The 226,063-nt window shown below is 56.7% G+C and carries 219 protein-coding genes, 1 tRNA gene, 1 other RNA gene and 1 riboswitch (1 of these 222 cut by a window edge); of the genes, 117 read left to right on the plus strand and 104 right to left on the minus strand.

All coding sequences use genetic code 11. The features are described from left to right. Positions 1 to 328 precede the first annotated feature (328 nt). From egtB to H151_RS0108175, 4 genes are all read left to right on the plus strand, one after another. A complete protein-coding gene (gene egtB, locus H151_RS0108160) occupies positions 329 to 1,630 on the plus strand; it encodes an ergothioneine biosynthesis protein EgtB (RefSeq protein WP_019961165.1) in 1,302 nt (433 codons plus the stop codon). Between the two features lie 47 nt (positions 1,631 to 1,677). Next, positions 1,678 to 2,991 (plus strand): hypothetical protein, encoded by a 1,314-nt coding sequence (locus H151_RS15925; protein WP_019961166.1) that lies wholly within the window; start codon positions 1,678 to 1,680, stop codon positions 2,989 to 2,991. Continuing rightward, positions 2,984 to 4,390: a UDP-N-acetylmuramoyl-L-alanine--D-glutamate ligase gene (gene murD / locus H151_RS0108170; RefSeq protein ID WP_019961167.1), complete on the plus strand. Its 1,407-nt coding sequence runs from the start codon at positions 2,984 to 2,986 to the stop codon at positions 4,388 to 4,390. Before H151_RS15925 ends, murD begins: the two co-directional genes overlap by 8 nt. 71 nt (positions 4,391 to 4,461) lie before the next feature. Then, complete coding sequence (locus tag H151_RS0108175) at positions 4,462 to 5,856, plus strand: UDP-N-acetylmuramate--L-alanine ligase (protein WP_019961168.1); 1,395 nt, start codon at positions 4,462 to 4,464, stop codon at positions 5,854 to 5,856. On the opposite strand, the gene H151_RS15930 is transcribed toward H151_RS0108175, so the two are convergent. The 3 genes from H151_RS15930 to H151_RS0108190 form a co-directional block, all read right to left on the minus strand. After that, complete coding sequence (locus H151_RS15930; protein ID WP_019961169.1) at positions 5,853 to 6,446, minus strand: DUF3299 domain-containing protein; 594 nt, start codon at positions 6,444 to 6,446, stop codon at positions 5,853 to 5,855. The two genes, H151_RS0108175 and H151_RS15930, sit on opposite strands and share 4 nt — an antisense overlap. An 8-nt stretch (positions 6,447 to 6,454) precedes the next feature. After that, positions 6,455 to 7,024, minus strand: coding sequence for a ZrgA family zinc uptake protein (locus H151_RS17030; RefSeq protein WP_019961170.1), 570 nt, complete (start codon positions 7,022 to 7,024; stop codon positions 6,455 to 6,457). Positions 7,025 to 8,300: 1,276 nt separating this feature from the next. After that, positions 8,301 to 8,963: a Fe2+-dependent dioxygenase gene (locus H151_RS0108190; protein ID WP_019961171.1), complete on the minus strand. Its 663-nt coding sequence runs from the start codon at positions 8,961 to 8,963 to the stop codon at positions 8,301 to 8,303. 120 nt (positions 8,964 to 9,083) lie between these two features. On the opposite strand from H151_RS0108190, the gene H151_RS0108195 reads away from it, so the two are divergent. After that, the gene (locus tag H151_RS0108195) at positions 9,084 to 9,977 is read left to right on the plus strand and encodes a hypothetical protein (protein WP_019961172.1); all 894 of its coding nucleotides are present in this window, start codon (positions 9,084 to 9,086) and stop codon (positions 9,975 to 9,977) included. Positions 9,978 to 10,037: 60 nt separating this feature from the next. On the opposite strand, the gene H151_RS17035 is transcribed toward H151_RS0108195, so the two are convergent. Then, positions 10,038 to 10,553, minus strand: a complete 516-nt coding sequence (locus tag H151_RS17035) for a DUF3299 domain-containing protein (protein ID WP_019961173.1) — start codon at positions 10,551 to 10,553, stop codon at positions 10,038 to 10,040. Between the two features lie 135 nt (positions 10,554 to 10,688). On the opposite strand from H151_RS17035, the gene H151_RS0108205 reads away from it, so the two are divergent. Beyond that, the gene (locus tag H151_RS0108205) at positions 10,689 to 12,533 is read left to right on the plus strand and encodes a hybrid sensor histidine kinase/response regulator (RefSeq protein WP_019961174.1); all 1,845 of its coding nucleotides are present in this window, start codon (positions 10,689 to 10,691) and stop codon (positions 12,531 to 12,533) included. A gap of 69 nt (positions 12,534 to 12,602) precedes the next feature. Here H151_RS0108205 and H151_RS0108210 read toward each other — a convergent pair whose 3' ends face one another. Together H151_RS0108210 and cutA are read right to left on the minus strand one after the other, a co-directional pair. Next, entirely contained in the window at positions 12,603 to 14,249 is a 1,647-nt protein-coding gene (locus tag H151_RS0108210) for an ATP-binding protein (RefSeq protein WP_019961175.1), read from the minus strand. Between the two features lie 90 nt (positions 14,250 to 14,339). Then, positions 14,340 to 14,696 carry a divalent-cation tolerance protein CutA gene (cutA, locus tag H151_RS15945; RefSeq protein ID WP_019961176.1) on the minus strand — a complete coding sequence of 119 codons (357 nt, stop codon included), beginning with the start codon at positions 14,694 to 14,696 and terminating at the stop codon, positions 14,340 to 14,342. 69 nt (positions 14,697 to 14,765) lie between these two features. Here cutA and queC point away from each other — a divergent pair, with 69 nt between their 5' ends. Continuing rightward, complete coding sequence (gene queC, locus H151_RS0108220) at positions 14,766 to 15,482, plus strand: 7-cyano-7-deazaguanine synthase QueC (RefSeq protein ID WP_026353912.1); 717 nt, start codon at positions 14,766 to 14,768, stop codon at positions 15,480 to 15,482. Next, complete coding sequence (gene queE / locus H151_RS0108225; RefSeq protein ID WP_019961178.1) at positions 15,479 to 16,114, plus strand: 7-carboxy-7-deazaguanine synthase; 636 nt, start codon at positions 15,479 to 15,481, stop codon at positions 16,112 to 16,114. The genes queC and queE overlap by 4 nt, the downstream gene beginning before the upstream one ends. Before the next feature lie 631 nt (positions 16,115 to 16,745). Here queE and H151_RS15950 read toward each other — a convergent pair. From H151_RS15950 to H151_RS0108265, 7 genes are all read right to left on the minus strand, one after another. Further along, positions 16,746 to 17,282 (minus strand): DUF3313 family protein, encoded by a 537-nt coding sequence (locus H151_RS15950; protein WP_019961180.1) that lies wholly within the window; start codon positions 17,280 to 17,282, stop codon positions 16,746 to 16,748. Positions 17,283 to 17,463: 181 nt separating this feature from the next. Then, positions 17,464 to 17,634, minus strand: a complete 171-nt coding sequence (locus H151_RS17545; RefSeq protein ID WP_019961181.1) for a hypothetical protein — start codon at positions 17,632 to 17,634, stop codon at positions 17,464 to 17,466. A gap of 167 nt (positions 17,635 to 17,801) precedes the next feature. Further along, the gene (locus H151_RS0108245; protein WP_019961182.1) at positions 17,802 to 18,500 is read right to left on the minus strand and encodes a pirin family protein; all 699 of its coding nucleotides are present in this window, start codon (positions 18,498 to 18,500) and stop codon (positions 17,802 to 17,804) included. Positions 18,501 to 18,624: 124 nt separating this feature from the next. Continuing rightward, positions 18,625 to 20,688 carry a hypothetical protein gene (locus tag H151_RS0108250; RefSeq protein ID WP_019961183.1) on the minus strand — a complete coding sequence of 688 codons (2,064 nt, stop codon included), beginning with the start codon at positions 20,686 to 20,688 and terminating at the stop codon, positions 18,625 to 18,627. Beyond that, a complete protein-coding gene (locus H151_RS0108255; RefSeq protein WP_019961184.1) occupies positions 20,685 to 23,420 on the minus strand; it encodes a DUF4159 domain-containing protein in 2,736 nt (911 codons plus the stop codon). The genes H151_RS0108250 and H151_RS0108255 overlap by 4 nt, the downstream gene beginning before the upstream one ends. A 4-nt stretch (positions 23,421 to 23,424) precedes the next feature. Continuing rightward, the gene (locus H151_RS0108260; RefSeq protein WP_019961185.1) at positions 23,425 to 24,306 is read right to left on the minus strand and encodes a DUF58 domain-containing protein; all 882 of its coding nucleotides are present in this window, start codon (positions 24,304 to 24,306) and stop codon (positions 23,425 to 23,427) included. A gap of 8 nt (positions 24,307 to 24,314) precedes the next feature. Further along, positions 24,315 to 25,313, minus strand: coding sequence for an AAA family ATPase (locus H151_RS0108265; protein WP_019961186.1), 999 nt, complete (start codon positions 25,311 to 25,313; stop codon positions 24,315 to 24,317). 99 nt (positions 25,314 to 25,412) lie between these two features. Between H151_RS0108265 and H151_RS0108270 the strand changes: the two genes are divergently transcribed. Genes H151_RS0108270 through H151_RS0108290 form a run of 5 tightly spaced genes read left to right on the plus strand, consistent with a single transcriptional unit; the run spans position 25,413 to position 29,657 of the window. Next, complete coding sequence (locus H151_RS0108270; RefSeq protein ID WP_019961187.1) at positions 25,413 to 26,000, plus strand: DUF1285 domain-containing protein; 588 nt, start codon at positions 25,413 to 25,415, stop codon at positions 25,998 to 26,000. 1 nt (position 26,001) lies between these two features. Beyond that, positions 26,002 to 26,640 (plus strand): NUDIX hydrolase, encoded by a 639-nt coding sequence (locus tag H151_RS0108275; protein WP_019961188.1) that lies wholly within the window; start codon positions 26,002 to 26,004, stop codon positions 26,638 to 26,640. A gap of 14 nt (positions 26,641 to 26,654) precedes the next feature. Next, a complete protein-coding gene (locus tag H151_RS0108280; protein ID WP_019961189.1) occupies positions 26,655 to 26,903 on the plus strand; it encodes a hypothetical protein in 249 nt (82 codons plus the stop codon). Beyond that, the gene (locus H151_RS0108285; RefSeq protein WP_019961190.1) at positions 26,900 to 28,171 is read left to right on the plus strand and encodes a CCA tRNA nucleotidyltransferase; all 1,272 of its coding nucleotides are present in this window, start codon (positions 26,900 to 26,902) and stop codon (positions 28,169 to 28,171) included. The genes H151_RS0108280 and H151_RS0108285 overlap by 4 nt, the downstream gene beginning before the upstream one ends. After that, positions 28,158 to 29,657 carry a hypothetical protein gene (locus H151_RS0108290; protein WP_019961191.1) on the plus strand — a complete coding sequence of 500 codons (1,500 nt, stop codon included), beginning with the start codon at positions 28,158 to 28,160 and terminating at the stop codon, positions 29,655 to 29,657. Before H151_RS0108285 ends, H151_RS0108290 begins: the two co-directional genes overlap by 14 nt. Before the next feature lie 1,527 nt (positions 29,658 to 31,184). On the opposite strand, the gene hemF is transcribed toward H151_RS0108290, so the two are convergent. Beyond that, positions 31,185 to 32,072, minus strand: coding sequence for an oxygen-dependent coproporphyrinogen oxidase (hemF, locus tag H151_RS0108295; protein WP_019961192.1), 888 nt, complete (start codon positions 32,070 to 32,072; stop codon positions 31,185 to 31,187). Between the two features lie 176 nt (positions 32,073 to 32,248). On the opposite strand from hemF, the gene H151_RS0108300 reads away from it, so the two are divergent. Next, the gene (locus H151_RS0108300) at positions 32,249 to 33,682 is read left to right on the plus strand and encodes a sulfotransferase family protein (RefSeq protein ID WP_019961193.1); all 1,434 of its coding nucleotides are present in this window, start codon (positions 32,249 to 32,251) and stop codon (positions 33,680 to 33,682) included. A 239-nt stretch (positions 33,683 to 33,921) separates the two neighbouring features. Here the strand turns inward: H151_RS0108300 and H151_RS0108305 are convergent, their stop codons facing one another. Beyond that, positions 33,922 to 34,386, minus strand: a complete 465-nt coding sequence (locus tag H151_RS0108305) for a tRNA (cytidine(34)-2'-O)-methyltransferase (RefSeq protein ID WP_019961194.1) — start codon at positions 34,384 to 34,386, stop codon at positions 33,922 to 33,924. A 187-nt stretch (positions 34,387 to 34,573) separates the two neighbouring features. Between H151_RS0108305 and petA the strand changes: the two genes are divergently transcribed. From petA to H151_RS0108385, 16 genes are all read left to right on the plus strand, one after another. Then, on the plus strand, positions 34,574 to 35,182 hold the full coding sequence (petA, locus tag H151_RS0108310; RefSeq protein WP_019961195.1) for a ubiquinol-cytochrome c reductase iron-sulfur subunit: 609 nt from the start codon (positions 34,574 to 34,576) through the stop codon (positions 35,180 to 35,182). A 12-nt stretch (positions 35,183 to 35,194) separates the two neighbouring features. Then, on the plus strand, positions 35,195 to 36,466 hold the full coding sequence (locus H151_RS0108315) for a cytochrome b (protein ID WP_019961196.1): 1,272 nt from the start codon (positions 35,195 to 35,197) through the stop codon (positions 36,464 to 36,466). Between the two features lie 13 nt (positions 36,467 to 36,479). Next, the gene (locus tag H151_RS0108320) at positions 36,480 to 37,316 is read left to right on the plus strand and encodes a cytochrome c1 (protein ID WP_019961197.1); all 837 of its coding nucleotides are present in this window, start codon (positions 36,480 to 36,482) and stop codon (positions 37,314 to 37,316) included. Between the two features lie 86 nt (positions 37,317 to 37,402). Continuing rightward, positions 37,403 to 38,281: an S-methyl-5'-thioadenosine phosphorylase gene (locus H151_RS0108325; RefSeq protein WP_019961198.1), complete on the plus strand. Its 879-nt coding sequence runs from the start codon at positions 37,403 to 37,405 to the stop codon at positions 38,279 to 38,281. A 547-nt stretch (positions 38,282 to 38,828) separates the two neighbouring features. Continuing rightward, positions 38,829 to 39,365, plus strand: coding sequence for a trypsin-like serine peptidase (locus H151_RS0108330; protein WP_156823441.1), 537 nt, complete (start codon positions 38,829 to 38,831; stop codon positions 39,363 to 39,365). Positions 39,366 to 39,445: 80 nt separating this feature from the next. Beyond that, the gene (locus tag H151_RS0108335) at positions 39,446 to 39,976 is read left to right on the plus strand and encodes an adenine phosphoribosyltransferase (protein ID WP_019961200.1); all 531 of its coding nucleotides are present in this window, start codon (positions 39,446 to 39,448) and stop codon (positions 39,974 to 39,976) included. 126 nt (positions 39,977 to 40,102) lie between these two features. Then, positions 40,103 to 40,191, plus strand: a riboswitch (glycine riboswitch). A 183-nt stretch (positions 40,192 to 40,374) separates the two neighbouring features. Then, positions 40,375 to 41,469: a glycine cleavage system aminomethyltransferase GcvT gene (gcvT, locus tag H151_RS0108340; RefSeq protein ID WP_026353916.1), complete on the plus strand. Its 1,095-nt coding sequence runs from the start codon at positions 40,375 to 40,377 to the stop codon at positions 41,467 to 41,469. 51 nt (positions 41,470 to 41,520) lie between these two features. After that, positions 41,521 to 41,886 (plus strand): glycine cleavage system protein GcvH, encoded by a 366-nt coding sequence (gene gcvH, locus H151_RS0108345; protein WP_019961203.1) that lies wholly within the window; start codon positions 41,521 to 41,523, stop codon positions 41,884 to 41,886. Then, positions 41,886 to 42,311, plus strand: a complete 426-nt coding sequence (locus tag H151_RS0108350) for a hypothetical protein (protein ID WP_019961204.1) — start codon at positions 41,886 to 41,888, stop codon at positions 42,309 to 42,311. Before gcvH ends, H151_RS0108350 begins: the two co-directional genes overlap by 1 nt. Further along, a complete protein-coding gene (gcvPA, locus tag H151_RS0108355) occupies positions 42,311 to 43,657 on the plus strand; it encodes an aminomethyl-transferring glycine dehydrogenase subunit GcvPA (RefSeq protein ID WP_019961205.1) in 1,347 nt (448 codons plus the stop codon). Before H151_RS0108350 ends, gcvPA begins: the two co-directional genes overlap by 1 nt. Before the next feature lie 2 nt (positions 43,658 to 43,659). Further along, the gene (gene gcvPB / locus H151_RS0108360) at positions 43,660 to 45,216 is read left to right on the plus strand and encodes an aminomethyl-transferring glycine dehydrogenase subunit GcvPB (RefSeq protein ID WP_019961206.1); all 1,557 of its coding nucleotides are present in this window, start codon (positions 43,660 to 43,662) and stop codon (positions 45,214 to 45,216) included. A 130-nt stretch (positions 45,217 to 45,346) separates the two neighbouring features. Beyond that, complete coding sequence (locus H151_RS0108365) at positions 45,347 to 45,964, plus strand: hypothetical protein (RefSeq protein WP_156823442.1); 618 nt, start codon at positions 45,347 to 45,349, stop codon at positions 45,962 to 45,964. A 10-nt stretch (positions 45,965 to 45,974) separates the two neighbouring features. Beyond that, on the plus strand, positions 45,975 to 47,543 hold the full coding sequence (locus tag H151_RS0108370; RefSeq protein WP_019961208.1) for a hypothetical protein: 1,569 nt from the start codon (positions 45,975 to 45,977) through the stop codon (positions 47,541 to 47,543). A gap of 10 nt (positions 47,544 to 47,553) precedes the next feature. After that, entirely contained in the window at positions 47,554 to 48,513 is a 960-nt protein-coding gene (locus H151_RS15955; protein WP_019961209.1) for a glycosyltransferase family 2 protein, read from the plus strand. Continuing rightward, positions 48,510 to 48,911 (plus strand): GtrA family protein, encoded by a 402-nt coding sequence (locus H151_RS0108380; RefSeq protein WP_019961210.1) that lies wholly within the window; start codon positions 48,510 to 48,512, stop codon positions 48,909 to 48,911. The genes H151_RS15955 and H151_RS0108380 overlap by 4 nt, the downstream gene beginning before the upstream one ends. A gap of 163 nt (positions 48,912 to 49,074) precedes the next feature. Then, positions 49,075 to 49,350: a hypothetical protein gene (locus H151_RS0108385; RefSeq protein ID WP_026353917.1), complete on the plus strand. Its 276-nt coding sequence runs from the start codon at positions 49,075 to 49,077 to the stop codon at positions 49,348 to 49,350. A 76-nt stretch (positions 49,351 to 49,426) separates the two neighbouring features. Here H151_RS0108385 and H151_RS0108390 read toward each other — a convergent pair whose 3' ends face one another. The 9 genes from H151_RS0108390 to H151_RS0108430 form a co-directional block, all read right to left on the minus strand. After that, complete coding sequence (locus H151_RS0108390; protein WP_019961212.1) at positions 49,427 to 49,912, minus strand: F0F1 ATP synthase subunit B family protein; 486 nt, start codon at positions 49,910 to 49,912, stop codon at positions 49,427 to 49,429. A 3-nt stretch (positions 49,913 to 49,915) separates the two neighbouring features. Beyond that, positions 49,916 to 50,467: a F0F1 ATP synthase subunit B gene (locus H151_RS0108395; RefSeq protein ID WP_019961213.1), complete on the minus strand. Its 552-nt coding sequence runs from the start codon at positions 50,465 to 50,467 to the stop codon at positions 49,916 to 49,918. Positions 50,468 to 50,611: 144 nt separating this feature from the next. After that, complete coding sequence (locus H151_RS0108400; RefSeq protein WP_019961214.1) at positions 50,612 to 50,839, minus strand: F0F1 ATP synthase subunit C; 228 nt, start codon at positions 50,837 to 50,839, stop codon at positions 50,612 to 50,614. Positions 50,840 to 50,912: 73 nt separating this feature from the next. Next, positions 50,913 to 51,689, minus strand: coding sequence for a F0F1 ATP synthase subunit A (locus H151_RS0108405; protein WP_019961215.1), 777 nt, complete (start codon positions 51,687 to 51,689; stop codon positions 50,913 to 50,915). Positions 51,690 to 51,733: 44 nt separating this feature from the next. Further along, complete coding sequence (locus H151_RS15960; RefSeq protein ID WP_233354549.1) at positions 51,734 to 52,057, minus strand: AtpZ/AtpI family protein; 324 nt, start codon at positions 52,055 to 52,057, stop codon at positions 51,734 to 51,736. 137 nt (positions 52,058 to 52,194) lie between these two features. Continuing rightward, complete coding sequence (gene smc / locus H151_RS0108415) at positions 52,195 to 55,635, minus strand: chromosome segregation protein SMC (protein ID WP_019961217.1); 3,441 nt, start codon at positions 55,633 to 55,635, stop codon at positions 52,195 to 52,197. A gap of 191 nt (positions 55,636 to 55,826) precedes the next feature. After that, positions 55,827 to 56,558: a thioredoxin domain-containing protein gene (locus H151_RS15965; RefSeq protein ID WP_019961218.1), complete on the minus strand. Its 732-nt coding sequence runs from the start codon at positions 56,556 to 56,558 to the stop codon at positions 55,827 to 55,829. 104 nt (positions 56,559 to 56,662) lie between these two features. Further along, the gene (locus H151_RS15970; protein ID WP_019961219.1) at positions 56,663 to 57,403 is read right to left on the minus strand and encodes a thioredoxin domain-containing protein; all 741 of its coding nucleotides are present in this window, start codon (positions 57,401 to 57,403) and stop codon (positions 56,663 to 56,665) included. A gap of 26 nt (positions 57,404 to 57,429) precedes the next feature. Then, a complete protein-coding gene (locus tag H151_RS0108430) occupies positions 57,430 to 58,011 on the minus strand; it encodes a DciA family protein (protein ID WP_169336729.1) in 582 nt (193 codons plus the stop codon). Between the two features lie 60 nt (positions 58,012 to 58,071). Here H151_RS0108430 and H151_RS0108435 point away from each other — a divergent pair, with 60 nt between their 5' ends. Beyond that, the gene (locus H151_RS0108435) at positions 58,072 to 59,151 is read left to right on the plus strand and encodes an A/G-specific adenine glycosylase (protein ID WP_019961221.1); all 1,080 of its coding nucleotides are present in this window, start codon (positions 58,072 to 58,074) and stop codon (positions 59,149 to 59,151) included. Here H151_RS0108435 and H151_RS0108440 read toward each other — a convergent pair. From H151_RS0108440 to H151_RS0108460, 5 genes are all read right to left on the minus strand, one after another. Beyond that, on the minus strand, positions 59,148 to 60,248 hold the full coding sequence (locus tag H151_RS0108440; protein ID WP_019961222.1) for a site-specific DNA-methyltransferase: 1,101 nt from the start codon (positions 60,246 to 60,248) through the stop codon (positions 59,148 to 59,150). The two genes, H151_RS0108435 and H151_RS0108440, sit on opposite strands and share 4 nt — an antisense overlap. Before the next feature lie 53 nt (positions 60,249 to 60,301). Then, entirely contained in the window at positions 60,302 to 60,886 is a 585-nt protein-coding gene (locus H151_RS0108445) for a ribonuclease HII (protein ID WP_019961223.1), read from the minus strand. A 17-nt stretch (positions 60,887 to 60,903) separates the two neighbouring features. Next, a complete protein-coding gene (locus H151_RS0108450; protein ID WP_019961224.1) occupies positions 60,904 to 62,007 on the minus strand; it encodes a PA0069 family radical SAM protein in 1,104 nt (367 codons plus the stop codon). An 894-nt stretch (positions 62,008 to 62,901) separates the two neighbouring features. Next, positions 62,902 to 63,477 carry a DUF1993 domain-containing protein gene (locus H151_RS0108455; RefSeq protein ID WP_019961225.1) on the minus strand — a complete coding sequence of 192 codons (576 nt, stop codon included), beginning with the start codon at positions 63,475 to 63,477 and terminating at the stop codon, positions 62,902 to 62,904. 71 nt (positions 63,478 to 63,548) lie between these two features. Then, on the minus strand, positions 63,549 to 64,349 hold the full coding sequence (locus H151_RS0108460; RefSeq protein ID WP_019961226.1) for a uracil-DNA glycosylase: 801 nt from the start codon (positions 64,347 to 64,349) through the stop codon (positions 63,549 to 63,551). 156 nt (positions 64,350 to 64,505) lie between these two features. On the opposite strand from H151_RS0108460, the gene H151_RS0108465 reads away from it, so the two are divergent. Genes H151_RS0108465 through H151_RS15975 form a run of 4 tightly spaced genes read left to right on the plus strand, consistent with a single transcriptional unit; the run spans position 64,506 to position 69,844 of the window. Further along, complete coding sequence (locus H151_RS0108465; RefSeq protein ID WP_026353918.1) at positions 64,506 to 66,179, plus strand: electron transfer flavoprotein-ubiquinone oxidoreductase; 1,674 nt, start codon at positions 64,506 to 64,508, stop codon at positions 66,177 to 66,179. Positions 66,180 to 66,219: 40 nt separating this feature from the next. Then, complete coding sequence (locus tag H151_RS0108470; RefSeq protein ID WP_019961228.1) at positions 66,220 to 67,893, plus strand: tetratricopeptide repeat protein; 1,674 nt, start codon at positions 66,220 to 66,222, stop codon at positions 67,891 to 67,893. Between the two features lie 3 nt (positions 67,894 to 67,896). After that, positions 67,897 to 68,769, plus strand: coding sequence for a 4-(cytidine 5'-diphospho)-2-C-methyl-D-erythritol kinase (locus H151_RS0108475; protein WP_019961229.1), 873 nt, complete (start codon positions 67,897 to 67,899; stop codon positions 68,767 to 68,769). A gap of 19 nt (positions 68,770 to 68,788) precedes the next feature. After that, positions 68,789 to 69,844 (plus strand): MraY family glycosyltransferase, encoded by a 1,056-nt coding sequence (locus H151_RS15975; RefSeq protein ID WP_019961230.1) that lies wholly within the window; start codon positions 68,789 to 68,791, stop codon positions 69,842 to 69,844. 8 nt (positions 69,845 to 69,852) lie between these two features. Here H151_RS15975 and H151_RS0108485 read toward each other — a convergent pair whose 3' ends face one another. Further along, complete coding sequence (locus H151_RS0108485) at positions 69,853 to 70,845, minus strand: polyprenyl synthetase family protein (RefSeq protein WP_019961231.1); 993 nt, start codon at positions 70,843 to 70,845, stop codon at positions 69,853 to 69,855. 148 nt (positions 70,846 to 70,993) lie between these two features. Here H151_RS0108485 and H151_RS0108490 point away from each other — a divergent pair, with 148 nt between their 5' ends. From H151_RS0108490 to H151_RS0108500, 3 genes are read left to right on the plus strand one after another with little or no spacing between them, the layout of a single operon-like run. Next, a complete protein-coding gene (locus H151_RS0108490) occupies positions 70,994 to 71,236 on the plus strand; it encodes a putative signal transducing protein (RefSeq protein ID WP_019961232.1) in 243 nt (80 codons plus the stop codon). Next, positions 71,233 to 71,976 (plus strand): tRNA1(Val) (adenine(37)-N6)-methyltransferase, encoded by a 744-nt coding sequence (locus tag H151_RS0108495; RefSeq protein ID WP_019961233.1) that lies wholly within the window; start codon positions 71,233 to 71,235, stop codon positions 71,974 to 71,976. Before H151_RS0108490 ends, H151_RS0108495 begins: the two co-directional genes overlap by 4 nt. 53 nt (positions 71,977 to 72,029) lie before the next feature. After that, the gene (locus H151_RS0108500) at positions 72,030 to 72,869 is read left to right on the plus strand and encodes a S49 family peptidase (protein ID WP_019961234.1); all 840 of its coding nucleotides are present in this window, start codon (positions 72,030 to 72,032) and stop codon (positions 72,867 to 72,869) included. A 527-nt stretch (positions 72,870 to 73,396) separates the two neighbouring features. Here the strand turns inward: H151_RS0108500 and H151_RS17040 are convergent. The 5 genes from H151_RS17040 to H151_RS0108525 all read right to left on the minus strand — a co-directional run bounded on the left by H151_RS17040 (position 73,397) and on the right by H151_RS0108525 (position 78,638). Then, on the minus strand, positions 73,397 to 74,005 hold the full coding sequence (locus H151_RS17040; RefSeq protein WP_169336730.1) for a 2OG-Fe(II) oxygenase: 609 nt from the start codon (positions 74,003 to 74,005) through the stop codon (positions 73,397 to 73,399). A gap of 58 nt (positions 74,006 to 74,063) precedes the next feature. Beyond that, positions 74,064 to 74,597 (minus strand): hypothetical protein, encoded by a 534-nt coding sequence (locus H151_RS0108510; RefSeq protein ID WP_019961236.1) that lies wholly within the window; start codon positions 74,595 to 74,597, stop codon positions 74,064 to 74,066. 2 nt (positions 74,598 to 74,599) lie between these two features. After that, the gene (locus H151_RS0108515) at positions 74,600 to 76,432 is read right to left on the minus strand and encodes an aminopeptidase P family protein (protein WP_019961237.1); all 1,833 of its coding nucleotides are present in this window, start codon (positions 76,430 to 76,432) and stop codon (positions 74,600 to 74,602) included. An 81-nt stretch (positions 76,433 to 76,513) separates the two neighbouring features. Then, complete coding sequence (locus H151_RS0108520; RefSeq protein WP_156823443.1) at positions 76,514 to 77,404, minus strand: 50S ribosomal protein L11 methyltransferase; 891 nt, start codon at positions 77,402 to 77,404, stop codon at positions 76,514 to 76,516. A gap of 637 nt (positions 77,405 to 78,041) precedes the next feature. Further along, entirely contained in the window at positions 78,042 to 78,638 is a 597-nt protein-coding gene (locus H151_RS0108525; RefSeq protein ID WP_019961239.1) for a hypothetical protein, read from the minus strand. A gap of 183 nt (positions 78,639 to 78,821) precedes the next feature. Here H151_RS0108525 and H151_RS0108530 point away from each other — a divergent pair, with 183 nt between their 5' ends. Next, positions 78,822 to 79,253, plus strand: coding sequence for a hypothetical protein (locus H151_RS0108530; protein ID WP_156823444.1), 432 nt, complete (start codon positions 78,822 to 78,824; stop codon positions 79,251 to 79,253). A 655-nt stretch (positions 79,254 to 79,908) separates the two neighbouring features. Here the strand turns inward: H151_RS0108530 and H151_RS0108535 are convergent. The 3 genes from H151_RS0108535 to H151_RS0108545 form a co-directional block, all read right to left on the minus strand. Next, positions 79,909 to 82,230: an ATP-dependent helicase gene (locus H151_RS0108535; protein ID WP_019961241.1), complete on the minus strand. Its 2,322-nt coding sequence runs from the start codon at positions 82,228 to 82,230 to the stop codon at positions 79,909 to 79,911. 119 nt (positions 82,231 to 82,349) lie between these two features. After that, entirely contained in the window at positions 82,350 to 82,997 is a 648-nt protein-coding gene (locus H151_RS0108540) for a CDGSH iron-sulfur domain-containing protein (RefSeq protein ID WP_019961242.1), read from the minus strand. Between the two features lie 29 nt (positions 82,998 to 83,026). After that, on the minus strand, positions 83,027 to 84,670 hold the full coding sequence (locus tag H151_RS0108545; RefSeq protein ID WP_019961243.1) for a chloride channel protein: 1,644 nt from the start codon (positions 84,668 to 84,670) through the stop codon (positions 83,027 to 83,029). A 143-nt stretch (positions 84,671 to 84,813) separates the two neighbouring features. Here H151_RS0108545 and H151_RS0108550 point away from each other — a divergent pair, with 143 nt between their 5' ends. Further along, entirely contained in the window at positions 84,814 to 85,254 is a 441-nt protein-coding gene (locus H151_RS0108550; RefSeq protein ID WP_019961244.1) for a VOC family protein, read from the plus strand. Here H151_RS0108550 and H151_RS0108555 read toward each other — a convergent pair. Next, a complete protein-coding gene (locus H151_RS0108555) occupies positions 85,227 to 85,463 on the minus strand; it encodes a ribbon-helix-helix domain-containing protein (RefSeq protein WP_019961245.1) in 237 nt (78 codons plus the stop codon). The genes H151_RS0108550 and H151_RS0108555 overlap by 28 nt on opposite strands. A 180-nt stretch (positions 85,464 to 85,643) precedes the next feature. Between H151_RS0108555 and H151_RS0108560 the strand changes: the two genes are divergently transcribed. Then, positions 85,644 to 87,719, plus strand: coding sequence for a TonB-dependent receptor (locus tag H151_RS0108560; RefSeq protein ID WP_169336731.1), 2,076 nt, complete (start codon positions 85,644 to 85,646; stop codon positions 87,717 to 87,719). A 33-nt stretch (positions 87,720 to 87,752) separates the two neighbouring features. On the opposite strand, the gene H151_RS0108565 is transcribed toward H151_RS0108560, so the two are convergent. Together H151_RS0108565 and H151_RS0108570 are read right to left on the minus strand one after the other, a co-directional pair. Then, entirely contained in the window at positions 87,753 to 88,850 is a 1,098-nt protein-coding gene (locus H151_RS0108565) for an NADH:flavin oxidoreductase (RefSeq protein ID WP_019961247.1), read from the minus strand. 88 nt (positions 88,851 to 88,938) lie between these two features. Beyond that, entirely contained in the window at positions 88,939 to 89,157 is a 219-nt protein-coding gene (locus H151_RS0108570) for a DUF4169 family protein (RefSeq protein WP_019961248.1), read from the minus strand. Positions 89,158 to 89,197: 40 nt separating this feature from the next. Here H151_RS0108570 and H151_RS17550 point away from each other — a divergent pair, with 40 nt between their 5' ends. After that, the gene (locus H151_RS17550) at positions 89,198 to 89,491 is read left to right on the plus strand and encodes a hypothetical protein (protein ID WP_156823446.1); all 294 of its coding nucleotides are present in this window, start codon (positions 89,198 to 89,200) and stop codon (positions 89,489 to 89,491) included. Between the two features lie 66 nt (positions 89,492 to 89,557). Here H151_RS17550 and fumC read toward each other — a convergent pair whose 3' ends face one another. Next, positions 89,558 to 90,949 (minus strand): class II fumarate hydratase, encoded by a 1,392-nt coding sequence (gene fumC, locus H151_RS0108575; RefSeq protein ID WP_019961249.1) that lies wholly within the window; start codon positions 90,947 to 90,949, stop codon positions 89,558 to 89,560. Positions 90,950 to 91,113: 164 nt separating this feature from the next. On the opposite strand from fumC, the gene H151_RS0108580 reads away from it, so the two are divergent. Continuing rightward, positions 91,114 to 91,449 (plus strand): RusA family crossover junction endodeoxyribonuclease, encoded by a 336-nt coding sequence (locus H151_RS0108580; RefSeq protein WP_019961250.1) that lies wholly within the window; start codon positions 91,114 to 91,116, stop codon positions 91,447 to 91,449. A 24-nt stretch (positions 91,450 to 91,473) separates the two neighbouring features. After that, positions 91,474 to 92,481, plus strand: a complete 1,008-nt coding sequence (locus H151_RS0108585) for a zinc transporter ZntB (protein WP_019961251.1) — start codon at positions 91,474 to 91,476, stop codon at positions 92,479 to 92,481. Between the two features lie 58 nt (positions 92,482 to 92,539). Here H151_RS0108585 and H151_RS0108590 read toward each other — a convergent pair whose 3' ends face one another. After that, the gene (locus H151_RS0108590; protein WP_019961252.1) at positions 92,540 to 92,977 is read right to left on the minus strand and encodes an SspB family protein; all 438 of its coding nucleotides are present in this window, start codon (positions 92,975 to 92,977) and stop codon (positions 92,540 to 92,542) included. A gap of 171 nt (positions 92,978 to 93,148) precedes the next feature. On the opposite strand from H151_RS0108590, the gene H151_RS0108595 reads away from it, so the two are divergent. Then, on the plus strand, positions 93,149 to 94,558 hold the full coding sequence (locus H151_RS0108595; RefSeq protein ID WP_019961253.1) for a cytochrome P450: 1,410 nt from the start codon (positions 93,149 to 93,151) through the stop codon (positions 94,556 to 94,558). Positions 94,559 to 94,594: 36 nt separating this feature from the next. Here H151_RS0108595 and ssrA read toward each other — a convergent pair. Continuing rightward, positions 94,595 to 94,959, minus strand: a transfer-messenger RNA (tmRNA) gene (gene ssrA, locus H151_RS17360). Positions 94,960 to 94,987: 28 nt separating this feature from the next. After that, positions 94,988 to 95,365: a VOC family protein gene (locus H151_RS0108600; RefSeq protein ID WP_019961254.1), complete on the minus strand. Its 378-nt coding sequence runs from the start codon at positions 95,363 to 95,365 to the stop codon at positions 94,988 to 94,990. A 247-nt stretch (positions 95,366 to 95,612) separates the two neighbouring features. On the opposite strand from H151_RS0108600, the gene H151_RS0108605 reads away from it, so the two are divergent. From H151_RS0108605 to ilvC, 7 genes are all read left to right on the plus strand, one after another. Continuing rightward, a complete protein-coding gene (locus H151_RS0108605; protein WP_019961255.1) occupies positions 95,613 to 96,458 on the plus strand; it encodes a thymidylate synthase in 846 nt (281 codons plus the stop codon). Between the two features lie 10 nt (positions 96,459 to 96,468). Beyond that, positions 96,469 to 96,984, plus strand: a complete 516-nt coding sequence (locus tag H151_RS0108610) for a dihydrofolate reductase (protein ID WP_019961256.1) — start codon at positions 96,469 to 96,471, stop codon at positions 96,982 to 96,984. 127 nt (positions 96,985 to 97,111) lie between these two features. Further along, complete coding sequence (gene hflK / locus H151_RS0108615; RefSeq protein WP_019961257.1) at positions 97,112 to 98,287, plus strand: FtsH protease activity modulator HflK; 1,176 nt, start codon at positions 97,112 to 97,114, stop codon at positions 98,285 to 98,287. 5 nt (positions 98,288 to 98,292) lie between these two features. Next, a complete protein-coding gene (gene hflC, locus H151_RS0108620) occupies positions 98,293 to 99,177 on the plus strand; it encodes a protease modulator HflC (RefSeq protein ID WP_156823462.1) in 885 nt (294 codons plus the stop codon). Positions 99,178 to 99,356: 179 nt separating this feature from the next. Continuing rightward, positions 99,357 to 100,751, plus strand: a complete 1,395-nt coding sequence (locus H151_RS0108625; RefSeq protein WP_019961259.1) for a Do family serine endopeptidase — start codon at positions 99,357 to 99,359, stop codon at positions 100,749 to 100,751. Between the two features lie 18 nt (positions 100,752 to 100,769). Continuing rightward, complete coding sequence (gene miaA / locus H151_RS15985; protein WP_019961260.1) at positions 100,770 to 101,708, plus strand: tRNA (adenosine(37)-N6)-dimethylallyltransferase MiaA; 939 nt, start codon at positions 100,770 to 100,772, stop codon at positions 101,706 to 101,708. Between the two features lie 26 nt (positions 101,709 to 101,734). Continuing rightward, a complete protein-coding gene (ilvC, locus tag H151_RS0108635) occupies positions 101,735 to 102,757 on the plus strand; it encodes a ketol-acid reductoisomerase (protein WP_019961261.1) in 1,023 nt (340 codons plus the stop codon). Positions 102,758 to 103,111: 354 nt separating this feature from the next. Here ilvC and H151_RS0108640 read toward each other — a convergent pair whose 3' ends face one another. Next, the gene (locus tag H151_RS0108640) at positions 103,112 to 103,297 is read right to left on the minus strand and encodes a hypothetical protein (protein ID WP_019961262.1); all 186 of its coding nucleotides are present in this window, start codon (positions 103,295 to 103,297) and stop codon (positions 103,112 to 103,114) included. Positions 103,298 to 103,432: 135 nt separating this feature from the next. On the opposite strand from H151_RS0108640, the gene H151_RS0108645 reads away from it, so the two are divergent. From H151_RS0108645 to H151_RS0108660, 4 genes are all read left to right on the plus strand, one after another. Then, a complete protein-coding gene (locus H151_RS0108645) occupies positions 103,433 to 104,323 on the plus strand; it encodes a glycine--tRNA ligase subunit alpha (protein ID WP_019961263.1) in 891 nt (296 codons plus the stop codon). 15 nt (positions 104,324 to 104,338) lie between these two features. Beyond that, on the plus strand, positions 104,339 to 106,435 hold the full coding sequence (gene glyS / locus H151_RS0108650) for a glycine--tRNA ligase subunit beta (RefSeq protein ID WP_019961264.1): 2,097 nt from the start codon (positions 104,339 to 104,341) through the stop codon (positions 106,433 to 106,435). Between the two features lie 58 nt (positions 106,436 to 106,493). Then, positions 106,494 to 109,157, plus strand: a complete 2,664-nt coding sequence (gene ppdK, locus H151_RS0108655; protein WP_019961265.1) for a pyruvate, phosphate dikinase — start codon at positions 106,494 to 106,496, stop codon at positions 109,155 to 109,157. A 235-nt stretch (positions 109,158 to 109,392) separates the two neighbouring features. Further along, positions 109,393 to 110,142: a cell wall hydrolase gene (locus H151_RS0108660; protein ID WP_019961266.1), complete on the plus strand. Its 750-nt coding sequence runs from the start codon at positions 109,393 to 109,395 to the stop codon at positions 110,140 to 110,142. Positions 110,143 to 110,220: 78 nt separating this feature from the next. Here the strand turns inward: H151_RS0108660 and nadC are convergent, their stop codons facing one another. The 5 genes from nadC to H151_RS0108685 all read right to left on the minus strand — a co-directional run bounded on the left by nadC (position 110,221) and on the right by H151_RS0108685 (position 116,454). Further along, on the minus strand, positions 110,221 to 111,066 hold the full coding sequence (gene nadC / locus H151_RS0108665; RefSeq protein WP_019961267.1) for a carboxylating nicotinate-nucleotide diphosphorylase: 846 nt from the start codon (positions 111,064 to 111,066) through the stop codon (positions 110,221 to 110,223). Then, positions 111,063 to 112,616 carry an L-aspartate oxidase gene (locus H151_RS0108670; RefSeq protein WP_019961268.1) on the minus strand — a complete coding sequence of 518 codons (1,554 nt, stop codon included), beginning with the start codon at positions 112,614 to 112,616 and terminating at the stop codon, positions 111,063 to 111,065. Before H151_RS0108670 ends, nadC begins: the two co-directional genes overlap by 4 nt. A 5-nt stretch (positions 112,617 to 112,621) precedes the next feature. Next, positions 112,622 to 113,779 (minus strand): quinolinate synthase NadA, encoded by a 1,158-nt coding sequence (gene nadA / locus H151_RS0108675; protein ID WP_156823464.1) that lies wholly within the window; start codon positions 113,777 to 113,779, stop codon positions 112,622 to 112,624. 1,101 nt (positions 113,780 to 114,880) lie between these two features. After that, a complete protein-coding gene (locus tag H151_RS0108680) occupies positions 114,881 to 115,888 on the minus strand; it encodes an NUDIX hydrolase (protein WP_019961270.1) in 1,008 nt (335 codons plus the stop codon). Further along, complete coding sequence (locus tag H151_RS0108685) at positions 115,885 to 116,454, minus strand: HD domain-containing protein (RefSeq protein ID WP_019961271.1); 570 nt, start codon at positions 116,452 to 116,454, stop codon at positions 115,885 to 115,887. The genes H151_RS0108680 and H151_RS0108685 overlap by 4 nt, the downstream gene beginning before the upstream one ends. Positions 116,455 to 116,615: 161 nt before the next feature. Between H151_RS0108685 and H151_RS0108690 the strand changes: the two genes are divergently transcribed. The 3 genes from H151_RS0108690 (at position 116,616) to H151_RS0108700 (ending at position 119,692) form a co-directional block, all read left to right on the plus strand. After that, positions 116,616 to 117,458 (plus strand): universal stress protein, encoded by an 843-nt coding sequence (locus tag H151_RS0108690; protein WP_019961272.1) that lies wholly within the window; start codon positions 116,616 to 116,618, stop codon positions 117,456 to 117,458. Between the two features lie 42 nt (positions 117,459 to 117,500). Then, positions 117,501 to 117,878: a hypothetical protein gene (locus tag H151_RS0108695; protein WP_019961273.1), complete on the plus strand. Its 378-nt coding sequence runs from the start codon at positions 117,501 to 117,503 to the stop codon at positions 117,876 to 117,878. Between the two features lie 602 nt (positions 117,879 to 118,480). After that, entirely contained in the window at positions 118,481 to 119,692 is a 1,212-nt protein-coding gene (locus tag H151_RS0108700) for an ammonium transporter (protein WP_019961274.1), read from the plus strand. Positions 119,693 to 119,760: 68 nt separating this feature from the next. On the opposite strand, the gene H151_RS0108705 is transcribed toward H151_RS0108700, so the two are convergent. The 5 genes from H151_RS0108705 to ygfZ all read right to left on the minus strand — a co-directional run bounded on the left by H151_RS0108705 (position 119,761) and on the right by ygfZ (position 123,860). Then, a complete protein-coding gene (locus tag H151_RS0108705; protein WP_019961275.1) occupies positions 119,761 to 120,831 on the minus strand; it encodes a zinc-binding metallopeptidase family protein in 1,071 nt (356 codons plus the stop codon). Further along, complete coding sequence (locus tag H151_RS0108710) at positions 120,828 to 121,976, minus strand: beta-ketoacyl-ACP synthase III (protein ID WP_019961276.1); 1,149 nt, start codon at positions 121,974 to 121,976, stop codon at positions 120,828 to 120,830. Before H151_RS0108710 ends, H151_RS0108705 begins: the two co-directional genes overlap by 4 nt. A gap of 163 nt (positions 121,977 to 122,139) precedes the next feature. After that, on the minus strand, positions 122,140 to 122,370 hold the full coding sequence (locus H151_RS0108715; RefSeq protein ID WP_019961277.1) for a hypothetical protein: 231 nt from the start codon (positions 122,368 to 122,370) through the stop codon (positions 122,140 to 122,142). A gap of 15 nt (positions 122,371 to 122,385) precedes the next feature. Continuing rightward, a complete protein-coding gene (locus tag H151_RS0108720; protein ID WP_019961278.1) occupies positions 122,386 to 122,964 on the minus strand; it encodes a DNA-3-methyladenine glycosylase I in 579 nt (192 codons plus the stop codon). 56 nt (positions 122,965 to 123,020) lie between these two features. Continuing rightward, positions 123,021 to 123,860: a CAF17-like 4Fe-4S cluster assembly/insertion protein YgfZ gene (ygfZ, locus tag H151_RS0108725; protein ID WP_019961279.1), complete on the minus strand. Its 840-nt coding sequence runs from the start codon at positions 123,858 to 123,860 to the stop codon at positions 123,021 to 123,023. A gap of 131 nt (positions 123,861 to 123,991) precedes the next feature. Here ygfZ and H151_RS0108730 point away from each other — a divergent pair, with 131 nt between their 5' ends. The 4 genes from H151_RS0108730 to H151_RS17045 all read left to right on the plus strand — a co-directional run bounded on the left by H151_RS0108730 (position 123,992) and on the right by H151_RS17045 (position 127,667). Then, complete coding sequence (locus H151_RS0108730; RefSeq protein ID WP_026353928.1) at positions 123,992 to 124,963, plus strand: glycosyltransferase family 9 protein; 972 nt, start codon at positions 123,992 to 123,994, stop codon at positions 124,961 to 124,963. After that, complete coding sequence (locus tag H151_RS0108735; RefSeq protein WP_019961281.1) at positions 124,960 to 126,297, plus strand: dihydroorotase; 1,338 nt, start codon at positions 124,960 to 124,962, stop codon at positions 126,295 to 126,297. Before H151_RS0108730 ends, H151_RS0108735 begins: the two co-directional genes overlap by 4 nt. A gap of 113 nt (positions 126,298 to 126,410) precedes the next feature. Further along, entirely contained in the window at positions 126,411 to 127,028 is a 618-nt protein-coding gene (locus H151_RS15990) for a helix-turn-helix domain-containing protein (RefSeq protein WP_019961282.1), read from the plus strand. A 183-nt stretch (positions 127,029 to 127,211) separates the two neighbouring features. Beyond that, positions 127,212 to 127,667 (plus strand): BLUF domain-containing protein, encoded by a 456-nt coding sequence (locus tag H151_RS17045; protein ID WP_019961283.1) that lies wholly within the window; start codon positions 127,212 to 127,214, stop codon positions 127,665 to 127,667. Here H151_RS17045 and H151_RS0108750 read toward each other — a convergent pair. Then, positions 127,664 to 128,047, minus strand: coding sequence for a TIGR02301 family protein (locus H151_RS0108750; protein WP_019961284.1), 384 nt, complete (start codon positions 128,045 to 128,047; stop codon positions 127,664 to 127,666). The genes H151_RS17045 and H151_RS0108750 overlap by 4 nt on opposite strands. A 9-nt stretch (positions 128,048 to 128,056) precedes the next feature. Further along, positions 128,057 to 128,488 carry an NUDIX hydrolase gene (locus H151_RS0108755; protein ID WP_019961285.1) on the minus strand — a complete coding sequence of 144 codons (432 nt, stop codon included), beginning with the start codon at positions 128,486 to 128,488 and terminating at the stop codon, positions 128,057 to 128,059. A 25-nt stretch (positions 128,489 to 128,513) separates the two neighbouring features. Between H151_RS0108755 and H151_RS0108760 the strand changes: the two genes are divergently transcribed. Continuing rightward, a complete protein-coding gene (locus H151_RS0108760) occupies positions 128,514 to 129,212 on the plus strand; it encodes an SOS response-associated peptidase (protein ID WP_019961286.1) in 699 nt (232 codons plus the stop codon). Here the strand turns inward: H151_RS0108760 and H151_RS0108765 are convergent. The 9 genes from H151_RS0108765 to H151_RS0108805 all read right to left on the minus strand — a co-directional run bounded on the left by H151_RS0108765 (position 129,184) and on the right by H151_RS0108805 (position 138,548). Beyond that, on the minus strand, positions 129,184 to 130,968 hold the full coding sequence (locus tag H151_RS0108765) for an ATP-binding response regulator (RefSeq protein ID WP_019961287.1): 1,785 nt from the start codon (positions 130,966 to 130,968) through the stop codon (positions 129,184 to 129,186). The genes H151_RS0108760 and H151_RS0108765 overlap by 29 nt on opposite strands. Before the next feature lie 63 nt (positions 130,969 to 131,031). Further along, positions 131,032 to 132,054: a patatin-like phospholipase family protein gene (locus H151_RS0108770; RefSeq protein WP_019961288.1), complete on the minus strand. Its 1,023-nt coding sequence runs from the start codon at positions 132,052 to 132,054 to the stop codon at positions 131,032 to 131,034. Positions 132,055 to 132,080: 26 nt separating this feature from the next. Beyond that, positions 132,081 to 132,911 (minus strand): 3-hydroxybutyrate dehydrogenase, encoded by an 831-nt coding sequence (locus tag H151_RS0108775; RefSeq protein WP_019961289.1) that lies wholly within the window; start codon positions 132,909 to 132,911, stop codon positions 132,081 to 132,083. Positions 132,912 to 133,045: 134 nt separating this feature from the next. Next, positions 133,046 to 133,828 carry a peroxide stress protein YaaA gene (yaaA, locus tag H151_RS0108780; RefSeq protein ID WP_019961290.1) on the minus strand — a complete coding sequence of 261 codons (783 nt, stop codon included), beginning with the start codon at positions 133,826 to 133,828 and terminating at the stop codon, positions 133,046 to 133,048. A 100-nt stretch (positions 133,829 to 133,928) separates the two neighbouring features. Beyond that, complete coding sequence (locus H151_RS0108785; protein WP_019961291.1) at positions 133,929 to 135,341, minus strand: FAD-binding oxidoreductase; 1,413 nt, start codon at positions 135,339 to 135,341, stop codon at positions 133,929 to 133,931. A gap of 39 nt (positions 135,342 to 135,380) precedes the next feature. Further along, a complete protein-coding gene (locus H151_RS0108790) occupies positions 135,381 to 135,704 on the minus strand; it encodes a GrlR family regulatory protein (protein ID WP_019961292.1) in 324 nt (107 codons plus the stop codon). 62 nt (positions 135,705 to 135,766) lie between these two features. Further along, entirely contained in the window at positions 135,767 to 136,744 is a 978-nt protein-coding gene (locus H151_RS0108795) for an L-threonylcarbamoyladenylate synthase (protein WP_019961293.1), read from the minus strand. Between the two features lie 639 nt (positions 136,745 to 137,383). Then, on the minus strand, positions 137,384 to 137,938 hold the full coding sequence (locus H151_RS17050; protein ID WP_019961294.1) for a YceI family protein: 555 nt from the start codon (positions 137,936 to 137,938) through the stop codon (positions 137,384 to 137,386). Positions 137,939 to 137,942: 4 nt separating this feature from the next. Next, positions 137,943 to 138,548 carry a cytochrome b gene (locus H151_RS0108805; protein WP_019961295.1) on the minus strand — a complete coding sequence of 202 codons (606 nt, stop codon included), beginning with the start codon at positions 138,546 to 138,548 and terminating at the stop codon, positions 137,943 to 137,945. Positions 138,549 to 138,865: 317 nt separating this feature from the next. On the opposite strand from H151_RS0108805, the gene H151_RS0108810 reads away from it, so the two are divergent. Both H151_RS0108810 and H151_RS0108815 read left to right on the plus strand, forming a co-directional pair. Further along, complete coding sequence (locus tag H151_RS0108810) at positions 138,866 to 140,656, plus strand: acyl-CoA dehydrogenase (RefSeq protein WP_019961296.1); 1,791 nt, start codon at positions 138,866 to 138,868, stop codon at positions 140,654 to 140,656. Positions 140,657 to 140,684: 28 nt separating this feature from the next. Further along, positions 140,685 to 141,818 (plus strand): M14 family metallopeptidase, encoded by a 1,134-nt coding sequence (locus H151_RS0108815; RefSeq protein ID WP_019961297.1) that lies wholly within the window; start codon positions 140,685 to 140,687, stop codon positions 141,816 to 141,818. Positions 141,819 to 142,042: 224 nt separating this feature from the next. Here the strand turns inward: H151_RS0108815 and H151_RS0108820 are convergent, their stop codons facing one another. Continuing rightward, entirely contained in the window at positions 142,043 to 143,548 is a 1,506-nt protein-coding gene (locus H151_RS0108820; protein WP_019961298.1) for a S10 family peptidase, read from the minus strand. A gap of 187 nt (positions 143,549 to 143,735) precedes the next feature. Here H151_RS0108820 and H151_RS0108825 point away from each other — a divergent pair, with 187 nt between their 5' ends. Beyond that, positions 143,736 to 144,632 (plus strand): 23S rRNA (adenine(2030)-N(6))-methyltransferase RlmJ, encoded by an 897-nt coding sequence (locus H151_RS0108825; RefSeq protein WP_019961299.1) that lies wholly within the window; start codon positions 143,736 to 143,738, stop codon positions 144,630 to 144,632. Between the two features lie 535 nt (positions 144,633 to 145,167). On the opposite strand, the gene H151_RS0108830 is transcribed toward H151_RS0108825, so the two are convergent. Further along, entirely contained in the window at positions 145,168 to 146,433 is a 1,266-nt protein-coding gene (locus tag H151_RS0108830; protein WP_019961300.1) for a multidrug effflux MFS transporter, read from the minus strand. A 250-nt stretch (positions 146,434 to 146,683) separates the two neighbouring features. On the opposite strand from H151_RS0108830, the gene H151_RS0108840 reads away from it, so the two are divergent. Further along, a complete protein-coding gene (locus H151_RS0108840) occupies positions 146,684 to 147,925 on the plus strand; it encodes a hypothetical protein (protein ID WP_019961301.1) in 1,242 nt (413 codons plus the stop codon). On the opposite strand, the gene ychF is transcribed toward H151_RS0108840, so the two are convergent. The 6 genes from ychF to lgt all read right to left on the minus strand — a co-directional run bounded on the left by ychF (position 147,926) and on the right by lgt (position 153,671). Continuing rightward, positions 147,926 to 149,023: a redox-regulated ATPase YchF gene (gene ychF, locus H151_RS0108845; protein WP_019961302.1), complete on the minus strand. Its 1,098-nt coding sequence runs from the start codon at positions 149,021 to 149,023 to the stop codon at positions 147,926 to 147,928. Positions 149,024 to 149,138: 115 nt separating this feature from the next. Then, positions 149,139 to 149,765: an aminoacyl-tRNA hydrolase gene (gene pth, locus H151_RS0108850; protein ID WP_026353930.1), complete on the minus strand. Its 627-nt coding sequence runs from the start codon at positions 149,763 to 149,765 to the stop codon at positions 149,139 to 149,141. A gap of 93 nt (positions 149,766 to 149,858) precedes the next feature. After that, positions 149,859 to 150,470, minus strand: a complete 612-nt coding sequence (locus tag H151_RS16005; RefSeq protein ID WP_019961304.1) for a 50S ribosomal protein L25/general stress protein Ctc — start codon at positions 150,468 to 150,470, stop codon at positions 149,859 to 149,861. A 157-nt stretch (positions 150,471 to 150,627) separates the two neighbouring features. Next, positions 150,628 to 151,560, minus strand: a complete 933-nt coding sequence (locus tag H151_RS0108860) for a ribose-phosphate pyrophosphokinase (protein ID WP_019961305.1) — start codon at positions 151,558 to 151,560, stop codon at positions 150,628 to 150,630. 77 nt (positions 151,561 to 151,637) lie between these two features. Next, positions 151,638 to 152,783, minus strand: coding sequence for a class I SAM-dependent methyltransferase (locus tag H151_RS0108865; RefSeq protein ID WP_019961306.1), 1,146 nt, complete (start codon positions 152,781 to 152,783; stop codon positions 151,638 to 151,640). Positions 152,784 to 152,786: 3 nt separating this feature from the next. Then, positions 152,787 to 153,671: a prolipoprotein diacylglyceryl transferase gene (lgt, locus tag H151_RS0108870; protein ID WP_019961307.1), complete on the minus strand. Its 885-nt coding sequence runs from the start codon at positions 153,669 to 153,671 to the stop codon at positions 152,787 to 152,789. Positions 153,672 to 153,775: 104 nt separating this feature from the next. Between lgt and H151_RS0108875 the strand changes: the two genes are divergently transcribed. The 3 genes from H151_RS0108875 (at position 153,776) to proC (ending at position 155,522) form a co-directional block, all read left to right on the plus strand. Beyond that, the gene (locus H151_RS0108875) at positions 153,776 to 154,066 is read left to right on the plus strand and encodes an accessory factor UbiK family protein (protein WP_019961308.1); all 291 of its coding nucleotides are present in this window, start codon (positions 153,776 to 153,778) and stop codon (positions 154,064 to 154,066) included. Between the two features lie 106 nt (positions 154,067 to 154,172). Then, positions 154,173 to 154,670: a type III secretion system chaperone family protein gene (locus tag H151_RS0108880; protein WP_019961309.1), complete on the plus strand. Its 498-nt coding sequence runs from the start codon at positions 154,173 to 154,175 to the stop codon at positions 154,668 to 154,670. 15 nt (positions 154,671 to 154,685) lie between these two features. Continuing rightward, positions 154,686 to 155,522: a pyrroline-5-carboxylate reductase gene (gene proC / locus H151_RS0108885; protein WP_019961310.1), complete on the plus strand. Its 837-nt coding sequence runs from the start codon at positions 154,686 to 154,688 to the stop codon at positions 155,520 to 155,522. A gap of 492 nt (positions 155,523 to 156,014) precedes the next feature. On the opposite strand, the gene H151_RS0108890 is transcribed toward proC, so the two are convergent. The 6 genes from H151_RS0108890 to H151_RS16010 form a co-directional block, all read right to left on the minus strand. After that, a complete protein-coding gene (locus H151_RS0108890; protein ID WP_019961311.1) occupies positions 156,015 to 157,334 on the minus strand; it encodes an ATP-binding protein in 1,320 nt (439 codons plus the stop codon). After that, a complete protein-coding gene (locus H151_RS0108895; RefSeq protein WP_019961312.1) occupies positions 157,334 to 158,035 on the minus strand; it encodes a response regulator in 702 nt (233 codons plus the stop codon). The genes H151_RS0108890 and H151_RS0108895 overlap by 1 nt, the downstream gene beginning before the upstream one ends. A 125-nt stretch (positions 158,036 to 158,160) precedes the next feature. Next, entirely contained in the window at positions 158,161 to 159,525 is a 1,365-nt protein-coding gene (locus H151_RS0108900) for a globin-coupled sensor protein (RefSeq protein ID WP_019961313.1), read from the minus strand. A 67-nt stretch (positions 159,526 to 159,592) separates the two neighbouring features. After that, positions 159,593 to 160,246, minus strand: a complete 654-nt coding sequence (gene pgsA / locus H151_RS0108905; RefSeq protein WP_019961314.1) for a CDP-diacylglycerol--glycerol-3-phosphate 3-phosphatidyltransferase — start codon at positions 160,244 to 160,246, stop codon at positions 159,593 to 159,595. 2 nt (positions 160,247 to 160,248) lie between these two features. Beyond that, positions 160,249 to 162,180, minus strand: a complete 1,932-nt coding sequence (gene uvrC / locus H151_RS0108910; RefSeq protein WP_019961315.1) for an excinuclease ABC subunit UvrC — start codon at positions 162,178 to 162,180, stop codon at positions 160,249 to 160,251. After that, positions 162,164 to 162,568 (minus strand): dihydroneopterin aldolase, encoded by a 405-nt coding sequence (locus tag H151_RS16010; protein ID WP_019961316.1) that lies wholly within the window; start codon positions 162,566 to 162,568, stop codon positions 162,164 to 162,166. The genes uvrC and H151_RS16010 overlap by 17 nt, the downstream gene beginning before the upstream one ends. A gap of 79 nt (positions 162,569 to 162,647) precedes the next feature. On the opposite strand from H151_RS16010, the gene H151_RS0108920 reads away from it, so the two are divergent. After that, positions 162,648 to 163,400, plus strand: coding sequence for an SDR family NAD(P)-dependent oxidoreductase (locus tag H151_RS0108920; protein ID WP_019961317.1), 753 nt, complete (start codon positions 162,648 to 162,650; stop codon positions 163,398 to 163,400). A gap of 687 nt (positions 163,401 to 164,087) precedes the next feature. Here H151_RS0108920 and H151_RS17055 read toward each other — a convergent pair. The 3 genes from H151_RS17055 to H151_RS0108940 all read right to left on the minus strand — a co-directional run bounded on the left by H151_RS17055 (position 164,088) and on the right by H151_RS0108940 (position 166,369). Further along, positions 164,088 to 164,891, minus strand: coding sequence for a thioredoxin family protein (locus H151_RS17055; RefSeq protein WP_019961319.1), 804 nt, complete (start codon positions 164,889 to 164,891; stop codon positions 164,088 to 164,090). Between the two features lie 98 nt (positions 164,892 to 164,989). Further along, the gene (locus H151_RS0108935) at positions 164,990 to 165,367 is read right to left on the minus strand and encodes a 6-pyruvoyl trahydropterin synthase family protein (protein WP_019961320.1); all 378 of its coding nucleotides are present in this window, start codon (positions 165,365 to 165,367) and stop codon (positions 164,990 to 164,992) included. Between the two features lie 21 nt (positions 165,368 to 165,388). Beyond that, positions 165,389 to 166,369: a calcium/sodium antiporter gene (locus H151_RS0108940; RefSeq protein ID WP_019961321.1), complete on the minus strand. Its 981-nt coding sequence runs from the start codon at positions 166,367 to 166,369 to the stop codon at positions 165,389 to 165,391. A 226-nt stretch (positions 166,370 to 166,595) separates the two neighbouring features. Between H151_RS0108940 and H151_RS0108950 the strand changes: the two genes are divergently transcribed. After that, positions 166,596 to 167,054 carry an NUDIX domain-containing protein gene (locus H151_RS0108950; protein ID WP_019961322.1) on the plus strand — a complete coding sequence of 153 codons (459 nt, stop codon included), beginning with the start codon at positions 166,596 to 166,598 and terminating at the stop codon, positions 167,052 to 167,054. Between the two features lie 8 nt (positions 167,055 to 167,062). Here H151_RS0108950 and H151_RS17060 read toward each other — a convergent pair whose 3' ends face one another. Further along, positions 167,063 to 167,659 carry a LysE family translocator gene (locus tag H151_RS17060; RefSeq protein ID WP_019961323.1) on the minus strand — a complete coding sequence of 199 codons (597 nt, stop codon included), beginning with the start codon at positions 167,657 to 167,659 and terminating at the stop codon, positions 167,063 to 167,065. A gap of 79 nt (positions 167,660 to 167,738) precedes the next feature. Between H151_RS17060 and H151_RS0108960 the strand changes: the two genes are divergently transcribed. Further along, positions 167,739 to 169,136: an aminotransferase-like domain-containing protein gene (locus H151_RS0108960; RefSeq protein ID WP_026353933.1), complete on the plus strand. Its 1,398-nt coding sequence runs from the start codon at positions 167,739 to 167,741 to the stop codon at positions 169,134 to 169,136. Between the two features lie 95 nt (positions 169,137 to 169,231). Here H151_RS0108960 and H151_RS0108965 read toward each other — a convergent pair whose 3' ends face one another. Beyond that, positions 169,232 to 170,161, minus strand: a complete 930-nt coding sequence (locus tag H151_RS0108965) for a hypothetical protein (protein WP_019961325.1) — start codon at positions 170,159 to 170,161, stop codon at positions 169,232 to 169,234. A 564-nt stretch (positions 170,162 to 170,725) separates the two neighbouring features. Between H151_RS0108965 and H151_RS0108975 the strand changes: the two genes are divergently transcribed. The 3 genes from H151_RS0108975 (at position 170,726) to H151_RS0108985 (ending at position 172,197) form a co-directional block, all read left to right on the plus strand. Beyond that, entirely contained in the window at positions 170,726 to 171,097 is a 372-nt protein-coding gene (locus tag H151_RS0108975) for a hypothetical protein (protein WP_019961327.1), read from the plus strand. 130 nt (positions 171,098 to 171,227) lie between these two features. Continuing rightward, complete coding sequence (locus tag H151_RS0108980) at positions 171,228 to 171,551, plus strand: hypothetical protein (protein WP_019961328.1); 324 nt, start codon at positions 171,228 to 171,230, stop codon at positions 171,549 to 171,551. Positions 171,552 to 171,561: 10 nt separating this feature from the next. Then, positions 171,562 to 172,197, plus strand: a complete 636-nt coding sequence (locus H151_RS0108985) for a hypothetical protein (RefSeq protein ID WP_019961329.1) — start codon at positions 171,562 to 171,564, stop codon at positions 172,195 to 172,197. A 34-nt stretch (positions 172,198 to 172,231) separates the two neighbouring features. On the opposite strand, the gene H151_RS0108990 is transcribed toward H151_RS0108985, so the two are convergent. After that, positions 172,232 to 172,597 carry a hypothetical protein gene (locus tag H151_RS0108990; protein WP_019961330.1) on the minus strand — a complete coding sequence of 122 codons (366 nt, stop codon included), beginning with the start codon at positions 172,595 to 172,597 and terminating at the stop codon, positions 172,232 to 172,234. Positions 172,598 to 172,975: 378 nt separating this feature from the next. On the opposite strand from H151_RS0108990, the gene H151_RS0109000 reads away from it, so the two are divergent. Then, positions 172,976 to 173,329 carry a YbjQ family protein gene (locus H151_RS0109000; protein WP_019961332.1) on the plus strand — a complete coding sequence of 118 codons (354 nt, stop codon included), beginning with the start codon at positions 172,976 to 172,978 and terminating at the stop codon, positions 173,327 to 173,329. Positions 173,330 to 173,476: 147 nt separating this feature from the next. Further along, on the plus strand, positions 173,477 to 174,439 hold the full coding sequence (gene lepB / locus H151_RS0109010) for a signal peptidase I (protein ID WP_019961334.1): 963 nt from the start codon (positions 173,477 to 173,479) through the stop codon (positions 174,437 to 174,439). On the opposite strand, the gene H151_RS0109015 is transcribed toward lepB, so the two are convergent. Next, positions 174,420 to 175,286, minus strand: a complete 867-nt coding sequence (locus tag H151_RS0109015) for a peptidoglycan-binding domain-containing protein (RefSeq protein ID WP_019961335.1) — start codon at positions 175,284 to 175,286, stop codon at positions 174,420 to 174,422. The two genes, lepB and H151_RS0109015, sit on opposite strands and share 20 nt — an antisense overlap. 46 nt (positions 175,287 to 175,332) lie before the next feature. Between H151_RS0109015 and H151_RS0109020 the strand changes: the two genes are divergently transcribed. From H151_RS0109020 to dxs, 6 genes are all read left to right on the plus strand, one after another. Then, positions 175,333 to 176,214, plus strand: a complete 882-nt coding sequence (locus tag H151_RS0109020; protein ID WP_019961336.1) for an SDR family oxidoreductase — start codon at positions 175,333 to 175,335, stop codon at positions 176,212 to 176,214. Between the two features lie 326 nt (positions 176,215 to 176,540). Further along, on the plus strand, positions 176,541 to 177,137 hold the full coding sequence (locus H151_RS0109025; protein WP_019961337.1) for a histidine phosphatase family protein: 597 nt from the start codon (positions 176,541 to 176,543) through the stop codon (positions 177,135 to 177,137). 81 nt (positions 177,138 to 177,218) lie between these two features. Beyond that, positions 177,219 to 177,473 carry an exodeoxyribonuclease VII small subunit gene (locus tag H151_RS0109030; protein WP_019961338.1) on the plus strand — a complete coding sequence of 85 codons (255 nt, stop codon included), beginning with the start codon at positions 177,219 to 177,221 and terminating at the stop codon, positions 177,471 to 177,473. Continuing rightward, positions 177,473 to 177,832 (plus strand): tRNA-binding protein, encoded by a 360-nt coding sequence (locus H151_RS0109035; protein WP_040759203.1) that lies wholly within the window; start codon positions 177,473 to 177,475, stop codon positions 177,830 to 177,832. Before H151_RS0109030 ends, H151_RS0109035 begins: the two co-directional genes overlap by 1 nt. 31 nt (positions 177,833 to 177,863) lie before the next feature. Next, the gene (locus H151_RS0109040; RefSeq protein WP_019961340.1) at positions 177,864 to 178,754 is read left to right on the plus strand and encodes a polyprenyl synthetase family protein; all 891 of its coding nucleotides are present in this window, start codon (positions 177,864 to 177,866) and stop codon (positions 178,752 to 178,754) included. A gap of 51 nt (positions 178,755 to 178,805) precedes the next feature. Next, complete coding sequence (dxs, locus tag H151_RS0109045; RefSeq protein WP_019961341.1) at positions 178,806 to 180,710, plus strand: 1-deoxy-D-xylulose-5-phosphate synthase; 1,905 nt, start codon at positions 178,806 to 178,808, stop codon at positions 180,708 to 180,710. On the opposite strand, the gene H151_RS0109050 is transcribed toward dxs, so the two are convergent. The 3 genes from H151_RS0109050 to H151_RS0109060 form a co-directional block, all read right to left on the minus strand. Next, the gene (locus H151_RS0109050; protein WP_019961342.1) at positions 180,707 to 181,408 is read right to left on the minus strand and encodes a hypothetical protein; all 702 of its coding nucleotides are present in this window, start codon (positions 181,406 to 181,408) and stop codon (positions 180,707 to 180,709) included. The two genes, dxs and H151_RS0109050, sit on opposite strands and share 4 nt — an antisense overlap. Positions 181,409 to 181,495: 87 nt before the next feature. Then, positions 181,496 to 181,663: a hypothetical protein gene (locus tag H151_RS17555; protein ID WP_019961343.1), complete on the minus strand. Its 168-nt coding sequence runs from the start codon at positions 181,661 to 181,663 to the stop codon at positions 181,496 to 181,498. Positions 181,664 to 181,686: 23 nt separating this feature from the next. Beyond that, positions 181,687 to 182,601: a hypothetical protein gene (locus H151_RS0109060; protein ID WP_019961344.1), complete on the minus strand. Its 915-nt coding sequence runs from the start codon at positions 182,599 to 182,601 to the stop codon at positions 181,687 to 181,689. Positions 182,602 to 182,776: 175 nt separating this feature from the next. On the opposite strand from H151_RS0109060, the gene H151_RS0109065 reads away from it, so the two are divergent. Further along, entirely contained in the window at positions 182,777 to 183,502 is a 726-nt protein-coding gene (locus H151_RS0109065) for a TlyA family RNA methyltransferase (RefSeq protein WP_019961345.1), read from the plus strand. Between the two features lie 3 nt (positions 183,503 to 183,505). On the opposite strand, the gene H151_RS17065 is transcribed toward H151_RS0109065, so the two are convergent. Then, complete coding sequence (locus tag H151_RS17065; protein WP_156823448.1) at positions 183,506 to 184,315, minus strand: hypothetical protein; 810 nt, start codon at positions 184,313 to 184,315, stop codon at positions 183,506 to 183,508. Between the two features lie 146 nt (positions 184,316 to 184,461). Beyond that, on the minus strand, positions 184,462 to 185,526 hold the full coding sequence (locus H151_RS17070) for a hypothetical protein (protein WP_019961350.1): 1,065 nt from the start codon (positions 185,524 to 185,526) through the stop codon (positions 184,462 to 184,464). Positions 185,527 to 185,751: 225 nt separating this feature from the next. Between H151_RS17070 and H151_RS0109085 the strand changes: the two genes are divergently transcribed. Further along, complete coding sequence (locus H151_RS0109085) at positions 185,752 to 187,005, plus strand: class I SAM-dependent RNA methyltransferase (RefSeq protein ID WP_156823449.1); 1,254 nt, start codon at positions 185,752 to 185,754, stop codon at positions 187,003 to 187,005. A 101-nt stretch (positions 187,006 to 187,106) separates the two neighbouring features. Continuing rightward, a complete protein-coding gene (locus tag H151_RS17075) occupies positions 187,107 to 188,579 on the plus strand; it encodes an MAC/perforin domain-containing protein (RefSeq protein ID WP_019961352.1) in 1,473 nt (490 codons plus the stop codon). A 55-nt stretch (positions 188,580 to 188,634) separates the two neighbouring features. Here H151_RS17075 and aroC read toward each other — a convergent pair whose 3' ends face one another. Together aroC and H151_RS0109100 are read right to left on the minus strand one after the other, a co-directional pair. Next, positions 188,635 to 189,726, minus strand: a complete 1,092-nt coding sequence (gene aroC, locus H151_RS0109095; protein ID WP_019961353.1) for a chorismate synthase — start codon at positions 189,724 to 189,726, stop codon at positions 188,635 to 188,637. Between the two features lie 95 nt (positions 189,727 to 189,821). Next, complete coding sequence (locus H151_RS0109100) at positions 189,822 to 190,409, minus strand: DnaJ domain-containing protein (RefSeq protein ID WP_026353936.1); 588 nt, start codon at positions 190,407 to 190,409, stop codon at positions 189,822 to 189,824. 118 nt (positions 190,410 to 190,527) lie between these two features. Here H151_RS0109100 and pdxH point away from each other — a divergent pair, with 118 nt between their 5' ends. Both pdxH and H151_RS17080 read left to right on the plus strand, forming a co-directional pair. Beyond that, positions 190,528 to 191,196, plus strand: a complete 669-nt coding sequence (pdxH, locus tag H151_RS0109105) for a pyridoxamine 5'-phosphate oxidase (protein WP_019961354.1) — start codon at positions 190,528 to 190,530, stop codon at positions 191,194 to 191,196. Between the two features lie 80 nt (positions 191,197 to 191,276). After that, positions 191,277 to 192,104 carry a DUF1499 domain-containing protein gene (locus H151_RS17080; protein ID WP_019961355.1) on the plus strand — a complete coding sequence of 276 codons (828 nt, stop codon included), beginning with the start codon at positions 191,277 to 191,279 and terminating at the stop codon, positions 192,102 to 192,104. Between the two features lie 3 nt (positions 192,105 to 192,107). On the opposite strand, the gene H151_RS0109115 is transcribed toward H151_RS17080, so the two are convergent. After that, a complete protein-coding gene (locus H151_RS0109115; RefSeq protein WP_019961356.1) occupies positions 192,108 to 193,028 on the minus strand; it encodes an MBL fold metallo-hydrolase in 921 nt (306 codons plus the stop codon). Then, the gene (locus H151_RS0109120; protein WP_233354554.1) at positions 193,009 to 193,959 is read right to left on the minus strand and encodes an ATP-grasp domain-containing protein; all 951 of its coding nucleotides are present in this window, start codon (positions 193,957 to 193,959) and stop codon (positions 193,009 to 193,011) included. The genes H151_RS0109115 and H151_RS0109120 overlap by 20 nt, the downstream gene beginning before the upstream one ends. 129 nt (positions 193,960 to 194,088) lie before the next feature. On the opposite strand from H151_RS0109120, the gene H151_RS0109125 reads away from it, so the two are divergent. The 3 genes from H151_RS0109125 (at position 194,089) to H151_RS0109140 (ending at position 197,083) form a co-directional block, all read left to right on the plus strand. Next, the gene (locus H151_RS0109125; RefSeq protein WP_019961358.1) at positions 194,089 to 194,313 is read left to right on the plus strand and encodes a hypothetical protein; all 225 of its coding nucleotides are present in this window, start codon (positions 194,089 to 194,091) and stop codon (positions 194,311 to 194,313) included. An 86-nt stretch (positions 194,314 to 194,399) separates the two neighbouring features. Further along, the gene (locus H151_RS0109130) at positions 194,400 to 196,013 is read left to right on the plus strand and encodes a peptide ABC transporter substrate-binding protein (protein WP_040759205.1); all 1,614 of its coding nucleotides are present in this window, start codon (positions 194,400 to 194,402) and stop codon (positions 196,011 to 196,013) included. An 8-nt stretch (positions 196,014 to 196,021) separates the two neighbouring features. Continuing rightward, entirely contained in the window at positions 196,022 to 197,083 is a 1,062-nt protein-coding gene (locus tag H151_RS0109140; protein WP_083918517.1) for a DUF3667 domain-containing protein, read from the plus strand. A 53-nt stretch (positions 197,084 to 197,136) separates the two neighbouring features. Here the strand turns inward: H151_RS0109140 and sppA are convergent, their stop codons facing one another. Continuing rightward, positions 197,137 to 198,933 carry a signal peptide peptidase SppA gene (gene sppA / locus H151_RS0109145; RefSeq protein WP_019961361.1) on the minus strand — a complete coding sequence of 599 codons (1,797 nt, stop codon included), beginning with the start codon at positions 198,931 to 198,933 and terminating at the stop codon, positions 197,137 to 197,139. A 268-nt stretch (positions 198,934 to 199,201) separates the two neighbouring features. Here sppA and H151_RS0109150 point away from each other — a divergent pair. The 10 genes from H151_RS0109150 to H151_RS0109195 all read left to right on the plus strand — a co-directional run bounded on the left by H151_RS0109150 (position 199,202) and on the right by H151_RS0109195 (position 207,249). After that, positions 199,202 to 199,276 (plus strand) — tRNA-Gln (locus tag H151_RS0109150). 639 nt (positions 199,277 to 199,915) lie between these two features. Then, a complete protein-coding gene (locus H151_RS0109155) occupies positions 199,916 to 200,686 on the plus strand; it encodes a DUF3450 domain-containing protein (protein WP_019961362.1) in 771 nt (256 codons plus the stop codon). 24 nt (positions 200,687 to 200,710) lie between these two features. After that, positions 200,711 to 202,108: a MotA/TolQ/ExbB proton channel family protein gene (locus H151_RS0109160; protein WP_026353938.1), complete on the plus strand. Its 1,398-nt coding sequence runs from the start codon at positions 200,711 to 200,713 to the stop codon at positions 202,106 to 202,108. A gap of 25 nt (positions 202,109 to 202,133) precedes the next feature. Then, positions 202,134 to 202,655, plus strand: coding sequence for a MotA/TolQ/ExbB proton channel family protein (locus H151_RS0109165; RefSeq protein WP_019961364.1), 522 nt, complete (start codon positions 202,134 to 202,136; stop codon positions 202,653 to 202,655). A gap of 2 nt (positions 202,656 to 202,657) precedes the next feature. After that, complete coding sequence (locus H151_RS0109170) at positions 202,658 to 203,065, plus strand: ExbD/TolR family protein (protein WP_019961365.1); 408 nt, start codon at positions 202,658 to 202,660, stop codon at positions 203,063 to 203,065. 14 nt (positions 203,066 to 203,079) lie between these two features. Then, positions 203,080 to 203,481 carry an ExbD/TolR family protein gene (locus tag H151_RS0109175; protein ID WP_019961366.1) on the plus strand — a complete coding sequence of 134 codons (402 nt, stop codon included), beginning with the start codon at positions 203,080 to 203,082 and terminating at the stop codon, positions 203,479 to 203,481. 13 nt (positions 203,482 to 203,494) lie between these two features. Further along, a complete protein-coding gene (locus H151_RS0109180) occupies positions 203,495 to 204,112 on the plus strand; it encodes an energy transducer TonB (RefSeq protein ID WP_019961367.1) in 618 nt (205 codons plus the stop codon). A 60-nt stretch (positions 204,113 to 204,172) separates the two neighbouring features. Beyond that, the gene (locus tag H151_RS0109185) at positions 204,173 to 205,723 is read left to right on the plus strand and encodes a tetratricopeptide repeat protein (RefSeq protein WP_040759207.1); all 1,551 of its coding nucleotides are present in this window, start codon (positions 204,173 to 204,175) and stop codon (positions 205,721 to 205,723) included. 198 nt (positions 205,724 to 205,921) lie between these two features. Beyond that, entirely contained in the window at positions 205,922 to 206,548 is a 627-nt protein-coding gene (locus H151_RS0109190) for an energy transducer TonB (protein ID WP_019961369.1), read from the plus strand. Between the two features lie 170 nt (positions 206,549 to 206,718). Then, complete coding sequence (locus H151_RS0109195) at positions 206,719 to 207,249, plus strand: DUF2867 domain-containing protein (RefSeq protein WP_019961370.1); 531 nt, start codon at positions 206,719 to 206,721, stop codon at positions 207,247 to 207,249. Positions 207,250 to 207,308: 59 nt separating this feature from the next. Here H151_RS0109195 and H151_RS0109200 read toward each other — a convergent pair whose 3' ends face one another. Genes H151_RS0109200 through H151_RS0109210 form a run of 3 tightly spaced genes read right to left on the minus strand, consistent with a single transcriptional unit; the run spans position 207,309 to position 211,359 of the window. Beyond that, the gene (locus H151_RS0109200) at positions 207,309 to 209,612 is read right to left on the minus strand and encodes a S9 family peptidase (protein WP_019961371.1); all 2,304 of its coding nucleotides are present in this window, start codon (positions 209,610 to 209,612) and stop codon (positions 207,309 to 207,311) included. Positions 209,613 to 209,654: 42 nt separating this feature from the next. Beyond that, complete coding sequence (gene msrB, locus H151_RS0109205; protein ID WP_019961372.1) at positions 209,655 to 210,062, minus strand: peptide-methionine (R)-S-oxide reductase MsrB; 408 nt, start codon at positions 210,060 to 210,062, stop codon at positions 209,655 to 209,657. Positions 210,063 to 210,102: 40 nt separating this feature from the next. Next, positions 210,103 to 211,359, minus strand: coding sequence for an MFS transporter (locus H151_RS0109210; RefSeq protein WP_019961373.1), 1,257 nt, complete (start codon positions 211,357 to 211,359; stop codon positions 210,103 to 210,105). Positions 211,360 to 211,576: 217 nt separating this feature from the next. Here H151_RS0109210 and H151_RS0109215 point away from each other — a divergent pair, with 217 nt between their 5' ends. From H151_RS0109215 to H151_RS17085, 13 genes are all read left to right on the plus strand, one after another. After that, complete coding sequence (locus tag H151_RS0109215; RefSeq protein WP_233354555.1) at positions 211,577 to 212,689, plus strand: DUF2336 domain-containing protein; 1,113 nt, start codon at positions 211,577 to 211,579, stop codon at positions 212,687 to 212,689. Between the two features lie 205 nt (positions 212,690 to 212,894). Then, positions 212,895 to 213,395 (plus strand): Na+/H+ antiporter subunit E, encoded by a 501-nt coding sequence (locus H151_RS0109220; RefSeq protein ID WP_019961375.1) that lies wholly within the window; start codon positions 212,895 to 212,897, stop codon positions 213,393 to 213,395. Then, on the plus strand, positions 213,392 to 213,709 hold the full coding sequence (locus H151_RS0109225; protein ID WP_019961376.1) for a monovalent cation/H+ antiporter complex subunit F: 318 nt from the start codon (positions 213,392 to 213,394) through the stop codon (positions 213,707 to 213,709). Before H151_RS0109220 ends, H151_RS0109225 begins: the two co-directional genes overlap by 4 nt. A gap of 2 nt (positions 213,710 to 213,711) precedes the next feature. Next, positions 213,712 to 214,080 carry a monovalent cation/H(+) antiporter subunit G gene (gene mnhG, locus H151_RS0109230; protein ID WP_019961377.1) on the plus strand — a complete coding sequence of 123 codons (369 nt, stop codon included), beginning with the start codon at positions 213,712 to 213,714 and terminating at the stop codon, positions 214,078 to 214,080. A gap of 3 nt (positions 214,081 to 214,083) precedes the next feature. Beyond that, positions 214,084 to 214,641, plus strand: a complete 558-nt coding sequence (locus H151_RS0109235; RefSeq protein ID WP_019961378.1) for a DUF4040 domain-containing protein — start codon at positions 214,084 to 214,086, stop codon at positions 214,639 to 214,641. Further along, positions 214,642 to 215,088 (plus strand): Na(+)/H(+) antiporter subunit B, encoded by a 447-nt coding sequence (locus H151_RS0109240; protein WP_019961379.1) that lies wholly within the window; start codon positions 214,642 to 214,644, stop codon positions 215,086 to 215,088. It abuts the gene before it with no gap. Positions 215,089 to 215,090: 2 nt separating this feature from the next. Next, positions 215,091 to 215,798, plus strand: coding sequence for a cation:proton antiporter subunit C (locus H151_RS0109245; RefSeq protein WP_019961380.1), 708 nt, complete (start codon positions 215,091 to 215,093; stop codon positions 215,796 to 215,798). Then, entirely contained in the window at positions 215,795 to 217,324 is a 1,530-nt protein-coding gene (locus tag H151_RS0109250; RefSeq protein ID WP_019961381.1) for a monovalent cation/H+ antiporter subunit D family protein, read from the plus strand. Before H151_RS0109245 ends, H151_RS0109250 begins: the two co-directional genes overlap by 4 nt. Next, positions 217,321 to 218,790, plus strand: coding sequence for a proton-conducting transporter transmembrane domain-containing protein (locus H151_RS0109255; protein WP_019961382.1), 1,470 nt, complete (start codon positions 217,321 to 217,323; stop codon positions 218,788 to 218,790). Before H151_RS0109250 ends, H151_RS0109255 begins: the two co-directional genes overlap by 4 nt. Continuing rightward, on the plus strand, positions 218,787 to 219,101 hold the full coding sequence (locus H151_RS0109260; protein WP_019961383.1) for a hypothetical protein: 315 nt from the start codon (positions 218,787 to 218,789) through the stop codon (positions 219,099 to 219,101). Before H151_RS0109255 ends, H151_RS0109260 begins: the two co-directional genes overlap by 4 nt. Continuing rightward, positions 219,094 to 220,827 carry a Na(+)/H(+) antiporter subunit D gene (locus H151_RS0109265; RefSeq protein ID WP_019961384.1) on the plus strand — a complete coding sequence of 578 codons (1,734 nt, stop codon included), beginning with the start codon at positions 219,094 to 219,096 and terminating at the stop codon, positions 220,825 to 220,827. Before H151_RS0109260 ends, H151_RS0109265 begins: the two co-directional genes overlap by 8 nt. A 163-nt stretch (positions 220,828 to 220,990) precedes the next feature. Further along, the gene (locus tag H151_RS0109270) at positions 220,991 to 221,329 is read left to right on the plus strand and encodes a helix-turn-helix domain-containing protein (RefSeq protein ID WP_019961385.1); all 339 of its coding nucleotides are present in this window, start codon (positions 220,991 to 220,993) and stop codon (positions 221,327 to 221,329) included. 14 nt (positions 221,330 to 221,343) lie between these two features. Then, a complete protein-coding gene (locus H151_RS17085) occupies positions 221,344 to 222,030 on the plus strand; it encodes a DUF6456 domain-containing protein (RefSeq protein ID WP_156823450.1) in 687 nt (228 codons plus the stop codon). Here the strand turns inward: H151_RS17085 and H151_RS0109280 are convergent. The 3 genes from H151_RS0109280 to H151_RS0109290 form a co-directional block, all read right to left on the minus strand. Continuing rightward, a complete protein-coding gene (locus H151_RS0109280; RefSeq protein WP_019961387.1) occupies positions 222,027 to 222,449 on the minus strand; it encodes a SufE family protein in 423 nt (140 codons plus the stop codon). The genes H151_RS17085 and H151_RS0109280 overlap by 4 nt on opposite strands. A gap of 82 nt (positions 222,450 to 222,531) precedes the next feature. Further along, the gene (locus H151_RS0109285; protein ID WP_169336732.1) at positions 222,532 to 222,765 is read right to left on the minus strand and encodes a hypothetical protein; all 234 of its coding nucleotides are present in this window, start codon (positions 222,763 to 222,765) and stop codon (positions 222,532 to 222,534) included. 224 nt (positions 222,766 to 222,989) lie between these two features. Further along, positions 222,990 to 224,132: a hypothetical protein gene (locus H151_RS0109290; protein WP_156823452.1), complete on the minus strand. Its 1,143-nt coding sequence runs from the start codon at positions 224,130 to 224,132 to the stop codon at positions 222,990 to 222,992. 203 nt (positions 224,133 to 224,335) lie between these two features. Here H151_RS0109290 and H151_RS17090 point away from each other — a divergent pair, with 203 nt between their 5' ends. Further along, positions 224,336 to 226,063, plus strand: partial view of a sensor histidine kinase gene (locus tag H151_RS17090; RefSeq protein WP_169336733.1) — the 5' portion only. It continues 60 nt past the right edge of the window; the window shows 1,728 of its 1,788 coding nt (coding positions 1–1,728); it begins with the start codon at positions 224,336 to 224,338; its stop codon lies beyond the right edge, outside the window.

Raw genomic sequence — 226,063 nt, forward strand, 5'->3', positions numbered from 1 at the left:
TGTGCGCTGACGCTTCTCCGGGATGACAACTCTTTTTTTGCTGTTTTTGCCAAGCGAGGATACTTCACAAGAAGACGCCCCCTCCGGCCGTACCGCCCACCTCCCCCGCTTTGCAGGGGAGGGGTAAATCGGGCCACCGGCCCGCAGGCGCGAATGTCCTCAAATAGCCAACAGGCGATAGGACAAATAAGAAGTGCGCGCCCGCAGCGTAAGCGAGGATTGGGATCTTTTCAAAAATCTGTCCGTTTTGCACATCATGGCCCCTTGTTATTTTGTGATATCGGGCCAAGCTAAAGCCAGTCTGTCAGACGCTGCGAAGAGGCTCCCTATGCACCCTGCGCTCGCCATGCGCCCGGACTTGAACGATCGTGCGCTGTTAAAGGCGCGGTTTTCACGCATCCGCGCGCAAACCGAAGGCCTGACCCAGGGGCTGGCCCCGGAAGACATGCAAGTCCAGACCATGGACGATGTCAGCCCGATGAAATGGCATCTTGCTCATACCAGCTGGTTTTTTGAAGCCTTTCTGCTTCAGCCCCTGATCAAGGGGTATCAGCCCTTTGATCCTGTGTTCGATTACCTGTTTAATTCTTATTATGAAGCGGTGGGCGAGCGCTGGTCGCGAGCCCGGCGCGGGCTCTTGACCCGGCCCTTGGTGGACGAGGTTTTGCGCTATCGCGCCTATGTCACTGCTCAGGTTGAGCGCGCCATAGAGACGATGGATGAGGCGCTTTGGCATCAGGGCGCGCCCATTATTGAGCTGGGCCTTAATCATGAACAGCAACACCAGGAATTGGCATGCAGCGATATCAAACATGTGCTGGCCGTCTCACCCTTGCCGCATGGGCCATATCCGCGTCCGGAAGAGTTACCCCATAAGAGTGAAGCTTTAGGCGAAATGGCGTTTATGGCGTTTGAAGGCGGGTTGGTCGAGGTCGGGGCCGTGGCTGGATCCGGCTTTGTCTATGACAATGAATTGCCGCGCCACACAGTTTATCTCTACCCGTTTGAGCTGGCCCAGCGCCCGGTGTCGAATGGCGAATGGCTGAACTTTATGGCTGATGGGGGATATCAGCGCGCGGAGTTTTGGCTTTCCGAGGGCTGGGCCATGGTTCAGGGCGAGCGCCTTCAGGCCCCGCTCTACTGGCGTCAAATCGCAGGCGAGTGGCACGAATATACCCTTCATGGCCCGCAGAAACTCGATCCCGATCAACCGGTTTGTCATATCTCCGGCTATGAAGCGGCGGCCTATGCCAATTGGGCGGGTGCGCGTTTGCCGCTGGAGGCGGAGTTGGAGCTGCTCGCTCATTGTGCGCCGCCAGAAGGACGCCTGCTTTTCAATCAACCCGGCGTTCACCCCGCCCGGATGCAGGCCGGGGACGGCCTTCAAGCGGTCTATGGCGGGGTGTGGGAATGGACCCAAAGCGCCTATAGCGCTTATCCGGGCTATCATCCGCCAAAGGGTGCGGTGGGTGAATATAATGGTAAGTTCATGGCCTCCCAATGGGTGCTGCGCGGCGGCTCGTGTGCCACGCCCTATGACCATGTGCGCGCCAGCTATCGCAATTTCTTCCCCCCATCGGCACGCTGGCAATTTAGCGGCCTGCGTCTGGCGCGTGATTTATCGGCCTAAGTCTCGCTATAACCCCTATCGGGATCGAGCCTTATGGGATGATAGCGATGGCTTCACGCTTTCACATTGCGCACTATCACTGGGACGCAGCCTCAGCCAGCGTGACCTTTGACTATGTATGCGATCGCTATGGCGCGTTCAGCGAGACGATCCGGTTTGCGCGCGAAGACTTCCATCCTGAACGCTTAGAGGCCGCACCGGGCCTTATTCGTTTGGCCCAGGCTCTGATCGGGGTCAGCTATTATAAGGCCGCCGCCGCGCCCGAGCTTATCCTGCCCGATGAGGTGCTCAGCGCGCAAAGCCTTGGCGCGATTGAGGCCGCCTATCAAGATGGCTTGGGCGAATTTCGCGTGCGCAATGGCTTGGCGCATCCCGGCGTGTTAAGCTTGGTCGGGCGTGCCAAAACGGGACAGGGCTGCGATAAGCTCGCGTTAAATCAAGAGCATGCCCTGGTGGCCTGGGGCGGCGGTAAAGATTCTGCCGTTGTGCGCCATTTCGTGACACGCGCCGGTATCGCCGCGCGCGTCTATTCCGTGGCGACCAGTGATCGCGTCAAAGATGTCTTGCAGGACACCGCCGGTGGCACCCTCAATTTCATCGACCGGCGCATTGACCCGCGCTTGATCGCGGCGAATGAGGCCGGGGCCCTCAACGGTCATGTGCCCGTGACGGCGATCAATTCAATCCTATTGAGTTTAGCGGCCGTGATGCGCGGGGCGGGCCAGGTAGTGTTCGCCAATGAACGCTCCGCCGATGAGCCGACCTTGGTGATGGATGGCGCCGGGGTGAACCATCAATATTCCAAATCCTACGCGTTTGAGGCTTTGCTGCGGGCCGCCTTGGCCAGTGAAACCGGCGGTGCGCTCAGCTATTATTCGGCCCTGCGCCCCGTGTCAGAGATTTGGATCGCGCGTCAGATCACGGGTCTGGACGATGTGGCCCGGATTACCAGCTGTAATCGCAATTTCCACATTGCCAAGGGCGCGGACACGCGCTGGTGTCGAACTTGCCCTAAATGCGCCTTCACCTTCTTGATTTTTGCGCCTTTCCTGGCGCGTGATCGGGCCGAACTGATTTTTGGCGGCAACCTTTTGGCTGATACAGGGCTTATCCCTTTATATGAAGAGATACTGGGCTTTGGCACGCAAAAACCCTGGGAGTGCGTGGGCACGATAGAGGAGGCGCGCACGGCGTTGAGCCTTCTGCAGACGCGCCCCGACTGGCAGGACGTGGCCCTGGTTCGTCATTTTGCGCCACGGTTAAGCGATTTTGATCGTGACGGCCACTATAAAGCCTTGTTAGAGTTTAAAGATCCCCACCATCTACCCGATGGTTTGTTGCAAGAGATGATGCATGGCTGAGCCGCAATCGCCTTTATCCTGGTCCTATGATGGCGTGGTGCTGATCGGGTGGGGGCGCGAGGCCCAGGGCGCGTCGCGTTTTCTGGATGCCTTCTATCCCGATTGCCCGGTTTTAGTGCTGTATGAGGGCGAGGGCGCGCCTGACCTTCCCACCGGGATCACCGCCCAGTCGCAAGCGGATTTCCTAAGCCAGGGCTTGGCGCTTGATATGGCTGCGCCCTTGGTGCTGCGCTCGCCCGGTATTGCGCCGGGCAATCGCGTCATTGTGAAGCTGGAAAGCCTGGGCGCGGACATCACCACGCCGACGGGCTATTGGCTGTCGCTCCAGGGCCGCGATCGCCTGATCACCGTCACTGGCACCAAAGGCAAAAGCACGACCGTCAGTTTGATCACCCATATTCTGCGCGCCGGTGGGATTAATGCGGTCAGCGTGGGCAATATCGGTGCACCGCCCTTGGATGATCGCCCGTTTGAGGTGGATGTCGTGGTCGCAGAGCTCTCCTCCTATCAGCTTCATGATGCGATGGGGGCGGGCCGGGTCCATGTCATCACCAATCTCTATCGTGAGCACACCGACTGGCATGGCGGGCATGAGGCCTATGCGGGCGCGAAAATGGCCCCGGCGGGGCGTTTCCCCGACTTGACCGTGTTGAGCCAGCCGGAGATTTTGGCGGCGCTGCCCGCTCAGCATACCGGCGCGCGTCTGGCCTTTGAAGATTATGTCCCGGCGGATTTGGACAAGGGCGAGATTTATTTGCCCCACCAAGCCGCGCTGGCCTTAACGCCGTTAAATGCGCGCCTGGCGGGCTCGATCATGACGCAAAGCGTGCGCATGGCCTGTGCGGCGATTTTGGCCGGTGAGCATTTAACGCCCGGGGCGCTTTATCAGGCCCTCATCACGGGGCTTCCCAGCTGGACGCCCTTACCTCATCGCCTAGAAACCATTGGTGAGATTGGAAAAGTCGCCTGGATTGATGATAGCCTCGCCACCGTGCCTGAGGCGGTGATGTCTGCGATCCAGGTTATCTTGCATCGCCCCTTGCATCTGATCATGGGCGGGCGCCATCGCGGTCAGGACTGGACGCAGTTCTGTGAGCATCTGCAGACGCTGCATAATGTGCGCCTTTATCTTTTTGGCACCATCGCTGAGGAGGTCGCCGAAGGGCTGAACGGCGTTGGGATCGAAGAGGGCTTTCACACGTTTGAAAGCTTTGAAGCCGCGATCCAAGCCGCCCATCTGGCCTCGCAGACAGAGGGTGGGGCGGTGGTGTTCTCACCGGGTGCGGCCTCAGAAGGCGTTCATGCCAATTATGAGCATCGCTCAGGCATTTTCCGCCTGGAATGGGCGCGCGCCCTGGCCGAGCACATGACCGCGCACAGTAAAATTGCTGATCTCTAAGCACGCGGCGTGATGATCGTGTCTTATTCTTCGGCTAAAGCCCTCACACTCAACGCTAAAAGGAGCCTTTCATGACGCGCACACATTTCATCGGCATTGGCGGTGTAGGGATGAGCGCGGTGGCCACTCTGGCTCAACAGGCCGGCGATCAGGTCTCAGGCTCGGATTATCAGGTCTATCCCCCCGCCAGCACCTATCTGGAGGAGCGCGGCTTTGATTGGCATGATGGCTATAGCCCGGCCAATATTCCCGCCGGTGTGGATCGCTTCGTCATCGGCATGAATGCCAAGCTGAACCCCGAAGTGAATGACGAGGTGAAAGCCGCGATGGAGACCGGCCAGCCGATCTTCTCCTTCGCCAGCTTTATGAGTGAGATCCTTAAAACGCGCGAACCCTTGGTGGTGGCGGGCAGTTCGGGAAAGTCCACGACGACCGCGATTGCGGCCTGGCTGCTGCGCGCCTGCGGCGTGGAGGCGGGTTATATGATCGGTGCGCGAGCCAAGGATCTTGCCACCACGGCCGATCTGGGCGAGGTACCGACCTTCGTCATTGAAGGCGATGAATACCCCTCCAATCATTTCGATCCTTCGGCGAAATTCCTGCATTATTGCGCCCATGATGTGATCGTGACCTCGGTCAGTCATGACCATGTCAATGTCTATCCCACGGTGACGGCCTTTGAAGCACCCTTCCGCATTCTGCTGGCGGATTTGCCCGCGGGGGGTATCGCCGCGCTGTGCGCCAATCATCCCCGGGTCGTGGAACTGGCAAAGGAATGCCCGGCCCAGATCGTCACGTATGGCGTGGATGTGAAGGCCGATTGGTGCGCGCGCCATGTCAGGGCGCACGGCGCGATGACGGTGTTTGAGCTTTTTAAAGGCGAACAGAGCCTCGGTCAGTTTGAGACCCAATTGATCGGCGCGCATAATGTGCAAAATATCGTCGGCGTTATCGCCTGGGCGGTGGAGCGCGGCCTGATCACGCCAGAGGCGGCGCGCGCCGCCCTGTCCAACTTTCGCGGTATCGCCCGGCGTTTGGAGCGTGTTTCCAAGCAAGAAACTGTCCCGGTTTATGAGGGCTTTGGCTCATCCCTGGAAAAAACCCGCGCCGCGATAACGGCCCTAAAAGACCATTTTGGCACGCGGGCTTTGACAGTGGTCTTTGAGCCCCACGCCTTTTCCTGGCGCAACCGGGCCATGCTGTCCTGGTATGATACGGCGTTTTTAGGTGCGGCACGGGTATTCATCCTGCCCCCCGAAGAGCAGGGCAAAGCGGGGCATGATCAAAGTAGCCATGAGGAAATTTTAGCCCGCGCCAATGCCAGCGGCGTCGCGGCCGAAGCCTATGACCGTGCGCGTGTCATTGAGAGCGTGGAGCGTGAGGGCGTGGTCTTGATCCTCACCTCCGGCAATCTGGAAGGGGATTTATTCCCGCTGTGCCAGGGTTTGGACGCGGCCTTCGCCTAAGGCCGGGTCAAATGAGTTTCATAGGGCTCGCTGGCATCGAGATAGAGCGTATAGGCGCTCTCAGCGAGCTCGCTTTCCATGCGCTCGACCTTCATAATGCCCTCAACCCAGACCGGCTGCCACATCTCACCGCGCGGCCAGGGCTCAGCGCTGATCACATAGACGATTTGATTGGCCGGTGGGGGTGGGGTGTGGATGCAGGCCCCATAATAGGGCACCAGTAAGAAGCGGCTGGCTTGCCCTCCCGCCAAAAGATCTAGCGGCATCAGATAGCCGGGCATGCGGATGTATTCGCCGTCTAAATCGGCAACCACATTAAAGCCTTCAACCTGTTGGGCGGCCGGTGCATTTTCATTATGCGCGCCTAAGGGCGTTTCAAGCTGGGCATAGGCCTCCCACAGGCGTTCGGCCTCACCCTCAGGCAAGAGATCATCCCAGACGATATCCTCGGGGCTTTGATCCTGGGGCGCGTCATAGAAGGGGGAGGGGGCCTGCCAATCGGCTAGTGCTGTCTCTTTGGGGCTTGGCTCACACGCGCCCAGCATGAGAAGAGCGGACATGCCCGCCAAAAGGCCCGTTAGGCGCGCCATGCTATCCCCTATCGCAACCGAACCGAGGTGTTCGCGCGTGAGACTGTCTCAGTCAGGGCCACCCTGTCACTCAAGAAAGCCAGTTCAATCGTGGTCAGGCTGGGGAAAGTCTCAAAGGCGTTGAGAATGATCTGGCCCAGCTGGGCTGGGCTTTCGCACATGAAATCATAGGCGATATTCAGATCTGAGCTGTGGGCGTGATCATGATCGTCGTGGTGATCGTCATCATGGTCATGCTCATCATGGGGGTTCGCTCCATCCGAATGAACCTGGGAGGCGGACAATGAAGCCGGGGTCTCATCCAGATGGAGCGCGGTGAGCGCGCAGTGCCCACCGGTTAGGGAAAAGAGGCTTTCGGGGCGCTCTAGACGCGTTTCTAAGTCTTTGATGGCCTCATGCTCCTCGGGCGTCTCAGGGGCATGCTCAAAGCCCAGCACATCATGCTTGGGGCTGGTGAACTCTACGCGCAAAGCGCCATTAGAGTTCAAGGCCATATCTAGATGCGCCACGCCATGGACATGCGTGCCCAATGCGGGCGCGCTGGTAAGGATCAGGCTGGATAAAATGGCGATGGACATGACGACCTCCCTGTAATGTGCATATGTTATAACATAACAAGTTGCTGTCAAGCGGTAATGTGCGTCTGCAGCGCGAAAAGAGTGGACTTAGGGCGAACCATATTTTGTCATCCCGGACGCACGTTAGTGAGATCCGGGATCTATTGAGTTTGCCATAGGCGCGCATAGATCCCGGATTAAATCCGGGATGACAGTTTTTTCTTTTGTGTCCTCACTTACGCTGCGGGCGGACGCTTCTTTAATGCCCTACCGGCTATCGCCTACTTGAGGGCTAACGCTTGCCCGGGATGACAAATAGTCTCTTCTCTTTGATGTCATCCCGGACCTGATCTGGCATCCATGGCGTGAGCTTTATGAGTATTCTAACCGACCAGAAGCAAGCTCAACCCGTCCGGCATAGACCCCAAATCAAGTTTGGGGTGACAGGTGTGAGCTTTATCCTCCCCTGCGATAGCGGGGGAGGTGGCCTGAAAGGCCGGAGGGGGCGATTCCTCTCTGCTTTTCAATGAAGACTGTCATCCCGGCCTTGAGCCGGGATCTATTGTTTTATCCGGCACGCTCAATAGATCCCGGGTCGCGCTTTGTTGTGCGCTACCGCCTATCGGCTACTTGAGCGCTAACGCTTGCCCGTGATGACAATTAATCTCTTCTCTTAGATGAACATGCCAGACGTGATCTGGCATCTCTGGCGTGAGCTTTATGAGTATTCTAACCGACCAGAAGCAAGCTCAACCCGTCCGGCATAGACCCCAAATCAAGTTTGGGGTGACAGGTGTGAGCTTTATCCTCCCCTGCGATAGCGGGGGAGGTGGCCTGAAAGGCCGGAGGGGGCGATTCCTCTCTGCTTTTCAATGAAGACTGTCATCCCCGACTTGATCGGGGATCTATCTCCCTAAAGGGCAAGCGCAATAGATCCCGGATCTCACTTTCGTTCGTCCGGGATGACAAATAGTCTCTTCTCTTTGATGTCATCCCGGACCTGATCTGGCATCCATGGCGTGAGCTTGACGTTATTCTGGCCGGTCAGAACCTTACTCAACGCTTCCGGTATGGACCCCAAATCAAGTTTGGGGTGACAGGTGTGAGACTTATCCTCCCCTGCAAAGCGGGGGAGGTGGTCCGACAGGACCGGAGGGGGCGATTTTGTTTAGTATCCTCGCTGACGCTGCGGGCGCGCATTCGCGCTCGCAACCCCTTTGGGGTCGATGGGCCCCGGATCACGTCCAGGGCCGCGTTGAAGATAAATGCCTGGCGCGACAGGCCAGAGCCGAACGCCCTAATCCTCGGCCCACATGCGCATCAGGTTGGATTTGGTTTTATGCAGGCGATCAAACAGCGCGCTTTTGCCTTCTTTTTCAAAGACCCCGCGGCATGAGATATCGAGATCAAACAGCATTTCACGCTGATCGGCGCGCCGGATCAGGCTGCGCACCCATCCTACTACGGCCACACGTGCGCCGCTGGACAAGGGCGCGACTTGATGGAGAGCCCCCGTCGGGTACAAAACGGCCTCACCGGCTTTGAGCTTCACTTCGCTGATACCATCGGTGCCATCCAGGATCAGCGCCCCGCCTTCATAATCGTCAGGATCAGACAAGAAGAGGGTGAAGGACAGATCCGAGCGATGCCCGCCCATCAAAGGATCATCGACGTGCCAGCCATAGGTCATCCCCGCTTCATAGCGGCTAACGAGCGTGCGCAGGATGCGCTTGGGCTGGGCGGCAGCATGAAAGACGCTATGGCGTTGCAGGGCTGTTTCGGCGATGCGTTTGACGAGATCGGCTTTTGGGCCACGCGCCATTTGCAGATTGTTTTTGACCTGTTTAGCGGCCCAGCCGGCAGTTTCCTGCCCATCGACAAAATCCTCTCGCGCGCCGGTCAGCTCGCGGATCTGGGATAATTCTTCCGGCGTCAAGACTTGGGATAAATGATGCAACATATGGTGTCAGCTCTTGCAACTTATTCTCATTCAAGGTAGGGGCTAGAAGAAGATTAGCCAATTACGCGACGCAGTGCGCCCGGCGCAGTGTCGCAGTGTTCACACGAGGGGGAATGACCCATGGGTATTCGTAAGTCCACCAAGATTTGGGCCAGTGTCAGTGCTGCGGCTTTGTTGACCTCTGGCGCGTTGAGCGCATGCAGCCAACCTGCCCCCGAGGCCGCCGACACGAGCTCGGCTCAGCACGATGCTCCTGCGGCGGCGGCCCAGAGTGAAGAGGCTGCACCGAGCGCTCACCCCACCGAATTGGCCGGTGAGGGCGGTGAAGGCGGCGGCGAAGGCGGTGAAGCAGGCGGCGAAATGGGCATCGACCCTGAAGAGGCCTTGCGCAATCCGGTTGTCTACCGCTCTGCGATTGAAGTGATGCGTGCGCATTATATTGCCGGTCTTGCGGCGATGGAGATGGGTGACCGCGCGAATGCCTCAGCGCTGTTCAGCCATCCAATCTCTGAGATTTATATCGATCTGGAGCCTGTGATCGAGCAATTGGGCGGACAGGTGATGATGGATGAGCTGAACCAGGCGGCGGTTCTGCACTTCCAGGGCGCTAGCGAGGACGAGATCATCGCGGCGGTAAATACTGTCACCGATCTGCTGGATGCCAACCTCGCTGTGGCCCCAAATGATGGCACCAGTGAAGCCCATGTGCGCGCGGCCGTGATCGGTGAGCTGATCGAACGCGCCAGCCTGCAATACGCCTATGCGGTAGAACAAGAGGGCTTGGCCGAAGCGTGGCTTGATGGTTATGGCTTGGTCTATGCGGCTGATCGGGCCAATGGCGAGGCTCATGATATGATTGTGGCTGAGGATTCTGAGCTGGCTGCTGCGATTGATCACGCGCTTGAGCTGCTTATGCGAGCCTATGACAGTGCCAGCCGTCCAGAAACTTTGGCGGTTGATCCGGCCCAAACGCGCGCCGCGGCACAAGCCGTGTTGAATGCTTTGAAAGCCTAAACGCTTTCCATCGACGCATGCAAAGGGGTGGCCTGTGGGCCGCCCCTTTTTTATGGGGTCTTAGGGGGCGTAGGGTGTGATGTCATCGGCGCGCATCGTATAAGCCGCATTGGCCAGATCCGTGTCGGAGCGTTCAATCTTGAATAACCCCGTCACCCAGACGGGCTCCCACATTTTCTTGATCACGAAGGGCGTCTCGGTGTGCACGACCACGATCTGATTGGGCGGCGGCGGGGGAGCGTGAATGCAGGCCCCATGATAGGGTAAGAGTAAGAAGCCGCGCGCGGCCCCGCCTTCGCCATAGTCGATCGGTAACAGATAGCCCGGCAGGCGCGCATAGACGCCGTCTAAATCTTCGACGATGGCAAAATCTTGAATCTGTTCATTTTTGCGGCTCTCCCCCAGTCCCGTGGGGCTTGATAAGCGCGTATTGACCTCAGGGATGGCGAGGTCTGGGGCGTTCTGCGGGCGTAAATCGGCCCAATTCAAGCTTTGCGCCTGTTGCGAGGGTGGCGGTGAGCAAGAGGCAAGCATCTGAATTAAAATAACAAAAAAGAAGATTTGTCGCAAGGGCATAGGAGAATCTTTTGAAAAAATTTGGTTCAGACCAATGGGAACACGCGGTGTTAACGCCTGTTGTCGATAATGGTCACTAAAGCGTCGCATATTCAAACAAAAAAGCAACGCATAAGACGACGGGTGGAGTGTGGGATGAAGTCGGTAAAAACCGCACAAACTAGTGCCGAAAAGGCGCTTGAACAACGCATTCGCGATGCGCGCTACCGTTTGGTCGCCGAAGGGGCTCTGCAGTCTGGTCCATTGAATATTGTCAATGGGGCCGTGCTGATGGGGTTTTTCTATACCGATGTCGCCTGGTGGCTGCGCCTGGGTTGGTTGGCCATGATGACCGTGGCCGTGGCCGGACGGGTGTTAACCATGCGCCGGGCCATGAAGGAAGACCGTGCGCCGACACCCATGGAAATGCGCATTTATACCATCCTATCGGGACTGGTTGGACTGGTATGGGGATCAAGCCTGTTTCTGTTACCCAGCTATGCCAATCCCTTGGCGTGGCAATGTACGATGTTGATCCTGGCCGGGATGGCCGCCGGGGCGGCCTTGTCCTCTGCGCCCGAACCGCGCGTTGTCGCCGCCTATAATTTGCCCGCGCTGGGTTTGTTAACCGTCTTTTTAGGGCTACAGCAGACCTATCTGCATGGTGTGATGGCGGGTCTGACCATCCTCTTCTTCTTCGTGATGCAGCGCCTTGCCTGGACCAATAGTCGCTATCTGGTCGATGCCGTGAAATCGCGCACCTCTTTGGAAGATACCCAGCGCCGCTCTGAAGCGCAAAGTGAAGCCTTACTGCGCTTGGCGGAAGAGCATGAGGAAGCTGCACGCCGCGCCGAAGAAAGCGCCAAGAAAAATGCCGCCGTTCTGGTCAATATGAGCCATGATCTGCGCGGTCCGTTGAGCGAAGTCCTGGGTGTCACGGATATTTTGAAGCGGGCCAATCTGGATGCGGAAAATGCCTCCATGGTGGAGATGATGGCTGGGTCTGGTCAGCAATTATCTTACCTGATCCATGATGTGCTGGATTATGCGCGCATTCAGGCGGGTCAGATGGAGCTTTACCTCTCTGACATCACCTGCGAAACCCTTGGGGAGCATTTGCGCCGTCATGGTGAGCCACGCGCTAAGTCCAAAGGCATCCGCTTCAGTGTGAAGGTCACCGGCGATACCGAGCGGGCTATGCGCATGGATGCGCAGCGTGTTGAGCAGATTTTGAAGCTGTTCATCAATAATGCAGTGCGCTTTACCGAAAGTGGTGAAGTGGCGGTGATGGTGCATGTTGAATCGCAGCATCAAGAATTGGCGCGGCTTCACGTAGAGGTCCGCGATAGCGGTGTCGGTGTGCCTCCGGCTCTACGCGCGCATCTGTTCGAAGCGTTCCAACGCGAAGAGCTCGATGATGAGATGCGAGAGGCCGGTACGGGATTGGGCCTGCTTCTTTGTAAGCAACTGGCGAATTTCATGCGTGGGGATGTGGGCTATCGCCCGGCCCCGGGCGGCGGGTCCATCATGTGGCTGGATCTGCCTTTGCGCTATTCCAGCCGTCTGGACCGTTATTGCGATAATGAAACTATGAGCTTGGCCAAGCGGCGCTTGCGGGTCTTGGTTGCTGAATCCGATGACGTGCGCGCCACCGTATTGCGTGGCCACTTACAAGTCATCAATTGCGGGGTCACCAGTGTGACACGCGTAGAAGATGTTTTGCAGGCGCTGCGCTCTTCGGCTTTCGATGCGGTGGTGTTAGGGCCCGTGGTTGAAAGCGTCGCATCGGAGGGGGTGGCCGAACAGATCCGCGCCATGGCCTCGACGGCCGCTTTGACGCCGATTATCCGACTTGTGCGCGATTTAGGTGAGCCCATTCGCCACCAGGGCCATGATTATGAACTGGCCTTGCCGATCGTGTCGGATGATCTGACGCGGGCGTTAAATTTGGCAACGGGCGATGGTCTGACTTCCACCCATATGATCGCGAAAACGGCTTAAGCTTCAGATTTTGCCCATAAAAAAGCCCCGGAGTATCTCCGGGGCTTTTGGGTTTGGCGCGAAGGCGTATCAGGCTGCACGGGTTGATTTTTGCGTGCGTGCCGTGCTGGCGAGGTGTTTCAAAACGCCTTCGATTTCACTGTAAAAGCGATTGATTTCAATGGGCTTAGGGATAAAGCCCTGCATGCCGACCTGTTTGAAGCGCTCTTCATCGCCATGCATGGCGCGCGCGCTCAAGGCGATCACCGGGATGTCGCGATTATGGCTGTCGCTGGCGCGTAGCGCTTTTAGGGTTTCAACACCGCTGATCCCGGGTAGCGAATTATCCATGATCACCAGATCAAAATGCTGATGCTGACAGGCTTCCAGCGCATCTTCACCGCGCTCCACCCAGTCACATTGCCAGCCGCGCCGCCGGATAAAGCCCCGCACAACATCGCGGCTGATCAAATCATCTTCCACCAGCAGGATATGGGGCATGAAGGCGGGTGCGTCGCCCGCTGCTTTCTCATCCGTGTCCGCATCGCACGGTGCCCCGACAGGTTTTTGCTCAACGCCTTCAAGCGGAATTTCAAACCAGAAGGTGGATCCACGCCCCTCATGTGAGGTGAAGTCGATCTTGCCGCCCATCAGATCCATGATCCGCTTACATAACGCTAGGCCCAGCCCGGTGCCTTGCGAGGAGGAGCCTGAACTATTGGCCTGGTGATAGGCACGGAAGAGTGATTTCGCCGCCGTTTCAGGGATGCCGCATCCGGTATCACTGACATCGGCGCGTAAAATCCGCCGACCCATGCCAATATCATGGACGGCCAGGGTCACACAGACCTCGCCTTCCTTAGTGAATTTGATGGCATTGGCGATCAGATTGAAGAGAACTTGTTTAATGCGCAGGCTGTCGCCAATCAGCCATTGATCATCAAGGCCTTGGCCGCACACCTGATAGGTTAAATTCTTCTGCGCGGCCCGGGCGGTCCATAGATCGAGCGCGGATTTCACCAGATGCGCGGGATCGAAAGGCCGCTCATCGAGCTTCATCCGATTGGCCTCCATTTTGGAGAGGTCCAAAATATCATTGAGCAGATGGACCAGCATCTCGCCTGAATTATGGATGGTTTCGGCCAAGCGTTGTTGATCTGGATCAAGCTGGGTGTCGAGCAATAGCTCACTGACCCCCAGAACGCCATTCAGCGGCGTGCGCAGTTCATGACTGACCGCAGCGAAGAATTGCGATTTCGATTTGGCCGCCGCCAAAGCCTCGGTGCGCGCTTGGCCCAATTGATCGGCCAGGGCGAGGAGTTTGCGATTACGCTCCTCGCTCTCTTTCTGCATCACACTCATCAAGGCGACCCCGGTGGCCACCCCAGCATATTTACCAGCCTTGGTGATGATAAAGCCATCAAACAGCGCGCTGGGCCGGTCGGTGACGATCAGGCGGTTGAGCTCTGAAATCGGATGGTCAGCTTCGATGATCAGCGGGTTTTTTTCCATCACGAAGGTAATGGGGCGCCGACCGAACAGGGCGCGGCCATGAAGGTCCGCCATGCGCAAGAAAAACGCGTTGCGCGAGACCATGCCCAAGGGGCGATCATCTTCCACCACGGCACAGGCCAACAGGTCCGGATCGCTGGAAAAGAGATCATAGACATGCCCCCCCGGAGTGAGCGGATCAATGGTGGGCGTATCTTGGATGAGCACACGGGCGGTGCGGGCCATAGGGACCTCTAAAAACGTAAACTTTCAAAGGCATCTATCGCGTGCAAGTGATTTATAGGCTCTTAACTGAAAGCCCATTTCAAAAAACCTTCACTGAGGTGTCATAGTTTGCGTATTCACCCAATCAATAAACGACTTAGCGCTCGTTTTTAGATCGGGATTGAGCACAATAAAGCAAGGCTCGTCATAGGGGTGAAGGGTGCGAAATCTGGCCTCAAGCGCGCTTAACTTTTGGGCGGTGGTTTTTAAGATTACGATGACTTCGCGCTCTTCCTGCAACGCGCCTTGCCATTCATAATATGATACCGATGGGGCCAAGCGATTGGCGCAGGCGATCAGGTGCTCGCTCACAAGGGTTTTTAAGGCCGGGGCGATGATATCTTCGCCCTCATGGGCTGGCCAGGTGGTATAGACAAGGCAAAGGTCATGGGGTGCGGGCGCGCTCATGGCTGAGCTCCTGTGATTGAGGACTTGTTTCAAATCGCTAGGATAGAGATATAGGCGCGAAAGAGGAGCGTGACGATGCAGGACGAAAAAGCCGCGCTGGTTTTATTCTCCGGCGGGCAGGATAGCGCGACCTGTCTGGCGTGGGCCTTAAGCCAATTTGATCGGGTGGAAACCATCGGCTTTGATTATGGCCAGCGCCATGATGTGGAGCTGCGTGCGCGCCAGGCGGTTCGCACCGCGATGATCGCGCGCTTTCCCGATTGGGCCGCGCGCCTGGGCCCGGATCTGATGGTCGATATCACCGGCTTTGGCGCTTTATCCGATAGCGCCATGATTGAAGCGCGCGCGATTGAGATGACCGAAAAGGGGCTGCCCAATACCTTCGTGCCGGGGCGCAATCTGGTGTTTTTAACCGTGGCCAGTGCCCATGCCTATCGCCGGGGCTGCTATCATTTGGTGGGGGGCATGTGTCAGACAGATTTTTCTGGTTATCCCGACTGCCGTGAAGACACATTGCAAGCCCAAGCCGAAGCGATCCGGCTGGGCCTGGATGAGCCGTTCAGCCTGCACACCCCCTTGATGCATCTCACCAAGGGGCAAACCTGGCAATTGGCGAAAGATCTCGGCGGGGATGGGTTGATTGAATTGATCCGCGAGGAAAGCCATACCTGTTATCTTGGCGATCATGACACCCATCACGAATGGGGGTATGGCTGTGGCACCTGTCCCGCCTGTCAGCTACGCGCCAAGGGCTGGAATGCGTGGCAGAAAGGCGAGGCCGCATGAGCCAGCATTATTCAGTCAAAGAGATTTTCATGACCGTTCAGGGCGAGGGTGGTCAGGCTGGTCGTCCAGCCGTGTTCCTACGCTTTGCGGGTTGTAATCTGTGGAGCGGGCGCGAGGAAGACCGCGCTAAGGCGGTTTGCCAATTCTGTGACACTGATTTTGTCGGCATGGATGGCCCCGGTGGGGGGCGTTTTATCATACCGGAAGATCTGGCCCAGCGCGTGGCAGAGTATTGGCCCGGCGGCGGTAAGCCCTTGGTGGTGTGTACAGGGGGCGAGCCCCTATTGCAGCTGGATGATCGCTTGATCGCCGCGCTTCATGCGGAAGGCTTTGAAATCGCGGTTGAAACCAATGGCACAATTGAAGCGCCCCAGGGCATTGACTGGATTACGGTGAGCCCCAAATCCACCGCGCCGCTTAAACAGCTCACCGGTCAGGAATTAAAGCTGGTCTATCCGCAAAGCGATGCCCAGCCTCAAGATTTTGAGCATCTTGATTTTGAACGCTTTACCTTGCAGCCCATGGATGGCCCGCATCAGATGGCCAATGCCCAAGCGGCGTTTCAATATTGTATCACCCATCCCAAATGGAGTTTGAGCCTGCAAACCCATAAATGGATTGGCGCGCCCTAGCGCTTAAGTCGCCGAAAGGCGGTAGCAGAAAAAACGAGTGTCATCCCCGACTTGATCGGGGATCTATTGAGCGTGATGGCTATGTTGATAGATCCCGGATGTGCGCTTCGCTTCTGCGGGATGACAGGTCTTGGTTTAAGTCTATGCTTTACTGTGAGGATATGAAGTTTGGATCCCGGATCTCACATGCGTTCGTCCGGGAACCCGGCTAGCATTATAGCCTCTACGCGGCCCCGGACTTGTTTGCTAGGTCGCGGCATGGATGCCAGATCAAATCTGGCATGACAAAATCCAAAACTGTCATCCCCGACTTGATCGGGGATCTATTGAGCGTGCTGGCTATGTTGATAGATCCCGGATGTGCGCTAACGCTTCTCCGCGATGACAGGTCTAGGTTTAAGTTTATGTGTTACTGTGAGGATATGAAGTTTGGATCCCGGATCTCACATGCGTTCGTCCGGGAACCCGGCTAGCATTATAGCCTCTACGCGGCCCCGGACTTGATCCGGGGTCCATTGTTATAAACGCCCCCTCCGGCCGTATCGGCCACCTCCCCCGCTTTGCAGGAGAGGACACAACAAAAAACCCCGGACGGGTCCGGGGTTTTTCGCGATCGGGGTAGGCGGTAGGCTTAGCTGGCAGAATGCTCGCTCAAGGATTCTGCGACTTGATCGGCAAAGCGCGAGATGGTGCGCCGGGCATCGGACCAGGTTGTAGCCGTTTGGGCATCGGTAATGTCGCGCGATTGCCAGCTATAGCGGTATTGCGCGACGACTTGGCCCTCTGGGTCAATCAATTCGGCGCGTAATTCTGCCCCGCCGAGTGAGAAGCTTTGCGCCGACAGGCCTGGGGTCGCGCTGAGTTGCTCCATCGTTGGGCGGTTTGGTGTGGCGTCTTCGAGTACCACATTTAAAACCCAACCCGATTGGGCATCAAACAAATTGGCGTGGCTGAGATGTTGGGTGAGATCGTCTTCAACTTCACTGACGAGGCGGTCAATCTCACGCTGACCATAGTCTTCGGCCTTCTCGGCGAGCTCTTGACCCACCTCAACATGGCCCAAGGTAACAGGGCCATGGGCTTGGCCTTTATACTCATCTTCAAAGCGTTGCGCGCTCGCCGGTGCAACGAGAAGTAATGTCGAAACCAGTGCTGCCAGAATACGCATGTGATCCTCCCTTTTGGTGGCTTTTTGATAAAGCCTCGCAAGTTGGAACCTTAAATGCGGCGTAATCATGACGCAATGTTCACGTGTTTATAACATTTTATAACACGCGTATATTCGGGCATTCACCCGTTTATGTTTGGACAAACTGGCACAGCCGATAGCCTAAAGCCGAAATAAGGACTTAGTCCTTGTCATCGTCATCGCCGGGGGTGGCGATATCAATCGCGCCTTCGGCAATATCTCCCGCAACCCCGACGGTGGTGCCCACGACCGCAGTTGTGGCCGCGACCGCGATACACCCTGACAGGTTCAACGCAAACAGTGTGATGATGATATAAGCCAGCGCGCGCATGATTATCCCCTCAATCAATGCCTATACGCGTATAGGCTCAAGGTTAATCCCGGCCTAAAGTTTTGTAAGGCTTTGCTGACGGTTTTCATTATGCCTTTGGCGACCCCGGCAAGTTTTATGGAGATTTGGGTGCCCGATATCTATCAGGCACCCAAAACTGAAAGGGCTTAGAGCGTATCGGTCATGATCAGCTCGCTATCCTCATCGGCGGTGATCAGGATCTCGGCCTCGTCTTTGATCGCCAGGCCATCGCGAGCGTAAAGCACAATATCGCCGACACGGGCTTTGCCGGTATTGACCACCAGATATTGGTGACGGCCGGGCGCGGGCGTGTAGGTAAGGCTTTTACCCGCGCTCAGGCTGGCCCCCAGAACGCGGGCCTTGGCGCGAATGAACAGCGCGCCGTCATCACTGTCATAGCCTGAGGCCAGAATGTCCCAGGCATCGGCCCGCTCGCCCTTGGGAAATTGCTTGGCATCCCAGCGCGGCTCACCGCCTTGAATCTCGGGCATGATCCAGATTTGAAACAGCGTGGTATCTTCGTCTTCCAGATTATATTCGCTATGGCGAATGCCCGATCCGGCCGACATCACTTGCACATCCCCCGCGCCCGTGCGCCCGGAATTACCCATGCTGTCACGGTGAGAGATTGCGCCGGTGCGCACATAGGTGATGATTTCCATACTGTCATGGGGGTGGGGCGGAAAACCTGTTTGCGATTGAATGACGTCATCATTCCAGACCCTGAGTGCGCCCCAGCCCATGCGTTTGGGGTCATAATAGCTGGCAAAGGAAAAATGGTGTTTGGCGTTCAGCCAGCCATGATTGGCACCGCCAAGGCTGTCAAAGCTGCGTTTATCCAACATGATAATCTCCTTGGGTTAGGGGAAGGGTCTTGCCCTTCGTCTTGACCCAACAGATAGCGCGCGAGACTACAGCGATAAATGCATCGCTTGGCGGCATACTTGTTCCAAATCGGAAGAAGTGCGCCTATTGCCCCTCGCGTCGCCAGGCCCATCCGGCCAGCGCCATCAAGACCAGCGCCACCCATAAGCCGGGCATCAAGGGGATGCGGGTGGTGTCGGTGATGATGGAGGCGTTATTGCGTTTCAGCCCCATCCAATTGGCCCCAAATTGCACGACATCACTGCGGGTGCGGCGTAAGGTAGGCAGGGTGAGGTCCTCGCCGGTCTGCACCAGGAAACGTCCCCCCCCTGTCGCCCGGGTTAAGGCGCGCAGCCCCTCGGGCGCGACGGTCAGATCCGCATACTCCAAGGGGTTCAGCGGCCCGGCCGAGGTAATGGTGGTCAAATCCCCCGCACGCAGGCGAATAAGCCCGATGGCCTCGGTTGGGATGTCGGCTTTAAACCGACCCGCCCCATCGGGGCTGAAGGGGAAGGAGGCCTCAGAGTTATCGGGCCAGGTGACGCTTAAATCGGGGGCCTGATCGCCCAATGTCGTCAGCTCAACCGTGAGCCTTCCCTCGATGACCTCAGCGGTCAGGCGTTCTTCATCCAGCTCAGGCTCGCCCATCAACCAGTGAGCGGTCCGCCGGAACAGCTCATCATGGGGGCCGCCGCCCTCAAAGCCGCGCGCCCACAGCCAGGCCTGATCGGAGAGGAGGATCGCGGCACGGCCCCGGCCCTGGCGCGCCAGCACCAAGAGAGGCTCGCCATTTTCACCCTCGAGAACAGTTTCCCCGGCGATGGCTTCACCATCAATGCGCCGATACCAGCGCCCCCAGCTTTGTGCGGCCTGCATCAGGGGCGCGGTGACGGGATGGCGCCGGCCAATCTCAGAAATGGTGGGGGTGAAGGCTTGCTCGGTAATAGTGCCCGTGGGGCGGGCGGGTAGCACCGCAGCCAAGGGCGAGCGCGCCAGGCTTTCATATCCGGCAAAGGGCGGCCCGGTGGTCACCAACAGGGCGCCGCCGCCTTCGACATAGCGCGCGATATTATCAATGAATAAGGGCCGCAAAATCCCACGGCGGCGATAGCGGTCAAAGATCACCAGATCAAATTCGTTGAGCCGCTCATGGAACAACTCAAACACCGGGAAGGCGATCAAGGCCAGCTCATCAGGCGGCACGCCATCGCGCTTATCTAAGGGGCGTAAAATCGTGAAATGGACCAGATCAACACTGGGGTCGGATTTTAGAAGGTCACGCCAGGCGCGCGCGCCATTATGCGGCTCACCCGTGACCAACAGAACGCGCAGGCGATCGCGCACGCCCATCACATTGACGGCGGCGCGGTTATTGAGAAGGGAAAGCTCATTCGGGCCGGGCTCGACCTCAATCTCGACCACATTCGCGCCGCGATGCTGGACGGCGGCCTGAACATTGACATCCTCGCCGATGGCGACCCGCGCTTCAATGGGCTCACCGCCATCGACGGAGAGATAAACGGTTGCACTACCCTCGGGCACGCTCTCATCTTCAACGCGCAGGATGAAATTGACCGGATCACCCACGAGGCCATAGCGCGGGGCCTCTTTCACGACCAGGCGGCGATCTTGCGCGCCCGGATCACCCACCACGATGTGATGGATCGGCGCGTTAAGGCCCATCTCCTCTACCCGGGTCATGGGATCATGGCTGCGCCCATCAGACAGCATGATCACCCCGGCCAGACGATCACGCGGGATATCGCCCAATCCTTGACGCAAGGGCTCCATCAGGCGCGTGCCATCGGGGCTGGCCCCGCCGCTTACTTCAATCAGCTCCAAGCTGGGATCACTGGCGGCCCGTGCGCGTAAGGTTTCCAGCGCGGCCTCGGCATCCCCTTGGCGGCGGCCAATGGCCATGGAGGCGCTATCATCACGGACCACCAGGGCGATATCGCTCAAGGCTTCGCGTTCTTCTTCCAACCAGGATGGATTCGCCAAAACGAGAAGGAGACCCGCACTCAACAGGCTGCGCGCAGTGACGCCCTTCAAGCGCTTGATCAGGGAAAAGCCCAGACTGGCCGCCAAGATCAGGCCAAGCGCGATCATCACCCAGACGGGCACCAAGGGGGCGAAGACCACACTGCCGGTGCTGAGACCTAAGATCATGGCTGTTCCCCCAGACGTTCCAGAATCGCGGGGACATGAACCTGATCGGCTTTATAATTCCCGGTCAGGGCATACATGGCGAGATTGACGCCAAAGCGATAGGCGATTTCGCGCTGATACTCCCCGCCTTCTACCGCGGCGAGCGCGCGCCCACGCGTGTCCACGGCCCAGGCCCCGGCCCAATCGGCCCCGCCGATGACGACGCCCGATGTGCCATCGCGTGAGGAGCCATCAGGGTCGGCCTCTACCCAGACCTCCCCGCCGGATAAACGGCCGGGATATTCACTCAAAAGATAGAAGGTGCGCCCCAGAACATGATCGGCAGGAATGCGGCTTAAGGCTGGAACATCAATGGCGTCCAGGATCGGGGCCAGTCCGGGATGCGGCTCATTCACGCCTAGGCTTTGGCCCGCATCACGCGTATCAAACACGATCAGGCCGCCGGTCTGAAGATAGGCGGTGATTTTGTGGGCGGTCTCAGGCGACAGGGCGGGCGCATCGCGTAGCACCGGCCAATACAGCAGTGGATAGAATAAAATCGGGTCGGTTTCGATATTGATGCCGCGCGGCTCACCGGGCTCAATCGCGCTTCTTCGGGTCAGCTCAAACGATAGCCCCGAAAGCCCGGCCTCACTCATGCGATCAATGTCATCCACCCCGGTTTGAACATAGGCCAGGCGCACTTCTAACGCCCGGTCGAGGACATAATCCTCGCTCAACTCCTGGGCCTTGGCGTCATGACTAACAGGCAGCAATAGGGTTGCGACCAGCAGGGCCGCTGAAGCCCCGGGGACGAATTTGGCAAGCTTGGGCAAATGTCCGCCAAAGGTTAGCGCGATCAGGCCATCCAGGGCCAGCATCAGTCCGGCAAGGATCAGCAGCGGCCCGATCAGGCGCACGCTCTCAACCCCGTCGAGATTTTCATACAACGCGCCGGGCAGATTGCGCGCCAGCGGGCTAAGCTGGGCGCGGACGGGTAGGACATTCAGCGCGCTTTGCGCACTGCCCAGCTCATAAAGCCCGGGCGGGGTGGTGGCACTGGGTGTGGTCTTAGCAAAAAGCGAGGCGGGGATGGGGTTGAGATCGGCATGAGGATCGGTCAATTGGCCAAAACCATTGAGCATTTGGGTGATATGCCAGGCCCCATCACCACTGGGGGCGCTGGCCCCCGATTGCGCTAAGGCGCTGATCCGGCGCAACATTTGCGGGAACAGGCCCGACAGGGGCAGGTTTGACCATTCCGGCCCGGCTGAAATATGGAAGAGCACAATCCAGCCTTCCCCGCGCCGATCCGCGGTCACCAAAGGCGTGCCATCTTCCAGACGGGCCCAGACGCGCGCCTCCATCGCGGGGCCGGGCTCAGCCAGCACTTGATGGGTGATGCGCACATCCGCGGGCAGGACCAACCCGGCAAAGGGGCTGTCATCACTAAAGGGGGCAAGGCTCTGCGGCTCGTCCCAGGCCAGCGCGCCGCCCAAGAGCCGCCCGCCCGTGCGTAGCGGTGTGGGGAGAAGATTATCCCCGCGCGCGGCCAGGCGCGGCCCGGCAAAGCGGATCAAAACCCCGCCCGCCTCCACATAGGCTGACAGGCGCTCATCCTCACTGCGCGCGGCATCGACCATGATCAGGGCGCTGGGCTGGCTTTCCAACAGCGTGGTAAGATCAGCCTGGGTCACTTCGCCGAACAGGCTGAAGGCTTCCTCAGCATAATAAAGATCGGAGAGTAAAGGCTGGCTATCGTCCCCGCCTTCGGGTGTGATCAGGCCCAGACGCGGGCGCCGCCAGGCATCATCCATGATCTGAACCGCCCCGGCAGAGGCTATGCCGTCCAGGCGGATTTGCCGGATGCGATTGCGCAAATCTAGCGGCAAGGTCAAGGTGATTTGGGTCCGCGTTTCCCCTGCGGTGAAGCTAAAGCCTTGGCGCGCCAATGCGCGGCCATCTTCCGCCAGCGCCAGAACGGCCCCCGATTGGGCCTGACGGCTATCGGCGCGCACGATCTGAACCTCTAAGCCTTCCGGGCGCGGCAGGGGGGGTAAAATGCCCAAGGGCGCATGGATCGCCTCGGGCTGGATGAGATGAAGCGGACCATGGGCTGATAAGGCGCTGGCGAAGGCGCGCTCGGCGTCATCATCCTGGCTCAAACCATTGCTGATCCAATAGATATCGGCGCGGCGCGGCGCATTGGGGCCCTCGAACAAAGCGGTGAGATCATCACTGTTCAGGCGGCGCTGACTGGTCCAGCTTTTGGGCGTCATCGCGGCCAGCTCATCCAGCGCGTCACGCGGATCGACAAAGCGCAGATCACGCGCCTGCCGATTGGGTGCGGTCCAGATCAGGGCGGCTTGACGGCCCGAAAGGGCCGCCCCTTCCAGACGTGCGCGCGCTTCGCGGCTGATGCGTGCCCAGTTTTGGGCCCCGGCCCAGTCATTGTCGATCACGATAAGAAGGGGCGCATCACCCGCCAGTTCAGCCTCTGGACGCCAGACAGGGCGGGCCAGCGCGATAATAATCAAGGCGGCCAGCAAAAGCCGGAAGATCACCAGCCAGAGCGGCGCGCTTTTCGGGTTTTGCTTTGTCGGTGCAATCTGACGTAACAGGGCCAGCGGCGCGAAGACCACGTCTTTGGGCGCAGGCGGGGTTGCACGTAACAGCCAATAGAGAATGGGTAGGCTTAACAAGCCCATCAGGGCAAGCGGCGCGGTAAAGCCAAGCGGACCAAGGGCAAACATGGATCTAGCGCCCTCCTGACAGGCAGGCATGCAGGGCCATCACCGCCTGGGTGGCGGGCCGGTCACTGCGATGGGTGATCAATTGAAAGCCATGGCCATGGGCGAGCGCCTGTAAGGCCTCGCCATGGCGCTGCCAGCGGGCGTGATAATCGGCGCGCGCCTCACGGGCATCGCCCAGCAATAAAGGCTGATCGGCCCCGCTGGGATCGCGAAACCGGGTGCGACCGATGAAAGGAAAATCATCCTCGCTGGGATCAATCAGGCGTAACAGAACGCCGCTGACATGCTCTTTTTGCAAGCTTTTCAACCGGCGCGCCCACACGTCTGGCGGATCAAGAAAATCACTGGCCAGGATCACCCGGCTATGGCGGTTAAGACCGGCGCGCTCAACCGGTTCAATCGCGCCTGCGCTGTCATACAGGCCATGGCAGACCTGCTCCAGCCCGGCGCGGCCCTGGGTCAGGCGGCGGGTCTCATCGAGCACGCCCAAACGCTCGCCCCCGCGCTCCAACACTTTGGCAAGCGCCATCAAGCAGAGCGTGGCGCGGTCTTTCTTGGTCTGAAGCGTATCGGTGGAGCGGACATCCATGCCGGGCCGACCATCGCGCCAGAACCAGACGGCATGGGCGATTTCCCACTCGGTTTCACGCACATAGACATGATCGCCCTGGGCCGAGCGGCGCCAATCAATGGCGCTGGCCGGGTCTTCATGATGATAGGGGCGATATTGCCAAAAGCCTTCGCCCAGGCCTGCGCGCCGGCGCCCGTGAATGCCTACACTCAGGCTGGCTGCGATCTGGTCAGCCTCCACCATCAACGCCGGGAAGGGCGCTGCGGCCTGATCGGCGGCCTGACGCAGAGTGAGGAAGCGATCGCGCTTAAGCATGGGTGATCTTACGCGGCGACCTTGGCGAGGCGGGTGATGAGACTTTCAAGGGTCAGCCCGCTGGCACGCGCAGCAAAATTAAGCGCCATGCGGTGTTTCAATACCGGTTCGGCCAGGGCCTCTACATCGCCGGTGGAGGGGGCAAGACGCCCCTGAAGAAGTGCGCGGGCCCGTACCGCCAGCATCAAGGCTTGACCCGCGCGCGGGCCTGGACCCCAGGCAACGCCGTCGCGCACATCGCTATCTTTGCTTTGATCCGGGCGCGCGCGGGCCAACAGATCCAGGATCGCATTCAACACGCTTTCGCCCACGGGCATGGCACGCACCAGCTGTTGCAGCCCCAAAATCTCTTGCGCGTCAAGAACGGGCACGGCCTCATTATCCTCAAGCCCGGTGGTGGCGAGCAGGATGTCGCGCTCCGCCTCCCGCGTGGGATAAGGCACATCGATCTGCATCAAGAAACGATCAAGCTGGGCTTCGGGCAGGGGATAGGTGCCTTCTTGCTCAATCGGGTTCTGCGTGGCCAAAACGTGGAAAGGCTGGGGCAGGGGATGGGCAATACCGGCAATCGTGACGAAGCCTTCCTGCATGGCCTGTAACAGGGCGGCCTGGGTACGCGGGCTGGCGCGGTTGATCTCATCGGCCATCAATAGGCGACAAAAGACCGGGCCAGGAAGGAAGCGAAAGGCGCGCGTGCCGCTGGCGCTGTCTTCCAAGACTTCCGAGCCTAAAATGTCTGCGGGCATTAAATCGGGGGTGAATTGCACGCGCTTACTGTCCAGACCCGTCGCAATGGCAATCGTATTGACCAGGCGGGTTTTCGCCAGGCCCGGCGCACCGACCAACAGACCATGTCCGCCGCTTAAAATCACCGTCAGGGCGTGCTCGATCACCGTGTCGAGACCGAAAATTGCCCGCCCGATGGAGGCTTTGGTCTCTGCCAGGCGGGTCAAGGCGCGCTCGGCGCGGGCTTCAAGATCGGGGGACACAGAATGCGGCGTTGTCATGGAACCCTCTTTTGTCTCGCGCCATAACGTCCTATGTCGGGGGTATTCGGCGCAAAGATGATGTTTGGCCCACCATGGCCTTCAGAAAGGACGCTGTCCATGGCCCAAAGCGACCCTAACAGCAATGCAATGCAGTCCATTCTGGCTGCGGCCCGCCAGGTGGAGGCCGAGGGCAGCGGTTTGCCGCCCGTGGAGCGCTGGAATCCCGATCATTGCGGGGTGATGGATATGGTCATCAAGCGCGATGGCAGTTGGTGGCATGAAGGCACGCGGATTGCGCGCGAGCCCTTAATTCAGTTGTTTTCCCGCATTTTACGCAAAGATGACGACGGTAAAACCTATCTGGTGACCCCGGTGGAACAGGTCGAGATTACCGTGGAGGCCGGGCATTTTCTGGCCATAGATCTGGAGGTAACGGGAGAGGGTAAAGATCAGATCATCGCCTTCACCACCGATCGTCACGATAGCGTGATGGCCGGGCCTGATCATCCGATCCGCTGCAGCCTGGATCCCGAAACCGGCGAGCCTGATCCTTATGTCCATATTCGGGGCCGCTTAGAGGCGCTGATCACACGCGCGGTGTTTTATGAGCTGGCGGATTTGGCCATCGAAGGTGAGATCGAAGGACGCTCTGTCATGGGGGTGTGGTCCAAGGGGGTATTCTTTGCTCTGGGGCCGCGCGCATAGCATGACGCTCACCTTTGACGCTTTTTCTGCGCCCGTGCGCGAAACTTTAGTAAGGCTGCAGCGTGTTCTGGACCCCTTAGAGGGAGATTTGCGCGCGCGCTGGCGCGGGGATGGTGATTTAAACGGTGTGCGTGCGCCTTCCGGTCGCAGTTTGCGCCCCGCCGCCGTGCTGGCCCTTTTGATTGACCATGAAGACCATCTCAACATGGTGTTTACCCGGCGCGCCGATCACTTGCAGGCCCATGCCGGTCAGATCAGCTTTCCTGGTGGCCGTCAGAATGTGGGCCGTGAAACCTTGGCCGAATGTGCCTTGCGCGAAACGCAAGAGGAGATCGGCCTTCGCCCTGAAGCGATAACGGTGCTGGGCCGATTTGATCCTTATGAAACCTCTTCCGCTTTTCTGGTGACGCCCTTTGTGGGGGTTGCGAAAGCCGGTTTTGATCTGAACCCCGATCCTGGTGAAGTGGCCGAGGTCTTTGAAGTGCCGTTTGAATTTTTGATGAGTGCGCGTAATCATAAACGCGAATCGCGTGAATTTCGCGGGGCACTGCGCCATTTCTACGCTATGCCCTATGAAGATCGCTATATCTGGGGCGCAACAGCGGGCATGGTGAAAGCTTTGTCCGATCGCCTCGCTTAAATTGAGGGTAGGCCATGCAAAGAGTTTTATTCATTCAGCTTTTGGCGTTCGCCTTACCCTTTATCGCTTATATTGTGTGGCAGCGCGTGCGCCACATTCAAGGTAAGGCGGAGAAAACCCTGCCGGTTTGGCCGTTGATTTTTGCCGGTGCAGGCTTCTCGATTGTCACGCTTTTTGTGTTGTTGATCGTGACGATTGATCATCAACCTCATAGTTTCGAGCCTGCTCAGGGCTATTCGGACGTTGATCCGAAGGATTTATGAGACTCGATCCCGCTCAGCACGCCTGGATTATAGATCCGCGCGCCCAGCGGGTGATGACGGCGCTCAATGATGTGCGTCCAGACTGTGTGCGCTTTGTCGGCGGGTGCGTGCGCAATGCCTTGCGCGGGGCCCCGATCAAGGATCTTGATCTTGCCACCCAGCTGACCCCGCAAGCGAGCCTCGCTGCGCTGCAGGCGGCGGATATCAAAGTCATTCCCACCGGGATGGAGCATGGCACACTCACGGCGATTGTTGAAGGTGAGCCCTTTGAGGTGACGAGCCTGCGCCGTGATGTGGCCACGGATGGGCGCCGGGCCGTGGTGGCCTTCACCCAGGATTGGGCCGAGGATGCGGCGCGGCGTGATTTCTATCTCAATGCGCTCTATGTGGATGGCACGGGCCAGCTTTATGATCCGCTGGGCGGGTATGAGGATGCGCTGGCCGGGCGAATCCGCTTTATTGGCGATGCCGAGACGCGAATTCGCGAGGATTATTTGCGAATTTTCCGCTTTTATCGCTTTCAGGCCTGTTATGGCGAAGGCGATCTCGACCGCGTGGGCCAGGCGGCCTGCACCGCGCTAGCCGGGGGCGTTAAAACCCTCTCGCGTGAGCGTATCTGGAGCGAGGTGAAAGCGCTGTTGAGCGCGCCCGATCCCCTTTTGGCCCTGAAAGGTGTAGAGCGCAGCACAATTCTTGAGCAAGTCTTAACGCAAGGGCTCGACTTTAACGCTTTGTTCGGCATAATTAAGCGCGAGAGTGATGTGGGACTTTCGCCAGATCCGCTTGTGCGTCTGGCGGCACTTGTAAGAGGAAGGTGTCTTCGGACACATTGGGATGCGGTGAGCGCGATAAACCAAGCCTTTAGACCGTCCAAGACGGAAGAGGCCCGCTTGAGCGCGGCTCTAACCCCCCCCTCATGGGATTGGGGCGGGGAGAGCGCGTCGATTCGCGCGGCGGCCTATCGCGAGGGCGCAGAGGCGGTTTCTGATCAGATGCGCCTGGCCGTCTTGGATCATGATCAGGCTGATACCCCCTGGATGATGCGCGCGCTTCACGATCTGGAGCATTGGTTGAAGCCGGGCCTGCCGGTAACGGGTGGGGATCTCATCGCGCTGGGTGTGGCTCCGGGGCCGCAGCTGGGAGAGATTTTAGCCGCCTTAGAGGCGCAATGGATCGCCTCTGACTTTACATTGACGCGTGATCGCTTACTCAACCGTGTTCGCGATATGCGCCAAACTGAGGGGGAGGGCGACGATGAGCGTCATTGATGTCTTTTCCCGGCGTTATTATGCGCGTTTGCATTGTGGTCTCTTCGATGATGACCTGCATCTGCACGATTATACGCGCCTTCAAGAACAGGCTGAGCGGATCCGCGAAACCCCGCCTGAGATTGAAAATCGCCACATTGATGAAGAGCTGAAACTGCGCCAACAGGTCCGTGTGGCTTGGGAAGCGGCCAATGAAACCCGCAAAGTGCGCGATCTGCCGCGCCGCGCGCGTGAGACTTTGGCCGATGTCTATCTGCAAAACAGCGATCCTCTGGTGGATTTGGCCCGCGCCGATATCGACTGGATCTGGGGTGTTGACGGCCAAGCCCCGCAGACCAGCCCCGTCATGGGGCAGAAATTCGGCTTTGCCGCGCGCGTTTTCATTTTTGACTTCATCGAGGCCTTCTTCGATCTCCTGCCCTCGGATGAGCAGCTGGAGTTTTCGCGCGATCTTAATTCTCGCCTGCAACAGGGGGCTTCGCGCTGGTATTTCCAGCTGGGCCGCTGGCTGCGCGATGACTGGCCGCGTGAACGCGATGGCCAGTTCGATCACATTTTGTTTGGCCTGCGCCGTCAGGCCAATATCGCGGCGCTGCGCCATGTCAACGCCGCTGAGGAATTTGACGGCGATGACGCGCAATATGACGATCGCGTCCAAGAAGCCCAGTATCAGGCCGCCCAGGCCGCTGAGGCGCTGCGCGATGCGGCCTATAATCTGTGGACGGCGGACCGGCTTCTCAATTCGGATCTGATGGCCGCCAAAGTGCGCCATAAAGAAGCAATCAAGCTGGCGCGTGCGGCCTTTGATTCCTGTGTGGCTTATTTCGGTGGCCCGGTGATGGGGCCGTTTGTGAAGCCCAAAGCGCCGCAAGTGATCGCTAGCTTCTTTGGCTCGCGCGAACTGGATGAGGAAGAGGTCGAGCAGGCCTCCGCCAAGATGACCGGGGTGTTGCGTCCTGAAGCGGCCGCGCTGCGCTTAAAACAACTCGGTGAGCATCTTCTCAGCCATGAGAATAGCGAAGAACGTGCGCTTCTCTTGCGCCGGGTGCCCATGGCGGAATTCTTTGCGCGTCTGATCATTTTTGGTCCCTCCAAAAAGGAAGTCAGCCAATATTCCTTTGCGACCCGCGCCCATCTGGGTGTTAACTCGCAAGGTCTGTCTCATGGCGATGGCCGGGTGGAATTGGATGTCGAAGACGCCAATACCGCGCGTCTGGCCGTCGATATGCTGGCGCAACTCTGTCTGTTCTCGACCGGTGGTGATGGTGAGGAGGATGAGGTTCAGAAAGTCTCTGGTCCGGATCTCTTCACGGTAAATCATCTTCATCCGCGCGCTGCTGATTTTGAGCGTGAACGCAAATGGCAGGCAATCCGTCATTGGACCTTGGCCAGTATCGGCGTGATCACGATCTTCGCCGCTGGGGCGCTCTTGGGCGCGGGCCTCGCCGGGCAATCCCTCTTCGGTGTGATTTCCGGCTGGTTTTAAGGCATCCGCTTAAAGTGGTTAATGTCACCCCAAACTTGATCCGGGGTCCATGTCGCGCGGGTAGAGCAAGGTTCTGACCGGCCAGAATAATCGTCATGCTCACGCCATGGATGCCAGATCACGTCTGGCATGACAGAAATCAAAACTGTCATCCCGGCCTTGAGCCGGGATCTATCTGCCATAATGGCAAGCTCAATGGATCCCGGGTCGCACTACGTTTGCCCGGGATGACAAGTCTTGGTCTAAGTTCATGCTTTGCTGAAAGGATATGAAGTTTGGATCCCGGATCTCACATGCGTTTGTCCGGGAACCCGGTTGAGAGTTGCCTCTACGCGGCCCCGGACTTGATCCGGGGTCCATCGACCCTAGAGGGGTCGCAAGCGCGAACCCCCTCAAGTAGGCGATAGTCGGTAGGGCATTGAAGAAGTGTCCGCCCCCAGCGGAGCGAGGATTAATCAAAAAAACTGTCATCCCGGCCTTGAGCCGGGATCTATGAACATTGATGGCAAACTCAATAGATCCCGGGTCGCACTCCGTTTGCCCGGGATGACAAGTTTTGGTCTAAGTTTATGCTTTGCTGTGAGGATATGAAGTTTGGATCCCGGATCTCACATGAGTTCGTCCGGGAACCCGGTTGAGAGAGTTGCCTCTACGCGGCCCCGGACTTGATCCGGGGTCCATCGACCCCAGAGGGGTCGCAAGCGCGAACGCGCGTCCGCTGCGAAGCGAGGATACAACACACAACGCCCCCTCCGGCCTTTCAGGCCACCTCCCCCGTAAACAGGGGAGGACATATCGGGCGATCAGCCCGCAAGGACGACCGCCCTCAACTAGGCGACAGCCGGTAGGGCATTGAAGAAGTGCGCGCCCGCAGCGAAGCGAGGAAACTTAAAGAAAAAATGTCATCCCCGACTTGATCGGGGATCTATTGAGCGTGATGGCCATCGGCACAGACACCGGAGGTCCGCTAACGCTTCTTCGGGATGGCAGGTCTTGTTTTAGTTTATGCTTTGCTGAGAGGATATGAAGTTTGGATCCCGGATCTCACTATCGTTCGTCCGGGAACCTGGTTGAGAGAGTTGCCTCTGCGCGGCCCCGGACTTGATCCGGGGTCCATCGACCCCAGAGGGGTCGCAAGCGCGAACGCGCGTCCGCAGCGAAGCGAGGATACAACACACAACGCCCCCTCCGGTCCTAGCGGACCACCTCCCCCGCTTCGCAGGGGAGGACATAACGGGCGATCAACCCGCAAGGTCAACCGCCCTCAAATAGCCGACAGCCGGTAGGGCATTGAAGAAGTGCGCGCCCGCAGCGAAGCGAGGAAACTTAAAGAAAAAATGTCATCCCCGACTTGATCGGGGATCTATTGAGCGTGATGGCCATGTTTATAGATCCCGGATGTACGCTAACGCTTCTTCGGGATGGCAGGTCTTGTTTTAGTCTATGCTTTGCTGAGGGGATATGAAGTTTGGATCCCGGGTCGCACTATCGTTTGCCCGGGATGACAGGTTTTTTGATCCTAAACCCTTAAGGCCATTTCGCTTCTGGCGGCATGGAGGAGAGGATTGAGGTCACATTGCCCCCCGTTTCCAGGCCAAACTTTGTTCCGCGATCATAAAGCAGATTAAATTCGGCATAGCGCCCGCGCTGGACCAATTGTTCTTCGCGGTCTTTCTCGCTCCAGGCCTGATGCATGCGCTTGCGCACGATCGGCGGATAAGCGCTTAAAAAGGCTTCGCCAACGGCCTTGGTGAAGTCGAAATCGGCCTGCCAATCGCCGGTGTCGAGATGGTCATAGAAAATCCCGCCCGTACCGCGCGGCTCATTGCGGTGTTTGAGCCAGAAATACTCATCACACCAGGCTGAGTAGCGCTCATAATCGCCTGAGCCATGCTTGTCACAGGCCGCTTTGGCCGCAGCGTGGAAGTGGCGGGTGTCTTCATACTCGCGATCACGCTGATAGCGCTGGGTCGGGTTGAGATCCATGCCGCCGCCAAACCAGTGCAAAGTCGTCGTGATGAAGCGGGTATTCATGTGCACGGCGGGGATGTGCGGGTTCTTCATGTGCGCAATCAAAGAAATACCGGTCGCAAAGAAGCGCCGGTCATCCTCAGCGCCGCGTACGCGCTTGGAAAACTCAGATGTGAACTCGCCATAAACGGTTGAAACATGCACACCGACTTTTTCAAATAGCCGCCCATGCATCAGGCCCATCACGCCGCCGCCCAAATCTTCGCCGTTTTCACCGCGCTGCCAGGGGGTCAGCTCAAATCGGCCAGGCGTACCGGGATAAAGATCATCAGGGGCTTCATCTTCTAAGGCTTCGAAGGCCCCGGTGATACGATCGCGCAGGGCCTCAAACCAGGCTTTAGCGGCGCTGCGGTGGGCAATCTGGTCATCAGAAGAAGGGGTCATGAAACTCAACCGGATGAGAATGAAGCAGGAAGAAAGATAGCTAACGGGCAATGCAAAGAAGGGCAAGTGTGCGTGCATCTGCGACCAATTACAGTGAAATTCAATTGGCGACTTTGCAAGGCGTTCCGGCTTGAGTAGGGTCCGCGCTTAATTTTGTCCTAACGAATGACGTGACCATGTCTGATGCACCTTTGAATGCCCTTCGTGAAGCCATGAAGCTTGAGGATTTGCTGGCCGTCTCGCAAGAGGCGCGCAAAGTCTTGAAAGCCAATCCGAACCTAGGGGCAGGTTGGGGTGAAGTTGTCGCGCTGGCCGATAATGCCAGTGATTATCTGGCCGCCAAGCGTGCGGCGGAACAATTGACGCAGGCCCTGCCCAATGACCCATCGTCTTGGATCTGGCTGGCCGAAACCACGGCAAAATGCGGTGATATCGAAGAGGCAATCAAAATCATTGAGCGCCTGCGTGCAGGCAGTCCCGAGGATCCCGCCTTGATGCGTCGTCTTGGCCGTTTGAGCCTGGAAGCGGGCCTTAAGGATGAAGCCGCACAGTATTTTACCCAGTCCATCCAGTATGAGTTTCAATCGGCTTTGGCGTGGGAAGGCTTGGCGGAAGCCAAAACCTTTGCCGCGGGTGATGAGCAATTGATGCAGTTGGAAAATCTGCGGATTTCCCAGACCGAAAAGACCCCCTCCAACCAGCGCGGTATCGTGTCTTATGCCTTGGCCAAAGCCTATGAGGATATGGGGGAGTACGAAGTCAGCGCACGCCGGGTGTCTGAAGGGGCCGCCTTTTATCGCGACAGTGCGCCCTTTGATGTGGCGCGCCATGAATTTGGCTGCAATCACCTGCTGCGCACCTATGATGAGAGCTTCGTCGATATCAATGAAGAAGCGGGCCTGGTCGACCCGCGCCCGATCTTCATTCTGGGCGCACCGGCCTGCGGCGTGACATGGCTGACGCAAGTTCTGGGCGCGCATGAGGAAACGGCGCGCCTGGATCGGCGCAATGGCCTGTTCTGGCTGGCGGCCTCCCCCTTGGGTGATCAAACCCGCGAAGATCTTCATCATGTTCTGGTCACAAATGAAGAAGAAAACGCCCTGACGCGCGTGGGCCAAGCCTATATGCAGCTGGTCGACGAGCTGAACCCGCAAGGGTATAAGCGCGTGATTGATTCGTCCTCTCTGGGCGAGATGGCTGCGGGCGCCGCAGGGCTCGCGCTCCCTGCCGCACGCTTTATTCGCATTAAACGCGATCCGCGCGATGCGGCGTGGGCGATTTTTAAGCGCCGCTTCCGCCATGGCCGCAACTGGTCTTATCACCCAGATGATATTGCCCGTGTTCTGGTCTGCCATAATAAATTGATGGACCGCTGGGCCGCGCTGTTCCCGGATCGTTATCTGACCGTGAATTATGAGGATCTGGCGCGTCGCACCGAAGATGAAGTGCGCCGGATCGCCTTCTTCGCCGGGGTGGATGGCGAAGCGGCCGTGGCCGCATCCTGGACCGGGGAAGGGCTGTTTAAAACCGATCCCGTCGGCGTGCATCAGCGCGCGGGCAGCCGTTATGACCTTATCGAAGGCGCGTTGGAGCGGGCAGGGCTGATTTAAGCTCTCACTTGATGATCATTAGTCATGTTCTCTGGCTCTCACTTGACTGCCAGAAACCTACATGTTGCTGAAATAATTAACAGCCGTAAGTGCGACGATAAGCGAACACGGTATGACAACCAAGCTAAAGAGGAAGATGGATCGCCATTGTTTTTTTGGGTGCTCCATGGACGACTCCTTTAGGGTGCAAATTTCCCTGAAAAGGATATCTTAAAGTCGTCTCCCCGACAAGAGTTGAGTTAAACCATCTGCGCCCCGGTAAAGCCCTGGCTGGCGGCGTGGCCAAGACCGATGGCGGCGGCGGTGACAATATTGAGCGAGCGTGTGCCCCCGGCGGTGGGAATCACGACGCGTTGATGGGCGGCTTCGTGAACGTCTTGGGGCACGCCCGCGCTTTCAGAGCCCATCAGCAAACAATCATTTTCTTCAAATTTGAACGACCAGAGCGGATCTGCGCCCTTGGTAGTCATCAACACGATGCGGCTCTTCGTCTCAGTCATGTGTTGAAAAAAAGCAGTGAAACTGGCGTGCCGATTGACGGTGCAATGGGCCTGATAATCCATGGCAGCCTTACGGATTCCTTTGTCAGACAAGGCAAAGGCGCAGGGCTCGATAATGTCCAGGGCAAGGCCAAAGCAGGCGCACAGGCGCATAGCGGCCCCAACATTTTGCGGAATATCTGGTTGAAAAAAAGCGACTCGCATTTTAATCCGCTCTCCTTGAAGGGCTGGGTGCTGTCAAGAGGTGCGTCAACGCGGCGCACACGCTATGACTAGCGCTGAGCTATCTTTTCATTTGAGCGCCATCCTGGCGCAAGCAGTTCAAGCATCTGCTCCCTTTGCTTGGCAGATGCATCACACATAGGATGCGAGAGGTCGACGCGTGACGGACGTGAACCCTTCGCCCGAGGGACATGGGCAAGAGCCTTCCCGGCGGGATTTCATCTACATCGCTGCAGGCGGCGCAGCCGCAATCGGCGGTGCTTTCCTTCTTTGGCCATTCATCGATCAGATGAACCCGGCGGCTGATACCCTGGCGGTATCAACGACCGAGGTGAACCTGGCCGATGTCGCTGAAGGTGAACAGCTCACCGTGATGTATCAGGGCAAGCCCACATTCGTGCGTCACCGTACGGCTGAGGAAGTTGCTGCAGCACGCGAAACCGGCCCGAACCAAATTCCAGACGGCGATTCACGCAATCTGAACCTGGTAGAGGGCTCTGATGCCACCGACCAGCACCGCTCGGCTATGGCCGCCGGTGTGCGCGACGGGGTTGAGGTGGATGCCACCTTGCGTGAGCGCTTCATCATCATGCTGGCCAACTGTACGCACCTGGGCTGCGTGCCAGTCGGTCAATCTGGCGATTACCATGGCTGGTATTGCCCCTGCCATGGCTCGCACTATGATACCGCAGGCCGGATCCGTCGTGGGCCTGCGCCTGAGAACCTTCACATCCCGCCGTACACCTTCCTGTCCGGCACCACCATTCGTATCGGGTAAAGGGGGCATTTGATGAGTGGACCATCCACCTATAAGCCTTCCACAGGCTTTGAGCGCTGGTTAGACCAACGTCTTCCCATCGTACGTCTGGGTTGGGATTCTTTCGTAGATTTCCCCACACCGCGTAACCTTAACTACTGGTACACCTTCGGGGGTATTCTGGCCGTCTGCTTGATGACCCAGATCATCACCGGTATCGTGCTGGCCATGCACTATGTACCTCATGTCGATCACGCTTTCGCCAGCGTTGAACGCATCATGCGCGATGTGAATTATGGCTGGTTGATCCGCTATATTCACGCCAATGGCGCGTCCATGTTCTTCCTGGCCGTGTATCTGCACATTGTGCGCGGGCTCTATTATGGCTCTTACAAGTCACCGCGCGAGATTTTGTGGATCTTGGGCGTTGTGATCTATCTGTTGATGATGGCCGCCGCCTTCATGGGCTATGTACTGCCTTGGGGTCAGATGTCCTTCTGGGGCGCGATGGTGATCACCAATCTGATCGGCTCTCTGCCCATCATTGGTGGCCCAATTACCGAGCTGTTGTGGGGTGGTTTCACCGTTGGTAACCCAACTTTGAACCGTTTCTTCTCGCTGCACTATCTCATCCCGTTCTTGATTGCCGGGGCAGTAATCTTGCACATCTGGGCGCTGCACGTGCCTGGGAACGGTAACCCAACGGGGATCTCAGTGAAGTCCTCTCGCGATACTTTGCCGTTCCACCCGTATTACACGGTGAAAGATGGCTTCGCGATTGTCGTCTTTATGCTGGTTTTTGCCTTCTTTGTGTTCTACTGGCCCAACGCCTTGGGGCATGCGGACAACTATATCGAAGCCAACCCGTTGGCGACGCCGGCCCATATTGTGCCTGAATGGTATCTGCTGCCCTTCTATGCGATCTTGCGCGCCGTGCCGGATAAGCTGATGGGTGTGTTGTTGATGTTCGGCTCCATCGGGATCTTGTTCATCCTGCCTTGGCTGGACACCTCCAAAGTGCGCTCCATGCGTTACCGTCCGATGGCCAAGTGGTTCTTCATTTTCTTCGTGGTCTCTGCCTTGATTTTGGGCATTTGCGGCGCGATGAACCCTGATGATCCATCGCCGTTCTTTGGCATGAGTTATCTGTGGGTCGCCCGGATCTTCACCGCCTATTACTTTGCTTACTTCTTGGTCATTCTGCCGCTACTGGGCTTCATTGAGAAACCCAAGCCACGTCCGGCCAGTATTGAAGAAGCGGTTCTGGGTCCACGTGCCCATGCTGCCCCTGCAGCAGCTGAATAAGGGGAAGGGACAGATGACTATTGTAAAACGTCTTCTTGTGGCCGCAGTTGGGGCGCTTGCCCTGGCTGCCCCCGCCCTTGCCGCCGGGGGGGACCAGCACCACCCTGAAGAGCACACCTGGTCTTTCGAAGGCCCGTTCGGCACTTTCGACCGGGCTGCGGTCCGCCGCGGTTTCCAAGTCTATCAGAATGTGTGTGCGGCCTGTCACTCGATGAAGCTTCTTTCCATCCGTAATCTGGGTGAAAAGAACGGTCCCTTCCGCGTCATGCCTGATCCAGAGCATGAGGGCGAGGTGATCGAGTACACCAATCCCAATGACAACCCCTATCTGCGTGCGATTGCGGCGAATTATATCATCGTCGATGGTCCAGACAGTGCGGGTGAAATGTTTGAGCGTACTGGGCGTCCTTCAGACCGCTTCCCAAGCCCGTTTGCCAATGAGCAGCAGGCACGCGCTTCGAATGGTGGGGCTTATCCGCCGGATTTCTCAGTGATTGTGAAAGCGCGTCACCAGGGTCCGGAATATATCCGCTCGCTCTTGTTGGGGTATGGCCATGAAGTGCCGCATGATGTTCATGTGGCCCCTGGTCAATACTACAACCCGTATTTCCCAGGTGGGAAATTGGCGATGCCGCCCCAGCTGCGTGAAGGTATTGTCGATTATGAAGGCGATATCGAAGCCACCCCAGAGCAAATGGCCCACGACGTCGTGGCCTTTTTGAGCTGGGCCTCGGATCCAAAAATGGAAGAGCGCAAGCAATTAGGTTTGATGGTGATGATTTATCTCTTCATCTTCGCGATCCTGATGTGGTTTGCCTACCGCGCCGTTTGGGCAAATGTCGAGCACTAGCTTGATCTAGACAATGCGTTTAAGAAGGGCTGCCCCAAGGGGCGGCCCTTTTTGTTAAAGGTAAGATTTTAAAGACGAGGTGCGTGATGAGCGACAAATGGGTATTAGGGATTATTGGCGGGTCAGGGCTATATGCGCTGGAGGGTCTGGAAGATGTCCGTAAAGAGCGCGTACACACGCCCTGGGGTGAGCCCTCTGGCCCCTTGGTCAAAGCGCGCCTGCATGGTGTGGATCTGGTTTTCCTGCCACGCCATGATGAAGGCCATCGCATTCCGCCCTCGCACATCAATTACCGCGCCAATATTGATGCCTTAAAGCGCGCCGGTGTGACCGATATCCTCAGCCTGTCGGCCTGTGGCTCGCTGCGCGAAGCCTTACCGCCGGGAACCTTCGTTATTGTCGATCAATTCGTCGATCGCACCTTTGCGCGCGAGAAATCCTTCTTCGGGCTGGGCTGCGTGGCCCATGTCTCTATGGCCGATCCTGTCTGCTCGCGCTTAGCCGCTATGGCTGCGCATGCCGCGCGTGCGGTCAAGCCCAAGAAAGTCCATGAGGGCGGCACCTATTTGGCCATGGAAGGTCCGCAATTCTCCACCAAGGCTGAAAGCCATCTCTATCGCGATTGGGGCATGGATGTTATCGGCATGACCAACATGCCGGAAGCCAAGCTGGCGCGTGAGGCTGAGCTTCCCTATGCCTCCGTGGCGATGATCACCGACTTTGATTGCTGGAAAGTCGATGAGCCTCATGTTGATGTCACCAATGTGCTGGAAGTGCTGCATGATAATGCGGCCAAGGCCTGCGCGCTGGTGTCTGAAGTCGCTAAAACCATGAGCAAGACCCCACGCTCCCCAAGCCCTGAAGGCATTGAGCGCGTGCTCGATCATGCCATCATCACCCCGAAAGAGCATCGTGATCCGGAAATGGTCTCTAAGCTCGATGCGATTGCCGGACGGGTGCTTTAAGCGCTCAAATATACCAGTTTTATGACAATGGGGCGCGGGGAAACTCGCGCCCTTCGTGTTTTCATCAATTCTATAAGAGGCCCTAGGGGATATATTAAACGTAAATCCACATTTCATGCGTAAAAAGTCACGAAAAGTGACATTTGTGAACGACAAGATTTGAGATTTCTAGAAAGTTTTTCTGTAAAAAAATTTTACCTATAAATTTGTTTCTCATAATATATTACAAATAATTGAATTTACTCAATAAATAAATAGGTTTTTTGCGCTGCATCATCACATTTGTTGAACGCGTATTTTAATCCGGGTCCGGATGTATTACACTTTTATGATGATCTGGTGTCATAAATATAACAAAGCCGGATGGCTTGCGTCCCTGTGCGCAGCTACATTTGTATCAACTGCGGTATACGCTGGCGATCTGGCATCCGCCCCTCGCGCCGATGGTGTGAGGCTTGTGTGTGAAGATGAATCCCGTCCGGGGGCTTACCGAACGAGCCGGGCGGCCATATTGGACACGCCGGGAAACCGACGAACGGAAGTTGTGGTGGCCACGGGTCACGCCATGTTGACCCCCGATGGCCGATTGCGTGATTGCGTGATACGCGCGCCGGGCTCGCAACGCTCTGTCGCGCGGGCGATGGTCTCGCCCAATGGCGATGACTGGGCCGTATTGGTGACCGATGGCCGGTTTCGTGAACCGGTGCGGCGTTGGCGTCTACCCCGCCAAGCCAGCGATACTCTGGTTTTGACGGCCAATGGCGCAGAGATTGAGGTTTTCCCCGATCAACCCCGTGCCCGTGGATGTATTGTTATGGGCGGTACGGATAATCTTCGGGGCGGTAATGGTGCGCCGCGCGAAAGTGTCTTACACGATTGTCCCGGTGGTCCTGGTCAATCGGGCGCCCCGGTGAGCGCGGACGTGGATGGCGAGGTTCGCTTGGTTGCGATTTATCTCGGCCGGATGCAGCGCCAGGACGATCGCGCCTACAGTTATGGCGTGGCCCGTCCGATTACGGGTGCCTTCGCCGAAGCCATTCATGTGGCGATTAGCGAGGATTCGCCGCGTCCCACCCGGCGTTAGGCTGACATGATCCTTTGGACTAGGCGGAGGTTGGTGTATGAACACCCCTTCTTCCTAGTCCAAAGAGGAGCGTCGGCCCCATGGATCATATCAAAGCCGCCATTCGCACGATCCCTGATTATCCCAAGCCTGGGATTATGTTCCGTGACATAACCACCCTTTTAGGCAATGCCAGCGCCTTTCGCGCGGCTGTGGATGCGATGCTTTTGCCCCATGCGGGTAGGAAAATCGACAAGGTGGCCGGGATTGAAGCGCGCGGCTTTATTCTGGGCGGCGCGATCGCCCATCAGCTGTGTGTGGGCTTCATTCCGATCCGCAAAAAAGGCAAGCTGCCCGGCGAAGTCGTGGGTGAGGAATATGAGCTGGAATATGGCAGCGACAGGGTTGAGATGCATGTCGATGCGATTGAGCCCGGCGAAACCGTTCTGATCGTTGATGATTTGATCGCCACGGGTGGCACCGCTGAAGCCGCGATCAAGCTGATCCGCAAGGTCGGCGGTGAGGTTGCGGGCTGTTCCTTCGTGATTGATCTGCCCGATATTGGCGGCGCGAAAAAGCTGGAAGCCCTGGGCGTCAAAGTTGCCTCTTTGGTGGAGTTTGAAGGGGAATAAACCTTTAAGTGTGTTTGGGACGGGCCAAGAGCGTCAAAACGGTCGATCCCGATTGACTCTAAGCCCGGGCCGCGTAGTTTGCGCTATCGCTTGGCTCCACCGTGAGGTGCCGGTCATGCGGCCATAAGGGCCCTTGAGGGAGAGACCGGGTTCACCCCGGCGCCGAAGGCGCAACCGCCCCGGAAACGCTCAGGCAAACGGACCGCAAGGACGCCCGACGCTGGAAAGTGAAAGTCACTCTAGAAGCGGCTTTCCACCGAAGGAGCACGTCGGCTCACCCCCGACTTAATCTCTCAGGTCACAAAGGACAGCGGGGGCGCAATGGCTTTGCTATTTCGGCAAAGATCCAGGCTAACCCCTTGCGCATCGGCCCCACGGGCCGGGAGGTCCGAACCGACATGACTGAAACCTTGCATCTTACCCCGCTTCACGCTTTGCACCTTGAATTAGGCGCGAAAATGACGCCTTTCGCAGGCTATGACATGCCTTTGCAATATGAAGGCATCATGGCTGAGCATCTTCATACGCGCGCCCATGCGGGATTGTTTGATGTCTCCCATATGGGCCAGGCGCGCATTACTGGCGATGTTAGCGCGCTGGAAGACCTTACCACTATTGATCTTTCGACCCTGAAAGTGGGGGAACAGCGCTATACGCTGCTGCTCAATAAAGACGGTGGGATCATGGATGATTTGATGGTCTCGCGCCCCGATGAAGACGGCATCTTCATCGTTGTGAACGCCGCGACCAAGACCCAGGATTTTGCCTATATGCGCGCCCATTTTGGCGATCGCGCCACCCTGACGGAATATCCTGAACGCGCGCTTCTGGCGATCCAGGGCCCTGATGCGGTCAAGGCCGTTGAGGCCCTCAACGCCGATGGCGCCAAGATGATTTTCATGCAAACCGGCCATTTCAATCTCGATGGTATTGACGTGATCATGTCGCGTTCGGGCTATACCGGTGAAGATGGCTATGAGATCTCTGTAAAGGCTGAAGAAGCCGCCGATCTGGCGCGCAAGGTGTTGGCGGATACGCGCGTGAAGCCGATTGGTTTGGGTGCACGTGATTCGCTGCGCCTGGAAGCGGGCCTGTGCCTTTATGGCCATGACATGGATGAAAGCCGCTCGCCCATCGAAGCGTCGCTGATATGGGCGGTGGCGAAGTCACGCCGCGAGCGCGCTGACTTCCCCGGTGCACAACGCATCTTAAAGGAAATCGCCGAAAAACCTGCGCAAAAGCGTGTGGGGTTTGTCATGCGTGATCGCGCGCCTGCGCGTGAAGGCGCTGAGATCGTCATCAATGGCGATGTGGTTGGCGTGGTGACCTCCGGCGGCTTTGGGCCTAGCGCGGATAAGCCGGTCGGCATGGGCTATATCGCCACTGAACACGCCGCAATCGGAACTGAGATTGAGATTTTGATCCGCGGCAAAGCCCGCGGTGCCGAAATCGTCAAAATGCCGATTGTCGAACATCGTTTTTATCGCGGCTAATCCCCGCTCTTCCACCTCTATCCTTTCTAAAGACCTAAGGGACAACAGATCATGACTACGCATTTCACTGAAGACCACGAATGGATCAAAGTAGACGGCGAAGAAGGCGTTATCGGCATTACCGTTCACGCTGCTGAGCAATTGGGCGATGTGGTTTTCGTCGAGCTGCCTGAAGTTGGCAAAACCGTAGAGAAGGGCGATGAGCTGGCCGTTGTGGAATCGGTCAAAGCCGCCTCTGACATCTTCGCGCCCGTATCCGGCGAAGTGATCGCGGTCAATTCTGCGCTGGAAGCTGAGCCTGCGAAAGTCAACGAAGCCCCAGAGGGCGAAGGTTGGTTCGTAAAGCTGAAAGTCAAAGACGCCAGCGAGCTGGCAGACTTGATGGATGAAGCCGGTTACAAGGCGCACATCGCTTAATGGATAAAAAGCAAAACGGGTTCTGGGCCTTTGCGGTCAAATATATAATCCATCTCACGTGGATTATAGTAGTGATCCGTTTTGCTTTAAGTGATCATACCCAGCCAGCTGGGTTTATCACCGGGCTGATCATGGGAATTGGTTTGTCCGCATTGGTCAGCGATCTCATTGTTGATACACTGCGCCATCCCACGCATAAAGCCTTGCAAAGGCTCGTCCAATTTGCCCAACATTATTATGTTGTCTGGGTAAGTGTGGGCGCGATTTCACTCATCGCGCTCTTTGGATATTGGACGATACGTGCCGGTGTGATCGGAGTGTTGATCACCACTGCCATCTTGATCCCGGTGACGACGATTATCTATGTGACCGGTGGCCATAGATCTATTTTCAATTGGTTCCGAACGCTCAAAAGGAAGTCTTGATGCGTTATCTTCCCCTTACTCCAGAGGATCGCAAAGCGATGCTCGAAACGATCGGGGTCAACTCGATCGATGATTTGTTCCAGGATGTGCCCCAGAGCGCGCGTCTTGACCAGCCGGTGGACTTGCCACGCAAGAAGACCGAGTTGGAGGTGGAGCGTCATCTGACCAAGATGGCTAAGAAGAATATCTCGGCCGGTGAAGCGCCCTTTTTCGTCGGGGCCGGGGCTTATAAGCACCATGTGCCTGCAACGGTTGATCATCTGATCCAGCGCTCAGAATTCCTGACCGCCTATACGCCCTACCAGCCTGAAATCTCGCAAGGCACGTTGCAGACTTTATTTGAGTTCCAGACCCAGGTTGCGATCCTCACTGGGATGGATGTCGCCAACGCGTCCATGTATGACGGCTCGACCGCATGCGGTGAAGCCGTATTGATGGCGTCGCGCGTGACCAAGCGCAATAAGGCCGTTCTTTCTGGTAATCTGCATCCCCATTATGTCGCCGCGACGCAAACCTTGGCGAAATATATGGAGATTGAGGTTGAGGTCACCAAGGCTGATGTCAGCGCCCAAGGCGATCTGGCTGCCGCGATTGACGATCAAACCGCCTGTATCGTAGTGCAAAACCCTGATGTCTTCGGCAATGCCCATGATCTGAGCGCGTTGGCCGAGGCTGCGCACGCCAAGGGCGCGCTGTTGATTGTTGCGTTCACCGAAGTGGTCTCTTTGGGCCTGATGAAATCTCCAGGCGAGATGGGCGCGGATATCGTCGTGGGTGAGGGCCAATCATTGGGCGTTGGCCTGCAATTTGGTGGCCCTTATGTGGGTCTCTTTGCCTGCCGCAATGATCGCAATTTCATCCGCAATATGCCAGGCCGTCTGGCGGGTGAAACCGTGGATGCCGATGGCCGTCGGGGCTATGTTCTAACGCTCTCTACGCGCGAACAGCATATTCGCCGCGAAAAAGCGACCTCGAACATTTGTACCAATTCAGGTCTGATGACTTTGGCCTTCACCATTCACCTGACTTTGTTGGGCCAGAAGGGCTTTACCCATCTTGCGCGCCTCAATCATGAAACCGCCTGCCAATTGGCGGATGCGTTGAGCGGTGTTGAGGGTGTGAGCCTGCATACTGAGACCTTCTTCAACGAGTTCACCGTGCGCCTGACCAAGCCGGCCAAAGATGTGGTTGAAGCCTTGGCCCAAAAAGGCATTCTGGGCGGTGTTCCGGCCTCTCGTCTCTATCCCGGTCAGGGCTTTGATCATGATCTGATTATCGCCGCGAGCGAAACCAATACCCAAGGCGATATTGACGCCTTCGTGGCGGCCTTGAAAGAGGTGCTTTGATTATGGCTATGAATTCACAAGGTCGTCCCTCACGCCCCGTACACGGCGTGGATCCAGGCGCGTATCCAGACACATTTTCGGGCTCCCGCGGGCTTGATCAAGCCGAACCTTTATTGTTTGAGCGCGGTGAGCTGAACAATACCGGCGTAGATCTACCTGAGCTGAAAGGCACGCCCAGCCGCTTAGGCACCTTTGAGCGCGATGCCAATATGGGCATGCCGGGCCTGTCTGAGCCTGAGGCGATGCGCCATTATGTGCGTCTGTCGCGTAAAAACTACGCGATTGATCTGGGCCTATATCCGCTCGGTTCATGCACGATGAAGCACAATCCGCGCCTCAATGAGAAAATGGCACGCCTGCCAGGCTTCATTGATGTGCACCCCTTGCAACCGGAATCTACCGTTCAAGGCGCTTTGGAAGTCATGGGTGAGCTGGCCCATTGGCTAATCACCTTGACCAATACCAAGGCGGTTGCCCTGTCCCCCAAAGCCGGTGCCCATGGGGAATTGTGCGGGATGTTGGCGATCCGCGCGGCTTTGGATGCGAAGGGTCAAACCCATCGCCGCCGTGTTCTGGTCCCTGAATCCGCCCACGGCACCAACCCCGCGACCGCGGCGCAATGTGGTTTCATCTGTGATGAAATCCCTGCCGATGACACCGGCCGCGTAGATTTGGCCGCGTTGGAAGCCAAGCTGGGCGATGATGTTGCCGGCATCATGCTGACCAACCCCAATACCTGTGGCTTGTTTGAGCGTGATATCATCAAAATCGCCGATCTGATCCATAAATCAGGCGGTTATTTCTACTGCGATGGCGCGAACTTCAACGCCATTATGGGCCGCGTACGTCCGGGCGATCTGGGCATTGATGCCATGCACATCAATCTGCACAAGACCTTCTCTACGCCCCATGGCGGGGGTGGTCCTGGTGCCGGTCCGACCGTCTTCTCTGAAGCCTTGGCACCGTTCGCGCCCGTGCCTTATGTCATCCAAGAGGGTGAGACCTGGCGCTTGGTTGAACAAGAAGCCGACGCTGAGGGTGAACCCTTCGGTCGTATGGTGGCCTTCCATGGTCAGATGGGCATGTTCACCCGCGCGCTGACCTATATGCTGAGCCATGGCTCGGATGGTTTGCGTCAAGCGGCCGAAGATGCGGTGCTGAACGCCAATTATATCCTGGCCCGCTTGAAGTCTGTGATGACCCCGGCTTTCGACGGCACCTGCATGCATGAAGCCCTGTTCGATGATCGCTTCTTGAAGGATACCGGCGTAACGACGCTGGACTTTGCTAAGGCGATGATTGATGAGGGTTATCACCCGATGACCATGTATTTCCCATTGGTTGTTCATGGTGCGATGCTGATCGAGCCGACAGAGACCGAATCAAAATCTGGTCTTGATCGTTTTTGCGATACTTTGATTGGCTTGGCTGAAGCAGCCAAGGGCGGCGATAAAGATCGCTTCCTGGCCGCTCCGATCCATGCGCCGACAAAACGCCTTGATGAAACCCGCGCGGCCCGCACGCCGGTGCTGCGCTGGACGCCCGAGGCCGCCGAATAAGGCGACTTTGCGGCTAAAGTCATAAAAAAATGCCTCGGTCGGATCGGTCGGGGCATTTTTTTGCTTAAAACACCGCTAGGGTGTGAAAAACGCATTGCAGGTTCAAGGCGGCTGCCTAAAGTGCGGATCTATGACACAGAGCGTTTCTTTGATTTCAAAAGGCCTTAAAGGGCTAAACCGGATGTCACCCCCTGATTGGGTGTTCTATCCTCTCGTGGCCCTTGCCCTTGCCGGTTTGATTTGGGGCGCGATGAGCTATCGTCCAAACGCGGCACAAGCCGTGGTGACGGATCGTGTATTTCTGCTTGAAGGCCAAGCTTTGGCTCAACTCATCCCTGGACCTGGCACGCGTATGACCTTTTTGCCTTCGGGCTATGGCGTACCGGTCGCGCGGGTTTCCGCCTCTGCAACATTGGAAGCCGCCGGCGGGCTTTCTGCGGGTGTGGGTGCTTTCATTCCGCGCGAATTTGAAGACGCCGTGATCGCTAAACGGATCAAAGTCGAAGTGCTTGCCCAGGCCCTTGGCCAGGATCAAGTTGAATTGGCGATTGGCTATTTTACCACAGGCAATGGCGATTCGGGTTGGCAAACCCGGACTGTGGGTAATGTCCCCCAAAATGTCAGTTTTGAATGGCAAGTGCCCGAAGGTGATGCCAATGATAATGAATCCGTGGGGGTCTGGCCCGATGTCTCTGGTCAGGGGCAGGGTGTTTTAATTCAACGCATTCGCATTGAAATCCTCGATTGAGGCCCTGGTTATGTCATGGCTTCGTCAGTGGGTTTTTGATCATCCTTATCGGCTGATATTATTCGCGATTTTTGCCTTGGGGTGTGGGTTTATTGCGTTAAGCCCCCCTTTTGAAGGTTTTGATGAAACGGCCCATTGGTCATCCTTGGCTAGGTGGGGCTTAGATGGGCGCATGCCGATCTATGGCCAGGATCGCTTAGACCAGGCGATTTATGACTATTCAGGCCCTTTACCCTATTCTAGTGCGCTGCCGTTTGACGTGAATGGCGGGCAGACATATCACGATTTTGCCCCTAGCCAGAATGTTGGGCCTCACCATCAAACCCCGCCCCAAAACACGCAGCCTACAGCGCATTTAAATTGGCAGGCTCAGCACCCCCCACTTTATTACCTGATTTTGCAACCTGTTTTCCAGCTCACGAAAAGCTGGAGCTGGGCGGATCATTTTCTGGCCCTGCGTATGATGAGTTGGATATTGGCCTTTAGTGGCTTGGTTATTGGTGTTGAGTTCACCAGGTGGGCTTGGCCAAACCTCAATCAAGGCCAAGTGATGGTTCTGGCGGCTTGGCCCTTGCTGGTTCCGCAATTCATTCCAGAGATGGCGCGGTTGGGTAATGACAGCTTGTGTCTCCTATGCTTTGCCTTGGCCTGGGCGGCCTTATTAAAGCTGGAAGAGAATAAACGCCCTTTGCGCTGGGCGATCGTTTTGGGCCTCGCGTTGGGGGCGGGATTGTGGACCAAGGCGTTCTTTATCCCGATCTCGGCCGGCTTGACCGTTTATATTGCGCTGCGTGCGTGGCAAACCGGTGGGCGCTATTGGCTGACCTATGGGGTCTTGGCTTTGGGCCTTGCCGGGCTGATTGGCGTGGGCTGGTATCTTTATAAATGGACCGCGTATGGCAATATCATCGGCGGCGATGAAATGCTGCAATTTGATAAGGATGGCGGGGTTTTCCTCAACTTCCTGCGCGAAGTGACCCCCTTTGCCCTGGTGCGCGGCTATAGCGCGATCGCGGCGAGTTTTGTTTGGGCGGGTAGCTGGTCGCTGGCCCGCCCTGCAGAATGGATGCTGATCGGGCCCTGTGTGCTCGTCGCGGGTTTAGGTCTGCGTTGGGCGTGGCGATTGCGCCTGCAAAGACTGAAAGACGCTTTACCACTCTTCGTTCTGGTGCCCATGCTGGGTGGGCTCAGCTATCATATGATGCTGCGCATTGCGTTGACGGGTGAGGGGGTAGGGATACCGGGATGGTATCTACATATCTTGGCCCCTGCCTTGGCGCTTATTCTGGCTTTGGCCTGGCCACAAAAGGGCTGGCAGCGTTGGGGCGTATGGAGTTTGAGCGCCTATACGCTTGTTTTCACAGCCTGGGCATGGTTGCAGTTGCTGGCACTCTATTCAGGGTGCGCGATTAAACAGGCTGAGACCAAGCATATCGTGTGGCCGCAAGGGGCGTGCCTGATTGATCTGGCCCAGATGCAGAGCTTGGCTTACCCCTTTATGGGGTTTGGCTTTTTAGCCCTGGCGTGTTTTTTTTCAGGACTTGGTGCCTATATGTTGAAGCGACAAGCTGCGGCTTGAGGGGGAAATCGTGTCTGTCGATTTAAACGCGTATCGCCTTGCGATTTTACTGCCTGCTTATAACGAAGCGCTGTCTATCGAAGCTGTCATTGACAAGGCGCGCGCCGTTCTGCCGCGCGCTGACATCTATGTCTTTGATAATAACTCTAGCGATAATACCTCTGACTTGGCGCGTAAGGCCGGTGCGATCGTGCGTTTTGAGCCCCATCAAGGTAAGGGCGAGGTTGTGCGCCGGATGTTTGGCGACATTGATGCTGACATTTATGTCATGGTTGATGCGGATTTGACCTATGATTTTGACCGCGCACCTGACTTGATTGAGCGACTAATCCTTAACCATCTCGATATGGTGGTGGGTGCGCGCGTGCCTGACCATGATGAGGTTCACCGTAAGGGCCATACCTTTGGGAATAAGATCTTCAATCAGGTGGTGGAATTACTATTTGGGTGCCAGTTTCAGGATATTTTTTCGGGCTTTAGGGTCTTCTCGCGGCGCTTCGTCAAAAGCTTTCCGGCTCAATCCCAGGGTTTCGATATTGAAACGGAAATGACGATCCATGCCCTTGAAATGCGCCTGCCGTGTGATGAAGTGCCAACGGCGTTTAAAGAGCGCGTTGAGGGCAGTCATAGCAAGCTCAAAACCTTACAGGATGGATCCTTGATCCTGTTTCGTATTTTCCAGCTTTTGAAAGATCACCGCCCCACCTTGTTTTTTGGCGTCATCAGCATGGCGTGCATTCTAGCAAGCCTGGTCGTTGGGGCGCCGGTCATCATTGAATATTTCCAAACCGGCTTGGTGCCTAAACTTCCGTCTGCCGTGCTGGCCGTTGGCCTGATGATGCTTAGTGCGGTTAACTTCACCGCCGGTTTGATTTTAGGAACAGTGTCGCGAGGGCATAAAAACGTAAAGCGTTTTGCCTATTTAGCCATTCCTGTTTTACCGGTGCATCTTAAAGATCCCCACCCATGATCGGCGCGCATTCTGGGCGCATCTTGAAGTTCGCCTTCGCCGGTGGGCTAGGTTTTCTATGCGATAGTGCGATCACGTTGAGCCTGACGCATTTTGAGCTTGTTAACCCCTATCTTGCGCGCGCCCTTGCGTTTATCGCTGCAGTGGTGCTGACTTGGGTGCTTAATCGCTTTGTGACCTTTGCGGGGCGAAGAGAAACGGTCCCACTTTGGCGTCAATTTTTGCGATATGTCGCGGCGCAAATCGGGGGGCTTACGCTCAACTTTGTCGCTTACAGCCTCATCGTTGTGATCTTTGGGTCCACTCAGTTTGTGATTGTTATGGCTTTGATGAGTGGATCTGCCCTGGCGATGGGGATCAATTACCTACTGGCCCATTTTTGGGTGTTCAAAGCCTAGGTCAAAAACTAAATGTGGCGCGGGATTGGCGCCACACCGCCCGCAAAAAGACATGGATTCTTCACATCCACTGCTTATGTAAGCATATGAAGCCTTGTAAGCAGGGCGAGAGTACCCAAAATGATCCTAAGAGTGGGGATCTGATAACAATAAGGTGGTTGGTGTGGCCCTAAACGAGTCCACGAATGGATGGTCGAAACATCCTATTGCTGGTGTTGTAACCGTTATCGCCCGGGCGATAGGGGCGGCCTTTGCCTTGTTTTTAATGGCGATTTCTATTCCGCTCTTCTTTATTCCCTTACCCTTTGGCTTACCGCTGTTTGTGATTTCGCTGATTATCCTAGCGGCCACGTCAACGCGCGCTCATACCTTCATCACGACGACGTTGAAGCGTTTTCCCTGGGTTTGGAATAAGCTCAAAGGCGCATTTGGTGAATAAAAAGCCCTGACATTTAGGTAAAAGAAAAGGCGCATCGAACGATGCGCCTTCATTCTTTGTACCTACAGAACTGAGACTAGTTCAGACTGTCGCCTAATATGGCCGTGTCAGCCTTCACCAGCGCGTTGCGTTGCGTCTTGGTGAGGGTGGTCTGCAGAAGGCCTTTGGTCGCTTCTACGGCCAAATCAGCGGCCATCTGGCGCACTTCCTTGGTCGCTTGGGCTTCGGCTTGAGCGATACGCTGTTCAGCCATCTGGGTGCGACGCTCAATGCGTTGCGCGAGCTCAAGCTTGGCATTCTCGCGCAGGTGTTCGGCTTCGGCTTTGGCTTGCTCAATGATCGCTTCAGCTTCCGCTTCGGCTTCGCGCGCGCGGCGCTCATAAGTCGCCAGCATTTCCTGGGCTTCTTCACGCAGGCGGCGTGCCTCGTCCAGTTCTTTGCGGATGCCTTCAGCGCGATCATCCAACGCTTTGGCGATGGCCTTGGGCGCACCGACGAAGACGATCACGACGAAAAAGACGATCAGCGAAAGGAAAGCCCAAAAAGTTGGATCCTGAAACATGGTTTAGGCTCCCTGTTTGGCTTTGGCGACGGCCTTTTGGGCGTCCGCTTCGGCAACATCAAGTTGGGTCAATTGTGCAGAAATCGCGATCGCGGTTTCAGCCGCAATAGCATCGACTTCGGCCAAGGCTTTGTCTTTAGCCTCTTGAATGCGGGCTTCAGCGTCGCTGGCCTGAGCATCCAATTTCGCGTCAACCTCTGCGGTTTCTTCGGTGATTTTCGCGTCGACCTGGGCTTTAGCCTCAGCGGCCAGGCCATGGGCCTTGGTGCGCGCTTCAGCCAGGGCCTGCTCGTAATTGCGCACGGCTTCGTCAGCCTGGCTTTTCATGCTGGCAGCGGCGTCCAAATCGTCGGCGATACGGTCACGACGCTCCTCGATGGCAGAACCGATCCGCGGCAAGACCCACTTTGATAAAAGTAGGTAAAGCACAGCGAAGGTGATCGCGAGCCAGAAGAGCTGTGAAGCAAAATAAGTAGGGTCAAAGGGCGGAAATGCGCTTTGCGCCGCGTGGGCGGCATGTTCAGCGGTATGCCCGTGTTGTTCCGGCGCCGTCACGGCATCCTCCCCGAGAATAGAAGGCCAAGAGAAGTATAAGGGAGACTCATAGAAGCCTCATGTGAACGCTCGAAGCCGAAGCCAACCCGCATATGGGGCTGAGGCTTCGGCTTGGAGGCGATCATCAACTGTCAGACGTGGGTCTTATACCACGAACAGCAAAAGCAGAGCGATGAGCAAAGAGAAAATGCCCAAAGCTTCGGTTACGGCGAAGCCGAAGATCAAGTTACCGAACTGAGATTGTGCGGCAGATGGGTTGCGTAGGGCGCCGGTCAAGAAGCTGGCGAAGATGTTACCCACGCCCAGGGCTGCGCCCAGCATACCAAAACAGGCCAGGCCAGCACCGATGTATTTTGCGGCTTCTGCTTCCATGTCGATACTCCTTTAGATGATCGCTATTGGATTGGAAAAGTGAAGAAGGTGATACTTGGTCCTGGATAATCGTCTAGTGGCCAGGATGCAAAGCATCATTGAGGTAAATGCAGGTCAGAACGGCAAAGACGTAGGCCTGCAAGAACGCAACCAGGAATTCCAGCGAGGTCAAAGCGACCGCCATCGCGAAAGGCAAAATGCCTGCGATTGCCAGACCACCGCCTGCTGCGCCCAGCATGACCACGAAACCGGCAAACACTTTCAACAGGATGTGCCCGGCCAACATGTTGGCAAACAGACGAACACCCAAGGTGATAGGCCGAGAGATGAAAGAAATCAGCTCAATCGGGGTCAACAGGACGTATAGCGGCCATGGCACGCCAGCGGGAAACAGGAATGAGAAGAATTTCAGCCCGTGCTTATAGATGCCAAATCCCATCACCGTCAGGATCACGATCATCGCCAGCGCAAAGGTGACAATGATGTGAGAGGTGAAGGTAAAGCCGTGGAAGCCCGGAGCCGGGAAGTAAGGGAACATGCCCAGCATGTTACCCATCAAGATAAAGGTGAAGAGGGTGAAGACCAGCGGGAAGAAACGCAGACCCTCATTACCCGTTGTCGAGCGGATCATACCGGCGACAAATTCATAGAGCATTTCGGCGACCGATTGCGCGCGCCCAGGCACCAGCGCGGCGCGGCCCATGGCCATCCATAACAGGCCTGTCACCAAAACGGCAGACAAAACCATAAAATAGCTGGAATTGGTGAAAGACAGATCAATGCCATTCAGGTCAAAATTGAACACTGGATGGATTTCAAACTGCTTGATCGGATTCGTCGCGTCCGCCACGTCCAGCCCTTCGACGGGTTGCCCCGCCGCCTCTATCAAAAAACCTACTGGGGTTTATCGGAAGATTCGCCCGATTGCCCAGCATTAACCTCTGCTGCAGCGCGAACTACATTTAAAGTGCCCGCTGCGAAACCTAAAAGTACACCCGCCAAGATCCCAAACGGGCTCCAGCCGAAAAGCCGGTCTGCGCCATAGCCTAAGGCCGCGCCAACCAGAACCCCGGCTGCAAACTCTGTCCCATAGCGCATACCGAGCGCCCATCCATTGGGGCTTGCATTGCGCTTGGCGTCTTCGGCGCGACGAGCGGCGAGCTTAGCGTTAAGGCGTCGCTCGAAATCCGTATCGTCCTCAGACGGGGGTTTGGGCATGATAGACCCTTGAGACATGGCGGTTTGCACACCTATCAAATCGCTCTGATAGGCGCGCGCACCCTATAAGCGGGTCTAAATACTGTCAAGCAAGACAAGTGTGTATGCAAGGCTTTGAAAAATTTGGTTTTCGCCGATTATTCTGCAGCCAGCAGTTTTTCTGCCGCTTTAAGATCTACACTGACGAGCTGCGAGACGCCGCGTTCGCCCATCGTGACCCCGAATAATCGGTCCATACGCGCCATGGTGACCGGGTTATGGGTGATGGTCAAAAACCGGGTCTTGGTGAGGGTGCGCATATGCTCCAGCATTCGGCAAAAGCGATCGACATTGGCATCATCCAAGGGCGCATCCACCTCGTCGAGCACACAGACTGGCGCAGGATTAGAGAGGAAGACCGCAAAGATCAGCGCGGCCGCTGTCAGCGCCTGCTCCCCGCCTGACATCAAATTCATATTGTCGAGCTTTTTGCCTGGCGGGCAGGCGAAAATCTCCAGCCCGGCTTCTAAAGGGTCATCATGTTCTGTCAGGCGTAATTCAGCATGGCCCCCGCCAAACAAGGTCACGAATAAGTCTTTGAAATGGCCGTGAACGACATCAAAAGCCTCGAGCAGGCGCGCACGTCCCTCGCGGCTTAAAGTATCCACAGCTTTTCTTAGGCGCGCGACCGCTTCGATCAAGTCATCGCGCTCGGTGATCAGGTTTTGGCGCTCTTCATCCAGAGTAGTCGCCTCTTCCTCAGCGCGCAGATTCACTGCGCCCAGGCGTTCACGCGCCTCGCGTAGCTCACGCACGCGGCGATCCAGCTCGCTGGCGCTTAAGTGCGCGAATTCGCTGTTTTGAGCCTCTTGAGCCAGCTTGGCCGGGGGCTCGCCGATCGTGTCCTCAGCCTCTTCCATCAAGTCGTTGAGGCGTTCGCGGGCATTTTTGAGTTTTTCCACCGCCACAGCGCGTTTTTCGCGCGCGCTGCCGGCTTCTTTTTCGGCTTGACGCAGGTGAAGATCGGCTTCGCGCAGATCGGCCTCCGCGCGCACCACTTGATCGCGGGCATGGCGCGCATCTGATTCGGCCTTGACCAAGCGCTCGAGCAGAGCGTTGCGTGCGCCCGCGCATTGCTCGGGCTTATCCATCGCAGCCGCAAAGGCGGCCTCGGTCTCAGTGCGTTCGGCTTGTGCCGCTTGCATATGGCTGTGGGCTTTATCCTGGCGGGCCTGCCAGTCATCGCGCTCGCGTTCCAGGGCTTTGAGGCGATGGGCGCGGCTTTGGGCTTCGCGTTTGAGTGATTCTAACGCGGCACGGGTATCGGCGGCGGCGGCGCGTGCACGGTCGGCCGCCTCGCGCGCGCGCTCCACCCCATCCGGGGCGGGCAGGGCCGTTTGCGCGGCGACCATACGCGCTTGGGCTTCACTCAGCTCGGTTTTGGCTTGGGCGATTTGATCCGTGATCTGGCTTTGATTAAACGCCGCGCTATGAAGTTGCGCTTCCTGGCGCGCCAGGCGGGTTTGTTCTTGATTGAAGTGAGCTTCCTGGGTGCGCAAAGTCTGCTCAGCGGCTTTTGCGGCGTTGCGCGCGGTATTTAAAGCCTCTTGATGAGCGTTAAGCTGGGCGCGCAGGCGCGAGAGGGTATCGCGCGTCTCATCGCGTAGGCGCGTTGCGCGTGATATGTCGCCCTCTAAGGCTTTGACCCGATTTTGCGTTTCCAAGCGCGCGGCCGCCGCAGAGGGCGCAGACGCGCTTTGCATAAAGCCATCCCAGCGCGCCAAGGCCCCCTCGCGGGTCACCAGACGTTGACCGGTTTTAAGCTGGTGGGAAAGGGCCTCAAACTCTTCAACTTCAACCACACCAATGGCGCTTAGGCGTGCGGCCAGTTCTGCCGGTGCATCGACAAATTGACCCAAATGGGCCACGCCTTCGGGTAGGCTCGCGGCGCATGATGCGCCCAAGCGCCAATAGCGCGGCGCATGGGGATCCAGCGCGGCGTTCAAATCTTCGCCCAACGCCGCCGCCAGTGCCTTTTCATAACCCGGTTGGGCGCGCACATGATCCAAAATCGGGCTAAAGCCCTCATCGGCGCGCACCAAAAGGCGTTCTAAACTGGTCTTTTCCTTTTCCAGCGCGGACAGCTCACCGCTGGCATCGCGCGCCGCATCATCGCCGCTGCGCACTTTATGTTCCAGCTCCGGGCGCTCTGCCTCTAACGCCTCTAAGTGCTGGCGCGCCTGATCCAGCGCTGTGCGATGCTGATTGAGTTGCGCTTCCAAGGCGGGAATATCCCCGGCCCCTTGGGATTTCAATGTCTCGATCTGACGCTCAACCTGGCTCAAATCGGTGTGTAAGCGGGTCAGGCGGTGATCGGCCTGACGGCTTTCACGCTGGGCGCTTTCAAAGGCGGCCTTGGCTTGCGCCCCCTCGCTGGCGCGTGCATCCAGCAGCTTTTCCGCATCCGCCCTTTGTTTTTCAGCATGCAAGGTCGCAGCATTGGCGCGTTGCAGGGCAGGGCCTTCGCCCTGTTGCTCCTCGACCAAGCGGGCGATAGCGCGGTTCAGGCGATCAAGGCTATGTTGCGCTTCCTGGGTCAGGTCACGTTCGCGGCCCAAGGCTTTATCCAACTCGCCAAGGCGGGCCTCTAACCGGGTAAGCGTGGCGCGGGCCTCAGCCTCATCACGCTCCAGCCGGTCACGCTCTTTTTCAATCTCGCGTTGGGCGGCGCTGGTCTCCCGCTCAAGGGTGCGAAGGGGATCGAGCGAACTGATCAAGGCTTCGGTGCGATGGGTGGCGTTGGCTTGGGCAACGAGTGCCGATTGCACAGCCTTTTCACACGCTTCGCTGTCGCTTTGGGCTGTCTCAATATGGGACGCGGCCTCTTCCAGGCGATGAACCCAGATCAGAATCTCAAAATGGCGCAGCGATTGAGATAGCTCGCGATAGCGCCCGGCCTGTTTGGCTTGGCGTTGCAGGGCATTATACTGCGCATTGAGGCCATCGACGACATCTTGCAGGCGCTCTAAATTGGTCTCCGCCGCTTTCAGGCGTAGCTCCGCCTCCTTGCGCCGGGCGCGAAGGCCCGAAACACCGGCGGCTTCTTCCAGGATTTGACGACGGTTCTGGGGCTTGGCCCCAATCAGTTCAGAGATCTGGCCTTGGCGCACCAAAGCGGGCGAATTGGCCCCGGTTCCGGCATCAGCAAACAGAAGGTGGACATCTTTGGCGCGCACCTCCTCGCCATTGATTTTATAATTCGAGCCCTGACCGCGCACGATCCGGCGAATAATCTCCAGCGTGTCGGCGTCGTTAAAGCGTGCTGGCGCGCGTTTATCGCTATTATCGACCCACAACGTCACCTCGGCGCGATCGCGCGAGGGGCGCTTGTCCGTGCCCGCGAAGATGACGTCATCCATCTCGCCGCCGCGCAAGGATTTGGCCGAGGTCGCGCCCATCACCCAGCGCAGGGCCTCTAATAGATTGGATTTACCACAGCCATTCGGGCCAATAATCCCCGTTAATCCGGGATCGATGTGCAGCATCGCCGGATCGACAAAGGATTTAAATCCCGCCAGACGAAGCTGAGTAAATTGCACGGCCGTATATATCCCTTTGATCCGGCCTGTTCGCCAAGGCCCAGGCCCCTTTAGACCTATGATCTAGGGTGAGCAAAAGGGTGGGGCCGGTCAACCGGTTTTAAGCTCATGAACTGCGTCGCGCCTCGCCTTGCCTCACAAAAAAAGCCCCATGGTGGCCATGGGGCTTTTCGTAGGTATATTAAGAGCGCTTAGCCTTGCTGTTCCGCGGCCAGATGGGCCAGAACCCGTGACCAGTCCTCAGCATTAAAAGTATAGGTCAAGGGCGCGCCATCAATCAAAATTGGCTCATCATCCAAAGCAAAGACAGGGGTGTCCTGTCCTTCCATGCGGGTAAAGCTGAGGGTTTTGCCATTAACAACGAAGGAAGGCGTGCCGGTGATACCATCATCGCTGGAGCGCTTATTATTGTTGGTGATTTCGTCCAAAATCTCTTGATTGGTCAGGCACGCCTCGAACTCGGCTTCGCTAAAGCCGACAGAGCGCGCAATCGTTGACAATTGCTGGCGCATGGCCCCGCGCTGACCGGCTTCGAAAATTGCACGTTGCTGATCGAAGAGGATGTCGACCATGTCGAAATATTTGTCTTCGCCAGCACAATGGGCGAGCATAAAGCCTGCGGCGGCGACTTGGGGCTGACCGGTCAGCATTTCACGAAAAACGAAGCGCACATTGCCCGCTTCAATTTGCTCTTCAACGCCAGGCATCGCGTCTTCGTGGAAGGTCGCGCAATGACCGCACGCCACTGAAGCATATTCCACCAGGGTCAAGGGCGCATTGGGATTGCCTTTGGCAAAATCGCCCTCGCGCTCATAGGCGCTATGCCCGCCTTGGCCTGAATTCGCGTTATCGCCACAGGCCACCAAGCCCAGGCTCACGACTACGCTGGCGCTGACGGCCAAAACAGATTTCATCAAAGCCATGGGCTTTCCCTCCTCATGCACACTTAAGGGCTTGTTCTAACCGACTTTGCCCCGCTTGGGCTAGGGGGTAGTGGGGCTACTGACACAATTGTGACGCAGCGCGCCTATTGGGGTGGATTTTCTGCCAGCGAGGACAGGACATGCGCCCAGACATCGCCGTCTTGGGAATAGGCGACCGGTGCACCCTCGATCAGGAGAGGTTCGCCATCCAGGCTGAAAACTGCGCGTTCCGGCCCCTCTATTTCTATCGCGCTTAGCACTTTGCCATTGAGGACAAAGCTGGGCGTGCGTGAAAAGCCATCCTGGGCGGAACGTTCATGGGCCTCAATCACGCTCATAAATTGGCTTTGATCGGACAGGCAGGCTTCGAAGGTGTCTTCGGTGAAGCCGGCACTGATGGCGGCGTTTAACAATTCTTCGCGAATGCCAACGCGCGGTGCGGCCTCAAAAATCGCGTCTTGATGATCGAAGAGGGCATCAAGCACCGTGAAATAATCCTCTTTGGGCGCGCAATGGGCCAGCATGAAGCCGGCAATGGCCAGCTGTTCTGGCCCTGCGATCACTTCACGAAAGATAAAGCGCACATTGCCTGCCGCAATCTGGGCTTCGATGCCGGGCATGGCTGTGTCATGGAAATGTGCACAATGAGGGCAGGCCACGGAGGCATATTCGATCAAGGTCAGCGGCGCATCATGGTCGCCTTTGACGTTGTCATCGGGGCGCTCTGAAAGATCAATCATAGAGGCTATCGCAGCCGGGGCGGTGTCTTGCGCCAAGCTGGCGCTGAATACGCCGACGCTGAGAAGGCTGGCGCACAGCGCACTTTGAATGAGTTTAAGCGTCATGGCGTCCCCCGCATGTGACTTTAGCGTTAGCGTTTTCGGCTCGGCTGGTTTTGGGCCGCTATTTCGCGGTCCCAGTCTGCAAAACATTGCGCTAAACGCGCATCGGTGTCAGTGGCCCTCGTCAGGGTGGGCGTTGACACTTTCGTGATCCGACCTTCCAGGGGAGAGCCGCTGACCTCATCCTTTTTAATGACGCCCTGGCGTACCTGAAGCGCGCTGGGGGATTTGCCGGTATAATCGCGAATACGCTGCAAAATCAGCTGGCTTTGGGCCTCGATCTGCAAAGCGGCTGGCCCGCGGGCGCACACCACCAAAGTCAAACCGCGCGCACCATTATGAAGACGTTCAGGATAGCTCCACTGGGCCAAACGTTGCCCCACGATCAGTGACCATTTAGCCGCCAACTGATTGGCCGACATGCCAAATTGATCGGAGAGGGGCTTTACCACCCGCGCCACGGCACGCCCGGCGCTGGGCGCGGTTTTATAGGCAGGCTTACCGCGATGGGCTTCGGCCCAGGCCAGGCTGTCGCGATCATGCGCGCCATCTTGGCCGGTTTTAGAGATGCGTCTGCGGTGCAGAGTTGACGTGGGGCGCTGATAAACCATGTCTGGCATTGTGCCTTGGGATCGGGGCGATTGGCAAGATGAGCGTCATGGGAAAAGCGGATGAGCGCAGTCGATAAAGTTGAAGATCTGCGTGCGCGCTTGCTGGCTTGGTATGATCGGGAGGGACGAAGCCTTCCCTGGCGGATCCGGCCGGACGATCGCGCGGCCGGTGTGGTGCCAGATCCTTATGCGATCTGGCTGTCTGAAATCATGCTGCAGCAAACCACCGTGCCCCATGCCACCCCCTATTGGCATGATTTTTTGGCCCGTTGGCCGCGCGTCGAAGATTTGGCGAAGGCCCCACGCGAAGACGTCATGGCCGCCTGGGCGGGGCTGGGCTATTATGCGCGTGCGCGCAATCTTTATGCCTGCGCACAAGTGGTGGCCTTTGACTTGGGCGGGGTGTTCCCCGATACGATAGAGGGGCTTCGCGCTTTGCCGGGGGTGGGGGAATATACCTCCCATGCGATTGCTGCCGCTGCGTTCAACCGCCCAGCTAATGTGGTGGATGGCAATGTGGAGCGTGCCATTTCGCGTCTTTACGCGCTGGATACGCCGCTGCCTAAATCCAAGCCCGAAATCCGGGCGTTAGCCGGTGAGATCGCCGATCCGGTGCGCGCGCATGATTATGCCCAGGCCATTATGGATCTGGGCGCGACCGTGTGTTCGCCTAAATCGCCCAGCTGTGGGATCTGTCCCTGGCAGTCGGCGTGTCAAGCCTATGCCTTGGGTCAGCCAACGGCCTACCCGAAAAAACTCCCCAAAAAAGCCAAGCCCCAGCGCTATGGCCATGTGTTCTTTATTCACCGTGAAGGGACATTCTATGTCCGCGCGCGCCCGGATCAGGGTCTTCTGGGCGGGATGTTGGAATTGCCGGGTGGGGTTTGGTCGGAGCAAGGCTTGCCAGCGCGCATTGAAGCCGAACCCTTTGCGGCCGATTGGCAGGCGGGTGGGGTGGTGACCCACGTCTTCACCCATTTCACCTTGCAGCTTCAGGTCTGGTGCGCGATGGCCCCGAAGGACTATCGGCCCAATGCGGGGCATTGGGCCGATCTGAAGGCGTTAAAAACGGTGGGCCTACCCAGTGTGATGGCCAAGGCCGCCAAGGCGGGCTTAAAGGCGCTGTCACACCCGGTTTAGGCGGTCGTGGGTTCCATTTGCGCGCGGATCTGAGCGCGCAACACATCCAGCGGCACCAAAGTGCCCGCGCGACGGATATGCCAGAAAGTCCAGCCATTACAGCTGGGGGCCGATTGCACATGAGCCCCGATCTGGTGGATGGACCCGCTTTCGCCGCCGCCCACGATGGAGCCATCGGCGCGAATGCGCGCGGTGCGACGCCCTTGCGCGCAATAGAGCGTGTCACCGGGTTTGACCAGGCCCGCTTCGACCAGATTGCCAAAGGGCACGCGCGGTAAAGCACGTTTGGACTGGGTGACTTTCAAAGCGTCAGAGGCACCGGGCTCGATCGCTTCAATGCGCTTGCGCGCGACTTCCACATAGCCCGCATCGGCTTCGATACCGATGAAATGACGGCCCAATTTCTTCGCAACCGCGCCCGTTGTTCCGGTGCCGAAGAAAGGATCGAGCACAACTTGTCCCGGATCAGAGGTCGCCAACAAAACCCGGTGCAACAAGGCTTCAGGTTTTTGGGTTGGATGCGCTTTCTTTCCCGCTTCGGTCTTGATCCGCTCTGCGCCCGCGCAAATCGGCAAGGTCCAGTCCGAACGCATCTGCACCCCATCATTGAGCGCCTTCATGGCGGCATAATTGAAGGTGGGCTTGGAATGCTTATGCTTTGAAGCCCAGATCAGCGTTTCATGAGCATTGGTAAAGCGGGTGCCCTTGAAATTCGGCATTGGATTGGACTTGCGCCAGATCACGTCATTCATGATCCAAAAGCCCATATCTTGCAGGAAGGTGCCCAGGCGGAAAACATTATGATAGCTGCCGATCACCCAGATCGCGCCATCATCTTTCAAAATCCGGCGCGCTTCATCTAGCCAACCACATGAAAACAGATCATAATCATCATGATCCCCGATCTGGTCCCATTCAGCATCAACCCCATCCACACGCGAATTATCGGGCCGGTGCAGCTCACCGCCCAATTGCAAATTATAAGGGGGATCTGCGAAAATCAGATCCACGCAGTTATCCGGCAAGCTTTGCATCACCTCGACGCAGTTGCCGTGAATAATTTTATCGATGGGCAGTCCGCTTGACACCACACGCATCCTTTTAAAAGCCTTCAGACCATCAGGCTTGAAATGATACGCCTAACACAGAGTTAAGGCCGAATCGATTCGCACAGATGCCTCACCGGGGCATAGGAGAATCGGTGAATTGGGGTAGGGCCTTGTTCTGTCAAGATTTTTCTGTGGACCGGGGCGGGATATCCTTTATGTTTGGCCAGGCCAAATCCTGTAAATCTTTTTTCTGCTGCACATAAAATTTCATCGCGCAGCGTCTTGGCGATGATCGAAGCGGCCCCAATCGCGGCGATTTTCGCGTCCCCGCCGACAATCGCTTCGCCGGGAATGTCGATGGGCGGCAGGCGGTTACCATCGACCAAAATTTTCACCGGGCGGCGCGGTAAATGCTCCACCGCGCGCACCATGGCGATCATTGTGGCGTGTAGGATGTTCAGCCGATCAATCTCTTCCGGTTCGGCAATTCCTACCCCAACAAGCGCGTGGCGATAAATGAGGGGCGCGAGGGCGGCGCGTTTCTTCTCGCTTAAGGCTTTGGAATCGCCAAGGCCTTGTAATTCGCTGAGATCCTGGGGGAGGATGACCGCCGCTGCGACCACGGGGCCCGCTAACGGTCCGCGTCCGGCTTCATCAATCCCGGCAAAATCATCAAATCCATCCATCGCTTTGGCCTTCCCTGTCAAAATAAGCTCGCCTGTCTATCATCGTCCAAGGGGCGCTCAAAGAGATCGGTGCGCAGGCTCATGCGCGCCTCTTTCAGGCCCAGTTTTTTGCGCGCCAGATTGAAGCGTTGCGCGATCATGTCCGCCACGGGGCCTTCCCCGGTTTGGCGCTGGCCAAAGCGGCTGTCATAGTCTTTGCCATTGCGGGTCTGGCGAATAAGAGAGATGATCTTTTTGGCGCTTTGCGGGCGAATATCGCCCAGCCACTCATAAAATAAATCCTTGATCTCTAAGGGCAGGCGCAACAAGACATAATAGGCCGAGCCCGCACCGGCCTCTTTCGCGGCGCTAAGCAGGGGCTCAATCTCGCGATCATTAAGGCCGGGAATAATGGGGGCCATCATCACGGTGGCGGGAATGCTCGCGGCCTTAAGCTGAGACAGGGCGTCCAGGCGGCGGACCGGGGTCGCGGCGCGCGGTTCCATATCGCGCGCCAGCTTGGGATCCAGCGTGGTGATAGAGATGGCCGCGCGCGCCAGATTCAGCTGGGCCAGCTCTGCCAGCACATCAAGATCGCGCACAATGCCGGTGGATTTGGTGATCAGGCCCACGGGGTGGCGGTATTTCAGGCAAAGCTCCAAAATCGAGCGGGTGATACGCAATTGACGCTCTACCGGCTGATAGGCATCGGTATTGGCCCCCAGCATAATGGGCTGAACCTCATAGGATTTTTTCTGGAAGGCTTTCTCTAACAGCTCAATGGCATTGGGCTTATAGAAAATCTTCGATTCAAAATCGAGCCCCGGTGAATAGCCCCAATAGGCATGGCTGGGCCGGGCATAGCAATAGACACACCCATGCTCGCAGCCGCGATAGGGATTGAGCGAGCGGTCAAAATGCAAGTCCGGGCTGTCATTGTAGGAGATGATGGATTTCGAGCGATCTTTGAGCAGGGTGGTGCGCAGTTTGGGTGCAGGATCCTGGCTCCAGCCATCATCAAAGGGTTCATAGCTTTGTGCCTCGAACCGACCAGAGGTGTTCGAGCGCGCGCCGCGCCCTTTAGGCTGCAAAGGGGCGGGTAAAGGCGTTGAAGCGCGCGGAGGGGGGCCTTGGAATGTCATGGCCTGAGTGTAGCAAAAGTTCGGAACAAAAAAAGAACAAAATGCGCGCGCGCTGTGGATTCCTGTTAAGGGTTTGGCCGGGGTCCGGGTCGGTTTTTTATAGCTAGCAACGCGGCCCCGGACTTGATCCGGGGTCCATGCTGGACGGGTTGAGCTTAGTTCTGGTCAATCAGAATGTGATGCAAACTTACGGCATGGATGCCAGATCAAGTCTGGCATGACAGAAATCAAAACTGTCATCCCGGCCTTGAGCCGGGATCTATATGCCTTGATGGCAAGCTCAATGGATCCCGGGTCGCACTACGTTTGCCCGGGATGACAGTATTATATTTAAGTCTATGCTTTGCTGTGAGAATATGAAGTATGGGTCCCGGATCTCACTCTCGTTCGTCCGGGAACCCGGTTGAGAGTTGCCTCTACGCGGCCCCGGACTTGATCCGGGGTCCATCGACCCCAGAGGGGTCGCAAGCGCGAACGCGCGTGCGCAGCGAAGCGAGGATACAACACACAACGCCCCCTCCGGCCGTACCGGCCACCTCCCCCGCTTCGCAGGGGAGGACAGGTCTCATACCTGTCACCCCAAACTTGATTTGGGGTCCATACCCGAAGCGTTGAATAAGGTTCTGATCGGCCAGAATAATCGTCAAGCTCACGGCAGGGATGCCAGATCAAGTCTGGCATGACAGAAATCAAAACTGTCATCCCGGCCTTGAGCCGGGAACTATTGAGCGTGATGGCTATGTTTATAGATCCCGGGTCGCACTACGTTTGCCCGGGATGACAAGTCTTGGTCTAAGTTCATGCTTCGCAGGGGAGGATAATCGGGCGATTAGCCCGCAAGGACGACCGCCCTCAAATAGGCGATAGCCGGTAGGGCATTAAAGAAGTGTCCGCCTAGCCTTGAGAGGCTCCAGGCATCGTGCCGGGGCGTAGATATTTGAAGACATGGCCGACATAATCGGCCTTACCCAGATCTACCCCGCCCGCGCGCAAAATCGCATAGGCAATCATCAGGTGGAAATAAAACTGCGGCACGGCCCAGTCGCGCGCATAGGCTTCACCGGTCATGTCGAAAATCATGCCATTGGGTAAATCAATAGCGATCTCGCGCGTTTCTTCACCGTCAAGATCTGTGTCTGGCACGGCTTTCAGTGCGGCAATGGCGGCGTGGAGGCGCGCTTGCGCATCATTGAGTGTGCCCGGATTATCACCGCCCTGACGGCCTTCTTCGGTGAGGATTTGCGTCACGGGGCTGAGCGCCTCCCCCTTTAAACGCTGAGCCATTTCATAGGCCTGGAGGCAGGTGAAGCGCACTTGCGTGGCGAGCGGATACATATCCTCGATAAGGCGGGCACGAAGCAGAGCTTCGCCCTTGTCTGCGCCCAATTGCGCCTCAGCCTTGCTGAGCCAGCTTGATAGCGCTTCAAGCATTTGGGTATAGGCGGGGATAAGCTGGCGGGTCAAAGACATGGCGGTTTCCTGAAGCAAGGGCGCGAAATGATGGCTCGATCCAAGCCCAAGCGCGCGTGCCGATCAAGCCATTAAAGAGCCGCGAGCCGTGTTTTTAACGCCAGAAGGTCTTGCCAGGCCTTGGCCTTTTCCTGGGGACGGCGCAAGAGGAATGACGGGTGGATCATAGGCAGGGCAGCGATGGTTTTGCCGTCAATGGCATAATCGTGCCAGCGCCCGCGCAGGCTCATAATCCCGGTCTTGGATTTCAAAAGGCTCTGGGCCGATAGCCCGCCGGCAAAGACCAGAAGGTCTGGGTTTTTTAAGGCGATATGGCGCTGGGCAAAGGGTAGGCACGCTTCAACCTCACCTTCGGTGGGTTTGCGATTACCCGGTGGTCGCCAGGGCACGATCGTGGTGATGTAAACATCATCCTCAGCCAAACCGATCGCGGCGAGCATTTTATCGAGCAGCTGGCCAGCCTCACCGACAAAGGGAAGGGCGGCTTCGTCCTCTTCGCGTCCAGGGGCTTCGCCCATAATCATCAAACGCGCCTTGGGATTGCCGCGTGAAAACACCAGATTGCGCGCGGTGTTTTTCAGATTGCAGCCCTCAAACCGTTCTAGCGCAGCGCGCAGGGCCTCAAGATCGCCCGCCGATTGGGCCAGGGCGAGGCCATCATCCTCTGGATTGGGCTGGCGAAACCCTGCGGCGCGGGCCGCGGCGGCCGAGGCTGTGGGCTGGGCTGGATTTGGACTGGGCGCAGATGCGCGCGGCGCGCTGGAACGCGGGCCCGGCGTCGCTTCCGGCAAGGGCTCCACCCCATGACGCGCCCACCAATCGAGCGTGCTTTTTAACGCGGCAATCTGTTCGGGGCTGAGGTGAAGGGTCATGGCCAAGGGGATCGTTTGCGGTTTTGGCTGCGTTTAGTGTGATGGGGCCTCGCGTAGAGGTCTGGCTGTGCGTTAACATCTAAGCTAAGACTCGTATAAAGCCCAGAAAAAGAAGCAACAAGAATGGGCAAAGGCGGAAACGGCGAAGGAGAGGTTATGGGCGAGGCTGTGATCGAACGGGAATCGATGGACTTTGATGTGGTCATCGTGGGCGCTGGTCCTGCGGGTCTATCAGCGGCCATCCGTCTGAAACAATTGGCAGATCAAAATGGCGAGGAGATCTCCATCGCCGTTCTGGAAAAAGGCTCCGAGGTGGGCGCACACATCCTGTCGGGTGTGGTGTTCGACCCCAAGGCGCTTGATGAGTTGATGCCCGATTGGCGCATGGATGATTCGCAGCCCTTCGACACCGAAGTTCAAGATGATAAATTCGTCTTCCTGGGTGAGGCCGGTGAACTGACCTTCCCCAGCTTCTCCATGCCCGAGTTTATGCATAATCATGGCTGCTATATCGGCTCGCTGGGTAATCTCACGCGCTATCTGGCCGCCCATGCCGAAGGGTTAGGCGTTGAGATTTATCCCGGCTTTCCCGCCGCTGAGCTGATCGAGGAAGATGGTGTCATCAAGGGGGTGATCACCGGGGATATGGGCGTTAAACGCGATGGCACCCCCGGCGATATGTTCCAGCCGGGTATGGAATTGCGCGCCAAATATACCTTGATCGGCGAAGGGGCGCGCGGGTCTTTGGCGAAAAAGCTGATTGCGCGCTATGACCTCTCTAAGGGTAAAGACCCGCAAAAATTCGGCATCGGTATGAAAGAGCTCTGGCGGGTTAAGCCTGAGCATCATAAGCCGGGCCTCGTCAAACACTCCATGGGTTGGCCCTTGTCTGGGGATACTGGCGGGGGATCTTTCATGTACCACTTTGGCGAAGATCTGGTCGCCATCGGCTTTGTGGTCCACCTCAATTATAAAAATCCCTATACCTTCCCCTTTGGTGAGTTTCAGAAGCTGAAAACCCACCCTTCGATCAAGCCGATCTTTGAGGGGGCGGAGCGTTTATCCTATGGCGCGCGTGCGATTACCGAAGGCGGCTATCAATCTGTGCCCAAGCTCACCTTCCCAGGCGGGGCTCTGATCGGGTGTTCAGCCGGTTTTGTGAACCTGCCGCGCATCAAAGGCAGCCATAACGCCATGAAGTCGGGGATGATGGCGGCCGAGGCGATTGTCGCGGCCCTGGCTGAAGGGCGCGAAGGTGATGAGCTGAGCGCCTATGGCGCAGCCTATGAAAGCTCCTGGGTGAAGGAAGAATTGCACAAGGTGCGCAATGTGAAACCGCTCTGGTCGAGCTTTGGCACCGTTTTGGGTGTGGCGCTGGGCGGTCTCGATATGTGGACCAACCATCTGTTGAATTTCTCGATTTTCGGCACTTTAAGCCATGGCAAGGCCGATTATCAGACCTTAGAGCCCGCTTCCAAGCATAAGCCTATCGACTATCCCAAGCCGGATAATGTGCTGACCTTTGATCGGTTGTCTTCGGTGTTTATTTCCAACACCAATCATGAAGAAGATCAGCCCGTTCACCTGAAGGTGGCGGATTTGGCACTGCAAAAGGACAGCGAGCTGGGCGTCTTTGAAGGCCCGTCGGCGCGCTATTGCCCTGCGGCCGTTTATGAATGGGTGGCTGATGAGGCGACGGGTGAGAAAAGCTTCGTGATCAATGCCCAGAACTGCGTGCATTGTAAAACCTGCGATATCAAAGATCCGAACCAGAATATCAACTGGACAACACCCGAAGGCGGGGGCGGTCCTAACTATCCGAATATGTAAGTTTATTTTTTAAGTTTCGGTTTTAACGCCAGGAGCGGCTATGCGTCAGTGGGCTTGTCTTGCCATCGGAGCGGCTGTCTTGTCGGGGTGCGTGACGTCCAATGGGGGCTTCTTGCCCCCGGACGCCAGCCCACAAAGTGCGTATGGGCCTTTCCTGGCGGGGCGCTATGCGGGCAATAATCGGGCCTTGGACGATGCCGCGCGTTTGTATGCGGAGGCCTTGTCCGTGGACCCAGCCTCTTCTTATCTTTCAGAGCGCACCTTCTATGCCGCGCTGCTCAATGGTGATTTCGATCAAGCGCGTGAGGCCGCTCACCACACCTTGGATGATCCGGCCAGTGCAGGGCTGTCGCGGCTATATCTGAAAGCCGATAGCCTGCATGATATACGCCGGCGCAGCGCCGTACCTGATATTGACGTGTCGGGATTGGGCGCATTTGGAACTTTGTTCGATGATCTTGTGACCCATTGGCATTTGATCGCGCGCGACCAGTTTGATGCGGCCTTGGTGGCGTCGCAAGACTTGGAACTGCCTGCGGGCACGGCCGATTATGTGCGCATTCATCAGGCGCTTCTTTTTGATGCTGCAGGCGAGGTGCGCGCCGCCGAAGATGCCTATCGTGGGGCCTTGGCGACATCCTCGCTGAAAAGCTATGTCGCCACGCTCTATGGGCATTTCTTGGAACGTCAGGGCCGTAAAGACGATGCGATTACGCTTTATGAAGCCCAAATCGCGCGCGGCAATGATGGCGGGGATGTCAGCTATGCGCTGAACCGGGCGCGCACATCAAGGCGTGCGCCAAAGCGCTGGAGCGATACGCAATATGCCGCGCGCGCGCTCTTCCCATTAAGTGCGATCCTGGCTAATCAATCCACAGCGGATTTCTCCGCGCTCTATTTGCGCGTGGTGCAAGATCTTGACCCTGATCTTGCGCATAACACCTTCTTTTTGGCTGAGATTTTAGAGCGCCTGGACATGGATGAAGCCGCTTTGGCGCTCTATGACCATGCCCGCTCGGGGCCGTTTTCAGAACAGGCTCAGGTCTCAGCGGCTTGGCTATCCTATCGCATGGGTGATCACGAGGCCGCCTATATTCGCGCTCAAGACCTCGCCGCAAGCGGGCGCATTCAACCGCGCTTGTTGCAGGCCGATATCTTGCGCATGAAGGGCGATTACGCCGGCGCCAAGGTGATTTATGAAGCCGTTCTGAGCGATGCGGGCCTTCAAGGGGCTGATATCGATTGGCGTTGGCATTATTATGCCGGGGTTTGTGAGCAACAATTGGGCGATTGGGATGCGGCTGAGGCCCATTATCAAGCCGCGCTGGCACTCGACCCCGACAATGCGCGTATCCTCAACCATCTGGGCTATAATTGGATTATCCTGGACATTGATGTCGAGGCGGGGCTCGCCATGGTTGAGCGTGCCGCCCGGCTTGAGCCCACCAATGGCTCGGTCCTCGATAGTGTGGGTTGGGGCTATTTTGTTCTAGGCCGCTATGATGAGGCGGTTGAGATTTTGGAACGCGCGGCCGTTTTACGTCCCGGCAGTGCCACGGTGCTGGGCCATTTGGGCGATGCCTATTGGCAGGTGGGCCGCCATCTCGAAGCACGCTTTCAATGGCGTCATGCCTTGAATCTTGACCCAACACCAGATCAGCGCGCTCATTTTGAAGCGCGTCTGGCTGAACCCTTTCCGCCGAGCGAGGCCTAATCCATGCTGACTGAATTTGCGCCCGCCAAAGTCAATCTCAGCCTGCATGTCGGTCCGGTGCGTCTGGATGGCTATCACCCGCTCGATAGCCTCGTAGTCTTTGCCTCTGTCGGTGATCAATTGCTGATCGAACAGGGTGAGGGGCTGAGCCTCACCATTGAAGGGGAGGGCGCAGACATCCTGCGCGAAGAGCCGCATAATCTGGTCTTGAAGGCGGCCTATGCCTTGCGCGCGGTTGCGGATAATCCCGATCTGGGCGCGCGCATGACCTTGCACAAGCGTTTGCCTTTGCAATCGGGACTTGGCGGAGGCTCTGCAGATGCCGCTGCGGCCTTGCGGGGCTTGGCGCAATATTGGGGCCTGGATTTGAGCGTGAAGCAATTGGCTGAAATTGGCTCGGTTGTGGGCTCGGATGTTCCGGCCTGCGTCTATAATCGCCCCTTGGTGATGCGCGGGCGGGGGGAGAAAATCTCACCCCTTGTGGCTTGGCCCAGCCTTCATGGCGTGCTCGTCAATCCCCGCGTGAACGTGCCTACAGGTCCGGTCTTTGCCGCCTATGATAGCGCGCCGGTCGCGGCTTTGTCCGAAGGCGCCTTGCCCTTTGCCGGTGATCACGCCTCGGCGATCCTGTGTCTTTCTAAGACCCGCAATGATCTGCAAGCCCCCGCCCTGGCCCAGGCCCCGATTATTGAGACGGTGCTGGGCGAGCTTTGCGGCCTTGACGGCGCGGATCTGGTTCGTATGACAGGCTCGGGCGCGACATGCTTTGCGCTGTTTGCGAATGACGATTTAGCCCACGCTGCGGCGCAGACCCTGAAGGCGCGCCATGCGGGCTGGTGGATCGAAGCGGTGACGTTTAAAAGCGCGCTTTTATAGGCGCGCTGCGGGGGTAGAGATGAATTTACTCGCGATGGGGGCCATGGGCTTGGTCATACCGGCCGCCTTGATGGGCTGGGCGGTGACGCGGCTGGCCGTCAGCGGTGCTGTCCTTGATTTTCCCAATGCACGCTCCAGCCATCTTCGCCCCACACCGCGTTCGGGCGGGATTGGGATTGTTGCGGGCTTCATGCTGGCGCTCGCGCTGGCTTCAACCGTGCCCAGCCCTGCCGATCCCGATGCCTTGGCGCTCGTGAAGCTGATTATATTTGCTCTTGTGATGGGCGGTTTGGGCCTCACCGATGATTTATTGTCCTTACCGGCGAAGTTGAAATTCACAATCATGGTGCTCACCATCGGGCTTTATGTCTGGTTTGCCCAACCGGTGATGCTGATTGAGTTTACCGGCCATGTCCATGTCACCTTACCCTTTGTGGTGGGTCTTCTTGGATCGGCGCTTTTCCTGTTTGTGGTGATCAATGCCACGAATTTTATGGATGGGGCCAATGGCATGCTGGTCGCGGGCATGTTCCCCGCCGGGGTGGGCCTGGGGGTTATGGGCATTATGCAGGATGTGCCGCTGGCGGCCTATGCGGGCTTTTCCCTGGCCGGGGCTTTAGCAGGTTTTGCGCTTCTCAACTGGGATCCGGCGAAGATTTTTGCTGGGGATGTCGGCTCGCTGTTTTGTGGAGCGGTCATGGGCGCGGGCGGATTGGCGCTGGCGGTGAAGGGCTATCCCGGCACGGTGTGGCTGATCCCGCTTTTGGTCTTGCCCTTTGTCGGGGATGTCTTGTTGACCTTGTTAAAGCGTGCCCGCGCGGGTCGGCTCAGTCTGGCGGCTCATCGTGAGCATGCCTATCAGATGCTGCTGCGTGCCGGGATTTCTCATGCGCGCGCAGCCGAAGCCTATGCCTGTGGCGCGACAGCGTGTTCGGGGCTGGCCGTGGCCGTGGCAACGGGACCCGTGGTCTTGAAACTCATCGCCTTGGTGCTCGCCAGCCTTGCCTTTACGGTTATTTATTACCGCATCCACAGCTTTGCCTATAGCCAGGGCGTTGAGAAAACGGCCTATTGATTTACGGCTTAGTGCGCGCGATCGACCACAAATTCAGCGAGCTTCGCTAAAGCTTCGGACCAGGGGTTTTTCGGGAAAATCGCCAAGGCATCTTGCGCGGTCTGGGCATGGGCGCGGGCCTGGGCCAGGGTGTCTTCCAGCGCATTGTGACGCTTCATGATGTTCAGCGCCGTATCGAAATCGCCGTCATTCTGGACTTTTTCGACCATGACCCGCTGCCAGAAGGCGCGCTCATTCTTATCGGCTTTGTTCAGCGCCAGCGCGACCGGCAAAGTCATCTTGCCTTCGCGGAAATCATCGCCGAGATTTTTACCCAGCTTCACCGCCAGCCCACCATAATCAAGCGCATCATCGACCAATTGGAAGGCCAGGCCCAGCTCGCGCCCATAGGTCTCCAGCGCGTCTTCCTCGGCCTTGGGCCGTCCGGCAATGATGGGCGAGACTTGAGCAGCTGCCGCGAAGAGCGCCGCCGTTTTGGCTTCGATAATCGCCATATAATCGCTGACCGGGATGTCGATATGACCGGCCGCTTCCAGCTGGCGCACCTCACCCTCGGCAATGATCGAAGCCGCGCGCGAAAGCACATGCAGGGCATCCATACTGCCCGCATCCACCATCAACATGAAGGCGCGCGCGAACAGGAAGTCACCGACCAATACACTTTGCGGATTGCCATAGATCAAGTTCGCAGCCGTCTTGCCACGGCGCAAATCCGAACCATCAACCACATCATCATGCAACAAGGTCGCGGTGTGGATGAATTCCACCGCGGCGGCCAGCATGGCATGACCTTCGCCCTCATACCCGACCATGCGCGCGGCGGCGACCGTGATCAGGGGACGAATGCGCTTGCCTCCAGCCTCAACCAGATAGCGCGCCAGTTCAGGAATTAACGGGACCGGGGAGCCCATACGCTCGATAATCAGGCGATCGACACTGGCCATATCGGCTTTCGCCATTTGGCTCAGGCGCGTAACTGGGTTGGGAAGTTTGAGATCCATAGATATTCGCGGATAAAGATCCGCTCTGCCCCTTGATGTGGTCCAAAATCGGATCGCACAATAGGTAGGGAATGCAAATCGGGCAAGAATGCAGCACTGTATAAGATGCCGCATCTGCATCCGTTCACCGAGGAAAGGTCCACAGGCGATGAAATTGGTCTTTAAAACGCAAGATCCGGTGCGCTTGAGCTTTGTCGAAGCGCTATTGAACGGGCAAGGGATTGGCCATGTCGTACTGGATGGGGAAACCGCTTCGCTGTATGGCGGGGCGCTGCCCTGGATCCAGCGCCGGGTGATGGTTGATGATGAGGATTACGCCGCCGCACAGCGCGCCTTGCAAGACGGCTTTGAAGAGGCGGGCTTGGCGATGGAAAAGGATGAGCGCGCGTGAGTGAGCCCCGCTTAGAGCCAGACAGCGCCTATACCGAAGATGCCTTTCTGGGCGGCCAGATCACGCTGCGCCAGCCCAAAATTGGCTATCGCGCCGGGATTGATCCGGTCTTGCTGGCGGGCAGTCTGCCGGTGAAGCCCGGTAAGCGGGTGTTGGAGCTGGGCTGCGGGGCCGGAGCGGGCCTCTTATGTGCGGCGCGTTTTTTCCCAGACAGCGAATGTGTAGGGGTGGAGCGTGATGAAAACGCGGCCGCGCTGGCGCGTGAAAATATTGCGCTCAATGATCTAAGCGCGCGGGTCAGTGTCATCACCGGCGATATTAAGACGGTGGCCGTGTCAGGCTTTGATCATGTCTTTTTCAATCCGCCCTTTTTTGAAGATCCCAAGGCCCTTCGTGCCCCCAAGGATCAAAAGGTGCAAAGCTGGATCGCCAGTGAGCCTATCAAGGTTTGGATGGATGTCGCCATCGCGGCGCTGCGCGGGCGCGGCACGATCAGCCTTATTCACCGCGCTGATCATCTGGGCGAGATTTTGGCCGGATTGGGCAAGCGCGCGGGCGAGATTCGCATTCAGCCCATTCATCCGCGCGAGGGGGAACCGGCTAAACGGGTGATTGTCCATGCGCGCAAACACGCCAAAGCCCCGTTGACACTTTTAAGCCCTATTATCATGCATCAAGACGATGATCAGTATAACCCACGGGTGAAATCGGTGCTGATGGGGATCACCCCCTTGCTTTAAGCGTTTAATCACCTCACATCTAGGACTTCGAGACATTTTAGGGGACTTGGCGAATGAGCTTTCTGGACGATTTGACCTCTGGTCTTTCTAGTTTTTTCAAGGATTTGACCGAAAAAAGCGTCATCATCCCTGTGGTGCGCCTGGAAGGCGTCATTGCCCCGGGGGCCAGGTCTGGTCAGGCCATTAATTTGGCAAAAGTCGAGAAATTGCTGGCCCAAGCCTTTAATTTCTCCAGCGCGCCCTTGGTGGTGATCTTGATCAATTCGCCGGGGGGCAGCCCGGTGCAGTCCAAGCTGATCCATGATCGCATCCGCCAATTGTCCGAAGAAAAGAAAAAACCTGTTATGGCGTATTGCGAAGATTATGCCGCCTCGGGCGGTTATATGATCGCGTGTGCGGGCGATGAGATTATCTGTGATCCTTCCAGCCTTGTGGGCTCAATCGGGGTCATCGCGGCGAGCTTTGGTTTTACCGATCTGATGGAAAAGGCCGGGATTGAACGGCGCATGGATACTGCGGGCGATAATAAATCCATGAATGACCCTTTTAGCCCCCGCACAGAGTTTGGCCAGAAGCGCCTGCGCGCGATTTTGGACTCGATCCATGCGACCTTTAAAGAGTTGGTGACCTCGCGCCGCGGCGATAAGTTGAAAGACGATCCGGAGCTGTTTTCGGGTGCGGTTTATACCGGCGCTGAAGCTTTGGAGCTGGGTCTGGTCGATCAGATCTTGGATCTGCGCGCGGAATTGCGTGAACGCTATGGCGATAGCGTGAAGATGAAGATGCTGGCCCCGTCTAAACCGGGTCTCTTGTCGCGCCTGACCTCAAGCGCGGTCAAAGCCGGTGCGGAGACCTTAGAAACCGAGAGCCATTGGAGCCGCTGGGGGCTTTGAGCCGAGATTGCTAAGCCAACTCCAGTGAAGTGTATTGTGTCATCCCGGCTCAGGGCCGGGAACCAGGCTGTGACCTGTCTTTAAGCCTGAATGACCAGAACCTAGCGCGGGCCTTACGCCATGGCCCCCAAGTCAAGTTTGGGATGACTTCGAACCCAAAGGGTTCGTTAGGACGACCGTCCGCCATCAGTGAAGCGAGGAGACTTCACAAGAAGTCGCCCCCTCCGGTACCTACGGACCACCTCCCCCGTAAACAGGGGAGGACATGTATCGGGCGATCAGCCCGCAAGCGCGAATGCGCGCCCGCAGTGTAAGCGAGGATCTTATGAAAAGCTGTCATCCCGGACGAACGCAGTGAGATCCGGGATCTATTGGGCTTGCCATCAAGGTAGATAGATCCCCGATCAAGTCGGGGATGACAGGCTACATTTTTGTCATGCCAATGAGCGCATACATCTCGGCATCTTTAGATCCCCGATCAAGCGCTTATAGTGCGATACCGGCTATCGGCTACTTGAGCGTGAGCCCTAGCGCCAGCGCTCACCGCGGATCCAGGCGACCAAGCTATAGCGCGCGCCTTTGGTGACCGGGGTTACCCGATGCACGCTATAGCTGGGGAAGACGATGGCATGGCGCTTCTGGCGCGAAGCCTTGACGGGAGGGTCGCGGAACATGAACTCCAGATCGCCGCCCTCATAATCCTCGCTCTCGCTCAACTGGACGGAGATGGAGAGCTTGCGCCGGTTATTGGGATAGGCGCTGTCGGTGTGCCAGCCATAATGGCCCAGCTCTCCGGCTTGATAGCGCGCAATCTGCAGGGCCTCGATGCCTTCAAGATTGAAGTTGAAAACCTGGGCATTGATCTGCTCAATAAATTGCCCAAAGCCTTGATAAACGCCGATCCATTCATTTTCTGCGGGAACGCGAAAGACTTGCGAGCGCCGTAAGGCCCGATCTGACGTGAAGCGGCCTTCTTCCTCGGCGCTGGCGGCAATCACGCCCTCTTCAGGATCATTATCGACCGCTTGGATCATATGGGCGATCATCTGATCATCCATATTCATTTCCGCCGTGATGTAATTGGGAAAGCTGTGAGGATCGGCGGTTTGTGAGTGAGCTTCGGCAACCATAGTCATGGACCTCATACTGTTTGAGCCCATCACACGATGATTCTGTGGGTGTATGAAACGCGACCTAGCGGTTTTCCACGCGCCGATAAATGCCATCCAGGCGAATATCACCGTCATGCTCGGCCAGATAAGTGCGCATTACCGCATCCAGCTGATCATCATCATGAAGAGCGCAAAAGCCTTCTTCATTGAGGATAAGGCTCTCCTGGTTGCGGGCTGCCTCGCTCAGCTGATCACATGCGGGCTGGTGATAGCTCGCCATGCCCTCATACAGGAAGAGAATGCCATAGGCATAGCCGCCATCGCGCGGCCATTCAGCGATATAAATATCCCCGTCCAGCTGATGCAGGCGCGCGCCTTCATGGGGGAAGTTTTCCGCTTCGGAGTGATAGCGCCGCGCGCTATAGGTGATCTCACCACGCCAGGTGACACGATCCCATTCTTCGCCATTCTCATCATAAGGGGTATGGGTGTAAACGCCCGGTTCCAACGCTTTATCTGCGGACCAATAGCCGATGAGGGAGGTTTCAGAATAGAAACACCCCCCAAGAGCCAAAGCCCCACATCCCGTCAAAACCAGAACCGAGCGTTTGATCATCCTCAGCCCCGTGTGATCGGTGCGCAGGCCGTTTCCAGCCAGGTCTTGACCTCATCGCTGACTAAATCAGCGATCTTGGTGAAGACCTCACCATGATAGGCATTGAGCCAATTAAGTTCAGCATCTGTGAGGTATTGGGGATCAATCAGCTCACGATGGATCGGGGCCATGGTAACGCTTTCAAAGCCCAACATGGGGATGTCGCCGCCGGGAATATCGGCTGGGGCGGTGACAACCTGAAGGTTCTCAATCCGGATGCCGTAATGATCGGCTTTATAATAGCCCGGCTCATTCGAAACGATCATGCCGGGGCGCAGGGCGATAGAATTTGGCGCTTTGGCAATGCGTTGCGGGCCTTCATGAACGCCCAGATAGCTGCCTACCCCATGGCCCGTGCCATGGGCGTAATCATAGCCCGCTTGCCATAGCGCGTGACGCGCCAGCACATCGAGATGCGTGCCGGTGGTGCCTTCAGGGAAGCGCACGACGGTCATCGTGATCATGCCTTTGAGCACCAGGGTGAAGTGACGGCGCATTTCATCGCTGGGTGCGCCGATGGGCACAACGCGGGTGATGTCCGTGGTGCCATCGGGATATTGCCCGCCCGAATCCACCAGATAAAGCGAGCCTTGGGCCAGTTTCAGATTGCTGTCTGAATTGACGCGGTAATGGGGGTGTGCTCCATTCGGGCCATAGCCGGAGATGGTCTCAAAGGAAATATCGCGCAGATCCGCGCTATTGGCGCGGCGGATTTCTTCCAGCTTCATCGCCGCGGTAATCTCGTCTTCCTGGCCGCTTTGTGCCTGGGTGTCCAGCCAATGCAGGAAGGTCGCGATGGCCGCGCCATCACGGATATGGGCCTGGCGAGAACCTTCGATCTCAACCGGGTTTTTGCATGCCTTGGGTAGGGCCACAACATCCATGGCGCGTTTGATCGTAGCCCCAGCAAGGGTCAATTGATCAAAGACCCAGGCCGACGATTTCGCCGGATCGACGCTGACGGATTTCCCGCCCAGGCTCGCCAAGCCATTGGCAAGTTCATGCTCTTCACGAACTTCGACCTGATTGCCCAAATGCTCACGCACGCCGTCGCTCAGCTTGGCGGTATTGATGAAGAGGCTCGCGGTGCCATCCTTGTTCAAAATTGCCGCAGACAATGGTAGCGGTGAGCATTTCACATCGCCGCCGCGAATGTTAAACAGCCAGGCCACAGAGGCCGGATCGGTCACGATGGCCGCGTCCAGCTTGTCTTTCCCTAAGGCTTCGCCCAGGCGCGCACGCTTGTCGCTATGGGCCTCACCGGCTTTATCCAGATCTTGCACCACAACATCGCCCATCGGCGCTTCGGGACGATTGTCCCACGCGGCATCAATGGGGTTCTGCTTGAGCGCGACCAGCTCCGCCCCGGCCATGTCTACCGCGCTTTGCAGCGCGGCGAGGGCGTCCGGGCTATGCAATTTAGGGTCATAGCCGATTTTTTGACCAGCGCTGACATGCTCGATAATCCAGGCGCGCTGCGCTTCAGTGCTCAGATCGGTTTGATCAAAGAGGGTAAGATCGGTTTGCGCGCGCGATTGAAGGGTATAGCGCCCATCCACGAACATGACGGCCCTATCGATCAGGACCAGCGCCGCGCCCGCGGAACCGGTAAAGCCGGTGGCCCAAGACAAGCGCTCAGTATTTTGTGGCAGATACTCGTTATTGTATTCATCTTCATGGGGGATGAAGAAGCCATCAAGGCCCGCCTCTTTCAAGACAGCGCGCAATTTAGGAAGGTGATCACGACCCCATTGTGGGCCGCCCTTCACGTCAAAGGTTTGAAAAGCCTGTGTCATGATGTTGATCTCGTCCTTATGGTTCGCAGTTTCAAGGGGCAGGGGTGCGGGCGGAGTGCCCAGATGACAGTCATAAACGTCCTACGCGGCGCGCCGATCCAGGGTCAAAATGGCCCAACCCTCGATCAGGGTTTGTGAACGCACATGCAGCCCAGTGCGGGCATAGGCGCTCGATACGGTGTCAATCTGATGCTCTAACAGACCCGATAGGATCGCAACCCCATCATGGGCCAGGGCACCGGCCAATTGTTCGGCCAGGATTTCTAACGGTCCGGCGAGAATGTTGGCGAAGATCAGATCAAATTCACCCGTTTCGAGCTGGGGGTGATTGAAGCCATCGGCTTCAAAGGCACCAATGCGCGCTTCCACGCCATTTTTGGTGGCGTTCTCTATCGTTTCATCAACCGCGATCGGGTCGATATCGCTGGCGAGAATGGTATGGGCCTTGGGCCATAGAAAGGCCGCGGCAATGGCCAGCGCGCCCGAACCTGCGCCCAGATCTAGGATGCGGGACGGAGTGAAACCGGTCTGCTCCAGCTCATCGGCGGCGATCAAACAGCCCTTGGTGGTGCCATGATGACCGGTGCCAAAGGCGGGGCCGGCTTCGATCTCGATGGGAAGCTTACCCTGGGGCAAATTCTCGCGATCATGCGCACCAAATAGCACAAAGCGTCCCGCCTGAACCGGGGGCAGTCCGGCCAGCGAGAGACGCACCCAGTCCTCTTCAGGCAGGGGTTGTAGGGTGATGTCCAGGCCTTTTGTGCTGGCCGCATTCAGGCCGATATGCGCGCAAAAGGCGTCCTCGTCTGGCATATCACCAAACAAAACGTCTAATCGGCCTTCATCGGGGGTATCTTCGCCAAAAACCGAGGATGACAACCAGATCGGCTCATCATCTTGATCCAGGCGATCTGATATCGCTTTCAAAGCGGCATAAGGGCCTAGGGCCTGCCAGCGCCAAAGTGTGCTCATCATCACTCTCCCATCTCGCCCCATCTAGGCCCGTGTGGGCCTATGGATCAAGGGAATATGACGGTTGAGGGTGGGATCTTGCGTGTAGAGGCGGGATAACGCCCGGGGCGGTGATCCTTATGGTGTGTCCTCGCTGTGCTAGAGCAAAGACTAAACTGTCATCCCCGACTTGATCGGGGATCTATGCGCTTTGAAGGCAAGCTCAATAGATCCCGGATGTGCGCTTCGCTGTTCCGGGATGACAGTGTTTTTTTAATTCCTCGCTCACGCTGCGGGCGCGCACTTCTTATTTGTCCTATCGCCTGTCGGCTATTTGAGGACATTCGTCCTTGCGACCCTTCGGGTCGAGCGTGTCATGCCAGACTTGATCTGGCATCCCTGCCGTAGGCTTGACGATTATTCTGGTCAACCAGAACCCAGCCCAACTTGTCCGGCATGGACCCCAAATCAAGTTTGGGACCGCGCTAATGATAAATCGCCATCCGGGTTCCCGGCCCAGCGAAGCGCAGAGCCGGGATCCAGTCTTCGCGTGGCGTCTTGAAATTGTCGAATGGACCCCGGATCACGTCCGGGGCCGCGGTGCAGATGAAATGCCAGTCAGGTTGCCGGGTGTGGCCCGCTCGCACAAAGTGTCTTTTTAAAAAACCACTCCAAAAAACAGACAGATAATCAGCATAAAGCCCGCGCCGACGGCCCAGTCTACCGCGCGCATCGGGTGAAATTCGCGTCCTTCCTTATCCAGGAAGGCTTTCCATTGATCCCAGGTTTTTGGCCAATACTCTGGCCAGGTGGGTGATTTTTGTACGGTGAGCTCGGGCGGTGGACCATTTTCAAAGGCGCGCTTTCCCTGGTGAACGATGCGCGCCAAATCCTCCTCCGGGAAGGGCGGGATCGGACCGTCGAATAATTGCCCGGCATCGGCGCGCTTTTCATAATCGGCCCGCATATGCTCCATCAGCGCGTCAAGCTGGGTTTTTAACTGCTCGGCGGCGTCTTCCCGGCTCAAGTGCTCGCGCTGGACCTGTTCCAATAGGGGATGAGCGATATCGGCGCGAAAATCGGTCAGGATACGGATTTGCGCCAAGTGAAAGGCGTGCCAGCGCCGGGGGCTGGCCAGTGCGCCCCATTTGGCAAAATCCGCATTGATCTGCCCGCCCTCGCGGGTCAGGCGCTTAACCGCGCTGTCATACGCCTCGGTGAGAAGCGCGGTTAAAGGAGTGTCAGTCTCGCTCATAATCGCCTCACACGGGATGGATATGGAAATGATGCCCTGACTCGGATGATGTTTCGAGAAAGACTTGAAGACAGCCGTGTTTTATGGGGGAAAAGTGGGCTAGCTTTAAGATGAGAGGCGCGACTTCGTCATTCTCGCAATAGGGATGGCTTCTATTTAGAATTTCAAATGGAAATGAGGCACATGGAGAAAATTCCTTACCCTTGGGCCTATCCAGTTATTTGGATAGATAATACGGGATGTGTTGAAATAATACATGGCGATTTGCCCATGCATTATGGTGATGCGCGCTTTTTAAAAATAATTCCAGAAATGGACATAAAAATAATTGAGAAAAATCATATAGTATGGGAGATAATTGCGGCGAACGTTGTTAAAAAAATGCCTCTTTTTTCATTATTCCCTAAATTTATTTTTGAAAGACCATTTATATTAGAGTTTTTTTATGGCGATGTAAAATTCTTAGATCTGCGCGATATTCAATCTTTAATTATAAACGCGTTTAATAAAGATTTGGATTGTTTGCCCGAGGAAAGACCCAAATTTAATAAGTCATTACTAGGTTGCCAAGATATTGAGTCAATATTTGAGTTTATTGGAAATATGGAGGAGTAATCTCGACGACTGTTGTCCATATAAATAGCATTAATGCCGAACATAATAGATTCCCGATCACGTCGGGGATGACAGGGTTTAGGGTAGGGTGTCATGCCAGACGAGATCTGGCATCCATGCCGTGAGTTTGACGATTATTCTGCGCGATCAGAACCTTGCTCACCCCGTCCGGCATGGACCCCAAATCAAGTTTGGGGTGACAGGATAAAGGATGGATCCCGGCTCAAGGCCGGGAACCCGGTTGGCATATTCGCATCCACGCGGCCCCGGGCTTGATCCGGGGTCCATAGACTGAAAGGGTGTGTCACGTTCTGATCGTGGATAGCGGACTGAAAACTCACGGCATGGATCCCCGATCAAGTCGGGGATGACAACTTCTTTAGTTCCTCGCTTCGCTGCGGGCGGGCGCTTCTTACTTGTCCTATCGCCTGTCGGCTATATGAGGACGGTCGTCCTTGCGACCCTTCAGGTCGACCCTGTCATGCCAGGCTTGATCTGGCATCCATGCCGTAAGCTTGCCGAATAATCTGCACGATCAGAACCACGCTCAACCCTTCCGGGATAGACCCCAAATCAAGTTTGGGGTGACATAAAATATCAGAGTTGATGACAGGGTTTAGGATATGACGGGCTATCGTGGTCAGCCCTTCGGGCCTTACGGCAATTCAGAGATGAAGCTTTCCACGACCTTCTTGGTGCCCGCCTTATCAAAGTGCACGGTGAGTTTGGGGCCATCGGCCTGTTTGACCGTGCCATAGCCGAATTTTTGATGGAAAACGCGGTCGCCGGGCGTCCAGCGGCCATTGCCGCCCGCGCTGGAGGTGATGTGTTCGGCCTTGGCATTGATCGTGCCGGGATCGCGCGATGTGCGCGGCTGGCTTTGGGCGGCCTTAAAGCGTTTCCAGCCCGGACTTTCATAGGAGGAGCGGAAGGGATCGCCGGGCTGATTCAAGGTCTCAAAACCGGGGCCCGCCTCTTGATAATACCCCGTATCGCTTTGCGCCTCGACATGGGCGGGGGGCAGTTCATCAATGAAGCGCGAGGGCAGAACGCTTTGCCAGCGCCCAAAGATCTGGCGATTGGCGGTAAAGGTGATCATGGCGCGTTCGCGCGCGCGGGTGATCCCGACATAGGCCAGGCGGCGTTCCTCTTCCAGGGCCGCGGTCCCGGACTCATCCAGCGCGCGCTGGGAGGGGAAGACTGTCTCTTCCCATCCAGGCAGGAAAACCAGCGGAAACTCAAGGCCTTTGGCCGCGTGAAGCGTCATCAGGCTGACTTCAGAGCCGTCTTCGGTGCGGTCAAGATCGCTGACCAAGGCCACATGTTCCAGATAGGCTTCGAGCGTATCAAACTCGCCCATCGAGCGGACCAATTCTTTGAGGTTGTCGAGCCGTCCGGCGGCCTGGGGCGATTTATCCTCGCGCCACATAGCGGTATAGCCGCTTTCATCGAGGATAATCTCAGCCAGCTCATCATGGCGCAGGCTTTCGGCTTGCTCTCGCCAGCGGTCCATATCGCGCAGGAAGGTGGTGATGGCGGTGCGCGCCTTGCCCCGAATTTCATCGGTGCCGGACATCAAGCGCGCGGCTTCACTCATCGAGATAGCTTGCAGGCGCGCGGTGGCGGCGATTTTCTGCACGGTTGTCTCGCCAATACCGCGCTTGGGCGTATTGATAATGCGCTCAAAGGCCAGGTCATCTTCGGGCGTACGCACCAGGCGCATATAGGCGTGGGCATCGCGGATTTCCGCGCGTTCAAAGAAGCGCGGCCCGCCAATGACTTTATAGGGCAGCCCCAGCATCAAGAAGCGATCTTCAAAGGCGCGCATCTGCCAGGAGGCCCGCACCAGAACCGCGCAGTCATGATAATGGCCGGATTTACGCACCCAGCTTTCAATCTCATCGGCGATGAAGCGCGCTTCGGCCTCGCCATCCCACAGGCCCTTGACCTGGACCTTTTCGCCGCCGGCATCTTCAGTCCACAAGGTTTTACCCAGGCGCGATTTATTGGCGGTGATCAGGCCCGAGGCGGCCCCGAGAATATGCTCGGTCGAGCGATAATTGCGCTCCAGCCGGATGACTTTTGCGCCGGGAAAATCGGTCTCAAAGCGCAAGATGTTATCCACCTCCGCCCCGCGCCAGCCATAGATGGATTGATCATCATCGCCGACACAGCACAGATTGCCCGATCCGCGTGCCAACAGGCGCAGCCAGAGATATTGGCACACATTGGTGTCTTGATACTCATCGACCATGATGAATTTGAATTTGTCGTGATAGCTTTTCAGGACGTCGGGATTGTCCTTGAAAATCGTCAAATTATGCATCAACAGATCGCCGAAATCACACGCGTTTAACGTCGCCAGGCGTTGTTGATAAAGCTGATAGAGCTTACCGGCTTTACCGTCGGCGAATTTCCACTTGTCCTCATCGGGGATGCGATCGGGTAACAGGCCGCGGTTCTTCCAACCATCAATCAGGGCGGCGAGATGGCGCGGAGTCCAGCGCTTCTCATCGATCTTTTCCGCTTGCAGGATCTGCTTGATCAGGCGCAGCTGATCATCGGTATCCAAAATCGTGAAGCTGGATTTCAGCTCCACCAGTTCGGCATGACGGCGCAGGATTTGCGCAGCGATCGAGTGGAAGGTGCCCAGCCAGGGCACGCCCTCCACCGCTTCGCCGATGATCCGCCCGACACGCTCCTTCATTTCGCGCGCGGCCTTATTGGTGAAGGTCACCGAGAGGATTTCCCAGGGCCGTGCCTCACCGCTCGCCAGGATATGGGCAAGGCGCGTGGTTAGAACGCGGGTCTTACCCGTGCCTGCGCCCGCCAGCACCAGAACCGGACCATGCAGGCTCTCAACCGCTTCACGTTGTTCGTGATTGAGCCCTTCAAGATAGCCACCTTCACGCGTGCGCGGGGGGCGGGCCATGGCCTGTTGCGAGAGGGAGAGCCCGGTGGGGGTATGATCAGACATCGGCACACTTAATCTGGGGTCTGCTAATCGGGGATCTGGGGCAAATCGAATCGAGAGTGATTCGGCAAAGCGGAACGAAAGTAGCACATTTCACCCTCAGGGATACAGAGGGGCGGGTGTTAAACCCCGTTAGCCTTAAAGCCAAGGGCCTCATGGCGGCCATCGCAGAAGGGTTTGTTCTTCGATCCCCCGCACCGGCACAGGACAACGCGTTGGGTGCGCAGGGCAACCCGGCCCGAGGCGGTGCGGATTTCCATCGCGCCTTCAGCGATGATCGGGCCGTCTTCGCATAGCGTCAGGCGCAGGCTGGTGTCTTGCGTGAAGGTGGCGCGCACATCGGAATTGATCGCACCGGGATCGTCAAAGCCGATGGTCTTATGACTGCGATCGCAGAAGGGTTTGTGGCTAGAGGCCCCACATCGGCACAGCGCCATGCGATTACCCGCGCTGGCGCCATTGATCTTGATGTCGGGCGAATGAATGAACAAAGGGCCGTCGGCCGTCACCTGGATTTTGCTGGTCGTGGGCAGTTTTGGATCTTCAATCTCGGGGTCAAGCTTGCGCGCGCGTAGGGCGCTGGTCGGGCAGCGCGCGACGATCGACAACACACTGGCCGGGTCTTCGCCATTGGGATCAACCCAGGGGTTGCGTTTGGGATTAAACGCACGTGAAGAGCCATTGGTACACTCGCTGGCATGCAGGCAGATCGCGCTATCATAGGTCACTTCCACCGACTTACCTTTATAAAGGGTGATGCGCTGTTTCATATCGCTTCTTATAACCTCGCGAAGGGACGCTAACGGTGTTCTTCTTCGTGGATATTCATCAATTCCTGAGCATAGACGCCATGGGCATGGGCGGTGGAGATGAAGCCAGTAATCGGCTGGTCTTTGCGTCGTGCGCGCACGGGAACGCCATCGAGCCCGTGTTCACGCAGGAAGTCAATCACTCGTCCTAGGGTGTCATCCTCAAACACATACGTCTCCCCGGCATCAAGGTGAAAGTCCTGGGGATCAAGCGGGCTCATAATGTCGCGGGCGCGAAGCGTGTGCAGGATGAGCCGGGCTGCGCCTTGCGTCAAATCATATCCGTGGCGTTGGATCTGTTTATGAAAGAATGAGCCGCGGGTGAAGGATAGCGTCAGGACGGTCGCCAAAGAGACCGCCACCAGCAGCGCAATGGAAGCTTCATAACTGCCGGTCAGCTCAAAAACGATCAAAGTGGTCGAAAGCGGCGCGCCCAGCACCGCACCAGACACGGCCCCCATGCCGACAACGGCGAAGAAGGCGATCTCATCGCTTTGCCCGCTTGTGGCATACATCGCCGCCGCACCAAAGGCTGCGCCCAATAAGGCCCCTAAATAGAGCGAAGGTCCGAATACCCCGCCGCCAAAGCGGGCCCCCATGGAAATCACGGTCGCCAGGATTTTAAAACCCACCAGAAGAAGCGCCATGCCCATGCCATAATCCCCCATCAGGGCGGCCGCCGTCGCTTCATAGCCAATGCCCGCGACCTCGGGTCGGATCAGGAAAATCAAGCCCAGGATGAGGCCGCCAAAGGGAGGCAGCAGCCAGAGCGGCAGATCAAACTGGCGCATCCGCTCTACGGTAAGGCGCGGGACGTGCAAGGCTAAATGCGTGAAGGCAATCGCAACACAGGCGGCGGCGAGGCCCAGGGGCGGGATCCATAGAAAATCCACGATGGAAACTTGTGCCAGGGCCGGGACGGCAAAGGCCGGGGTGGCCCCATAATGAAGACGCGCGATCAGCGCACCGGTTACGCTCGCCACCGCCACGGGCGCGATGGAGCGTAGGGCATAATGGCCGAGGATCACCTCGAACGCGAAGAGCGCCCCGGCCACGGGGGCATTAAAGCTGGCCGCCACGGCGGCGGCCGCGCCGCTCGCCAGGATGATCCGGGCGGCACGCGGAGGGAGCTTTAGGCCATGGGCGATTTGTGAGGCGAGGGTTGCGCCCAGATGGACCGCTGGGCCTTCACGCCCTGTCGAGGCCCCGGCGCCTAGAGAAATTGCGGAGATGAGCGCTGATAACAGTCCAGCCCCTAGCGGCATGTGCGCGCCCTTGGCGGCACGCGCTTCTATGACATCGGCCACGGCTTCGGCACGTGTCTCGATCAGCCAGCGGGTCCGCTCGCCCATCCATAACAGGAAAGCCACAAGGCAGCCGCCCAGAATGGGCCCGATGATGACATGCCAGGGTGAAAGGCTCACCAGCGCACTGGAGAGGTGCTCATCCTCGGCCCCATACATTTGGGCTTGGATCCGTGTGATCACAAAGCGCAGGCCCAGCGCGGCATAACCGGCCACCAGCCCCGCCACAATGCCCATCAGCCAGAGTATAGGCGAGCGTCCTTTCCCCATCATCGTGATGAGGGGCATAAGCCAATGGGTGAGGGTGCGAAGGGCGGGGCGTGTGATCATGGGTGGCGTGATTTGAATCCATTTACCCTGCGCGCGTCAAGGCAATAGATTGAGAACAAACGAAAATAAGTTAGTTCTTATTTTGTTCTTTTCTTGGGTGGGGTTTTGGGGTATAGCCAGGGCGAGATGAGCAGGAGGGTAAGATGGAACAGCGCTTAACCATGATCACTTTGGGGGTGGATGATATCGCCGCGGCCCGTGATTTCTTTGAAAACGGGCTTGGCTGGCAGGCCCATGCGGGCAGCAATGACAATGTGGTTTTCTTTGAAACGGGGGCCAGTGTTTTGGGCCTCTATGGCCGTGAAGCCCTGGGCGAAGAGGCGAATGCTGAGCTGGCGAACGATCAGATCCCGCCGGTGTCAATCTCCTGGAATGGGCGCACCCGTGAAGAGGTCGATGCCGCCTATGCCCAGGCGCTGGCTGCTGGGGCAGAAGATTTAAGTGCGCCCAAGCCCGTCTTCTGGGGCGGGTATTCGGGCTATGTCAAAATTCTCGGGCGGTTTTTATTGGAATTGGCGCACAATCCGTTTTGGACCGTGCATGAGGATGGCCGCGTTCAGCTGGACCCCTCTGACGAGGCCTGAACATAGCTGAGCGCCCAAACCCGAACCGCTGAGCTTAAAGGTTGTTCGGACATCGCCAGGGTGCGGGCCTCGTCAATTTCCCCGATCAAGCTGGCCAGCGATTGGCCGCGCGCCAGGATCGCCGCATCCAAAACGGCCCAAAACTCCGGCTCTAGCGCTAGGCTGGTGCGGTGACCCGATAAAGATAAGGAGCGTTTCTCAAAAGCCATAATGCACCTTTTATCGGGTTTCTGTGCACACGCCTAGCTGGACATGATCTTCAAAATCGGCTCCAAGTTTGAGCCTGAGTTACAGTATAACAACTTTGGTTTGAGCCAATTTACACCTCTCCATAATGCTTTGGGCGGCTTGAGGGGGGGATTTTGGACAGATAGGGGATGGAGATGGGGATGATGTCTAATCGTGGACGTACGCGTTTTGCGACCGGTGTGACATTGGGTGCACTGGTTATTGCAACTTTGGCGGGGGGCGCAGCGATCGCTGATCCCAATCATGACACGCGTGATGTCATCACGGTGTATGCGCGCCAGGGCGGCTTGGTCGGGGCAGCAAAATCGTCTTCTGCGGGCAGTGTTTTATATGACACTTTTTCTGCGCGTCCGCTCTCGCGGGTGGGTGAATTGGTGGAGGTGATCCCCGGCGTGGTGGCAACCCAGCATTCGGGCGAGGGCAAAGCCAATCAGTATTTCCTGCGCGGTTTTAACCTCGATCACGGCACGGATTTTTCTGCGGAGTTGGACGGCATGCCGCTCAATTTCCGCAGCCATGGCCATGGCCAAGGCTATCTTGATCTCAACATTCTATTACCCGAAGTCATTGCGCGCGTGGATTATCGTAAAGGTCTGTCTTCGGCGCAAACCGGTGATTTCTCCGCGGCCGGATCAGCCTTCTTCGTCACCGCTGATAAGCTCGATCATACGGTTTATGAGCTGACCCTGGGGGAAAACGGCTATGGCCGGTTTGTCGGCGCGGGCTCGGTGCCTGTCGCGGGTGGGGAGCTGTTGCTGGCCGGGGCCTATAGTCAATATGATGGGCCATGGGTGCTCGATCAGGATCTCAATTCTGTCAAAGGCTTGGTTAAATATAGCCGGGATGTCGGGGCGTGGAATTTCGCCGGGACGCTGATGGCCTATGATGCGTCCTGGGATGCGACCGATCAGATCCCGCAATACGCCATTGATGCGGGTCTGATTGATCGTTTGGGCTATGTCGATCCCGATCTGGGTGGATCGACACGCTATTATGCCGGTAATGTCCAGGCCCGCTATGCCCATGCCAATGGTGCCACGACACAGATGAATGCCTATGCGCGGCGCTATGAGTTTTCGCTCTTTTCCAACTTCACCTATTTCTTAGAAGACCCCGTACGCGGTGATGAGTTTGAACAAGGTGATCAGCGCTGGACCTATGGTGCGCGCATTCGTCATGGCGCAAGCCAATATTGGGGCGATATGCGCGTTTTGTTGAGCGTTGGGGCCGAATGGCAATGGGACCATATTGACCGTGTGGGCCTATATAAAACGCAAGCGCGCCGCCGTCATGACACGGTGCGTCAGGACAATCTCGATGAAGTGTCTTTAGCGGGCTTTGCGGAGGCCGAACTGTTTTTGAGCCCGTCTTGGCGGGCCGTTGTGGGCGCGCGGGTTGATCATTACCGCGCCGATGTCAGCGCTCAGACACTCGAAGCCAATAGCGGAAAAAGCGATGACACATTGGTGTCGCCGAATATCGCTTTGGCTTGGAAAGCCAGCAATAGCCTGGAATTCTATGGCAATTATGGTGAAGGCTTCCACTCCAATGATGCACGCGGTGCGACCATTTCGATCGACCCGGTTTCGGGTGAGGGGGTGGACGCGGTTGATCTGCTGGCCAAGGGGCGCGGGGCCGAACTGGGCGCGCGCTGGGAACAAGGCCCTGTGCACGCGACTTTGACCGGCTTCTGGCTCGATCTTGATTCAGAATTGATTTATGTCGGCGATGGCGGCGCGACGGAGGCCAATGATGCTTCGCGCCGTTATGGTGTTGAGGCGACAGCCTATTGGACGCTCAATGATTATCTGACCCTGGATCTGGCCGCCTCGTGGACCGATGCCAAGTTAAAAGGTGTTGATGGCGCAGAGGACCGCATTGCCGGTGCGGTGGAAAGCGTGGTTGCAGCTGGTCTGATTGGGCAGTGGCAGAATTGGACGGGCACTTTGCGCGTGCGTCACTTTGGTGAAGCGCCCCTCATTGAGGATGAGAGCGAAATGAGTGAGCCCACCACGGTGGTCAATGCCAGCGCCCATTACGCGCTCAATCACTGGCAGGTCGGCATTGATGTCCTCAATCTTTTCGATAGTCAGGACGCTGATATCACTTATCTTTATGAATCGCGCCTCAGCCCGAGCGCCGATGTGGTTGAAGGTCGCCATATCCACCCCGTGGAGCCGCGCAGTGTTCGCGTGCGCCTCAGCACCCGGTTCTAAAAATAAGGGGGGGGACATCCCCCCCTTGATCACTTATGTGAGGACTTTAAGCGCCTCAGGATTATAATCTTGAAGCTCGTCTTCGCGCGCTTCATAGATTTTTGTGGCCCATTGCGGATCGGAGAGCAGGGCCCGACCCACGCCGACCAGATCAAACTCATCCGCGTCTAAGCGCTCAATGAGGGTGGAAAGATCGGATTTTTCTGAGACCTCGCCTCTAAATGCGCCGAAAAAATCGGAGTTGAGCCCGACCGAGCCGACTGTAATGGCAGGCTTACCGGTGAGCTTTTTCGTCCAGCCGGCCAGATTAAGGGATGACCCCTCAAAGCTTGGCTCCCAAAAGCGTCGACTGGAAGCGTGGAAGATGTCCACGCCCGCCTCACTTAACGGGGCTAAGAAGCGGGCTAGCTCATCGGGGGTTTGGGCCAGGCTGGCTTTATAATCTTGCTGTTTCCATAGGGAAAAGCGGAAGATGACGGGGAAGTCGGCAGGAACATTCTCGCGCACGGCTTTGATGACTTCCTGGCCAAACCGGGTGCGCCCGGTCAAGTCTCCCCCATAGCGGTCAGTGCGCTTATTCATCTGATCCCAGAAGAATTGATCAATCAGATAGCCATGCGCCCCATGGATCTCGACCGCATCAAAACCAATCTCGACAGCGGCTTTTGCGGCCTTACCGAAGGCGGAAATTGTGTCTGCGATGTCCTCTTCGCTCATCGCTTGGCCGCGCGCTATGCCTTCATGGGTCAACCCAAAGGGGCTTTCTGAAACAATGTCGGGGTTGGGAATGTTATGATCCGGGCGCGCTTGACCGACATGCCAAAGCTGGGGGGCGATCTTTCCGCCCACGGCGTGGACTGCATCGACCGTCTTTTTCCATCCCGCCAAAGCCTCAGGGCTATAAAAATTGGGGATGTTGATATTCATGCTCGCCGCAGGGCGATCGATGGTCGTGCCCTCGGTGATGATCAGGCCGACATGGTTGGCCGCGCGGCGTTGATAATATTTGGCAACATCCTCACCGGGTACACCCTGGGGGCTCATCTGGCGCGTCATCGGGGCCATGACGATACGGTTTGCCAGATGTAATGAGCCTAAAGAAAAGGGTTGAAATAGAGCGTCTGCCGCCATCGGGGCCTCCCAGTTTTGCCATGGGAGAGAGATGGGGCATTGCTTTTTTCTTGCAAGTAGAAAGTGATAAAATCTTTCAGCAAGGGCTTTAGCCTTCGCTCTCATCCTCATCGCCGGGGCCATCATTGGCGGTTTCGCGGCGTAATTGATCCAGCTTGGCTTCGGCGCGCGTACGACGCAAGGCTTCACCGTCCCGTAGAGCCTTAGGCGTGCCAAAGATGACGCGATTTTGCGCGGCCTGCTTGGCCTTGTCTTTTCGCGCTTTCAGTTTACGAAAATGACGCAAATTTATTGTATCGGTGGTCATGAATTCGCCTTAAGAGGGATTTTGCTAGAGGGAGGGGAATGTGAAAAACGGGGTAACCGTGACTGTATTATTGGGGCTTACAGGTATCTTAGCATCATGCTCACCAAAGTTGGATCAAGATTCTCTTTGTGTAATCTCAGACCTAGCCCAACAAGATGAATGCACGCCTGGAAAGTATCTTTTTTATAGACCAGAGCGCTGGGGAAATGAACGTCTTGATCTGGATGTTATCGGCTTAGTTTGTGACTTTGATAAACCAATTTATCATAAAAATGCTGGCGTCATATGTGCTTATCATAAAAGAACTATTACTGAAGTCCAAGCCAGCGGATAAAATTAATCGGGCCAGCGCTCTCTATTCTTTTCGGAACAGAGAGCGCCTGGCTTTCTCTATATGAGCTTATTTCGGCCCGATCATGGTTTCGGGGCGCACGACTTCGTCAAATTCTGCTTCGGTGACAAAGCCCAGGCCAATGGCTTCTTCGCGCAAGGTGGTACCATTTTTATGGGCGGTCTTGGCCACGGTGGTCGCATTGTCATAGCCGATTTTTGGTGCCAGGGCTGTGACCAGCATCAAAGAGCGTTCCAGGATGTCATGGATACGCGCTTCATTGGCTTGGATGCCCACGACGCAGTTTTCAGTGAAGCTGACGCTCGCATCGGCCAGGAGGCGGATGGAGGTCAGGACGTTGAAGATGATGACCGGTTTGAAGACGTTGAGCTGGAACTGGCCTTGGGTACCGGCAAAGGTCACGGCGGTATTATTACCCATCACTTGGGCGCACACCATGGTCATGGCTTCACACTGGGTGGGGTTGACCTTACCGGGCATGATGGACGAGCCGGGCTCATTCTCAGGCAGAGAAATTTCACCAATGCCGCAACGCGGGCCAGAGCCCAAGAGGCGGATATCATTGGCGATTTTGTAAAGCGAGACCGCCAGAGAATTTAGCGCGCCATGGGCTTCGACCAGGGCGTCTTTGGTGGAGAGGGCTTCGAACTTATTGGGTGCGGTTTTGAACGGCAGCTGGGTGAGGCTGGCGACCTCTTCAGCGAATTTAACATCAAAGCCCGGCTTGGCGTTCAATCCTGTCCCGACGGCCGTACCGCCTTGAGCCAGTTCATAAAGCGCAGGCAAAGTCGCTTCGACACGGCGAATGCCATTGTCGATCATCGCCACATAAGCGGAAAACTCCTGCCCCAGGGTCAAGGGCGTCGCGTCCATCAAATGGGTGCGCCCAATTTTGATAATAGATTTGAAGCCTTCAGCCTTGTCATTCAACGCATTGCGCAAGGTTTGCAGGGCTGGAACCAGGGCATGAACAATCTGCTCGGCCGCGGCGATATGCATGGCGGTGGGGAAGGTATCGTTTGAGGATTGGCTGCGATTGACATGATCATTGGGGTGAACGGGATCTTTTGAGCCCACAACACCGCCCAGGATTTGAATGGCGCGGTTGGCGATGACTTCATTGGCATTCATGTTCGACTGGGTGCCTGACCCGGTCTGCCAGACCACCAGCGGGAAATGATCGTTGAGCTTGCCTTCAGCCACTTCCAGCGCAGCCTTGGCGATGGCATCGCCCAAACCGGCATCGAGATTGTTCAGCCCCATATTGGCCTTGGCGGCGCAATGTTTGACAATGCCCAGGGCACGGATCAACGGCAGAGGCTGGGTCTGGCCCCCGATTTTGAAATTCATCAAAGAGCGTGCAGTCTGGGCGCCATACAGCTTGTCGGCGGGCACGTCCAAAGGACCAAAGCTGTCGGTTTCGGTGCGCATATCGGTCATGATGAGGGCTCCTCGTTGAGCGCGTTTAGTGAAGGGCTTGTCGCCGAAAGGGGAAAGGCTGACAATAGAAACTTTCGAATCGGGTGTTTACCACCGCGCCACCATGGATCAAGCCTTGGATGATCTTAAGGCTGGATGACATGAGCTGGAATGGGAGAAGAAGCATGCAAGCTTTACAACTGAACGGGGCGTTGCATTTGCGCGTTGATGCCCTGACATCCCAAACCCGTCGATTTAAATCCTTGATCGGGGACTTCTTTCGCATGGAGCTGAAACGTGTGCGCCCCACATGGGGCCCGTTTGAAGTGGTCGTCACGATTGAGCGCACGAAAGACAGCCCCGTTCATGATGTGGATAATGTGGCCAAGGCCGTACTGGACGCCTTGAGCGCGATTATTTTTCATGATGATAGTCAGGTCGAACGGCTATATATGGAAAAGGTTATAGGCGAGCGCGCCCGGATCAATATCCGCGCCCGACCCTTACCCAAGCCCGGTTGAACTAAACGATCCTAGGACAAAGCGATGAGTGAGATCAATCTGCATACCCAACCCCTCAGCGCTTTTATGATGGACGGCCATGGCGGGGCGCATATGATTGATCCGCTTCAGGCCATGGATGATACGATCCGGACTACCAATCAATTTTCCTTTGTCTGGGTTCATGCCAAGCGCGATGGTGAGGGCGATGAGCCCGATGCGCGCAGCTGGCTGGAGGCGCAAGACGATATGGACGTTTTCGTCAAAGCGGCCTTGCTGGCCGATGATACGCGTCCGCGCTGCACGGTTCATGGCGATGGGGCGATTGTCAATTTGCGCGGCGTCAACCTGCATGAAGGGGCCGACCCAGAGGATATGATCTCGGTCCGGCTCTGGATTGAGGCGCACCGGGTGGTGGGGGTCTGGCTACGCCCGCTTTATGCCGTGGGGGATTTGATGCGCGCGATAGAGCGCGGCCAGGCCCCCGTCTCGCCGGGTGATCTTGTGGGCAAGCTGGCGCTGCGCTTGGCCGACCGGATGGAGCCCACGGTCGCTGCGCTGCACGAAGCGATTGATGTGTTTGAAGAGCGCCTCGACGAAGACAATATCGAAAACCTGCGCGGGGATCTGGCGGAGCTGCGCCATCAGACCATTATCCTGCGCCGGTTTATTGCACCCCAGCGTGATGCCTTGACGACCTTGGCCATCGAAGATCTAAGCTGGTTGGAGGAGAAAGACCGCAGTCGGCTCCGCGAAGCGGGCGATCGCACCACAAGAGTGCTGGAGGAGTTGGAGAGCGTGCGCGAGCGCGCCAGCGTCGTCCACGATCAGGTGTTGGAGCGCAGGGCGGAGCAGATGAACCGCTATACCCTTGTGCTGTCTGTGGTCGCGGCCGTTTTTCTGCCACTGGGACTGTTGACCGGTCTTTTGGGGATCAATGTCGGGGGCATGCCCGGCGTCGACAGTCCCTGGGCTTTTCCCATTGTGACCCTGGTGTTAATTGTGATTGGGGGATTGGAAGTGTTGCTCTTTCGCAAGATGCGGCTGCTATAGCTCACGCAAAAAAAAAGGCCCCGAGCGGGCCTTTTACATCATCGTCTTTTGCGACCGATCAATCTTTCTTGCGGAAAGCGTCCAGGCTGACCACGGTGGGCGCGTCTTCATCGCTCGAATCACTTAAGTCCTGACCGGGCGGGGTGTCGACGGGTTCATACTCAAAATGAAGATAGAAGCCGACCGCAGGATCATGGAAGCGGGTCACGGCCGTATAGGGTACGCGCAGATATTTCGGCACGCCGCCAAACTTTAACGTCACCTCAAAATGGTCATCTTCTGCGGATAAATCCCAGAATTGATGTTCCAAAACGATCGTCATTTCATCGGGATAAGACTTTAACAAGCTCTCATCTAGATCACAGCGCGAATCGGTTGTTTTGAAAGTTACATAGAAATGATGGGCACCGGGAAGCCCTTCAGGGCTGGCTGCACGGGCCAAGGCTTGTCTGACAACCCCGCGTAGAGCTTCCTGCGCGAGTTTGTCGTATCGCATGAGGTCTTTTGCCACAGCCCTCTCCCCAGCATGAACGGTTGAGGCGAGGGTAGCGAAGGTTGGCAGAACGTCAATTCAATCGAGCCGTTTCACACATATGAATTGCACATGGGGCGGTAATATCCTATCTCAACGCTTGTAGAATATTCTGCAAAAAAGGAGCGACGTGCGATGTCTCATCCTGAAAATTCAAATGCCGTGAAGAATACCTCTAACGCACCGAAAGATGTGCAAGATTTGTTCATGCCTGTAAAAATTGCGCTGTCTGATCGCCCTTTAGGCCTGTTGGAAGTGGGTCAGAAGATTAAAGAAAATGGATTGGGCTTCGTCCCGGAGGCGTCGCGGCGTGAAACTCGGCTCAGCGCGCCTTTTTTAGGTCGCACCGTCCACCATATTTCAGGGCCTGATGAAATGCGCTCGGTTTTGATGGAGCATTGGGAGGACTGGAAAAAATCGCCCGTCGCCCAGCGGATTTTGAAGCCCGTGCTGGGCGATGCCATTCTGACCGCCCATGGCGAAAGTTGGCGCCGCCAGCGCATGAGCTTGCAACCGGCCTTTATCAAGCGCCGTATTGAGCGCTTCATCCCGGCCATCAATGCCATTGCCCGCGCTACGGGCGAAACCCTGCTTCAGGGCGAGCCGCCGGTTGAGGTCGCCAGTCCTCTTTATGATGCGACCTATGAAGTCATTGAAACCCTTCTCTATACCCATCCCGAAGCTGATGACCGGGCTAGTGTCCGCGGTGCGATTGAGACTTTGCTGGTGGAGATGGGGGCCTTGCGCTGGAGTGATATGTTACCGCTTCCTGATTGGATGCCGCGTCATATGGGTCCTAAAGCCAAAGCAGCCTTGAGGGTTTTTCAAAACTCTACCGCTCAGCATATCGCCCAACGCCGTAAAAGCGGCACTTTCGGTGAAGATTTGCTAGGCCTGTTGTTAGAGGCGCAAGACGAGGAAACCGGTCAGACTTTGTCAGATCAGGATATCCGCGACACCATTATGACCTTCATCGCGGCGGGCCATGAAACCACGGCTGTGACGCTGACCTGGACGCTTTATCTGTTATCCCAGGATCTCAAAACCCAAGATCGGGTGCGCGCTGAGGTCAACGCCGTCCTGGGCGAAGGCGAGATTACGGCCGAAAATTTGGCTCAATTGCGCTTCACCCGCCAGGTGATTGAAGAGGCGATGCGCCTCTTCCCACCGGCACCGATTTTTGGCCGGGTCGCCGATAAGCCCAGCGAGATTTGTGGCTATCGCGTCAAGCGCGGGGATATCTGTATGATTGATATCTATCCCATGCATCGCCACCATAAATTATGGGACAACCCTGATCACTTTGATCCGGATCGATGGAGTGATGAGCGCCGACCCAAAGATCGCTTGCAATATCTGCCCTTTGGGGCGGGTCCGCGCGCGTGTATCGGCTCCAGCTTGGCGATGATGGAGGCCGTGATCATGTTGGCGACCTTTGTGCGTATGGCGAAATTCACCCCCGTCGCAGGCTATGAGATTGAACCTAAGCTGACCATCACTTTACGGCCTAAGGGCGGATTGCCGCTGTTTGTTGAGCGCGCTTAAGTCGAAAGGCTGGGGTTAATCAGAGGGGGGAGGTAAAGTGGCGACTTCTGTTGCCAGGTGCCGCCGAACCCCGCCTGAGACTTGCTAGAGCCTAGGACTTAAAAGCGAAATTGTCGCACTGCATTACGCAGCGAGAGCAACCTCTTCAGCATAGTTGTCGTTTGCAACTACTATAAGCGGGCTGATATCGAAGCCCACGCGAGCGAAAGCTAACATCTTTACCCATCCGTCGATCCTAATTCGGCCCCCTAGGGTATCCCTTGATCGCTTTAAGAAAAGCGAGGGATTGGTGGAGCCGCCGGGGTTCGCACCCGGGTCCGGTCTGGTTATTACATGGGCGTTTATCGCTATAGTCCGAAGACCCTTATAATATAGGCGCAATTGATTAAGGATGTAAGAGGCGCGTTCAGCCGCGCGGCAGTGATCGTCTTACGCGCCGGGATTGAAGTGGAAGACATTGAGCTTATTGCCATCCAAATCACGGAAATATCCCGCATAGAAACCGCCGCCGCGCGGGCCGGGCTGACCTTCATCCGTGGCCCCTAATTCCAGCGCCTTGGCATAGACTTTATCGACACCCTCAGGGCTGGGGGCCATCAGGGCGATCATGACGCCATTGCCCACACTGGCCGCTTCGCCATTATAGGGCTTGGTAATGGAGAAGGCAGCATCCTCACCGGTTTTCGACCAGGTGATGAAGGTGTCCGACTGCATGCCGCGCTTCATCTCTAACTCGGCAAGAAGCGTGTCATAGAAGGCGCTGGATTTGGTGAGATCATTGGTGCCAAGGGTGATATAGCCGATCATGAGGGCGCTCCTTTATGGGCTGAAAGATGCGCGCATCTTGCCTGCGTGCGCGCTTTGATCAAGCGCAAAGCCCCCGCTTTAGCGATCTCTCCTGACAGAAAAATGCTTGCTGAAGACAAGCCGTGGGGGGTAGAGCGGGGATGATGGCATAAGTGTGACTGAGAAGTTTTTTTACAAGGCCCGCGCCATCAGGCAGGCTAGGACAGGCATAGACTTAAAAAGAATCACATCCGCAATTGGAGATCGCATGGCCTTGGTCGAGCCCCCTTCATCTGACACTCTAAGCCCGATTGAGCGCGCTTATCTCGATCTGTTGCGCGATGTCATGGCCCATGGCACGCTGTGCGCGGATCGCACCGGCGTGGGCACGCGCTCGGTCTTTGGTCGCCAGATCCGCTGTGATCTCGCCGATGGCTTTCCCTTGCTGACCACCAAAAAAGTGCATTTTAAATCCGTCGCGGTGGAGCTGTTATGGTTCATCAAGGGCCTGACCAATGTGACCTGGCTGCAAGAGCGCGGGGTCAGTATCTGGGATGAATGGGCCGATGAAAACGGGGATTTAGGCCCCGTCTATGGGCGACAATGGCGCCATTGGAAAGGCCCTGAGGGTCAAGAGATCGACCAGCTGGCCGGGGTGGTTAAGGCGATCAAAACCCATCCCATGTCGCGCCGTCATATCGTATCGGCCTGGAACCCGGTGGATGTGCCGGACATGGCTCTGCCGCCCTGTCATTCGCTGTACCAGTTTTATGTCAGCGGCGATCGGCTGTCTTTGCAGCTTTATCAGCGCTCTGCCGACCTTTTCTTAGGCGTGCCGTTTAACATCGCCTCTTATGCTTTATTGCTTGCGATGGTTGCCCAGGTGACGGGCCTTAAAGCGGGTGAGTTCGTCCATACCTTTGGCGATGCGCATATCTACACCAATCATATCGAACAGGTTGAGCTGCAGTTGAGCCGTCAAGGCGAGGCGCGCGCGCTGCCCACCTTAAAGCTCAATCCGGCGATCAGCGATCTCTTCGCTTTTGAGTATGAAGACATCACGCTGGAGGGGTATGACCCGCACCCCGCCATTAAAGCGCCTGTGGCGGTATAAGGAGGGGCCGATGTCAGCAATTGCTCTCGCCCTGGTGGCGGCCCGTGCGCGTAATGGCGTCATCGGGCGCGATAATGATTTACCCTGGCGGATCCGCTCCGATCTCAAACGCTTTAAAGAGATCACCTTGGGTAAGCCCGTGATCATGGGGCGCAAAACCTGGGATAGCCTGCCGCGTAAGCCCTTGCCGGGCCGGGTCAATATCGTGGTCAGCCGGACCGCCAAAGCCCTAGATGGCGCGATTATTTGCCCCAGCCTGGAAACCGCGATTGATGTGGCGCGCGATGAAGCGAGGAGCTGCGCGGTTGATGAAGTGTGTCTCATCGGCGGGGCGCAACTTTATGAAGTCGCGCTGGATTTTGCCGATAAGCTCTACCTTACCGATGTCGCGCTGGAGCCAGAGGGCGATGCCTATTTCCCTCAGATTGTCGCCGGCCATTGGCGTGAAATCGCGCGCGAAGATCATCGCGCAGGTGAGGGGGATGATGCAGACTTTGTGCTGCGTACCCTGGTGCGCCAGCGCTAAAAACCTTTGATAAGCGTAAGAACTGCGGGTTTCTGACGCTGCGAGGCCGGTTTGACTTGATCAAAGGCGCGTTAACGTCCATCTACTCTACCATCATAGAAACGTCATCAACTGACAGGGAAAATCCATGCCGTGGAATGACAATGCTGGCGGCGGGGGTCCATGGGGCTCCGGTGGCGGCAATCGCAAGCCTGATAATAAAAATCCCTGGGGCCAAGGCCCCAATGGTGGAGGTCGTGGGCCGAATAAGGATCAAGAGCCCGATCTCGACGATTTAATCGCGCAATTGGATGAAGGTTTGCGCCGTTTGTTCGGCGGCGGTAAACGCGGCCCTGGTGGCGCAGGCAGCAAAGGCAAGGGTCCAGGTGGCTTTCTGATCATCGGTCTGTTATTGCTGGGTGTCATGGTGTGGCTGGCCTCATCGTCATGGTATATCGTTGGCCCACAACAAGAAGGCGTGGTCCTTCGTTTTGGTCAATATTCGCGTTCTAGCGAACCGGGGTTCCAGCTGAAGCTGCCCTCACCGATTGAGACCGTGCTCTTGCCGCCCGTAGCCTCAAACCAGGAAGAATATATTGGCCGTACCGCGAGCGGAGCCAATGTCGATTCTGAAAGTCTGATGCTGACCCGCGATGAAAATATCGTTGATATTGATGCGGTGATTCAATGGCGTATCGCCACGGATTCGGTCCAGGACTTCCTGTTCAATGTCGAAGATCCTCAGGCGGCGGTCAAGGCCGTGACGGAAAGTGCCCTGCGTGAAGTGGTGGGTAATACCAATCTGGAAACGCTGCAGACCTCATCACGGGCCCAAGTCGCTGAGCAGACACGCACTTTGGTGCAAGAAACCTTGGACGAATATCAAGCCGGTATCACGATCTTAAATGTGCAGCTGGCACGCGCTGACCCGCCAGCCGGGCCCGTGATCGAGGCGTTTGATAATGTTGTGGCGGCTGCTCAAGTTGCGGAAAGCCTTCAACTCGCAGCAAGTCAGGAAGCCAACCGCATCATTCCTGAAGCGCGCGGTGAGGCGGTTCAAACCGTGCAACGCGCAGAAGGCTATCGCCAAGCTTTGATCGCAGAAGCGACGGGTGAAGCCGAAGCCTTCAACGCGGTCTATGCGCAATATGCCTTGGCCCCAGAAGTGACGCGTCAGCGTTTATTCCTGGAGCGCATGGAAAGCGTCTACAGCCGGTCTAATCTGATCATTCTGGATAATTCAGCCGGGGCTGTGCCCTATCTGCCGCTGGATCAATTGACCCAAAATCGTGGGGCGCAAAATACGTCTAGTGGGGGCCAATAATGAATATGAAGACGGTTCTTATTATCGGGGTTGTGATCCTGATTGGTCTTGTGGGACGCGAGTCCATGTTTGTCGTGAATGAGGCTGAACAGGCCCTGGTCATCCGTTTAGGGCGTCCGGTCGCTGCGTTTAATGCCAATGGTCAAGAAGCGGGTCTGCATTTCAAACGTCCGTTCACAGATTCGGTGGACATTTATAGTCGTAAGATTTTAGATCTGGATATGGAGCGCTCGCCCCTAACGGCGGCGGACCGTGAGCGGATCGAGATCGATGCCTTCATGCGTTATCGCATTAATGACCCGCAAAAATTCCGTGAGCGTTTGCGCAATCTGGCCCGCGGTGAGGCGACATTGACGGCGATCATGTCCAATGTGCTGCGCGATGTGGTGGCCACCGTGCCTTCACAGGATGTGATCTCTGGACAGCGCGCTGAGATTATGCGCCGTGTGCAAGTGGGTGTTGAAAACGAAGTCAGTGCCCAGGATCTGGGTGTTGAAGTTATTGATATCCGGATCAAGCGCGCGGAATTGCCGTCCAATATCCGTAATCGGGTGTTTGAACGGATGATTGCCGAGCGCGGTCAAGAGGCGCAGCGTATCCGCTCTGAGGGTGAGGAGCGGGCCCGCGAAATTCGCGCGAACGCCAATCGCCAAGTGCGGGTCATTCAGGCCGAAGCCGAAGCCGAAGCCAAGCGTATTCGCGGTGATGCGGATGCGCAGGCGACCGCGATTTATGCCGAGGCCTTTGGCCGTGATCCGGAGTTTTATCGCTTCTATCGCTCGCTTCAGGCCTATGAAACGGCTGTACGCGCTGGCACGCCCATCATCGTGCCCGCAGATTCGGAGTTTTTCCGCTATTTCCAAAACCTCGACGGGGGCGACGGAAACTAGATTGAAATCTGAAATGTTAGGAAAAAGGTCGGCTCTGCCGGCCTTTTTTCTTGAAGCGGGCCTTTAAACTGCAGATAAGGCGTTTAAACACGCGCAAGTGAGCTCAGCTTAACTTGCCACTTGAGGCCAGATCGCGATACATCTGAGCTCTGCCTTGATAAAGACGAGAGTGGGGAAGCATGATGCGCGCTGTTTTGGCGATTTTAGCTCTTTTGGCCATGACGATCACACCCAGCCAGGCCCAGCCGGTAGAAGGGTTTGCCGATCTGGCCGAGCGGTTATCGCCTGCCGTGGTCAATATCTCGACCGCGCAAACTGTGGCACGCAATGATGGCTTGCCGACTTTCCCGCCGGGCTCTCCCCTAGAGCGGTTTAATGATTTACTGGGCGATGGTCCGCGCATTACCGGCTCGCTGGGCTCAGGTTTTATCATTGATGCGTCCGGCCTGGTCGTGACCAATAATCACGTGATTGATGACGCCGATGAGGTGGAGGTCACCCTGTCTGATGGGCGCACCTTGGCGGCGGAGATCATTGGCCGCGATGCCGCTACCGATTTGGCGCTGCTGCGCGTGCAGACCCGTGAGCCTTTACCGGCGGTCAATTGGGCCGATTCCGATGCGGCGCGGGTTGGCGATTGGGTGATCGCGATCGGGAACCCCTTTGGTCTGGGTGGATCCTTGTCGGCCGGTGTGATCTCGGCGCGCGGGCGTGAAATTGGCGGGCGCTATGATGATTATATCCAGACCGATGTTGCGATTAACCGCGGTAATTCCGGCGGGCCGATGTTTGACATGGACGGCGATGTCGTGGGCGTTAATACCGCGATTTATTCGCCCACGGGCACCAGCGTTGGGATCAGCTTCTCTATCCCGTCCAATATCGCCCATGGTGTCATCCAGCAATTGTTGGAATTTGGTGAAACCCGCCGGGGCTGGTTGGGTGTGAATGTTCAAACGGTGGATGCGGATATGGCTGTGGCTTTAGGGCTGGGCTCACCGCGCGGCGCGTTGGTCAGTCAGGTCAATTCTGAAGGCCCGGCCGCGGCTGCGGGTATGCAGGTGGGCGATTTGATCCTCGCCTTTGATGGTCGCCCCGTGCCTGATGATCGCCGCTTGCCGCGCATTGTCGCAGAAAGTGCGGTCGGCGCGCGGGTCAATGTTGATATTCTGCGTCGCGGGGAGCCTCTGGTTCTGGAAGTGGAAATCGCGCGGTTGGAAGAAGAAGATGGCGGTGCGCAAGCGCCAAGCGGTCTACCCAATCTGGGGGAAGATAGCGCCTTTCATGCCGGGCTGTTGGGCCTGACTTTGGAGCCCTTGAACGAAGCGCTGCGTCGGCGCTGGCGTATTCACCCCGATGCCGATGGCTTGGTGGTGACCGGGGTGGATCCATCCTCGGATGCGTCCGGAAAGGTGCGCGAAGGCGACGTTGTCGAAGAGATTGCCTGGACCTCGGTTGAAAGCCTGGATCAGGCCCGCCAGATCGTGGAAGAGGCCGCAGGCTCTGCCAATGCGCCGGTTCTCTTAACGCTGAACCGCGCGGGTCAATTTATCTTCCAGACCGTTCGTCCTTAACGCTGTTGAAAGGCCGCCATGGCCGCACCGCGCCCTGATATCGTGCTGATTGCCGGACCAACCGCGTCCGGCAAGACCGCGCTGGCCATCCATGCCGCTGAGGCTTTGGACGGTGAGATTGTGAATGCCGATTCCATGCAAGTTTATGATGGGCTCAACCTGATCACCGCGCGCCCCAGCGTCGATGAGCTGGCCGCTGCCCCCCATCATCTGTTCGGCGTGATTGATCCCGGGATACGCTGTTCGGTGGGCCATTGGCTGAGCCTGGCCCAGGATAAAATCACAGACATTACCGCGCGCGGCAAGGTCGCCATTGTGGTTGGTGGAACGGGGCTGTATTTCAAAAGCCTCACCCAAGGTCTGGCTCCCGCTCCCGATATTCCCGACGCCATCAAGGCCAAATCCCATGCCCTTTATGAGGCGCAAGGCATTGAGGGTCTGCGCGCGGAGGCGGAAAAATATGATCGGGATGCGGCGGCGCGCATTTTGGGCAATGATCCCCAGCGCCTTTTGCGCGTTATCGAAATCGGTTGGGTGACGGGCCAAAGCCTTACTCAGATTCAAAACAACACCGCGCCCGTCATTGCGCGTGAGCGCTGGCGCGGTATCGTGATCGAGCCGGATCGCGCCGCGCTCTATGCCAGAATAGATGCGCGCTTTCGCCTGATGATGACCGGCGGCGCTTTGGAGGAGGTTGAGGCGATTTTGGCGCGCAATCTCGATCCGCAATTACCGGCCATGAAGGCGGTGGGCGTACCGCAATTACGCGCTTATCTGGCCGGTGACATGACGCTTGAAGCCGCTATCGCCGATGCCCAGATGGAAAGCCGACGCTATGCCAAGCGACAATATACCTGGTTTCGTAATCAACACGGCGATTGGGATCGGATCACCAGCCTTGATCCCGGTGAAGCCCGCGCCCAATGTGAGGCTTTGATCGGCGATCTTCGCCCTTAAGTCTCGTCTTTTAAAAGGCTCGTCCCATGAGCATGCCCCCATCCTCCAACTCCACTACAGACGCCCCGCTTTATGAAGCGGAGATTGATCTCGCCCCGATTAAGGCGCGCCGCCTGGTCATTGTGGGCTATGGCAATCATGGCCGCGCCCATGCGTTGAATTTGCGTGATTATGGGGTTGAGGCGATTGTGATTGCGCTACGCGAGGGCTCGCCTCGCTATGCCACGGCTCGCGAGGATGGGTTTGACGTCATGGATATGGATCGGGCCGCCCAATGGGGCGATGCCTTTTCCATTCTGGCCGCCGATGAAGCCCATGGCCAGATCTGGCGCGATCATCTCGCCCCCCATCATCGCGCCGGTAAGGCCTATATGTTCTGCCATGGATTCTCTATTGAATATGGCCTGATTGATCCCCCCCCTGATGCGGATATTTTGCTGTGCTCACCCAAAGGGCCGGGCGGGGCGGTACGCGCGACCTATCTCAAAGGCGGCGGTCTGATCGGCTTTTATGGCGTTCATCAAGATGCCAGTGGTACGGGTAAAGCCTTGGCGCTCGCCTATATGGCCGGGGTGGGATGTGGCCGGGCCGGGATTTATCCTTCTACCTTTCGCGAGGAGGCTTTGTCCGACATTCTTGGTGAGCAGGCGGTTTTGGTCGGTGGACTAGTGGCGCTCGCCCGCCAAGGCTTTGAAACCCTGGTAAAAGCCGGGGTCAGCCCGCGCATGGCCTATATCGATAGTGTGCATGAGATTAAGTATCTTGCCGATCTGATCCACACCCGCGGCGTTCATGGCATGTATGGCGCGATTTCCGATACGGCTGAATTTGGGGCGCACCGCGTGGAAGATAAAATCGCCACGGCTCTGGCCCCGGTGTTTGAAGAGATTTCGCGCGATGTCATTTCTGGGCGCTTTGCTCAAGACTGGGTGGCTGACTTTGAAAAAGATCGTGAAAGCCTCTATCGCGCCCGTGCCGCCTGGAAAGACCATCCCCTTGATGCTGCGGGCGCGCAAATGCGCGCCATGATCACGAAGTGGGAGGGGTGAGTGTTTACTCTTGCGAACTCTGCGGGTTCGATCTTGGACCCCGGATCAAGTCCGGGGCCGCGATGAGGTAAATCTCTCAACCGTGTTCCCGTCCAAGCCAAGCGCAGAGCCGGGGTGACGGGTGTGAGACCTGTCCTCCCCTGTTTACGGGGGAGGTGGCCGGAACGGCCGGAGGGGGCGTTTAAATAACCCTTAGGCAGCAGGCTAAATAAGAAATTGTCATCCCGGACGAACGTCAGTGAGATCCGGGATCTATGACCCTTGCCATTACGCTCAATAGATCCCGGCTCAAGGCCGGGATGACAGTTTAAGAGGTTTCCTCGCTTACGTTGCGGACGGCACTTCTTCAATGCCCTAACGGCTGTCGCCTACTTGAGGGCGTTCGTCCTTGCGACCCTTTGGGTCGAACATGTCATGCCAGACTTGATCTGGCATCCATGGCGTGACCTTGGCGATAGTGTCTTCATAACCAGAACCGGCCTCCACCCCTTCGACACTGAACCCCAAATCCAGTGCGCTCATCAGAAAAATCGAGCCCATCTGCAGCCCGCACGTGTGTCAAAGCCCTCCCTCTCTTGATCTTCTGCGCCCCCGCGCCTAGGGTCGCGGCCATTCTTTATATCGCCCCCCATAAGCGCGCCTTTCGCGCGATCTTTACAGTAAAGACCCAGATCCATGAGTGCAGCGTCCGCCGCCCCGTCCTTTCAAGATTTGATCTTACGTTTGCAGGCCTATTGGGCCGGCCAAGGCTGTGCGATTTTACAGCCCTATGACAGCGAAGTGGGCGCGGGGACTTTGCATCCGGCAACAACCTTGCGCTCATTGGGGCCAAAGCCCTGGCGCGCGGCCTATGTGCAGCCATCACGGCGCCCGGCTGACGGGCGCTATGGCGAGAACCCCAATCGCCTGCAGCATTATTATCAGTTTCAGGTCTTGTTGAAGCCATCACCTTCGAACCTGCAAGATCTTTATCTGGGCTCGCTCGATGCCATCGGTGTCGACCGTGCGCTGCATGATGTGCGTTTTGTGGAAGATGACTGGGAAAACCCCACCGTGGGGGCCTGGGGGCTGGGCTGGGAAGTGTGGTGCGATGGCATGGAGGTCAGCCAGTTCACCTATTTCCAACAGGTCGGCGGCCTGGATGTCGATCTGGTGTCGGGGGAGCTGACCTATGGGTTGGAGCGTCTGGCCATGTATGTGCAGGGCGTTGAAAACGTCTATGATCTGGACTTCAATGGTGCCGGCCTCAAATATGGCGACATCTTTCAGGAGGCCGAGCGTCAATATTCGCGATTTAACTTTGAAGAGGCCGATGTCGAGACTTTGATCGGCTGGTTCGAAGATTGTGAGCGCCAGTGCAAGGCCTTGCTGGCGCTGGATAAACCCGTGCCGCTGCCGGCCTATGATTTCTGCCTTAAAGCCTCGCATTATTTCAACCTCGTCGATGCGCGCGGCGCGATTTCCGTGGCGGAGCGCGCCAGCTGGATTGCGCGCGTGCGTGATTTGGCCAAGGGCTGCGCCGAGGCCTGGGTGGCGTGTGAGCGCGCCGCGCTGGAAACCGCATAAGAGGGGGGATGAGCGATGTCTGAGTTTTTGTTTGAAATCTTCTGCGAAGAAATCCCCGCGCGTATGCAGCTTCATGCCCAGGGCGAGCTGGAAAAGCTGTTCTTGGGCGCGCTGGCTGAGGCCGGTTTGAAGCCGCAAAGCCATCAGGTTTTCTCGGGCCCGCGCCGTTTGACCTTGGTCTTGAACGGTCTGCCGGAAAAAACCGAAGATGTGCGTGAGGAACGTAAAGGCCCGCGCGTCGGTGCGCCGGAAAAAGCCGTTGAGGGCTTTTTGCGCGGGGCCGGGATTGCCAGTCTTGATCAGTGTGAAACCCGTGCGGACAATAAAGGCGAATATTATGTTGCCCTGATCGAAAAGCCGGGCCGCGAGACCAAAGCCGTGTTGGCCGAGGCGATTGAGACGACCATTAAGGGCTTTTCCTGGCCGAAATCGATGAAATTTGGCGAAGGCGAAACGCTGCAGCGCTGGGTGCGCCCCATCCAGCGCCTTACTGCGATTTTCAACGGTGAAGTCATCCCGGCCAAAGTCTTTGGTCTGGAAACGGGTAATGTCACCGAAGGCCACCGCGTGCATGGGCGCGGGCCCTTCAGCGTGGCAAGCTTTAGCGAATACGCTGAGATCCTCACCGGTGAGGGGCATGTGATGATCGACCGGGTAGCACGTCAGGCCAAGATTTTGGCCGATGCGCGCCAAGTCTGTCTCGATGCCGGGCTGGAGCTGGTCGAGGATGGGGGGCTGTTGGCGGAGGTCACCGGCCTGGTGGAACACCCCATTGCCCTGCTGGGCGATATGGATCCTGATTTCCTGACCTTGCCGCCTGAAGTCATCACCCTGACCATGAAGGTGCACCAAAAATATTTCGCGGTGAAGGATCCCCAAACCGGCAAGCTGGCGGCAAAATTTGTCGTGATCGCCAATCAAGCAGCCCCCGATGGCGGCAAAGCCATTGCGGCGGGTAATGCGCGTGTCCTCTCTGCGCGCCTGTCAGATGCCCGTCATTTCTGGGATCTGGACCGCAAAACGCCCTTAAGCGCCATGGCAGGTGAGCTTTCCAAAGTCACCTTCCACAAAAAACTTGGCAGTGTGGCGGACAAGGTTGAGCGCGTGGCGCAACTGGCGCGCGAACTTGCGCCAATCGTGGGGGCCGACGCGGATCTGGCAGAAAAGGCCGCGCGTTTGGCGAAAGCCGATCTGGTCAGCCAGATGGTTTATGAATTCCCTGAGTTGCAGGGCGCGATGGGGCGTTATTATGCGCTGGAGCAGGGCGAAGATAGCGCCGTGGCCGATGCCATCAAAGCCCATTACCAGCCCCAAGGCCCATCCGATGATGTGCCCACTGCGCCAGTGTCCGCCGCTGTGGCGCTGGCCGATAAGCTCGATACGCTTGTGGGTTTCTGGGCGATAGATGAAAAGCCCACCGGCTCCAAAGATCCGTTCGCGCTACGCCGGGCAGCGCTGGGCGTTATTCGGATTGCCTTGGAAGGGAATGTCCGTTTGGGCCTTCATGCGATTTTGACCAAAGCCGGTGAGGTTTTGGGTCAAAGCCTGGACGTCTCTGATCTCCTCGCTTTCTTTGCGGACCGGTTAAAAGTCCATCTGAAAGACGAAGGTCTGCGCCATGACATTATCGATGCCGTGTTTGCGCCCAATAAAGAGGGGGTGCGTGATGATGATCTGGTGCGCGTGACCCATAAAGCGCGCGCGCTGCAGGCCTTCTTAAATGGTGAAGATGGTGCGGCGCTGGTGGCGGGCTATAAGCGCGCGGCGAATATCTTGAAAGCCGAAGAGAAGAAGGATGGCGCGGCCTATGATGGCGTGCCCGAGGCTGATTATGTCGCCAGCGCACCTGAAGCGGCTGAACGCGCTTTGATTTCAGCGCTTGATGAAGCGGGCGCTGCTGCAAAATTAGCCATGGATGCGGAAGATTTCACCGCTGCCATGGCCGCCTTGGCAAAATTACGCGCGCCGGTCGATTCTTTCTTTGACGCTGTCGTCGTGAATGTGACAGAAGGGGAGAAGGCGGCAATGTTGCGTCGCAATAGGCTTCTGCTACTGTCATGTATTCGTGCGGCGGTGCGCAATGTTGCTGATTTTGATCGCCTCGAAGGGTAAAGCCCGTCCATCGGTCGGTTCTTTATCCGGGGTCTGAGTATTCTTAAGGGGATTCCCAATGACACAATGGGTGTATGCATTTGGTGGCGGCAGCGCGGACGGCGATGCCAGCGCGCGTAATCTCTTGGGTGGTAAGGGCGCGAACCTCGCTGAAATGGCGAAGCTCGGCTTGCCTGTGCCTCCGGGCTTCACGCTAACGACCGATGTGTGTACGGCCTATTATGACAAGGGCCAGACCTATCCTGAGGATTTGGCCGCACAGGTGGATGAAGCCCTGAGCGCATTGGAAGTCAAGGTTGGAAAAGTCTTTGGCGATGCCTCCAATCCTTTGCTGGTTTCGGTGCGGTCCGGTGCGCGCGCCTCGATGCCGGGCATGATGGATACGGTCCTGAATTTGGGCCTGAATGATGAAACGGTGGAAGGGCTGGCGGCGCTGTCGGGTGATCGTCGTTTCGCGCTCGATTCCTATCGTCGCTTCATCACCATGTATTCTGACGTGGTTTTGGGGGTCTCGCACTCCATCTTCGAAGAATTGCTTGAGCAATATAAAGAAGACCACGACTATCAATTGGATACCGAGCTTTGCGCCGATGACTGGGCGCATTTGATTGGCGATTACAAGAAAGCCGTTCAAAAGGCTTTGGGTAAGCCCTTCCCCACCGATCCGCGCGAACAGCTGTGGGGCGCGATCTCGGCCGTATTTGCCTCTTGGATGAATGACCGCGCGAACACCTATCGCCGCTTGCATGACATCCCGGCCAGCTGGGGCACCGCCGTCAATGTTCAGGCCATGGTCTTTGGTAATATGGGCGACAGCTCTGCGACGGGCGTTGCCTTCACCCGCGATCCTTCGACGGGCGATACCGGCTATTATGGTGAGTTCTTGATCAATGCGCAGGGTGAAGACGTGGTGGCCGGTATCCGCACCCCCCAATGTCTGACCATCGCCATGCGCGAGAAGATGGGCGACACCCAGCCTTCGATGGAAGAGGCGCTGCCTGAAGTTTATGCCCAATTGATCGCGGTCTTCGATAAGCTGGAGCGTCACTATCGTGACATGCAAGATATCGAGTTCACCGTCGAGCAGGGCCGTTTATGGATGCTGCAAACCCGTAATGGTAAGCGCACCGCGCGTGCGGCCTTGAAAATCGCCTGCGACATGGCCGAAGAAGGCCTGATCACCGAAGAAGAAGCGATCTTGCGCGTCGATCCGGCTGCGCTCGATCAATTACTGCACCCCACCATTGATGAAAACGCTCCGCGCGATGTCATCGCCAAGGGCCTTCCGGCCTCACCGGGTGCGGCCTGTGGTAAGGTGGTGTTTGATTCTGATGAGGCCGAGCATTTGGCCAGCCTGGGTGAGAAAGTCATTCTGGTGCGCGTGGAAACCAGCCCAGAAGACATTCACGGCATGCATGCCGCCCAAGCGATCGTTACTGCGCGCGGCGGCATGACCTCGCACGCTGCCGTTGTGGCGCGCGGCATGGGGCGTCCTTGTGTGTCGGGTGCCGGTGAGATCAAGATCAACGCCGTTGAGAAGACCCTCATCACCCGCGGACGTACGATCCGCGCGGGCGATATCCTGACGGTGGATGGTGCGACCGGTGAAGTCCTGATGGGCGAAGCCAAGATGATCAAGCCCGAGCTGACCGGCAATTTCGCGCAATTGATGGGCTGGGCCGATAAGGTGCGTCGTCTGGGCGTGCGCACCAATGCCGAAACGCCAGCCGATGTTCAGACCGCGAAAGAGTTTGGCGCTGAAGGGATCGGCCTGTGCCGGACCGAGCACATGTTCTTTGATGCGGACCGGATCGCGGCGGTGCGTGAAATGATCCTGTCGGATGATCAAGATGGGCGCATTGCGGCCTTGGCGAAAATCCTGCCGATGCAGCGCAATGATTTCGTTGAGATCTTCCGCATTATGGGCGATCTGCCATGCACTATTCGTTTGCTGGATCCGCCGCTGCATGAATTCCTGCCCCACACAGAAGATGATGTGAAGGCGGTGTCGGCGGCCACGGGCATTTCTGCGAGCGCATTGATGGAGCGCGCCCACGCGCTGAATGAAACCAATCCGATGCTGGGCCATCGTGGGTGCCGTCTGGGCATCACCTTCCCAGAAATCTATGAGATGCAAGCGCGTGCGATTTTCGAAGCTCAAGCCTTGGTCGAAAAAGAGACCGGCGTGAAGCCTGTCGCCGAGGTGATGATCCCGCTGGTCGCGACCGCGAAAGAGCTGGAAATCTTGAAAGTGCGCATTGCCGCCATCGCTGACGAAGTCGCCGGTGAAGCGGGTGTGAAGCCGGAATATCTGATCGGCACCATGATCGAGCTGCCGCGTGCGGCCTTGCGTGCGGGTGATATCGCCGAACACGCTCAGTTCTTCTCCTTCGGGACCAATGACCTGACCCAGACCACATTCGGTCTGTCGCGCGATGATGCGGGTAAATTCCTGGGCTCTTACCTGGAAGCGGGCATTTTCGAGAAAGATCCGTTTGTGTCGCTCGATCAAGACGGCGTTGGCGATCTGGTGCGAATCGGCGCTGAACGCGGGCGCGCGGCCCGTGAAGGCTTGAAACTGGGCATTTGCGGTGAGCATGGCGGCGATCCGGCCTCCATTCGTTTCTGCGAGCAGATTGGCCTTGATTATGTGTCTTGTTCGCCATACCGCGTGCCGATTGCACGTTTGGCAGCAGCGCAAGCGGCTTTGCAAAACAAATAATAAAGTGTTGATATTTTTGCGTGAACCGGCCCAATTCTTGTCATTGGGCCGGTTTTTCGTTATCTTGTGTGACAAGTGTGTGTCTTGACGGGCGCGGGGTCAGCCGCTACATGCCCTGAACGATTGAGTTATATTCTGTTTACGGCTTCACCCTATCGTATAGGTTCATAGGGTGCCAAGTAACTGATTATTCAGCCAGACTAGGTTTGGCCGAGATCAAGGAAAAGAACGCTTAATGAATAAATCCCGTTTGGGTCATCGTCTTGCCGGGGCTTTCAAGGTATCGGCAATCGTCTTGTGCTTGACTGGTTTTGTCGTCGGGATGCCCGTCGTTGCAAAGCGCGCTCAAGACCAAGAGAATAGCGCAAAATGGCGCGATTTGGCGGTGGCGTATTTACAAGCTGGCAATGACCCGCACGCTGAAAGCGTGGACAGCCTGGACATGGCCGCCGTGCGCGTGATCTCTGATGAGATTTCAGGCGTTGGTGTTGAATTACGCGGGCTGGAGGATCTCCATGCCTTTGATGCGTCACATCTGCGTTTGGCCGAAGATGCTGGGCGTGAGCGCGAATGTCTGGCGCAAGCTATTTATTACGAAGCGCGCTCTGAGGGCTATGCCGGTCAGGTGGCTGTGGCTGAGGTGATCCTCAACCGTGTGCGCCATCGGGCTTATCCGGACAGTATTTGCGGCGTGGTTTATCAGGGCTCTGAGCGCTCAACGGGCTGCCAGTTCACTTTTACCTGTGATGGATCGCTGGGGATTTTGCCCCGTGGGCGTGCCTGGGCCCGCTCTCAATTGGTGGCTGAGCATGTCTTGATGGGCTTTGCCCCGATCATGACCCAGTCTGCGACCCACTACCACACCACAGCGGTCAATCCGCGTTGGGCCCCCAGCCTGGTTCGCACCCGTCAAATCGGGACCCATGTGTTCTATCGCTTCCCCAACCGCGCAGAGCGCGAAGTCTTAAGGGAACGCGAAGCCTAGATCTTTGTTCCCGATAGGGTTCATGAAAACGCCCCGCTTCATCGAAGCGGGGCGTTTTCATTTCAAATGCTAAAAGGCTTAGGCCGCGTCCATGCCCAGATCGAAATTGGCTGCCGAATGGGTCAGCGCGCCAATGGAGATAACATCGACGCCGGTTTGTGCAATCGCACCCACCGTGTCGAGAGTGACCCCGCCGGAGGCTTCTAAGATGGCACGCCCTGCGGTTTGGGCGACGGCGGCGCGCAGATCCTCCAGGCTGAAATTATCTAACAACACACTATCCGCCCCGGCGGTGAGCGCGTCTTCCAATTGCGAGAGGTGATCGACCTCCACCGCGACGCGGGTCATATGCCCGGCAAAGGCTTTGGCGCGTTTGACGGTTTCGCTGACATCACCTACCGCGGCGATGTGATTATCCTTGATCAGGATCGCATCATCCAGGCCAAAGCGGTGCGAGGCCCCGCCGCCCGCGCGCACCGCTTGCAGCTCAAAGGCGCGAAGGGTCGGCGTGGTTTTGCGGGTGTGGGCGATGACGGCTTTGGTGCCGGCAATGGCGTCGACATAGCGCGCGGTCAGGCTGGCAATGCCGCTCATCCGGCCCAGAAAATTCAGCGCCGTGCGTTCCGCGGTCAGGATGGAGCGCGCGGAGCCTTCGATCAGCGCCACCGGGCTGCCTGGGGTTAAATCTGCACCATCATCCAAAGTCCAGTTGATGGCGAGGCTGGGATCGATCTGGGCGAAGGCCTCGCGCGCAGGCGCGCAGCCCGCTAGTACACCGCTATCGCGCGCGGCGATGACATAGCGCGCTTTCAGATCCAGGGGCAGGGTGGCCTGGCTGGTGATATCCCCGCGCCCGCCCAGATCTTCAGCCAGGGCGCGCGCGACGGTGTCTTGAACCAAGCCAGTGGGAAGGTGAGGGATCATGCGCGAACTCCAGTCTTTAAGAGGGGCGTGAGCGCGCGTGTATCGAGCGCCAAATCTGTCAAGGTCAAACGCGTATGGACGGCTTCAGGGGCGAGATCTGGATAATCGAGGCGGAAATGCCCCCCGCGGCTTTCATGACGGGCTAGCGCGCCTTCGCACACGAAAAGGGCCGCGATCAGCGCATCACACGGGCCATACTCGGCGATGGTCTCATATAGATGGGCCTTCATGGCGCGCAAGGTTGGACCGTTTCGCTCTACGCCCAGATCCGCGCTCATGGCATGGCGCAGCGCTTTAAGCGCGTCGAGTGGCAAGGCAGGCGCGATGAAACCTTCGCCAGGGGTGAGGGTACGCGTGGGCGCATGGCGTAGCGCATCGGCGCAGGCCGCGCCGAACACTAAACCTTCCAAGAGGGAATTTGAGGCTAGCCGATTGGCCCCATGAACCCCCGTAGAGGCGCATTCGCCGACCGCATAAAGCCCTGAAACGCCGCTGAAACCCGTCAAATCGGTTTCAATTCCGCCCATATGATAATGAGCCGCCGGGGCGACGGGAATGAGATTCAGGCGCGGGTCGATCCCGGCCTCCATACAGGCGGCGAAAACGGCTGGAAAATGATGGGGGAAAGCCTCACCCACGGCCTGGCGGGTGTCGAGATAAGCCCGGCCGGGTTTTTGCGATTGTCGGTGAACGGCGCGCGCAACGATATCGCGCGGGGCCAGCTCGCCCAAGGGATGCTCGCCGTCCATAAAGCGCGTGCCCGCCGCATCGACCAGAATGGCACCTTCCCCGCGCAGGGCCTCGGTCGCCAAGGGGGCCGGGTCGCGCCCGACATCAATCGCGGTGGGGTGAAATTGCACGAATTCAGGATCGCGGATCACCGCGCCCAGACGGCTTGCCCAGACCAGGGCCTGGCCCTGGCTGGTCCAGGGCGTGGTGGTGACACCATAGAGCCCGCATAAACTGCCGGTGGCGAGAATAGTATAGGCGGCATGGATCGGCTCTGGCGGATTTTCGCCTTGGCGGGCGAGAACCCCGGCGCAGCCCCCGTTCAGATCCGCGATCAGGCCACAGGCGCGCCAGCCATCTTTGACGGTGATATGCGGCGCGGCTTTCACCGCTTTGATCAGCGCGGCCAGGATCGCCGCACCCGCACCATCCCCCATGACGCGCGCCACGCGGGCCCGGCTATGGGCGGCTTCGCGCGACAGCGCCCAGCTGCCATCATCATGATGTTCCAAGGGCGCACCCATGGCGGCCAGGGCCTCAACTTCGCCGGGGCCTTGGCGCGCCAGCAGATCGGCGGCGGCGGCGTCAACCAAGCCTGCTCCGGCCTCGATGGTGTCGGCTTTGTGGAGCTGCGCGCTGTCATCGGGGCCAAGCGCGGCCGCAACCCCGCCCTGGGCCCAGCCGGTAGAGGCGTTCTGGCCTAAAGGACTGCCGGTCAGCACGGTGACGGGGCGCGGGGCAAGATTGAGCGCGGTCCATAGACCGGCAATCCCGGCCCCGACGATGATCACGTCGGGGGCGCTCAGATCAGGCGATGTCATAACATTTAGATCGCGACGTAAGGCACAGGGATGGCGGCTTTACCCGTCTCGAAGGCCGGTGGATTGTCAGCTTTCGGCAGATCCAGCATGGCTTGCAAAGACGCTTTGGCGGCTTTGGCGATGGCGGGATCGACGTGAACCTCATGCTTCATATCGCGCAGGCACTCATAAATGCCTTTCAAGGTGATGCGCTTCATATGCGGGCACAGATTGCACGGACGCACAAATTTCACATTCGGATTTTCGACCGCCACATTATCACTCATAGAGCATTCGGTGATCAAAATCGCGGTTTTAGGCTGATTGTTTTTGACATAGGCGCTCATCGCCCCGGTAGAGCCAGCAAAGTCCGCGGCGGCCATGACTTCGGGTGGACATTCGGGGTGGGTGATGATGACGGCCTCGGGGTGTGCGGCGCGCAGGTCTTCGATATCCTGAGGAGTAAATTCCTCATGAACCTCGCAAGAGCCCTTCCAGGTCAGGATTTTGATATCCGTCTGGGCCGCAACATTCTTGGCCAGATACTGATCGGGGATCATGATCACCGTATCGGTATTCCACTGTTTGGCCACCGCTTCGACGACCTGAACGGCGTTCGAACTGGTGCAGCAGATATCAGAAGCGGCCTTCACCTCGGCAGAGGTGTTGACATAGGTCACGATCGGATAATCGGGATAAACCTCTTTAATGCGGCGCACATCGGCCCCGGTGATGCTGGCGGCCAAAGAACAGCCTGCCTCCATGTCGGGGATCAGAACCGTCTTTTCAGGAGAGAGGATTTTCGCGGTCTCCGCCATGAAGTGCACACCGGCCTGAACGATGATGGTTTCAGGGGTTTCGGCGGCGACTTGGGCGAGTTTCAGGCTGTCGCCTGTAATATCACCGACGCAATTGAAGATTTCCGGCGTCATATAATTGTGGGCCAGGATGACCGCGCCGCGCTCAGCTTTCAGCGTATTGATCGCATGGATCAGCGCGGCATAGCGCGGCCATTCCATCTCGCTCACCACGTCTTTTACGCGCTCATATAGAGGATCGGTCGCGGCCTTAACAACACTATCATAAGGCAAATCACTCGCCTCAGGCCAAATTGGCGCAAAACTTGGGGCGATCTCCAGATCCGTGTTGGTGTCAGTGTTCGCAGCGTGCGTATAGGTGTCCATGCGGTCCATACTGGCCTCCATCTGCCCTTCTTTTGCTCGATTTGAGCATTTCTTGGGGCTTATAAATCGGTGCATGACGCTGTCACACACCGTTTATGCTCTCTTTGAGCCTAAGGTAGGTCTTGTATGCGCCTTTTCAAAGGGGATGGCAAGTATATTTTCTGTCCGTACAGCGGAGGGAATTGTTTAAAGTTAGGGAATTGAAAATGGACCCCGGATCACGTCCGGGGCCATGTTTTCTTTTGTGTCCTCGCTTACGCTGCGACAGCTAAAACAAAAAACTGTCATCCCGGACGAACTTTCGTGAGATCCGGGATCTATAAACATAGCCATCACGGACAATAGATCCCGGGTCGCGCTTCGCTTGCCCGGGATGACAGGTTTAGAGGTTTTGTCATGCCAGACGTGATCTGGCATTCATGGCGTAAGTGTGCATCACATTCTGATCGACCAGAACTCAGCTCACCCCCGTCCGGCATGGACCCCAAAGCAAGGCCGGGATGACAGTTTCTTGAAAAATCCTCGCTTACGCTGCGGGCGCTCACTTCTTATTTGTCCTACCGGCTATCGCCTACTTGAGGGCGGTCGCGCTTGCGGGCGGATCGCCCAGTTATCCCAATCCTCGCTTCGCTGCGGGCGCGCGTTCGCGCTTGCGGGCTGATCGCCCGATTATCCTCCCCTGCGAAGCGGGGGAGGTGGCCTGAAAGGCCGGAGAGGGCGATTTTTGGAAAGTCTTCTTGCATCGCAATGACAGTAAAAAAGAACTGTCATCCCGGAGAAGCGTCAGCGCAGAGCCGGGATCTATTGAGTTTGCCATCAAAGCGCATAGATCCCGGATTAAATCCGGGATGACAGGCTTAGAGTTTTGTCATGCCAGACGTGATCTGGCATCCCTGCCGTGAGTGTTCATCACATTCTGATGAACCAGAACTTAGCTCAACCCGTGCGGTATGGACCCCGGATCAAGTTTGGGGTGACAGTTTTTTTTATGAAGTTTCCTCGCTTCGCTGCGGGCGCGCACTTCTTATTTGACCTATCGCCTGTCGGCTATTTGAGGACATTCGCGCTTGCGACCCTTCGGGTCGATGGCCCTCGCCCCCCTCAACACTCTTTCAGGCGTGGGGTAGATAGGCCCAGGGTGGGGCCTTCGCTCAACGCGTCGCGGCGGAAATGATACAGCTCAGCCGGGCGCCCGCCCGTGTGCGCTTCAACCCGGCCGGTGCCTTCAACGAAACCGGCGCGATCCAGGGCGCGGCGGAAGTTTTGTTTGTGCAGGCTATAGCCAACAATGCCCTCAACGACTTTTTGTAAGTGAGAGAGGGTAAATTCTGGCCCCATCAGCTCAAAAACAATCGGGCGATATTTGATTTTACCGCGCAGGCGCGACATCGCGGTCGCCAGAATGCGCCGGTGGTCGGATGCCATGGCCTCGCCCAAGCCCTTGGGGGCGGGAGGCAGAGGGCAATCGCCCATCGCGGTATCGCGCACCGCTTCTTCGACCAATCCGGCCTCATAAAGCAATTCATAACGCTCCAGCGTGCGTTCTTCATTCCAGGCAAGGCCGTCAAGGCCAAAGGTCTGACGCACCCGGTCCAGGCGCGCGGCACGTTTTCCCGGGGTTTCGCCTTCATCGGCCCAGCTTTTCAGGCGCAGGGCGATCACATCGGTAAGTATCGTCGGGCGGCCCTGGCGATGATCTTCCCAGGGAAAGAAGCGCAAAATGTTGAACCAGCCGGCCTGATCGGCTTTTACCGGCCGGGCATCAGGGGCGAGACCCAGATAGCCCACTGAAATCACACGCGCCTCTTCACTGCCTGCCAGCGCGGCAAGCGGTGCGTCGCGGCCCTCATCGCCAAAGGTATAAAGCTGTTCAACATAGCCCAGTTCAAAACCGGTTTGTTCCCGCACCCATTCACGTAGACCGATTTCAAAGGTGCGGTGAGTTTTGGGATCGAAGGGACCAAAGGGCAGGGCCAGCTCGCCGGTTTTGGGATTCAGCGCGGCCAGCACCTTCATCTCGGTCGCATCAACACTGATGATGACGGCGTTAAGCCCGACCATGATCGTGGCGGACCCGACAGGCGCGCTGGAAAGGCTGGTCTGGCTCACCCTTGGCTCTCCATGGCCGATAACAGGCTGTGAAACCGCTCCAGAAACAGGATTTGCGCCTGTTTCACCGGTAATGGCTCGATCTTAACATGAAGCCCGCTGGGCGGCGCGCCAAAAAAGTTTTCCGCCTCATCTACCGCGAAACCGGCGATTTGTGTGGCTTCGAAATAGGCGCAAATCCGATCGGCTTGCTTGATGGCTTTCTTGATCGGGGCGGGCAGTTTGCCCGGCAGGCCAAAGCGCACTTGGATGGCGGTTTCTAGCCTGTCTTCAAAGGCTTTATAATCCAGGCCCAGGGCCGCCTTAAACGGCGAGATCATGTCCCCGATGACATATTCCGCCGCATCATGCAGCAGCGCCGCCATGCGCCATTTCATGGGCCAGTCGCGATTAAGGCGCGCGCATAAATCCTCCACCACCACCGAATGTTCAGCCACGGAGAAGGCATGATCGCCCATGGTTTGTCCGTTCCAGCGCGCCACGCGGGCCAGGCCCTGGGCGATGTCATCAATCTCGATATCAAAGGGGCTGGGGTCCAATAAATCCAGGCGGCGACCGGACAGCATGCGTTGCCAGGCTCGTTTGTGAGGGGAATTCGAAGGGGGGCGCGCCATTGTGTCTCATACTTAGATCAAAAACTTATCCTTTGTCCTAGTCGGAAATCGGCTAAGTTCAAGGTATGGAATGTGATCGGGCGTGGGAAACCGGTCGTTGAGGGAGAAAGATTATGGCTAAAGAACGTATTCTGGTCGCCCTGCAGGGCACACCCGCCGATGATGCCTGCCTGGCAGCCGCCTGTGCGCTGGCTCAGCGCTATGACGCGGATATTCGCGGTCTCTTTGTCGATCCAGATCCGGCCGACTATATGGTCTGGACCGGGCCGGGCGCGGCCGGTGCCGCCGTCGTGACCACCGCCATGGACGCGGTGAAGGAAGAATCTGATAAATTCGCCGCCGAGGCGGAGCGCCGCTTCCATGCCGCAATCGCTAAAGGCATGAGCGATGGTGCGCTATCCACCTTCCGGCGTATTGTTGATCGGCCCAGCGATGCCGCCCAGCAGGCCCGCCTGGTCCGCCTGCTGGTCGCGCCCGCCGAAGCCGTGGCCGGTAAAGGCCCGCTCGCTGATTTTGTCACCTCTTGCCTGACCGAAGAGGGCGCACCGCTTTATACCCCGCGCCGCTCCACAACTGTGCCGACCAAAATCGCCGTAGCTTGGGATGGCTCCAAAGAAGCCGCCCATGCGGTTTTCGCCGCTGAACCCCTCCTCAACGCCGCTGAAGAGGTGCGCATCCTCACCTCAACCCGTAATCTGGATTATCATGAGCGTGAAGCCGCTGCACCGCGTCGTCTCGCCAATTGGCTGGCCGGGCGCGGCATTACCGCAACAACGCTTGAAGTTGACGAAAAAGGTGCATCCGTGGGCGATTGCCTGATCAAGGCCGCTGAGGGGTGTGATCTCTTGGTCGCTGGGGCCTATGGTCATTCAAAGATTGCCCAATTCATCTTTGGCGGTGTCACCCGCACATTGATGACGGCGGATCAGGGCCCGAACCTGTTGGTGGCCCACTAACGCCTTTCCTCTGCCCATATCGAATAAGAAAAGGAGACTATCATGGGCTTAACTCGTTTAACGCTGCGCGTGGGACGTAATCCAGACGCTGGCTTTCCTGAGGGCGATGACCATCGCGGCTATGTGATTATGGCCCCCCTGGATGGCGATGGCCGCTTGGACGCGGATGTCTGGCGCACACGCCGCGAAGATTGCACCGTTGTGCGCTTCTCTCCCGATGCGGATGAAAAGGCCGATGGCTGGCTGACCCATCGCGGTTCAAACTGGTATTTCCACTATGATGAAGACCGCGAAGGCCCAGATGAACCGGTCTATAAGCTGGGCGATCACACCTTGCGCCTGGGCGATTACATCACCATCCACGAAGCCGATGGTGATGATCTTGTTCATAAAATCACTGAAGCCACGCCCATCGCTTAGGACTGTTGTTTAATGATAAGACCCCGGATCTGATCCGGGGTCTATATACATAAACGCCCCCTCCGGCCGTTCCGGCCACCTCCCCCGCTTCGCAGGGGAGGAAAAGACACACTCCTGTCATCCCGGCCTTGAGCCGGGATCTATTACGATTTCTGGCAAGGTTCATAGATTCCGGATCGCGCTAACGCTTGTCCGGGAGGACGGGGGTGAGTTTGCGCTACCGCCTTTCGGCTAGTTGAGGGCGTGCGTACTCCCGCTTTGCTGGGGATCATAAATCACCAAGCTGTCACCCCAAACTTGATTTGGGGTCCATGCCGGACGGGTAGAGCAAGGTTCTGATCGCGCAAATTTTACGACAAGCTCACGGCATGGATGCCAGATCAAGTCTGGCATGACAAAATCAAAAACTGTCATCCCGGACTTGATCCGGGGGCCATGTTCTAAACCCTATGTGCGATCTTTAGGCGGGCGTGATCAAATCTGATGCAGGCTCAAACGTGTGCAGGTGCGAACACGTTTTCTCGCTGACAGGGCCCGCGCCTGACCTCACCCTTTTATCAACACGCCATAAGGCGCGAGATAAAAAGATGAGGAGAACAACCATGACAGGGGATGTGACAAATCCCGGCGACATTGCCTGGGTCCTGACGGCCTCGGCTTTGGTCTTGATGATGACCCTGCCGGGGCTGGCGATTTTTTATGGCGGCATGGTTCGGCGTGAAGCCGTGCTCTCCACCTTGATGCAAAGCCTGGCCGCAGCCGGCTTGGTCAGCATGGCTTGGGTCGCCATCGGCTATTCGCTGGCCTTTGGCGCGGAGGGGCTTTTCTGGGGCGGAACCTCGCGGGTTTTTCTGTCCGGCCTCAGCCTGGAGAGCGTCTCTGGCGGTCTTCCAGAAAGTATTTTCATCCTCTTCCAAATGACCTTTGCCATTATCACCTTGGGCATTATTGCCGGGGCTGCCGCCGAACGGCTGAGCTTTAAGGCCTGGGCGATTTTCACCCCGATCTGGTTGATCATCGTCTATGCGCCCATTGCCCATTGGGTGTGGGGCGGTGGATTTCTGGCCGAAGCAGGCGTGATGGATTTTGCCGGCGGGGCCGTGGTCCATATCAATGCCGGGGTGGCCGGGCTGGTTTTGGCCCTTAAAGTCGGGCCACGCTCAGGTTTTCCGCGCGATGCCAAGCCGCCGCACAATCTGGTTTTGACCCTGATGGGGGCGGGGCTTTTGTGGGTCGGTTGGTTTGGCTTTAATGGCGGGTCGGCGTTGGCGGCCAATGCCTTGGCGGGCCATGCCGCACTGGTGACGCAAATCGCTGCGGCCACGGCCGCGGTGGTCTGGGCTGGCGCAGAATGGATATTGCGCGGTAAGCCCAGCGCGCTGGGCGCGGCTTCGGGCGCGGTTGCGGGCCTGGTGGGGATTACACCTGCGGCGGGTTTTGTTGATCCCTCGGGCGCATTTGCCATTGGCGCGCTCACCGCTTTGGCGGCTTATTGGGGTGTGACCCAGCTCAAACGCTTAGGCGGTTATGATGATACGCTGGATGCTTTCGGCCTTCATGGGGTGGGCGGTTTTGTCGGCGCGGTTCTAACGGGGATCTTCGCCAAAACTGCGATCGGGGGCGTTTCTGGCGCGCTGGAAGGGGCACCGCTTGCCATTTTCACCCAAAGCTGGGGCGCGCTGGCCGTGGGCGCCTATTGCGCGGTCTTCACCTTCATCATTTTGTGGGCGATTGAGCGCTTCATACCGTTGCGCATCGACACCGAAGACGAAACCCAAAGTCCCGATCTTGCCCTTCATGGCGAGCGGGCCTGAGCCTTCCTCCTACCATCCGGCTTTCCTTGGGGACTTAAGGGCGGGGTCAACCCACCCTTCTTTTTCCATCAGCTGAGTTTTTGGACCGTCGTCAGCGTACGGGCAAAGGCGACGAGCGCCTTGGGCGTCGTGCTTTCTTGATTGGTGTGATAGTTAAAGGTCGGAATTTGCAAGGTTGCCCCGCTATAGCGGCCTTTGGATTGGGCGATAATGCGGCCCAGCTCGGTCATGCCGAGGGATTTCGGCGGAAGATCGCGGCGCGCGCGCGCTTTGTTTTCCGCTTCGATAAAGGCGTCCTTGAAGATGATCGGGGCGGGCACTTGCTGAGCGGCTTTTTCCAGACGGATCACGGCCTGTTCCTGGAAGGAGGAGGTGGCATCGCGACGGCGTAACACCACCGCCCCTGCCAACGCCCCGGCGGCGTCATCAAACGGGGTGGTGTCGAGCACGATGATATTGGGCGTTTCGCTCAAATGTTGATCAGCCCAATGGATAAAGTGCTCGGCTGAGCGGCCAATTTCTTCTTCGGCGGTGAAAACGATCTGACCTTTTAAGCCATGCTCGGCCATGATGCGCAACACGGCCGCAGAGATCGGGTTGTCCAGCTGGCCGGTGATATAGGCCCCATCGACCCGGCGTAAATGGCGCGCGAAAGCCATCGGTGTATTGGGCTGTAAGGGCGGCAGGCCATCAATCGTCATCACTAGGCGGCCTTGCGCGTCGACCTCTGCGCCCGCAACATCACCATAGGCAATGCGCCCGCCGGTCTTGCGATCGTAAGCGAACATTTCCTCGCCCAGATAGCGCTGGGAGACCATTTCGGCAAATTCTGGGCTGGGGGTGACGGTTTCGCCGTATTTTTCGTTCTTCACCGCATAGGCGGCATAGATCATCGCGCCATCATCGGCGCTGACCGCACCATGACGATCAACATGAGCCATAAACAGCGGGCCTTTGCCGCCCAGATCAATATGGCAGATATTCTGGCTGCGGTTAACCTTAACGCCCAGAGATGCGAAATCACGCGCCAAATGGTCCAAAAATGGAGATTCATGGCCAACGACACTGGGAAAATCGAGATATTCGTTGGTCTTGGCCAAAATACGTGCGGTTAAAATATTATCGTTTTGGGGTGTCATCCGCCCAACTTCTCCACAAAAATAGATCCGGCAGAATATCCAGCGCCGAAGGAACAAATTACGCCCTTATCGCCCGCTTTAAGATCATCACTATGCTTATGGAAAGCAATGATCGAACCGGCAGAGGAGGTATTAGCATAGGTGTCAAGAATAGTGGGGGCATCTTCACCCCCGGCTTCACGGCCAAAGACTTTCTTGGCGATCAGCAAATTCATATTGATATTGGCCTGATGCAGCCAAACCCGCTTCATGTCTTCGGGTTTCAGGCCCAACGTGCCCATATGATCCAGGATCATGTCTGAAACCATTGGCACGACTTCTTTGAAGACTTTGCGGCCTTCTTGAATAAACAGCTTATCGTCTTTGGCAGCTTCTGCCCCCAGATCGCCGCGGCCATCTGCGCTTTCCGCGCGATTGAGGAAGCCGAAATTATTGCGGATATTGTTAGAGAATTTGGTTCTCAGACGACTACCGAGGATCTTAAAGCCACCATCGCCCAGATCTTCACGCTCCAACAAAATCGCTGTGGCCACATCCCCAAAGATGAAATGGCTGTCGCGATCGCGCCAGTTCAGATGCGCTGAGCAAATCTCAGGATTGACCACCAAAATCGCGCGCGCCCCACCCGATTCGATTAAAGATGCGGCCGTGCGAATGCCAAAAGTGGCCGAAGAACACGCGACATTCATGTCAAAGCCGAAGCCGTCTTCAATGCCCAAAGCCTCTTGAATTTCAATGGCCATGGCCGGATAGGCGCGCTGCATATTCGATGCGGCGCAGATCACACCATCAATATCATCTAAGGTCTTGTCCGCACGTTCCATCGCCTGGCGGCAGGCTTTAACGCCCATTTCGGCCAGGATGGAAATGTCGGTGTTTTCGCGCAAGGGAAGGTGCGGCGTCATGCGATTGACGTCTAAAATGCCCTCTTTATCGAGGACATAGCGCGATTGAATGCCGGAGGCTTTTTCGATGAATTCCGCTGAGGAGGGGCTTAAGGCCTCGAGCTCACCGCGCGTGATGGCATCTGCGTTTTGGGCGTTATACTGGGCGACATAGGCATTGAACGCCGTGACCAGCTCGTCATTCGTAATGGAGTGTTCCGGGGTCCACAGACCGGTTGATCGAATGACCGCAGTCGCCATGCTTCGCTCCGCCTTTTCAAGGGCTAAGTGCCCGATAAGGGGGAAAATTGCTTCCCCCGTCGCAAATTAGGGCCGGACCTTAGCGGTGAGTCGTGGATCTGTCGACTATCTTACGAACTCTTCGTCAAGGAATGAAATAAATCACCCTTTAAATAGGGTATAACTAATTGTCACCACGGCGCATACGGTGGCCTGCGCGCACTTCGCGATCACCCGGTTCATCCGGGCAGATCCAATCGCCGGGGGCCGCCGGATCACTGGCGCGCGCGGGTTCGCAATTTGCGCCCAGCTCGCGCGCAGATGGGCCATCTTCATCATGGCCTAAATCGAGCGTGCTACAGGCAGTCAAGGATAAGGTCGATACGGCAAGAAGCGACATAACAGCAAAGCGCATGGGAGGGCCTTTCAATTATTCAGGTGAAGACATAGCTTTCACCTTAGCGTGGCAAAAACAAGACGTCATATGGTCATTCACAAAACCGGTGGCTTGCATAAAAGCATAAACAATGACCGGACCGCAGAATTTAAAGCCGAGGCGCTTTAATTCCTTGGCCATTTTTTCGCTGGTCGGGGTCTGAGCCGGTACCTCTTTCATACTTGCGAAGTGGTTTTGTACGGGCTTTTCATCAACGAAATCCCATAGCCGTTCTGAGAAGGGCTTGGCGCTGGCCTGAATGTCTAAATAGGCGCGGGCATTGCCAATCGCGGCATTGATTTTGGTGCGCGAGCGAATGATGCGGGCATCAGTAAGCAGGCGTTCGATATCGGCTTCGCCATAGCGCGCGATAATTTCTGGATCGAAGCCGTCAAAAGCCTCGCGCATGCCGTCGCGCTTTCTTAAAATGGTGATCCAGGCGAGCCCGGCCTGAAATCCATCAAGCATCAGCTTTTCAAAGAGCGCGCGGTCATCATATTCCGGCACTCCCCATTCTTCGTCATGATAAGCGCAATAAAGCGGATCTTCACCGGGCCAAGCGCAGCGTTCCATCTAGGTCTTCCTTCTATATTGGCCAAAAGCTTAGCCTATCATCCTGCCAAAACCTGTCAGTTGGTGTCATCAGGCAGGCGAAGCTGGACGCTCTGGCCCGCAATCGTCACCGATGCCTCCTCATTCTTGCTTTTATTCAGCCGATCAAGGCGCAGGCGCGCCAAGCCATTTTGGCCCTGAGCCGAGGTGATCTGGCCCAACTCGCTTTCACCCAGGGTGAGGACTTGGCCAACCTCTAAAGCGTGCGCGGCCATAACGCCGACAGTGCGTTTACGGATTTCGCCCTTACGCTTCATGCGGCTAGCGACCTCTTGGCCGACAAAACAGCCTTTTTTATAATCCACCGCGCCCAACAGATCGTGGTTCACATCGGTGGAGAACACCGCTTCGCTGGTATAATCGGCCCCGAATTCCGCTACCAAGGCGCTGATGCGCATCTGATGATAGGCGCTGAGATCCTGGGGAAAGTGTTGCGCTTTATTGAGAGGCGTTATCGCGCGCCAACCCAGATCGCTATGGCGCGGATCGGCGCTATAGCCAAGGCGTAGCTCAGCGGCCAAGGGGCAGGCCCCCCAACCCGATATCAGGGCCAGATGTTCGATCCGTTTAATCTCGGCCTTGGCGCGCAGGCGATAAAGGCTTAGCCGCTTGATCAGGGCCTCGCTCTGGTCTGCCGGCACATCCAGATAGAGCCCGCCGTGATGATCATCAAACATCATAAAATCGACGATGATCTTACCTTGCGGCGTTAAGAGGGCGGACCATTGCCCGCGCGCTTCGCTCACCCCATCTGGGCCTTGGGTGATGACGCGGGTCAAGACGCTGCGCGAATCTTCGCCCGTAATATGCAGGATATGACGCTGGGTATGGTGAAAGACGGCGGCGCTGGTGGTCATTATGGGCTCCCTAACTTCGTCCTTACATGGTGCCAGGCGCGGCGAGAAATCAAGGCCCTAGCATGATGGATGGCCATTCTACGCCCATCATCGCTGGCATCTTTATGGGCTTTGGGCTAATCCCCGTTTTCATGACGAAGATCTTATTTATCACCTCGACACGTATTGGCGATGCTGTTTTATCCAGCGGGCTTTATCAATATCTGGTCGATCACTATCCAGATTGCGCGATCACCGTGGGCTGTGGGCCTTTGGCTGCGCCGCTGTTTCGCGGGGCACCGGGCTTGGAGCGGGTCATTGTGATGGCCAAGCGCAAGGGTGGGGGCCATTGGATCAATCTGTGGCGCGAAACGGTTGGCAGTGCCTGGGATTTGGTCATTGATTTGCGCGGTTCGGGCACCAGCTGGTTCTTGCGCGCCAAGTCGCGCGTGGTGAAGCGTAAAGCGGCAAGCGCTTTATTAGAGGATGGCACCCCGGCCCATAAAGTGATTGAGGCGAGCCGGGTTTTGAAACTCACTTCGCCCGCTGCGCCTTTATTGTGGCTGGATGAGCGGGCCAAGGAAACCGCCGATCTGGTGATGCCCAAAGATGGGCCTGTTCTGGCGATTTCCCCGGCGGCTTCGGCCCCGTTTAAAGAATGGCCCCAGCATCGCTTTTCGCAATTGGCCCAAAGCCTGACCCATGACGGCGCGCTCAAAAACGCCAAGGTCGTGGTATTGGGTGGGCCGGGCGATGAAGCCGCCGCAGAGTTGGCGGTGCGCGGATTAGAGCCTAGCCAGGTCGTCAACCTGACCGGAAAGCTGGGGATATTGGAAACTGCGGCCTGTCTGGCGCATGCCCACTTGTTTGTCGGCAATGATTCTGGCTTGATGCACCTTGCCGCAGCGGCGGGCATACCCACGCTGGGGCTGTTTGGTCCAACCGATGAGCGTCTTTATGGCCCCTGGGGGGCGAAGACGGCAATCGTGCGCGCGGGGGGCAGCGCCGATGAAGAGGACCGCAAGACGCTACGTTTTTCTGAAGCCAGCTTGATGGGCGATTTAAGTGTCGCCCAGGTTCATCAGGCGGCACAAACCCTGATCGAAAAGGCACCCAGCATATGAGCGAGACCTATGATCTGATCCTTAAAGGCGGGACCATCGTCAATCATGATGGTCGCGGCGAAGGCGATATCGCCATCAAGGACGGCAAATTTGCCGCTCTGGGCGATTTATCAACGGCCAGCGCGGGCGAGGTGTTTGATGCGCGCGGGCTGCACATCCTGCCGGGTGTGATCGACAGCCAGGTGCATTTCCGTGAACCGGGTCTGGAATGGAAAGAGGATCTGGAAAGTGGCTCCCGCGCCGCCGTCATGGGCGGGGTGACGTGTGTGTTTGAAATGCCCAACACCAATCCCTCCACCACCACACCCGATCTGATGGAAGATAAGGTCAAGCGTGGACGTCATCGCATGCATTGCGATTTTGCCTTCTATGCCGGGGCGACCAAGGAAAATATTGATGTCCTCGCCGAGATGGAACGCCAGATCGGGTGCTGTGGGGTGAAGGTGTTTATGGGGGCCTCCACGGGCTCTTTACTGGTCGATGATGATGAAAGCGTGGGCCGGGTTCTGGCCGCGATCAATCGCCGGGCCGCTTTCCACTCTGAAGATGAGTTCCGCCTGGCAGATCGACGCAAGCTGGCGCGTGAAGGTGATTGGACCAGCCACCCCGAGGTGCGCGACGCCGAAGCGGCCATCCTCTCCACCCAGCGCCTCATTCGCTTGGCCAAGGCGGCGGGAAAGCGCATCCATGTGCTGCACATCTCCACGGCCGAAGAGATGGAGATCCTGGCCCATCATAAAGATGTCGCCAGTGTCGAAGCGACCCCTCAGCACCTGACCTTAGAGGGCCCGGAGATTTATGAACGCATCGGGGCCTATGCCCAGATGAACCCGCCGATCCGCGATGCGCGCCACCGCGCAGGGCTGTGGCAGGGGATCGCCCAAGGCATTGTCGATGTGCTGGGCTCTGACCATGCGCCCCATACCATTGAAGAAAAGTCCAAGCCCTATCCGCAAAGCCCATCGGGCATGCCAGGGGTGCAGACTTTGGTGCCTTTGATGCTTAATCACGTCAATCAAGGCCGGTTGAGCCTAGAGCGTTTTGTCGATCTGACCAGCCATGGTCCAGGCCGCATCTTTGGCATGGCGGGTAAGGGCCGGATCGCCAAAGGCTTTGATGCAGATCTCACCGTTATTGATCTCAAAGCGCAGCGCACCATTGAAGAAGGCTGGCTGGCCTCGAAATGTGGCTGGTCGCCCTTTACCGGTGATCAGGTCACTGGCTGGGCGAAAGCCACGATCGTGCGCGGCAATATCGTGATGCGCGATGATGAGCTGGTGAAGCCCGCCTTGGGTGAGCCGACACGCTTTATGGAGACCTTAAACGCTTCTTAAGCGGGGCATATGTGTGTACAAAGGGCGAGCGAACCGTTCCTGGTGCTCGCCCTTTTCGTTTGCATACTGTATAAAAAGCTTTTGAGGGTTTCGATAGGCGGGGTCTTGGTGCAATGAGCTGGGCACAAGAAATTCGCGCGTTTCGCGCGCGCACCCAAATCAAACAGGAAGCGCTGGCGGAAAAACTCGGCGTAAGTCAAGCTTATGTCTCTAAGCTGGAAGGCGGCGGGGCGCGCCCTGTCGGCGCGGTTGCGGAGACTTTGCGACAGCTGTTGGATCAGCCTGACAATCGTCCGCTCTTTGATCACTTCAAGTCTGCGGTCAATAACTCCCCCCATCTGTGCAGCCTGTTTGAGCAAGCCGGGACCTCCATTCGCTTCATCGCGGTCAGCCAAGGCTATCGCGATATGGGCTATCCGATGAGCGAGGTTTATCCGGGCGGCGTTTTGGATGAGCGCTTCGTGCCGGAGCTTCGCGCCAATGTCGCACGCATGATCGAAGACGGCATTTTCGATGGCCGGATCGCGTGTTGTGAACTGCTTTGGATGGCAGAGCGCAAGGATGGCTATCATTATTGGCGTTCGGTCAATACACCGGTCAAAAGTGATGCCGGGATCTGGTTCCTCCATCACTCCGCCTTGGAAGTGTCCAAGGCCCAGTATGATGAACAAGTCGCGCGCCAGGGGGGCGAGCTTTATTACCGTGACTTTCAAGGCGACAATGTAAAGTAGAGTTATTTTGAAAAGCTCTGAAATTTACGACCAAGGCGTGTGAAGTGTCAGTTTTTTCAAGAATAATTGTATGATTTATACATTTGGTGAGGCTTGGTTAACTCCTTCTATCTCATCCTGACCGCTCGGGCATGATCAGCGAATTAGGGGGCGCTGTGCGGGCCCTTCATGAGGGAGGGAACTATGTTTTTAACACGACTGATCTATTATAGTCGTCCAGTGGTTAAAACCAGCGATGGCGCACTGAAAAACACTTTGGCGCAAATCCTGCGCGCAGGATTGCCTCAGCATAGTCAACATGGCCTGACCGGCGTTTTGGCCTTGGACGATGATCGTTTTATTCATGTCATTGAAGGCGAGCGTGAAGAAGTTTTCTGCGTGTTCAAGCGAATGTTTAATGATCCACGCCAGGACGGGGTGCATCTGATTTCGTTTGAGGAAATTCGCGAGCGCGCCTTTGAAGACTGGGATGTGGCGTTGGCCGATCCCGATGATGACACTAGTCCAGAGCTGCGCCTTCAGGGGTATTCGGCGATGACCTCGGATGCGATTTTGGAACGGGCCCGGCGTCTACGCGCGCGCGGGATCAGCGTTCAGCTCAATCGCCCTAAATCCAATGATCAAAGGCTTTGGGCCTAATCGATATAGGTATGGGTTAATTGGCGCGCGAGGACCTGACCCTCGCTTGCCAATTGGCGCTCTAACATCTCGCCTTGGGCTCCACACCGGGTGCGGTTGCGATCATGCAGGCCATAGCCGGCATTAAAGGCATCAATCAAACGCGTACGCACGGGCCCGCGGGTTGGGGCTTCTAAGTCCAACAGGTTGAGCATTTCGCGGCGCCAATGCTGGGCCTCTTCCCCGCGGCAGCGATAGGAGAGGTAATGCAGCTCGCCCATAATCCGCGCCAGTTCAGCGACCGGATAGCTGTCCTTGCTTTGTGACAAGGCCGGGGCCGAAACACTGGTCAGGGCCAAAAGGATAAGCGGCAGCACTAATATACGTTGGATCATGGTCATGTATGTCGCTCAAGACTGCGGCAAGATCAAGGCTTCGCGGTGGGCCAAATAAATCGCGTAAGAGCGTTCAATCACTTTACGCGTTTCATCCCAGGCTAAACGCGCACGTGCCGTCTCTAGATCCACAAACTGCGCTGCCATCGCATCATCACCCGCTTGGGGCTCGCCTGCGCGCCAGATCGCGACATAATCAATCAGAATATAATGGTAGTCTGCGCCAATGGCGGGGATGACATCAATGAGCGTGATGAGATCGGCTGTGACGCCGGTTTCTTCCATCAATTCGCGCGCGGCCGCCTCTTTCAGGCCTTCGCCCCATTCGACCTTGCCGCCAGGAATTGACCATTGCCCCTTCATCGGTTCGCGCCCGCGCTGGATCAGAAGGACTTCATCCTCGCGCCAAACCACGACACCGACGGCAGGAATGGGGCTGGCGGACATAGGAAACCTCATTTATGGAAAAAGGATGTGCGGGCGCTATGTCATAACCTACACGGTTGAAGAAATCTTGGCTCAATTTTCGGCCAATCTCAGTGGCTTGATCCCTGAGACCTGGGCGGGATCCTATAATTGTGCGCCTACGCAAAATCTGCCTCTTATTCGTCGCGGCGCGGATGGCGCAGCCCGGCTTAGCTTTGTGCGCTGGGGGTTGATCCCCCATTGGGCCGGTCAAGAGGCGCTAAGCGCTTCGCCTTTGATCAATGCGCGCCTGGAAACGGTGGAGGCAAAGCCCAGTTTTCGCGAGGCCTTTACACGCCGTCCCGCTTTGATACCCGCTCAAGGTTTTTATGAATGGCAAAAAACGCTCCTTGGCCCGCAGCCCTATTTTATCACCCGCACTGATGCGCAGCCTTTGGTCTTCGCCGGGATTTGGGAGCGCTGGCAGGGTAAGGATCAGGCGATTGATAGCTTTGCGATTCTCACCACGTCCGCGCTCGATGATATGAGCGCGCTTCACACCCGTGCGCCGGTCTGTGTTTTGCCCGAGCAGTATTCAACCTGGCTTGATGCGCGCGAAGATCGCAGTGGCGCGTTAAGCCTGCCCCAAGCGGGGGATTTTCGCTTTCATCCGGTTTCAAACGCCGTCAATGATCGACGCGCGCAAGGCCCCGATCTGATCGTGGAGCGGGCTTTGATTATGCCGACTTTGAACCTCGATCTTTAGCGTTGGGAGATTCAATGATATTGGGGGCCGCTGCCCCTTTGGGGTCATGGGCATAGCCTGCCAGAATGCCCATCAGGCGCTCAATGACCACGGGTTTGGTAATGACACTGTCAGCGCCCGCTTCAAATAAAGACCGGCGCACAGAGGCGCTACGGTCTGTGGCCATGGCCACGATTTTAGGCACCCGCGCCCCGCGCCGTTTCAGCGCGATGATATAATTGGCTAGCCCACCCTCAGGAAGGTCGGCATCGACTATGGCAATGTCGGGCAAGTTCATATCAGTTTCTTCCAGGGCCATGCCAACATCGCTGGCGTAGAATACCATGACATTCTTGGCCTCTAAGAGCTCTGAGAGGATTTGCGCGTGATCATGATCTTCTTCGGCCACCAAGACTTTCAAGTCTTCACCCAGAGCCAAGTCGAGCCAATTCGTAGTCAGTGCGCTAAACGTCAGGCGAAGCCGGGTAAAGGCCCCTTCGGGTTCAAAGGCAAAGCGCCCATTTATACGCTGGCTCAGTGGTTCAATGGCATGGGTTAAGGTGTTGGCACCATCCAACCGTCCCGCGGGCATGGAGAGGCTTAAAGTCATAACGCCGGGGGCTTGGCTACGCCCATCAATCATAATGTCGCTGGTCATGTTGACTTCAGCGGCCTGGCGCATGGCCATGGCGATGATTTTGCGGATGGGCTGGCCCAACATGCGAAGGGGCAGGGTTGTCAGATTACGATCATCGATCAGGGCATGGATGGTCGGGGGATCATCTTGGGCGTATAATTTTCCCATCCCCTGTAGGAGAGCAATGAGATCAAGGGTTTCAAGCTCTGAGGATGTAATATCTGTGCCCTCGACCGTGCATTGATTGAGCATATGGTCGATGGCTTGATTGAGCCTACCCAAGGCATCACGCCCCGCCTTGATATGGTGCTCGCGCTGATGGGGGTTGGCGTCTTGCGTGGCGAGTTCTAAATGGCCATTCAATGCCGCAAGGGGTACGCGCAAGGATTTGCCGATTTGATGGAGCAATTGTTTATGCGCATTTTGTGAGTCTTTAAGACGCGTTTCGGCATCGGATTGAGATGAGTTGACCCGCTCCATTTGGCGTTGGGCGGCATTGACTTGTCTTAATATGGGCCGCGTACAGACAAGGCTCTCCAGCAGCAGCAGCAGCGCCAGCACGCTGACGCAGATCAGAAAAAAGCTGCGTTGGTGTTCAGCCAAGTCAGATTCATGGCTTTCCACAATGCGCGCAAAGGTATCAAGGTCAGTTTTTAATGGGCCTTCGACTATATTATAGAGCCGAGAGGGTAGGCTGTGGTCATGATGCTCGCTGCCGCCTAAGATTAGTGCATTGGTCAGATCAATAAATTCCTGACTGACCGCAGAGAGGCTTTGATCGCCACTATAAACCACATCGCGTAGCACAGCCTTATCCGCATCTGAGAATTTAGAGGCATCAATCCGACGTTCTAGAAGGGCTTCATTGCTTTCAAATTCGGTGATGAGCGCGTTGAGTTTGCTGCGCTCCGTTTGGGCCAAGCGCGGATTGAAATGATGGAAGGATTGCACCGTTAAGGCAATTTGCTGGGCGATCCATATCTGACGAGAGATTTGAATTTGAAAGGTTTCTGTCTGGCGATCCAATTCAATACGATGGTTAATCGTATAAAGGCCATACACTGTGAACAGGCCTAATAAGGCCAGCACAACGCCATACCGGATAAAATAATAGCGCCGAAAATTCGTGATAAGACTCATGGCCACTCCTGTTCGGGAGAGCTTAGCTGAGATGTTTTAAAAAGTCTTATACAGTGAATGAATTTACTCTGCTGCCTCAGCCATTAAAAAATCCGTATTAAGATCAATGGTTGAGGTCTGTCCGATCTGATCTGCGCAATTGTTCAACCAGTTAAACGCAGCCTTGCGCCCCAGATCGCGCAGTTCAATCAAGAAGTGCCATTCGGTATTATACTTACTGGCCGCCGGGTAATCGCGCATCTCATCATCCGCCTTGATGGAGTGGACGAGCATATCGCGCAGGCGGGCTTTCTTGGGGTCTTTCAACAGATCATTGCGGATCAGGTCTTTGACGAAGGCAATCGCGCGCAGTTCAGCCAGCAGCGAGGCGTTGAACGTGATCTCATGGACCCGGTTCATAATGTCTTCAGGCGTTTTGGGTGTGCCGGGGCGCTCTAAGGGATTGATATGCACGATCACCAGATCGGCGGGAGTGTCGGCATAAAAAAGCGGCCAGAGCGTGGGATTGCCCGTGAAGCCGCCATCCCAATAGGGGCGCTGATCAATCTTAACCGCTTGGGAGAGGAAGGGCAGGCACGCCGAAGCGAGGACCGCATCACGGGTGACCTCGCGGCCCTGAAAAACCCGCGCGCGACCATCTTCGACCCCGGTTGCGGTGATGAAAAGCTGGGTCTCGCGACAAGCATGCACGGCGTCAAAATCAATTTGATCGCTTAGAATCTCTCGCAAAGGATTGATGTCATAAGGGTTGACGTCATAGGGGCTGGTCAGGCGCGCCAAGGCATCAAGCCAGGGAAACCAGGTAAAGCCTTGCGTTGGTCGAATTAAGGGGCGAAAGGGCGCTCCTGCGCGCGAAACCGCTTTCCAGAAGCGTTCCAGGGCGGCGCGCGCGCCCTCAATTCCGCCCTCATAGCGCCCTTGGGCAAAGGCCACCGCATTCATCGCCCCGGCACTGGTTGCGGTGATGGCGCGCGGATCCAGGCGGCCATCGTCTAGAATCGCGTCCAAAACGCCCCAGGTGAATGCGCCATGGGCACCTCCGCCTTGCAGGGCCAGGGAAATCGGCTTGGCGGGTGTGCGGGCCATGGTGGGCCTCCTATCCTAATGCGGGCCTATTGTGCGACCCAGCCCCCATCGACGCTGAGATGGGTGCCATTGGTCGAGGCCCCGCTTTCAGAAACCAGATAAAGGAGGGCACCGACCAGCTGGTCATATTCAACGAATTTCTTGGTCGGCTGGGCGGACAGCATGACATCGCGCACGACGGCCTCTTCACTGATACCACGCGCTTTGGCGGTATCCCCGATTTGTGCGTCCACCAAGGGGGTGCGCACATAGCCCGGACAGATCGCATTGACGGTGGTGCCATGCTCAGCCAGCTCTAGGGCCACAGTTTTCGTCAGCCCTAAAATGCCATGCTTGGCCGCAACATAGGCCGCTTTAAAGGGGGAGGCGACCAGGGCATGGGCAGAGGCGAGATTGACAATGCGCCCGCGCCCCTGGGCCTTCATGATGGGCGTGGCATGCTTAATGGTGTGGAAGGCTGAGGTGAGATTGATCGCGATGATCGCATCCCATTTTTCGGTTGGGAAATCCTCAATCTTGGCGACGTGCTGAATGCCCGCATTATTCAAAAGAATATCCAGACGGCCAAATTCAGACTTGGCATAGCCAACCAGGTCTTCAATCTCATCGGGTTTGAGCATATTGGCCGAGTGATAGCGCACCTCAACCCCATAGGTTTTGGCGATATCGGCGCGTAGCGCCTCGATCTCGTCGTGATCGCCTAACCCATTGAGGATGATATTCGCCCCATTCGCCGCCAGTCCCTTGGCCAGAGCCTCGCCAATGCCTGAGGTGGATCCGGTGATAAGGGCGGTTTGACCGCGAAGGTCGACGCTCAGTCCTGAGGCGGTCTGGCCTGAAACCTTATGGCCTGGCATGCTCTGGCTCCTACGCTGTTTTTATGGCGCTAGCGTGCTGGTTTTTGTGCACGTGCGAAGTGGGGCGATCCTATCGAAGACTTGCCCCCTTGCCAACGCCGATTTAGTTAACTTCAACGCTTGATGAAGATAGCTTACGTCTTTTTTTCCGGTTGGGGACGGGTGAACAACAGTGTGCCGGGTTTAGCCCCCTCACCTTGGAAGCGATATCCGCCGGAGGTAAATGCCTTAAGATCTTCTAAGCTTTCAGGCTTTTCCTCAATAATCCAGCGCGCCATCATCCCGCGTGCTTTCTTGGCGTACACCATAAGGGCGCGCAATTGCCCGTTCTTTTCCTCTTTGAAGTCGCAGGCGATGACCGGAGTTTTGAGGGCTTTGGGCCGTGCGGCCTTGGCATATTCATTTGAGGCCAGATTGACGATCAAGGGATGAGGATCGGCCTTGGCCAATTCATCCAGATGGGCGCGAATATCATCGCCCCAGAAGTCATAAAGCGTGTTGCCCTTTGGATTTTTCAGGCGCGTGCCCATTTCCAGACGATAGGGCTGAATGGCATCCAAAGGCCGCAGCGCGCCATAAAATCCCGAAAGAATGCGCAGATGATCCTGCGCCCACTGAAGATCGGTTTCGCTTAAGGTCTCGGCCTCCAGCCCGCGATAAACTTCCCCATTGAAGGCGAGGGCGGCGGCCTTCAGGCCCTCATTGGCTTGGGGGTGAAAGGCTTTGAAGCGCTCTACATTCAAGGTGGCGAGATCATCGGAAATCCCCATCAAGTCTTTTAAATCTTGCGCCTTTAAGTTTGCCGTGACCTTCGACAAGGCTTCGGTCCGCGCCATGAAGGCGGGCCGGGTTGTCGCCAGCTCTTCACGCTGGGGTTCGAAATTCAGGGCCTTGGCGGGGGATAACAGAATCAGCATCGCATACTCCTTCTTTGCTCAAGGAGATACGGTCGAAGGGCGCGAAGTCCAAGGGGGACAGCGGCCCTGGACGCAGAGATCTGTGCGTAAAAGAGCTAAGCTACAGCAAAATCCGCGGATTCATAATCCCATGGGGGTCAAGCGTGGCCTTGATGGCCTTCATGACGCTCACGCGTTCGGGGTAACGATCGGCCAATTCCTGACGCTTTAAAATCCCGATGCCATGTTCAGCGGAGATGGAGCCGCCATAATGATCAACCTGATCATAAATAAAGGCGGTGGCGTCTTTACACGCTTCGATAAAATCCTCTTCCGCGCCGGGGGCCTGGCGGGTCAGATTATAATGCGCATTGCCATCGCCAACATGGCCAAAGGCGACGATTTGTGCGCCGGGCACCATGGCCTCGACCTTGGGGGTCACTTGGGTCAGGAAATCTGCCATACGCGAGACGGGTACTGAAATATCATGCTTGGCGGCCTTGCCATGGGCCTTCTCGCCTTCAGGAATGCTCTCGCGCAGGCCCCAGAACTGTGCCATTTGAGCTTGGGATTGGGCGATGACGCCGTCCTCGATCAAGCCGCGCTCAAAGCCGTCTTCTAAACCGGCTTGCATCAAAATCTCGGCGCGCTCCGCCTCACCAGAGGTCACCTCCATCAGGACGCACCAGGGATGAGAGCTCTCAAACGGTAGGCGCGTGCCGGGCACATGCTGGGTCACCAGCTCCAAGGCGCGCCAGGGCATCAGCTCAAAAGCGCAAACCCCGCCGCCGGTCAGCTCTTTCATGCGCGCCAGAAGGTCGACCGCATTATGGGGCGTGGCCACGCCCAACAAAGCGACCGCGCGCGAGGCCGGACGGGCAAAAAGCTTCAAAGTCGCAGCCGTGATCACGCCCAGCGTGCCCTCCGCCCCGATCAGCAATTGCTTCAAATCATAGCCGGTATTGTTTTTGCGCAGCCCAGAGAGGTCATCAATCACACTGCCATCGGGCAGTACCGCTTGCAGGCCCAAAACCAGATCGCGCATCATGCCATAGCGCAGCACATGGACCCCACCGGCATTGGTGGAGATCAGCCCGCCGATCATAGCTGAACCTTGTGAGCCGAGCGAGAGCGGGAACAGGCGATGAGCCTTTGCGGCGTGGTTTTGGATCGTCTCCAAAATTGCCCCGGCTTCGCAGGTTAGCGAATCATTGATCGGATCCACCGCCTGGATCTGGTTCATACGCTTCAGGCTTAACAAGACCTCGCCTTGCGGGGTCGAGCCCCCCACCAGGCCGGTATTGCCGCCCTGCGGGGTGATTGCGATCTTGTGATGATGGCAGGCCGCGACGATGGCTTTGACTTCGTCCAGCGTTGAAGGCTTGAACAGGATGGGGCTGTGACCACGATAGCGCCCGCGCCAATCGGCGCTTAAGGGCGCGATCTCATCGCCCTCACGGCTCCAGGCCTGAGGCGGTAAGATGTCGAGGAGGGGCGCAAGGCCAGCGGGCAGGGCGGTGTCGTGTGTGCTCATGCAGCACAGTGTGCCGCGCGCGCAAAAAAAATCCAGTCTTTAATCGACAGCTTTGGTCAAAGTTGCTTCAAAGCGTAAAGATGGGGCACGCGTTGCCCGCCCATTGAAAATCACCGGGTCGCTGCCGGATTTACCCTCCAGGGTCAGATCAAATTCCTCGATATCGCCAAACACTGATTGGCTGACCGGATTATGCTGCTTAACCGTGATCTGGGCGATGATTTTCTTGCCGTTATCTTCAACGCTGCCGAAATAATACATCCCGGAATCGCCGCCATAGACTTTGCCGTCCTGGATCATAATCACGCCGGAGCTTTGATCCAAAGGCGTTTTGAAATCGGCGATATAAAGACCATTATCCATACGCATACGTCCAAACAGCGGCTGAGAATTACACTTAAGCACGCCAACGCTAGGAACAAGGTCTAAAGGATCTCTTTGGGTGCAGCGGCGCGGATCAGGCGATCATTGATCGCTTCGCCCAGTCCGTCAAATGGAATGGGGGCGACGCTGATGGTAAGGCCATGACGGTCCAGCGCTTTTAAAGATGCAAACAAAGTGCTCGCCGCCTCAACCAGGTTCTGGGTGGGGGAGAGATTGATCATCGGACCGGTAAAATTGTCCGGACTTTGACCGAAGGCCAGATAGGCCTCCCCGGGGCGTGGATGCTGGGCGTTCAGCCTCATGGCGACGCTGGGCGCGTAATGGCTTTTCAGCATGCCGGGCGCGCGCGGCGCCCCGCCTTCCCCGGCGGCTTTTAACGGCCCGGTGATCGCCTCGATCTGGGCGCGATCCAATCCGCCGGGTCGTAGAAGTGTGACTTCATCGCCCTCAACGGCCAGGATGGTGGATTCCAGGCCCACGGGGCAGGTGCCACCATCGAGGACCAGCGCCAGAGCGTCTCCAAAACCTTCGCCGACATGTTGAGCCGTTGTCGGACTGATCGTGCCCGACGGATTGGCACTGGGCGCAGCTAAAGGGCAATCGAGCGCTTTGACCAGGGCGCAAATCGCGCTGGAGCGCGGCCATCGCACCGCCAGCGTATCCAGGCCCGCCGTGACGAGATCACAGACCTGGGCGTCATCGCGCTTAGGACCAACCAAGGTCAAAGGCCCCGGCCAAAAGGCATCGGCCAGACGCACCATCATCGGGGAAAACACGATCAGGGCGCGTGCGCGCTCCAAGCTATCAACATGGGCGATGAGGGGATTGAATTGCGGCCGGCCTTTGGTTTGATAGATCCGCGCCACACCTTCGGGCAGATCGGCGCGCCCGGCCAGGCCATAGACGGTTTCGGTGGGCACACCCACCACCCCGCCCGCTTGTAAAATATCAGCGGCTTGGCGCAGGGCGTCTTCATCATTATGGGGCCGAATGGCGCAGGGCATCTGGGGTGCGTGCATGGCCAGGCTTTTACGCGCAAGCCCCGATGGCGGCAAGGGGGCTTAGCGGGGAGGGAAATATCAACGTGTCATCCCGGCTAAGCGTGTCGACCCTGACGAAAACTCTAAGCGTGTCATCCCGGCCTTGAGCCGGGATCTATTACGATTTCTGGCAAGGTTTATAGATCCCGGATCTCACTAGATAATGCGCTACCGCCTATCGGCGACTTGAGCGCTACCGCTTGGCCGGGAACCTGGTTGCGAGGTTTACAGCAACGCGGCCCTGGACGTGATCCGGGGCCCATCGACCCCAAAGGGGTTGCGAGCGCGAATGCGCGCCCGCAGCGTCAGCGAGGATTGGGATAACTGGGCGATCAGCCCGCAGGGCACTCGTCCTCAAGTAGGCAAAGCCGATAGGGCATTAAAGACGTGCCCGTCCGCAGCGTCGCGAAGAACTTTAAAGAAAGCGCGGCCCCGGACTTGATCCGGGGTCCATGTATTATCCTGTCACCCCAAACTTGATTTGGGGTCCATGCCGGACGGGTTGAGCTTGGTTCTGGTCGACCAGAATAATCATAAAGTTCACGGCATGGATGCCAGATCAAGTCTGGCATGACAGAAAGGGTCCATCAGAACCCTAGCCGCGACGCAGAAGAGTATCTATTGCGCGCGGTCAGCCTCGATATGGATGTTCAGCGTAATTGTCGCGGCGGCAGAGCCCCAACCCGCAGCCCCTACGCCAAATTCAGCGCGCTGGATGACCAGTTCACCATTGGCAATGGCGCGATCGCCTTCAATTTCCAAGGTGAAGGGCAAAATGGCGGGCTGGCTATGATCTTTAATGGTCAAAATCCCTTGGGCTTCATAGCCCGTCTCGGTTTTGACAACGCGCTCAGAGACAAAACGGGCTTCGGGATGGGCGGTGATATCAAGGCCCGCCCCGCCCACCATTGCGCTTTGATAATCGGACTTGGCAATATGACCGGAGCCGGTTTGAACAACCGCATCAATATGGGCGGTGCTGAGATCATCAGGGTTCAGTGTAATCGCGGCGTCAAATTCGCTAAACCGGCCTATCACTTCTTCACTCGAGACATGGGTCGTTAGGCGTAGGAGTGAGGCGTCTTTATCAACGATCCAGTCCTGGGCGAAGCTAGCCGGAGCCAACAGGCAGGCCCAGGCAAGGGCGGTTAACAGCGTTGAGTGTGAAGCCATAGTTTTATCTTTCATCATCAGCGGCGTGGGTCTTTGGTGCAGGCACGAAGGGGATCATGCGCGCCAGATTGCCGTCTTTATCCAGGAATTGGTGTTTCAGCGCTGCGCCCACATGAAGGCCCAGCAAGATCAGAATGACCCAGCCCGATGCGCCATGAAGCGATCCGGCAAGCTCTTCAAAGCCTTCAGTCTGGGGCACGGGCAGGCGCGGTAGGGTCAGAGCGGAATTGAACAGCTTGGTTGGGAATTGCCCGGCAGAGGCCGTGATCCACCCCATGATGGGGGCCCCGATCATCACGCCATAGAAAGCGAAGTGAACGCCGTGCGCGGCCAGCTTTTCATAGGGTTTTAAAGTCGGCGACAGGGGCGGCGGGGTATGCATCAAGCGCCAGCCCAAACGCGCCAAAGACAACAGTAAAATCGCGATGCCAGTGGTTTTGTGCCAGTTATAAACGGCCTCCACCGTGGTGAAGGGCACTTCACCGGCGAAGGCTTGATCGCGAATATCTTCCATCCACCAGCCATAAAACACCATGGCGGTGATCAAAATCGCAATGATCCAGTGAAAGGCCATGGCGATTGTGGAATAGCGTTGAAACGGTGCAGACATAGCGACCTCCTTGCCTGTTTAACCATCTAGGATAAAGGCCCCAACAATAAAAGGCCATTCACACGCCCTTGATCGCCCTTTATGCCGCAGGTCTCGTAAAAGGTGAGGTTTTTTCATAATTATCATAGGGTTGGTTGATTTGTGCATGCGCGTCACGACACTGTTTCCACATTTTGAGCCAGAAAAATAACCTTCACGGTTAAATCAGGGCTCCCGGTGGGAAAAAATATCGCTATGGTCTGGGCTTAGATGCGCCCTGAGCCAACAGGGCCACCCCATAGACGCCCCCATTCTATAAGGTCGAGGAGAACCCCATCATGAGTTATCGTGCGCCGGTCCGCGATATTCGTTTTTGCCTGGAAGAGATTGCCGCGATTGATGGTTTGAAAGCCACCGGGGCCTTTCCCGAGTTTAGCGAGGATCTGACCCGTGCGGTACTAGATGAAGCCGCAAAGCTGGCCAATGATGTCATCGCACCAACCAATTGGGCCGGTGACCGCGAGGGCTGTACGTTAAAAGACGGCGAAGTGACCACGCCGACGGGATTCAGAGACGCCTATAGCGCTTTCGTCGAAGGCGGTTGGCAGGGCATTTCCGCGCCCACCGATCATGGCGGTATGGGCCTTCCGCGCGCGCTGGGTGCGGCGCTGATGGAAATGTTGCAAAGCGCGAATATGGCCTTTGGCTTGGGGCCCATGTTGTCGCTGGGCGCGATCAATGCGCTGATTGCCCACGGGACACCCGAACAACAGGCGATGTATCTGCCGAATATCGTCTCTGGCACCTGGAGTGCGACGATGAATTTGACGGAGCCTCAGGCCGGGTCGGATGTCGGCGCGCTGCGCACCAAGGCGGAGCCTAATCCCGATGGCAGCTGGGCGATCACGGGCCAAAAGATCTATATCACCTGGGGTGAGCATGATTGCGCGGAAAACATTATCCATCTGGTCTTGGCGCGCACCCCGGATGCGCCGGCGGGTACCAAGGGCATTTCGCTCTTCCTCGTGCCGAAATTCCTGGTGAATGCTGACGCGAGCCTGGGCGAGCGTAACGCTGTGAAGGCCATCGGGCTGGAGCATAAGATGGGTATTCATGGTTCACCCACCTGCACGATGGACTATGCCGGGGCCAAAGGCTGGTTGATCGGGCCGGAGCAGGGCGGCATGCGCGCCATGTTCACCATGATGAATGATGCGCGCCTACATGTCGGGGTCCAAGGCGTGGGCATTGCAGAGCGGGCCTATCAGCGCGCGCTGGCCTATGCGCAAGAACGCCGTCAGGGCCGCGCGATTGTGGGCGAAGGGGACGCCCCGCATGCGATTATTGATCATCCTGATATTCGTAGAAGCCTTTCCATCATGAAGGCCAAGATCGAGGCGGCGCGCGCGCTCTGCTTCCATACCGCCGTTGAAGCCGACATGGCCGAGCACCAAGACGATGAAGAAGAGCGCGCCTGGGCCAAGCGCCGCGAGGCGTTGTTGACCCCGCTGGCGAAAGCCTGGTCGACCGATATTGGCGTTGAGGTCAGCTCGCTGGCCCTGCAAATTCATGGCGGGATGGGTTATATCGAGGAGACGGGTGCGGCCCAGCATTACCGCGATGCGCGTATTGCCCCGATCTATGAAGGCACCAATGCCATTCAGGCCATTGACCTGGTCGGGCGCAAGCTCTCCATGGAAAATGGTCTCGCCTTTGAAGAATTGATCGAGGATATCCAGCAGACGGTGGAAGATTGTGCGACCTCGTCTAATGAGGATCTTCATTATCTCGCCAATCGCTTAGGCCCTGCGGCAGAAACCCTGAACGCTGGCGCACGATGGTTGCTGAGCGCCAGCGAGGACGATCGCCTGATCGGGGCGACACCGTTCTTGAAGCTGGCTTCAGAAGTCACCGGCGGCTGGTTATTGTGCGTTGGTGCAGTCGCGGCGCAACGCCTGTTGAAGGATGAGAGCGCTGAAAGTGATGAGGATTATGCACAAGCGCGTATTGATTTAGCCTACATCTATAGCGAAGTGGTATTGGCCCACACGCCCTGTGCCTTGAGCGAGATTCGCTTGGGCGCGGAAAGTGTGTTTGAGCCCGGGCGCTTCATGCTCGAAAGCCAGTAACGCGTTAAAAGACTAAGAGGATTTGTCCATGCGTATTTCAAGTGCCTTTGATGGTGGCAATATTGTTTGCCTCAACGATTCTCATCTGTCTGACATCCAGCTTGAAATCCGCCCGGATAATAATTCGCATTATTTTCAATGGTTTTACTATCGCTTGGTCGGGGCCAAGGGTGAAGCCTGCACCATGAATATCCTCAATGCCGCCAAGTCCGGCTATCCGGGCGGGTGGGAAGGCTATCGCGCTGTTGCCTCCTATGACCGACAGCATTGGTTCAGGGTGGCGACCCGCTATCTCAACGGCGTTCTGACGATCAGCCATACGCCAGAAAGCGATAGTGTATATTACGCCTATTTCGCGCCCTATTCGATGGAACGCCATGCGGATTTGGTCGCGAAAACGCTGGAACATCCTCTGGCCGAGCTGATCGTTTTGGGCCAAACGCTCGATGGGCAGAATATCGACTTGATCCGCATTGGTGAGCCAGGTGCAGGCAAGAAAGTCTGCTGGATCATCGCGCGCCAACATCCCGGTGAAACCATGGCCCAGTGGTGTATGGAAGGCTTTCTTGATCGTTTGCTCTATAGTGAAGATCAAGAGGCGATGCGCCTGCGTGATGAGGCGGTCTTTTATGTCGTGCCGAATATGAACCCGGATGGATCACGGCGCGGGCATTTGCGCACCAATGCGGCGGGTACCGATCTTAATCGCGAGTGGCAAGAGCCGAGCCTGGACAAAAGCCCTGAGGTGTATCACGTCCTGCAAAAAATGAAGGACACCCGTCCTGATTTCTGCCTGGACATGCATGGCGATGAGGTGATCCCCAATAACTTCATTGCGGGTGCGGAAGGCATTCCCGATTGGACCAATCGTCTGGCCGATCAGCTGGAAAGCTTTAAAGACGCCTTCAAGGCGGCAACGCCGGAGTTCCAGACCGAAGAAGGTTATCCTGTGGATGCGCCCGGCCAAGCCAATATGAAAGTCGGGGCCAATGCGATGGCGCAATATTTTGATTGCCTCGCGATGACACTGGAAATGCCCTTCAAAGACACGCGCGAAACCGCTGATGAGATTGAAGGCTGGTCGCCCAAGCGCTCCGCGCAATTGGGCCAGGATGTCATCACCGCCATGGCTGCAGTGTGGGATAAATTGGGTAAGGCGTAGGGCGGTTTGTGCTTATGGACCCCGGATCAAGTCCGGGGCCGCGTTGATGCTGAACGACCACCGGGTTCCCGGCCCTGAGCCGGGATCCACCCTATTCCTCGCTTCGCTGCGGACCGCGCTTCTTCAATGCCCTAACGGCTGTCGCCTACTTGAGGGCGTTCGCGCTTGCGGGCCAGTGGCCGGATTTACCCCTCCCCCGCGAGCGGGGGAGGGGTGTATCGGCTTTATTGTCCAGCGACGATGAAGTCACGAATATCGCGCGACAGCGCCTCGATTGAGGGCTGGTGCAGATACATCATATGCCCGGCTTCATAATAGGTCAGGGTTACGCGGTCCTGATCATAATAGGGCTGGTTGAACAGCATTTCGGTGGCAAAGAAGGGCGTGGCCAAATCATAATAGCCATTGGCCGCCAAAACGCGCAGATCATGGTTCTGGCGCATGGCATCTTGTAACATGGGCGCAACATTGACATAGCGCCCGCGCCCGCCGGCCTGACCGCCATCCTGGTTCCAACCGGCAAAGACCGAGCCTGACAGCGTATTATATCGCTCGGTCATATCGACCCCGATCTCGCGGGTGAAATAGTCGAGCATCGCCCCGGTATAGGCCGCATCAATCCCGGCGGCGGAGGGGTCATTGCTGGCGCTATCTTGGACGCCATCGGGCTCTGGCCCGGTGAAGCGGCTATCCAAACGGCCCACGGACAAGCGCTCATCACGGCGCAGTTCACGCATGAAGCGGAACAAAGGCACGCGCAGGTTCGATCCCTCGATATAAGCCTGGCTGAGCCCAGTAAAGGCGGAGAGGCGCGCAGCGATCTGGCGCTGATCGGCGTCACTCAAAGTTACGCCATGGACCAAGGCGGGCAGGTAATCATTGACCGCAAAGGCGCGCGCATCATCCAGGAAGGCGTTGAAGTTATTGTTCCACTGGGCCTTATTGACCTTGTCATGATACCAGGCGGTCGCCGCATAACCGGGCATCAAGCCGACATAGCCGATATCATTACCCGGATCGGTGGCATCCAGTCCGAAGTTCAACACCACAGAGATGAGACCAACGCCATTGATGGCAATATCATTCCATCCCCCTTCCAGCTGGCCTAACAGGGCGGCGATCCGGGTGGTGCCATAGCTTTCGCCCAAGAGATATTTCGGCGAGTTCCAGCGCTTGTTTTCGGTCAGCCACAGGCGAATAAATTCTGCCAGCGAGCGGGCATCTTCTTGCACGCCCCAATAATCGGCAGTATCGCCCTCATTGATGGTGCGGCTCCACCCGGTGCCAACGGGATCGATAAAGACCAGATCGGCAACATCCAGAATCGACAGCGAATTTTCTGCGATGGTGAAGGGTGCTGCGCCATCATCGGCCGGATCACTGGGCAGGATAACCCGCTTAGGCCCGAACACACCCATATGCAGCCAGAGCGAGGCAGAGCCCGGACCCCCATTGAAGATGAAGGCCACCGGACGGGCCGGATCGGTCACATCAGAGCGGATATAGGTGGTTGCGAAAATGACTGCACTTTCATCGCCCTCATCATTTTTCAAAACGGTTTCACCGGCCTTGACACGATAGCGCACGCGCTCACCACCGACGGTGATTTGACCTGTGGTTTCATAGATGTGCGGCTCATAGGCGTTGGATGCGCCGTCTTGAGCCCGCGCTCCGGTCAGGCCAAAAAGCGCGATGGCCCCGGCCGCCAGGATTTGGCGTAAAGCTGACATGTCTCACTCCCCGTATGCTATAACATTAGTGCAAACCTTAACGGGTGTTTTTGAAATTGCGAACTCAAACTTCTGTAAGGTTTGGGTGCGCGCAAAAGTGTGTGTAAGAAAGTCTTGGGCAAACCGGCTCAAACACGTCATAAGCGCGAGCTGAAATTTTGCCGACCCTGAAGGATCTGGAGCGTCTATGAATTACCGTCATGCCTTTCACGCGGGCAATTTTGCCGACATTCTAAAGCATGTTGTCTTGAGCTTGTGTTTTGAGCATTTGAAGAAAAAACCTCAGGCCTTTCGTTATATCGACAGCCATTCTGGCATTGGGGTTTATGACCTGAGCGGGGATGAAGCCCAACGCAGCCCTGAATGGCGCGACGGCATTGCGCGCCTGGTGGCGCAAACGACGATTCCCAAAGGCCCCAAGAGCGTGCTGCGCCCTTATCTCGACGCGGTGAAAAGCCTCAATAAAGGCGCTGAGCTGAGCCATTATCCGGGCTCACCCGGTCTGGCGGCGGCGATGATGCGTGATATTGACCGCGCGCATTTGTGCGAACTGCATGAGGCGGACGCCAAAACCCTGGATGCGCGCTTTGCCAAAGACGCCCGGATCAAGGTGGAAAAGCGCGATGGCTATAAGGCTTTGCCGAAAATTTTACCGCCGCGGGAAAAGCGCGGCGTGGTGCTGGTCGATCCCCCATTTGAGCATCGCGATGAAATGGCCCATATGGCCGAGGCCGCGATCAAAGCCTTTGAGGCCTGGCCCACGGGCACCTTCATTTTCTGGCGACCTTTGAAGGATTTATGGGCGCAGGAGCGCTTTGATGTCGGCTTTGCAGAATGGCTGATCGCCGAGAAACAAGTCCTGCCGGAGAAGGTTCTGCGCGCGGATCTATGGGTGCGTGATCTGGAAAGCGAAGGCCGGCTGGCTGGCGCTGGGGTGTTTATCGTCAACCCGCCCTACACCTTGGAAGACGATTTGGTGACGCTGTTACCATGGCTGAGTGAGTTGCTCGCTCAAGGTGAGGGCGCAGGCTGGCGCGTTGATGGCGGCTTCACTGAAGAAAGCCTGACCACGGAAGAGTTTTAAGGCTGCTTCTAATGGCACCAGACGCTTTGCATCGGCCACAAAGTTGAAAGAATTAAACTGTCATCCCCGACTTGATCGGGGATCTATGTCCCACAAGGGCAAACTCAATAGATCCCGGGTCGCGCTCACGCTTGCCCGGGATGACAGTAGGGTTTTAGCTGCGGGCGCGTAGGGGCACATGCGAACCCTTTGGGTTTGAATATGTCATGCCAGACTTGATCTGGCATCCATGCCGTGAGCTTGGGCCTAAAATCTGATTGACCAGAACCAGGTTCACCCCGTCCGGCATGGACCCCAAATCAAGTTTGGGGTGACAGGTATGAGACCTGTCCTCCCCTGCGTAGCGGGGGAGGTGGCCTGAAAGGCCGGAGGAGGGGGCGGTTTTGGACCCCGGATCAAGTCCGGGGCCGCGTAAAGGTCTAACTCTAAGCGGGTTCCCGGACGAGCTTTAGCGAGATCCGGGATCCATAAACATAGCCATCACGCTCAATAGGTCCCGGCTCAAGGCCGGGATGACAGGTTTGATTGTCAGTTTTTAAGCCGCCTCATCCTTTTGCACGGCTTCATAAACGCCTTCACCAAATAACCGCCCACGCTCGGTCCAGAGGACTAATATGATCGCAGCAACACCCATAATCACTTGCCCGGTCACGAAGGGCAGCACCGAGCCATTATAGAGCGCGCCAATAATAGACCCGATGGCGGCCCCGGCGACCGCTGTGGCGGAGCCGAAAAGCGCCGCCGCTGTACCGGCATGATGGCCCGCAGGCTCCATCACCAGGGCGGAGAAATTGGCTCCTAAGAGGCCGAACATCATCAAAGTGCCTGCAATCCCGGCATAGAAGACCCAGAAGGGGGGCTCGCCCAGGGTGAAGGTCCATAAAGTGACGCTGAGATTGATGACGATAAAGCCGACCAAGGCCCCATGGGACAGGCGGCGCATGCCCACACGCTCGACCAGCTTGGCATTAAGGATATTGGTCACCATCAGGCCCAGGGCAATCCCGGCGAAGGCCAGCGGAAAACGTGCACCCAGATGATATTTCTCGCCCAGCATCTGATCGGCCAGAGAGATGAAAGAGAACAGCGAGCCAAAGACAAAGCAGCTCGCCAACAGATAGCCCAATGTGATCCGGTTCTGCATCACGATCCAATAGCCTTTAAGCGCGGAGCCTAAGGAGAGGGGCGTGCGGTCTTCTACGGCGCGCGTTTCAGGCAAGCGGAAATAGGACCAGACGAGCAGGCCCGCACCCGCGATGAAGAGGGCGATGAAAATCCAATGCCAATCGGCGATGAATAAAATGCCTTGGCCGATGCTGGGGGCCAGGATCGGCGCGGCCATGAATACCGTCATAGCGATGGAGAAAACTTGCGCCATTTTGCGGCCCGATACGCTGTCGCGGATCACGGCCATGGCGATCACTCGCGTCCCGGCTGAGGCGACACCCTGAAGGGCGCGCGCAACCAGCATCCAGGTCAGATCATGGACCATGAAACACAAAAGGGTCGCGATCAAATACCCGACCAGGGAGACGAGCAAGGTGGCGCGCCGGCCCACGGCATCGGCAATCGGGCCGTAAAACAGCTGGGAAATGCCAAAACCAAAGATATAGGCGGTAATCATCAAGGGGCGCTGATGCTCACTGGCCCCAATCGTATCGCCAATAGTTTTTAAAGCGGGCAGAACGATATCAATAGAGAGCGCATTCATCGCCATAAAGGCGGCGGTCAGCGCAATAAGTTCCCATAGCGCCAGGGTTTTCACCGGACGTTGGGGTGAAGGGGTAGAGACTTTGGACACGGGGCTAAACGCCTTAATTCAAGAGAATAAAAAGATAACCAAAGATCCCGCCAGTGCTTTGGCAAGGACTTAGAATCCACCCATAGGCGGGTTCATACGCACATAAAGCCGGGACCGCCGCCATTCAAGACCCAGACCTGTAAAGGGTTTATGGATCATCACGGCCCTCACGCGGATGGGGAAGGATCGGTTAAGCCGAATGACCGATGATTTTACCTCTATTCTTATAATGATAGGGGAAGTGATATCCATGTCCTGGTCTGGATTTGTCCTTAATGAACTTGAGCGCCGCTTGCGTGAAAGTAAGGACTTATCATTAGGACAATTTCAAATCATCAATCTAGACCTGATCAAGGCCAAGGCCGGCGGGCGCTGGTCCAAGGTTAAGCAGCGTGTGATGGATGTCAGTGAGGCATTCATTGAAAAACGCTTGTTACCCGGTGACATGGTGTTGCGCTGCGCCGATGCGTTTATGGTGATTTATGATCCTGTACGTGCCGATGAAGCCGACGCGCGCACCCAAGGCATATCCATGGCACTTAACGCCTTTTATCTGGGCGATGAGATATTGAATAGTTTGGGTATTGTCTCCAAAGCTGTCACCTTGGATGCGCGGGGATTACAAGAATTGCTTGGGGCTTTCAACCCGCCGGATACGGAAATTGAAAAGGGTCACGAAGAACACCCCGCCAGTGCCTTATTGCCTGATCTTGACGATTACGACATGGAAACTGAACTGCGCGAGAGCCGAAAGATCGTGTTCTTGCCGGTGTGGGATTCTCATAAGCAATTAATAGGCACTTATTTTTGCGAGGCTCAGCGTGAAGATGGTGATCGCAATCTCTATGGCAGTGAGACTTTAATGGGTCATACCGAGCTGAAATTTATGTTTGATCTGGATAAGCAGGTTTTGATGAGCGCGGCGCTGGGCTTCAAAAAAGTGTGGGAGACGGGCGCGAAATGCTCGATTTCCATTTCTGCACATTATGATGTTTTGGCCGGGCGTGATACGCGGATCGAATATATTGAAATGCTGGGAAAAATTCCAGAACGTATGCGCAAATACCTCTATGTGCGCGTCAATGACACCCCGCCCGGTGCCCCGATGAGCCGCTGTCAGGAGGTGTTTCGCTGTCTGCATGGCAAGGTCGCGGCCGTTTTGGCCCATCTCGCCCTGGGTAAGAATAAAGCGGAACAATTTGAAGGCTGCGGGGTGAAGATTTTTGGCTTTCACCAGCCTAATCCGCGCTTCATCAATGGCTTTACCAAAGAGGAGGACAGCTTTGTCAAAGTCCTCACCACCAAGGCCGCGCAATTTGGCGCGCAATCCTATATGACACGCACCCACAATTTATTGACGATGGAACAGGCGAGGGAGCGCGGGGTGCGCTTTTTCAGCGGCGATATCATCGGGCCAGCGCAAGACAAGCCCGATGCACCGCGTCTGGTCGCGCAAGAGGCGCTACAGCGTTACTATGAATTGCCGTGCTGATTAGACGTTGAATTTAAACAGCATCACATCGCCGTCCTGGACGATATATTCCTTGCCCTCTTGGCGTAGCTTACCGGCTTCGCGCGCACCGGCTTCACCGTTTAGCGCGACGAAATCGTTATAGGCGGTGGTTTCAGCGCGGATGAAGCCGCGCTCGAAATCGCCATGGATGACGCCGGCGGCTTGGGGGGCTTTCCAGCCCTTGCGAATGGTCCAGGCGCGGGCCTCTTTGGGACCGGCGGTGAAATAGGTTTGAAGGCCCAACAATTCATAGCCTGCGCGGATCAAACGGCTTAGGCCGGGCTCTTCCAGGCCCAATTCACCGAGATATTCGCTGCGCTCTTCATCATCGAGCAGGGCCAGCTCAGACTCGATCTTGGCTGAAATCGTGACGCTGATCGCGCCTTCTTCCTTCGCCCGCTCGTCAACCTGTTTAGAGAACGCATTGCCGGTGGCTGCGCTCTCTTCATCGACATTAGCGATGAACATGACGGGCTTGGTGGTCAATAATTGCAGCATGCGCCATTCGCGCACCAGATCCTCAGGCACATCGGCTTTACGCGCGGGGCGACCTTCGCGCAATTGCTCCAGCGCCAGATCAATCAAGGTCAAAGTGGCCTTCGCGTCTTTATCGCCGGTCTTGGCTTTCTTCTCGGTATTGGTGCGGCGTTTTTCCAGGCTTTCCATATCGGCCAGCATCAGCTCGGTCTCGACGGTTTCGAAATCGGCCAGCGGATCAACCTTGCCGTTGACGTGGGTGATGTCATCGTCTTCGAAACAGCGCAGCACATAAAGAACCGCATCGGTCTCGCGAATATTGGCCAGGAATTGATTGCCCAGACCTTCGCCCTTGGAGGCCCCGGCGACCAGACCCGCAATGTCGACGAAATTCATGCGCGCGGGTACGATTTCTTTTGACCCGGCGATTTTGGCAATTTCAAACAGGCGCGGTTCGGGCACGGCGACATCGCCCACATTAGGCTCAATCGTACAGAAGGGATAATTGGCCGCCTGGGCCGCGGCCGTCTGGGTCAGCGCGTTGAACAGGGTCGATTTACCCACATTGGGAAGGCCCACAATACCGCATTTAAAACCCATAATCGTCGTCCTGATCTGTGCCGCGCGCCGCTGGCGCGTGTGTCGTTGGAAAGCTGGCTCCAGCCTATAGGGGCAATGGAGCGGGGAAGGAAGTCTGGGGCTGCATTTGGCGGGCCTAGTCCGCCTCGCGCGCCTTGGCATTGCGTTGCAAGGGGGCATCGGGGGCCGGGGCCAGATGGGTCACCTTGGTCTGAAACTGATCGACATCGCCGTCCAGCAAAAGCGGGATGGCGCGCGCAATCGCATCAAGAAGATCATCGCGCCAGGGTTCCTCGGCCTTGGCAAAATCGCTCAAGACATGGCCGGTGACTTTATTCTTATCGCCGGGATGACCGATCCCGATACGCCCGCGCTGAATATCTGGGCCAAGATGGGCAATCGTAGAGCGCAAACCATTATTGCCGCCATGGCCGCCGCCTCGTTTGAAGCGAAACTTTCCCGGGGTCAGGTCCAGCTCGTCATGGAAAACCGTCACATCTTCAGCGCCGGATTTATAAAAATCGACGGCGGCGCGCACGGCATTGCCGGAATCGTTATAAAAAGTTTGTGGCTTCAGCAGCAACACCTTGACCCGGCCCTTGGGCGTATCTATGGCCCCTTCGCAGGTCAAACCCTGAAAGCGTGCGCGCCAAGGCCCTAAGCGATAATGATCCGCGATCACATCCAGGGCCATAAAGCCGACATTATGGCGATTGCGGGCATATTTATCGCCGGGATTTCCCAATCCAACCAGGATCTTCATAAGGGCCCCTTTGAGCGTAGGTGGAGGGTGCATTTCAGACATAAAAAAACGGCCCGTATCCATAGGACACGGGCCGTTTTAAAGCAAATCGCCTTATTCTTCGGCTTCGCCGTCTTCCTCGCTCGTGGCAGCTTCAGTTGCTGCACGAGAGCCTTGGATGGTAGCGACCGTGAAGTCACGATCTTTGATCGTGGTCGCGGTGCCTTCAGGCAATGTCACAGAAGAGATGTGGATGGTGTCGCCGATTTCAGCGCCGCTGAGGTCCACAACGATTTCTTCTGGGATTTTGTCGGCTGGGCAATCAAGCTCAACCGTATGACGTACGACGTTAAGCACGCCGCCACGCTTCAAGCCTGGAGATTTCTCTTCATTGGCAAAGTGCACAACCACCTCAACAGAGATGATTTCGCCTTCTTCCACGCGCAGCAGATCAACGTGCATAGGCTGATCCGTAACAGGGTGGAATTGAACGTCGCGGGCAATTACAGGCTGTTTCTCGCCATTATGGTCAATGGTGACCATGTGAGAGAGGAATTTGCCAGAATTGATGGCCTTCACCAGCTCGTTACGCTTCAAATTGATGGCGATAGAGCCGCGTGGGCCGCCGTAGATTACGCCAGGAATTAACCCGTCACGGCGCGCCGCGCGGGCACCGCCGGTGCCGGTGGTCTCGCGCACATCGACGGAAAGAACGATATCGCTCATCGGTTCGGTCCTTCGAACATTGTTTTACAAAAGCGAACGCCGCCGTTTGGCGGCGTTCGTATTAAAGCTGTCATAGCTTTAATTCGAGCAGCGGCTATTAGCTTATCTCAAAGCCTAAGGCAATGGTATCTTTCCGCGCTCGAACAGTTGATAGGCTCTAATCAAACAGTTTAGAGACCGATTCATCATTGGCAATCCGGCGGATAGCCTCACCCAGCAAGGGGGCGACTGAGACCGTGCGGATATTGCAGTCCGCGGTCAGTTTTTGGCTTAAGTCAATGGAATCGCACACAACCAGCTCTCTCATCACCGAAGCCTTGATGCGTTCAACGGCCTTACCAGAGAGCACGCCATGGGTGATATAGGCTGAAACTTCGGTTGCGCCTTCATCAATCAGGGCTTGGGCTGCGTTACACAGCGTGCCGCCCGAATCGACGATGTCATCAAAAATGATACAGCGACGCCCTTTAACATCACCGATGATATTCATCACCTCAGAGACCCCGGCTTTGGGACGACGTTTGTCGATGATGGCAATATCTGCGCCCAGGCGGGCCGCCAAAGAGCGCGCGCGCACCACACCGCCGACATCAGGCGAGACGATCAGCAGATTTTCGACATCGTAATGGGCGCGAATATCTTTTTCGATCACCGGGGTGGCGAACATATTGTCCGTGGGGATGTCAAAGAAGCCTTGGATTTGACCGGCATGGAGATCCAGGGTCAAAACCCGGTGCACCCCGGCCTTGGCGATCATATTGGCGACCAGCTTGGCGGTAATCGGCGTACGGCCGCCGGTTTTGCGGTCCTGACGGGCATACCCGAAATAGGGGATCACGGCCGTGATGCGCCGTGCACTGGCGCGCGATAGCGCATCGGTCATGATCAGCAATTCCATCAAATGATCATTGGCCGGATTTGAGGTCGGCTGGATGATGAAGGCATCCTGACCGCGCATATTCTCATCAATGCGCACGAACAGCTCGCCATCGCTGAACTGTTCGATGTCCACATTGGAAAGGGGCGCATCCAGATAATCCGCGATCGCTTTTGCCAAGCCGCGATTGGCGTTTCCGCACATCAGTTTCATGGGGCATTCCTTGGTCAGCGTGAAGGTCGTTTGGCGCGGCTCATATCAAAGCCACGACAAAGTTAGAAGTCTGTGTCTCAGGCGTGTAGATCATCTGCGCCAAATCCCGGTGCCGGTTTCAGTCCCGGTGCCGCGAGGGAAATGACTTTGAAGAGATGGCCCATTTGAGTGGGATCGAGCAAGCGCCAGGCCTGACGAATGACGATGTCGCGCGTGGCGTCATCCGCGCCCATCAAGGTCGCCGCACGGCTTTCAATGCCTAAGGCTTTCAAGAATTGTTCTTGAACCACAGGGCCTTGCACCTCTAACCCAGCCGATGTGGCCAGGCGGGAGAGCTCAGCAAAGTCGACATGGGCGGTTAAATCGGCCGTGCCCGGACGATCCAGCGGGCTGACTTTTTCATGGGCGCGTAGGGCCTGCAGGCTATCACCAGCCTCACTGCGGCAGGGGCCATAATCAATGAACAGCGCGCGTCCGGGGCTATGTGCAAATCGTGCCTTTAAGGCCTCGATCACTTGATGATCGCCGGGGCGGATTTCCACCAAACTCCCCTCGGGCGCATCGCGCAGCGGGGCCGGGATCAGATCAATATCGTGCTCGGCCAGTTGCGGACCGCGATAGAAGGCAAGCTTGCCTATTTTCGCCGGATCCAGCGCGATACAGCGCTCATACCAGGCACCCTCATGGCGCAGAGCCTGGCGGATGGGCAAGCAATCGAGAAACTCATTGCCCAGGATAATTGCGGGGCCTTGGGGGGCTTTTTCCAGGCTGTCAGCCCAGTTCAGCGGCACGTGACAGCCTGAAAGGGTTTGGCCTTGAACCATTTTCAGGGCTGGGCTCGCCTCCACCAAAGTGACAGTCGTTGCGGCCAGGAAGTCGGGCATCATGCGCGCAGCGCGCAGGGCATCGGCCATCATCGTGCCCTTACCGGGCCCAAGCTCGATCAGGTTAAAGGGATCAGGCCGGCCCAGATCATCCCAACATTGCAAGACCCATAGCCCGATCAGCTCGCCAAACATCTGGCTGATTTCTGGCGCGGTGATGAAATCCGCCCCCGCGCCGAGTGGATCCTTGGTGGCATAAAACCCGCCCATCGGATCGAACAGGGCTTCGGCCATATAAAGGTGGATGGGGACCGGGCCCTCTTGGGTGATCCGGTCCACAATACGCTGGGCCAGCTTTTCGCGGGCCTCTTCCAGGGCGGGATAGGTCTCTTCGTTCATCCCTTAGTCTTTTGCCCCGACCGGCTTATTCGTCAAGGCGCGATAGATCAGCCAGGCGCCCAGCGCAATCATCGGCAGAGATAGCGCCATGCCCATTGTGATATATTCGCGCAGGAATTCCGGCATATGGCTGTCCGGCTCACGCACAAATTCCAGCAAGGCGCGTACCAGGCCATAGCCTGCGACAAAAATCCCGGTCGCCAGACCCGGACGGGCCAGCCCCTTAAAGCGCCAAGTCAAAACGCCAAGGATCACCAGCAGCAAGAAGCCTTCGCCGAAGGCTTCATAGAGCTGGCTGGGGTGACGCTCCAGGCAATAAGGGTCGCTAGCAAAGCGCATCGCCCAAGGCAGATCAGGCGCAGCACGGCCCCACAGCTCCCCATTGATGAAATTGGCCAGACGGCCCAGCATCAGACCCACAGGCGTCACCACGGCTGCCGCATCGGTTAGGCGTAATAGCGCGATGGAATGGCGCCGGGCCATCAAGACCAATACGGTGGCCACACCAATAAAGCCGCCATGGAAAGACATGCCGCCTTCGGTAATCCCAGTGATGATCCAGGCGGGGCGCTCCCAAATCGCACTGGTTTGATAGAAGAGCACATAGCCCAAACGCCCACCGACAATGACGCCAATCATACCCCAGAAGAAAAGATCCTCGGCATGGGCTGGGGTGTAGGGCGATCCGGCATTTTTGTCCGACACACTCCATAAAGCGGGGCGTTTGGCCAGCTGCGTCATATATTGCCAGGCAATCACCAGGCCAAAAATATAGGCTAATGCATACCAGCGAATCGGCAGGCTGATCTCATGGCCAAACAGGTCGAAAGGCCCGAAAGTAAAGAGAATCGGCTTGATCAGATCGAAGGTCGGTTGGCAGTAGTCCATGCGCTTCCCCCTTGGGCGGATGAGTTTCGGGCGCCGAGTTGCGTTGCCACATCCCCCTTAAAGCGCCTATATGAAGGCTGTATAGCAGAGCAAGCGGTGTTGTCATGCAGTCTCGCAACCCATTTTTCGCTGATTTTGCAGACCTGATGTCTGATGCCTTCAGTGCGGCCCAAGCCGCGGGGGAAGAAGCCCAGGCTGTGTTTCGCGCGCAGGCCGAGAAGGTTGCGGCCAATATGGACCTGGTGACCCGCGATGAGCTGGACGCCATTAAGGCCCAGATCGAGGCGCAACGCGAAGAGATTGCGGCCTTGAAAGCTGCGCTCGAAGCGCAAAGCGCCAAGCCCGCCAAGGCGAGTACAACCCGCAAGAGTGCGCCAAAGGCCACTGACAAATAATCTTTATAATTTCCCCCTTCTTACCGACTTGCGCGCCGTAACGGGTCCGCCTAACGTCGGTATGTCAGGCGGTGAGTCGCTTCAGCGACAGTAGAGGGCTAACCCAATGGATCTCCAAGAGACCTTTGAGAATCTGATCAATGATCCCCTAGAGGCTGTGGAACAGGCTGTCATCGCCGAGCAGTATGCTTATGAGCGTGACGATCTGGAAGTTCACATGGCCGTGCCTGGTCAATGGCGTGACCACCAGATGTGGTTTGCCTATCGCCCGGACCTTAATGCCCTGCATATGTGTTCGTCGCTGGACCTGAAAGTGCCTGAAAAGCGCTTCCGCGATGCGTGCGAGCTGGCCACCCGCTTTAATGAGCGCTTGTGGTTGGGCCATTTTGATGTCTGGGCCGAGGATGGCTCGATCGTGTTCCGCCATGCGCTGGCCTTTCCCGGCGGTGAAAGCTTCACCCCGGCTCAGGCCATCGGCATGATCGGAGCGGCGCGCGAAGCGGGGGAGCGTCTCTATCCGGCCTTCCAATATATGATCTGGGGCGGGAAATCCGTGGAGGAGGCCGTGTCTGCGGCCATGTTCGAAACCCACGGCGAAGCTTAAGACTGACTGACATTTATGGCAAAATTTAAAGGTAAGCTGGCGCTTATCGGCGTAGGCCGAATGGGTGCAGCTTTGGCCACGTCTTGGCTCACCGCCAAGCGGGGTAAAATCAAGGCCGATCAGCTGGTGCTGGTCGCCCCGCGGCGCAATGGCAATGTCGAAGCTTTGGTGGAGGCTCACCCCGGCCTGACCTGGGTCGAGCGAATTACGCCAGATCTGGGCGCAGAGCTTGATAGTGTCATCATTGCCGTTAAACCCCATATCGTGATTGAGGCCGTGCGCGGTTTATCCAGCGTGGTCCATCCGCGTGCGCTGATTGTCTCAATCGCGGCGGGAACGCCCTTGCGACAGCTTAATTTGGCCTTCCAGAATTTCGCCATTGTGCGTGCCATGCCCAATACGCCGATTTCTGTGGGGGCCGGTGCAACCAGCTTGATCGCCAATGAACCGGCGCAAAATCCTGACTATGTGAAACGTGCTGAAGCGCTGTTTAAATCCGGTGGGTCTGTCACCTGGTTGGAGGATGAGCGCTTGATGGGCGTCGCCACCGCGCTGGCGGGTTCGGGTCCGGCCTATGTGTTCTTGCTCACTGAAGCCATGGCCAATGCGGGTATGGCGGAAGGTTTAAGCGAGGAGGCCGCCTGGTCTCTCGCCAAGCAAACGGTGATAGGCGCGGCCCAGCTGATGGCCCTGCGTGAAGAGGGACCACAGGAATTGCGCCGTGAAGTCACCTCACCGGGGGGCACTACTCAGGCCGCCTTGGATGTATTGATGGGCGAGGGCGGTCTTCCCACCCAGATCCGCAACGCCATGGCGGCGGCGGAACGCCGCTCACGCCAGCTGGGCAGTTAGGTTTCTCTCCTGTCACCCCAAACTTGATTTGGGGCCACGCCAGACGGGGTGAGCCAAGTTCTGGTCGATCAGGATAATCATCAGGCTCACGGCATAGATGCCAGATCACGTCTGGCATGACAGTCAAAGGGTGTGCTCCCCTGCTTGCGGGGGAGCTGTCAGCGAAGCTGACTGAGGGGGCATGGCTACACAGAAGCTTACACTCAATGCATTCCCATAATGTCATCCCGGACAAGCGTTAGCGCGATCCGGGATCTATTGAGCTTGCCATTAAAGTCTATAGATCCCCGATCAAGTCGGGGATGACAGTGTATTCCCCTCGCTTCGCTGAGGGGGCGAATGGATCCCGGCTCAAGGCCGGGAACCCGGATGCACTTTTTCGAACCCGCAGGGTTCGCAAGCGCGAACGCGCGTCCGCATCGCAGCGAGGACTTAAAAAAAAGCACGGCCCCGGACGTGATCCGGGGTCCATAAATGAGCTTTAGGCACCGTCTAAACCGGCAGGCTCAACACCGCGCGAAGGCCGCCTTGCGGGCTTTGATCAAGGCTAATCTCACCGCCCTGGGCGCGGGCGGTATCGCGTGCAATGGCGAGGCCCAAACCGACGCCTTTGCGATTGGCATTGCGCGATTCATCCAGGCGATTGAAGGCTTTAAACGCGTCCTCGCGCTTATCGGCGGGAATGCCGGGACCATCATCATCAATGATGACTTCAATGCGGGTACCATTGCGCCGGGCCTGCATATGGATGGTATCGCCAAAGCTGAGCGCATTTTGTACCAGATTATTGATCGCCCGTTTCAGCATAGCTGGGCGCGCATGAACGGTGAGGCCGTCTTCGATGGCGACATCCAGCGTATAGCCTTCACGCGCGCAATCCTGGGCGATTTCCTGAACAAGGCCAGAGAGGTCGACGCTCTCTTGTTCTTCGCCCGCATCGCCGCGGGCAAAGGCGAGATATTCATCAAGCGCAGCTTCCATTTCATCGAGATCACGCCGGGCCAGAGCAATATCTTCATCCTGCTTCATCAAGGCGAGCTGCAGGCGCAGGCGCGTTAAGGGGGTGCGTAGATCATGACTGACCCCGGCCAACAGGGCGGTGCGCTGTTGGAGATGGCGTTTTAACCGCGCGCTCATTGCCAGGAAGGCGTGGGCGGCTTGGCGCACTTCAGTGGCCCCGGCGGGTTTGAAATTATTGACGTCCTGGCCGCGGCCCAAGGCTTCGGCGGCGCTGGCAAGGCGCAATATCGGTTTGACCTGATTGCGGATGAAGATGATCGAGACCGCCGTCAACAGGGTTGAGGCGCCGATGATCCAGATCAGAAAGATGTGACCGGTTGTGGCGAAAACTTTTTCGCGTACCGCGATGAAGCGCAGCACCCCGCCATCGACCTTCACCCGGATGTCGACATATTCGGGATAGCGCGTGGTATCGAACCAGAAATTTTCATCAAGCTCTGCGGCCAACGCCCGGCGTAAGGTGCGATCGAGGGCGCGGAAAAAGGCCGAACGGCGCGATACGGGCAGGGTGTCGCCTTCGCGTAGATCCACTGATAAGCCCATGGTTTGATAGGCGATGGAGCTGATCTGATCAAAGTCAGTGGGGTCGCGCTGATAGAGCGTGGTGATCATGGCGATGTCACCGGCAACGCTCTCTGACAGGCGCGCGGTCACGGTTTCCCAATGCTCTTCAAAGAAGGAATAGGTCACAGCGATCTGCATCAGCGCCACGGGCAGGACGATGATCAACAGCGATCGACCAAACAGGCTCTTGGGGAGAAATCGCTTAATCCCCAGGCGCAGATATCGCATTACTTCACGTCCATATAAACCGGTTCTGCGACCAGCTTATAGCCTTCCCCGCGCACCGTTTGTAGCCATATTGGCGCTTTAGGATCAGCCTCGATCTTGCGCCGTAGGCGCGTCATCTGCACATCGACCGCGCGTTCACCGGCGCTGACGGCGGCCTTTTCGGCGAGATCATAGCGATTGACCGCTTCACCTTGGGCGCTGGCCAGAGCATGGAGCAGCGCGCCTTCCCCCCCCGTAAGCTTGATGCGCTCATCCCCTTTGGAGAGTTGTTGCGTTTCAAGCTCAAAGCGCCAGGGGCCAAAGATTACGGCTTCTGGCCCGCGCGTGCGCGGTAAGGCGCGGCGCAAAATGGCCTGAACGCGCAGGATCAATTCCTCTGGCTCAAACGGTTTGGCGAGATAATCATCCGCGCCCAAGGCGAGGCCCTTGATGCGGTCTTCTGGTTCCCCGCGTGCGGTCAGCAACAGAATGGGGCAATCGCGGGTTTTGCGAATCTCCTGGGTCAGATCAAAGCCATCCATGCCCGGCATCATCACATCCAGGATCAACAGATCAAAGGCGATCCCGCGTAAAGTGGCCAGCGCCTTTTCCGCATGAGGCGCGGCGGAAACGCGATAACCGCGTTCGCGCAAAAAACGGCTGAGCAGGGTGCGAATGCGGTCGTCATCATCAACGACCAGAATATGGGGCTGTCTGTCCATGGTCCTATCTTTGTCTTTGTGCCTTCACCATGGCCTGACTTGACGCGCCCGACAAGATAACAAAGCCCGCCAGAAGCGGGCTTCCGGCGGGCATTTCAGTCACAAATCTTATCGCTTTGAAACGCTTAAGCGGCGCGAATGCGGCTTAAGAAGCGATCGACCTCGCGGCGCAGGGTTTCAGCCTGAGAGCCGAGCGATTCTGCGGCTCCGGTCATCGTGCCAGCGGCGAAGGATGTGCGCTCAGCGCCATGTTGAACAGCGCTGATGGAGCGTGAGACCGAACGCGCGGCCTGGGCGGTTTGTTCGGTGGTACGGCTGATTTCAGCGGTAGCCGCGCTTTGCTCGTCCACGGCGGCGTTGATGGAGGCAGAGACGCCATTAACCTCATCAATGCTTTCACATACGCCTTCGATGGCCCCGACCGAATCGGCCACAGCCTGCTGCATAGCGGCGATCTGGTTGGAGATGTCCTCGGTGGCTTTACCCGTTTGTTCGGCCAGAGCCTTGACTTCCTGGGCCACGACCGCAAAGCCTTTGCCGGCTTCTCCGGCGCGCGCGGCCTCAATCGTGGCGTTCAGCGCCAGAAGGTTTGTCTGTTCGGCCACGCGCTCAATCACGGTGACAATCTCACCAATGCGGCTGGCCGCTTCAGACAGGGATGACATTTTGCGGCCCGTATCGGCGGCTTTACCATTGGCCTGGCCCGAGGTTGTTGCGGCTTCACCGGCCTTGTGGGCGATCTCGGAAATCGCGCGGGTCAGTTCCGAAGCGGCTTGCGCAACAGAATCCGCGGTCGCAACCGCTTCTTCAGAGGCCGAGGCCACAGACGACGAATGCTCATTGGTTTCTTCGGCGGTTTTGGACAGTTCCTGCGCGCTATCGGCCATTTGCGTGGCCGCCTTGGCGACTTGCTCGGCAACGCCCGCGATGGAGGCTTCGAATTGATTGGCCATTTCCAGCATGCTTTGATGGCGCTGGCGGTTACCCTCCTCATAGACAATAGTCATGACCAGATCCATATCCAGCATAACTGCGCGGGTCAGCACATTTATGGATTGGGTGAGATTGCTAGTCGATCCACCGCCCATGCCAAACAGACCTGATTTGCCGGATTGAGCCTTGACCACTGCTTCAGTCATGCCATTGAGAAGATAGGTGTATGCGCCGAAATACCAATCGGGGCGCAGCTCCAGACGGGCATGGGTTTTGCCGACGGCTTCGACCGAGCGTAAATAGGCATCGCCAAATTGACCTTCCAGGATTAAGCCCCAATGCTCAGCTTGTCGGCTTTTGGCCTGGCCTGGGCCTTTTGACCCAAACATCTTCATGATATCCGGCCATTGGCCGAGGTGAGCGTAAAATCCATCGAGGATTTTGGGCATTTGCTCCATCAAAAGAGGCTTGAGTGCTTTGAGGGCCTGGCGCTCGGTTTCACCCAAACGCGAGAACTTCAGACGGCTGTTGAGGTCAATACGAGTTGGGGTCGACACGGGGGTTCGCTCCTTAAATGCATTCAAGGCCAAGCTCACGCGATTTCAGTTAACGAATGGTTTGTGCCTATGCGCGCGCTTTAAGCCAGGCGCGCACATACTCAGCCCCGGTGAGAAGGCTTAAACAGCAGGCAAACCAAAGTGATAACACCCATGGTACATCTAAGGTCGCGCTGCGTAAGCTTTCATTGGCCAACAGTGAATCTTTTAAGAAGTATGACAGACCTGTGAAAATGAAGGGCCAGGCAATGGCAAAAAACTCCAGCGCAGTCTTATACTTAGCCAAAGTTGAAACCGGTAAGCTGACCCCAGCGCGTTTAAAGGGCGGCAGGCGCAGGGCTGTAATTGTAATGTCGCGCGCGATGATAAAAAATGTCGGCACGGCTAATGGCGGGGCATATTGCGCGCCATGAACGAAGGCGATCAGCATTAAGCCCACTAAAAGTTTATCGGCGATGGGATCAAGGAAGGCCCCAAAGGCGCTTTCAACGTTCCAGGCGCGCGCGAGAAACCCATCCAGGAAGTCTGAGACCGCGGCGGTCAAGAAGAGGCTACCCGCAAGCCAATAGAGCAAATTGGCGGTGTCTGGATCATAAGGCGCGCGATCAAAGCCGATCCATAAACTTGCGGCCGCCAGCGGGGCGAGGAGGATGCGAAGCAGCGTGATCGCATTGGGTAGCCACGCCAAGGGATGGCGTTGAAACTCTGTTGTATCACCCATCTTTATCCCCCATCGTGGAAATGATCATAGATCCTTTGTGCCAGTGCTTTTGAAACGCCGTCAACCGCTTCTAGATCCGCTAAAGCGGCGCGCGCGACGGCGCGCGCTGAGCCAAAATGTTGCAGCAAGGCCTTACGTCGTGAAGCGCCGACCCCGGCGATATCATCCAGCGGGTTTTCAGATATTTGCTTGCTGCGCTTGGCCCTGTGGCCGGTAATGGCAAAGCGGTGTGCCTCATCGCGCAGGCGTTGCAGATAATACAGCACCGGATCATTGGGCGGCATGCGGAACGGGGCTTTACCGGGCATGTAGAAATCTTCACGCCCCGCATTGCGGTCTGGACCTTTTGCGATGGCCGCCACAGTCACATCATGCACGCCCAGCTCCGCCATCACCGCCATGACCGAAGAGAGCTGGCCTTTCCCGCCATCAATCAGGATCAGATCAGGCACCACCGCGCCGTCATCGCGCTCCTTTTGTAGCCGTATAAAGCGCCGCCGGATCATGGCCTGCATCATGGCGAAGTCATCATTGGTCGCGGCGTCATCGCCCTTCATATTGAAGCGGCGATACTGGTTTTTCTCAAAGCCTTCAGGCCCGGCAACAATCATTGCCCCTAAGGCATTGCTGCCTTGAATGTGAGAGTTGTCATACACTTCAAGCCGGGTGGGGCGTTTATCCAGGCCAAAGACTTTCGCTACCCCATCGAGCAATTGGGTCTGGGATTTGGTCTCGGCAAGCTTGCGGCCCAGAGCTTCGCGGGCATTATTAACCGCCTGATCGACCAGGGCTTTCTTCTCGCCCCGTTGCGGGCAATGGATATAGACTTTGCGATCGGCGCGAAGGCTCAAGGCTTCTGCCAGCAGTTCGCTCTGCTCTGGCTCATGCGAGGTGAGCAGCAGCGCGGGCGCGGGCTTATCCTCGTAAAACTGGGCGATGAAGGCGGTCATAACCTCTTCGATAGGGGTGTCGGGCTCATGTTTGGGGTAGAGCGCGCGATTGCCCCAGTTTTGCCCGGCCCGGAAGAAGAAAATCTGCACACAGGTTCGCCCGCCTTCTTGGTGGGCGGCGATAATATCGGCCTCTTCCAGGCCCTGCGGATTGATGCCCTGGGTCGTGGTGACGGCAGAAATGGCGCGAATGCGATCGCGCAGGCGCGCCGCCGTTTCAAAGTCCAAGGCCTCTGCCGCCGCATTCATCTGGGCCTGTAATTGCTCACGCAGCGCATTCGAACGCCCGCGCAGGAATTGGCTCGCCTCATCGACCAGCTCATCATAGCGCTCGGGCGTTACCAGATCGACGCAAGGCCCCGCACAGCGCTTGATTTGATAGAGCATGCACGGGCGCGAGCGCCCTTCATAAACGCTGTCGGTACAGGTGCGTAACAAGAAAGCCTTTTGCAAGGTGTTGAGCGTTTCATTGACCGCCCCGGCGGAGGCGAAAGGCCCGAAATACGCCCCGTCCTTCTTGCGCGCGCCGCGATGCTTGGTCAGCTGGGCGGAGCGGTGATCTTTACGGATCAGGATATAGGGGAAGGATTTGTCATCGCGCAGCAGGATGTTGAAGCGCGGCTTCAAGCGTTTGATCAGATTGGCTTCCAGCAGCAAAGCCTCGGTCTCCGTCGCGGTCACGACAAATTCCATCGACCGGGTCAGCGCAATCATCAAGGCGATGCGATTGGAATGTCCCCCGCCCTTGGCATAGTTGGAGACGCGGTTTTTCAGCTTTTTGGCTTTACCGACATAAAGGACCTCACCGGCCTCATCATACATGCGATAGACGCCCGGCTTCATCGGCAGACGCTTCACATAATCGGCAATGATGTGTGGGCCTTTTAAGGACGGATCGCCGGATGGGCCTTGGGGGGCGCTGGATGCGCCGCTTCCGGCCGCAATTTCCGGCGGGGCGTCGGGTCGATTAGCGCCAGCGCTCATAGGTGACGCCTACAGAGTGGGCATCCGCCAGCGCGGTCAGTTTCTCGACCTCGATTTGGAAGCGAAGGATGCGCGGATCGGTAAAGACGGTGTTGGTGATGTCCTGAACCAGATCTTCCAGTAATTCATGATGTTGAGATGCAACGACCTGGCGCACGGTTTCGGCCAAAGCCGCATAATTGACCGCTTTATCAAGATCTGCGCCCGGCGAGGTCGCCTCTTGGGCGACATCGGCCTCGAACGTGATGGCAATGGGTTGCTTGCGCCCGTGTTCGCTGTCATAGACCCCCACCTCAGCCTCAAGGCGTAGGGATCTGACGCGAACCGTCATCGTCTCACCCGTGTGGGGTAGAGGGTGGCGCGCAGCCGACACCGCATCTAATTTCATTACCAGTCCTCTTTTGTCGAGAGTGTGAGGATAAGGGGCCAAGGCCCATATTTAGGCCCTGGGAGGCTGGAGGAAAACCATGAGCCACGCAACCGCGCTTGTCACCGGAGGCGCCAAACGTATGGGCGCGGCGTTTGTACGCGCTTTGGCCGAACGCGGCCACCCTGTCGGGGTGCATTTTAACAGCTCCGAAGATGAAGCCGCCAGCCTGGTGCAAGAAATCATCGGGGCGGGCGGGCGCGCCGATCTTTTCCGCGCTGACTTGAGTGAAAGTGAGAGCGTGAAAGGCCTGATCGGCGCGGTGAGCGCGCGACTGGGCCCGGTGGGCGTACTCGTTAATAGTGCAAGTCTGTTTCTCGATGATGATCTAACGCGCCTTTCGCCTGACAGCTTTCTGATCCATCAAAAAACCAACACCTTAGCGCCGCTTTTATTGGCGCAGGCCATGGCCGCGCAGACGCTTGAGAAGGGCCTCATTCTCAATGTTCTGGACTATAAGCTCTTTAATCTGAATGCGGATTACCTCTCCTATACGATCTCCAAATATGCCTTGAAAGGGATTACCGAGATTTTGGCCCGCCGTCTGGCCCCGCATATCCGCGTTAATGCGCTGGCTCCGGGCCTGACCTTGCCAAGCGCCCACCACAGTGCGGCGGAGTTTGAACGCCTCCATCATGATAATCCGCTGAGACAGGGCGCTCAGTTGAGCGATATGATCCGGGGGCTTAATTTTTTCCTCGATACCCCCAGTGTCACAGGACAAATCCTTACCATTGATGGCGGACAGCATTTTGACCCGCGCTTGACCCGCGATGTGTTCGAGGCGCTGTAGGGCATTCGGTCATCGGGGTGCGGGCGCTAAATTTCAGGGCTTAAATAAAAAAAAACACTGTCATCCCGGACAAGCGTTAGCGCGATCCGGGATCTATTGAGTTGGCCAATAGGGCTTATAGATCCCCGATTAAATCGGGGATGACAGTATGCGCTGTGTCATGCCAGACTTGATCTGGCATCCATGCCGTAAGCTTGACGATTATTCTGATCGACAAGAACCAAGCTCACCCCGTCCGGCATGGCCCCCAAATCAAGTTTGGGGTGACGGTTTTTTAGATATATCCAACCCTTCCGGGGCCGCGATTATTATTTTGTGTCCTCGCCGCGCTGCGCGCGCGAGGTTGCGCTTGCGGGGGCGTTGCCCCGATCTGTGTCAACCGGGTTCCCGGCCTTGAGCCGGGATCCATTCGCCCACGGGGCGCAGCGAGGACGTTAAAAAAAGCCTGTCATCCCCGACTTGATCGGGGATCTATTTTCTTTGCCATCACGCTCAATAGATCCCGGCTCAGGGCCGGGATGACAGATTATCAAGACATCCTCGCTTACGCTGCGGGCGCGCATTCGCGCTTGCGACCCTTCGGGTCGAACATGTCATGCCAGACGTGATCTGGCATCCATGCCGTAAGCTTGACGAGTATTCTGATCGACAAGAACCAAGCTCAACCCGTCCGGATGGGAAGGGGCCTTACCCCTCCTGCCAGCTCCACTCACGATCGAGCTCTGGAAACTCCAGAACGATCGGATCAAGGCCTTCGCTGTCCTGACGGCGGGCGTCGGCGCGTAGATCTGACAGAGCTTGGCTGATCGTATAGCGCGCGTCTTTAAATTCACGCCAGACATCGAGGAAGTTTTCCGGTTTTTCGCCATCCTCTTTACCGGCATGCTCGCGCATATAGGCATAGCCTTGATAGATATGGGGGGCATAGTCAGCCTCAAAGGCGGCGATGTCGGCCAAGGCGGCGCTGAGCGCCGGGCTCGCGTCTTCCTGAGCAGGCTGAGTAGAGAGGTCAGCGAAATAGGTCTCTGCCTGGCTCAGTTCGCGCTGAGTTGCAGAGCGCCAATAGGTCTGGGTGTCGAGATTGAGCACACGGCTCGTCTCTGGCTCAATCACCAAAACGGTCGGCGTGGCATAATAGGCGGGCAGGCCATAATGCTGCACGATATCTAGGCCATGATCAAATGACCCGGCATTGACGAATTCCACTTCATAGTCATCGCGCATTTGGGCGGCAAAGACTGGGTCAGCGAAGAAATCGGCCATGGCGCGGCTGTCATCACACCATTCCGCGCCGATGATCACCACCAGGCGGGCATCACGCGCTGCGGCGCGGGCCTGGGCGGCGAGCACGCGCGATAAAGCGGTTTCGCCGTCTTGGGTATAGGCTTCGCGCGGGGCAAAAGCGGATACGTCTTGGGGGGATGGCGTGGCGGCGGCGCTCGCCGGATCACTTACGCTTAAGGCCAGAATGGCCAGAATCGATGTCAGCATGGTCTTTCTCTCCCCAAATATGTCGCGGGAGATTAAGCCGAGCGCGGGCCAGTGCCAACTGACGTTTCTGTTATAAATTCTATACGGGTCTGCGACCTTTATGCGCGGCGCAGTACCGCTTTTTCCCCCCAAGAGGGGCGCCGGATTTCAACACTCACCAGGCCGGGCAAGACCGGATCGAGCTTTTTGAAGACCCACTCGGCGATGTCCTCTAAGGAGGGATGCGCCAGGCCTTCAATATCATTGAGCAAAGAGTGATCGAGAATGCTGGTCACATGCGCTTTCACGATCGCTTCGATTTCCCAGAAATCCTTGACCATGCCGCTGTCATCGGCTGGATTGCCCGCAACTGTCACCGTTCCCGCAAAGGAATGGCCATGCAGACGCGAGAAGGGATGGCCTTCTTCCTTGTGGTTGAAATAGTGCGCCGCGTCGAAGGAGAAATCCTTCGAGATTTCCAGTCTCATCTCAGTCATAATCGTCTTTTCAAGGCTTGTTTATGCCAAGGCACCGAGGCCAAGCGCGCCGATATACAAGCAATATGCCAAAAAGAGAACCATCCCTGCCAGTCGGGTGATGGGACGACGGGTAAAAATGAACAGGGTCACAGCAATGGCCGCCCCCAACATGACCCAGTAATCCAGCGCAAAGAAGCTCTCATCGACGACGGCAATTTTGTCTTTTGCCCCAGCGGCTAAGCCGGTAATGCCGCCTACGGCAAAGATGTTGAATATGTTCGATCCCAGCACATTGCCTAGCGCCATGTCTGCGTTTTTACGCATGGCCGCCATGATTGCAGTCGATAGCTCGGGTAGGGATGTGCCCAGCGCCAAAACCGTCAGGCCAACAACGGCTTCGGGCACGCCCAGATCGGTGGCAAGGCTGGCCCCGCCGGTCACAATCAGATGGGCACCGATAGGAAGGGCGATCAAACCGCCCAGAATAAATAGCGCCAGCATCGGTCCCGATTTGGGAAGGCCTTCCATATGATCAATATCGGTCAGTTCCGCCAGGATCGGATCATCTTTGGCTTTGCTTGAATGCAGAGCCAGATAAAGGATATAGGCGACGATGCCTGCGGCCAGAATGGCCCCGTCGATCAGGCTCAAGCCGCGATCCCAGGTCAGGCCAATGAAAAGCGCGCTCGCGCCGACCACGATCAACGCATTGGTGCGAATGCCAGGCGTGGTCACGGCCATGGGCGCAAGAATGGCGGGCAAGCCTAAGACCAGAAGGATATTAGCGATATTCGATCCAACGATATTACCCAGCGCCAAGCCCGGCGCATTGGACAACGCCGCCGCAGCGCTGACCACCATTTCGGGCGCAGAGGTGCCAAAGGCCACGATGGTCAGGCCCACAATCAGGGGCGGAATGCCGAGATTTCGAGCCAGGGCCGTTGCGCCGCGCACAAGAAAATCGCCGCCCACGATCAGGACGACGATTCCAATGGCGAGCATAATCAGATCAGTGATCATCGTGATGACGCCGCTTTATCGCTGAAAAAGAAAAAGATGGGATCTAGTCGAGGCGCTTGTATTCGATCAGATTAAGCAAGCCGAACAGACCAACGATCAAACCCAGAGCAACAAAAGCAGCCATGTCATTTTCCTTCTTAGCGAACCCTTTATGGGGGCGATTTGCCTTTGTCTATACCGCGCTTGGGCGCGCGGGGCTAGCCCTTCTTGCGCAAAGGGCTGAGGCATGATTGCACGCCTTGTCACATCGCTGATGCGGATCTTTTGGCGCTTCAGCCGCGGCATGACTATGGGGGTGCGGATCTGGATCGAGGATGAGGCAGGACGCCTCTGTCTGGTGCGCCACACCTATATCGAAGGGCTCCATTTGCCGGGCGGCGGGGTGGAGCGCGGCGAGACGGCGCTAGAGGCCGTTAAGAAAGAAGCGCGTGAGGAAGTGGGCGTCGCGATAACGGGCGTTCCCGAATTGATCGGAGTTTTTAAGCACCGAACCTTCACCACCGATCATGTGCTAGTCTATCGGGTGCGCGCCGATCAATGGATGGCATGTGAGAGTGATAATCTAGGTGAGATCGCCGAGATCGTGTGGCACAATCTCGACGATCTTCCCGGCGATGTCAGCCCCGCCACAGCTCAGCGCATTGCAGAGCTTCATGGCGGTGCCAACCTCGATGTCTATTGGTGAGTATAGGCTTAGTGCATGAAAAGACTGGCCGCCGTGGAGACGACCATTAACAGGGCCATCAGACGGTTCACCCAGATCAGCCAAGGTGCGTGACCGGTGGTGCGGCCCAAAATGGCGCCGAACGCCCCCCAGGTGAGATTGAGCGCGCCCCCCACGAATACAAAGATCAATGCCAGGACGATGGCATCCGAGACATAGCGCTCTGGCGTAACAAATTGGGCAATGCCGGTGATTTGCATGGCATAGGCTTTGGGGTTTAAGGGGTGTACGAATAACCCCTTGATGAAGCCCGGCGCTTTATCCAGCTTTTTGGCCCCCGGCGTCGCCGTGGCGATCAAAAAAGCCAAGTAAAGAATATAGCCTAAGCACAAAATACGCAGTGCCATCCACACGCCGGGCAGGGCCTGTAACACCCCCATCAGACCGGTTGTCGTCACCAGATAAACGGCGAGAAACCCGACAATTGTGCCCGTCCACAAAACCAAAGTTTGGCGAAAGCCGTAATTGGCGGCCGTCGCCATTATGGCCATATTCGCCGGGCCGGGCGTGCCCACCAGCGCGATCACAAACAGGGTCGCAAGGGCAAATTGATCCAAGGGCATCATAACGGATCGTCCTTCATTGTTTGATACGCTGCTAGGATTGTACTTGAAAATTGTATCAATCAATGATTAAATTGTCTCTATGACAATTTTAGCGATGTTCAAGGATCTGGCTCCGGATCAGCGCACGGCGCGCGAATTTGAAGCCCGCTTAAAGGCGGCCATTCAAGCGGGCGATGTGGCAAGCGGCACGCGCTTACCCCCGGTACGCCAAGCCGCGTGGGAATGGGGCTGTGCGCCGGGAACGGTTTCGCGCGTTTATAATGCCCTGCAGGCCCAGAATTTGGTTTATGCCCAGGTCGGGCGTGGGACCTTCGTCGGTGCCCTGGATGCTCCGCCCAGCTATATGGGCCGTGAACTGGCACCCCAGGGTGAGATTGATCTTTCCCGCAATGCTGTTCAAAAGCCCAGCCCTTATCCTTTGCTGGAAGCGGCGAGCCTGGCCATGCATGAGGCCATGATGCGCCGCGATTTCCCGATCACCTGTATTGGGGAAATGGGCTGGGCCGCCCATCGCGAAGCGGCGTTGGGCTATGTGCGGCGCTGGCGTGATGTCAGCACGATTGATGAGCTTGTCCTGACCAATGGTGCACAATCGGGCATTGCGGCGGCGCTGATGGCGTTGGTGCCGCCCGGCGGGGCCATTGCGGTCGATCGCCAGGTCTATTCCGGCGTTACGATGGCGGCGCGCTTAACCGGGCGCCGGGTCGTGGCGGTGGATATGGATGAAGCGGGCATGTGCCCGGACCATTTGGAGATGCTGTGCCAGAAACAGGGCGTGCGCGCCGTGTTTGTAATGCCCAGCCTACAAAATCCCACGGGTCGTCCCATGCCGCGCGAACGCCGTGAAGCTTTGATCGTGCTGGGCGCGCGCCATGATCTCAGCTTTATTGAAGACGAGGTCTATGGTTTTCTGATTGAGCATGATGCCTATAGCTTTTCGCGCCTTGCGCCAGAGCGCACGCTGCTTGTGACCGGACTGTCCAAATCCATCGCCCCGGTGTTGCGCTTAGGGTTCGTGGCCGGTCCGCCGGTCTGGATCCGGCGCGTCGCGGCTGCTCATAATGGGCTGCAATTGATGATTTCACCCATCCTGTCGGGTATGGCGGCCCATATCCTCAATAATCCCGCCTTCAAAACGCGCCTTGAGACTTTGCAGACGCCTTTAAAGGCGCGTGCGGCCTTTGCGCGTCAGCAATTATGGCCTGAACGGGTCAATGATCGCACCCTGTTTGCCGGCGGTATCGCCTGGGTGCCTCTGCCTGAAGGTTGGACGGACAGCGACTTTGCCCGCGAAGCCCAAGCCATCGGGGTTCGCGTCGCGCCCAGCCGTGATTTTGAAGTCGATCAGGTTCACGGGGCTGCGCACATTCGCCTCAGCCTATTGGCGGTTGAAGAGGATACGGTCTTTGAGGATGCGATTTTGCGCCTGAAATCCTTGATGGCGAACCCCTATCTGGGTGTCGTGCGCGCGCCCTAATGAAAAAAAAAGCCCCAAAGTAAAAGCCCCAAAGTAAAAGCCCCGGTACGAGGATCGCACCGGGGCCTTTTAAAGGAGATAAGTCAGCGTGGGGCTTAGTAAGGGCGATACCCGCCACGGCTGTCGATCCATTCCAGGCTGTCCACAACGCCATAGAGCGAGAAGGTTGCCAGGCGATCCGCGCCGTGAACGTCAACATATTGTACAGTCAGGCGGCCACCGCGACGCATGCGGTCGATCAGGCGCGAAACGGCGCGCGGATCGCGCACTTCAAAGAAGCCATCCTCGCGTGAGCCACTGGCGCGGAAAACTTCCAGATTACGCCCGTCAACGCGCACAGAAATCGGCAGATTGGCATCAATCGGGTGCGAATGAGACAGGAAGACCAGGCTGTAGCCACTGCCCGCGCGATCCACTTCTAAGCGCAAGCGATGATCAACATTGCGACGGCCCGCAGTCGCTTCAGTGACGCAAGCGCCGCCAGAACGGCAGGTCGCGGTCCAATCGCGGAAGGTTTGAGTGTCGCTGGGGCAATAGCTGCCAGAGCATGGCCCAGGAATTGTGGGGTAATCACCATTCGGCGCGATATCACGCAGAACAGAATTTAAACGATGCGCTTGGGCTTCGAGCAGCTCAATACGGCAAGAGGAGGATTCAGGGCCGATCTCCGTCCAGCTATCGCCTTTGACCGCGCCTTCGAATTCGCACTGGAACTCGAGATAATTGCGCCAGGTCTCGCGCGAAAAGCCCAGGGCCTCCATCCGGCGTGCGCGCTCGGTCTCATTGTCTTCGCGTGACACCACAGCGTTCAAGGCTTCAGCGGCAAGATCAAAGCTGCGCTCAGCCTCTAACAAACGGCGTGACAAACACGCGCGCAGTTCCAGGGCACCCGTGGTCTCGTTCAAACACGCTTCAAGCGGTGTTTTATAATAGCGGTTGCCATAGGAAGAATTATCCGCAATCGCGGGGGCCGCAATGAATACGGTTGCCACCGCCATCACCCGACCGATAGTTGCAATAGACATCGACTTATCCCTCTCTTTAGTGACACCCCCCAGCAGAAGGATGTCGACATGCTGATCAGAGGGGTCGTGATCACGGTGATGGCTCGCCCCGAACCTTAACGCGTGATCGCCTCTGAACGATCTGTCTTAACCTTAACGTCGCTTCATCCTTAACAACGCCATCTTGAACCGCAGATGAAACGCTGTTTCACCTTGGGCTCACACCCGAAACTTAGGGCCGAGTGTCCCACTATGAGACGCTTAGCCAGATTGCCTCGCCTGAGGCAAGGTCTAGTTTTACGGGGTTAGCGTCTATCGCGAAGATGACTCTGAGCCCAAACCGACCTAAATACGCATTGACGCAAGGGTGACTCGCATTGTTAACCATAACGCGCAAATGGCAAAAGCGCTCCCATTTTTTATTAACTTTTTTCTTAACGTTACCCATCCGCCACGCTTTTCAATTGGACCGGACATTGCAAGGCGCGTATAGGTCCAGACCAGATGCTAAGTTTGGACGCGATGACGTATTGTGACGTCACATGAGTGTGCTAGACAGAGGCACGAAACTGGGAGTACGGGTCGATGACGAAAGCTGGAGCGCAAGGTCGTATCGCGCAAAAAATAATCGGGCTGGCGCTTATTATCGCGAGCCTGGGGCTAGGCTCTGCGAGCTGGGCTCAAGGCAATGGTGAGGGGGTGTACCGGGTCGATACACCCCATGAAAGCTTTACCATGCGCCGCCTTGCAGATGGCCGTTATGAAGACACGCTGGGGCGAACGGGCAGTTGGACCGTGCATGGCGGGCGAACGTTGTGCATTTTGGTGAGTTCAGCCAGCCAGCCGCGCGAGTTGGAATTGTGTACGCCGTTTGAGCCGCTCGGTGTCGGGCAAAGTCGCCAGACCACAGGGTTGAGCGTGGACGGTGAAGCCTACACGATTACCCGCGTCGAATAAGTCGGCTGCGGGTTTGCGCGCTGGGCAATCGCGTAAAATAAGGGCTAGGCGGATGTCGTCCCTCACGATATAGTCACGTTAAGGTCTTGTTAACGCAAGGCGAGGGATCCGGCGTGCAGTGGGGGTAAAAATGCAGGTCATGTTATCGCGGATTGGCTCAGCCAGTATCACGCTCTTTTTCTCATTTATTTTGTCGCTCGCGATCTTGATCGGGCTTGATATTGTCGCGCCGGCCGTTTTGGCATGGATGCTGGATGGTGCCGAGTTGATTGAAAATGCAATTGGCAGCACCGGACTTAACCACCGCTATAATAATTGGGTGCGTTTGCTGGTCAGTGAAGATCAGATCCTGTTCCTCTTTTTCACCATCATTTCGCGCATTTTAATCGCGATCTTCCTGACCAGCTTGGCGGCGGGATGGCGTAGCCTGACCGGTAGCACCAAGAAAGCTTAACGGGGCAGGTATGGCGATTGAGCTTACCCCATGGCTCATGTCCTTAAGCGACATGGTCATTGAACACGGTATGAGCGCCGTTGTTGGCGCGGGCCTAACCCTTCTTGGGGGAGGGGGGGGATGGTTTACGTATCGTCTCAAAAAGCTTTACGCCTTAGAGGGCCAGCTTAAAGAGTTGGATCAATACAAGTCGTGGTTAATCCGGTCAAAATTACAAATCACAAGCACGGATGCGCATGAGTTTTGGACATGTTTGCAAGACTTGCGCGATTTTTTGGACTCGGAAAGCTCTAAGTCAGAAGTGAATGTTTCTAATTTCGACTCTAAGTTCAAAACTTTTTATAAAACGCGTGAGAGTAGGCTTAAGCGTTCAGAAGAATTTATGAGGATGTGGTTCGAGTTTGAGCGCTCGTTGCGCATCTTTTCTGCTTTATACATTGCGCATTCAAACCGTTCTGCACGCGATGAGGCGGCTTTCCAAAGAATAAAATATCGCTGGTGCGACATTTACGAATATTTGTTTGGTGTAATACCCATTGAATATAAAATTAAACTCATGGATATGAATATTACTGATGTTGCGCAGGAAGTTTCGTCCAAGCTGAAGCTTGAGGGTCAGACTTCAGACCAAATTTTGATTTTATAATAATAAGGCCCGTCACGGACGGGCCTTATTATGCTTAAACCAAGAAACTGGTTGGATCGGGATTGGGGCGCTGATCAATCACGCGCACCAGGCCAACAATGGCGCGCACCACAACCCATAATGTCCCAACCGCCCAGACCAGTAGGCCCAGGCCAAAAATCCATACGGTCAATAAGCCCAGAACGAAGAATAAGAAGCCGAAAAAAGCGGTTCTGAGTTGAAACTGGTAGTGGGTTTTTAACCAGGGTGCGCTTTTATCATAGCGAAGTGCGGCCAGAACGACACCGATCACCATGGTCAGTCCGTTTGCGGGGCCCACGATGAATAAGACATAGACGATGAGGGCAATTAAGCGGTCATCGCGTTCGCTGACATTCAGGCTATGCGTGGTCTCACTCATGGGAAGGCTCCGTTAGACATTAAGTCCCTAACATGGGGTTGTTTGGCGCAGATGAAAAGATTGCGAAGGCGAGATGACAAAAAGGTAAGCTTTGGGCTTGCCGATTAGAACGCACAGCTTCATCATGAGTTGCAAGGGGAGTGAGGCGGCTATGACCGCATATATAGATAAGATTTTAGCACGTCCATCCCAGTGGGTTCTCGCATTCAGTGTTATGGCCTGGATCGTGATCTTACTCAGCGTGTCCGTCGGGGACTGGCGCCCAGATGCGCCGTTTAGTCTTCTTCTGGCGGGGGCGTGCTTAATGGTGGGGGCCAGCTTGACCTGGGTCTATGGGGAGGCAGCGCATAGGCGCTTGCATGTAGAGGATGAGCTTTCATGACATCGACGCCTGAGACGTCCTATGCCCGCTCACCTATTCTGGTGACGATGGCGGACACTGTACCAGATCGTGAAATCGTTGAGGTTTTGGGGATTGCGCGCGGCAGTGTTGTGCGTGCGCGTTTCTTCGGGCGTGATTTTATTGCCGGTCTTCGTAATCTGGTGGGCGGTGAAGTGACCGAATATACCAAATTGCTGGCCGAATCGCGTGAGCAGGCCTTGGGCCGTCTTGTCGCCCATGCTGAGCAATTGGGCGCTGATGCGGTGGTGACTTTCCGGTTTTCAACCTCATCGGTGATGGAAGGCTCTGCAGAAATTCTGGCCTATGGCACCGCGGTGCGGCTTAAATAACGCGATCAGCCTTTAAAATATTAAAATGTCTGCTAAAGGGGAGGAACAGCGGTTGCTCCCCTTTTCTTGTGGGGGCAAGCTTGCTATAGATATGGAAAGTTTGTTTTACAGTGCGGCTGATTGCGGCGCGCTTGAGTGGACCCTTCAATGACCGATCGTACGCCTTCTGAGCCTAATCCTGCCCTGTCTAAGGATGCGGCATCTCCTTCACAGCCTCATGAGGATGCGGTGATCGGCCAGGATCCTGCTCCCGCTCAATATCGCCAGGATGCGAGCACGCCAGAGATTGAGCCCGATGAGAACGCGGAAGGTGATGAGAAAAGCTTTGTGCAGCGTATGGTCGGTGAAGCGATTGAAGTCGTGCGCTTCTTAGGCGGCGTTGCCGCCGTGTGGCTGGCGCTGGTCACCTTTGGTTATGCGGCGTTTCACATTCCATCGGTCAGCATGCAGCCCACTTTAGAGGTCGGTGACCGTGTGGTCGTGTCCAAATGGGCCTATGGGTATTCACGCCACTCTCTACCTTTGGGCTTGGGCTATTGGGTGCCAGAAAGCGTAAGCGGACGATTCCCCAATTTGATGCCAAAGCCGGGCGATGTGGTGGTGGTGCGTGATCCGTCACAGCATTTGAACCTGATCAAACGCGTTGTGGGCCTGCCCGGCGATGTCATTGAGGTGCGCGGTGGGCGCCTGTTTATCAATAATGAAGTGACCCCGCGTGAACTGACCGGTGAGTTCACCTTCCGCGATTATCGCGGCAATCTTGTCAGTGTCAGTGCCTATGATGAGACGTTGCCCAATGGCCGCGTCCATCCGATCTATGAGCATAGTGATCATGAGGGTCTGGATAATGTGGGCCCCTTCCAGGTGCCTGAGCATCATATCTTTGTCATGGGGGATAACCGGGATTCCTCTGCCGATAGCCGGGTGAATTATGTCGGCCCCGATGGCAGTGTGCTGGGCCTTGGCTATGTCCATGTTGATGAGCTGGTTGGGCGCGCGGAAACCGTGCTCTTCACCTTCGCCAATTGCCGTCAGGAAGAGGGGCTGCATTGCCCGAAAGGCCGGGTCTGGCGTCCGCTCGTGGGGCGTTCTACCACCAGTTCTTCTTAAAAATCGCGCGGTGATTGGCCCATAGGGTCGCATTGCGCGCTTCGATAAGGGCGGGGGTGTAGCTTTTGATCCGCAACAGCTCTACCCCCAGCTGGGACAGGCGCGGGACCAAGAGGCCTTCGGCCTGGAAATGCCACCATTCTGCCGAGAGATAGAGCCTATTGCTGGCGCGTAGAAAACCTGCGCGCGCGGCAATGGCGCTAAAGCCATGCTTGGCAAACAGCTTGGTGAGATTGATAAACGCGCCTTCAACGATTTTCGTTAAAACCTCGCCCCCAGTCCACGGCCCGCGCCAGTAAACCGCCTCCAACATTTGGGCGGTGCCATGGGCCGCGCGTGCCCAAACAGTCCAGCTTTTTTCGCCGACGCGCGTGATGACATAAGGGTCGGTGTCGGGGTGGAAGAAGCCTGCATTGATGCATAGATCAATGGCAAGGCCCGGATAATGCATGGATTTGGCGGAGCGTGAGGCATTGCTTTGCGCAGAAAGACTGCGTAGCCCCCCCGAGGAGTGTAGCTTAGCGCCCATTTCGTCGACCGTTTTGGCGATCAGGCGAAAGGCTTTGGCTGCATCGGCGCGCAAGGTGAAATTGGCCAACCCCTCCATGCCCTGCGGCGTGGGATCGGCATCCAGGGTTTGGATCGCCATCGGGCTTTGCGTGGCATAATAGGGTATTTGTAGCGCCCATAAGGTGTTCGGACCTGCCACGCCATCCACATAAAGATTGGCATGATCTTGAAAGGCCATAACGGCCTCTTTCACATTGGTTTCATCGAGCTCTTGCGAAGGGCGAATAATGTCGTGAAACTGCAAAAGCTCGGACAGTTTTTCGTAATACGCGTCCATACTGCACCCATAACAAAAACAACCTTGGACAAGGGAGGATACAAGTTTGACATCACTGAAGGATAAGACTGTCTTTATCACCGGCGCGAGCCGCGGGATTGGCTTGGCCATTGGCGAGCGCGCCGCGCGTGAAGGGGCCAATATCGTCATCGCGGCCAAGACCGCCGATCCGCATCCCAAATTAGAAGGCACGATCTATACCGCCGCTGAAAAGATTGAAAGCCGGGGCGGTAAAGCGCTACCCATTGTGTGCGATGTGCGCGATGAAGCCAATGTTGAGGCCGCTGTGGCCGCGACGGTTGAAAAGTTCGGCGGCATTGATGTTGTGGTCAATAACGCCTCAGCCGTGTTTCCGATGCCGACGCCCGATACCCCGATTAAACGCTGGGACTTGATGCATCAGGTCAATGCGCGCGGGACGTTTTTGGTGACGCAAAAATGCTTGCCGTATCTGTTAAAGGCTGAAAATCCGCATATTTTAACGCTAAGCCCACCTTTGGATATGAAAACCAAATGGTTTGCGCCCCATGTCGCCTATACCAGTGCGAAATACGGCATGAGCCTGTGTGTGCTGGGCTGGGCCGGTGAATTTAAAGGCAAGATTGGCGTTAATGCGATCTGGCCGCGTACCGCCATCGCCACGGCCGCGATTTCCAATGTTCTGGTCAATGAAGAGGCCTTGCAAGCCTGCCGTAAGCCGGAAATCCTGGGCGAGGTCGCCTATCGCGTCATGACCAAGCCGGCTGCAGACTTCACCGGCAATTTCATTATTGATGACAGCTTCCTGGTCAGTGAAGGCGTTACGGATCTGGATCAATACGCGATGACGCCGGGCGTGGCGCTGTTACCAGACTTCTTTGTCCCTGATGAGCCTCCCGCCCCAGAAGGGGTTAATTTAATGGATTTGTCGGCGCTAACCGGGCATTAAGACCACGAGGGGAGGGGGACTGCATTTCCTCTTCCCCCTTGTGCATGCGCTCGAAAGCCGAAATCATAAGCCCCGCTTAAAAACTAAGCGCGCTTGAAGGGCAAGGATTGCTTTTTACAAGCATGATTGTGGGGGAAAAGTGCGGGCTAAGTGCTTGTCTCCCCCCCTTTTGCCCGATAGGAGACAGAGTTAAACGGATCTTTGGGAATCAGCCCCAAAGGTCAATCAAGGGATTTTACGCAGATCTGCTGTCGTTAAAGCGAGGGGGATGTGCGGCCTTTAAAACCTGATCGGGGATTGACGGTTTTAAAGCCAGAGTGGTGGGAATGAAGGCTATGGCGGCCAACACGCAAACACAAACTGCGATCACAATCGCGCGCCACGGGCAGCCTGACCTTAACCGCTTTGTTAAGCTCAATTGGCGTGAGTATGAGGACTGGTGGGTGCAATACGACCTGGCCGGTTTGAAGCCGGGCCAAATCCCACCGGAAAGTTTGAAGGCCGAGGCCGCAGCGGCTAAGACGCTGTTTGCCTCAACCTTGCGCCGGGCCATCGAAACTGCGCGCGCGGCCGCGCCCGATCGTGATCTGGTGATTGATGCGCGCTTTGTCGAAGCGCCGCTGCCCCCACCGCCCATGCCGGGTAAATTTGATGCGCGCACCTGGGGTGTGTTTGCCCGCTGCTCGTGGTGGCTGGGTTTCCATCGCGGCCGTGAAAGCCGTCAGGACGCGCAATTGCGCGCCGAAGGCGTTGCGGAGTTTCTGATTGAGGCCGCGCAGTCTGGCCCTGTTATCTTGTTTGCCCATGGCTGGTTTAACCGTATGATCCGACCGCATTTGAAGGCGCGTGGCTGGCGCTGTGTGCGTGATGGCGGGGATTGGTATTGGTCATGGCGCCGGTATGAGCTGAAAAATCCGCGCTAGAACCGGTCTCAGCCCTTGATCACGCGTCGAAGGCGCGCTTGTCTCTGAGCTCATGCGCGTTACATCTGAAGGAGCCTCTGTATGAGCGAGTCCACCCCACAAGAAATTACAAATATGCCGTTTGAAGCCGCCCTGGCGGAGCTGGAGCGGATTGTGCAAAAGCTGGAAAGTGGTGATGTGGCCCTCGAAGAGTCGATCTCCATCTATGAGCGCGGTGCAGCATTGCGCGCTCATTGCGAAACCAAGCTGAAAGATGCCCAGGCCAAGGTTGAAAAGATCATGTTGGGCGAAGACGGTAAGATCTCCACGGCCCCTGCGGATCTGGATGCTCGCTAATGATCACGAGGGGTGAGTGTGCGCTGGAAGTCTCAATGGAAGACTTTTTGAAGCTGGACATCCGGGTTGGGCGGATTATCCGCGCCGAACCCTTTCCTGAGGCGCGCCGGCCCGCTTATAAGCTGTTTATAGATTTTGGCCCTGAATTGGGGGAGAAGAAAAGCTCCGCTCAGATCACTAAGAATTATACGATTGAGGCGCTGGCCGGGCGTTTGGTCTTAGCGGTTGTTAATTTCCCATCGCGTCAAATCGGCCCCATACGCTCAGAGGTGTTGACCTTAGGCGTTCCAGATGCTGAGGGTGAGGTGATGTTGATCGCACCCGAGCGCGATGTGCCCCTGGGTGGGCGTCTCTACTAAGGCCTTTCCCCCTGACAAAGAAGGTTTGGGCATGACCCGTTTTCTAACCGCACTAGAAGAAACCGCGGACCGCGTGACGGTGGCGCTCGATGCGTTGCTGCCGCGTCCGGATGGCCCCGAAATGCGCTTGGCGTCGGCTATGCGCTATGCTGCGCTGGGGCCGGGAAAGCGCATTCGTCCGTTCTTGATTATGGGCTGCGGGGAAGTACTAGGCGCGGATGAGCGCGGGCTGTTGCGCACCGCCTGTGCGATCGAATGCATTCACGCTTATTCGCTGATCCATGATGATCTTCCGTGCATGGATGATGATGAGATGCGCCGCGGGCGTCCCACCGTTCATATCGCCTATGATGAGGCGACGGCCGTTCTGGCCGGGGATGCGCTGCAAACGGCGGCTTTTGAAATTTTGGCTCATAAAGACACCCATCAATCAGGCAGTGCGCGCGCCGACTTGGTGGCGCGCCTGGCCCATGCTTCGGGCGCGCGCGGCATGGTCGGCGGTCAGATGATTGATATGACGATGGGCGATCAAAGCGATCCTGACATTGGCATTGTCACGCGCATGCAACGGATGAAAACGGGCGCTTTGGTGGCCTTCTGCGCTGAGGCGGCGTGCATTCTGGCTGAGGCCAGTGACGAAAAACGCTCGGCCCTAGAGGGGTTCGTTCATGATTTAGGTCTGATTTATCAGATCATTGATGATTTGTTGGATGCTGAAGGTGAGGCCCAGACTGTGGGAAAAGCGGTCGGTAAGGATCATGGACAAGGCAAGGTCACATTTGTCTCTATCCTAGGGGTGGAGGCCGCGCGCGAGCGGGCCAAGCGTCTGGGCGATCAGGCCAAGGCGCATCTCAACCTGTTTGGCCCCCGGGCCGACCAACTGCGTGAATGTGTGGATTTTGTCCTCCAGCGCCGCTCTTAATCGCGTACACTGAGGCTTCATTCGCTGAACTGGGCCCACAAAGGAATAATCATGACGAAGACCCCGCATCTTGACCGTGTGCACTCGCCCGCCGATCTGAAAGGCTTGAGCATTGCTCAGCTGCAAACGATTGCGGATGAATTGCGTGCGGAAACCATTGATGCGGTCTCGGTTACGGGCGGGCATCTGGGCGCGGGGTTGGGCGTGGTCGAACTGACCGTCGCGATCCACAGCGTTTATGATACGCCAAAAGATGTTCTGATCTGGGATGTGGGCCATCAATGCTATCCCCACAAAATCCTCACCGGGCGGCGTGATCGCATCCGCACTTTGCGCCAGGGCGGAGGCCTGTCGGGCTTTACCAAGCGCAGTGAGAGCGAGTACGACCCCTTTGGTGCGGCCCATGCCTCGACCTCCATTTCGGCGGGCCTGGGCTTTTCTGTCGCCAGTGACATGCTGAATGAAGGCCGCCGGGTGATTGCCGTGATCGGCGATGGCTCCATGTCGGCCGGTATGGCCTATGAGGCGATGAATAATGCCGGGGCGATGAAGAAAAACCTCGTCGTTATTCTCAATGATAATGACATGTCGATTGCCCCGCCCGTGGGCGCGATGAGCCATTATTTCTCTCGTCTGGTGTCCTCGGACGGGTATCGTTCGATCCGCAAATTTGGCAAAGGCATCGCTGAAGCCATGGGTGTGAAGGACGCCGCCAAGCGCGCCGAAGAATATATGCGCGGCATGGCCATGGGCGGGACGTTGTTTGAGGAAATGGGCTTTCGCTATATCGGTCCTATGGATGGGCATAATATGGAGCATTTGGTCAAAGTGCTGGCCAATGTGCGCGATGGCGAAGATGGCCCGGTGCTGATCCACTGCGTTACCCAAAAGGGGAAGGGCTATGCTCCGGCCGAAGCCGCCGACGACAAATATCACGGCGTGGCTAAGTTTAACGTCGTCACCGGCGAGCAGCAGAAGAAAACCGCCAACGCCCCCAGCTATACATCCGTCTTTGGGGAGACTTTGGTCAAGCTGGGTCATAAGGACCACAGTGTTTGCGCCATTACCGCGGCCATGCCCGGCGGGACCGGTGTTGATAAATTCGCCAAAGCCTTCCCCGAGCGCAGTTTTGATGTCGGGATCGCGGAACAGCATGCTGTCACCTATGCCGCGGGCCTGGCCGCCGGCGGTGTGCGGCCCTTCTGTGCGATTTATTCCACCTTCCTTCAGCGCGGCTATGACCAGGTGGTCCATGATGTGGCCATTCAGAAATTGCCTGTGCGCTTTGCGATTGACCGAGCGGGCCTGGTGGGCTCGGACGGGGCGACCCATGCGGGATCGTTTGACATTGGCTATATGGGCGCGCTGCCGCACATGGTGGTGATGGCCGCCAGTGATGAGGCGGAGCTGGCGCGCATGGTGGTCACCGCGCATGAGATTGATGATCGTCCTTCAGCTTTCCGCTATCCGCGCGGTGAAGGCATCGGCATCGAGATTCCAACCGATCCTCAGGCCCTAGAGATTGGTAAGGCGCGCATCGTGCGCGAAGGCGCGGGCGTTGCCATTCTGTCCTTCGGTGCGCGTCTGCAAGAGGCGCTGAAGGCGGGGGAAGATCTGGCGGCCTATGGGCTCAACCCGACGATTGCCGATGCGCGCTTTGCCAAGCCTTTGGATGGTGAGCTGATCGCGCGTCTGGTGCGTGAGCATGACGTGCTGATCACCATTGAAGAAGGCTCCGTGGGCGGCTTTGGCGCTTTTGTCCTGCATCATTTGGCCGAAACCGGTCAGCTCGATCGCGGTCTTAAAGTGCGCACCATGACCTTACCTGATGAGTTCCAAGATCATGACAGCCCCTTTGCCATGTATGAAACGGCGGGCCTGAATGCCCGCCATATCATGGCCAAAGTGCTGGAGGCTTTGGGCCGCGCCGACGACGCAGCCCGCGCCTTGGCTTAACCTTCGCAGGTATTTAAAAACGATTGCATCATCATGATGTCAGCTTCGCTGGCATAGGGGGCGAGGAGGGTATTCTCGCGCTCGCGCAGATGGATGCCGTCGGGATTGTTGAAAATCTCGCGGATAGTGCTGTCTACAGGCAGGTTGAAGAGCGCATAGGCATCGCCAGGATAATCCTCAGTGCCCTGTAGATGAGTCTCAACCACATAAGCCGGTTCCAAGCCAACATACACGGTGAGCGGCATAAAACCTTCAAGTGTATTGGTCTGTTCCCACTCATCATGGAAGGTTAAGTAAAGGACCGAGAACTCACCGCTGCCGGCATTACAGGAAAAGCCAATCTCGCGATTATCGGTTTCTGGCTCGCTCAAGTCTAAAAAATAGGTGTTTTCTAAACTTGAGGTATTCCAAACGCGGCCTGGACCATCGAGGCGCCTCAGCTCAGACCCATTACCTGCATCGGGATTATCCGGTGTCATCGCGGATTCAAGAGGCTGGTAGGCGTCATAATTTTCGACTGCGCCCTTGGCGGGGGGAGTTTTTTGAGAAGCCTCAGAGATATGGGTTTCACTCAGCGTTTCTGTATGCGCAGAGGCTTCACTTGAAGTCCCGCTATTTGTGTTCTCGGCATTGGCGTCATCTGCACCGCAGGCACATAGCGCCAGACAGCTGGTGATCAGTAGGAATGATTTGGTCATGAAAACCCCCATGAGTAATTGGTCTAGACCTGTATTCTTAGCGCTCAAGAATGAGCCAAAGATGAATAGACCAACGATTGTGAGACTTTATCCGCCGACGCGCGGCCATTCGGTGACAAGCTGGCGGTTTTCGCCTTCGCCCTCAACATAGCATTTGACGGCCCCGGCTTCGGTGCGCAGGGCAATCTCGCGGGTGATGTCCTCGTCGGTCACATCGGGGGCCAGGGGCTGGCGTTGAATATCGACGTTACACATGATGTCCTCCCCTTCGATGGGGCTTAGTTTTGCGGCAATTGGGCAAAGCGAAGGGCCGCGGTCCAGCGTTCGATCACCCGATCATTGGTGCGATCAAACTGATCACTAAAGAGATATTGGCGCAGGACCTGGCGTTGGTCATTGACATTGAGGCTCGCAAAATCTTCGCGCAGCCCGGCCGCGTTGAGATTTAGGCTCTGGGTCAGGACCAGTAATTGTGCGCTATCGAGGCCATTGACCACCCCGATCAGCTCGCGCACCTTATCCTGACGCTCAGGCGCGAAATACTCACGTTGCAAAACCACGCTTTCCTTTTGCGCCTCTTCCAGATCAGAACTGGCCGAGGCACTTAACGCCACTGAAGCAGCATGGATGGTACCGGCCTGGTAATAGCCCTGGATGTCCAAAACGGCGAGCGAGAGCGGATATTCGCTTGTGCTCAGCTGGCTGCCCGCCATCAAGCGGTTCATAACACTCAGCCGGTTGGCGTTCATCTGTGCGATGATCGCAGGCACAGCTGCATCATAAAGCGCATGCTTATCAATGGCATCGCGGGTACCAGAAATGGTCGCCGACAAAGCGGAGAGCACTTGGCTGGTTTGCCCCGCCGAGGTGATTGCCCCGGCCGCATTGAAGGCCGTGGTGAGGCTGTCGGCGGTAACATTGATGGTAGAATTTTCACTGGACAGGCCTGAGACATAGTGCGTGTAGCGAATGTCGATTATAGCCATAGAGTTGAAAATCAGATCATTTCGCGCTTGGCGCAGCGTGGCTTCATTGCCCACAGCCCCTTGATATTGCGCGCGCGCGGTTTCGATGCCGGTTTGAAAGCGCGCCAGCGCCCCGTCTTGATCTTCATAATGACGCGGCACCCCCTTAAAGGATGCACAGCCGGTAAGCGGTAGGAAGACGGCGAGTAGAATGAAAACCCGGAGCATAATCTTGACTTTCCCCAAAGACAGATTCTTCGTTCTTCAACTTAAAGGGGTGGGTGCCGTCTGGCAAGCGCAAACGAATGAGGCGAAATTAAGCCCAACATAATAAGGTCTGCCGACAAGACTAGGGCGAGGGGCAGGGCTTTGATAGATTAGACATCAATGGGTGGAGGGCGACATGCGCGCGGATAAATATCTCGTCGAACAAGGCTATTTCGAAACGCGTGCGCGTGCGCAAGCCGCGATTGAAGCGGGCGGCGTGAGCGTGAATGGCGTGGTGATCAAAAAAGCCTCCAGCACGATTCCTGAGGGCGCGGTGATTGAGGCCGTGGCCGCCCATCCCTATGTCAGCCGCGCAGCCCTGAAGCTGGAACACGGCTTGGCCGTTTTTGGTTATGACCCCAAGGATAAAATCTGTCTGGATGTTGGGGCCAGTACGGGCGGATTTAGTGAGATTTTGTTGTTGGGCGGTGCGCGTAAAGTCTATGCGGTCGATGTGGGGCGAGATCAATTGCATGATCGGTTAAAATCTGACCCGCGCCTGATCAGCCTGGAAGGCCAGGATGCGCGCGATTTAACCCCCGCTGAAATTGATGAAGCGCCCGATCTGATTGTCTGTGATGCCAGCTTTATCGGTTTGGAGAAAGTCCTTGAAATCCCGTTGAAACTCGCCGCGCCCGGCGCGCATTTGATCGCGCTGTTCAAGCCACAATTCCAGGTCGGACGGGCCAATATCGGCAAGGGCGGGTTGGTAAAAAATGACGCTGCGGTCGAAACCGCAGCGCAAGAGTGCCGGAGTTTTCTCACCCAAAGGGGCTGGAGCGTTACCGGTTGGGAGGAGAGCCCAATTCAAGGCGGTGACGGCAATCGTGAATATCTGATTGCCGCCGTGAGAGAGGCTTAGCGCTTAGTTGCCGCTGGGGCGCCAAACCCCGTCGGTCCCTTGGCACATATAGGTTTGACGCCCAGCCCCTGCGCTCATCATCCGGCAATTACCCGTATTGGCGGGCTGGCTGCTGGAGGTGGAATAGGTGCGCGTCTGGCGGTTTGATGAGCCGGGTGCGCCGGCTAATTCTTCTGAATTATACCGCTCATAACCCGATGAAGACTGGGTTTGGCTCTCATAAGCGTCATAGCCGGAATTATAACCACTAGTGTTGTCATACTGAGTGTTATAACCGGAGTTGTATCCGCCATTATTATAGCTGGAGGTGGAGTTGTAGCGGTATTGCTCGCAATCGCCGCCCCCGGCGATGGCGGCGCCCGCCAAGGCCCCTACGGCCCCACCGGCCAGAACGGCACCATCATTGCCGTCTTCCTTCCAGCGGCGATCGTCATGGTGACGACGGCGGTGGTGACGGTCGCGGCGATCATAACGATCATAACGATCATAACGATCGCGGCGGTCGTAACGGTCATAGCGATCACGACGGTCATGGCGATCATAGTCACGATGGCGATCACGACGACGATCATAGCGCTCACGGTCGCGATCTTGTTGGTCATCATGGATTTCCGCACCGACGACCGCACCCAGCAAGCCCCCGATCAAAGCCCCGGCGACCTGACGGCCCTGTTGCTGTTCGATGCATTGCTCATAGGTCATAGGCTGGCTGGAGCGTGAATTATAGCTTTGGGCCTGGCTGGCGCTGACCGCCATTGGGGTAAGGATCGTTGCGCTGACCAAGCTCGCGATGATTGCAAAACGCTTATTCATTGTCATCTCCTCTCCCTATGCGCCTTGGGCGCTGTGGGCGATGTCTCTTGATGTTGATCAGATCTTAACGCGCCAAAGCTGAGCCTAAAATGAACAAAGCCCGCCATCATTGTGGCGGGCTTTGTCTTAATTACAAGGTGCTGAATTTATTGACGGCTAGCAACTTCCCAGCGGCCATATCGGTTCTGACACATGCGAACATCGTCATAAACCACTTCGCCATTGGGCAGGAAAATCTCGGCATTACCCCGCCGGCACCGACGGTTTTGACCGTAGTAATCGCCCGCATAGACAACGCCGCGAACGCCTGAATACGGGTTTTCCCAATAATAAGGCTGGTTATTGGTGAAGGCGTGATAGCTGGCATAGTGATATTGCCCGCGGTCACAATCAGACAGGCTTGCCCCGATGCCGGCCCCGACCAAAGTGCCGAACAAGGCTGCATCATTGCTATCGCCTGCGGCTCCCCCCAGAATTGCGCCGAGCAAAGCGCCGACCAGCACATCTTCACCATCGCTACGACACGCATTGGCGTAATAATGATAGCGGTGATTGTTATAATGGCGGTCGTAATAGCGACGGTGATAGCGCCAGCTCTGACGGTCATGACGGCGATAATGGGGGTGGTCATAATAGCGCGGGCGATGGTGACGACGCGCATGGTGATCACGGCGATCATAACGGCGCGCATCACGCCGGGCGTCATGGCGTGCATCGCGGCGTGCGTTTTCGCGGCGGCGTTCTTGACGGTATTCGCGGCGATATTCGCGACGGTCGTCGCGGCGCGCATCGCGGCGGGCATCTCTTCGATTATCACGATGGCGCGCGCGATCATGATCGCGATGACCCCGGCGATCAATGTCTTGACGGTTCCAATCGCTATCGCGGCGGCTGCGGTGATCGCTTCTATCGCCCCGATCACGACGATGCTCGCCGCGGCTGCGGTGATGATCGCCCCGGTCCCCGCGATCCCCGCGGGCATGATCGCGCCGTCCATCCCGGTCCCCGCGATGTTCGCGTCGGTGTTCTCTGCGCGCGCGGCGCTCTTCAGAGGTCGGGGGTTGTAAATTCTCGGTGAGAGCGACAGAGCCGCTCAGTGCGCTCGTGCTTACAAGAATTGTGGGCTCAGCGGCATTGGCGGGCATGCTCGTGAACAGGCCCAGCGCGCTCACCCCTATAAGGGTGGCAAGAATAGGGTTCAGACTGGCCATGTGCATCTCCTTTGTTAAGGTCTTTTCGGCCAATGGCCCGCAAAGAAGAAGGGGCCTAATTGCGCTCAACACGGATGGGGGAGGGCCCAATCAGCGCCAGAGCTTAACCTTACTTTAAGAAGCGCTGTCTGAGTGCCAGATGAACAACATAGTCATATCCGTTCAGTACGGGTAAGAGTGAACGCGACAATTGACTTTTCGGTTCACTCATCACTTTGTGGCTTCATGAAAAAAAGACGAAACGCCCCTAAACGCCCCGAGATTGAAATGACCTTACAGGCCAAGGCCCTGGGCGCGCGCGCCGATAGCGTGTGCGAAGGCCCGGTTTATGTGCCAGGCTTGTTGCCGGGTGAAAGGGCGCGGGTCAGTGTGACGGGTGATCGGGGCCGGGTGATTGAACGCCTGAGTGATGCGCCCGAGCGGGTTGCGCCCTTCTGCCCGGTGGCGCAGCGGTGTGGGGGCTGTGCCCTGCAGCATTTTGAAAAGTCCGCTTATCAGGCCTGGAAGCGTAATTTGGTGGTGGAAGCTCTGGCGCGCGAGGGTCTCGATGTTGAGATTGCGCCCTTGGTCGAAGCCTGGGGGCAGGGCCGTCGGCGCGCCCGCCTGCATGCCAAGCGGGTCGGAAAGCGCGTGATCTTTGGCTATGGCGAACGTGCCGCGCATAGCGTGGTCGATGTCGAGGCTTGTCCCGTCGCGCATCCTTTGATCAGTGAGAATATTGCGGCCCTGCGCGCATTGGCCGAGCAGATCACACCGGATAAAACCACGCTTGATTTTGCACTGACCGCCAGTGATGCCGGGCTCGATGTCGGTATTGAAGGTCTTAAAGCCATCGGTTTGAATGAGCGTGAAGCGGCTGGCGACTTTGCCCATCGTCATAATTGGGCGCGGGTGAGTTTAAACGGTGAAGTTGCGGTGGAGCGTGCCCGGCCCACCATCGCTTTTGGGGCGGCGAAAACCGTACCGCCGGCGGGCAGTTTCCTGCAGGCCACCGATGCGGGTGAGGATTATCTGACCGGGCGCGCGATGGCCGCCGCGAAAGGCGCGAAGGCGATCTTGGACCTTTATGCCGGTTCAGGCGCGTTCGGGCTGCGTTTGGCGCAATTGGCACCGGTACAGGGTGTTGAGGGCGAGGCAGGCCCCCTCCAAGCCATGCGTGATAGCGCCGATCATACGCCGGGCCTTAAACCCGTCACGACTTTGGTACGCGATTTGGCACGCGAGCCTTTGACGATTAATGAGCTCAAAGACTTTGACTGTGTGGTCATTGACCCGCCGCGCAGTGGCGCGCGTGCACAATGTGAAAACCTGGCGGGCAGTGATTGCGCCACGATTATCTCTGTTTCGTGCAACCCCGCCACCTTTGCACGCGATGGCGCGATTTTGCTGGCGGGCGGGTACCGCATGGGGCCTGTCACCCCGGTCGATCAATTTGCCTGGACCGGTCATGTCGAGGTGATCGCAGAGTTCTCAAAATAAGATCATCGTTAAGCTTAATTCAATTTAAGGTTGTGCTGCGGTTGTAAATCTGCCATTGAACGCGCGGGGGTGCTTGTTTTCACGATGTGAAAGGAAGCATTATGAAAAGCTTAGATCACGTAGCTCATCAAAACCTTTTAAATGAGCCCACCCACCATAAATCCAATACCAAAGCCGCTTTGATGCGCCACCAAGAGAATTTGGTGGAGCGCTATTTGCCAGGTGTTGAAGTTATCGGTGCGGGCTATAATCCTTTTGGCGTTTATGCCTCAACCGATAGTGTAACGGTTCAATTGTTTGACTGGCAGTCAGCACCGAGTGAACCTGTCATCTTTAACCCTGATTATATTGCGCCAAAAGCTGTTAGCGTTCAGCAGAATGACGAAGCGCGCTATACCAATGTTTCTGGGAAAACAATCAACACCTTTCAAAAGAATTTCAGCCTAAAGGTCACCGTTGCGGGCTCGTACAATTTATTTTCGGGCTCTGTATCAAATGAATTTTCATCTTCTGAAACGCGCAATGCGGAAAACGAGTTTTCTCGTATTCAGCAATCTATTCGCGTATGGTCTTTGCGCTTGGCCTATACGGACTCGTTGCGGGAGTATTTGAAGGCAGATGTGCGTGACTATATTGATTCCATTCAATCGGACGCGCAGATTGAAATTCTGTTCGACCGTTATGGTAGTCACTTCTTAACCGGTGTTGTCATGGGTGGGGCCGCGATCATGGCCTCATCGACCAACAAGGTCCAAGTCGACCATACCTATGAGAATGAGACGATTGCCAAGGCCAGTTATGAAGCCTTAACCGGGCAGATCAGCGCGGAAACCGCCGCGAAATATCGCCAATCCATGTCCAGCTTCTCACAAAACTCTGACATTCATAAGATCGTCGTGGGCGGCGATGGTGTCGCTGGGGCCAAGGTCTATAGCGGTGACAAGGCTGATTTTGACGCCTGGGCTGATACCGTGGGCACATCACCGGATTTTGTAGACTTCGTTTCTTCTGTTCCGATGTTGGGCATTTGGGAATTGTGCAAAGACGATGCCCAAGCCAAAAAAATGGAGGATTACTATAATAACACTTGGGCGCCGCGTAAGTCAAAAGAAGCTCAAATATATGCTGATTATATTGACGCGGTTGAGGTTATTCAAAGTAACAGCTCTGGTGTCCGTCCACCGTCAGGGTATACCAAAATTGATTATGATCTCAACAAAGGCGCCGGCGGGGATTATATCTATCTATGCTATCATAAAGCCCGCTATAGCGCCTATAGTGAAAACAAAGACTGCGTATCTGACTTGATCATAATCAAGGGCAATGGTGCACGCGCGCCTTCAGGCTATACCAAAATCGATGTTGATTTAAATGAAGATGCGGGTGGGAAATATCTCTATCTTTGTTATAAAAAACAAAGCTATGATAATGTTGAAGCAATCAAAGGCTTGGCGGTTGTCGGTGGCGATAATTCACATACACCGGCACCATACGGTTATAGGCGTATTGATACAGACGTCAATGAAGGTGCTGGTGGTGAATATATCTATATTTGCTACTCAAAAGGCGCTTGATTTTGGTATTATAAAATAAATGTAGAGGGGGCTTCATTGAAGCCCCCTCTATGTTTTAACCGATTTGGCCGCGATGGCGTAGCTTTTGATCGGCCAGAACCAAGGCGGCCATAGCCTCACCCACAGGCACGGCGCGAATACCCACGCAGGGGTCATGACGGCCATGGGTGGCCACGCTTGTGGGGTGTAAGTCACGGGTCAGGGATTGCTTTTCGATGCGGACCGAGGAGGTGGGTTTAACCGCAAAGCGCACAATCACATCCTGACCGGTGGAAATCCCGCCCAGAATACCGCCATTATAATTCGTTGGGAATTCGATCTGGCCCTCGCCATTCAGCACCATTTCATCCCCGGCTTGGTCCCCGCTGAGGCCAGCGGCCTCCATCCCGGTGCCAATCTCCACCCCCTTAACGGCGTTAATGCTCATCATGGCGCTGGCGAGCTCATTATCCAGCTTGCCATAAACCGGTGCCCCCCATCCGGGCGGCAGGCCGGAGATCACAACCTCGACCATTGCGCCCAGGGATGACCCCGCCTTGCGCGCCGCATCCATATCCGCTTCCCACAGGGCAATCATGTCGGGATCCGGACAGAAGAAGGGATTGTCATGGACGATGGACCAATCCCAGCGCCTTGTATCAATCTTGCGCGGTCCGATCTGGGTCAGGGCGGCGCGAATTTGAATATCGGGGCCCAGGATTTTGCGCGCTACGCCACCGGCGGCCACGCGCGCAGCGGTTTCACGCGCAGAAGAGCGCCCGCCGCCGCGATAATCGCGCACGCCATATTTGGCATCATAGGTATAGTCGGCATGGCCGGGGCGCCATTTATCGCGAATGTCGGAATAGTCTTTTGAGCGTTGATCGGTATTGCGGATCATTAAAGAGATCGGCGTGCCGGTGGTGACTTGGCCCCCGGTGCGATCGTCTTTGAAGACGCCTGATAGGATTTCCACCAAATCGTCTTCGCGGCGCTGGGTGACATGGCGCGATCCGCCAGGTTTGCGCTGATCCAAAAAGGGCTGAATATCCTCAACGCTCAAAGGGATGTTCGGCGGGCAGCCATCAATGACACAGCCCAGGGCCGGGCCATGGCTTTCGCCCCAAGTGGTTACGGTTAATAAGTGGCCAAAACGGTTATGCGACATCGACAATCCCACCGGTTATGCGGGTATAAAACAAAGCCCAGACATTAGGGCTAAACGCCAAGGGGGTCAGCTTCTTTATCAGCTAGGCTTGGGGATTAGGCCGCATTACGTGCGCGTGCCCAATTGGCAAAGCGCCGTGCGGGCGAGGGGCGGGCAAATTGATCGACAAAATTATCCAGCGCCGCACCCACCGCATCCATCGGCACGGTCATCGTGTTCGCAGAGGGGGCAGGCTCGGCGCGCTGAGCGCGGCTGGCGGTCATTTCCACGACGCGAAGGCGTAATTGCAGATAAGGCTCCCCCTCTGGATAGAGGATTTGGCCCGAATACGCCCCGGCGGGAACGCGAATAATCACGCGTTTTCCGGCGGCATCGGCGGTGCGCACCACGCCGCGCACGGCTTCGGCTTCACTAATGTCGAGAAAACCCGCATCAATCACCGGTTTGGGATCGTTCGCCATATGACGAGCGGTCGTGGCATGCTGGCCATGCTGCTCTAATGTACGATAGGCGGCGAGCGCCTGGGCGAGCGCCTTTAATGTGGCCGGTGTTGGCGCGACGACATCGGGGTGAAGGTCTTTAACCTGCACGCGAAAAGCCCGCTTGACCTCAGCCGGTGAAGCGCCGATCGCAAGGCCCAAAGTTTGGTAAGCTTCGGCCGGGGTGAGGGTGCATGTCGTCATAAGACCGCTACTTTAACCCTAAGAGGGTGAGTAAAAGGTTGACATTGACTGGATCGCCGCATGGTCGTGAGTCTCAAACCGCCCTACATAAGAGCGATAATCCGTTAAGAGGTGAGATATGGCGCAAAATCCAATCATTCCGCCCAGCCCCGATGGGGATGAGTATGCCAAGGCCCATGAAGCCAATGCGGCAGAGATCTTCACCCGTGAAGATCCTTTTGCCTTGTTTGGCGAATGGCTGGACGCGGCAAAGGCCAAAGAGCCTAATGATCCCAATGCTATGGCTTTGGCGACGGCGGACCGCGATGGTCTTCCCGATGTGCGTATGGTGCTTTTGAAGGATTTTGATCCCACCGGATTTGTCTTTTACACCAATACCCAAAGCGCCAAAGGTCAGCAATTGGATGACAATGCCAAGGCTGCGCTTTGTTTTCATTGGAAGTCCCTGCGTCGTCAGGTCCGCATCAGAGGTCTTGTCAGCCGGGTGAGTGATGAGGAGGCAGACGCCTATTTCCACAGCCGCCACCGTGATAGTCGGATTGGGGCTTGGGCCTCAAAGCAATCACGGCCCTTGGAAAGCCGTTTTGCCTTGGAAAAACAAGTCGCCAAATATGCCGCTAAATTTGGCCTGGGTGCGGTGCCGCGCCCTGAGCACTGGACAGGCTATCGTATCACCCCAATCCATTTGGAGTTTTGGCGTGATCGCCCCTTCCGACTTCATGACAGAATGGTTTTTGATCGAAAAAGCACGGATCTGCCCTGGACTGTCACGCGTTTGTATCCTTAATTGGGTAATATTCCCGTCAAGGTTTAGTGGGAATCGCAATCGCGGTTCCCGGCTAAGCGCACTTGTTTGGGGGCAAGGATATGAAAGCGCTTTTTTCGGCTCTACGCGGGCTGGCGATTACATTGGCCGCCTTCATGGTGGTCTTCATTCCGGTCTGGTTCGCCAGTGCGGCGCTTTTGACCAAGGGCGATTTTATTGATTGGCAATTGGGCCTGTTGGTTTTGACCCAAACTTTCGGCCCCTATATATTATGGGCCGGCTTGATCGTTGGCGTCTTTTCCCTCATCATGATCGTCGCGCAGCGCATCGTGTTTCGCCATCCCCAAACCGGTTGGGCGATTGGCGTGACGGCCGTGGTAATGGCGCTGGGCGGGCTGGGGTATGGCCATTGGCAGGGCCAGGCACTGGCCGCGCAGCCGCGCCTGAGCGATGTGACCACGGATATGGTTGATCCCCCTTATTTTACGCCCTCTTTAGTGCAGCGTCGCGGGCCAGAGGCCTTGCCGCTGACCTATGAAGGTAAGCTCGACCCGGTGTGGCAGCGCCCGATGGCAGAGCTTCAAGCGCAATATTATCCCGATCTCGGCCCGCTTTACGTGGCGGCTGACCCGCGTGAGACCTTTCGCGCGGCCCTGTGGGTGGCCCGCGATCTGGGCTGGGCCGTGCCCAGTGCCTCAGAGACTGCGATGATGTTTGAAGCCACGGACGAATCGCTCTGGTTCGGCTTTGAAGACGACATCGTGGTGCGCGTGACGGCACACGAGGGCGGATCGCGGGTCGATGCGCGCTCGGTCTCGCGATATCTAGAAACCGATCAGGGTGCGAATGTACACCGCATTGAGCGCTTTTTTGTCGCCTTGCGGGCCAATCTCAGCGCCGAAGATGCTATAGCGACGCCCGCACGTTAGAGATTAGAGCGCATGCGCGATTTGCGAGACCGGGTGATACTGCGCGCCCAACTCAGCTGCGCCCGGCGTGGTGATCTTGCCTTGCTTGATCAAGTGAATGACATGGGCAAAGACGGAGTGGGCCGCCGCGGGGTGCAGGCGCTTATCGACATCGCTATAGAGCGTTTCGACGATGGCGCGGATTTGGGTCTGGCCTTTTTCGATCTCGCCCAGAATGGCCGCCTCACGCCTGCGTCGGTGGGCAATATATGCGCCTAAAAACGCGTCGGGCTCATCGACAGCGGGGCCATGGGTGGGCCAGAGCCGGGCAAACTGGCGCGCACGGATCCGCTCCAACTGGGAAAGATAATCGCCCATATCGCCATCGGGCGGGCTGACCACCGAGGTTGACCAGGCCATGACATGATCACCACAGAACAGGATATTCTCCTCCTTCAGAGCATAGCACATATGGTTGGAGGTGTGACCGGGCGTGTGAAGCGCCTCAAGCGTCCAATTGGGGCCTGAAAAAACCGCGCCATCCTGGATCAGGACATCTGGGGTGAAGCCACGATCATCACCGGCTTCCATGCGCACTTCGCAGTCTTCCGGCATGGCTTGAGCTGGGCCATAGCCATAGGTCTGACAGCCATGCTTTTGCGCCAAAGGCTTGGCCATTGGGCTATGATCCAAATGGTGATGGGTGACAAAGACATGGGTCACGCGCTCGCCCTCTAAGGCTTTATCCAGCGCAGCGATATGCTCCGGCATGACGGGGCCGGGGTCTAGAACGGCGACCTCGCCCTCGCCAATGATATAAACGCCCGTGCCGGTATAGGTGAAGGGGCCGGGATTGGGGGCAACGATCCGGCGAATGCGCGCGGACAGGCGGTCACAACGGCCATATTCAAAGTCAAAGTCTTTTTTAAACGGAATGGCCGTCATGATGGAGATGTCCTTCAAGGCGCTGGCTGATATAGTTTTTGAGGGTCTGGGCCAGGATATGACTGGCTTTAAGCTTGTCTTTTAAAGGCAGGCGTATGGGTGGGCCCATATCGGTTTTATTGACATCGACGATCCAGATCTGGCCATCGCGGCGATCGCGCAGGACATCAATCCCACCCCAATCCAGCTGCATGGCCTGGCAGAAGGCTTTGATCTGGGCGCGCTCGCTGTCGGTGAAGACCTGGGCAGGCTCAACCAAATGCACCTGGGTATTCATATTCGCAAAGCGCTGATCCTTTGGGCGGCGCTTGATAAAGACCAAGGGGATCTCGCCGCCCACGGTGGGACAGCGTAAATCCTCTACACAGCCATCATCAGCCAGATTATCGATCAGGCGTTGATAAACGCGGCCCGGTTGCGCGGCGCAAGGATTGTGATGTATCTGGCCATCATGGGCCCCATTAAGTTCTGATTTCTCGACGAAAGCGCCCTCATAGCGTGTGGGATCAATCTCAAGAGCGCGCGTGAAAACCTGCTCAAAAATCTCCGCCACCTGGCTTTTGGCGGCATTGCCGCACGCGCCATTGATCATGGGCAGGGCCGTGGGCGGGGTCGGGATGGGCGAATGGGTCAGATCTTCGAAGAAGAAGGCGATGTCAGCCTCTTGTGGGGTGTGCACGACCCGCAGGCCCGCCAAATGCATAACTGGCCAGATCAAATACCAGGGGCGTGGGCGATCAGGGGTAAACCAGATTTTTGGCCCCTTCGCGGGGGTCTTTAACCTTAACGCTTCTATGCAAAGATGATAACCGAGCCAGGTCGCAGTATCGCCAATGACGCCCCATTCAATCGGGACGGCAGCGCCGGTTTTCTTGACATGCATAACGCCGTTCGAAAACCTGAAATCATGCCACCAGGCTATATTCTGCACAATGTCGTCTCCAAGCTTTGTCGCAATACTACTGCGTTCGCGCCGTGTGGCAAATCACGCGCGTTCACAACCGGTCTCATTTTTGCGTAACGCCTTGATGACAGGCACACAGATGGGTCAAACTGGGTTATGCGCGAACCATTATTACTTAAAACGATCATGGGCCATGGCGTCTTATTTGCCTCGCGACGTCTGCGCGTGATCATGATGGCCCTTGTTTTTATTGTGACCTTAAAGGCGCTGATTTTTAGTCTTTATCCCGCTTTCACACCCGCTATTAGCGCTGAACCGGGGTCCGCGCGGGTTGCTATTTCATCTCATTCTTCATTAAGCTTAAAGACGTCTCAAGAATAATTGCAGCCCTAAGTCGAATAGAAACGCTCTGTTTAGTCTTATTGATTAAGAATGGACAAAAGCGGATTTAAATGGGGGAGTCGGATATGGTACGAGCATGGACTTCGCGCCTAGCCATGAGTGTTGCAGCGGCCTGTCTTTTGACCGCCTGTTCACAAGATACAGGCCATCACGGGCAAGTTTTGCGACGCGGCAACACGGCTGAACCCTTGACCCTAGACCCTCAACGCAGCAATGGCATTTGGGAAAATCATATCCTGGGCGATATGTTCATTGGGCTTTTTACCGAGAATGTCGCCGGTGAGCCCGTGCCGGGTATGGCCGAAAGTTGGAGCGTCAGCGAAGACGGCCTGGTATGGGTGTTTGAACTGCGTGAAGCCTTCTGGTCAGATGGCGAGCCCGTGACGGCCTATGATTTTGAATATGCCTTCCAGCGTATTCTTGATCCCGGCACGGTGGCGCAATACGCCACGATTTTACATCTTTTTAAAAACGCCCAAGCGATTACAGAAGGGGCTATGCCCGCCAGTGCTGTGGGGGTGAATGCCATTGATGCGCATACTTTACGCATCGAACTGGAATATCCCGCACCTTATCTGCCAGGTCTATTGGCTCATGTCACGACCTATCCCATTCCGCGTCACATTGTTGAAATTTATGGTGATGCCTGGGTGCAGCCCAGTAATATCGTGGTCAATGGCCCCTATCGCCTGGCGGAATGGCGCTCCAATGAGTTTATTCGCCTGGAACGCAATGCGCGCTTTTTCGATAATGCCAATGTCTGCATGGATGAGGTCTATTACTATCCGACCCCCAACTCGATCCTGGCCGATCGCATGGTGCGTGCGGGCGATCTGGACGTGAATATGGATTTCTCTGGCGATGATCTCAATGAATTACGTCAAATCATGCCCGATTATGTGCGGGTCCATCCTTGGGTGGGGTTGGTGTATTTTTCATTCAATACCGAAACCGAGATGTTTGCCGATCAACGCGTGCGTGAAGCTTTGTCCTTGGCGCTCGATCGCGAGCATATCACCCAGGATGTTACAGGCTCTGGCGAGATTGCGGCCTATAGCTTTGTTCCGCCGGGCATGAATAATTATGAATCCGGCGCGCGTATCCGCTGGGAGGATCAATCGCTGGAAGAGCGGCGTGCGCATGCGGTCCGTCTTTTGACTGAGGCAGGGTATGGCCCTGATCGCCTGTTAAGCTTCGTGTTCCATTATCGTGCCGCAGGACATAGCCAATTGGTGGCGCGGGAGGCGGAACGTCAATGGGAGGCCTTGGCCCCCTGGGTTGATGTCGGTTTGGAGGCTTCTGAGACCTCCATTCATTATGCGGATTTGCGCGCGGGCGATTTCCAATTCGCGGATAGTGCGTGGATTGGCGACTATAATGATGCCTATAACTTCCTGTATCTCGCCGAAGGCTCTACGGGCGGCATGAATTATTCAAATTTTTCAGATCCTGACTATGATGCTCTGTTGGCGCAGGCTAATCGCACCAATGAGGCGCAGGCGCGCGCAAACTTGATGATGGAAGCCGAGCAAATTTTGCTCGATGAGCAGCCCTATATTCCGGTGTATTTCCAGGTCAATAAATCCCTGGTCAATCCTGATTTGACGGGATGGGAAGACAACCTCTTCCATATTCACCGCTCGCGCTTTTTGTGCTGGAATAGTCCCAACCAGGACTAGCGGGGACGATGATGGAGACACGATACACCCCGAAGCGGATACGCTCGGGGCTTCACCCTCTGCATGCACATGGGGTTTGCGATAATTGCCAAACCGATCTGGTTGGCGAAGTTTGCCATAAATGCGGGCAGCCGGAACAGGATTTCCATCGCCCAATCCTAAAGCTTATTCGTGACGGCTTAAGTGATGCCTTTGCCCTAGACGGGCGGGTCATGCATACCCTACCAGATTTGATGCTGCGCCCTGGGGCGATGACCCGGCTTTATTTGAAGGGCGCGCGGGCCCGGTTTGTGCCGCCCTTTCGGCTTTATATTATCGCCAGTCTGTTGTTTTTCCTGTTGGTGCCTTTGTTGGGGCGTTTAGATCAGGGCTGGGGCAATTTCGGCCCCCGTGTTGAGCGCACCCAAAGCGAAGCGATGGCCCCCGCCCCCTGGGAGCCAGGGGGGCAGCCTTTGGGGCGCCATGTTCCGCAGACCACAGTTCGGGGCTTTGGCATCAATGTGCAGCCTGAAGATGAGGGGGCAAATGCGCCCCCCTTGACCACGGATGAAGCTGTTCAACAGATGCGCGAAGACATTGCCGGGCAGCGTCAACGCACAGAGGCCACGCCACAGGTCCAGCCCTATGAGGATGATGTCTGGGCATATTTAACGCATAAATTAGAACGTGTGTCAGGCAATCCAAATGCTGTATTGCGTGAAACACTGCATTGGTCCTCACGCCTGGCTTTTATCAGCGTGCCTTTCTTTGCATTGATCCTGGCCATTTTATACTGTTGGCGCAAAGGGTTGTATTACTTTGATCACCTGATAACCGCTTTACATACACAAAGCGCATTTTTTATTATGGCGCTTATTGGGTCTTTGATCAGTATCCTCATCCCCAGTTGGATCGTCATCTTATTCTTCATGACCTATGCCTGGTATTATATATATCGAGTACAGCGCACGGTTTATACATCGGGACGTTTTATGGGTAACATTCGTACGTTTGTGCTGTATATGAGTTATATGATGGTCTTCTCAACAGGGCTTCTCATCGCCTTCTTATTTGGTGTAATGACGGTATAAAAAAGGCCCATCGCCATTGGCGATGGGCCTTTTTCTTTGGTCTTTATCCCGGCTTAGTGAACGTCATCCACAGGGGCATAAAGCTGCGTGCCAGGCTGGCTCATGCGATTGCGCATCTCCAGGGCAGCCTGAACCTCTGGCAATTGCATCAATTGGCGAAGTTCGGTTGCGCTTTGTGCGCCTTCAACCGAGGCCCCGAACAAAGACTGGAAGGCCTCAAACGGGGTCAGTTGACGCGGGAAACGGCGCAGGGCCACATCATCATCCGCGTCCAGATTGGCGATTTCCTTGGCCGCTTCAATGGCCGTTGAAATGCCCCCAATGCGGTCAACCAAACCATGCTCTAGGGCTTGTTGGCCGGTCCATACCCGCCCGCGGGCAATGTTTTGCACCTCAGCCAAGGGAAGATCGCGCCCATCAGCCACTTTCTGGGTAAAGTCTTCATACACGTCTTCGGCAAGGGTGTAGAAGGCTTGCGCCTGTTCGGGTGTCCATAGGTCCGCACTGGAATATACGGTGGCATAATCACCGCCGACATGAATGCTTTCGGTGTTAAGTCCGATACGGTTCAGCGCAGGATCGGTCACGATTTTACCCGACAACATCCCGATTGAACCGGTGATGGTGGTGGCATTGGCAATGATCAAATCGGCAGGGGCGGCGATATAATAGCCACCCGACGCTGCAAGGCTGCCCATTGAAATGATAACCGGCTTGCCCGCTTCGCGTGCACGCACAACCGCATCCCAAATCTGATCGGACGCAATGGCGGATCCCCCTGGGCTGTTGACGCGCAAGATGATCACGCGAACATCTTTATCCTCAACCGCCGCATCAATGGCTTCCGCCAGGGTGTCGCCGCCGATGGAAGCTTGGTTTGAGAAGCCCCCGGCAGAGCTTTGCCCGGTCATAATCGCGCCTTCACCCTCGACCAGGGCGATGACGGGGAGGTTGCTGACATGCGCAGAATGGGCCGCTTGTTGGCTGGCATAGGTTTCAATGTCCACGATCTGGGCGTTTTTACCGGCACGCTCGCGGGCGGCATGACGGGCGGCCGCAACATGACCCAGCTGGTCAACCAAGCCGTTTTGCTGGGCCTGCTCAGCAGAATAAGGTCCGTTCACGATGATATTGCGCATTGCGCTTTCGCTTTGATCACGGTCTTGGGCGCTGGTGGCGACCAGGGTGTCAAAAAGCGAGCCGAGAAGAGATAAAGTCGCTTCGCGGTGCGCTTCGGTGAAATCGCTTTGTGTGTAAACATTGGCAGCGTTTTTATATTCGTAGAATTGGACGAATTGCGGAACGGCACCAAAGTGTTCGAATAATCCGCCCAGGAACATGGTTTCGGTGGCCATGCCAACGGCAGCAAAATTGGCCGTATCTTGCAGCCAGATCTCATCCGCGCCGCTAACGGCGAAATAATTCGTAACGCCGGTGCCTTCGAAGCCTTGGGCATGCGCAATCACAAATTTACCGCTCGCGGAGACTTTGGCCAAAGCGGTGCGAATTTCTTCTGCGGAAGCCGGGCTCATGCCATATTCGTTGGCACGGACCAAAACGCCCTTAACATTATTGTCTTCGATGGCGTTTTCTAAGGTCAGCACCGTATCCACCACAGACAAGGGCTGGGTGTAGGCAAAGGGTGAGCGGCTCGGCTGATCTGAGCGCGCTTCACGTAAATCAAGTTCCAGCACCACAGGGCCGGAAATCTGCGCAGGTGCGTTGCTCGCCTGCATGGCGGCAGAGCTGATCAAGCCCGCAATCAAAAAGACGGCGAGTACAACCGTCAAGATCGAACCGATGAGCACACCCACGATCGATCCAAAAAAAGTTACCCAAAACTGTTTCATAATCCCCTCAAGTCCCAAACCAAATCTTGAACCAAATCTTGTGATTATTTCTATCCTACCGCTTGCATGAAGCGGGGTCTAGTCAGAGTTGAGTGCGAAGTGATTGAGAGTCTCGTGAGCGTGAGCGCTACGATGGGAATCGAAGATGGTGACGAGGATGAAAAGACTTTTGCTCAAGGCTAAGGTGCACTTGGTCTGCATGTGGGTCTTGCATTGCGCGCAAGGCCCCGGTATTCACCACGGCCTCAGACGCGTTGACACGCTCTGCTGGGGTATCGCCAAGCGGTAAGGCATCGGTTTTTGGTACCGACATTCCCAGGTTCGAATCCTGGTACCCCAGCCACTTTCTCCTCGTAAAATCACGTTCCTATCTACAGAGTGATGACCTCTGGGGTTGGCTCACCACTGTTTATCTGTTCGCGCGGCCAGATTGCACTTTGCTGTGCGCTCGAACTTGGGGGCGAGATCTCTGATGTGATTCTGTTTTTGGGCAGCACATAAGGCGAGGCGCTTACTCGAATTCACGTATTGAGCGCGCTTGGGGCGAATTATTCTATGCGCATCAACAGAATTTCATTGAATGCAATATAATCAGGGGTGCGTTAGGGTTAACAAAACCTAGCTTGGGGCCTGCATGCGTCAAAAAAACGCGTTTAATACGCTCTTGCGCAGTTTCTCCAGTTGATCTTCACGAATTGGATGCTAGCCTTTTGCGTTGACGCGCTATGCGTTTAAACACTATGCCAAAGAGACAGCGGAAAAACGCTGCATTAAAATCAGGACGAAGGGCAGTTCCGTAAGGAGGCTGTCATTTTTACCTGTTAAGCACTTCGGTGGCCAATCGGGCCACGACGGGGCGTGGGCGCGCTCCGGTTTTAGTAGGGGACCGAAGCCGTCGCGGTGACGTCGGCGTAAGGACACACAAACGAGGGTAACCGTGAAGCGCAGACATTCGTCTGCGTCGGCTACTGTGAGGCGAGATATGTCGAACAAGGTGAAACGGATCCGCACTGCTGTCGCGGGCGCCGCATTGGCGCTGGTTGCGGCGGGCGCAGCGCATGCTCAGCTCGATCAGGCTCTGCAAACGGCGCAGCGCTCTACGCAAGAGGGGGCGCAGGCGCAAGCTCAGATCGATCGTCTTGGGGATGAAGCCCAAGATTTAGAGCGTGAATATTTGGCTCTACGTGAGCAAATTGAATCTCAGCGCGTATTTGTTGAGCAGCAAGAAGTTTTCTTGCGTTCACAAAATAACGAAGTTGGCAGCCTTCAAGCTCAGTTGCAGCGTGTTTCAACCATTGAGCGTGATTTGACGCCAATGTTGCTTGAAATGTATGTCTCCTTGGAGGCGTTCATCGCTGCTGATCTGCCATACAAAATCCAACAACGTCAGGACCGTCTTGCAAATATTCAAGACATGTTAGGCGAAGCCAGCATTACTCCGGCTGAAAAATACCGCGTGCTTTTGAACGCTTTCGAAATCGAAGCGGCTGCGGGTCGTTCACTGTCAACTTACTCTGAAGAAGTTGTTCGTGATGGCGTCGCGGAAGAAGCTGAAATCCTGCAAATTGGTCGTGTGGCCATGATCCGTCGGTTCAATGATGGCGTGACCGAGATTATGACCAAAGACAACCAAAGCTGGCGTCCTGTTCCAGGTTCTGCAGGCGGCGATCTTGATCGTGCCTACCGGATCGCGTCTGAGATCACGACACCTGACGTCTTTGCTGCGCCTTTGCCGGCCCCGGTTTCTCAATAAGCCCTAGAGACAGGATTTTAAGCGATGAAAGCTATGTTTAAACTTGTCGCAGCTGCCTCTTTGTGCGCGGCTTTGACAACGGGTTCGGTTTTGGCTCAGCCAGAGCGTGAACCGGTTACCAGTATTTCTCAACTTCTTGAGCGTGTTCGCACTGATTCTCGTGACGCTGCGGCTGAAAATCAGCGCCGTTTGCAAGAATTCCGCTCAGAGCGTGGTCAACAAGCGGCACGCGTTGCGCAAGCGCGTTCTGAATTGGCCGGTTTGGAAGCGATCGCTCGCAACAACCAAGCTCAATTCGACCAAAACCAAGCCCGTATTGAAGAGCTGGCCGCTGAGTTGCGGACCGCTCAAGGCTCTTTCGGTGAGCTATTTGGTGCGGCGCGTCAGTCTGCAGGTGAATTCGGGTCTTTGATCGAGGCCTCACTGGTTTCAGCTCAGCACCGTGGTCGCCACGAAGCTCTGTTGGAGCTGGCGGAATCACAAACCCTGCCTGAGCGTCGTGAGTTGGATTTGATCTGGCAAACCATGATCGACGAAATGAACGCGCAAGCTGAAGTCGTCACCTTCAACACGAATGTGTTGGGTCTGGGTGAAGGTTCTCCAGTGTCTGTAACACGCGTTGGTCCATTTGACGCCTTCGCACAAGATGGCGGCGTTAAATATGTGGTTTGGACCTCGGATGAGCAGAACCAGGGCGCTGGCTATCGCCTGTCTGTCCTGGGTACTCAGCCTCCAGGTCGCGTTATGGGTATGGCTCAGTCTCTGATCAATGGTCAGCCGGGTGAGATTGTTGCCGGTCCTGTCGATCCGTCTCGCGGTGCTCTGTTGGCCATCTATAAAGAAGTGCCAAGTTTGACTGAGCGCTTTGAGCAAGGCGGTGTCGTTGCTGTTGTGATCGCGGTTCTGCTGGTTTTCTCAGCAATCTTTGGTGTGTTCCGTATCGTTGCTCTGTTGTTGGCCTCTTCTGGTATCAGCGCACAGAAACGTCGTTCTACGGCCTCTGCCTCTAACCCACTGGGCCGCATTATGTTGGCATATGAGAGCGTCAAAGACCGCTCTTTGGAAACCATTGAGTTGAAAATCGACGAGGCGATCCTGCGTGAAACGCCTAAGTTCGAATTTGGCTTGAACTTCTTGAAGCTGGCTGCCGCTGTTGCCCCTCTGTTGGGTCTGCTCGGTACGGTTACGGGTATGATCACGACCTTCACCCAGATTACTCTGTTTGGTACTGGCGATCCAAGGATCATGGCCGGTGGTATTTCAGAAGCTCTGGTTACCACGGTGTCTGGTCTGGTTGCAGCTATTCCTTTGCTGTTCATCCACTCTTTCGCCGCCAGCTTCGCCCGCAGCGCTCAACAGTCTCTGGAAGAGCAAGCTGCTGGTATCATCGCCCGTCACGCTGAAGAGCGTGGCGACGCTTAAGCCCTAGAGCAAAGGAACCAAACCCATGGATTTCCAAAGTGCCATGTCAGGCCTACAGGAATTCCTGGAGCGGGGAGGCCCGATCCTGAATTGGATCATGATCCTCACATTCGTGATGTGGGCCTTCATCCTTGAGCGTATCGTATACTTCACCACCGCCCATAAGGGCGTAACTGAAAAAGCCATCCAAGAGTGGGCCGCGCGTAGCGATCATTCGTCTTGGTATGCCCACGCTATTCGTGAGCAAATGGTGTCAGAGGTGAAGCAACGGGCTTCGCAGAATGTCGAGTTGATCAAAACCTTGGTCGCTGTGGCACCTCTGTTCGGTCTGTTGGGTACGGTGACCGGTATGGTCTCGGTGTTCGACGTTATGGCGATCTCTGGATCGTCTGACGCGCGCTCGATGTCTTCCGGTGTGGCTCGTGCAACCATCCCTACCATGGCAGGTATGGTGGCATCGCTCTCAGGACTTGTTTTCTCCAGCCAAATTGAGCGGATCGCAAAGCGCAGTGCGCAAAAATTTGCCGATCAGCTGGGAGTGGAGTAACGATGCGTAGACGTTCTCATGCAGGTGATGGTGATCAGGCCGAAGTCAATATGACTCCGATGCTCGACATCGTATTCATTCTGCTCATCTTCTTCATCGTGACGGCCACTTTCTTGCAGGAGCAGGGCGTAGATATGCGTCCGCCGCCTCCTTCACAAGAACCGCCACAAGCGAATTCTGATCCTGTGATCCTGGTTCAGGTGAATGATCAGAACCGCGTTTTCGTCAACCAGGAAGCCACCTCAGCAGAGCGTGTGATTGCGGCCGTTTCTCGCATTCGTGCGGAAAATCCACAATCTGCCGTTCTGATCGAAGCGGCCGATCAAGCCAAGCATGGTACGATCGTCGCGATCTGGGATGAGCTGCGTTCGAATGAGATCCCGGTCTCCATTCAGCGCGCGGAAAACTAGGGAGGGAATAGTTTATGTCTCGTCGTAGCCGCGTGAATACTGAATCGACCGATGCCGAACTGGATATGACGCCCATGTTGGACGTTGTGTTCATTCTGTTGATCTTCTTCATCGTAACTTCGGTTTTCGTCAAAGAACCAGGCACAGAAATTTTCCGTCCTGAAGCCGCGCTTACAGAAGGTCAAAAGCCTTCCATGTTGGTAGCGGTCACTTCAGCGGATGAGATCTGGGTCAATCGTAACGTCTATGAGCTGTCACAGCTGCGTGGGGTTTTTGAGCAAATGCGTCAAGAAAACCCGCTGGCTAAGGCCATGATCCAGGGTGATGCTGAAGCCCCGATCGGTACGGTTTTAGACGTCCAAGAATTGCTGATGGATATGGGCATTGATGTCCATGTCTCGACGCAAGAGCCATAAGGGAGGGAAGTCGATGGCTGTCTTTATTCGTCTTCTGGCTGCTCTTCCTGTAGCTGCCTTGGTGACGCTCATCATTTTCTTAATCATGCCTCTTTTGATCTTTACAGACGAGATCCCCATTGAGGAAGAAGCTGATGAACTTCGTATTTCAATCCGTGATGAGGTTGAAGAGGTGCGGACCAGGACACGTGATCTAACCCCTGATGAGGTTGATCAGGTTGATCCCCCGCCCCCTCCGCCTCAGGTCGAACAGCAGCGCGCTGACCAGCCCACAGAGAGTGTCTCTACGGCTGTGGGTGAACTGCCTACGTTTGACCAGCCTGATTTGGGCTCCAATACGGTAAGCTTCTCGGTTTCTGATCGCGATGCCCAGCCGTTGGTCCGGATCGAGCCACAATATCCGCCGCGTGCGGCTGAACGTGGCACGGAAGGTTATTGCACAGTCAATTTTGACGTGAACCCAGATGGAACGCCGACCAATATCTCGATTATTAGCTGTTCAAGCTCTGTGTTTGAACGCTCATCAATCCGAGCGGTTGAACGCTGGCGTTACAATCCGAAGATCGTCAATGGTCAAGCGGTAGCGCGGACCGGGGTTCAAACCCGCTTCGACTATCAATTGGCTGACTAATGTCACGCGCGGGCTCACTGCTCACTGGGAGCAGTGAGCCTCTCGCCCCAGGAGCTTAAGATGCAACGCTCTTTTGGACTAAATTCTAAAGGCGTCCTGCGGGCTGCAGGAACCTTATTCGCGGCATCGGTGATCGCGCTTAGCGTCACTATGCCATCAGAGGCCCAACGGGGTCGTAACAACAATGATGAAGCCGAGCGCAATGAAGAGAACCGTTCGTTCTCGGCTGAGATTGGTCAAATTGTTCTGGATGCGCAAACTGCGCTTTCAGAAGATAATAATGCAGAGGCCATTCGGCTTTTGACCTCTGCCCTGCAACAAGAACCATCCCCTTATGAAACTGGGATGATCTACAATTTGCGGGCGCGTGCGTATTTTGCACAAGACAACCTACCGCAAGCTATTCGCGATTTCTTGGCCGCCATTAACAATGGCGCGTTCAATAATGAAGAAATTGCCGATCTTCGTATTGCCATTGGCCAGATGTATCTGGCTGAAGACCAAATCAACGAAGGTATTCAGCAATTCGAATTGGCCCTGCAGTCTGGTGTTGAATTAAGCGCATCTTTGGCGAAGAAATTAGCACAAGCTTATGTCCGTGCGGAGCGTTTCCGTGAAGGTCTGCAATACGCTGAATTCTTCTATAATAATGAGCCTAATAAGGTGATGGGGGATTACTCCCTCATGCAATATTACTACAATCAGCTGGAGCGTCCTCAAGACGAGCTGCGGGTTGTACGTGAAATTGTAAACCGTTTCCCAGGTGAGCGTACCGGTTGGCAAAACTTGGTTGCCCTCTATGCGCGAACTGGGCAAGAGCCTTTGGCGTTCGAAGTTAACAAGTTGATGTACCTCAATGGGTTAACTCAAGATGGCCGTCAGGTTGTTAACCTGGTTCAGTATTACAGCTTTTATGAGAACCCCTATCGGGGGGCAAGCATTCTCGAACGTGAGATGAATGCTGGTACCATTGAAAACAACCGCCAAAACCTAGAACTACTCGCCAATCTATGGCGTCAGGCTCAGGAATGGCAACGCGCTTTGGGGCCTCTTGAGCGTTTAGCTGAGATGACTGGTAGTGGTGATGATGCTCGCAAATTGGGCGAAGCCTACTTCCAGTTGAATCAAAATGCGCAAGCTGAAACGTGGCTTGCTCGTGCTGTTGAGCGTGGTGGTTTTGACCGTATCGGCAATGCCTGGACGATGTTAGGTAATGCGCGTTATAATCAAAACAATCGCCAAGGCGCATTGCGCGCTTGGCGTGAGGGGGCGCGCTACCCTGAATCACGTCGTACAGCTCAAGGCTGGATCCAGTTCGTGGTTGCCCAGATTGAAAACGAGGGCATGCGCGAATATCAACGCCGCAAAGTGGTGTTTGATGAGTGTGATCTCACCATTGATGCTGAGAAAGCCCAAGCGGTTCTTTTGGGTAATCTTGATGAAGATGGGCGTGTGCGTTTGGATGAAGTGCCTGAGCGGTGTCAGTCTTACTTCAACGTCTATGGTGAGTTGATCCCAGGGTCGGCACCTGTTCCTCCTGGTCAACAGCAAGCTCAAGCAGAGCCTGTTGAAGACAGCCAAGAAGAAGCTTCTGAAAGCGAAGCGGGCTAAGACTTGCTTGTCTTTTTATGCTTTAAAACCCCGGCCTTTGGCCGGGGTTTTTTCTTAGTTCCTCAGAGTATTCGACCAAGGTCTTACGACTAATGTCTAAGCGAGAAGGGTAATTATCGACTTATTAACAAGGGTTTATCGCGTTACTATCTCCGGTATCGCCTTTCGGTGATGCAAAATTTAACAAGGGGATTAACAATGGCGACAACCCTGCAACCGATGCATTCCCAGCTGACACGGATCGTCATGATGACACCGCTGGCCGCTTTTATAACCCTCGTGGTGTTTATGGTCATGCAGATGCTGATCCGTGTTGAAGCGGCTTTGCCCGAATTGGCTATAGAATTGCCGCGGATCACGATTTTTGAGTATGTTGCACCCGAACAGCCGGAACGCCGAGCTTTTGATCCTGTAGAGCCCACGCCGGCCCCACCGGCGCGCCCTGATGTTGAACCTGTAGATCCGCTGAACCCCACCACATTTGGGGACGGCTATCCACCTGTGCCCGCGCCCCGCCCGGATACAGGCGGCACTGGCGCTATGGGCCCTGTGGAGATCCCCATGGCGGGATTGGTGCGCCGTATCAATCCTGATTATCCCATGGATATGGCGTCACGCGGGATCGAGGGGGAGTGCCTGGTGGCCTATGATATTTTAGGCTCGGGCCACACTGCGAATGTGCGGATTATCAACTGCACGCATTCGGGATTTGCGCGTTCGACTGTGCGTGCGGTTGAGCAATGGCGCTATGGTATAGATAGCAACATCCCCGCAACAGCGGTGCGGGAGCGTGAGACGACAAATATTGTGTATAATCTCGACTAAGACGCGAACACTCTGCACGGAAAAGGCGGGCTGCGGCCCGTCTTTTTTTATGTCTTTCTCTCTGCGTGCGCATTGTTAAAAAGGGTGATCTGAATAGGGGGGGGCAGGCACATCACGCTTGAGGCGCATTGTCACGCCATTGGCCCGAGGGGGTGGGTTATAAAGGGGGCATGATTAGATCAGATACCTTGCCCTATCACAGTCTGCTATGCGCCTATGTGGCCCCAAAAGACTATGTAGATGTCTATAGCGCCGATTTGAGCGTCCGCCCGGATCTTATGGAGTGTGATATACGCGTTTTGGCGCAGCACTGCCTGTGCGCGGAGATTAAGTGGGCCAAACATCTGTTGAAGCTCAGGGATTTGATCGTGAAGCCCCTAGGGCTCAAATCCACCGACCTGTTGAGCCGGGATGACGCGCAAAGCGAGATCGAGGCTAAGGGGGTAGGGGACCGGATTGATTTCTTTAAAATCTATCAGATTACAGCGGATGAAATCCTGTTGGGTGAGGATGATCGCCATCAGGATTTTCGCGTGTCAGTGATGCGTCAACGCGGTGATCACCCTCGCCTTTATGTGGCGACCTGCTGTAAGCGGCATAATTTTTTGGGATATGCCTATCTCGCTATAATCCTGCCCTTTCATAAGGCGATTGTGATGAGCGGTTTACGCCGGGCTTTACAAGATCCCTTGCGGCCATGAAAAAGCCCTGAGCGTGAAGGCTCAGGGCTTTTTTGCAGGAGTTTAAACGGCTTTAACGCTTATTCATCGCCGCCTTCGCCTTCCCCGGTGGGGCGGGCATAGTGGTCGGCGATCCCGACAGCCATCAGGGCAAAGGTGTAATCCTCAGCGCGTTCCTTCAAGGCGTCAAAACGCCCAGAGGCCCCGCCATGGCCCGCACCCATATTGGTGCGCAGCAAAGTCAGGCCATCATCGGTACGCCGATCGCGCACACGCGCAACCCATTTGGCAGGCTCCCAATAGGTGACGCGGGGATCGGTCAGACCCGCTGTTGCCAACAGGTGCGGATAGGCTTTGGCTTCGACATTGTCATAAGGGCTGTAAGCGAGGATCTGATCGTAGGCGGTCTCGCTTTCCAACGGATTACCCCATTCTGGCCACTCCGGCGGGGTCAGGGGAAGCTCGGTATCGCTCATCGTGTTGAGGACATCCACAAACGGTACCGCACCGATGACACCGGCAAACAGCTCCGGCGCTTGGTTCATAGAGGCCCCGACGAGCAGACCGCCCGCAGACCCGCCATGGGCGACGATATGGCCTTCACGTGTGTAGTTTTCCGCGATCAGAGCCCGGCCCGAATCAACGAAATCGTTGAAGGTGTTGATCTTCTTATCGAGCTTGCCGTCGAGATACCATTGATAGCCGCGCGCTTGACCGCCGCGAATATGGGCAATCGCATAGACCATGCCGCGATCAACCAGGCTAAGGCGGGTGGTGGAGAAACCGGCCGGAATGGTGATGCCGTAAGAGCCATAGCCATAGAGCAGCAAGGGCGCGGTGCCATCAATCGGGGTGTCTTTATGATAAAGGATTGTCACCGGAATGGTCACGCCATCGCGCGCGGGGGCGTTGATGCGGCGCACGATATAATCATCGCGATTGTGACCCGAGGGGATTTCCTGGGTCTTCAACAAGGTCCGCTCACGCGAGGCCATGTTGTAATCAAAGGTCTCTTCTGGGGTCGATGGGCTTTCATAGGTAAAGCGCATCATGTCGGTGGCGTATTCATAACCGCCATCCATGCCCAAGGAGTAAGCTTCTTCTTCGAAAGCGATATTATGCTCTTCACCGCTTTCCAGATTGCGGATCACGATGCGCGGTAGAGCATTTTCACGCTCAGAACGCACCATCCAGTGCTCAAAACCCATAACGCCATTGATCAAAGTGCCAGGACGATGGGGCAGAACTTCGCTCCAATTGTCCTTCTGAGGCGCATCGAGCGGGGCCGTCATCAGTTTGAAGTCCACCGCGCCATCGGCATTGGTGAGGATCCAGAACTGGCCGCCCGCCTCAGTGAGGCTATATTCAACGCCGCTTTGGCGCTCAGCCACCAGAACAGGGTCCGCCGCCGGGTCATTGGCATCAATCAAGCGGTATTCGCTGGTGGTGTGATCACCCGAAGAGAGCAGGATATAGCTATCGCCCTCGGTCTTACCCACACCCAGGAAATAACCCTCATCGGCTTCTTCATAAATCAGGGTGGGCTCGGCCGCGTCGATGGCTTGGCGATAGATGCGGCGCGGGCGGTTATTGCTGTCACGCCAGACCCAGAAGAGGGTTTGCGAATCATTGGCCCACACCATGGAGCCATAGCCCTCATCCGACAGGGTGGTGATCAACTCGCCGCTTTCCAGATCAAGGATGCGCAGCTCATAAAACTCAGAGCCCTTGGTGTCGACGGCATAGGCGAGATAACGGTGATCGGGTGAATGGATCACAGCGCCCAGATCGAAATACTCAATGCCTTCGGCGGCGGCATTACCGTCCAGAATGATCTCTTCTTCATTGACCATCGCGCCAGTGTCATCGGCGGGATAACGCACATAGACCGGATATTGTTCGCCTTCGCGGTAACGGACAGAATAATAGAATTGGCCATCACGAGAGGGGACCGCGCTGTCATCTTCTTTGATGCGGCCACGCATTTCCTGATAAAGCGTCTCTTGCAGGGCCTTGGTCGGCTCCATCACCGCTTCGTAATAGCTGTTTTCAGCGTCGAGGTGCGCGCGGATATCGGCGTCCAAAACGGACGGATCGCGCATCACGTCTTGCCAATTATCATCACGCAGCCAGGCAAATTCGTCAGTGCGGGTGCGGCCCAATTGTTCAACCACATGATCACGCTTTTGCGTGACCGGGGCTTCGATCTGGCGTGCGCGTGCGATCAAATCCACAGAGGTGGGGGTGGTGGCTGCAGCCGTATGCGTCATTTCGTGTGTGCTTTCTTCTTGATGCGTCGGCGTGGCTGGCTGACAGGCCGCCAAAACGCCAAGGCTGGCGGCACCGAGCAGGGCGCTGCGCCAGGGTTTGGTTTGCCAAGACATGGATCATTCCCCCTAAAGTGTGATGGTTATAGTATAATGTTCTTATTCTTGCGTCGTCTCAGGTTTAAAGTCCAGCGCTGTTCCATTGGTACAAAATCGTAGACCTGTGGGCTCTGGCCCGTCATTGAAGACATGGCCCAAATGTGCCCCGCATGTGGCACAATGGATTTCGGTACGGGGCATCACCAGTTTGAAATCGGTTTTGGTCTCTACCGCGTCACTGTCAATAGCGGCATAGAAAGAGGGCCAGCCCGAGCCGGATTCATATTTAGTGCTGGCGGGGAATAAGGCGCTGTCACAGACCCGGCAATGATACATGCCGTCACGTTTTTCGAAATTATAGGGGTGCGAGCCAGGGGCTTCGGTGCCTTCCTCAAACGCGATGCGGCGCTCATCCGGGGTGAGCTTGCTTTTTAGGGTCTCAATGTCGGTGGGGCTTAAACGGGCCATCACGCTCTCCCTTATCGGTTAGAGGCTTTATATAGGAGGCCTAGGCCGGTTCTTCACGGGTCACTTTCATCAGGGGAGAAAAAAGCGCGATCCCCAGCATGAACAGGCTGAGCCCGATCATCGGGATCAAGCTCGCTTGGCGCGCGCCCAGATGGGCCACGATATAGCCAAAGGTCGCCGCACCGGCGGGCGCCCCGCCAAACAGGCCCAGCTGATAGACGCTCATGACCCGCGCGAGCTTTCCAGCGGGGGCGTTTTCTTGAACAATGGCACGGCTGAGGGAGATCGCAACCCCTGCGCCCAGGCCCCAGCAGAAAATCAAACCATAAAGCGCCCATAGAGGCAGCGGCGTTGCAAAGAGGCCCAGCGCGATAATGGTGATGATCTGGCTGTAAATCAGCGCCTGGCCGGGTTTCTCGATATTGCCCAGGCGCGCCAGGATGACATTGGCGGCAAAGGCGCCCACCCAAAAGGTCACCAGAAGGCTGGCCAAGACCTCATAGCCGGAATGATAGACATCGCGCACCAGCACCGGAATGATCACAAAGAAGCCGCCACCAATCACTAAAAGCCCGACAACAATCATGATTAAGGTCATGGGGCCTAAGATGGGCGAATGCCAGACGGTGGAGATCCCATCTTTGAGGCTTTTGAGGACCTTATCCGTTTTGACAGCGCGTGAGGGTAAACGCGGCAGCAACAGGGCGCAGATCCCGCCGAGCAAGAGCCCGACCCCTTGCAAGGCGAAGAAGTATTTAGGTCCGCTAAAACTCGCCCCAAAGCCCAGCCCCATGCCGAGGATTTGCGCCGCAAATTGCACAAGCGAGGCGATGATGACCCCCTTTTGCAAAGACCTTCCGTTTTGATTGAGGCGCTGGCTAACGCGAATAACCGGATTGATCGCCGAATCGCGCGCCGGCATGACGAAGGCTCCCGCGATCCCGACGCATAAGGCATAGGCCACCAACATTTCATAGGATAACAAGCCAAAACTCATCAAGGTGAACAGCGATAACGCGGCGAGCGCGGCAAGGGTGTGGAAGCCCGCCAGCAAAATCCGTCGATCATAGCGCTCGGCGATGACCCCGGTCAGCGGCAAAAGCACCAGCATCGGCGCGGTCAGCGCCGCTTGCGCCAAGCCCAGCTTATCGGGGCTTTCCATCAGCGTGTAATTGATGACGCCGGGAAAGAGTGTGGTTTGCAGGCCGAAGCCAAAAAACCACGCGCTGATCGTCATCAGATAGAGCCAGAAGGGCGGCACGGCAATGACGCGGCGTATGCGACGAAAAACAACCAAAACTCTTATCCAATGGGGCAATGTCGTGTCTTTGTAGACTTGATACGCCTATTTACAGAATATTCCGTCTACAAAAACGCTAATAAGTGTAATTTATCTAATCTAAAGCTTCAAGAAAGTGTGAAGTATATGCGTAGAGGCCAATAACATCTTGGCCACGCTTCCTTAACGCGCCCATGGCATAATGCGATCATGATCAGGACGACAAGGTATGGGCATGGCTGACCTTTACGAATTTTCCAGTGATGAACGCCTGATGGGCGAGCCCGTGCGCCAAGGGCCAACCGCGCGCACACTGTTGGCGCGCCGCTTGGCCGATATTGTGTGTCTGCCGTCCAGCCGCGTCACCCCGCCTGAGCGCTGGGTGGTGGCGGATGTCCTGGATGAGGTTTTGCGCCAATCCGATGAGAGCCTGCGCCGCAAGGTGGCCGATCGTTTGGCGGAGCAAAAGGCCGCGCCCTTGCGCCTCTTACGCCGCTTGGCGTGTGATGTGTTTGAGGTGGCAGAGCCGATCTTAGAGCGCTCACTGTCGCTGACGGATTTTGACATGATGGAGGTGGCGCGCACTGGCGAGGTGCGTCACCGCTTGTCCTTGGCGCGGCGTTTGAAAGTGACCCAGCCGGTGTCTGCCGCCCTGGTTCTGGCCGGGGAACCGCAAGTGCTGGAAGCTTTGCTGCGCAATACCGGCGCGCAATTGGCTGCGCAGACCATGGATCATCTGGTGCAAATGGTGATGGAGCATCATGTCCTTGCGCACTTGTTGATCCAACGCCCAGAAATGCGGCCCAATCAGGCCTTTTCCCTGTTCTGGGACTGTGATCATGAATTGCGGCGGATGATTTTGGACCGCTTCGCCGTGGGCCGCGAAATCCTGCAAGACGCCGCGGAAGATGTGTTCCCGCGCGCGGCCCGCGAGCCTTTTCCCGATCCCCTGATCCAGCGCGCGCTGGCCTATATTGATCGTCGTCAACGCGATCGTCAGGCCAGTTCGCTTTCCCCTTGGGGCTCTCTGGAAGGGGTGATCGAAGCCGCTGAGCGCCAGGGCCTTGAGGAGATGCTGTGCGAAGAGGCTGCAAAGCTCGCTAATATCCAACGCTCGCTCTTTGATCGCATGTGTGAGGATTTTGGCGGTGAGCCCTTAGCGGTCCTGTGTAAAGCGACCGGTTTATCGCGCGATCACTTGGTTTTATTGCTGCGTGCGGCCTGGAAAGGCCTGCGTGAAGATCAGATGCATTTTGCCATCCGGGTCTATGATACGTTGAGTGTCGACAAAGCTCAGACCGTATTACGCTATTGGGATTGGTCGTTAAGCCGTCCAAACAGTGTTTAATCCCTTTGGCTGAATGCGCGTGAAGGGAAGTCTTTTTCACGTTTAAACTCATGGGATTACCCCCTGATAAGGGGCGTGTTCATCCCCATGCGCTCTGTATAAATCCGCACTCCACCGGCGGGTTTCTCTGGAAAAGCGGCGCTAGATTTTTTATGACCCAGGCTAATCGTAACACAATCCTTAACGGAGAAGTGGGAGGACGACTTTGCGCTGGAACTGGGTCTATGGTGCCACATTGGTGGTGGTGCTGGGCGTGCTTTGGCTTGTTTTGTCAGGGTTTTGGTACAAGCCGTTATTGGTGGGGTTCGGTGTTTTAGCCGTGATCATTGCGCTGGTTTTGACCGTGCGCATGGGGCTTCTTGATGACGAATCGGCGCCCTTCTCTCAGATCATCAGCTTTGCGCGCTATTGGGTTTGGCTGGGCGCAGAAATCGTCAAAGCCAATATTTATGTCGTTAAAGTCAGCCTGAAGCCGGATTTGGACATCCAGCCGGTTTTGATCCGCGTGCCGGTCACGGCGCGCTCGGGGCTGGGCCGGGCGACTTTTGCCAACTCCATCACCTTGACGCCGGGCACTGTGACCCTGGCGGTTGAGGAGGATGCCTTCCTCGTTCACAGCCTCACCGAAGAGTTGGCCGACCCGGCCGCCTTTGCCGATATGGGCGAGCGCGTGAATATTGCCGCCCATGAAAGCGAGAAAGCATGATTGGTTATCTTGATTTTGTCATCGCGCTGGCCTTGGCGGGTGCGATGGCTGTGATGCTGACACGTCTGTGCCTGGGGCCCAGCCTTTATGATCGTATTTTGGCGGTGAACTCCTTCGGGACCAAGACGGTTCTGTTTCTCAGCGTGTTTGCCATCATGGTCGGGCGCGCGGATGGGGTCGATATTGCGCTGCTTTATGCGTTGATCAATTTCATCGCCACCATCGCGATTTTGAAATTCTTCCGTTATCGCTCACTCGATGTGGCTTTGTCCCAAATGACCAAGCGGATCGACCAGGTTGAGGGAGGTCAATAGTTATGGACTTGCTCTCTATCGCGCTTTCGATCATTCTCGATCTTCTTTCGGCGGGCTTCATGCTCGCAGGGGTCGGCTTTGTGCTGGCCGGCACGATTGGCGTCATGCGCCTTCCTGATTTCTATACCCGTATGCATGCCGCAGGTGTTACCGATACCTTGGGCGCTGAACTGATCATTATCGGTCTGGTGATCCAGGCGGGCTTCACGCTGGTCGCGGCGAAGTTATTACTGTTGGGCTTTTTCTTGTTCCTGACCAGCCCGACGGCAACCCATGCGGTGGCCAATGCGGCCTATAAGGCTGGGCTTGCCCCGATGCTGTCACGCTTTAAACCGCCCCATCCACGCGATGCCGGCAAAGGGGAGGGCTAGGTCATGGCGAACCTCGATCTGACGCAATATCTTGATTACGCCCTCATCGCGATGCTGGTTGTGGTGGGGATTGCGATCATTCGCATGAAAAACCTTTTTGCCATTGTCATGCTGACTGGCACCTATTCGCTGCTGTCGGCGGCCTGGTTTGTGTCGCTCGATGCGGTGGATGTGGCCTTTACCGAAGCCGCTGTTGGTGCGGGGATTTCAACCGTGTTGATGCTGGGCGCGATGCTGCTCACCGCTCGTGATTGCAAGCCGGAAGGTAAGGCTCGCCATATCGTGGCCTTGCTGGTCGTCGTCATCACCGGCGCGGCTTTGCTGTATGCCTTGGGCGATATGCCGATTTATGGCGATCCCAATTCGCCGGTGAATGCCTATGTCGGCATGGATTATGTCGCCATGACCCCCAATGACATCAATGTTCCCAATATTGTTACGGCGGTGCTCGCCAGCTATCGCGGCTTTGATACTTTGGGCGAGACCTTTGTGGTCTTTACCGCCGGTCTGGGCGTGGCGCTGCTGCTCGGGCTCGGCGGACGCAAAGAGGAGGAGAATTAAATGATGCCTCCCCATATTGTTCTTCGCGTTGTTTCCAAGCTGTTGATCCCTTTCATCGTGGTCTTTGGCTTTTACGTCCACTTCCACGGCGATTATTCACCGGGCGGGGGCTTCCAGGCCGGGGTGATCCTGGCCGCAGCGGTCATTCTTTATGCGTTGATCTTCGGTGTGGATGCGGCCAAGAAAGCGGTCCCACCCAGCTGGGTGCGCATTGGCATGGCGCTGGGCGGATTGATCTATGCCGGAACCGGGATTGTGACCTTGCTGATGGGCGGGGACTTCCTGGATTATGATGTCCTTCATCCTGATCTCAGCCATAAGTCCGGCCAGCATATCGGCATTATGTGTGTCGAACTGGGCGTTTTGACCACGGTGACCTGTGTGATGCTGGCGATTTTTTATGCCTTCGCCGGTCGTACTCCTGATATTTCAGATGAGGATTGGTAGAGATGGTTGAGCTGATCTCTGAACGCTTCAACTATATCATCGTCATCGCCTTGATGATGATTGGCCTTTATGGCGTTGTATCCTCTGCCAATCTGGTGAAACGCCTGGTGGGCTTGTCGATTTTCCAAACTTCGGTCTTCTTGCTCTATATCACCATGGGTAAGGTGTTTGGCGGCGTGCCGCCGATCCTGCCTTACCCGGCTGAGCATGGCGATGGCCATGGCAGCGATGCAGGCCATGGCACCGCAGCGGCCCATGCCGGTGAGGGCGCGCATCATAGTGTGGAGGCCGCGCATGATGGTGACCATATCCAAAGCGATGCGCAAACTCACGGAGCTACTCCCGGAGCCACCCAAAGTGACGCCCACGCGGGCGCGCAGGGTGCAGATGTGGCTCATGGGGCTTCACAGGCCGCCAGCCATGGCGATCTGCGTGAGCGTGTCGGCGAGGCCGTCCATTCCTTGGCCGAACAAGCCGCCCATCATGATGCTGGCCCTGCGGCCTATGATGGGGTTCATCACACGGCTGAGATTATTTACTCCAACCCGCTTCCCCATGTTCTGATCCTGACCGCGATTGTGGTGGGGGTCGCGACCTTGGCGGTGGGTTTGGCCCTGGTGGTTCGCATTCGCGAAAGCTATGGCACGATTGAAGATTCCGCCATTGCGCGGGCCGATTATTCGGATGAGATTGAAAGAGGCACAGCGTGATTGAAGCGAGCTTCTTACCGGCTGCGTTGAGCGATCACGCCCCGGTTTTGTTAGTTTTGGTGCCCATGGTGCTAGCGGCCATCGTGGCCGCGCAGCCTTCAGGTCGGTTTGGCTGGTTGGCGGCGCTGATCGGTGTGGTCTCCACCCTGATCTTGGCCTTGGATATTTATGGCCAGATGCAAGCGAGCGGTGCGCCTGTGGCCTATGCTATTGGTGGCTGGCAGCCCCCCTATGGCATTGAGTTTCGCATTGATGGGCTCAATATCGCGCTTCTCTTATTGTTGGGCGTGATGGGCACCTTGGCCTTGATCTTTGCCCTGCCGAGCGTGGCCGATGAAATCGCCAAGTCCAAGCAATCGCTCTTCTATGCGGCCTTCCTGATCTGTTTTACCGGTCTGGTCGGGGTCTCCACCACCGGCGATGCCTTCAACCTCTTCGTCTTCTTGGAGATTTCATCAATCCCCACCTATGCGCTGATCGCCATGGGGGCCCAGAAAGACCGTCGGGCTTTAACTGCGTCCTTCAACTATCTGGTGCTGGGCACGATCGGGGCGACCTTCTTCGTGATCGGTGTGGGCTTCCTCTATATGTCGACCGGTACGCTGAATATGGCTGATATTGCCCGCCTGTTGGTGGAGCAAAATGATAACCGGGTCGTACAAGTGGCCTTTGGCTTCATTCTGGTCGGTTTGGCGTTGAAAGCGGCGCTTTTCCCGCTGCATATGTGGTTGCCAAATGGCTATGCCTATGCGCCAAATTTTGTCACGACCTTCCTGGCTTCAACCGCCACGAAAGTCGCCTTCTATGCCCTTATCCGCTTCACCTTCGACATCTTTGATCCGACAGCGTCTTTTGTTACGGGGCTCTTGACCTGGGTCATCACGCCTTTGGCGGTGATGGCGATGGTGATTTCTTCGGCGCAGGCGATTTTTCAGGTCAATGTACGCCGGATCCTGGCGTATTCATCCGTGGCGCAGGTCGGCTATATGATGCTTGGCTTTGGTATCGCGTCTTTGGCGGGGGTGAGTGCGGGCATGCTGCACCTTCTCAACCATGCCTTGATGAAGGGTGCGCTGTTCGTGGCTCTTGGGGCGTTCAGCTATGCCTATGGCGTGCGCAGGATTGACGATTTCAAAGGCTTGGGCCAGCTGATGCCGGGTGTCTCGGCGGCCTTCACCATTGGCGGGCTCAGCCTCATTGGTGTGCCGTTCACGGTGGGCTTTGTCTCGAAATTCTATCTGGTTTCGGCCGCGTTGGAGCGCGGATGGTGGTGGGCGGTGGCGCTCATCGTCTTCTCGTCCGTGCTGGCGGTGTTCTATGTCTATCGCATTTTGATCAATATCTGGGTCAATCCGGCTCCGGTGCATGAGCCTGCGATCAAGGTGCGCCGCGTGCCGATGATGATCTTGATACCGCTTTGGATCCTGGCGCTCGCCAATTTGGTCTTTGGGGTGCAAACCGATCTGCTGGTCGGTCTTGCCCAAGACGCTGCGCGTGCTGCGCTTGATGGGGGGATGGGCCTATGACCTGGACACCAGAACTGGCTTTAGGTCTGGCGCTGGCTCTGCCGCTGGCGGGCGGTGTTGGGGTGGTGGCCTTTGGGCGTTATCCCAATGTGCGCGAAGCCATGACTTTGATTGCTGCGGTCCTGCTGGCGATCAATGTCGCCTATTTGGTTGAAATCGCGCCGAGCAATCCCACGATTGAGCTGTTTGAGTTTGCCCCTGGGCTATCCTTGAAGTTCAAGCTGGAGCCTTTGGGCGCGCTGTTCGCCATGGTCGCCAGTGGGCTGTGGATTTTGAACTCGCTCTATTCCATCGGCTATATGCGTGGAAATAAGGAAAAGGATCAGACCCGTTTCTATCTATGCTTCACGCTCTCTATTGCGGCGGCAATGGGTGTGGCGCTGTCGGGCAATCTGATCACGCTCTTCTTCTTCTATGAAGCGCTGACCTTCTCAACCTATCCTTTGGTGGCCCATAAGGGCGATGCCAAGGCGCGCAAGGGCGCAACGATCTATATGTCGATCTTGCTATCGACCTCGATCGGGCTGCTCTTACCGGCGGTTTTGATCACCTATTTTGTCGCCGGAACCACGGATTTTACGCCCGGCGGTATTTTGGGCGCAGCAGGCCCTGTGCTCTCCAGCGTGATCTTATGCCTGTTCGCCTTCGGGATCGGTAAGGCGGCCTTGATGCCGGTTCATCCTTGGTTGCCCAATGCCATGGTGGCCCCGACACCAGTTTCGGCCTTGCTACACGCGGTGGCCGTGGTGAAGGCGGGCGTCTTCTCGATGTTGAAAGTCACGACCTATGTCTTTGGCCCGCTGACCATGGCGGCCACCCCGGCGGCCGATGCCTTGGCCTGGCTGGCGGGGTTCTCCATCGTGGCGGCCTCGATCATTGCGATGACGCAGGATAATCTGAAGGCCCGCTTGGCCTATTCCACCGTGTCTCAGCTGTCATACGTGACCTTAGGGGCGATGCTGGCGAGCCCGGCGGCGATGCTGGGTGCTGCCTTGCAGATTGTCATGCACGCCTTTGCCAAGATCACGCTCTTCATGGGCGCGGGGGCGATCTATACCGGTACCAAGAAAACCAATATTTCGGATATGGCGGGTTTGGGCAAATTCATGCCGGTCACGTTTGCCGCTTTTGGCATTGCCTCGCTCAGCCTGATTGGCCTGCCGCCCTTTGGCGGCACATGGCCGAAATTCTTCCTGATGCAAGGCAGTGATCAAGCCGGGCATCCCTGGCTGATGGCGGCGCTGATCGGCTCTTCACTGCTCAATATCGGCTATCTCTTGCCCATCGTGATCAATGCCTTCTTTAAAAAACCCAAGGATGACGCGCCGATGCGTCCGGGCATGCCGCCCTTATTGGCGGTCTTGCCGCCCTTATTGACGGCGATTGCGACCTTTGTGCTGTTCTTATTGATTGATCCTTTGGTCAGCTATCTCGCGCCTGTCTTTTCGATGGAGATTGCCTCGTGAGTTCGAACGATACCCTCCATTCCCCATCTAAGGATGATGGCGTGCATCCCTTTGCCAAGCCTTTCTTATTCCTCGATAAGCCAAGTGTACGCGGGGCTTTCTTCTGGCTGTTCCTTGTCGGCACGCTGGCGATGATTGGCCTACAGGCGATCCACCATTTCCACCCCCATGGCGGGCCGGGCGATGTCTTTGGCTTCTACGCCATTATGGGCTTTTTCGGATTTTGTTTTGCCGTGCTGATGGGCTGGCCTTTGCGCGCGATTTTGGGCCGTAAAGCCGATTACTACACCCAGGAGGGCGATGATGAGTGATCTCTTCATGGGGATTAGCCCCGCGATTCCGGTCGTTCTGGCCGGCTTGCTGGCGGTCATTCTGCCTTGGCATTATGCGCGTAAGGTTTTGATGGTCCTCTCACCCTTGGCCGCGCTCTTCCTCCTGCTCATTACGCCGCAAAGCGGGGTTTATGGCGTGGTGGAGATGGCTGGCCTCAGCTTTGAAACCTATCGTCTGGATAATATCTCGCGCGTGTGGGGCCTGGTCTTCATCATCGCGGCCTTCCTCAACGGGATTTATGCCTGGCATGAAAAGGATCGCATGTCTGATCCATCCGGTTTGATCTATGCCGGGGCGGGCCTGGGCGCGGTGTTTGCGGGTGATTTGCTGACGCTGTTCTTCTTCTGGGAATTGACGGCGATCTCCTCGATCTTCTTGATTTTTGCTAGCCGTAAGGGCGAAGCTTATCGGGCGGGCCTGCGCTATCTGGCGATTTCTGTTCTCTCTGGCGTGCTGCTGCTGGGCGGTGCGGTCATGCTTTACAATACGACAGGCTCTTGGGCCTTTGGCGGCGTGGGTGATGTTGGGGTCTTCTCCATTGATACGCCCGGCGGCATGTTGTTATTCTTGGCCTTCGGCATCAAATGCGCTTTTCCTCTTCTTCATAACTGGCTTCAGGATGCCTATCCTAAGGCCACCGCGACCGGTGCGGTGGTGCTGTCCGCCTTTACGACGAAGCTTGCCATCTATGCGCTGGCGAGGGGGTTTGCCGGGACGGAGATCTTGATCTGGATCGGCGCGATCATGACGGCCTTCCCGGTCTTCTTCGCGGTGGTGGAAAATGATTTGCGCAAGGTTTTGGCCTATTCGCTGAATAACCAGCTGGGCTTCATGGTTTGCGCCATCGGTGTGGGCTCTGAATTGGCCTTGAACGGGGCCGCGGCCCACGCCTTTGTCCACATCATCTATAAAGGCCTGTTGTTTATGACGATGGGCGCGGTGTTGATGCGTGTGGGCACCACAAAGGCCAGCCATCTGGGCGGGCTTTATAAGTCGATGCCGCTGACCACCGTTTTTTGTATGATTGGCGGGGCGGCGATTTCGGCCTTCCCGCTGTTCTCGGGCTTTGTCGCCAAGGCCTTGACCTTGTCGGCGGTTCTGCATGAACACCATTATATCCCTTGGTTGATCTTGGTCTTTGCTTCTGCCGGTGTGTTGGAGCATTCTGGGATCAAAATTCCCTATTGTGCCTTTTTCGGTCATGATGGCGGACACAAGGTCAAGGAAGCCCCGTTCAACATGTTGTTGGCCATGGGCTTGGCATCTTTCTTGTGCCTCTATCTGGGGATTAATTATGGCGCACTCTACAACCTGCTGCCCTATGCGGTGGAGTATCAGCCCTATACCTATGATCACGTCGTGGGGCAGATGCAGCTGCTCCTCGCGGCGCTGTTCGCCTTCACCTTCTTGATGCGGTTCAAGCTCTATCCGGCAGAGAAAGACATCACCATTCTCGATACCGATTGGATCTATCGCAAAGTGCTTGATGGCGCGGCGCGGTGGAGTTGCGCGATGTTGGATCGTCTGGGTGGAGCCATGGATCAGGGGTGGGCAGGCTTAGGCCGCACCATCCGCAAAGGCCTCTTCAACCTCTTCAGTCCGGCGGGTAGCTTTGCACGTGATGTGCCCTCAGGGATTATGGCGGTCTGGAGTACGCTGTTGTTGGCCGTGGTCTTGATCGTCGCTTATATCTACGCGTCATAAGTGAAATGTGGGCTTATCCACACCCTTAAGGGGAGAAAATGCCTTCTCCCCTTAAGGGATTAGCCCATCTTATCCTCCCCTGAATTTTGCGCCCTAGCATGGGCCTGTCCAATGGTGGACCGGCTCAGTGAAAGGGTGAATAATGGGGGAAATCCATAATCGAATGAGCCAGGACCGAGCGCGTGCTCGTCTCGCTCAATATGTCGTTTCCTATGTTTTTGATATCCCGTTGGATGAGTTGGTGGCCGCGACACGCCGCTCACCGCGCATAGCCTTTGCCCGCCAGGTTGCGATGTATCTGGCGCATGTGGCCTTTCAACTTAGCCTGGCGCGCGTCGCCATCGCCTTTGGGCGAGACCGCTCAACCGCGGCCCACGCCTGTCACCGGATCGAAGATTGCCGTGATGATGCGCGCCTGGATGCGTGTCTGGATGATCTGGAGGCGTTTTTACGCTCCGCGCCTTGCCCCGATATGCCTCAGCCCCAGGAATTGGTGCTGTGACGGGCTTTGCCTGGATGAAGAAGCTTGCGCCCAAAGGGCGCGAGCTTCGCCGTCAGGGGGCGGGATATGGCATTTTTTCGCCGCGTTCCCGGCGGGCCTTAGTGATGATTGATCCTCAAGACATCGAAGTCGCACAAAGTGCGCACTGGCTGATGGTGCAGGGCGAAGGCTTGGCCCTCAGCGCGAAGGGGCGTGCGCAGCTTGCTAAGATCGGTAAGGAGACTGTAACCGTCGATATTCTTGATGACCAAGGCCGTTGGGCAAAGGCGCAGCGTAAACCGGATTTTGGCGTGTTGAGCCGCTATTACTCGCCCTCCACCCCAGCCACGACCCTGTTAAATCGCGTGCAATTTGAAGCCGGTGAGCGTCTGCATGGCGATTATTATCGCTCCAGCCTAGCTCCCTCTATCACGCAAAACTGGCAAAGCTTTGGTGCGGGGCGTTCGCCCACTTACGCCGCTTCTGATCCGGGCGAGGGGGCATTGGCCGCTAAATCGCGGGTCATGCGTGCGCTTGAAGCGGTTGGGCCAAAGCTCGATCAGATTCTGATCGCCATGGTGATCCGCGAGTTAAGCTTGGAGGGGGCCGAGCGCCATTTAAGCTGGCCGCGCCATGCGGCGCGCTTTGCGCTGCCTTTGGCGCTCGATCGCCTGGCCCATCACTATGGGCTGATCACCCCTCAACGGGCATCTGCGTTTTAGGCGGCGACCGCCGCCTTCAGACGCGCGACCATAGAGGCCAAACCATTTGAGCGCTGGGGTGAGAGATGTTCAGCCAAGCCGATGGCGTTTAAAACGCTTTGCGCATCGACCGCGCGGGCCGCTTCAATCGGTCGCTGATCATAGAGCCGGATCAACAGCGCAACCAGGCCCTTGACGATGTGGGCATCGCTGTCGCCGCGCACATTCAGCACGCCATCGTGCAGCGTGTAAACCAGCCAGACCTGGCTGGTGCAGCCATGAACCTTGCTGGCTTCATTCTTCTCATGATCCGCAAGAGGCGCTAAATCTTTTCCCAAATCAATGAGATAACGGTAGCGCTCTTCCCAGTCCCCTAAGAAGTCAAACTCCTCGATCAGGTCTTGGATATCACTGTTCAGCTGGTCGATTGATGTGCTCATAGGGGGGAGGTAGCTCCCTCACGCGCACATGACAAGGCCAGGCTTTCACCTGGCCTTGTAAGTTTAAGTCTGGAGAGGCGTTTTAGTCAGGCTGGCGCGGGGCATCCATGTGGTCATTCAATGCGGTTTCGACCTTGTTGAGGGTATACCCCCCAAAGAAACCCGCGAAATCGGAAAACTCGCTGAGGACAGAGCACAGCTCGCGATGATCATCACAGGCGGGCTGGCTTTCAATGTCGGGGATGTCAATCTCGCGCAGCTGCGCCCCGATCTGATCTACGGGAACGTCGGATCGTGCTAATACGCTCTCGGACATGTAAAAATCCGCAGGCATAAAAGCGCTGACCACACCGATCCAGAAAAGGGCTGTGAGCAAAAATCTCATAAACCGCATCATCCCAACTAAGCTTCCCCTAAGAAGCAAGAATGACGCTAACTTAAATAGGGCTCCAGGACCATCAAAACCAAGATTAAGCGTTAAAAATGTCTTAAAGCTGGACGGGACCAAGCAAAAAGCTCAATCCCGTCAAGGTGTGCGTTCTAATTTGATACAGTAGATGTATTAGTGTTACTTTCAATCTCACGCGATGCGCTTAAGCATAGGGCGACATCATGAAGGGCATGCTGCGAGATACAGAAACTGTCTTCGTATTTAAAGTGACCGGCGGCCACACACTGGGTCAGTTGTAACCGCGCCCAGTTAATACAACGCTCGACACGCGGATCAGACAGCATCGCGTCCAGGGTTGCGGGGTCTGTATCCCGAATGGCTTGCAGCGCGGCCACGGTCAAAATCCGCCCAATGCGATGTTCATCCGGGGCCAGCTGCGCTTGCCCCACGGTGAGGGTCAAGGTGGGGCTGGCTTGGGCGGCCATCTCTTCGCGTTGACGCAAGAGAAGCGCGCTAACGGCACCATTATGACGGGCGGCGGCGGGGGCTTGGGTGCGGGTTGCGGCGGCCAATTCAGGATCGGTGGGCGCGGCGCGCACTTGGTCACCCAAGCTGAAATCGGCACTGACGCGCGAGGATGCCGTTTCTAAGGATGACAAACGGTCTTGGCGATCACGGGCACGGCGTTGCGCCCAGCTTTGCGCCTGGAGATCATAGGCGGCTTCGCGATAGCGATCCGCGGCGAGGCTGATGCGCTCACTATCTTGGGCGAGGGCGGAGAAAACCGTGTCCGAGGCGTCATCCGCGCCGGTAAACCCTGTGACATAGATCGGATCATGGGTCAGGGCCTCTACGGCAACCTGCGGACCATAATAATCGGCAACCGCGCGTACATCATCCAAGAATTCTGGAAATTGTTGTGCCACCAGAGCGGCATAGGCGATGTGAGCGTCGGCCAAGGCATCATCTTTATAATAGGCCACCAGGCTATCCATGACGGCATCAAGATCTGCGCCTGAACGGAGCTCGCGGATCTGGGCGGCCTCAACATCACCGTGGAAGGCGGCATAGGTCTCTGCACGGGTAAATAAGGGTGTGCCTTCTAAAGCGATGTCATTATGTTCGCCATCGCGCAGCGCTAAGACCGGTGTGGTGTTGGCGTTTTCGTTAAGGGCTTCGGCTCCCTCTTGGGTCATGCCCGTGTCAGAGGTGGCTGGTGTTGGATCGTTTGTCGCCGGGGCACTGACTTGCAGTGCAGCCGTACAAAGCAGGCATGCCCAAAGACTTGGCATCTAATGAACCCTCGTTCTCGCTGTCCCCGCGTGCATCATAGCTGGAAAAAATTATTTGATCAGCCCTCTATATCGTCTTTTTCAGGAGTCTATAATTAAATCTCAAAATCGTGACGGCCTGTTCAAGGATTGTTAAGGGGAGCAGGCCAAGGTCCGGCAATATGTTGTCAAAGTGAGTCGGGTAGGGGCCAATGGCCAAAACCATGCGTCGTGCATTTTTAACGATCGATCGGATCGGCGGACCAGTTGTTCATGCCGTTTGGCTGTGTGGTGTCATCGCGTCTGCGATTGCGCTGCATCAAAGCCAAGCCTTGAGTATGAATGCGATTTGTGGCTGGGCGGCACTGGCCTTACCGGGCCTGGTGGGCCTGGGTTTGTCATCACGCCTGAATGCGGATAGTCGCCGCTTCTTATTGACATTGAGCTGGGTCATTCCGGTCTTCGCGGCCACGGCGGCCTTTGGCGGGGCGTTAAGCCCGGCGGCCTTTATCTTCCTGGCAGGGCCTGCGGCAATGGCGGCGGCCGGACGGCGCAGCGCCGTGATCCCTTCGGCGATCACCAATGTGACGGCCTTTGCGATCCTGGGCGTGTTGAGCCTGACGCAAATCTCAGCCCAACCGTTTAGCGATCATTTGCTCAGCCCTGTACCGGCCTTATCCTTGGCGGGCTTCTTTGCCATTGCGTTGATCTTTGCCGGTCTGCGCGCCAGCTTGCGTTTGGATCGCACCCGCGATGCGGCCAAGGCCCTACAGCCTGTTGCCCATGCTTTTGAATGTGCTCCGGCCGCGCTGGTGGCTTGTGATGGCGAAGGCAAGGTGATCGCGGCTTCGCGCGCGGTGCGTGCGCTGGTGCCCGGTGCTCCGCGCAATCTGGAGGGTCTACCGATTGAAGGCTTCGCCTTTGGTGAGGAAGACAGCTCGAAAATCCTGCAAGGGCTGTCTCAAGTGCATATGAGCGGGCGCTTCACCTTTTCTGTGCGTTCCGGCGACGGTCAACGCTCGCCGATCTTTGCGCGCAGTGCGGCGAGCCCAGAAGGCACGGTTCTCCATCTGCATGGCGGTGCGCCCGATCAAAGCTATATTGATAGCTTGAAGGCGGAACGTGATGAGGCGGTGGCCGCCAATCACGCCAAGTCCGATTTCCTGGCCTCAGTCAGTCACGAGCTGCGCACGCCGTTGAATGCCATTATCGGCTTTTCCGATGTGATGAAGTCACGCTTGTTCGGGCCTTTGCCTGCGCGCTATGCCGAATATGCCGAGCTGATCCATGAGAGCGGGTGTCATTTGCTGGAGCTGATCGGCGATGTGCTGGACATGTCCAAGATCGAGGCTGACCGCTATGAGCTGACCTTGGAGAACTTCGATGCGCGCGATGTGGTAGAGACCTGCGCCAAGCTGGTGCGCCTGCGCGCTGAAGATAAAGGCCTCATGTTAAGCGTCGATACCGGCGATCAGGACTTGATCGTCAATGCAGACCGCAAGGCCGTGCGCCAGATCTTGTTAAACCTTCTGTCGAATGCCGTGAAATTCACCCCCGATGGCGGTGCCGTGGCCGTGATGGCGCGTGCGCAAGGTGATGAATTTGTGCTGGCCGTGGGCGATAGCGGTGTCGGCATCAGTGCCGATGAAATCGACAAGCTGGGTCAGCCGTATCAGCAGGCCCGCTCCGCCATTGAAAATGGTGAACGCGGTACCGGGTTGGGGCTTTCCTTGGTGCGCGCCTTGGCCGAGATGCATGGCGGCTTGATGGATATTCAAAGTGAGCGTTATCAGGGCACAACAGTGACGGTGCGCTTGCCGGTGCTCAGCGGTCCCCAGCCCAACCGTCGTCCGGACGAGGATGAAGACACGCTGGCGGTGCACTCTCAAATCCGCCGCGCGCAAGAAGCCGGTCAGCACATCGCGCAAGCGAGCGCACAGGCGAGCAATCAA

Origin of the sequence: Woodsholea maritima DSM 17123 (assembly GCF_000382325.1) — a bacterium.
Classification (GTDB): Bacteria; Pseudomonadota; Alphaproteobacteria; order Caulobacterales; family Maricaulaceae; genus Woodsholea; species Woodsholea maritima.

What these genes read in the sequence shown, in the direction of transcription:
- egtB (WP_019961165.1), top strand. Translation starts at nt 329, where the DNA reads ATGCACCCTGCGCTCGCCATGCGCCCGGACTTGAACGATCGTGCGCTG.
- H151_RS15925 (WP_019961166.1), top strand. Translation starts at nt 1,678, where the DNA reads ATGGCTTCACGCTTTCACATTGCGCACTATCACTGGGACGCAGCCTCA.
- murD (WP_019961167.1), top strand. Translation starts at nt 2,984, where the DNA reads ATGGCTGAGCCGCAATCGCCTTTATCCTGGTCCTATGATGGCGTGGTG.
- H151_RS0108175 (WP_019961168.1), top strand. Translation starts at nt 4,462, where the DNA reads ATGACGCGCACACATTTCATCGGCATTGGCGGTGTAGGGATGAGCGCG.
- H151_RS15930 (WP_019961169.1), bottom strand. Translation starts at nt 6,446, where the DNA reads ATGGCGCGCCTAACGGGCCTTTTGGCGGGCATGTCCGCTCTTCTCATG.
- H151_RS17030 (WP_019961170.1), bottom strand. Translation starts at nt 7,024, where the DNA reads ATGTCCATCGCCATTTTATCCAGCCTGATCCTTACCAGCGCGCCCGCA.
- H151_RS0108190 (WP_019961171.1), bottom strand. Translation starts at nt 8,963, where the DNA reads ATGTTGCATCATTTATCCCAAGTCTTGACGCCGGAAGAATTATCCCAG.
- H151_RS0108195 (WP_019961172.1), top strand. Translation starts at nt 9,084, where the DNA reads ATGGGTATTCGTAAGTCCACCAAGATTTGGGCCAGTGTCAGTGCTGCG.
- H151_RS17035 (WP_019961173.1), bottom strand. Translation starts at nt 10,553, where the DNA reads ATGCCCTTGCGACAAATCTTCTTTTTTGTTATTTTAATTCAGATGCTT.
- H151_RS0108205 (WP_019961174.1), top strand. Translation starts at nt 10,689, where the DNA reads ATGAAGTCGGTAAAAACCGCACAAACTAGTGCCGAAAAGGCGCTTGAA.
- H151_RS0108210 (WP_019961175.1), bottom strand. Translation starts at nt 14,249, where the DNA reads ATGGCCCGCACCGCCCGTGTGCTCATCCAAGATACGCCCACCATTGAT.
- cutA (WP_019961176.1), bottom strand. Translation starts at nt 14,696, where the DNA reads ATGAGCGCGCCCGCACCCCATGACCTTTGCCTTGTCTATACCACCTGG.
- queE (WP_019961178.1), top strand. Translation starts at nt 15,479, where the DNA reads ATGAGCCAGCATTATTCAGTCAAAGAGATTTTCATGACCGTTCAGGGC.
- H151_RS15950 (WP_019961180.1), bottom strand. Translation starts at nt 17,282, where the DNA reads ATGCGTATTCTGGCAGCACTGGTTTCGACATTACTTCTCGTTGCACCG.
- H151_RS17545 (WP_019961181.1), bottom strand. Translation starts at nt 17,634, where the DNA reads ATGCGCGCGCTGGCTTATATCATCATCACACTGTTTGCGTTGAACCTG.
- H151_RS0108245 (WP_019961182.1), bottom strand. Translation starts at nt 18,500, where the DNA reads ATGTTGGATAAACGCAGCTTTGACAGCCTTGGCGGTGCCAATCATGGC.
- H151_RS0108250 (WP_019961183.1), bottom strand. Translation starts at nt 20,688, where the DNA reads ATGATCTTAGGTCTCAGCACCGGCAGTGTGGTCTTCGCCCCCTTGGTG.
- H151_RS0108255 (WP_019961184.1), bottom strand. Translation starts at nt 23,420, where the DNA reads ATGTTTGCCCTTGGTCCGCTTGGCTTTACCGCGCCGCTTGCCCTGATG.
- H151_RS0108260 (WP_019961185.1), bottom strand. Translation starts at nt 24,306, where the DNA reads ATGCTTAAGCGCGATCGCTTCCTCACTCTGCGTCAGGCCGCCGATCAG.
- H151_RS0108265 (WP_019961186.1), bottom strand. Translation starts at nt 25,313, where the DNA reads ATGACAACGCCGCATTCTGTGTCCCCCGATCTTGAAGCCCGCGCCGAG.
- H151_RS0108270 (WP_019961187.1), top strand. Translation starts at nt 25,413, where the DNA reads ATGGCCCAAAGCGACCCTAACAGCAATGCAATGCAGTCCATTCTGGCT.
- H151_RS0108275 (WP_019961188.1), top strand. Translation starts at nt 26,002, where the DNA reads ATGACGCTCACCTTTGACGCTTTTTCTGCGCCCGTGCGCGAAACTTTA.
- H151_RS0108280 (WP_019961189.1), top strand. Translation starts at nt 26,655, where the DNA reads ATGCAAAGAGTTTTATTCATTCAGCTTTTGGCGTTCGCCTTACCCTTT.
- H151_RS0108285 (WP_019961190.1), top strand. Translation starts at nt 26,900, where the DNA reads ATGAGACTCGATCCCGCTCAGCACGCCTGGATTATAGATCCGCGCGCC.
- H151_RS0108290 (WP_019961191.1), top strand. Translation starts at nt 28,158, where the DNA reads ATGAGCGTCATTGATGTCTTTTCCCGGCGTTATTATGCGCGTTTGCAT.
- hemF (WP_019961192.1), bottom strand. Translation starts at nt 32,072, where the DNA reads ATGACCCCTTCTTCTGATGACCAGATTGCCCACCGCAGCGCCGCTAAA.
- H151_RS0108300 (WP_019961193.1), top strand. Translation starts at nt 32,249, where the DNA reads ATGTCTGATGCACCTTTGAATGCCCTTCGTGAAGCCATGAAGCTTGAG.
- H151_RS0108305 (WP_019961194.1), bottom strand. Translation starts at nt 34,386, where the DNA reads ATGCGAGTCGCTTTTTTTCAACCAGATATTCCGCAAAATGTTGGGGCC.
- H151_RS0108315 (WP_019961196.1), top strand. Translation starts at nt 35,195, where the DNA reads ATGAGTGGACCATCCACCTATAAGCCTTCCACAGGCTTTGAGCGCTGG.
- H151_RS0108320 (WP_019961197.1), top strand. Translation starts at nt 36,480, where the DNA reads ATGACTATTGTAAAACGTCTTCTTGTGGCCGCAGTTGGGGCGCTTGCC.
- H151_RS0108325 (WP_019961198.1), top strand. Translation starts at nt 37,403, where the DNA reads ATGAGCGACAAATGGGTATTAGGGATTATTGGCGGGTCAGGGCTATAT.
- H151_RS0108335 (WP_019961200.1), top strand. Translation starts at nt 39,446, where the DNA reads ATGGATCATATCAAAGCCGCCATTCGCACGATCCCTGATTATCCCAAG.
- gcvT (WP_026353916.1), top strand. Translation starts at nt 40,375, where the DNA reads ATGACTGAAACCTTGCATCTTACCCCGCTTCACGCTTTGCACCTTGAA.
- gcvH (WP_019961203.1), top strand. Translation starts at nt 41,521, where the DNA reads ATGACTACGCATTTCACTGAAGACCACGAATGGATCAAAGTAGACGGC.
- H151_RS0108350 (WP_019961204.1), top strand. Translation starts at nt 41,886, where the DNA reads ATGGATAAAAAGCAAAACGGGTTCTGGGCCTTTGCGGTCAAATATATA.
- gcvPA (WP_019961205.1), top strand. Translation starts at nt 42,311, where the DNA reads ATGCGTTATCTTCCCCTTACTCCAGAGGATCGCAAAGCGATGCTCGAA.
- gcvPB (WP_019961206.1), top strand. Translation starts at nt 43,660, where the DNA reads ATGGCTATGAATTCACAAGGTCGTCCCTCACGCCCCGTACACGGCGTG.
- H151_RS0108365 (WP_156823442.1), top strand. Translation starts at nt 45,347, where the DNA reads ATGACACAGAGCGTTTCTTTGATTTCAAAAGGCCTTAAAGGGCTAAAC.
- H151_RS0108370 (WP_019961208.1), top strand. Translation starts at nt 45,975, where the DNA reads ATGTCATGGCTTCGTCAGTGGGTTTTTGATCATCCTTATCGGCTGATA.
- H151_RS0108380 (WP_019961210.1), top strand. Translation starts at nt 48,510, where the DNA reads ATGATCGGCGCGCATTCTGGGCGCATCTTGAAGTTCGCCTTCGCCGGT.
- H151_RS0108390 (WP_019961212.1), bottom strand. Translation starts at nt 49,912, where the DNA reads ATGTTTCAGGATCCAACTTTTTGGGCTTTCCTTTCGCTGATCGTCTTT.
- H151_RS0108400 (WP_019961214.1), bottom strand. Translation starts at nt 50,839, where the DNA reads ATGGAAGCAGAAGCCGCAAAATACATCGGTGCTGGCCTGGCCTGTTTT.
- H151_RS15960 (WP_233354549.1), bottom strand. Translation starts at nt 52,057, where the DNA reads ATGCCCAAACCCCCGTCTGAGGACGATACGGATTTCGAGCGACGCCTT.
- H151_RS15965 (WP_019961218.1), bottom strand. Translation starts at nt 56,558, where the DNA reads ATGGCTTTGATGAAATCTGTTTTGGCCGTCAGCGCCAGCGTAGTCGTG.
- H151_RS15970 (WP_019961219.1), bottom strand. Translation starts at nt 57,403, where the DNA reads ATGACGCTTAAACTCATTCAAAGTGCGCTGTGCGCCAGCCTTCTCAGC.
- H151_RS0108430 (WP_169336729.1), bottom strand. Translation starts at nt 58,011, where the DNA reads ATGGTTTATCAGCGCCCCACGTCAACTCTGCACCGCAGACGCATCTCT.
- H151_RS0108435 (WP_019961221.1), top strand. Translation starts at nt 58,072, where the DNA reads ATGAGCGCAGTCGATAAAGTTGAAGATCTGCGTGCGCGCTTGCTGGCT.
- H151_RS0108440 (WP_019961222.1), bottom strand. Translation starts at nt 60,248, where the DNA reads ATGCGTGTGGTGTCAAGCGGACTGCCCATCGATAAAATTATTCACGGC.
- H151_RS0108445 (WP_019961223.1), bottom strand. Translation starts at nt 60,886, where the DNA reads ATGGATGGATTTGATGATTTTGCCGGGATTGATGAAGCCGGACGCGGA.
- H151_RS0108450 (WP_019961224.1), bottom strand. Translation starts at nt 62,007, where the DNA reads ATGACATTCCAAGGCCCCCCTCCGCGCGCTTCAACGCCTTTACCCGCC.
- H151_RS0108455 (WP_019961225.1), bottom strand. Translation starts at nt 63,477, where the DNA reads ATGTCTTTGACCCGCCAGCTTATCCCCGCCTATACCCAAATGCTTGAA.
- H151_RS0108460 (WP_019961226.1), bottom strand. Translation starts at nt 64,349, where the DNA reads ATGACCCTTCACCTCAGCCCCGAACAGATTGCCGCGTTAAAAAGCACG.
- H151_RS0108465 (WP_026353918.1), top strand. Translation starts at nt 64,506, where the DNA reads ATGGGCGAGGCTGTGATCGAACGGGAATCGATGGACTTTGATGTGGTC.
- H151_RS0108470 (WP_019961228.1), top strand. Translation starts at nt 66,220, where the DNA reads ATGCGTCAGTGGGCTTGTCTTGCCATCGGAGCGGCTGTCTTGTCGGGG.
- H151_RS0108475 (WP_019961229.1), top strand. Translation starts at nt 67,897, where the DNA reads ATGCTGACTGAATTTGCGCCCGCCAAAGTCAATCTCAGCCTGCATGTC.
- H151_RS15975 (WP_019961230.1), top strand. Translation starts at nt 68,789, where the DNA reads ATGAATTTACTCGCGATGGGGGCCATGGGCTTGGTCATACCGGCCGCC.
- H151_RS0108485 (WP_019961231.1), bottom strand. Translation starts at nt 70,845, where the DNA reads ATGGATCTCAAACTTCCCAACCCAGTTACGCGCCTGAGCCAAATGGCG.
- H151_RS0108490 (WP_019961232.1), top strand. Translation starts at nt 70,994, where the DNA reads ATGAAATTGGTCTTTAAAACGCAAGATCCGGTGCGCTTGAGCTTTGTC.
- H151_RS0108500 (WP_019961234.1), top strand. Translation starts at nt 72,030, where the DNA reads ATGAGCTTTCTGGACGATTTGACCTCTGGTCTTTCTAGTTTTTTCAAG.
- H151_RS17040 (WP_169336730.1), bottom strand. Translation starts at nt 74,005, where the DNA reads ATGACTATGGTTGCCGAAGCTCACTCACAAACCGCCGATCCTCACAGC.
- H151_RS0108510 (WP_019961236.1), bottom strand. Translation starts at nt 74,597, where the DNA reads ATGATCAAACGCTCGGTTCTGGTTTTGACGGGATGTGGGGCTTTGGCT.
- H151_RS0108515 (WP_019961237.1), bottom strand. Translation starts at nt 76,432, where the DNA reads ATGACACAGGCTTTTCAAACCTTTGACGTGAAGGGCGGCCCACAATGG.
- H151_RS0108520 (WP_156823443.1), bottom strand. Translation starts at nt 77,404, where the DNA reads ATGAGCACACTTTGGCGCTGGCAGGCCCTAGGCCCTTATGCCGCTTTG.
- H151_RS0108525 (WP_019961239.1), bottom strand. Translation starts at nt 78,638, where the DNA reads ATGAGCGAGACTGACACTCCTTTAACCGCGCTTCTCACCGAGGCGTAT.
- H151_RS0108530 (WP_156823444.1), top strand. Translation starts at nt 78,822, where the DNA reads ATGGAGAAAATTCCTTACCCTTGGGCCTATCCAGTTATTTGGATAGAT.
- H151_RS0108535 (WP_019961241.1), bottom strand. Translation starts at nt 82,230, where the DNA reads ATGTCTGATCATACCCCCACCGGGCTCTCCCTCTCGCAACAGGCCATG.
- H151_RS0108540 (WP_019961242.1), bottom strand. Translation starts at nt 82,997, where the DNA reads ATGAAACAGCGCATCACCCTTTATAAAGGTAAGTCGGTGGAAGTGACC.
- H151_RS0108545 (WP_019961243.1), bottom strand. Translation starts at nt 84,670, where the DNA reads ATGATCACACGCCCCGCCCTTCGCACCCTCACCCATTGGCTTATGCCC.
- H151_RS0108550 (WP_019961244.1), top strand. Translation starts at nt 84,814, where the DNA reads ATGGAACAGCGCTTAACCATGATCACTTTGGGGGTGGATGATATCGCC.
- H151_RS0108555 (WP_019961245.1), bottom strand. Translation starts at nt 85,463, where the DNA reads ATGGCTTTTGAGAAACGCTCCTTATCTTTATCGGGTCACCGCACCAGC.
- H151_RS0108560 (WP_169336731.1), top strand. Translation starts at nt 85,644, where the DNA reads ATGATGTCTAATCGTGGACGTACGCGTTTTGCGACCGGTGTGACATTG.
- H151_RS0108565 (WP_019961247.1), bottom strand. Translation starts at nt 88,850, where the DNA reads ATGGCGGCAGACGCTCTATTTCAACCCTTTTCTTTAGGCTCATTACAT.
- H151_RS0108570 (WP_019961248.1), bottom strand. Translation starts at nt 89,157, where the DNA reads ATGACCACCGATACAATAAATTTGCGTCATTTTCGTAAACTGAAAGCG.
- fumC (WP_019961249.1), bottom strand. Translation starts at nt 90,949, where the DNA reads ATGACCGATATGCGCACCGAAACCGACAGCTTTGGTCCTTTGGACGTG.
- H151_RS0108580 (WP_019961250.1), top strand. Translation starts at nt 91,114, where the DNA reads ATGCAAGCTTTACAACTGAACGGGGCGTTGCATTTGCGCGTTGATGCC.
- H151_RS0108585 (WP_019961251.1), top strand. Translation starts at nt 91,474, where the DNA reads ATGAGTGAGATCAATCTGCATACCCAACCCCTCAGCGCTTTTATGATG.
- H151_RS0108590 (WP_019961252.1), bottom strand. Translation starts at nt 92,977, where the DNA reads ATGCGATACGACAAACTCGCGCAGGAAGCTCTACGCGGGGTTGTCAGA.
- H151_RS0108595 (WP_019961253.1), top strand. Translation starts at nt 93,149, where the DNA reads ATGTCTCATCCTGAAAATTCAAATGCCGTGAAGAATACCTCTAACGCA.
- H151_RS0108600 (WP_019961254.1), bottom strand. Translation starts at nt 95,365, where the DNA reads ATGATCGGCTATATCACCCTTGGCACCAATGATCTCACCAAATCCAGC.
- H151_RS0108605 (WP_019961255.1), top strand. Translation starts at nt 95,613, where the DNA reads ATGGCCTTGGTCGAGCCCCCTTCATCTGACACTCTAAGCCCGATTGAG.
- H151_RS0108610 (WP_019961256.1), top strand. Translation starts at nt 96,469, where the DNA reads ATGTCAGCAATTGCTCTCGCCCTGGTGGCGGCCCGTGCGCGTAATGGC.
- hflK (WP_019961257.1), top strand. Translation starts at nt 97,112, where the DNA reads ATGCCGTGGAATGACAATGCTGGCGGCGGGGGTCCATGGGGCTCCGGT.
- hflC (WP_156823462.1), top strand. Translation starts at nt 98,293, where the DNA reads ATGAAGACGGTTCTTATTATCGGGGTTGTGATCCTGATTGGTCTTGTG.
- H151_RS0108625 (WP_019961259.1), top strand. Translation starts at nt 99,357, where the DNA reads ATGATGCGCGCTGTTTTGGCGATTTTAGCTCTTTTGGCCATGACGATC.
- miaA (WP_019961260.1), top strand. Translation starts at nt 100,770, where the DNA reads ATGGCCGCACCGCGCCCTGATATCGTGCTGATTGCCGGACCAACCGCG.
- ilvC (WP_019961261.1), top strand. Translation starts at nt 101,735, where the DNA reads ATGAGCATGCCCCCATCCTCCAACTCCACTACAGACGCCCCGCTTTAT.
- H151_RS0108640 (WP_019961262.1), bottom strand. Translation starts at nt 103,297, where the DNA reads ATGGGCTCGATTTTTCTGATGAGCGCACTGGATTTGGGGTTCAGTGTC.
- H151_RS0108645 (WP_019961263.1), top strand. Translation starts at nt 103,433, where the DNA reads ATGAGTGCAGCGTCCGCCGCCCCGTCCTTTCAAGATTTGATCTTACGT.
- glyS (WP_019961264.1), top strand. Translation starts at nt 104,339, where the DNA reads ATGTCTGAGTTTTTGTTTGAAATCTTCTGCGAAGAAATCCCCGCGCGT.
- ppdK (WP_019961265.1), top strand. Translation starts at nt 106,494, where the DNA reads ATGACACAATGGGTGTATGCATTTGGTGGCGGCAGCGCGGACGGCGAT.
- H151_RS0108660 (WP_019961266.1), top strand. Translation starts at nt 109,393, where the DNA reads ATGAATAAATCCCGTTTGGGTCATCGTCTTGCCGGGGCTTTCAAGGTA.
- nadC (WP_019961267.1), bottom strand. Translation starts at nt 111,066, where the DNA reads ATGATCCCTCACCTTCCCACTGGCTTGGTTCAAGACACCGTCGCGCGC.
- H151_RS0108670 (WP_019961268.1), bottom strand. Translation starts at nt 112,616, where the DNA reads ATGACATCGCCTGATCTGAGCGCCCCCGACGTGATCATCGTCGGGGCC.
- nadA (WP_156823464.1), bottom strand. Translation starts at nt 113,779, where the DNA reads ATGGACACCTATACGCACGCTGCGAACACTGACACCAACACGGATCTG.
- H151_RS0108685 (WP_019961271.1), bottom strand. Translation starts at nt 116,454, where the DNA reads ATGCTGTCCGGTCGCCGCCTGGATTTATTGGACCCCAGCCCCTTTGAT.
- H151_RS0108690 (WP_019961272.1), top strand. Translation starts at nt 116,616, where the DNA reads ATGGCTAAAGAACGTATTCTGGTCGCCCTGCAGGGCACACCCGCCGAT.
- H151_RS0108695 (WP_019961273.1), top strand. Translation starts at nt 117,501, where the DNA reads ATGGGCTTAACTCGTTTAACGCTGCGCGTGGGACGTAATCCAGACGCT.
- H151_RS0108700 (WP_019961274.1), top strand. Translation starts at nt 118,481, where the DNA reads ATGACAGGGGATGTGACAAATCCCGGCGACATTGCCTGGGTCCTGACG.
- H151_RS0108705 (WP_019961275.1), bottom strand. Translation starts at nt 120,831, where the DNA reads ATGACACCCCAAAACGATAATATTTTAACCGCACGTATTTTGGCCAAG.
- H151_RS0108710 (WP_019961276.1), bottom strand. Translation starts at nt 121,976, where the DNA reads ATGGCGACTGCGGTCATTCGATCAACCGGTCTGTGGACCCCGGAACAC.
- H151_RS0108715 (WP_019961277.1), bottom strand. Translation starts at nt 122,370, where the DNA reads ATGCGCTTTGCTGTTATGTCGCTTCTTGCCGTATCGACCTTATCCTTG.
- H151_RS0108720 (WP_019961278.1), bottom strand. Translation starts at nt 122,964, where the DNA reads ATGGAACGCTGCGCTTGGCCCGGTGAAGATCCGCTTTATTGCGCTTAT.
- ygfZ (WP_019961279.1), bottom strand. Translation starts at nt 123,860, where the DNA reads ATGACCACCAGCGCCGCCGTCTTTCACCATACCCAGCGTCATATCCTG.
- H151_RS0108730 (WP_026353928.1), top strand. Translation starts at nt 123,992, where the DNA reads ATGACGAAGATCTTATTTATCACCTCGACACGTATTGGCGATGCTGTT.
- H151_RS0108735 (WP_019961281.1), top strand. Translation starts at nt 124,960, where the DNA reads ATGAGCGAGACCTATGATCTGATCCTTAAAGGCGGGACCATCGTCAAT.
- H151_RS15990 (WP_019961282.1), top strand. Translation starts at nt 126,411, where the DNA reads ATGAGCTGGGCACAAGAAATTCGCGCGTTTCGCGCGCGCACCCAAATC.
- H151_RS17045 (WP_019961283.1), top strand. Translation starts at nt 127,212, where the DNA reads ATGTTTTTAACACGACTGATCTATTATAGTCGTCCAGTGGTTAAAACC.
- H151_RS0108750 (WP_019961284.1), bottom strand. Translation starts at nt 128,047, where the DNA reads ATGACCATGATCCAACGTATATTAGTGCTGCCGCTTATCCTTTTGGCC.
- H151_RS0108755 (WP_019961285.1), bottom strand. Translation starts at nt 128,488, where the DNA reads ATGTCCGCCAGCCCCATTCCTGCCGTCGGTGTCGTGGTTTGGCGCGAG.
- H151_RS0108760 (WP_019961286.1), top strand. Translation starts at nt 128,514, where the DNA reads ATGTGCGGGCGCTATGTCATAACCTACACGGTTGAAGAAATCTTGGCT.
- H151_RS0108765 (WP_019961287.1), bottom strand. Translation starts at nt 130,968, where the DNA reads ATGAGTCTTATCACGAATTTTCGGCGCTATTATTTTATCCGGTATGGC.
- H151_RS0108770 (WP_019961288.1), bottom strand. Translation starts at nt 132,054, where the DNA reads ATGGCCCGCACACCCGCCAAGCCGATTTCCCTGGCCCTGCAAGGCGGA.
- H151_RS0108775 (WP_019961289.1), bottom strand. Translation starts at nt 132,911, where the DNA reads ATGCCAGGCCATAAGGTTTCAGGCCAGACCGCCTCAGGACTGAGCGTC.
- yaaA (WP_019961290.1), bottom strand. Translation starts at nt 133,828, where the DNA reads ATGCTGATTCTGTTATCCCCCGCCAAGGCCCTGAATTTCGAACCCCAG.
- H151_RS0108785 (WP_019961291.1), bottom strand. Translation starts at nt 135,341, where the DNA reads ATGAGCACACACGACACCGCCCTGCCCGCTGGCCTTGCGCCCCTCCTC.
- H151_RS0108790 (WP_019961292.1), bottom strand. Translation starts at nt 135,704, where the DNA reads ATGGATAATGGTCTTTATATCGCCGATTTCAAAACGCCTTTGGATCAA.
- H151_RS0108795 (WP_019961293.1), bottom strand. Translation starts at nt 136,744, where the DNA reads ATGCACGCACCCCAGATGCCCTGCGCCATTCGGCCCCATAATGATGAA.
- H151_RS17050 (WP_019961294.1), bottom strand. Translation starts at nt 137,938, where the DNA reads ATGGCTTCACACTCAACGCTGTTAACCGCCCTTGCCTGGGCCTGCCTG.
- H151_RS0108805 (WP_019961295.1), bottom strand. Translation starts at nt 138,548, where the DNA reads ATGTCTGCACCGTTTCAACGCTATTCCACAATCGCCATGGCCTTTCAC.
- H151_RS0108810 (WP_019961296.1), top strand. Translation starts at nt 138,866, where the DNA reads ATGAGTTATCGTGCGCCGGTCCGCGATATTCGTTTTTGCCTGGAAGAG.
- H151_RS0108815 (WP_019961297.1), top strand. Translation starts at nt 140,685, where the DNA reads ATGCGTATTTCAAGTGCCTTTGATGGTGGCAATATTGTTTGCCTCAAC.
- H151_RS0108820 (WP_019961298.1), bottom strand. Translation starts at nt 143,548, where the DNA reads ATGTCAGCTTTACGCCAAATCCTGGCGGCCGGGGCCATCGCGCTTTTT.
- H151_RS0108825 (WP_019961299.1), top strand. Translation starts at nt 143,736, where the DNA reads ATGAATTACCGTCATGCCTTTCACGCGGGCAATTTTGCCGACATTCTA.
- H151_RS0108840 (WP_019961301.1), top strand. Translation starts at nt 146,684, where the DNA reads ATGTCCTGGTCTGGATTTGTCCTTAATGAACTTGAGCGCCGCTTGCGT.
- ychF (WP_019961302.1), bottom strand. Translation starts at nt 149,023, where the DNA reads ATGGGTTTTAAATGCGGTATTGTGGGCCTTCCCAATGTGGGTAAATCG.
- pth (WP_026353930.1), bottom strand. Translation starts at nt 149,765, where the DNA reads ATGAAGATCCTGGTTGGATTGGGAAATCCCGGCGATAAATATGCCCGC.
- H151_RS16005 (WP_019961304.1), bottom strand. Translation starts at nt 150,470, where the DNA reads ATGAGCGATATCGTTCTTTCCGTCGATGTGCGCGAGACCACCGGCACC.
- H151_RS0108860 (WP_019961305.1), bottom strand. Translation starts at nt 151,560, where the DNA reads ATGAAACTGATGTGCGGAAACGCCAATCGCGGCTTGGCAAAAGCGATC.
- H151_RS0108865 (WP_019961306.1), bottom strand. Translation starts at nt 152,783, where the DNA reads ATGAACGAAGAGACCTATCCCGCCCTGGAAGAGGCCCGCGAAAAGCTG.
- lgt (WP_019961307.1), bottom strand. Translation starts at nt 153,671, where the DNA reads ATGGACTACTGCCAACCGACCTTCGATCTGATCAAGCCGATTCTCTTT.
- H151_RS0108875 (WP_019961308.1), top strand. Translation starts at nt 153,776, where the DNA reads ATGCAGTCTCGCAACCCATTTTTCGCTGATTTTGCAGACCTGATGTCT.
- H151_RS0108880 (WP_019961309.1), top strand. Translation starts at nt 154,173, where the DNA reads ATGGATCTCCAAGAGACCTTTGAGAATCTGATCAATGATCCCCTAGAG.
- proC (WP_019961310.1), top strand. Translation starts at nt 154,686, where the DNA reads ATGGCAAAATTTAAAGGTAAGCTGGCGCTTATCGGCGTAGGCCGAATG.
- H151_RS0108890 (WP_019961311.1), bottom strand. Translation starts at nt 157,334, where the DNA reads ATGCGATATCTGCGCCTGGGGATTAAGCGATTTCTCCCCAAGAGCCTG.
- H151_RS0108895 (WP_019961312.1), bottom strand. Translation starts at nt 158,035, where the DNA reads ATGGACAGACAGCCCCATATTCTGGTCGTTGATGATGACGACCGCATT.
- pgsA (WP_019961314.1), bottom strand. Translation starts at nt 160,246, where the DNA reads ATGGGTGATACAACAGAGTTTCAACGCCATCCCTTGGCGTGGCTACCC.
- uvrC (WP_019961315.1), bottom strand. Translation starts at nt 162,180, where the DNA reads ATGAGCGCTGGCGCTAATCGACCCGACGCCCCGCCGGAAATTGCGGCC.
- H151_RS16010 (WP_019961316.1), bottom strand. Translation starts at nt 162,568, where the DNA reads ATGAAATTAGATGCGGTGTCGGCTGCGCGCCACCCTCTACCCCACACG.
- H151_RS0108920 (WP_019961317.1), top strand. Translation starts at nt 162,648, where the DNA reads ATGAGCCACGCAACCGCGCTTGTCACCGGAGGCGCCAAACGTATGGGC.
- H151_RS17055 (WP_019961319.1), bottom strand. Translation starts at nt 164,891, where the DNA reads ATGCTGACATCGATTCTGGCCATTCTGGCCTTAAGCGTAAGTGATCCG.
- H151_RS0108935 (WP_019961320.1), bottom strand. Translation starts at nt 165,367, where the DNA reads ATGACTGAGATGAGACTGGAAATCTCGAAGGATTTCTCCTTCGACGCG.
- H151_RS0108940 (WP_019961321.1), bottom strand. Translation starts at nt 166,369, where the DNA reads ATGATCACTGATCTGATTATGCTCGCCATTGGAATCGTCGTCCTGATC.
- H151_RS0108950 (WP_019961322.1), top strand. Translation starts at nt 166,596, where the DNA reads ATGATTGCACGCCTTGTCACATCGCTGATGCGGATCTTTTGGCGCTTC.
- H151_RS17060 (WP_019961323.1), bottom strand. Translation starts at nt 167,659, where the DNA reads ATGATGCCCTTGGATCAATTTGCCCTTGCGACCCTGTTTGTGATCGCG.
- H151_RS0108960 (WP_026353933.1), top strand. Translation starts at nt 167,739, where the DNA reads ATGACAATTTTAGCGATGTTCAAGGATCTGGCTCCGGATCAGCGCACG.
- H151_RS0108965 (WP_019961325.1), bottom strand. Translation starts at nt 170,161, where the DNA reads ATGTCTATTGCAACTATCGGTCGGGTGATGGCGGTGGCAACCGTATTC.
- H151_RS0108975 (WP_019961327.1), top strand. Translation starts at nt 170,726, where the DNA reads ATGACGAAAGCTGGAGCGCAAGGTCGTATCGCGCAAAAAATAATCGGG.
- H151_RS0108980 (WP_019961328.1), top strand. Translation starts at nt 171,228, where the DNA reads ATGCAGGTCATGTTATCGCGGATTGGCTCAGCCAGTATCACGCTCTTT.
- H151_RS0108985 (WP_019961329.1), top strand. Translation starts at nt 171,562, where the DNA reads ATGGCGATTGAGCTTACCCCATGGCTCATGTCCTTAAGCGACATGGTC.
- H151_RS0108990 (WP_019961330.1), bottom strand. Translation starts at nt 172,597, where the DNA reads ATGAGTGAGACCACGCATAGCCTGAATGTCAGCGAACGCGATGACCGC.
- H151_RS0109000 (WP_019961332.1), top strand. Translation starts at nt 172,976, where the DNA reads ATGACATCGACGCCTGAGACGTCCTATGCCCGCTCACCTATTCTGGTG.
- lepB (WP_019961334.1), top strand. Translation starts at nt 173,477, where the DNA reads ATGACCGATCGTACGCCTTCTGAGCCTAATCCTGCCCTGTCTAAGGAT.
- H151_RS0109015 (WP_019961335.1), bottom strand. Translation starts at nt 175,286, where the DNA reads ATGGACGCGTATTACGAAAAACTGTCCGAGCTTTTGCAGTTTCACGAC.
- H151_RS0109025 (WP_019961337.1), top strand. Translation starts at nt 176,541, where the DNA reads ATGAAGGCTATGGCGGCCAACACGCAAACACAAACTGCGATCACAATC.
- H151_RS0109030 (WP_019961338.1), top strand. Translation starts at nt 177,219, where the DNA reads ATGAGCGAGTCCACCCCACAAGAAATTACAAATATGCCGTTTGAAGCC.
- H151_RS0109035 (WP_040759203.1), top strand. Translation starts at nt 177,473, where the DNA reads ATGATCACGAGGGGTGAGTGTGCGCTGGAAGTCTCAATGGAAGACTTT.
- H151_RS0109040 (WP_019961340.1), top strand. Translation starts at nt 177,864, where the DNA reads ATGACCCGTTTTCTAACCGCACTAGAAGAAACCGCGGACCGCGTGACG.
- dxs (WP_019961341.1), top strand. Translation starts at nt 178,806, where the DNA reads ATGACGAAGACCCCGCATCTTGACCGTGTGCACTCGCCCGCCGATCTG.
- H151_RS0109050 (WP_019961342.1), bottom strand. Translation starts at nt 181,408, where the DNA reads ATGACCAAATCATTCCTACTGATCACCAGCTGTCTGGCGCTATGTGCC.
- H151_RS17555 (WP_019961343.1), bottom strand. Translation starts at nt 181,663, where the DNA reads ATGTGTAACGTCGATATTCAACGCCAGCCCCTGGCCCCCGATGTGACC.
- H151_RS0109060 (WP_019961344.1), bottom strand. Translation starts at nt 182,601, where the DNA reads ATGCTCCGGGTTTTCATTCTACTCGCCGTCTTCCTACCGCTTACCGGC.
- H151_RS0109065 (WP_019961345.1), top strand. Translation starts at nt 182,777, where the DNA reads ATGCGCGCGGATAAATATCTCGTCGAACAAGGCTATTTCGAAACGCGT.
- H151_RS17065 (WP_156823448.1), bottom strand. Translation starts at nt 184,315, where the DNA reads ATGAATAAGCGTTTTGCAATCATCGCGAGCTTGGTCAGCGCAACGATC.
- H151_RS17070 (WP_019961350.1), bottom strand. Translation starts at nt 185,526, where the DNA reads ATGGCCAGTCTGAACCCTATTCTTGCCACCCTTATAGGGGTGAGCGCG.
- H151_RS0109085 (WP_156823449.1), top strand. Translation starts at nt 185,752, where the DNA reads ATGAAAAAAAGACGAAACGCCCCTAAACGCCCCGAGATTGAAATGACC.
- H151_RS17075 (WP_019961352.1), top strand. Translation starts at nt 187,107, where the DNA reads ATGAAAAGCTTAGATCACGTAGCTCATCAAAACCTTTTAAATGAGCCC.
- aroC (WP_019961353.1), bottom strand. Translation starts at nt 189,726, where the DNA reads ATGTCGCATAACCGTTTTGGCCACTTATTAACCGTAACCACTTGGGGC.
- H151_RS0109100 (WP_026353936.1), bottom strand. Translation starts at nt 190,409, where the DNA reads ATGACGACATGCACCCTCACCCCGGCCGAAGCTTACCAAACTTTGGGC.
- pdxH (WP_019961354.1), top strand. Translation starts at nt 190,528, where the DNA reads ATGGCGCAAAATCCAATCATTCCGCCCAGCCCCGATGGGGATGAGTAT.
- H151_RS17080 (WP_019961355.1), top strand. Translation starts at nt 191,277, where the DNA reads ATGAAAGCGCTTTTTTCGGCTCTACGCGGGCTGGCGATTACATTGGCC.
- H151_RS0109115 (WP_019961356.1), bottom strand. Translation starts at nt 193,028, where the DNA reads ATGACGGCCATTCCGTTTAAAAAAGACTTTGACTTTGAATATGGCCGT.
- H151_RS0109125 (WP_019961358.1), top strand. Translation starts at nt 194,089, where the DNA reads ATGCGCGAACCATTATTACTTAAAACGATCATGGGCCATGGCGTCTTA.
- H151_RS0109130 (WP_040759205.1), top strand. Translation starts at nt 194,400, where the DNA reads ATGGTACGAGCATGGACTTCGCGCCTAGCCATGAGTGTTGCAGCGGCC.
- H151_RS0109140 (WP_083918517.1), top strand. Translation starts at nt 196,022, where the DNA reads ATGATGGAGACACGATACACCCCGAAGCGGATACGCTCGGGGCTTCAC.
- sppA (WP_019961361.1), bottom strand. Translation starts at nt 198,933, where the DNA reads ATGAAACAGTTTTGGGTAACTTTTTTTGGATCGATCGTGGGTGTGCTC.
- H151_RS0109155 (WP_019961362.1), top strand. Translation starts at nt 199,916, where the DNA reads ATGTCGAACAAGGTGAAACGGATCCGCACTGCTGTCGCGGGCGCCGCA.
- H151_RS0109160 (WP_026353938.1), top strand. Translation starts at nt 200,711, where the DNA reads ATGAAAGCTATGTTTAAACTTGTCGCAGCTGCCTCTTTGTGCGCGGCT.
- H151_RS0109165 (WP_019961364.1), top strand. Translation starts at nt 202,134, where the DNA reads ATGGATTTCCAAAGTGCCATGTCAGGCCTACAGGAATTCCTGGAGCGG.
- H151_RS0109170 (WP_019961365.1), top strand. Translation starts at nt 202,658, where the DNA reads ATGCGTAGACGTTCTCATGCAGGTGATGGTGATCAGGCCGAAGTCAAT.
- H151_RS0109175 (WP_019961366.1), top strand. Translation starts at nt 203,080, where the DNA reads ATGTCTCGTCGTAGCCGCGTGAATACTGAATCGACCGATGCCGAACTG.
- H151_RS0109180 (WP_019961367.1), top strand. Translation starts at nt 203,495, where the DNA reads ATGGCTGTCTTTATTCGTCTTCTGGCTGCTCTTCCTGTAGCTGCCTTG.
- H151_RS0109185 (WP_040759207.1), top strand. Translation starts at nt 204,173, where the DNA reads ATGCAACGCTCTTTTGGACTAAATTCTAAAGGCGTCCTGCGGGCTGCA.
- H151_RS0109190 (WP_019961369.1), top strand. Translation starts at nt 205,922, where the DNA reads ATGGCGACAACCCTGCAACCGATGCATTCCCAGCTGACACGGATCGTC.
- H151_RS0109195 (WP_019961370.1), top strand. Translation starts at nt 206,719, where the DNA reads ATGATTAGATCAGATACCTTGCCCTATCACAGTCTGCTATGCGCCTAT.
- H151_RS0109200 (WP_019961371.1), bottom strand. Translation starts at nt 209,612, where the DNA reads ATGTCTTGGCAAACCAAACCCTGGCGCAGCGCCCTGCTCGGTGCCGCC.
- msrB (WP_019961372.1), bottom strand. Translation starts at nt 210,062, where the DNA reads ATGGCCCGTTTAAGCCCCACCGACATTGAGACCCTAAAAAGCAAGCTC.
- H151_RS0109215 (WP_233354555.1), top strand. Translation starts at nt 211,577, where the DNA reads ATGGCTGACCTTTACGAATTTTCCAGTGATGAACGCCTGATGGGCGAG.
- H151_RS0109225 (WP_019961376.1), top strand. Translation starts at nt 213,392, where the DNA reads ATGATTGGTTATCTTGATTTTGTCATCGCGCTGGCCTTGGCGGGTGCG.
- mnhG (WP_019961377.1), top strand. Translation starts at nt 213,712, where the DNA reads ATGGACTTGCTCTCTATCGCGCTTTCGATCATTCTCGATCTTCTTTCG.
- H151_RS0109235 (WP_019961378.1), top strand. Translation starts at nt 214,084, where the DNA reads ATGGCGAACCTCGATCTGACGCAATATCTTGATTACGCCCTCATCGCG.
- H151_RS0109240 (WP_019961379.1), top strand. Translation starts at nt 214,642, where the DNA reads ATGATGCCTCCCCATATTGTTCTTCGCGTTGTTTCCAAGCTGTTGATC.
- H151_RS0109245 (WP_019961380.1), top strand. Translation starts at nt 215,091, where the DNA reads ATGGTTGAGCTGATCTCTGAACGCTTCAACTATATCATCGTCATCGCC.
- H151_RS0109255 (WP_019961382.1), top strand. Translation starts at nt 217,321, where the DNA reads ATGACCTGGACACCAGAACTGGCTTTAGGTCTGGCGCTGGCTCTGCCG.
- H151_RS0109265 (WP_019961384.1), top strand. Translation starts at nt 219,094, where the DNA reads ATGAGTGATCTCTTCATGGGGATTAGCCCCGCGATTCCGGTCGTTCTG.
- H151_RS0109270 (WP_019961385.1), top strand. Translation starts at nt 220,991, where the DNA reads ATGAGCCAGGACCGAGCGCGTGCTCGTCTCGCTCAATATGTCGTTTCC.
- H151_RS17085 (WP_156823450.1), top strand. Translation starts at nt 221,344, where the DNA reads ATGAAGAAGCTTGCGCCCAAAGGGCGCGAGCTTCGCCGTCAGGGGGCG.
- H151_RS0109280 (WP_019961387.1), bottom strand. Translation starts at nt 222,449, where the DNA reads ATGAGCACATCAATCGACCAGCTGAACAGTGATATCCAAGACCTGATC.
- H151_RS0109285 (WP_169336732.1), bottom strand. Translation starts at nt 222,765, where the DNA reads ATGTCCGAGAGCGTATTAGCACGATCCGACGTTCCCGTAGATCAGATC.
- H151_RS0109290 (WP_156823452.1), bottom strand. Translation starts at nt 224,132, where the DNA reads ATGCCAAGTCTTTGGGCATGCCTGCTTTGTACGGCTGCACTGCAAGTC.